The following is a 230,686-nucleotide window of genomic DNA, read 5'->3' as shown; positions in this document are numbered from 1 at the left end:
CGCTGCCCAAGGGCTTCAAGGACTTCAAGAAGCAGCCCACCGACACGGGCAACTACCGCGACAACGCCTACCGCACGGACAAGCGCCTGTCGTTCAAGCTGGGCCTCACTCCAAATGCCACGGACGAATACGCGCTGGGCTATGTGCGCCAGGAGGGCGAGAAAGGCAACCCCGTGTATACGGGCAGCGCCACGGGCAAGAACGTCACCCGCTACTGGCGCTGGCCCTACTGGGACAAGGACAGCGTGTACTTCCTGAGCACCACGCGCATCAATGCCGACAACCTGCTCAAGACCCGCATCTACCACGACACCTACAAGAACGGCCTGGACATGTACACGGACGCGAGCTACACGCGCCATGACCCCACCAGCAGCTACAAGGACGTGAGCCAGGGCGCCAGCATCGAGTGGGCCAACTACAGCTTCAAGGGCCATGCGCTGCGCCTGGGCGCGCACTACAAGATCGACGAGCACACCGATGCCGCCTCGGCCAAGGACCCCAGCAAGCACTACCGCGACGTGACGCGCTCCCTGGTGATCGAGGACACGATGGCCCTGGCCGAACGCTGGAGCCTGAACCTGGCGCTCAGCCACGACCAGCGCGATGCGCGCGAGGTCTACCAGTGGCCCACGGGCTCCGCCAGCGCCACCAATGGCGTGGCCAAGCTCGGCTATGCGCTGGGCGGTGGCGGCGAGGCCTATTTCATCGCCTCGCACAAGACGCGCTTTCCCACCATCAAGGACCGCTACTCGGCACGCATGGGCACGGCCCTGGCCAACCCCGACCTGCAGCCCGAGACCGCCAACCACCTGGAACTGGGCGTCAGCGGCTCGCCCTGGCAGGGCGGCCAGGGCCAGGCCGCGCTGTTCTACAGCCGCGTGCGCAACCAGATCCAGACCGTGGTCGTGGCCTCGGCCGAATGCGGCGGCACCACCTGCAACCAGGCGCAGAACGTGGGGCGCACGCGCAACATCGGCATGGAGCTGTCGCTGGCCCAACAGCTGTCGGCACAATGGAGCGTGAACGCCGGCTACACCTACCTGAACCGCCGCAACACCAGCGACTCCAGCATCACGCTGACCAACACGCCGCGCCACCGCCTGCTGGCCGGCATCCAGTGGCGTCCGCTGGCGCAGTGGGAATTCAATGCCGAGGTCGAGACCGAGAAGGGCCGCTACGTGCCGCTGTCGGGCAGCGGCCAGCTGCAGACGCTCAAGCTGTCGGGCTACGGCATTGCCAACCTGCGCGCGCGCTACAAGCCGCGCAGCGACATCACCGTGGACTTCGGCGTGGCCAATATCGGCGACAAGTGGTACCAGTTCGATGACGGCCTGCCCATGCCTGGCCGCAGCTGGTATGTCAACCTGGGCTATCGCTTCTGAAGCACGGACTGGCTCTGAATCCATGGAACCGCTCTGCCCCGATCGCCGCCGCCTGCTGGGCGCCCTGCCCGCGCTGGCAGCCCTGAGCGGCTGCGCCGCCCAGCCGGCCGAACCTGCCAGCGTGAACGTGGCCGTGGTCGGTGGCCTGTCGCTGTGCGGTGTCTGGCCGCACCTGGCCGACGCGGCGGGTCGCAGCCTGGGCCTGTCCGTGCGCACCGCCGTTGCCGCGCCCAAGGAGGGCGTGATACCCGCCATGGCCCAGGGCCGCGCCCAGCTGCTGCTCATCCACGCCAGCGACGAAGCCATGTCGCTGGAGGCTGCCGGCCTGGCATCGGCTGCGCGCGTGTGGGGCTGGAACGAGCATGTGTTCGCCGGCCCAGCGCATGATCCGGCCGGGGTGCGCAGTGCGGCCGATGGGGTGCAGGCCATGCGCCGCATCGTGGCCAGCGGCTCGCCCTTCATCGCGCTGCGCGACCCCGGCAGCTATACCGTGGTCCAGCGGCTGTGGCGCCGCGCCGGCATACGGCCCGACGCCCGCTGGCTGCGCGCCGACACCGGGCCGCGCCCCCAGGCGGTGCTGCAGCTGGCGGCCGAGCTGCAGGCCTATGCCGTGGTCGGCCATATCCCGCTGCATTTCGGCAAGATGGGCGCGCCCGGCATCGAGCTGCTGCTGCACGGAGACCCGCTGATGCGCCGGCCCTATGTGCTGCTCACGCCCGGCCCGCGCCATCCGGCCGACGCCCGCCAGCGCCGCGACGCGCAACGGCTGGCCGAGCATCTGCTGTCCGCACCGGGCCAGCAGGAACTGGCACTGGCCAATGTGGCAGCCGGAGGTCCCTGGATCTTCGGGCGTGACAGCATGCCCCTGGTCAACGACACCGGCGGCGGCCAGGAGTAAAAACCTGACTGGATCCCACAAGCACTGCATGCCATGAACTCACCTGCCGCCCTGCCCCTGGCCGCCCTGGTCCATCCCGACGACGAGCATGCAATGGAGCTGCTGCTCGAACGCGTGGCACGCCGCCTGCAAGGCGCGGGCTGGCGCGTAGGCGGCCTGGTGCATCGCCAGGACCGCTATGCCAACGGCAACAAGCGCATGCAGCTGTTCGACCTGCGCAGTGACCGCCAATTCGAGCTGTCCCAGGACCTGGGCTGCGCCTCGCGCGCCTGCAGCCTCAATCCCCAGGCCCTGGCCCAGGCCAGCGCCGTGCTGCGCCAGGCGCTGGTCGATGGCGTGGATCTGGTGGTGATCAACCGCTTCGGCATCGTCGAGGCCTCGGGCCAGGGCTTTGCCGCCGAATTCGCGGCCTTTGTCGAGGCCGGCACGCCTGTGCTCACGGCCGTCGCGGCCCGCCATCTTGAAGACTGGCGCAGGTACACCGGCAGCCTGCATGCCGAGCTGGCAGCCGATGAGGTGCAGATCGAGCAATGGTGCCGGGCACAGCTTGAGCGCCGTGGCTGCGCCAGCCCCATCCCCTGGCTTTCATGACCGATCTTCTGTTCACCCGCCGCCGCTGGCTGGGCCAGGCCATGGCGGCGCTGGCCTCATCGGCTCTTGTCCCCGGCCATGCCCAGACCACGACCATTGCCGCGCGCATAGGCCAGATACCGGACGCGACCAAACTGCGCCGGGTGTTTGCTGCCGGCCCCCCCGCAGGCGTGCTGGTGGCCACGCTGGCACCGCACAAGCTGCTGGGCTGGCCCCAGCAGCTGGACGATGTCTCGCGCTCCTACCTGGGCCCCACGCTGCAGGCCCTGCCTCACCTGGGCCGCCTGTCCGGGCGCGGCAGCACCATGCCGCTGGAGTCGCTACTGAAGCTGCAGCCCGACCTGGTGCTGGACGCCGGCACGGCCGATGCCACCTATATCTCGGCCACCGAGCGGCTGGCGCGCCAGACCGGCCTGCCCTGCGTGCTGATCCAGGGTTCGCTGGCCGACCACGCAGGCCAGTTGCGCGAGGTCGGCGTCCTGCTGGGCGAGGCCGCGCGTGGCGAAACCCTGGCCCGCCATGCCGATGCCGTGGCGGCGCTGGCGCAGCGTGCCACCAAGGGTCTGGCACCGGCCGAGCGCCCGCGCGTGTACTTCGCGCGCAGCGCCAACGGCCTGGAAACGGGGCTGGCGGGCTCCATCAATGTGGAAGCCGTCGAGTACGCGGGCGGGCGCAATGTGGCGGCCGATGCAGGGCGTGGCGGGCTCACGCGCGTGTCCATGGAGCAGATCCTGGCCTGGGACCCGCAGGTCATCGTCACGCAGGAACCCGGCCTTGCCGAGCGCATGCGCCAGGACCCGCTGTGGCGCGGCGTGGCCGCCGTTCGCTCGGGCCGCGTGCACTGCGCGCCGGTCTGGCCCTTCGGCTGGCTGGACGGGCCGCCCGGCGTCAACCGGCTCATCGGCGTGCGCTGGCTGCTGGAAAAACTCCACCCGCAGGCGCAGGCCCTGCAGGGACTGCCGCCGCTGGAACGCGAGGTGCGCGACTTCTACCGCCTGTTCTACGGCGCCGACCTGTCGCCCGCAGCGCTGGGCAGGCTGATGGAGACTGCGCGTTGATGCCTGCCACAGGCCGCCGCCTGGGGTGGGTGCTCGCACTGGCCTTGCTGGCCGCCGTGCTGCTGTGGGCGCTGGCGGCGGGTCAGTTCTCCATCGCGCCGCAGCAGCTGTGGCAGTCGCTGCTGGCGCGCGCCACGGGCACGGCGTCCCCCTTGTCCGCCAGCGCCGAGACCGTGCTCTGGAACATCCGCCTGCCGCGCATCGCCGCAGGCCTGGCCGTGGGCGCCACGCTGGCGGCGGCGGGCGCGGCCTACCAGGGCATGTTCCGCAACCCGCTGGTCTCGCCCGACATCCTGGGCGTCTCGGCCGGTGCCGGCCTGGGCGCGGTGCTGGGCATCTTCCTGGGCTGGTCCATGGCGGCCGTGCAGGCCCTGGCCTTTGGCGGCGGGCTGGCCGCCGTGGCCGTGGTGGTGGCCATCAGCGCCAGCGTGCGCCGCCATGACCCGGTGCTGGTTCTGGTGCTGGCCGGCATTGCGCTGGGCGCGCTGTTGGGTGCGGGCATCGCCCTGGTCAAGACGCTGGCCGACCCCAATACGCAGCTGCCATCCATCACCTTCTGGCTCATGGGCGGCCTGAGCGCCGTCACCCTGCCCGAGCTGGGTGCCACAGCGCCCGTGATGCTGTGCGCCCTGCTGCCCCTGCTGCTGCTGCGCTGGCGCATCAACCTGCTGGGTCTGCCCGACGAAGAGGCGCTGGCCCTGGGCGTGCCCGTGGCACGCCTGCGCCTGCTGCTGGTGGCCTGTGCCACGCTGGGCACGGCGGCCGCCGTGTCGCTGGCCGGCATCGTCGGCTGGGTGGGGCTGGTGGTGCCGCATGTGGCGCGCCTGCTGGTCGGCCCCAATTTCGTGCGCCTGCTGCCGGCCTCGGCGCTGCTGGGCGCGGGCTTCGTGGTTGCGGCCGACACCCTGGCGCGCAGCGCGGCGCGCATCGAGCTGCCGCTGGGCATTCTCACGGCCCTGGTCGGCGCGCCCTTCTTTCTCTACCTGCTGTCGCGCACGGGGCGCAATGACTGAGGTGCAGGCCCCACCCGTGCTGCAGACGCTGGCCCTGGCCACGGGCCATGGACGGCGGCGCGTCAGCCAGGGGCTGGACCTGGCCATTGCCGCAGGCGAGGTACTGTGCCTGCTGGGCCCCAACGGCTGCGGCAAGACCACGCTGTTCCGCACCGTGCTGGGCCTGCTGGCGCCGCTGGCCGGAGAGGTGCGCGTGCAGGGCCAGCCCGTGCACAGCTGGCCGCGTGCCGAGTTTGCGCGGCGCGTGGGCTATGTGCCCCAGGCGCAGGCCGGCGTCTTCGGCTTCGAGGCGCTGGACATGGTGCTCATGGGCCGTGCCGCACGCCTGCCTGCGCTGGCCCGGCCCTCGGAAGCAGACCGGGCCATGGCGCTGGGCTGCATGGAGCAACTGGGCATAGGCCACCTGGCTCCGCGCCCCTATACCGAGCTGAGCGGCGGCGAGCGCCAGCTGGTGCTGATCGCACGCGCCCTGGCCCAGGAGCCCGCGCTGCTGGTCATGGACGAGCCCACGGCCAGCCTGGACTTCGGCAACCAGATCCGCGTGCTGGACCAGATTGCCGCGCTGCGTGCACGCGGCATGGCCGTGCTGCTGTCCACCCACCAGCCCGAGCATGCGCTGCAGGTGGCCGACCGCATCGCCCTGCTGGGCCGCGGCGGCCTCCAGGCCTGCGGTGCGGCGGCGCAGGTGGCCACGCCTGCCGCGCTGGCAGTGCTCTATGGTGTGAGCGAGGCGGCGGTGGCGACGCGGCTGCCGGCAATCCCTAAGGTCTGGGCGGGCGCCACTTCCAGCACGGCGGCGGCGTCAAGGGCCGGCCTGCATCCTTGAGCAAGCGCTCCAGCAATTGCTGCTCGCTGTGGATGGACGGATCGGCCAGCAGCCGGGCAAACCGGGTTCCTCCGTCCTGCATGCCGAGCGGGGCGGACGCTTGCATCAGCCACTCCAACTGGCGGCGCCGGGCCTGGGCCGCGGCGTGCTCGGCCGGGGTTTTGGCCAGCCGGCGTTGAATCGCCAGCCCAAAGCCCTCATCCAGCACGGTCGATGAGCGCTGCGTCAGCAGGCGGGCCACATGCAGGCAGTCGGCCTCGCGTGCCGTGGTCTTGCCCATCGCTTCGGGCTTGCAGGCATCCAGCAGCGTCTTGTAGCCCGTCAAGGGGAAGGCTGTCCAGATCCCTATTGCAGTGATCACCGCGCCTTCCTCGAGCCGGTAGTTCGGACTGCCTCCCAGCGCCTGCAGCTCCTGTGCCGTGGGCGGATGGCGCAGCAAAGCGGACTGCATCCAGCGCACGCCGTCATACATGTGCATGTCCGCATAGCGGCTTTCGCGCGCTGCAACCAGCAGTTCCTGCGGTCCCAGCGCCTGCAGCATCAGCGCAGAGAAATTGCTGGGCTCCAGCGCCAGCCAGCGGCGCGCAGCCTCGGCGCGCACTTCGCCTTCGTCCTCAGGGGCCTTGGAGGCCAGCAGTTGATAGGCCAGCGCGTCCTGCCCCGCCCGCTCCAGCGCGTCCTGGCGCCAGCCCTCGGCCTGGCTGACAGCGCTTTTGTCGCGGGGCGACAGATTGATCAGGATGGCCGCAAAGGCCAGATCGCGCCCGCTGCCGGAACGGGCCAACTGCGCCGCCACGCGATGCAGATACGCATCCCAGGCTGATTCCTGTGCGGATTTGTCGGGTTCAGTCGTCTCGGCGGTGTGAGTTGCGGACAACGGGGACGGCGGCTGGGCCGGGCTCCGGACCTGCGCCTGGACAGCAGCGGTCAACGCCAGGGCCAGCCCGATGGCGGCACAACGGTTTCGCATTTTGAAATCCTCCCTCTGTCGGGCAGAGCATATCGGGCCGTCATGCGTCGGCCGGGTCAGCCTCACAAAGCCTGCTGCCTTTGACTTATATCCATATCCACATACTTGCAGGACAAAACAATCGTTTGCTTCTATAAGGCCATTGCTTACATTCCCGTCCATGCAGGGTTCTGCGCGCGTTTCCCGCAAGTGCCTCGGTGCCACGCAATGACCCCCTGCACCGCCGCCACCGGCGGCAGTCGAAGACCCCACATCCGAAGCGCCATGTACCAATACACCGAATTCGACAAACAGTTCATCCGCCTGCGCGCCGAGCAGTTCCGTGACCAGCTCGAACGCTGGCAGGCCGGCAAGCTCTCGGAGGATGAGTTCAAGCCCCTGCGCCTGCAAAACGGCTGGTATGTGCAACGCTACGCGCCCATGCTGCGCGTGGCCGTGCCCTACGGCGAACTGTCCAGCGCCCAGTTGCGCGTGCTGGCCCGCGTGGCCCGCGAGTACGACCAACCCGACGCCGCCCTGCTGGCCGAGGCCCGCGCCACCCAGGACCGGCTGGGCGACATCCCGCTGCACGACGGCCGCCGCATCGGCTCCGACCTGAAGTTCGGCTACGGCCACTTCACCACGCGCACCAACGTCCAGTACAACTGGATTCCGCTGTCAAAGGCCGCCGACGTGATGGACCTGCTGGCCAGCGTCAGCCTGCACGGCATCCAGACCAGCGGCAACTGCATCCGCAACATCAACAGCGACGCGCTGGCGGGCATCGCCATCGACGAGATCGCCGACCCCCGCCCCTTCACAGAAATCCTGCGCCAGTGGAGCACGCTGCACCCCGAGTTCAGCTTCCTGCCGCGCAAGTTCAAGGTCTCCATCAGCGGTGCCGAGGAAGACCGCGCCGCGCTGGGCTGGTACGACGTGGGCCTGCAGTTGCTCAAGAACGAGGCCGGCGAGCTGGGCTTCAAGGTGCGCGTGGGCGGCGGCATGGGCCGCACGCCCACCATCAGCCCGGTGCTGCGCGAGTTCCTGCCCTGGAACCAGCTGATGAACTACCTGGAAGCCGTGATCCGCGTCTACAACCGCTACGGCCGCCGCGACAACGCCTGGAAGGCGCGCATCAAGATCCTCGTGAAGTCCGAGGGCCAGAACTTCATCGACCAGGTCGATGAGGAATTCCGCCAGATCGTCGAGGTCGAGGGTGGTCCCCACACCATCACGCAAGCCGAGTACGACCGCGTGGCCGCCAATTTCCGCGAGCCCGAGCTGGACCTGTCGCCCGCCAATGCCGAGGCCGAGACCCTGGCCCTGCTGCGCACGGCCGCCGAGGAAGACAAGGACTTCGGCCGCTGGCTGATCAGCAACGTGCGCCCGCACCGCCACCCGCAGTTGCGCGCCGTGCTGCTGTCGTTCAAGCGCCTGGGCTACGCGCCCGGCGACGCCACGGCCGACCAGATGGATGCCGCCGCCGAGCTGGCCGACCAGTTCTCGGCCGGCGAGATGCGCGTCACCCACGAGCAGAACCTGCTGCTGCCCTGGGTGCGCCGCGACCAGTTGCCCCAGCTGTACAAGGCGGCCAAGGCCCTGGGCCTGGCCAAGCCCAACATCGGCCTGCTGACCGACATGATCGCCTGCCCGGGCGGCGACTTCTGCTCGCTGGCCAATGCACGCTCCCTGCCCATTGCCGAGGCCATCACCGAGCGCTACCAGGACCTGGACGAGCTGTGGGACCTGGGCGAGATCGACCTGCACATCAGCGGCTGCATCAACAGCTGCGGCCACCACCACAGCGGCCACATCGGCATCCTGGGCGTGGACAAGGACGGCAAGGAGTGGTACCAGATCACGCTGGGCGGCGCCGACGGCTCCCACCTGTCCGGCCCGGCCACGCCCGGCAAGATCATCGGCCCCTCCTTCAGCGCCGCCGAAGTGCCCGGCGTGATCGAGGCCCTGCTGGCCACCTACCGCGAGCAGCGCCAAAGCGAAGGCGGCCGTTTCGAGACCTTCATCGCCACCGTGCGCCGCGTGGGCATCGACCCGTTCAAGGCCGCCGGCAATGCCGCCCGCCACCCCGCCAAGCACACCGAGGAAGCGGCCGCCTGACCCCAGGTGAGAGCCGCAGGAGATCCCCATGAAAATCATCGCCGCACACGAGCACCAAAGCCCGGCCGAAGGCCAGCAGACCATCATTGCCCCGGCCAATGACGCCGATCCCTTCACGCTGGATCTGACCGGCGTGCAGCGCATCGACCTGCACTTTCCCAAGTTCACCGATGGCCGCGCCTTCAGCCAGGCGCGCCTGCTGCGCAAGCGCCTGGGCTTTGTGGGCGAGATCCGCGCCACCGGCGACGTGCTGATCGACCAGCTGGTGCAGATGCAGCGCTGCGGCTTCGACGTGGCCGTGCTGCGCGAAGGCGTGGACATCGCCGATGCCCAGCGCCAACTGGACCGCTTCCACGGCTTCTACCAGGGTGATGCCGTGCATCCCGAGCCCCACTTCGTCAAGGCGGCCTGACATGGGTGCGCAAAGCTTTCTGTCGCGACAGGCATCGGCCAAGGCCACCGAGGTCAACGGCCGTGCCAGCAGCGGCTTTGCCGACAAGCTGGCCGCCACCGAGGCCCTGCTGCGCGAGGCCGCGGCGCTGGGTGCCGAGGCCGTGACCCAGGCCTCCAGCCTGGGCGCCGAGGATGTGGTGATCACCGACATCATCCACCGCCTGGGCCTGGACATCCCCGTCTTCGTGCTGGACACCGGCGCGCTGCACACCGAGACCCTGGCCCTGCTGGAGCGCACCCAGTCGCTGCCCGGCCTGAGCGTCAAGGTCTACCGGCCGCAGCTCGAATCGGTGATCCACTTCATCCGCGACAACGGCCAGGACGCCATGTACCGCAGCATCGAGCTGCGCAAGGCCTGCTGCGGCGTGCGCAAGATGGAGCCGCTGGCGCGCGCGCTGGCCGGCAAGAGCGCCTGGATCACGGGCCTGCGCCGCGAGCAGTCCAACGCCCGCGCCGACGTGCCCGCCGTGGACCGCAGCGAGGTCGAGTCCAAGGGCCTGACCAAGTTCAACCCGCTGACAGACTGGACCCAGGGCGATGTCTGGCACTACATCGCCAGCCACGGCGTGGACTACAACCCGCTGCACGACCAGTTCTATCCCAGCATCGGCTGCGCACCCTGCACGCGCGCCGTCAGCCTTGGCGAGGACTTCCGCGCCGGCCGCTGGTGGTGGGAGGACGAAGCGGCCAAGGAATGCGGCCTGCACGCCAAGAAGTGAAGCCTGCAGGGTTTGACACCGATTTGATTGGAAACCAAGAAATGAACGCCCGTGTGGACACCTCCGTGCTGAGCCATCTCAGCAACCGCCACCTCGACGCCCTCGAAGAGGAAACCATCTTCGTGCTGCGCGAAGTGGCCGCCGCCTTCGAGCGCCCCACCCTGCTGTTTTCGGGCGGCAAGGACTCGCTGGTCATGCTGCGCTGCGCCGAAAAGGCCTTCGGCAAGGGCCGCATCCCCTATCCGCTGCTGATGATCGACACCGGCCACAACTTCCCGGAAGTGACCGATTTCCGCGACCTGCGTGCCAAGGAGCTCGGCGCCGAACTCATCGTGCGCAGCGTCGAGGACTCCATGGCACGCGGCACCGTGCGCCTGGCCCATCCGGGCGAAAGCCGCAACGTCCACCAGTCGGTAACGCTGCTGGAGGCCATCGATGAATTCCGCTTCGACGCCCTGATCGGCGGCGCGCGCCGCGACGAGGAAAAGGCCCGCGCCAAGGAACGCATCTTCAGCCACCGCGACAGCTTCGGCCAATGGCAGCCCAAGGCCCAGCGCCCCGAGCTGTGGACGCTGTTCAACACGCGTCTGGCCCCCGGCGAGCACTTCCGCGTGTTCCCCATCAGCAACTGGACCGAACTCGACGTCTGGCAATACATCGAGCGCGAGCAGATCGCCCTGCCCAGCATCTACTACACGCACAAGCGCGAAGTGGTGGAGCGCCGCGGCCTGCTGGTGCCCGTGACCGAACTCACGCCCCCGCGCGACGGCGAGGAAGTCGTGGTGCGCGATGTGCGCTTTCGCACCGTGGGCGACATCACCTGCACCTGCCCCGTGGAAAGCGAAGCCGCCACGGCAGCCGACATCGTGCTCGAAACCCTGGCCGCCGAAGTCAGCGAACGCGGCGCCACGCGCATGGACGACAAGACCAGCGACGCCTCCATGGAAAAGCGCAAGAAGGACGGATATTTCTGATGACCACCGCAAGCATTGCCGCCGACGCAGCCGTCGCGGATTCCACGGCCACCCAGGCCAGCCAGGCCACACAGCAGACCGCCGCCAACGCCTCGGCCTTGCGCTTCATCACCTGCGGCTCCGTCGATGACGGCAAGAGCACGCTGATCGGCCGCCTTCTGGTGGACACGCGCGCCGTGCTGCAGGACCAGCTGGCCGGTGTCACCAAGAGCGGCGAGACCGACCTGGCGCTGCTGACCGACGGCCTGTCGGCCGAGCGCGAGCAGGGCATCACCATCGACGTGGCCTACCGCTACTTCGCCACCGAAAGCCGCAAGTTCATCATCGGCGACGCGCCGGGCCATGAGCAGTACACGCGCAACATGGTCACCGCCGCCAGCAGCGCCGACGCCGCCGTGGTGCTGGTCGATGCCACCAAGCTCGACTGGAAGAACCCGCAGCTCACCCTGCTGCCGCAGACGCGCCGCCACAGCCTGCTGGCCCACCTGCTGCGCGTGCATTCGCTGGTGTTTGCCGTCAACAAGCTCGACGCCGTCGAAGACCCGCAACAGGCCTTCGTCCACATCCGCGGCGCGCTGGAGCGCTTCACGGCCGAGGCCGGCATTGCCTCGGCCGCCACCGTGCCCGTCTCGGCCCTCAAGGGCTTCAATGTGGTCAACGCCGAGCCCGGCTGGGCCGGCTACGACGGCCCCAGCCTGCTGCAACTGCTGGAGCAGTTGCCCAACACGCCTACCGACACCGGCCTGGCGCTGGCCTTCCCCGTGCAGTGGGTGGAGAAATTCTCGTCCTCGGCCGATACCAGCCAGGGCCGACGCGTATTCTGGGGCCGCGTGGCAGCAGGCCGCGCACGCGTGGGCGACGCCGTGCAGATCCTGCCCAGCGGCCAGCAGGCCGTGATTGCCCAGGTGCTCGACCATGCCCGCGTTCCCGGCCCCATCGATGCAGGCCTGTCGGCCGGCATCACGCTGGACCGAGAGGTCGATGTCTCGCGCGGCGACTGGCTCGTCGCAGCCCCAACAGCTGCAGCGGCCGCGGCCGATGACGACTTCGACGCCCCGCAAGCGCAGCCCGCATGGCCCAGCAAGCGCGAGTTGACCGCCACCGTGGCCTGGATGGACGAGCAGCCGCTGGTCCCCGGCCGCACCTACCTGGCGCTGCATGGCCACCGCTGGATCAAGGCCAAGGCCCGCCGCGTGGTGCACCGCCTGAACATCCACACGCTGGCCCAGGAAGAGGCCACGCAACTGGAGCCCAACGCCATCGGCCGCGTGGAGCTGCTGCTGCAGGAAAGCATTCCCGCAGCGCCCTTCGCCCAGGCCCGCCAGTTGGGTGCGCTGATCCTTGTGGACACGGCCAGCCACGCCACCGCAGGCGCTGCACTGCTGGATTGAGCAACTGGGCAGTCCCGCTTCGCGAGCCGGCACATGCCGGCTCGTGGGCTTTCGGAAAACCGCAGCAGTCCGCGCCAGAATCCTTGCCATGTGCGGGACTGGCTCCTGAAAAATTTTAGAATCCCGGGTTGATACCGACATTCACACTGCCATAAAAGACTCCCATGACTCACGTCGTCACCGAAAACTGCATCAAGTGCAAATACACAGATTGTGTGGATGTCTGCCCCGTGGACTGCTTCCGCGAAGGCCCCAACTTCCTCGTGATCGACCCTGACGAGTGCATCGATTGCGCCGTGTGCATTCCCGAATGCCCGGCCAATGCCATCTTTGCCGAGGAAGACGTCCCCGCCGACCAACTGGCCTTCATCAAGCTCAATGCCGAGCTGTCGCTGGAAAAGGGCTGGAAGAGCATCACCAAGCGCAAGGCCTCGCTGCCCGACGCCGACGACTGGAACGGCAAGCCCGGCAAGATCGATCAACTCGAGCGCTGAAGCCGCGCAGCCCATGCAAGACACCTCCGGCACGCAACCGATCCAGACCGATGCCCTCGTCATAGGCGCAGGCCCGGCGGGCCTGTTCCAGGTGTTCCAGCTGGGCCTGCAAGGCATCCGCTGCCATGTCGTCGATGCCCTGCCCCATGTGGGCGGGCAGTGCGCGCAGCTGTACGGCGACAAGCCCATCTACGACATTCCCGGCATTCCGGTATGCACGGGCCATGAACTGGTCCAGCTGCTGCAGCGGCAGATCGCGCCCATGGACGTGCAACTGCACCTTTCCCAGCAGGTCGCCCGGCTGCAGCGCATGGACGATGGCCGCTGGCTGGCGCAGACCTCGCAAGGCCTTGAACTGCACGCGCGCAGCGTCTTCATTGCTGCAGGCGTGGGCGCCTTTGTGCCCAAGGCCTTGAAGGTGCCCGGCGTGGAGCAGCTGGCTGCAGGCCAGCTCCACTACCATCCTGCCAATCTGGACATGGTGCGCGGCCGGACCGTCGTCGTCCACGGCGGCGATGAAGAGGCCGTGGCGGCAGCCATCGCCGCCGCCGACAAGGCACAGACCACCTGCCTGCTCTATCGCCGCGACGCCTTCCAGGCCTCGGCCGCCCAGCTGGAACGCCTGCAGGAGCTGCGCGACAGCGGCGCCATCCGCGTGGTGATCGGCCAGATCACGCAACTGCATGCCGATGCAGGCCAACTGCGCGCCGTTCAATGGATGGATGGCGAAGGCCAGGAGCACGAACTGGCGGCGCAGCAATTGGTCGTCTGCCTGGGCATCTCCCCCCGCCTGGGCCCGGTCGCCGAATGGGGCCTGGCCATGGAACGCAAGCAGCTGCTGGTGAACCCTGCAACCCAGGCCACCGATGCGCCCGGCATCTATGCGATTGGCGACATCGTCAGCTACCCGGGCAAGCACAAGCTGATCCTGTGCGGCTTCCATGAAGCCACCATGGCGGCCTTTGCCGCCGCCGAGTATCTGCAGGGCGAAAAACCGCTGCTGCAGTACACGACGACCAGCGCACGGCTGCACGCCATCCTTGGCGTTTCCCACCCGGAGGCATGATTCCTCTTGGCCGCACCCCGGCGGCCCTACAGTTTGGCGCGGCAGTGTCGATAGAGTTGGCAGCGTCCACTCATGCACATCAAGCCTATGGTTGCCACACTAGAAGCCCCTCCCAACACCGCCATCGCGCCACCGGCCGATCCGCGCAGCTTCACCTTCCAGATGCCGCTGTTTCGCCCCGGCACGAATGTCACGCAAAACGGCAAGGCCGAGAAGGTCAGCCACGTGATACTGCGTCGCCGCGAACTGATGGTCTACCTGGTCGGCCATGAGGACCCGGTCAGGCCTGAACGGCTGAGCATCACGCCCTCGATGTTCACCACACAGCGGCGCCCTGAAGCCCTGAGCTGGATTCTGTGACAGAAACCGGGCCTGGGCCCGGTTTCATCGACCATCCACCCAGGCTCAGGCCTCGTTGCGCCCGGCCATCTTCTGGCCCAGGCGCACGGGCGCGGCATGCGTCCACTGCCCGTTGAAGCGAAGCCCTGCCGATGCAGGGAACAGCATGACCACAGTGGAACCCAGCTGGAAGCGCCCCATTTCCTCGCCCTGGCCCAGGACGATGGACTGGTCGTCATAGCGCCAGTCCTGGATGCGTCCGGGACGGGGAGGATTGACGATGCCGTGCCACACCGTGCCCATGCTGCCCACGATGGTGGCGCCAACCAGCACCAGCACCATGGGACCATGGTCGGTATCGAAAACGCAGACCACGCGCTCGTTGCGCGCAAACAGGCCCGGCACGCCGCGCGCCGTGACCGGGTTGACCGAGAACAGTTCACCCGGCACATAAATCATGCGCCGCAGCCGGCCCACACAGGGCATGTGAATGCGGTGGTAGTCGCGCGGGCTCAGGTAAATGGTGGCGAAATGCCCGTTGTCGAACTGGCGCGCCAACTGCGCATCGCCGCCGACCAGTGCCGTGGCGCTGTAGCTGTGCCCCTTGGCCTGGAAGATCTGCTCGCCCTCGATGGCACCGATCTGGCTGATGGCGCCATCCACCGGACAGACCCAGTCGGCCGAAGCCAGCGGCCGCACACCGGGCTTGAGCGCCCGCGTGAAGAACTCGTTGAAGCTGGCGTAGGCCGCAGGATCGGAATCGGCCGCCTCCGACATGTCCACGCCATAGCGGGCAATGAAGCGCCGGATGACTGCCGTGGTCAGGTCGCCAGCACGCGCCTGGGCCAGGCGCCCCATGACGGCAGTCAGCGCCTGCTTGGGCAAAAGATACTGGGAGAGAACGGCAAGTCGATCAGACATCGAGGTTTTGCTATAAAAGTAATAGAAGTTGTGGGCGGATTCTAGCCAACCCGCACCCCTCGCCCTCAACTCCTGCCGCTGCTTTCAGCACTTGCCAGGCCTGCCTCGAAGCCGAGCGCGCGATTTCCGGAGGCCACGGATGAAAAGCAGGTGACAAAGGCCGCACCCTCGCGGCAAAAATCCAACCTGTGTTTTGCGTGCGACGGCCGCATTGGGCTGCGCACGCGCGGGAATGCAACGCTGTAGAATTGGGAGGTTTGGCTGTTGCCGGGCTTTGCCTTTGCGACACCATTGTGACCTGGCCTTCCGTTCGGTCTGCGCCTCTTGCGCAGAACATCCACTGCTTTTTCAGCCTCGGCCCACGTACCCCATGTTCTGTGGGCCAGGCAAGGCCTTCGTGGTTCCGACAAGTGAGTGCCGCAACCGACCCAGACCTGAGAGATTGAACACATGGCCAAAGAAGAACTGATTGAAATGCAGGGTTCCGTCACGGAAGTCCTGCCTGACTCTCGCTTTCGTGTGACGCTGGAAAACGGACACCAGCTGATCGCCTACACCGGCGGCAAGATGCGCAAGCACCACATCCGCATCCTGGCTGGCGACAAGGTATCGCTGGAGATGTCGCCCTACGACCTGACCAAGGGCCGCATCACCTTCCGCCACCTGGCCAACCGCGGCCCTGGACCTGGCTCGCGTTGAGCAAAAAATTCGCCCATTGCGAAAATACCCATTTTTTTGACGCTACAATAGCGTTTTAGTCGGAGCGTAGCGCAGCCTGGTAGCGCATCTGCTTTGGGAGCAGAGGGTCGCGAGTTCGAATCCCGCCGCTCCGACCAAATGATTCAAGCCCCTGGTTCGAAAGAACCAGGGGCTTTTGTCTGCCCAATTCGCACGTTTTCAACGGAGCGTCGCCAGCGCAGCATCCCCAGCATGGCCACAAACCTTTCACACCCTTGCATCCAAGACTGGCACCCAGCCAGCAAATCGGCCCATGCGACTTTGGGAAATGGCAGCAGCTTGCGTTGAGCCTGCTCCTACAGCCTCGCAAGCCGCGCCAGGCCAGACTAGGGCTCCCAAATCAAGAAGGAGCTCCAATGAATTCCAACAGCCTTCAGCGCCGCACAGCCCTGGCCCTCGTGATGTCCGCAGCACTGCTGGGTGCATGCGCCCAGACCCAGCCAGCGCCCAATGCGCCTGTCACTGCGGTCATGGGAACGGTTGACCTGAGGGAGCCCGCTCCGCTTGCGCCCGATGCCGTGCTGGTCGTCGAACTGCAGGACACCTCGCGCGCCGATGCTCCCGCCCCGGTGATATCCCAGCAGTCCATGAGGCTCGAAGGCCTCAAGCCGCCCTACAGCTTCAAGCTGCCCGTCGAGCCCAGCCGCCTGAATCCTGCCACGCAATACACGGTCACCTCACGCATTACCCAGGGCAACCAACTCATCTTCATCAATGACACCGTCCACCCGGTCCTGACCCAGGGTGCAGGCTCGAAGGCCGACATGATGCTGGTGCGCGTTGCCCCCTGACTGCCCCTCTGGCGCCGCCCTCAACAATCAAAGCCTGCGGGGAACATGGGGGGGGCTTTGTCACGCAGGGCGCCAGACGGCCATCAAGGCATGCCGTTGGCGCCATGCAGGCGAAAGCCCGGCCGCTCGCAAAGCCGTTCGTAGTAGGCGCGGACTGCAGGCAATTCAGGGCGCTCCATGGGCGCCGACATCCAGCGGTGCGTGGACAGACCCAGCACGATATCGGCCAGGCTCAATTGCGCGCCAGCAGCAAAGGCGCCGGTGCGCGACAACTGGTCTTCCAGAATGCGCATGTGGCGATGCCAGGTCGCGATGCTGCCAGCCAGTTGCACGGGGTCCTGGTGCTCGGGGCTGCGCCTCACCAATCCCATGAAGGCATAGCGCCAGGCATTGTTCAGCTCCGTTGCCTGCCAATCCATCCACTGCTCGACAAGCGCGCGCTCGGCAGGTGCGGCCGGCAACAGGTCCTGCCGGTCATGGCGGGCCGCCAGGTAGCGGCAGATGGTATTGGACTCCCACAGCACCAGTGGTCCATCAAGCAGCACGGGAACCATCGCATTCGGGTTGAGCCCCAGAAATCCCGGCTCCTGCGTCGATCGATGGCCTGAGCCCCATTCCTCCTGATCGAAAGAAATTCCCAACTCCACGCAAAGCCACAGCACCTTGCGCACATTGATGGACGATGACTTGCCCAGAATACTAATCATTCGCGGCCTTCCTCCATTTCGGTGTTTTGCAGGCCTGCATTGTCCCGCGCCATCCGACAAGAAATGCGACCGAACCCCCACCGCTGCCGCATGATGCAGGCATGCCTCTGGAAATGCCCTCATCACGCCCAAGCGCCTGCGGCCCAGCGCCCTCAGATGCCGACCTCTGGACTGCCTACATTGATGCAAGCGCCGTACCCAACCCCGGACGCATGGCCATGGGCGCCGTCATCATCGCACCCGACGGACGCCGCCACCTGCTGTGTGAGCCCTGTGCCGAGCGAGGCTGCAACAATGAAGCCGAACTGCGCGCCCTGATGGCCGCGCTGCAGGCCCTGCAAGTCCTGCAGGCGCGCCGCCTGACCATCTTCACGGACAGCAGCATCCTGGTGGAGCAGTTGACTCCATCCCCACGCTCCATCAAGCCCATCGCACGCCTGGCAGACCTCTTTGATGAGGCCCGCACCATGTTGGCCAGGTTCGAGCATGTGCAACTGCGCTGGATACCCCGCCACCGCAACACCGAGGCCGACGCACTGGCCAGGGAAGCTCTTTTGCAGGCGTGAATCCCGCACCGCACCCGCACCCACACCCACACCCACACCCACACCCTTTCGCAAAGTCTCGGTTCATGCCGCCTGCTGTCTGTCCAGGCGCTTGAGGAACACGGCAATCTCCTTCACGACCTGGGCATCCCCCTTCTCCTGCGCGCAGGCCAATCCCGTATTCCACGCCCGCCGCGCTCCAGCAGCGTCGCCCAGCGCCAGCAATGCCCGGCCCAGCAGCTTCCACGCCACCGAATAGCCGGGATCGAGTTCAGTGGCCCGCTCCAGGTGTGAATGAGCCACCCCAGGCGCCTCGTTTTCAAGATAGGTCTTGCCCAAGGTACAGCGCAGCAGTGCCGAGTCCTTGCCGGATGCGAGCAGGCCCTCAAGCCTTTGCGTCATTTCATTCATCTTCAAACCCCTTCTGCGGCAACACAGGCCCATGGCTCCAGCGGCAAATTCTGCCTCTGCTATAATCCCGTGGTTGTCTGCGCAGGCAATGCTGTATCTCACGCCGGCGCGTCGTGCACTACGACGAAAAAAACAACGGTGACAGCCGCAGAGACGTTCTGCCGTAAAACGATGGTCGCGTAAGAGCCATCGTCCACATTCCCAGAAAAAAAGCCCGCTCCACAGCGGGCTTTTTGCATTGCACGACGCATTTGGCTTGAGGCGGTCGCATCGGAGTACAAAAAAAAACAGCTTTACGACTCAGATGCATGCAACTTCCGCTGCTTTGACCCCATCAAGCACCTTGTTTCAATTTACACTTGACAACCAGGAAGGACCGGAGACGCAGACGCAGGCGCTCTCATTCAAAACCCCTAGCATGTGTCCTTCCTGGATTGATCGCATGGAACGCTCCATTCAGCGCCCCGGCCGCCTCCGCAGCCGGGGCGTTTTTCTTGAGCAACAGCAGGTCAGGCACCGGTCCGGCAGGCGAAAACCGCAAAACACAAGCTTTTTTCTAATTCCAGAGAAAGTTATGGGTTTATTTGAGAATGATTCTTGTTTGCGTATATCATTCAACCCATGCTGCAGCATTCATGGTGTTGCAGCAGTTCAGTTTCATCGTGGGGCGACTCGTCAGGCCAGTTCAGCCTGCAGTCGTTTTTGCCAGCCAGCGGTATGCCGGTTAGCCAGGCTCTTTTTCAAGCACGATCGTTTCTGGATATCTCGCGCACCCCCTTCGAGACGGCGCCCGCAGCAGCAGACGCGCCACTTTTGCCCCCAACCCGGCCATCATCGAGCATCGGCCTGCGGTTGCGCACCAAGATCCTCCCCCTCCTATCCCTCTTGCACTCAGTCAGGCAAATACCTGTCCGCAGCTTCCCCTGCCCCAATGCAGAAAGCCCGGTCTGCACATGGTGCAGACCGGGCCTTTTCACGGAAGCATCAAGGGTTGCGGCGGCGCAGACGGATGGCCAGTCCACCCATCATCAGGCTCAGCAGCGCGACCGCCCACTCGCTCAGTGACGGAATCGCCGCCGGCGTACCGCCACCGACCGCGGCAGGCAGCACCAGGGCCGAAGGGTCTTCCACACGGCCATTGGCCAGCAGATCGTCATCGCCCAGGCCGCCATCGCGCAGCACGAAGGAGACGACGCGCCCCTGCAGCGTTGCAGGTATGCGGTACCAGTGCTGCGCGGTGTTATCAGCCGTGCGACCCCACTTCCAGTATTCAGCACCACTGGGCAGATCGTTCGGATAGGTCAGCCTGACCGTCACGAGCGCACCCGCATCACAGCCATCGGTATTGAGCTTCAACAGCCCATGTGGCACCACCGCCCCAGGACGTGGAGCACCCGGTGCCGCCATGACCTGCGGCGGCTCGGCCAGGCGGCAGCTGGCGCCACCGCCCACGACCTCGCCCGCAACTGCAATCTGGCTTGCTCCGGTGATATTGAATCGATTGGCAGGGTCCACCGCGCCCGCTGCGGTCGCCAGCAGCGGATAGCTGGCAGTCACAGCCGCATGGACACCATCGCTCACGCTCAGTTGCAAACTGGCTGGGCCGGTCACCGAAGCCATGTACATGGCGGCGCTCAATTGCCGCGACACCTGTTCGGGGCTGCCGCGCAGCTGTATGCCGGGCTGTGCGGCATCGGCATCCTCCAGGCCCAGCACCTGTCCGCCGCTGGCGACGATGGACAGTGTGACGACGGGGCTGTCGGCATCGGCCACCACCACATCCGCCAGATCGGCCGCCTGGCCCACCACCACGGCCTGTGCATTGGCAGGCACGCCGCTGAACGATGGCGCCTGGCCACCGAAATTCAGGCCCAGGAGGATGGGGTTGTGGTCACTGGAACGATAGGCAGTGGGCGCATAGAAGCTGGCCTGCTGATCCAGCGACTTGAACTCGACGTTGTAGTCGAGCACCTCGGGCTCCTCCGCATTGATGGCCCACTTGACTGCACGCCCCACGCTGGGCTGCAGGCTGGTGCTCACCAGCACATGGTCCAGCGAACCCCACATTCCGTCGAATGCGTAGGACAGCCCCTGGGAGACCTTGACATAGCCGCCGGTCTCCAGCGTGGTGATGGGATCTTCCTTCGCATAGGCGTTGAAGTCGCCCACCAGCACCACGTGGGGGCTGGTCGCGCCTGTGGGCCGGGTTGCCAGCCAGTTGCTCAATTGCCGGGCCGTCTTCACGCGTGCCGCGTTGTTGGCGCCCTGGCCGTCTAGCACGTCCGCATTGCCCGCGCCGCCGAGCACGCTGCCCTTGGATTTGAAATGGTTCACCACCAGGGTGAACTGCTCCGTGCTGCCGCCCACGGCAAAGGTCTGCGCAATCGGCACGCGGGCTCCGCCGATGCTTCCGTTGAAGGCATCGTAGGTGGAGACATTGGGTGCCGCTGCGCTGCCCACCGGCGTGACGCGGTCGCTGCGATAGAGGATGGCCACGGTAATGGCATCCGTGCCCGCGCCTGGCACCGTGCCTGCAGCCTCACTGAAGGGTGCCTTGACCACCGCATACACGGCGCCGGCAGGCTTGTCCGCACTCGCATTCAAGGCGTCGGCCAGATCCTGGATGGCGCTGCCCGGGCCAAAGCCATTGTTCTGCACCTCCATCAGGCCGTACACATCGGCGCCCAGCCCCAGCAGATTGGCCACGATCTTGGCGCGCTGCCTGTTCAGCTCGGCAACGCTGTTGGCGCCGCGAATGCCCTGCTGGTTGCCCAGCGGCGTGTTGAACATCACCTGGGAAGAGCCGCTTGTGGCACCGGTCAGGTTGAAGAAATTGAGAACGTTGGCAGACGCGATCCTGAGCGTGGCCGCTCCCACGGCCTGCTGCAATTCAACAGCAGAAGGTCGCGCGGCTCCCGTGAACTGCGGAGTCTGCGTGGGCTGCACGCGGTAGCTGGTCAGATAGGGCTGGCTGGCGGCAGCATCAAAGAACTGGTCGAGCACGCCGATGACGCGGTCCACGCCATCGCCAGCGCGCAGCGTGTTGGACGCCGACAGCGGCAAGCCGCCACGACCCGGCACGAACTCGGGATTCTGGGCCCCAGAGCGATCATCGAGAATGATCTGGCTGCGCTGCAGCGTCTGCACGTAGGCTGCATAGCCCGCCACGCTGGGGGCGTTGACTTCGGTGTACTGCGCCAACGGCGTATCGGCAGACAGCGTGACATTGCCGTAGCGGCCCAGCGTACGGTTGTCGCTCACCACCAGCTTGCCACCTGCGGTGGCGGATGCCACCTCCACACGCATACCTTCCAGGCGCTCCCATTGCCCCATGTCGCTGACAGGCAGTGCGATACGCACCGGCTCCGGCAAGGCCGCCGCGCCGCGCACAACGAAGTCCGTGATGGCGCTGAGCTGGGTCTGATTGCGGAACTCGCTCACCGAGGCGGAAATCTGCACCAGCTTGCCCACCATGCTCTCATCCACGCCAGGATTGGCGTTGCCGTAGTAGACAAAGATGCCCTCCGAGGTAGCAGCGTCGCCATCGGAGTCTGCCGCCTCTTCCTGCACGAAGAAGCCGCTCAGTCCAGGCATATAGGCCGTCACCACGGCACTCACCGTCACCTTCTGCCCCACCAGAGGAGACTGATCGCCAGAGCCCTGGACCGCAGAAATCCTGGTGACCGGCGGCTCGTCTCCTGTCGTGAAGCCCAGCGTCGTGCCGGTCCACACATTGCCCGAGGTATCCAGCACCGGCTCGCCCACGGAAACCAGGGTATAGGGAGTATTGACCGCCAGCCGCACACCCGCGTTGAGCGTGATGGTCGAGCCACTGAATTTGACCTGTGCCGCATCGCCAGCCTGCAGCGTTGCCACCACCGTGCCGCCCTGGCGCAGTTCGAAACTGCCGCTACCGGGTTTCACCGCCTCATCGAAACTCAGCTTGATTTCGGGATTCAGCGCCACCCCGGTTGCCGCCATCGCGGGAATGCTTGCCTGCAACATGGGTGCCGTGGTGTCGGGCAGCGCCAGGGTGATGGAGACATCATCAATGGCCAGGCCGTGGTCGTTGCCCACATCATTGAGCTCAATCCAACGCAGCCACAGCGTGGCACCTGGCGCCCAGCCCAGGCCGCGCAGATCCCCGCCCACATTGCTCACCCGCCCGGCCACGTTGCCGTCCACGGCGGCAGCATTGCCGGTGGCAACCGGCGATTGCCAGTTGAAGTTCGCGCCGGCAGGCAGCCATTCGGGCACGTCGGCAAAGGTGGCCCCCATGCCGTACTCCAGCACCATGGGCTGCGGTTCCGTATTGCCACCGTTGCGCCATTGCTCGCCGTTGAATCGCAAGGTGATGCCGTCGACCGAGCCACCCGTGTCATTTCGCACCGCCAGCGCAATCCAGCCCGCTACAGCACCCTGGGCCGGGCTGCCAAAGTAGGCCCCGCCTGATGCCACGCCCCCCAAGGCACGGTCCGCGCCCAGCCCCAGGCTGTAGAAGCTGCCGGTGTTGGAGGCACCATTGCCAGCCACATAAGAGGTGATGGATGCCAGGTTCTTGTTGAAGAGAAACCATCCCGGCAAGGTGCTGTTATTGGCCCACGCCAGCCCCACCCCGGAATCTGCCAGGGTGTCGAAATTCTGCGTGTAGGTGCCGTTGAAGGGAACCTGCGCCCATACCCCGGCAGATGCCGAAAGAAGCAGCCCCGCGCCATACAGACGCCAACGATGGCGCTGCAATGGCGCACTCACCGGATTGGCCGGGTTGAAAACAAATGGAATCAGCGTGGCAGCAATAGACATGGATGCGCAATAAAAAAGCAATGCGCTCCCCCCCATGGTTGCGCAACTCCCGGTTTATCGCGCATGGAGATGACCAGCCTGTGACTCGGCAGATGCTCCTCCGTCCTACGTGCAGACTCGCCTCCCACCCATCGGCGGACCTGCGCACGCCAGGCATCATCGCCTTCAGTTTCTGCACCGTTTCATTGCCGGGTCTGGGGCATTTCCTCCTCCCTCCCTCTCATTCCCCCAGGAAGCTTTCAAAAAGCACCGGCTCTTTCTTCCCAGGCCAGCGCAAGCCGCTGGCCTTTTTCTTGAGCGCATCTCGTCGCCCCAACCATCCCCATCGACTGTCTTGAAGGTGCTACGTCGCTGGTGACTTTTCCTGCATTCGCACACTCTTTTTCTTACTCATAACTTACAAAATATTCATGGCCGTGATATACAAGCGCATCTCCCACTGCAAATCATCATCGCCATGACATCCGACTACAAGGCCCTGTTGCAACAAAAAGCCGAGCTTGAGAAAAAAATCGACGCACTCATCAAGCATGCGAAGACCGATGCGATCACTGAGGCGAAGGCGATGGTGCAGCAATATGGCCTGACGAAAGAAGACGTCTTCCCCTCCGCCAAGAGCAAACCCAACAAGGCCGGCAAGCGCAGCGTGGGAGAGCCCAAATTCCGCAACCCAGAAACCGGCGCCACCTGGACAGGCCGCGGAAAGCCGCCCAAGTGGATAGAAGGCAAGGACCGCGCAAGCCTCGCCATCTGAGGATCGACACCGGGCGCCGGCCATGGCTCCAGTCGGCACCCCCTATTCCGCCGCGATGCCATACCATGCGATTTCCACCACAAGGAGGAAACGCACATGAGCAAACAGAGCACAGACACCCTGTTGGCAGCAGAACTGGCTGATCACTTCATCGAAGTCATCCTGTCCACCAAACCAGAGCTGCTGGTCTCGGGCATCGGGGGGGGTGGCAGACCTGCACCACATACAGCAAGGGGCCAAGGCCCTGGCGCATTTCCGCCTCACGCTGATCCAGGAACTGTCGCAACAGCCCATGCCCGGCATGGGCGCCAACTGAATCAATCCTGGACCCACCTCCTTGCCGGGCCTGCTCCCGCAGCCCCTGCGAAATCCGTGCGATTCTGACGACACCGCAGGACACTTCAAGGCAAGAAAAAACCGCCACACACTGAGGTCTTCAGTGTGTGGCGGTGTCTTGGATGGTGGAGCTGGCGGGAGCGAAGTCCCGAGTGTTCCCTTGCCTAAAAAACCAGTGTTTTCAACAACTTAGAGCTGAGCTACAAAACTCCACTACGTTTGGCACGTCGAGGGCGTTGAAAAGTGTGCCCCCGAAGTGTATCCCACGGTGTGCCCCCGGTGCAGGGCACAAAGCGCAGGATTCGCGGATGGGGGTTCAAGGCCGGAACCACACGGAGCCGTAAAATGGGGTAAAGGTCGCCACAGTGACCAAAGGCGAGCTCTCGCGCACGGCCCCCCGGGCATGCGAGCAGCCGACTGCGCCTGCGCAGACATAATCCATAACCCTTTTAGGGTTGACGAATCACCCTAAAAGGGTTAAATTATGGCAAATCCGACGTATCTGCTGGTTGATGTTCAGACTCAAATTAGGGCGCTCGGCCGCAAGGCGTTCACTTCGACTGCCATTGCGACCGCTCAGGATGAGCTGGGCATGACGGTGGAGGAAATGGTCGGTTTCATCTGCTCTCGAACCGATACGACATGTTTCAAAACCATGGAGTCGGGCAAGATTCCAGGAGTGTGGATGGATGTTTACAACTGGCTGTGTCCGAACAAAACGCAGATGGCCTATGTGAAGGTTTCACTCGACCCTCGAAGCAAAGTAGTGATTTCGTTTAAGGAGTTGTAAGATGGAAGTCAAGATCACCAAACCCTGCCAAGCGTGCGAGGCGGGCAAGCTGCACTACGATATCCGCGATATCAAAATATCCCGCCGTGGATTGAATTCCGTTGTTCCGCGCATCGCTGGCTGGTTTTGTGATTGCTGTGAAGAAATCGATTTTGACGAGAGCACCGATTCGGGTGACCGCTTTGCCGCCGCAGGCGACCAGTTGGTGCTGGACGACCGCAAAAGAATTGCTGAATCGCTTAAGGCAGCAAGGACTGCGCTCAACATGACCCAAGCGGACGCCGCGCTCATTGCTGGCGGTGGGCACAACGCATTTTCCAGATACGAAACGGGCACCGCCCAGCCAGTCGCGGGCGTGGTCCATCTCTTTGAGCTGTTGGTGCGCCATCCTGACCTCCTCCCGGAAGTGAAAAAAATGGCCGAGCCGAGGTTTTCCAAGGCCGTTCGAGTCAACGCGTGAGGCGACTGGCTTCGTTTGCCTTGACCAGCGGGCTTACCGAATAAATTGCTCTTTGAAAGCCACCTCTCGGGGTGGCTTTTTTATTGGTCAAAACCCGCTGGCCCTGGGGCAGGGCCAGGATTGCGGACCCCGGTTCAATTCCGCATTTCTTTCGAACGCGAACAAGTCTCAGGAGGAAGGGAGCGTTCTGGCTAAGACAGTGCTGGCATTGTTGAGTGCAAGCCGAGCTTCTTCAAGATGCATTGCCTCTTGTCTTGTCCCCGACTCATACTGCCGCGCCTTGGTCAGTTCTCGTTGCGCTGCTTCGATGTAGGCATCGACACGGTCGAGGAAGAGAGATGTTTCTTTGTTCATCCCTTCAACTTGCCTGACGCGCTCAGCATTTGCAAGGGACGTGGCGAACCACAGCGCAAAAGCACCAACCAAGCACAGCTTGCGCAGGCTTCCAGGAACTCGGTGCCCTCACTTGGCTAAGCGTCACACCCGCATGATGCCCCGAATCAATGACGGAGACATACCGCCCGTAGCTGCGTGAACCGCGTGGCTTAAATGAGCACCGTGGCTGTAACCAGCGCTAAGAGCTATGTCATTGAAATTTCTGTTGCTCCACAAGATTTCATGGGTAGCGCGCGCGAGCATACAAGCTCGCTTTATTTTTACAGCGCTAAGTCCAAATTCAAGCAAGCGCCTCTCCAAAAATCTAGGATGAATTGAAAGCCGCTGACAAGCGTCGCTTACCTTAGCCTTTGGGTACTCCTCAAAATACTCGCTTAGCTCCGAGCATCGGGTTTGCGTTTGTATGTGAGCGGATGGACCTGCTGGCGTACGCCCACATCGCCGAAGACAAGCCGCTGGCGGACTGGCTGATCAAGCAGGGGATGAATCCCCGGCAGGAGTATCCGTGCGACTACATCGACAAGCCAATGACAAGCCAGAACTTGCAGGCGATGCTTGCTTCCTGATTCGGCTAAGGCTTGGTGGAAACCAGTGATTGCGGCCCCGCAAGCTGGTCGAAATAGTCGTCCGGCCAATCCCAGAAGGATGGGGGGGCACTGTTCGGCTTGCGCCGTTCACGCGCCCTCGCCTCCCTGCATAGTGCCTCCACCATCTGCAGCACCTTCGTGCAGTCGGCGTCTCGCGCTGCGCGCAGAATCATTGCCAAACCTGGGCGCGGGGAGTCGGCCCGCGTCGCGGTAAGGTGGTCGCGCATCGGATACGTAATGCGCACCGGTTCGGGCGCGTCAGGGGAGAGGCTTTCCCTCTCCGCCTGCCGCTCCTCATCCTCCCAAGCCGTGCAGGTGGGGATACCCAGCTTCTTGGCAATGTCGCCAGCGTGGAAACGGCTACGGCCTTGCAGTGCTTCGATGGCGCGCAGCCATTCGGCCGATGCCTTGGCATCTCCACGGGCCGCGCGGTCAAGCAATTGGCCCAGCAACAGCCCTTTTCTGCGCGCCTTCTTGGTGTCGTGGTTCGACATTTCGTGCGCGAGCTCCTGTTTGGCAAGGTAGTCCGCCATGGCGTTCAGTTTCAGGTCAAAGCCGTGCTCGTTGCACTTGCCGCCCACCTGGGCTACCGCTTTTTCCCACTCGGCGCGTGCAAGCGCTTCGAAAGCGGTCAAATCTGCCCCTAGGAGGTAGGTTAGAAGGACGTGAAAGTGCCCATGAATGCCATGAGCGCCCACTGGCGCTTCGAAGCTTTTCAGCTTGCCCAGGCAGCCGATTGCCTTATAGCGTCGGGACATGTTCTTATCGAAGAGCTTAAATGCGGCGTGCAGGAGGTCGATGGAGTCTTTCCAGTTGCCGTCGTAGCTGTGGGCCATGGTGAAAGTCATCATCGCTGCCCCCAAGCCATGGACCTCCAATGCCGGAATTAAGGCAGCACGAATCCACGAACGGGCCTGCGAGACTCTGGCGCGGCCGCATTGGTCGCAGGTCCAGACGTTCCCACATTTGAAATGGCCGTGTAGCTTCGCGCCGTCAGGGCCAACCTCAATTTCCGCGTTTGTGGCGTCGAATCCAAAGGCGCGCCATCGTCCGCAGCCAACGACCGATGAACCCCTGAGATTTTCCCCGTTGCGGTGGTAGTAGCCTGCCATCAGCCGCGAAGCGGTTGAAACACGGATATACGACCTATTTGGGCTCGATTTTGATGGTGTTTTTTGGTCAAGCGACATTGTCGGCTTTCGCGCCGACTTGTTTACTTGACAATGAACGATGAATTAGTATCATGGACTTGTTCCCTGTACTGCATTTCCCGGCTAAAAGAAGGTGCAGTAAAAAAGGCCCGCCCCGTGCGGGCCTTTTTCTTTGTCCAATCAACTTATCAATCGTGGGGGTGCGGGGTCAAGTGATGACGGAGAGAATCGCACTCCTGATATCAGTTTTAAGCACTGTGTCGGAGTATGCCTATTCTTCCCAAGGTCGGCAACCTGATATCAATTTTGCTTTATGGCCCTCATCCATTTTTATCCATAAAAATAGATGAGGTCGCCCCCGCGAGGCGAAGGCGATAAATAAAGAATGATATCAATCACCACTCCCACGGTTCGGGAATCTTTGGCGTTTGGTGCGGCGTCAAAGTGAAAGGGCCATTCCAAGAGCTGGACGGGGTTGCGCTGTGATCTTCCGGTCCGGGCACCGGCTTGGGACGGGGAGCATCGGGCAATGTCGCCTCGTGCGCCTTGACCCGCTCGCGGTGCTCGGGCCATTGCTTCCACTCCTCATATTTGCGCCTGCGCTCTGGGTCCTCGATGTACGCAGTCAAGACCGCGTCGTTCTTCCTGCATTGCTCAATGGTCGCTCGGGCTTTGGCTACCTTCTCTTCGTAAATCGCCAGGGTGTCCCGGACGCCCAAGGCACGAGCCAACTTGGACATGATGGAGACCAGGGGACCGGGCGGGTCGGCTTCCAGCGCTCGGAGATGCTCCTTCCATTTCTTCGCCACTTCGCGCCCCTCTTTTCGCTTAGCGTGGGTCCGATTTACCTCACGGAAGGCCTGACGAAGGCCAAGGGAATTCGTGAGCTGCAATTTCCGCTGTTGGGCGTCCTCGCCCAATGGGCTAGCGCTGGGAACAGATGGCAGACGTGAATGACGCTCTTGGGGCACTTCCGCTTTGACAATCTGGTGCTCTTGGGTTGCCGCGCTTGCGGCGACCTGCAACGCTGCCTCCATTTGCGCGGCCGTTTTTTTCGACTCTTCCATGATGCGTTTGAGCAGGGGGCGCGCCTCCACAATCGCCAGGTTTTCCGCTTCCATAGCCTCGCGCAGTTCGCGGGGGGCGTTGACCGGAATATGAGCCGTGGGAATGTGTCCTTCGACTACCTCTGCAAACTTTCCTGCGTACACGTACCAGTCGGCACCGTTGGCCTTGGCGTGCTCGTTCATGATGCGGCAAACCTCCTCCCGCATGTTCTTCACTTCACCGGTCTTCATGTCGTCCAGGATGCGGGTCTTCTTGCCGAAGGTCATTTGCGAATCCACCTCTCTGGTGGTGAACAAAATATGGACATGGTCGTTCTGTCCATTGGCTGGGCGATGGATGGAAGCCATGACGGCAACCCCGTAACGGGAGACCAGCATTTCTGCCAATCCACGGACGCAAAGAAGGCGCTGCTCGTCTGTCCATTCATGCGGGAGAGGCACCATCAACTCGCGGGCAACAGCGGAGTTCTTCCGAGTCTCTGCCCGTTCGGCTTTGTTCCACAAGGTGCCGATATCGTCCATACCCATGTCAAGACCGGCAACACCGAACAGCTCGGTGCAGACGTGACCAGTCTTAGGGCGGTAGTCGTATTCCTCGCCTAGCTGCTCCTCGCTCAGCCGAGTGCAAGAGCGGTACGCAGCCGCTTCGACGGCGTTACGGCCCTTGGAGCGCTGAAAGACTTGCAGCGAAGGGGTAAACCAAGTGGCGAGGCTAGGCATAGCGCCCCCGGGGGCGTTTGCGAAGCAACGGGGTCCAGGGGCGCAGCCCATGGCGAACGCAAACTCGCAGAGTTTGCATAAGTGAGCCCTTGCAGGGGGCTGCTTGGGGGCTGGAACTGATTAACGCGCTAGGGATATTCACCCTATATAAATTAGCACAATCAAAAAGAAAGTGGTAATTTGATAGGAGAAAAAGGAGATTTATACCATGATGAATATAACAGCAATGAAAAAGCGATTGAGCCAACTCGATGCGCAAAAGGCTGCCCTTCTTGCGCAGGTATCCAGTACAGCAAGGAAAAATTCCGACGCTCGAAAATACGCAATCGGGGGAGCGCTTCTTAAATTAGCAACAACCGATGCAAGAGCAAATGAGGTCTTGCGAAAGGTTTGGGCCTTGAGCCAAAAAGACAAACCAAGGGCGTTTGAAGACGCTTCCATCCCCACGATTGAACATGCCAGCCTGACGACAAAATCCGTGGAGGCAAAATGAGTTCGTCTATCACATTTGATGTCATCTACGACCCCACGAAAGAGTTCCCCGTAAGCGGATATCACACTATCACGATTATCAGTGATAAAAAGTTCTATCTAATAAAGGTGCCAAGTGATTTAGCCGACGTTCTGCCGCCTTGGTCGGTGCTGAGGCTTAAACCGAACTCGGATTCAAGCCTGAGTCCGCATCCGGGTCAAGGTCAAACGTCTGAGGGTCAATCGAACGCATAGCAGTTCTATCGGAAACATTTTTGTAGCCGGGAGGCAAAATTTCGCCTGCTGCCTCCAACGATTTGAGATACAAAGCAAATTGACGATAGTCGGTAAAGCTCTCCCATTCACCATTACCGACTCTAACCAAATAAATTGGTCGGCCCTGCTCGTCGTGCTCATAACTTACTTCCACGGTAGCGTTCATAGAGCCCACTCAGGAAAACAAAAAATCCAAAGTTACTGGTCCGCTCGAATCTTCGGCGGCGCGACGCATTCTTTTTTTGCCAACAAGACCGGAAGCGTTATAGGCGAAAAAATTCACCCCCGGATAGTCCAGACGGTCTATCACCCGCTTCATGCTCCTAACAGAAAAAGCGCCGGTGTAGGTATCTGTGTGAACGTCGAACTGCCCACGGCCCGCCGTCATAGCATGGGCTACGGAGTGGCCAGCAAGGCGACGAAGAATCAGGGCCTCTGGGATGCGCTCCTTTATGGCCGTTTCTTCCGATACGCCCGAGGCATCCAAGATGGCTTGGGCCAGCGAACTGATGAACCGATGGCGGAACGAGTGAAACACCACATTCGGGTCTTCAATTTTCAAATAGTCCCGCAGGTATTTCGTGTTGAACCACTGGCTCGCAGCCTTCCCGTAACCGTCAGCCTTGGCTCGGTTTAGGTCGAACAGGTTGACCGCTCCGTCCTTGGCTGCCGCCTTCTTGCTTTGGCAATAGCCGATGAACCCCAAGTCGATGAGTTTTTGGTGCACCGGAATGATGCGGCGGCTTTCTTCGTTCTTGACGCTTTGGCCGTCGTCTTCCGCTGCCGTGATGTTCAGGAACCATAGACCTTCATCGTCCTGCCGAACATCGTCGGTGGTCAGTTGCGAAAGCTCATTGACGCGCGCTCCGGTGAACGCTGCCAAGTGGATGACCCAGTACTGATAGGAGCGGTTGTAAGCCCCATCCCGGTAGTAGTCTGACCCAAAGATTTGCTGCAATTCCTTCTGGGTGAAGGCGCGTCTGGATGCACCCTTGCGGGCCTGGGTTGTCTTCACCTTGAATCCCTCCAACAAGGTTGGGTTGACAGCGTACTGCCGTTTGCAAAACTCCAGAAAGTTGGCCGCAACGGTTAGGTAGCCATCCAAGGTGTTCTGCGTGATGGTCTGGGCTTGCTGACCATTCGCCCGGAAAAGCGATTTGGAGCGCACCCTCTGAATGAGCGTATCGAAGGGGAGTCCTCCAGCCCCTGGCAGCTTGTCGATGTTCTTGGGGAAGAACGCTAAGTCTTTGCGGTACTGCTCCAAGTCCAAAGGCGTGAGGGTGCCCACATGGCGAGCGCTGAATCGGTCGATGAAGGGTTTCAGGCGGGTGCGGATTTGGGGCACCTTCTTGACGCCGATTTCCTTTTCGGTAGCCCGGTCCTGCTCGTACTTCAAATACTCTTTGACCAACCGGCCCACGGTCTTTGCTGCCACAGGCGATAGGCGCCCTGGCTCGTTGATGGCTGGGGCATGGTCTGGCGTGGTCGGCTGATCGGAGGGCCTGTCCCATACCGCAATGTTCGAAGGTGCAATCCTTGCGGCGCCCCGGGTCACGTTCTCGATGAGCTGGTCCATGTTGCCCACATCCTGGGGGCCAAGGTCCGTCAGCTCAATGTCGAATCCCTGCCCCTTTATCTTCACCCCAAAGGGCATGGGCGGTACAGTTGGTTTTTTCATGCGCGCTTGAAGGAATGCAACCGCGCTGGCGCGCGAGACAGTTGCATTCTCCATCAAGAAGGCGTCAAAAAAAACCCGCAAATAGCGTGCTATCGCCTTAGCATGGCGCGGGTCCTTGGTGCCAGTAGAAAGTTTGAAGTCCCTGCAGTCGGCAAGAACTCTTTGTCGCGCAGGAACAACAAACCGCGCGTAGTAAACGCCGTTGCGAGATTTTTGAAGGTATGCCGAGGAAAGCATGCATGGGCTCCAAGTGTGCCCCTTCGTGTCTCCTCGCAGTGGTTGTGTAACAGCACCCTAAAAAATCCTTTAAAAACAACGAGTTATAAAAGTGGTGGAGCTGGCGGGAATTGAACCCGCGTCCGCAAGCCTTCGCCGGGCAGATCTACATGTTTAGCGTTCTGTTTTGAGTCTCGCCTCCCAAGTCGCGCAGGCGCACGCTACCTGGGATGCCAGCTTCCTTGGATCTTGCCACGTACTAAGAAGCCCAGCACGCAGCCAGCTGATGTGAATTCCCTTGCAGCCGGGAGGTATTGCTACCCCCTTGCCCAGCCCATCAGCGTGCTGTTGCAAGGCTCACCGGATTTAAGCGGCGAGTGCGAAACGTTCGTCGTTTGCAGTTAGTTTTTTTGAATGGAGATTTACGAGCGTCACTCAAGCTCGACATGCACCACACCGGTCCCGAACCCACGTCGAAACCAGGACAGCCCCAAGGCTCCTATCTTAGCCTCTTTCCAGCAGTTTCAAGAGCTCCAGCGGAGAATTGATTTGCGCATCCGCCTGCCAGTGCAAGGTGTCGCTGGCCGCACCAAGGTAGCCATAGCATGCAGCCACGGTCTTCATGCCCGCAGCCTTGCCTGCAACGATGTCGCGCTCATCATCACCCACATAGACAAAACACCGGGGAGGCAGGCCGATACGCGCGGCAGCTTCCAGCAACGGTGCTGGATGGGGCTTTGCGTGAGGCGTGGTGTCACCGCTGACGATAGCCCCCGCACTCGCGAAAAGCGGCATCTGCTGCGTCAGCGGGTCGGTGAAACGCATGGATTTGTTGGTGACCACACCCCAGGGCATGGATGCCGCCCGGAGCTGTGCGATCAGTTCCGGGACACCATCGAACGCATAGGTGCGTTCGGTCATGCACTGCTCGTAGTTGCGGAAGAACTCCTCGCGCATCTCCGGAAACTCCGGCGAGTCGGGCGTGAGCCCGAAGCCCACTCCCAGCATCCCCCGCGCCCCGGCGCCCGCCATGGGCCGATACCGCTCATAAGGAAGCGACTGCAGGCCACGGTCAATGCGCATCCTGTCTGCGGCCGCACCCAGGTCGGGCGCACTGTCGATCAAGGTGCCGTCCAGGTCGAACAGAACAGCTCGGACTTCTTGCCACATGCGGCCTACCCTTCTGCCCGGCGCGTTGCCAGCATGTAGTTCACCGACGTGTCCGCGCTGAGCCAGTAGCGCCCGGTGATGGGGTTGTGCTGCAGGCCCTTGCTGGCCTGCAGGTCAAGGCCGGCCTGACGGGCAAACATGGCGAGTTCGCTGGGCTGGATCAGCTTGGCGTACTCATGCGTCCCCTTGGGAATCATCTTGAGCAGGTACTCAGCCGCCACAATGGCCAGGCCAAAGGCCTTGGCGCTGCGGTTGATCGTGGAGAAGAACACCCAGCCTCCGGGCTTGACCAGCTCGGCGCAGGCCGCGACCACGGAAGCGGGATCGGGCACATGCTCCAGCATCTCCATGCAGGTCACCACGTCAAAGGAGCCCGGCTGTTCCTGGGCCAGACGCTCCACGCTGACTTCGTGGTAGTGGATGTTCGGCGTACCCGTTTCCAGAGCATGCAACTGGGCCACACGCAATGCCTTGGTGGCCAGGTCGATGCCCACCACCTCTCTCGCCCCCTTGCGGGCCATGGAATCGGCGAGGATGCCGCCGCCGCAGCCGACATCAAGCACCCTGAGGCCCTTCAAGGGAGCTTGCGCATCAATCCAGTCCAGGCGCAGCGGATTGATCTGATGCAGGGGTTTGAACTCACTTTCCGGGTCCCACCAGCGATGGGCCAGGCTGGAGAATTTCTCCAGCTCCGCCGGGTCGGCATTGACGTTGATTGCGTTGCTCATGGCTCGATTGTCGGTGATTGCGACGACCGTTCGGCCATAAAAAAAGCCCCGTTGCCGGGGCTTTTGCGGGAAGCAATCGAAAGATTACTGAGCGGCGCGGGTGCCGACCACTTCGATTTCCACGCGACGGTTCTTTGCGCGGCCTTCCTTGGTCTTGTTGTCGGCGATGGGCTGCTTTTCGCCCTTGCCTTCAGTGTAGACGCGGTTCTTTTCGATGCCCTTGGACACCAGGTAAGCCTTCACAGCTTCAGCGCGGCGAACCGACAGCTTCTGGTTGTAGGCGTCAGAGCCAACGGAGTCGGTGTGACCGACGGCGATGACCACTTCCAGGTTGATGCCCTTGACCTTGGAGGCCAGGTCATCCAGCTTGGCCTTGCCTTCGGGCTTCAGAACCGACTTGTCGAAGTCGAAGAAAGCGTCAGCAGAGAAGGTCACCTTGGAAGCCACGGCCGGAGCGGGAGCCGGTGCCGGAGCGGGAGCTGCCGGAGCGGGCGTCACAGCGGGAGCCACAGCGGCTGCCACAGGCTTCAGAGCACCGTCGCAGTCAGCTGCGGCAGTGGCGGGCGTCCAGTTGGCATCGCGCCAGCACAGTTCGTTCGTGCCGTTCTTCCACACCAGTTCGCTGGTGCCGTTTTGCCAGTTGTCGATGGTCTTGCCACCGTCAGCAGCCTTCACTTGTGCGCCAGCGGCCGTTGCGAGGGCGGCAGAGGCAAACAACATCGCCACTTTGTTCAGTTTCTTCATGGTTCTCCTCTTGGGGAAAAAGCCGCAGCAGGGCTGCGAATCTGTGGACGTCATCAGTGACCATCACCAAAAACGTTGAATTGATTGTGCCATACGTCACAAGCAGACGGACCGCCAAGCGGGCGCCAACAAGTAGGACAGCGGCGGAATTCCAGGGTTATGTTGCTCGGCTGCTACACGTCATTCGACCTAAAATGGGCCTTTTCCCGCCGTCAGAGTATCGCCACACATGACCCAGTTTGCTAAAGAAACCCTGCCCATCAGCCTCGAAGAGGAGATGCGTCGCAGCTATCTCGATTACGCAATGAGCGTGATCGTGGGCCGGGCGCTGCCCGATGCGCGAGATGGCCTCAAGCCTGTGCATCGGCGCGTGCTGTTCGCCATGCACGAGCTCAACAACGACTGGAACCGGCCGTACAAGAAGTCGGCGCGTATCGTCGGCGACGTGATCGGCAAGTACCACCCGCACGGCGACATCGCGGTGTACGACACCATCGTGCGCATGGCACAGGATTTTTCGCTGCGCCACATGCTGGTCGACGGGCAGGGCAACTTCGGTTCGGTGGACGGGGACAGCGCGGCGGCGATGCGTTACACCGAAATCCGCCTGTCCAAGATCTCCCACGAGATGCTGGGCGACATCGACAAGGAGACGGTGGACTACGGCCCGAACTACGACGGCAGCGAGCGCGAGCCGCTGGTGCTGCCTGCGCGGCTGCCCAACCTGCTGGTCAATGGTTCCTCGGGCATTGCCGTGGGCATGGCCACGAATATTCCTCCGCACAACCTCAACGAGGTGGTGGATGCCTGCCTGCACCTGCTGCAGACGCCTCAGGCCACCATCGACGAGCTGATGGAGATCATTCCCGCGCCTGACTTCCCCACGGCCGGCATCATCTATGGCATCAACGGTGTCAAGGAAGGCTACCGCACGGGTCGCGGACGCGTGGTGATGCGCGCCAAGTGCCACTTCGAGGACATCGATCGCGGCCAGCGCCAGGCCATCATCGTTGACGAGCTGCCCTACCAGGTCAACAAGAAGACGCTGCAGGAGCGCATGGCCGAGCTGGTGCACGAGAAGAAGATCGAAGGCATCAGCCACATCCAGGACGAGTCCGACAAGTCGGGCATGCGCCTGGTGATCGAGCTCAAGCGCGGCGAAGTGCCCGAGGTCGTGCTCAACAACCTGTACAAGCTGACCCAGTTGCAAGACACCTTCGGCATGAACATGGTGGCGCTGGTCGATGGCCAGCCCAAGCTGTGCAACCTGAAGGACTTGGTCGAGGTCTTCCTGCAGCACCGACGCGAAGTGGTCACGCGCCGCACGGTGTATGAGCTGCGCAAGGCGCGCGAGCGCGGCCATGTGCTGGAAGGCCTGGCGGTCGCGCTGGCCAATATCGACGACTTCATCGCCATCATCCGCAACGCGCCGACTCCGCCCGTGGCCAAGGCCGAGCTGATGACGCGCAACTGGGACAGCAAGCTGGTGCGCGAGATGCTCACGCGCACCCGCACCGATGGCGGCGTGGTCAACGCCGACGACTACCGCCCCGACGGCCTGGAGCGCGAATTCGGCATGCAGGCCGATGGCCTGTACCGCCTGTCCGAAACCCAGGCCCAGGAAATCCTGCAGATGCGCCTGCAGCGCCTGACCGGCCTGGAGCAGGACAAGATCGTCGCCGAGTACAAGGACGTGATGTCCGTCATCGAGGACCTGCTGGACATCCTGTCCAAGCCCGAGCGCGTGTCGGCCATCATTGGCGACGAGCTCAAGCAGATCAAGGCCGAGTTCGGCCAGAGCAAGGTCGGCGCCCGTCGCAGCACGGTGGAGTACAGCGCGCAGGACCTGTCCACCGAGGACCTGATCACGCCCACCGACATGGTGGTCACGCTCAGCCACACGGGCTACATCAAGAGCCAGCCGCTGTCCGAGTACCGCTCGCAAAAGCGCGGCGGACGCGGCAAGCAGGCCACGGCCACCAAGGAAGACGACTGGATCGACCAGCTGTTCATCGCCAACACGCACGACTACCTGCTGTGCTTCTCCAACCGCGGCCGCCTGTACTGGCTCAAGGTCTGGGAAGTGCCCGCAGGTTCGCGCGGCTCGCGCGGACGCCCCATCGTCAACATGTTCCCGCTGCAGGATGGCGAGAAGATCAACGTGGTGCTGCCGCTGACTGGCGAGTACCGCAGCTTCCCGGCCGACCACTATGTGTTCATGTCCACCAGCATGGGCACCGTGAAGAAGACGGCGCTGGACGAGTTCTCCAACCCGCGCAAGGCCGGCATCATCGCCGTGGGCCTGGACGAGGGCGACTTCCTGATCGGCGCAGCGCTGACCGACGGCAAGCATGACGTGATGCTGTTCAGCGACGGCGGCAAGGCCGTGCGCTTCGACGAAAACGACGTGCGCCCCATGGGCCGCAACGCGCGTGGCGTCAAGGGCATGAACCTGGAGGAAGGCCAGAGCGTGATCGCCATGCTGGTGGCCGAGGACGAGTCGCAAAGCGTGCTCACGGCCACCGAGAACGGCTACGGCAAGCGCACCTCCATCGTCGAGTACACGCGCCACGGCCGCGGCACCAAGGGCATGATTGCCATCCAGCAGTCCGAGCGCAACGGCAAGGTCGTCGCCGCGACCCTGGTGCATGCCGATGACGAAATCATGCTGATCACCGACACTGGCGTGCTGGTGCGCACCCGGGTCTCGGAAATCCGCGAACTGGGCCGCGCCACCCAGGGCGTGACGCTGATCTCCCTGGACGAAGGCGCCAAGCTCGGCGGCCTGCAGCGCATCGTTGAAAACGATGCCAACGAAGTCGAGGACGAGGCCACGGGCGAGGAGGCCGCAGGCGGCGACGAAGCCGCTGCCGAAGGCACGGGCGAGCCCGCCTGATGACCCAGCCGCCGCTGGGGCTGCCTCCCGCACCGGGAGCGCAGCCCCAGCGGCGGCCCAGATTTTTGACAGTTGCAGGCACCGCCCGAACTGGCGCCTGCGCGTGACTTGACAGTGAACTCCATGAACCGCCCTTACAACTTCTCCGCCGGCCCCGCCGCCATTCCCGCCGAAGTGCTGCAGCAGGCAGCCGCCGAAATGCTCGACTGGCACGGGTCCGGCATGAGCGTGATGGAGATGAGCCACCGCGGCAAGGAGTTCATCTCCATCTATGAACAGGCCGAGGCCGACCTGCGCGAGCTGCTGGCCGTGCCGCCCGAGTTCAAGATCCTGTTCATGCAAGGTGGCGGCCTGGCCGAGAACGCCATCGTTCCCCTGAACCTGTCGCGCGCAGGCACGGTGGACTTCGTGCTCAGCGGCAGCTGGAGCCAGAAGTCGGCCAAGGAAGCACGCAAGTACGTGGCCGACGCGCACATCGCTGCCAGCGGCGAGGACGGCAAGTTCACCGCCCTGCCCGCCCCCGAGAGCTGGCAACTGAGCCGCGGCGCCAGCTACGTGCACATCTGCAGCAACGAAACCATCCATGGCGTGGAGTTCCAGGAGCTGCCCGACCTGAAGGCGCTGGGCTGCGATGCTCCGCTGGTGGTGGATTTTTCCTCGCACGTGGCCTCGCGCCCCGTCGATTGGAGCCGCGTGGGCCTGGCGTTCGGCGGCGCGCAGAAGAACCTGGGCCCGGCCGGCCTGACCCTGGTCATCGTGCGCGAGGATCTGCTGGGCCACGCCCTGCCGGCCTGCCCTTCGGCCTTCGACTACAAGACCGTGGCCGACAACCAGTCGATGTACAACACGCCTCCGACCTGGGGCATCTACATCGCAGGCCTCACATTCCAATGGATCAAGCGCCAGACCGAAGGCGGCCTGACCGGCGTGGCCGCCCTGGAGGCGCGCAACATCGCCAAGGCCGACCTGTTCTACCAGTACGTGGACCAGTCCTCGTTCTACGTGAACAAGGTCGCTGCCAATTGCCGCTCGCGCATGAACATCCCCTTCTTCCTGCGCGACGAATCGCGCAATGACGCCTTCCTGGCCGGAGCCCGGGAACGCGGCCTGCTGCAGCTCAAGGGCCACAAGTCCGTCGGCGGCATGCGTGCCAGCATCTACAACGCCATGCCCATCGCTGGCGTGCAGGCGCTGGTGGAGTACATGCGCGAATTCGAACAGCGCAACGCCTGACCGACCCACACTCCCGTCCATGAGCACCACACCCCAAGCCTCTCCCGATCTGGCGCATCTGCGCGTGCAGATCGACGATATCGACCAGCAACTGCTGGATCTGCTGAACCGACGTGCCCGCGTGGCAGAGCAGGTCGGCGAGGTCAAGAAGCGTGAAGGCACGCCCTTCTTCCGCCCGGACCGCGTGGCCCAGGTCATCCAGAAGATCGAGTCCGCCAACCCCGGCCCGCTCAAGAACGGCCATGTCTCGGCCATCTGGCGCGAGATCATGTCGGCCTGCCTGGCGCTGGAGTCGCCCCAGCGCGTGGCCGTGCTGGGCCCGGCGGGCACGTTCTGCGAGGAAGCCGCCATCCAGTACTTCGGCGGCGCGGCCGATCTGATGTACTGCAACAGCTTCGACGAGGTGTTCCACGCCACGGCAGCAGGCAGCGCGCAGTACGGCGTGGTGGGCGTGGAGAACTCCAACGAAGGCGTGGTCACGCGCTCGCTGGACATGTTCCTGCACACGCCCTGCCACGTGGTGGGCGAGGTCAGCCTGCTGGTGCGCCACAACCTGCTTCGCAGCAGCAACACGACCGAGGGCATCGAGGTCGTGGCGGCTCACCCCCAGGCCCTGGCACAGTGCCAGGGCTGGCTGGCCAAGCACCTGCCGCATGCCGAGCGCCGCCCGGTGTCCAGCAATGCCGAAGGCGCCCGCCTGGCGGCGCTGCACCCCAACATCGCCGGCCTGGCCAGCGAACGCGCGGCCCAGCAATTCGGCCTGCACGTGGTGGCGCATGCCATCCAGGACGATGCCTACAACCGCACGCGCTTCGCCGTCATCTGCCTGCCGCACACGCTGGCCACGCCCTCGCCCAGCGGCCAGGATTGCACCAGCATCATCATCTCCGTGCCCAACCGCCCAGGCGCCGTGCATGACCTGCTGGTGCCGCTGAAGAGGCACGGCGTGTCGATGACGCGCTTCGAGTCGCGCCCCGCGCGCACCGGCCAGTGGGAGTACTACTTCTACATCGACCTCGAAGGCCACCCGGCCCAGCCCAACGTGGCCAGCGCGCTGGAAGAGCTGCGCGGCCTGTGCGCCTTCTACAAGGTGCTGGGCACCTACCCGGTATCCAAGTGATGCAGCCCTTTGAACAACTGGGGCTGATCGGCTGCGGCCTCATGGGCGGCTCGTTCGCCCTGGCGCTCAAGCAGGCAGGGCTGGTCAAGCGCGTCGTGGGCTACAGCAAGTCGCCTTCGACGACCGAACGCGCTCGCCAGATGGGCGTCATCGATGTGGAGGCCCCCTCTGCCCTGCTGGCCGCTGCCGGTGCGGACCTGGTGCTGCTGGCCGTGCCCGTGGCAGCTACCGAGGCCACGCTCAAGTCCATCAAGCACCTGGTCACGCCCGAGATGATGATCATGGACGTGGGCTCCACCAAGGTCGATGTGGTGCATGCCGCCCGCTCGGCCCTGCGCGACCAGCTCGGCTCCTTCGTGCCGGCCCACCCCATTGCAGGCAAGGAAGTCTCGGGCGTCGAGCACTCCGACCCCCAGCTGTACAAGGGCGCACAGGTCATCCTGACGCCCACCGAACGCACGCTGACCGACCACCTGCAAAAGGCCCGCTCCCTGTGGGAGCTGCTGGGCTGCCGCGTGCGCGCCATGTCGCCCGAAGCCCACGACAGCGCCTTTGCCACGGTCAGCCACCTGCCGCATCTGCTGGCCTTCGCCATGATGCAAAGTGTGATCACCCAGCCCGACTCCGATGACGTGCTGTCCCTGGCCGGCCCCGGCTTCCGCGACTTCACGCGCATTGCCGCAGGCGATCCCAAGATGTGGCGTGATGTGCTGCTGGCCAACAGCGAGCAGGTTCTGGCACAGTCGCGCCAGTTCCAGCAGGCGCTGCAGCAACTCGAATCCCTGATCCAGGCCAGTGACGGACAAGGTCTTGAAGACCGCCTGACCCTGGCCAGCGCCGCGCGCGCCCACTGGCGCCTGGGCGCCCCGCGCCGCTGACGCGCAATGCAGGGCAAGCGCCAGACGCAAGCCCGGCGCACCCAAAGCGCTCCTGTGCATTGCGGCCGGCGCGGCCGCAATGCCTCCCGACAGCCTGTTTGCCTCCGAATTGCCATGTTCAGTACCGCCTTCCTCGATCTCCCTCCCCTCTCCCGCGCGCAGGGCACGGTGAGCCTGCCGGGCTCCAAGAGCATCTCGAACCGCGTGCTGCTGCTCGCGGCGCTGAGCCAGGGCACGACCGTGGTCCACGACCTGCTCGACTCGGACGACACGCGCGTCATGCTCCGGGCCCTGCAGCAGCTGGGCTGCACGGTGGAGCCCGCGACCATCACCCTCGGCCAGCCCGTGCGCATCACCGGCCTGGGCGGCATCCTGCCCCCTGGCACCAGCGCCGAACTGTTCATGGGCAACGCCGGCACGGCCATGCGGCCGCTGACTGCAGCCCTGTCCGTGCTGGGCGGCGACTTCAAGCTCAGCGGCGTGCCGCGCATGCATGAGCGCCCCATCGGCGATCTGGTCGATGCGCTGCGCCAGCTCGGCTGCCGTATCGACTACCTGGGCAACGAGGGCTTTCCCCCGCTGCACATCCGCCAGCCCGATTTCTCGCAGCTGCCGCACAGCCCCATCCAGGTGCGTGGCGATGTCTCCAGCCAGTTCCTGACCTCGCTGCTGATGGCGCTGCCGCTGCTGGCCAGCACGCGCGACATCACCATCGAAGTCGTGGGCGAGCTGATCTCCAAGCCCTACATCCACATCACGCTGGAATTGCTGGCCCGTTTCGGCATTGCCGTGCACAACGAGAGCTGGCAGCGCTTCACCATCCCGGCCGGCAGCCGCTACCGCTCGCCGGGCGAGATCCATGTCGAGGCAGACGCCTCGTCGGCCAGCTACTTCATCGCACTGGGCGCCATCGCCTCGGACAGCGCCGAAGGCATCCGCATCCTCGGCGTAGGGCTGGACTCCATCCAGGGCGATATCCGCTTTGTCGAGGCCGCGCGCGCCATGGGCGCCGAGGTGGAAGGCGGCCCCAACTGGCTGCGCATCCGCCGTGGCGCATGGCCGCTCAAGGCCATCGACCTGGACTGCAACCACATCCCCGATGCCGCCATGACGCTGGCCGTCATGGCCCTGTATGCCGATGGCACGACCACGCTGCGCAACATCGCAAGCTGGCGTGTCAAGGAAACCGACCGCATCGCGGCCATGACCAAGGAGCTGCGCAAGCTGGGCGCCGACGTCGAGGAAGGCGCGGACTACATCCGCATCACGCCGCCCGCGTCCACCGCCGCATGGCGTGCGGCCAGCATCCACACCTACGACGACCACCGCGTGGCCATGTGCTTCTCGCTGGCGGCCTTCAATCCGGCCGCCCTGCCCGTGCGCATCGAAGACCCCAAGTGCGTCGCCAAGACCTTCCCCGACTACTTCGAGGCCCTGTTCTCGGTCTGCGAGACGGCCCGCGCGCGCATTCCCGTGATCTGCATCGATGGCCCCACGGCCTCGGGCAAGGGCACGATTGCCGCCGAGGTCGCCCAGGCCCTGGGCTACCACCTGCTGGACTCGGGCGCGCTGTACCGGCTCACGGGGCTGGCCGCATCGCGCGCCGGCCTGGTGCTTGACGAACCGCATGCCCAGCAGATCGCCGTGCTGGCGCGCGAGCTGCCCGTGCGCTTTGACGCAGAGCAGCGCATCTGGCTGGGCGACGAGGATGTCACCCTCATCCTGCGCAGCGAGGAGTCGGGCATGAACGCCTCGCGCGTCTCGGCCCTGCCTGCCGTGCGCGACGCACTGGTGGACCTGCAGCTGTCCTTCCAGCAGCTTCCGGGGCTGGTTGCCGACGGCCGCGACATGGGCACGGTGATCTTTCCCCATGCTCCCCTCAAGGTCTATTTGTCGGCCTCCGCCGCCTGTCGCGCCGAGCGCCGGCATAAGCAGTTGATTTCCAAAGGAATTGCCGCTAACATAAGCGCCCTTCGGGCTGACCTTGAAGCACGCGATGCGCGGGACATGAACCGCAGCGTTGCACCGCTCAAGCCCGCCCAGGATTCCATGCTGCTTGACAGCTCCGAGCTCTCCATCGAAGAGGTGGCAGAGCAGGTGCTTTCGTGGTGGCAGGAACGCCAGCCGTTCGGCCGCGACTGATTGCCAGTTGCGCCGCACGGCCGGCAACCCGCCCTCCGGGCCCAGACATGGCGGCACCGCCCCGTGTACGGCCCGAGGTTCATAGACTCCAACACCGTGGTTGAACCCACAACACCTCCGCAAGCAGTCCTAGAAACGCCTGGCAATAGTGCCGGCGGAAACCTGTTTGCGGGCAAGGAAATACATGTCTGAATCTTTTGCCTCCCTGTTTGAAGAATCGCTGCAACGCACGGAAATGCGTCCTGGCGAGGTCATCACCGCTGAAGTCGTGCGCGTCGAGCACAACTTCGTCGTCGTGAACGCTGGCCTGAAGTCGGAAGCCTACGTGCCAATCGACGAATTCAAGAACGACCAGGGAGAAATCGAAGTCCAGGTGGGCGACTTTGTGTCGGTCGCCATCGGCTCGATCGAAAACGGCTACGGCGACACCATCCTGTCGCGCGACACCGCCAAGCGCCTGGCCTCGTGGCTGGCTCTGGAAAAGGCCCTGGAATCGGGCGAATTCGTGACCGGCACGACCTCCGGCAAGGTCAAGGGCGGCCTGACGGTGCTGGTCAACGGCATCCGTGCCTTCCTGCCCGGCTCGCTGATCGACACCCGTCCGATCAAGGACCTGACTCCGTACGAAAACAAGACGATGGAGTTCAAGGTCATCAAGCTGGACCGCAAGCGCAACAACGTGGTGCTGAGCCGCCGCGCCGTGGTCGAAGCCTCGATGGGCGAAGAGCGCGCCAAGCTGATGGAGACGCTGAAGGAAGGCGCCATCGTTCAAGGCGTGGTCAAGAACATCACCGAATACGGTGCGTTCGTGGACCTGGGCGGCATCGACGGCCTGCTGCACATCACCGACATGGCATGGCGCCGCGTGCGTCATCCCTCGGAAGTCGTGCAGGCTGGCCAGGAAATCACCGCCAAGATCCTCAAGTTCGACACCGAGAAGAACCGTGTCTCGCTGGGTCTGAAGCAAATGGGCGACGACCCGTGGATGGGCGTTTCGCGCCGCTACCCCTCGAGCACCCGCCTGTTCGGCAAGGTCACGAACATTGCCGACTACGGCGCGTTCGTCGAGCTGGAACCCGGCATCGAAGGCCTGGTGCACGTCTCCGAAATGGACTGGACCAACAAGAACATTGCTCCGACCAAGCTCGTGACCCTGGGTGACGAAGTCGAAGTCATGGTGCTGGAGATCGACGAAGACAAGCGTCGCATCTCGCTGGGCATGAAGCAGTGCAAGGCCAACCCCTGGCAAGAGTTCGCGCAAAACACCAAGCGCGGCGACCGCGTCAAGGGCCCGATCAAGTCGATCACCGACTTCGGCGTGTTCGTGGGCCTGGCTGCCGGTATCGACGGCCTGGTGCACCTGTCCGACCTGTCCTGGAACGAGCCCGGCGAAGCCGCCGTGCGCAACTACAAGAAGGGCCAGGAAGTCGAAGCCATCGTGCTGGCCGTGGACGTCGAGCGCGAGCGCATCTCCCTGGGCATCAAGCAGCTGGACAGCGACCCCTTCACAACGTTCGTGACCGTGAACGACAAGGGCCAGATCGTGTCGGGCAAGGTCAAGACGGTGGACGCACGTGGTGCTGAAATCGACCTGGGCGAAGACATCATCGGTTACCTGCGTGCTTCGGAAATCGCCGTGGACCGCGTGGAAGATGCCCGCTCGGTGCTGAAGGAAGGCGACGAGATCACCGCCGTGGTGGTCAATGTGGATCGCAAGACCCGCAACATCCAGCTGTCGATCAAGGCCAAGGACCAGGTTGACCAGCAAGAAGCCATGGCTTCCCTGTCCGCCCAGTCGGCCAAGGAAAACGCCGGCACGACCAGCCTGGGCGCCCTGCTGCGCGCCAAGCTGGACAACTCCGACAAGTAATCAGCAGCCAGCCTGCTGACCGCTGAAGGTCGGATGCGACGGGTGCCTCCGGGCGCCCGTCGCCATTTCAACCCCTGATTCCTATCCTTGATGACCCGATCCGATCTCGTCGAAGAACTCGCAGCCCGCTTTGGCCAACTGAGCCAGCGCGATGCCGAGCAGGCCGTCAAGACGATTCTTGACGCCGTCAGCGATGCCCTGGTGCGCGGCCATCGCATCGAAATCCGCGGCTTTGGCAGTTTCTCGGTCAACCATCGCCCGCCCCGCATGGGCCGCAATCCCCGCAGTGGCGAGGCCGTCCACATTCCGTCCAAGCGCGTGCCGCACTTCAAGCCCGGCAAGGCCCTGCGCGAAGCCGTGGACCTGCGCCCCGGCGCAGTCATCGATACAGACAACACAGGCTCCGGCACAGGCACCGGCCCTGCCGCCTGAAAGTCGGCTGACCGGCTGCGCGCGCCGCAGCCGCCCTCTCCGCCAGGCTCTAGAATCGTTCCCGTCACACAAGGGAACACATGAAGTACTTCCTGTGGCTGCTCAAGGCGGCCATTTTTTTTACGCTGTTCGCTTTCGCGCTGAACAACCAGCAGGACGCGACGGTGCACTTCTTCTTCGGCACCTCCTGGACTGCGCCACTGGTACTGGTGGTGCTGGCCGCCTTCGCGCTGGGCCTGATCGTGGGCGTTCTGGGCATGGTGCCGCGCTGGCTCAAGCACCGCAACGCCGCACGCTCGACCCAGGCTGCGGTGCCTGCCACGGCCGAGGCACCGGCAGCGGCCACGGCGCCCAAGACCGCCCCATCCCCCATCCTGCCGGGCGACGTGCATGGAATTTGATCTGAGCTGGATATTGCTGGGCCTGCCCGTGGCCTTCGTGCTGGGCTGGCTGGCCTCGCGCTGGGACCTGCGGCAGATTCGCGCCGAAAACCGCCAGGCACCCAAGGCCTATTTCAAGGGCCTGAACTTCCTGCTCAACGAGCAGCAGGACAAGGCCATCGACGCCTTCATCGAAGCAGTGCAGAACGACCCCGACACCTCGGAACTGCATTTCGCCCTGGGCAACCTCTTCCGCCGCCGTGGCGAATACAACCGCGCCGTGCGCGTGCACGAGCACCTGCTGTCGCGCGGCGACCTCAGCCGCGTGGACCGCGACCGTGCCCAGCATGCGCTGGCCCAGGACTTTCTGAAGGCAGGGCTGCTCGATCGTGCCGAGGACGCGCTGCGCCGCCTGGAAGGTACGGCCTTCGAGGCCGAGGCCCGCCTGGCACTGCTGGCCATCTACGAACGCTCGCGCGACTGGACACAGGCCGCCGCCATTGCTCGCCGCATGCAGGATGCCAGCCAGGGGGACTTCAGTGGCCGGCTGGCCCACTACCTGTGCGAAGACGCCCAGTCCTTGCTGGCCCAGGGCCAGCAGTCCGAGGCGCTGCAGCGGCTGCAGCAAGCCATCGCCACCGCACCCCAGGCCGCACGCCCGCGCCTGGAGCATGCCCAGTTGCTGCACCGCATGGGGCAATCGGCCCAGGCCTTGCATACGCTGGAGAGCCTGGCCGAGCAATCCCCCGCCGCGCTGCCGCTGGCAGCCCAGCTGCTGGTGGACATTGCAGCCGCCACGGGCCAGCGCCAGCACATCCATCAACTGCTCAGCCAGCAGTACGAGCAGGCACCCTCGCTGGATCTGCTGCAGGCGCTGGTCGCGCTGGACGCTCAAATTGAAGCACACGGCAACGATCGTGAAACCAGGGCACCCGGACGCGCACGCCTGGTCCAGCATCTGGACAGGGAGCCCTCCCTGGTGGCCGCCGCGCAGTGGCTGGCCGGCGAGAAGCTGGCCGAGGAGCAATACCACCCGGCCGTGCAACGCGCGCTGGACCACGCAGCCAAGCCACTGACCCGCTACCGCTGCGCGGCCTGCGGCTTCGAGGCGCGCCAGCATTTCTGGCATTGCCCCGGCTGCCAGAGCTGGGACAGCTATCCGGCCCGGCGCGTCGAGGAACTGTGATCCGGGGCAGCGGCGGAAAGCAGCCGCATCCCCTGCATCGCGTCACCCCCATTGGCAAACACGGCACGGACGGTGTATTTTCAGAGTATTCCTAGAAACCGCCTTGGCAGGCGCATGGCCATTGGCTTTGGACACTTTCGGCCCTGCCTGCTCGGGCCTGCCGGCCTCCTTCACCGCCTAGCCGCACGCCAAGGCCCTGCATAAGATGCCTCTGGGTCGCAATGTTGCGGCCCTCAACATTTTGGGATCAGGAGGTTTGTATGTTCAGAAAACTGATGACTGGCTTCATTGCACTGCTGTGGTCCGTGATGGCCTTGGCTGCGGTGGAAGTCAACAAGGCGAATGAAGCCGAACTGACGTCCATCAAGGGCATTGGCCCGGCCATGTCGGCACGCATTCTCGAAGAGCGCAAATCCTCCGCCTTCAAGGACTGGCCCGATTTCATTGCCCGGGTCAAAGGCGTGGGCGAACCGACCGCCGCAAAGCTCTCGGGTGACGGCCTGACGGTCAACGGCAGCAGCTACAAGGGCAAGGGCGCCAAGCCCGATGCCAAGGACACGACAGCCAAGGGCGCCAAGCCGACCAAGGACCAGGCCACCAAACCGGCCACGCCAGCCAAGGCCGGCGCGGCCTCCTGAGTACGCCAACTGTCTCTATCCAACCCGCTTCGGCGGGTTTTTCATGCGTACTACCCTCGGGGTATGCGCGGCCATAGCCTGAAACATGCTCAGGTTTTCATAGCGAAGCAAAAAACCTTGCCCGTAAAATGAACCGCCCATGCCCCTGATCACCCTCATCCTCCTACCCTTTATCGGCAGCCTGATTGCCGCAATGCTGCCCGCCAATGCGCGCAATACGGAGTCAACGCTGGCCGGCGTCATCGCCCTCGGCTGCGCCATCCAGACTGCATTGCTGTTCCCCCAGATCGCCGATGGAGAGGTGTTGCGCCAGGAGGTCGAGTGGCTGCCGGCCCTGGGGCTGAACCTGGTGATCCGCATGGACGGCTTCGCCTGGATGTTCTGCATGCTGGTGCTGGGCATCGGTTCGCTGGTGGTACTTTATGCGCGCTACTACATGTCGCCGGCCGATCCCGTGCCGCGCTTTTTCTCGTTCTTTCTGGCCTTCATGGGCGCAATGGCTGGCGTGGTGCTGTCGGGCAACATCATCCAGATTGCCTTCTTCTGGGAGCTGACCAGCCTTTTCTCCTTTCTTCTGATCGGCTACTGGCACCATCGCAAGGATGCGCGCCGGGGCGCGCGCATGGCGCTGACGGTGACGGGAACGGGCGGCCTGGCCATGCTGGCGGGCATGCTGGTGCTGGGCCACATCGTGGGCAGCTATGACCTGGACAACGTGCTCGTGGCCGGCCAGCAGGTACGTGACCACCAGCTGTACCTGGTCGCCCTGGTGCTGATCCTGTTGGGCGCACTGACCAAGAGCGCGCAATTCCCCTTCCACTTCTGGCTGCCGCACGCCATGGCCGCACCCACGCCGGTGTCGGCATATCTGCACTCCGCCACCATGGTCAAGGCCGGCGTCTTCCTGCTGGCGCGCATGTGGCCCGTGCTGGGCGATACCGATGCCTGGTTCTGGCTGGTGGGCGGAGCCGGCGCGGCAACGCTGCTCATCGGCGGCTATCTGGCCATGTTCCAGCACGATCTCAAGGGATTGCTGGCCTATTCGACGATTTCCCACCTGGGCCTGATCACGCTGCTGCTGGGCCTCAACAGCAAGCTGGCCGCCGTGGCTGCGGTGTTCCACATCATGAACCATGCGACCTTCAAGGCCTCGCTGTTCATGGCCGCAGGCATCGTCGACCATGAAAGCGGCACGCGCGACATCCGCCGGCTCTCGGGCCTGCGGCACATGATGCCCATCACGGCCACGCTGGCCTGCGTGGCCAGCGCGGCCATGGCGGGCGTGCCGCTGCTCAACGGTTTCCTGTCCAAGGAGATGTTCTTCGCCGAGACCGTCTACCTGGACGCCGCCCCCTGGGTGCGCACTGCCCTGCCGGTGGCCGCCACGGTGGCGGGCATGTTCAGCGTGGCCTATTCGCTGCGCTTCACCATCGACGTCTTCTTCGGCCCCAAGGCAACCGACCTGCCGCACGAACCGCACGAGCCGCCGCACTGGATGCGCGTGCCCGTCGAGCTGCTGGTGCTGGCCTGCCTGGTCGTCGGCATGCTGCCGGCGTGGGCCGTGGGCAGCTTCCTCGCAGCAGCCGCCACGCCCGTGGTAGGCGGCGATCTGCCCGAGTACAGCCTGGCCATCTGGCACGGCTGGAACATGCCCTTGATCATGAGCCTTGTGGCGCTGATCGGCGGCATCCTGCTGTACATGCTGCTGCGCTGGCAGCGCCAGGCCGGCCATATGGATACCGCGCCGCTGGTGGGCACGATCAGCGGACAGCGTGTTTTCGAGAACCTGCTGGCCCGCCTGTCGCTGCTGGGCCGCTGGTCGCGCCGGCGCCTGTCCACCATGCGTCTGCAGTGGCAGATGCTGTGGCTGGTCTGCACCGCCGTGCTGGCCGGCGCTCTGCCGCTGTGGCTGCAAGGCATCAAGCTGGGCGACCGGGGCATGCTGCCGCTGTCGCCCGCCTTCGTGATGCTGTGGGCCGTGGGCATTCTCTGCGCCCTGGGCACGGCATGGAAGGCCAAGTACCACCGGCTGACGGCGCTGATCATGCTGGGCGGCGCGGGCCTGTGCACCTGCCTGACCTTCCTGTGGTTCTCGGCACCCGATCTGGCGCTGACCCAACTGGTCGTCGAGGTCGCCACCACGGTGCTGATGCTGCTGGGCCTGCGCTGGATGCCCAAGCGGGACAAGAGCCTTCACATTCCCGTGCTGTCCGCCGAGCTGCGCGCCCGCTCGCGCCGCATGCGCGACCTGCTGCTGTCGCTGGTGGCCGGGGGCGGCATGGCCTGGCTGGCCTTCGCCATGATGAGCCGCCCCTTCTATGACGGCGCCTCCACCTTCTTCCTGGAACATGCGCTCAGCGATGGCGGCGGCACCAATGTGGTCAACGTGATGCTGGTGGATTTCCGGGGTTTCGACACCTTCGGCGAAATCGTGGTTCTGGGCATCGTGGCCCTGGTCGTCTATGCGCTGCTGCGGCGCTTTCGCCCGGCGCGCGAGACGCTGGACCTGCCCGAGCAGCAACGCTACATGCCTGGTGACCTGCAGACCGATCTGTTCAATCCGCGCAATGCCGGCGATACGGCCGTGGGCTACCTGATGGTGCCCGCCGTGCTGGTGCGCCTGCTGCTGCCTTTTGCGGCCCTGGTCTCGGTCTACATCTTCATGCGCGGCCACAACGAACCCGGCGGCGGCTTCGTGGCCGGCCTGGTGTTCTCCGTCGCCTTGCTGATGCAATACATCATCTCCGGCACGCAGTGGGTCGAGGCCCACCTGCCGATCTTCCCGCGCCGATGGATCGGTGTCGGCCTGCTGTTCGCACTGGGTACCGGCATGGGCTCCATCGTGGCCGGCTATCCCTTCCTCACCAGCCACACCTTCCATATGACCCTGCCAGTCGTCGGCGACGTGCATCTCGCCAGCGCCCTGTTCTTCGACATCGGCGTGTTCTCGCTGGTGGTAGGCGCGACCATGCTCATTCTGACGGCCATCGCCCACCAATCTGTGCGCAGCCACCGCTACCACGCCCGCCTGCTGGAGGAGCAGCAACAACAGGCCGAAGAGGCCGAAGCCGCCGTGCAGCAGGCCACCGCTGCAGCGCTTGCACGAGGAGGTTTCTGATGGAAGTCGTGCTTGCCATTGCCATCGGCGTACTGACCGGCTCGGGCGTGTGGCTGCTGCTGCGCCCACGGACCTACCAGGTCATCATGGGCCTGGCCCTGCTGTCGTATGCAGTCAACCTTTTCATCTTCAGCATGGGCCGCCAGGGCCTGGCCATAGACAAGGAGCCCGTGCTGCGCGCCGGCGTGCCGCAGGATCTTGCGCACTATGCCGACCCCATGCCCCAGGCGCTGGTGCTCACGGCCATCGTGATCGGCTTTGCCATGACGGCGCTGTTCCTGGTGGTGCTGCTGGCCTCGCGCGGCACCACGGCCACCGACCATGTGGACGGAGCCCATTCCCGCACCGAGCAGGAGATGCCATGAACGAGCTGACCGCCCGTCTCATGCCGCACCTGATGCTGGCGCCCATCGTGCTGCCCATGCTCTCGGCAGCGCTGATGCTGCTGCTGCGCGAAGAGCGCCAGCGCCTCAAATTCGCTCTTGGACTGGTCTCCACCCTGCTGGGCCTGGGCGTGGCCGTGATGCTGATGCTGTGGACCGACCAGGCCGGCGCACCCGTCAACCTGGGCGTCTACATGCCGGGCAACTGGCCCATGCCCTTCGGTATTTCGCTGGCGCTGGACCGCCTGACCGGCATGATGCTGGTGCTGACCTACACGGTGGCCCTGGCCTCGCTGGTCTTCTCCAGCGCCCGCTGGCACCGCGCGGGGATGCACTTTCACTCGCTGTTCCAGTTCCAGCTGATGGGCCTGAGCGGTGCCTTCCTCACGGCGGACCTGTTCAACCTGTTCGTGTTCTTCGAGATCATGCTCGCGGCCTCCTACGGACTGGTGCTGCATGGTTCCGGCCGGGCGCGCATCCAGGCGGGCCTGCACTACATCGCCATCAATCTTGCGGCCTCGTCGCTGTTTCTCATCGGCGTGTCCATGCTCTACGGCCTGACCGGCACGCTGAACATGGCCGACCTGGCACGTGCCATCCCCCAGGTCAGCAGCGCCGACCGCGGGCTGCTGCATTCGGCCGCTGCCATCCTGGGCATTGCCTTCCTGACCAAGGCGGCCATGTGGCCGCTGAACTTCTGGCTGGTGCCGGCCTACAGCGCAGCCACCGCTCCCGTGGGCGCAGTGTTCGCCCTCATGACCAAGGTGGGCGTCTACGTGGTGCTGCGGCTGTGGACGTTGCTGTTCAGCTCCGAGGCCGGCGCCTCCGCCCTGTTCGGCAGCACCTGGCTGATCGTCGGCGGCATGCTGACCATGGCCTTCGGGGGCCTGGGCATGCTGGGCTCGCAGCGGCTGACGCATATCGCGGGTTTTGCGGCCATCCTCTCGTCGGGCACCCTGTTGGCCGCTTCGGGCTTTGGCCAGAACGCGCTGACGGCGGGGCTGCTGTACTACCTGCCCAGCTCCACCCTGGCCGTGAGCGCGCTCTTCCTGATTGCCGACGTGGTGGACCGCTGGCGCGTGGACGACGACGCGGGCGAGCCCTATGAGGACGATGAGGCGCCCTTCCTCAATGCCGAGCTGCTTCCCACCGAGGGGTTCAACCTCGACGAATCCGAAGAGGTGCTGATCGGCCGCGCCATTCCCGCCGCGGCCGCCTTCATCGGCCTGAGCTTCATGCTGGCCACGCTGGTGGTCACCGGCCTGCCCCCGCTGTCGGGCTTCGTGGGCAAGTTCGCCATGCTGTCTGCCCTGCTCAACCCGCTGGGCCTGGGCAACTCCAGCGGCTTCCAGGCCGGCTGGGCCGGTTGGTTGCTGGTGGCGCTGATGATCATCACCGGGCTGCTGGCCCTGCTGTCGCTGGTGCGCGCCGGCATACGCCACTTCTGGGCGAGCGAGGAGCAGAACTCGCCCTCGTTGCGCGTGACCGAAGGCCTGCCCATCGCCGTGCTGCTGGCCTGCTGCGTGGCACTCACCGTGCGCGGTGGCGAGCTGATGGGCTACACGCAGCGTGCGGCCGATGCGCTGCTGGCGCCCGATGTCTATGTGCGCTCCGTCATGGGCACGCAGCCGGAGCCCAGCCCGGCAGAAAAGAAGGCCCGGCTGCAAGCCGGCCCCGAAGGCGCAGCGCGCGCAGCAGCCCAGGCCAGCGGCGCGCCCATACCCGCTGGCATAGGCGATGCAGGAGCAACCGCCGGCAAGGAGGAGTCCCGATGATGAAAACCCTGCTGCCCGCGCCGCTGCTGTCGGTGGCGCTGTTCCTGCTGTGGCTTCTGCTCAACCGCTCGTTCAGCAGCGGCCAGATCCTGCTGGGCGCCTTGCTGGGCCTGTTGCTGCCGCTGCTGCTGCGCGGCCTGCGTCCCTTGCCCGTGCGCGTGCGCCATCCGCTGACCATCGTGCGCCTGGGGCTGCGCGTGGTCTGGGACACCTCCGTGTCCAACTTCAATGTCGTGCGGTTCATGCTGTTTCCGGGCATGCGCAAGCACCCGGCCAACTTCGTGCGCATCCCTCTGGAACTGCGCGATCCCAACGGCCTGGCCGTGCTCGCCATGATCGTGTGCATCACGCCCGGCACGGCCTGGGCCGAGATCTCGCGCGACCGCTCCCAGCTCATGCTGCATGTGCTGGAGGTCGATGATCCCGAAGAGATCGTCCAGCACGTCAAGCGCTCCTACGAGCGCCCCCTGATGGAGATTTTCGAATGATGCCCTGGTTCCACTGGACTTTGATGTTCGCGCTGGGCCTGCTGGTCGCCGCCATGGGCTGCGCCGTGCTGCGCCTGCTCAAGGGTCCGCACGCCCAGGACCGCGTGCTGGCGCTGGACTGCATGTACCTGAACGGCATGCTGGCCATGCTGCTGATGGGCATCATCTACGACAGCACCAGCTATTTCGAGGCGGCCTTGCTGGTCGCGCTGTTCGGCTGCGTGGGCTCCACGGCCATGGCCAAGTTCCTGCTGCGCGGCGAGGTGATCGAATGATGCCGGAAACCACCACGCTGCCGCTGTGGTGCCAGATCCTGGTGGCCGCGCTGGCGCTGGGCGGCGCCATCATCGCCTTCCTCGGCTCCATGGGACTGTGGCGTCTGGGCAGCTATTTCGAGCGCGTGCATGCGCCTTCCATCATCGCTACCATGGGCTGCTGGCTGATCATGCATGCCACCTGGATCTACTTTTCCGTCAGCGGCCAGAGCCTGGCCGTGCATGCGCTGCTGATTGCGGTCTTCATTTCGGTGACCGTGCCCATCACCACCATCTTCCTGATGCGTGCAGCCCTGTTCCGGGCACGCCGCGCAGGCCAGGACGTGCCGCCGCCGCTGAGCAGCGTCGTGCGCAACGAGCCGGTCGAACACCCGGACGTCTGAAGCGCAACCGGGCCTGAAATCCCCGCCGATGCGGGCGGGCGGGCAAAAGCCCTGTCCTCAACCGCTGAGCATACGAATGCATCCATGGCCGCGTCAATGCGCAAAGCACCGGATATGCGGGCCCTGCGGCTATGAGTTTGTGAGCGTATAGTGCAGTCATCATCTGCGCTGGCAACGTATTTGATGGAACGGCCACAGGCGTGGCCGCCCTGGGTTTTTCTGTGTACGAGGGTTCATGCAAATCTCTTCCCCCCTGACCGATACCGATCTGGCCAACGGCTGGTCGGCCCTTCACAACCAGGCGCACAACGGCATGGCATTGCAGCAGAACTCCAATCGCCTCGCCTTCGCGGACCCGGAATTCATGTTCCGCCGCGAAACCCGCGGCATCCGCATGCAGCTGGAACTGCTCAAGCCCGACCTGGCGCAGATCGAACGCGGCATAGAAAACACCGTCGTGGTCTATGGCAGCGCACGCTTCGTGGACCTGGAGCAGGCCGAGCAGCAACTGGCCGACGCACAGGCCAGCGACGATCCCCAGCGCATTGCCGTGGCCGAGCGCGCCGTGCGCAATGCCCACCGCTATGAACAGGCCCGCGCCTTCACGCGCATCGTGGCCGCCGACAGCCTGAACCAGCCGCCCGAGGAGCGCCTCTATATCTGCACGGGAGGCGGCCCCGGCATCATGGAAGCGGCCAACCGGGGCGCCCATGACGTGGGGGCACCCAGCATCGGACTGAACATCGAGCTGCCGCACGAGCAAAACGGCAACCGCTTCATCTCGCCGGACCTGAGCTTCAAGTTCCACTACTTCGCCTTGCGCAAGATGCATTTCATGATGCGCGCCAAGGCCCTGGTGGCCTTCCCCGGCGGCTTCGGAACGCTGGATGAGCTGTTCGAGGTGCTGACCCTGATGCAGACCGGCAAGACGCATTCCGTGCCCGTGATCCTGTTCGGCACCGAGTTCTGGAAGCGGCTGCTCAACATCGACCTGATGATCGAGGAAGGCACGATCTCGCCCAAGGACCTGCAGCTGTTCCGCTACACCGATGATCCGGTGGAGGCCTGGGCGCTGATCAAGCAGTTCCACGCTGGCGGCTGGTAAGCCGCAGCGGCCGGCAGGCCGCCACCGCATCGCAAGGCGATCTGCGCACCAAGGCGCAGGTCGCTTTTTTTCATTCCGGCTTGCGCGGCGACAGCCCCATGAACCAGGCCGTGCGGATGCCCGAGGCCACGGCCGCGCCCACCACCCAGAACAGCGCAGACACGCCGATCAACGCCCCCGCCGAGCCGAACAGCACGGGCATGGCCACGCTGGAGGCATTGATGGCCATGAGCCGCAGGCCCAGCGCCTCGCCATGGCGGTGCTCGGGCGTGATCTGGTGCAGCATGCTCATGACCATGGGCTGCACCGAGCCCAGCGAAAAGCCCAGCAGCACCGAGCACACGCCCATGGTCAGTGCCGAGTCCATGAAGGGGTACAGCGCAAAGACGAAGGCGGTGATGGCCATGGCGCCGGAGATCACGGCGCCTTCGCGCAGGCGCTCGGCCACCAGCGGCATGGCCAGGCGGATGGCGGCGGCCGCCACGGCAAAAATGCCCAGCAGCGTGCCGATGACCGAGGCGCTCAACCCCTTCTCATGGCCCAGCAGCGGAAGCACGAAGGTGTGCACGTCCCAGCACGCCGACTGCAGCCAATTGACCAGCAGCAGGTTGCGGAAGTTGCGGTCGCGCAGCAGGTCCCAGGCATGCTGCTTGGGGCCTCCTATGGGCGCACGCACGGGCGGCAGCTCCTGCGTGTGGCGCACCCAGCTCCAGGCCAGCACGGGCACCAGGGCCAGCAGGCCGAAGGCGACGCGGTAGCCCATGGTGCTGCCCTCGCCGCCAAAATTCGCGTGATCGATCAGCAGCCCCGTGCTGAAGGGCCCGATGAAGTTGGAGATGGCCGGCCCTATGGCCAGCCAGCTGAACACCTTCTTGAGCGCCAACGCATCGTGGGTGACCCGCCCCGCATGGCGCTGCACGGCAATCACAACCGCGCCGCTGGCACCGCCCGTCAGCAGCGCCACCAGGCACAGCACGGGATAGACCGGAAACGCCAGCGCCAGCGCGCAGCCGCCACTGGCCGCCAGCATGGATAGGAAAAATGGCTTGCGAAAGCCGTGCTTGTCCGCGAAGCGCCCGGCCGGCAGCGCCAGGAACACCTGGGTCAGCGCAAACAGCGCCAGCAAAATGCCCACGGCCGCCGCGCTATAGCCCTGCTGCAGCGCCAGCAAGGGCGCTGCCAGCCGCATGCCTGCCATGGTGGCATGCACGCTGACCTGGGCCATGATGACTTTGAACAGCGCCAGATTCATCTCAATCCTGCCCCGATCCCGGCTCCATGCCCGCCGCCGTGCCTTTGTCGTCCGGCAGACCGGGCAGCGCTGCGCCGGAGGCCGGCGCGGGCAGCTCCTGCACATCGCGCAGCTGGCGCTGGATGGCGCGCGTGCGCACGCCCACCTGCTCGAAGCGCTTGGCGGCGGCATCAATGGATTTGCGCGTGGCATCCACCACTTCGCCGAACTTGGCGAACTCGGTCTTGACCTGGCCCAGCACGGCCCAGACCTCGGAGGAGCGCTTTTCGATGGCCAGCGTCTTGAAGCCCATCTGCAGGCTGCTGAGCATGGCGGCCAGATTGGCCGGGCCGGTGACCATCACGCGGCAGCCGTTCTGCACGGCCTCGACCAGGCCGGGGCGGCGCATGACCTCGGCAAACAGGCCTTCCGTGGGCAGGTAGAGCACGGCAAAGTCCGTGGTGTGGGGCGGGCTCACATACTTGCCATGGATCTTGCGGGCCTCGAACTTGATCGATGCCTCGAAGGCATTGCCGGCCGAGACAATGGCGGCCTTGTCCGCCGCATCCTGGGCGTCGAGCAGGCGCTGGTATTGCTCCACCGGGTATTTGGCATCGATGGGCAGCCAGACCGGCGTCTCGTCGCTGCGCCCGGGCAGGCGGATGGCGAACTCCACCATGTCGTCGCTGCCGGGCACGGTCTTGACGTTGCGCGCGTATTGCTCGGGCGTGAGCACGTTCTCGATGATGGCGCCCAACTGCAGCTCGCCCCAGGTGCCGCGCGTCTTCACATTGGTCATCACGCGCTTGAGATCGCCCACGCTGCCGGCCAGCGTCTGCATCTCTCCCAGGCCCTTGTGCACCTGCTCCAGCCGGTCGCTGACCAGCTTGAACGATTCGCCCAGGCGCTGCTCCAGCGTGGCATGCAGCTTCTCGTCCACCGTGCGCCGCATCTCCTCCAGGCGCGCCGCATTGTCCGACTGGATGGTGGCCAGGCGCTCGTTGAGCGTGCCGCGCAGCTGTTCGGCATGGACCTGGCTGGATTGCGCCAGCCCGCCCAGCTGCTGCTGGATGTCGTTCTTGAGCGAGTCCAGCGTGCTGCGCGTGGTCTGCGCCAGCGCTTCGAAGCGCTCCTGCACATGGGCGTTGAAGCGCTGCGTGCTCTCGCCCTGGGCCTCGCGGGCCTGGGCGCTGTCGGCGGCCAGACGCACCGTGAGCCGGCCCAGCTCCATGCGAAAGGCCGCCAGTGCCTCGCCCTGCTCGCGCCGCGCGGCCTGGGCATCGAGCTGGGCCTGGGCCAGATGGGCCTGCAGCTGCTGCGACACGCGGTCCAGCCCGCCGTCACTCTTGGCCACGGCCATCTGCGTGGCCTGGGCGCCGCGCTCGAGCTGCTGCAGCCGCACGTCCAGCATCTGCAACGCCTGCAGCAACTGCTGCGGCGCCACCCCGTCATCGCGCTGCGCCGAGCGCCTGCACAACAGCCAGATCACGGCCGCCTGCCCCAACAGCAGCACGGCCCATGCCGCCCACCATACTCCGGATATCTGGGTCAAGATCTTGCTTCAGCTCCATGCAGCGGGAAGCGGCCATGGCCTGCCTCCCCGCGATTGTCGGAATACGGCACTCAGGCCTTGGCGCGCGCGCCGGCGGCCGCCGCTTCGGGCTGGTTCACGGGCGTGCGCGGGCCCTTGCCGCTCAGAAAGTCGATCAGGTTGTCGGCTGCCAGCTCGGCCATGGCGCTGCGCGTGCCCATGGTGGCGCTGGCGATGTGCGGGGTCAGCACGACATTGGGCACAGTCAGCAGGTCGGGATGGACCGAGGGCTCGCCCTCGAACACGTCCAGGCCGGCGGCGGCAATGGTCCTGTCGCGCAGCGCCCTGGCCAGCGCCGCGTCATCGACGATGCCGCCGCGCGCGATGTTGATCAGCGTGGCCGTGGGCTTCATCCTGGCGATCTCGGCCGCGCCTATGGTGTGGTGGTTTTCCTTGGTGTAGGGCAGCACCAGTACCACATGGTCGGCCATGGCCAGCAGTTCATCCTTGCCCACGTAGCCGGCCTTGCATTCGGCTTCCAGTTCGGGCGACAGCCGCGAGCGGTTGTGATAGACCACCTTCATGCCGAAGCCATGCGCCCCGCGTTTGGCAATGCCCTGGCCGATGCGGCCCATGCCGATGATGCCCAGCGTGCTGCCGTGCACTTCCGAGCCGGCGAACAGGTCGTAGCGCCAGGAGTTCCACTTTCCGGCGCGCAGATAGTGCTCGCTTTCGGTCACGCGGCGGGCCGTGGCCATGAGCAGGGCGAAGCCGAAGTCCGCCGTGGTCTCGGTCAGCACGTCGGGCGCGTTCGTGCCCTGCACGCCCGCTGCCGTCATCGCGGGCACGTCGAAGTTGTTGTAGCCCACGGCCATGTTGGCCACGACCTTCAGGCGCGGGCAGGCCGCCAGCAGCGCCGCATCGATGGTCTGCGAGCCCGTGGTCAGGACACCATCCTTGTCCTGCAGATGCACGGCCAGCTCCTGCGGACTCCAGACCACGTCGTCCTGGTTGGACTCGACCTCGAAGTGCTGCTCCAGCTTGCGCACCACCTCGGGCGGGATGGCGCGGGCGATCAGGATGCGGGGTTTGCTTGCCATGTCTGTCTCTTTCCTTGTCTTGGCGGGAGGCGGTTCTTCAGCGGAACCAGATGAAGCTCATCAATACGAACAGCGGCACCAGAATGCCCAGCGACCAGGCCATGTAGCCGAAGAAGCTGGGCATCTTCACGCCGCGCTCCTCGGCAATGGCCTTGACCATCAGGTTGGGCGCGTTGCCGATATAGGTGTTGGCACCCATGAATACCGCGCCCGCGGAGATGGCCGCCAGCGTGGAGGCCATCGTGGTCATCAGCTGCGCGGCGTCGCCCCCTGCGGTGTTGAAGAACACCAGGTAGGTCGGCGCGTTGTCGAGGAAGGAGGACAGCAGGCCCGTGGCCCAGAAGTACATCAGCGGATCGGGCGTGCCGTCGGCGCGCGTGACGGCCCCCACGATGGCACCGAACGGCCCGCCCGTGCCCGCCTTGAGCATGGCGATCACGGGGATGATGGTCAGGAAGATGCCCGCGAACAGCTTGGCCACCTCCTGCATCGGCCCCCAGCCGAATTCGTTGGCCTGGTGCACGCTGCGCGGCGTGAGCCGCAGCGACAGCAGCGCCACCACGATCAGGCCCGCATCGCGCACCAGCCCCGGCAGGCCCACATGCGTGCCGGCCAGCACCAGCCCTGCATCGGTGCGCCACAGACCGCTCATCAGCACCAGGGCCACCACGGCCAGCAGCAGCGCGAAGTTCACGCTGCCATCGAAGCCCAGGCGGCTGGCACGGCCCGAGGCGTCGATGCTGGGCGTGGGATCGGGCAGGTCCGCCTCGCCGGACTTGCGCAGCAGCCAGGTATCGATCGCGTAGAACAGCGCCAGCAGCACGCCGACCAGGAACAAGGTCTCGGTGAAGATGTGGCGCACCGTCCAGAAAAAGTCCACGCCCTTGAGAAAACCCAGGAACAGTGGCGGGTCGCCCAGCGGCGTCAGCGAGCCCCCTGCATTGGAGACGATGAAGATGAAGAACACCACCACATGCACCTGGTGCCTGCGGTTGTCGTTGGCACGCAGCAGCGGCCGGATCAGCAGCATCGATGCGCCCGTGGTCCCCATGAAGCTGGCCAGCACGGCGCCGATGGCCAGGATGGCCGTGTTCAGCCCCGGCGATCCCTTGAGATTGCCGCGCACATAGATACCGCCCGACACCGTGTACAGCGCCGTCAGCAGGATCACGAAGGGCAGGTACTCGGCCAGCAGCGCATGCACCAGGTTGGCCAGGGCCGCGCCCGCGCCGAACACCGCAGCAAAGGGCAGCAGGAAGGCCAGCGCCCAGGCCGCCGTCAACTTGCCGAAATGCCGGTGCCAGAAATGGGGCGCCGCCAGCGGCACCAGGGCAATCGACAGCAGCATGCCCGCAAAGGGCACGCCCCAGAGCACCGACAGCTGGCCGCCATCGATTTCGGCCGCCAGGGCCCAGGAGGGCACGCAGGCGACAAGAAGCACCACCAATCCACGCAAGGCCTTCATGTTCCCGTCTCCTCTTTGTTCTGTATTCACTGTCCCCTCCTGGCAGCGGGCCGTGCAGTGATCAAGTCTGTGCCGCAGGCGCCGCGATCTCGAACACCTGGCGCAGATAGGCCAGGTACTTTTCGTCATCGCACATGCTCTTGCCCGGCGTGTCCGAGAGCTTGGCCACGGGCTGGCCGTTGCAGCGCGTCATCTTGATGACGATCTGCAGCGGCACATGGTCGGGCGCGTCGCCCAGGTCATTGGTCAGGTTGGTGCCGATGCCAAAGGCCAGCTGGCAGCGCCCGTGGAAGCGCTGGAACAGCTCGATGGTGCGCGGCACCGTCAGGCCGTCGCTGAAGATCAGCGTCTTGGTCAGCGGGTCGATGCGGTTGGCGCGGTAGTGGGCCAGCAGCCGCTCACCCCACTCGAACGGATCGCCGCTGTCATGGCGCGCGCCATCGAAGAGCTTGCAGAAGTACAGGTCGAAATCGCGCAGGAACGCCGACATGCCGTAGACATCCGACAGCGCAATGCCCAGGTCGCCGCGGTACTCGCGCGCCCAGGACTCGAAGCCGAAGATCTGGCTGTCGCGCAGGCGCGGGCCCAGCGACTGGCAGGCCTGCAGGTATTCATGGGCCAGCGTGCCCAGGGGCCGCACGCCCAGCTTCATGGCATACAGCACGTTGCTGGTGCCCGCGAACTGTCCCTCGGACTCCGCGGATGCGCCGGGCCGGCCCAGGCGTGCGCACAGCACGCGCAGCACCTCTTCATGCCAGGCCCGCGAAAAACGGCGGCGCGTGCCGTAGTCGGCAATCTTGAGCTGCTCCAGGCCCGGCTGCTGCAGCAGCGCGATCTTGGCATCCAGCCGGCGCCGGCCCTCGGGAAAATCGGGCACCGGCTGGGTGTTGCGGAAGTACACCTCGTTGACGATGGCCAGCACGGGAATCTCGAACAAGATGGTGTGCAGCCAGGGCCCGCGGATGGTGATGTCGATCTCGCCGCTGGGCAGCGCCTGCACCGTGACGCACTTCTCGTTGAGGTGGAACAGGCTCAGGAAATCGACGAAATCGCTCTTGATGAAGCGCAGCGAGCTCAGGTAGGCCAGCTCTGCATCCTGGAACCGCAGGCTGCACAGCGAGCGGATCTCGGCCCGAATCTCGTTCACATAGGGCGCAAGCTGCACGCCGGGATTGCGGCACTTGAAACGGTACTCGACCTGTGCCCCGGGAAACTGGTGCAGCACCACCTGCATCATCGTGAATTTGTACAGGTCGGTATCGAGCAGGCTGGTGATGATCATGGACAGAGCCGGGCGGTAAGCGCCCAAGCGGTCAGATGGCAGACAGCTTTCGAGTGTAGGCCATCCACACGCCGCCGCGATGCGAGCGGGCGCCTTGCATGCGCCCCGCACGCCATCAACCGCGCAGCAGCGGCTCCAGCACCCGGCGCAGCGCCTGCGGAATCTGGGCAGGCCGGCGCGTCTGCCGGTCCACATAGACATGCACGAAATGCCCGGCTGCGGCCGACAGCGGCTCGCCCTGCGCAAACAGCCCCACCTCGTAGCGCACGCTGGAGCCGCCGATGCGGGCCACGCGGATGCCGGCCTCCACCTCCTGCGGAAAGGCCAGCGGGGCGAAGTAATTGCATTGGGTCTCTATGACCAGTCCTATCGTCTCGCCCGCATGAATGTCCAGCGCGCCCTGCTCTATCAGATGGGCATTCACCGCCGTATCGAACCAGCTGTAGTAGACGACGTTGTTGACGTGCCCGTAGACATCGTTGTCCGACCAGCGCGTGCTGATGCGTCGGAATGCCGCATAGGCCGAACGGGGCTGCGGCGCGGGGCGGCTCGGGGGCGATTCATTCATGGCGGCCATTGTGCCGCCGGCCGAATGCGCCCTGTCCCCGGCCACTGTCGCCATCACGACGCGCACTGCTGCCAATCACTCGCCAAGCGAGTAAGCATGCCAACTGAAAAATGTCGTCAAACCGACATAAAACCAATTCAAAATCAAAGACTTACAAAAAACCCACAGCTTTCCGAATTTTTTTGCTGCACCGCAGCATCAGGTACTTGATTCCTTTTTTGCAATCCCTACAATAAGACCCATGCTGCACTGCAACATGACACTTCGGTCAAGTCAGCGCAGGCGATTCCCCGTAACCCGAGACCCTGTGGTCCGTTTTTCTGGAGACTGACATGAGCTTGACCCCTGACCAAATCCTGAGCGCACAAAAAGCCAACCTGGAAACCCTGTTCGGCCTGACGAGCAAGGCCTTCGAAGGCGTTGAAAAGCTGGTGGAACTGAATGTGACCGCCTCGCGCGCCGCACTGACCGAAGCCGCCCAGCACACCCAGGCTGTCCTGAGCGTCAAGGACGCACAGGAACTGCTGTCGCTGCAGGCCAACCTGTTCCAGCCCCTGGCCGAGAAGACCGCTGCCTACAGCCGTCACCTGTACGACATCGCCAGCGGCACCGGCGCCGAGCTGGCCAAGACCTTCGAAAGCCAGGCTTCCGACCTGCAAAAGAACTTCAGCGCCCTGGTGGATACCACCGCCAAGAACGCACCCGCCGGCTCCGAAACCGCCGTGGCCGTGATGAAGAGCGCCGTGTCGGCTGCCAACAATGCCTTCGAGTCGGTGCAAAAGGCCGTCAAGCAGGCTTCGGACCTGGCGGAAGCCAACTTCACGGCCGTGACCAACACCGCCAACGAAGCCGTCCAGTCGGCCCAGACCCGCAAGCGTTGATCACGCCGTCTTACAACAGGGCTGCGTGCAAGAATCAGTGATTACCCGCATAATTGCACGCATCCCGGGTCGAAAGACCTGACCAGTTGTCTCCTTGGATCCTCTTGAAACCCCCGTTTCTGGATCCTTTCAAACCCAGTCTTTGGACTGGGTTTTTTTTCGTGCGCTTTTTCGCGCGCCTTGGCTCGCGGCCCACCAGGGAGCGCCTCATACAAGCCCTTAGACAGGCCCCACCCTTTATTAAGAACAATTCGCGTTTGACCTATCATCGCGCTTTGCCAACAAAGAGAGGCCTGTCTTCATGTCGAAATCCCTGAAAGCCCTGTTTGCCGCTTGCGCCCTGGTGGCTGCCGGCACAGCCATTGCCGACTCCCAGGTCGTCAACCTCTACTCCGCGCGCCACTACTCCACGGACGAGGAGCTGTACAACGGCTTCACCAAGGCCACCGGCATCAAGATCAACCGCGTGGACGGCGATGACGCCGGCATCATTGCGCGCCTGAAGGCCGAGGGCCAGGCCTCGCCGGCCGACGTGATCCTGCTGGTCGATGCCGCGCGCCTGTACCGCGGCGAGGTCGATGGCCTGTTCCAGCCCATCCACTCCAAGCTGCTGGAAGACGCCATCCCCTCCAACCTGCGCGCCCAGCCCACGGCGGACGGCATCAGCTGGTTCGGCCTGTCCACGCGTGCCCGCGTCATCGTCTACAACAAGGCCAAGGTCCAGCCTGCCGACGTGCAGAACTACGAATCGCTGGCCGACCCCAAGTTCAAGGGCCAGCTGTGCATCCGCTCTGGCTCTCACCCCTACAACCTGAGCCTGTTCGGCACCGTGGTCGAGCACATGGGCGACCAGAAGGCCGAAGGCTGGATCCAGGGCATGAAGGCCAACCTGGCCCGCCCGCCCAAGGGTGGCGACACCGACCAGATCAAGGCCGTGGCTTCGGGCGAATGCACCATCGGCGTGACCAACAGCTACTACCTGGCGCGCATGATGCGCTCGGGCAAGCCTGAGGACCAGGCCGTGGTCGGCAAGATCGGCGTGGTCTTTCCCAACCAGTCCAGCTGGGGCACGCACCTGAACATCGCGGGCGGTGCCGTGGCTCGCCACGCCAAGAACAAGGACAACGCCGTCAAGTTCCTGGAGTACCTGGCCAGCCCCGCCGCCCAGAACTACTTTGCCAACGGCAACAACGAGTGGCCCGCAGCCAAGGGCGTGGAACTGGACAACCCCGCACTCAAGGAAATGACCGGCGGCAAGCCCTTCAAGAGCGAGACCATCCCGATCACGGCTGTCGGCAAGAACATGACCAAGGTCCAGCAAATGCTGGACCGTGCCGGGTTCCAGTAATCCCCATCGCGCCCATCACCAGCCCGGCACTGCCGGGCTTTTTCTTGGGCGCGACATGGCTGCGGCCGGGGCTGCATGCATAATTTGAGAGTTACGTTTACGTCAACGTCAGATAACCAAGGAGACATTCCATGCAGATCAAGGACCGGGTATTCATCGTCACGGGCGGCGCCTCCGGGCTGGGCGAAGGCACGGCGCGCATGCTGGCGGCCGAGGGCGGCAAGGTGGTGATTGCCGACATGCAGGCGGACAAGGGCGAGGCCGTGGCGCGCGAGATCGGTGGCGTCTTCGTGAAATGCGACGTGAGCCAGGAAGCCGATGGCCAGGCCGTGGTGGACAAGGCCGTGAGCCTGGGCAAGCTGGCGGGCCTGGTCAACTGCGCAGGCATTGCGCCGGCCGAGAAGACCGTGGGCAAGAACGGCGCGCACAACCTGGCGCTGTTCTCCAAGACCATCACGGTCAACCTGATCGGCAGCTTCAACATGATCCGCCTGGCCGCCACCGCCATGTCGGCCAACGAGCCCGAGAGCACGGGCGAGCGCGGCGTGCTGATCTCCACGGCCAGCGTGGCGGCCTACGACGGCCAGATCGGCCAGGCGGCCTATGCGGCGTCCAAGGGCGGCGTGGTCGGCATGACGCTGCCCATTGCGCGCGACCTGGCGCGCAACGGCATCCGCAACATGACGATTGCTCCCGGCATCTTCGGCACGCCCATGCTGTTCGGCATGCCGCAGGAAGTGCAGGACGCGCTGGCCGCAGGCGTGCCCTTCCCCAGCCGCCTGGGCACGCCCCAGGACTATGCCAAGCTGGTGCGCCACATCCTGGACAACGACATGCTCAATGGCGAGGTGATCCGGCTCGATGGGGCGATCCGCCTGGCACCGAGGTGAAGCACCCCCTGAGCAGCTGCGCCGCTTCCCCCTCTCTACTCGCTTCGCGAGGGAGGGGGACGACACCCTCGCGGCGGGGCGGGGCGGGGCGGGGCGGCGCGGCCGGCATAGGCCCTTGCTCGGTGTCCCTCGCTTCGGGCCGTGCCGGTTTTTGAGATACGAGCGTTGTCACACCGTGGTGTCTGCAGGCGTGTCTGCAGGCGCTCTGGCCATCATCTCCAGCCCCTTGCGCAATGCAGGGAACAGGCTGTGCTGGAAGTTGTTCCAGCGCAGTTCGAGGATGGTGTCAGCGGGGTCGATGTCGGTGCCCAGCACGTCGGCGATGACTTCGCCGGAGTCTATGCCGTTGTCCACGTAGTGAAAGGATGCGCCGGTCTTGAACAGGGGCTGGACCGGGCGCTGTTCCATGGTGTTCCAGTCCACGATCCTGCGGCCCTGTGCGCCATGCAGCGCATCCAGCGTGGCGCAGGCGCCCCGGCGTTCGTACGGTGACTCCAGCCGCGTGATGCCGGGATGGATGTTGGCGATCCTGCGATGAAACAGGGCGCCGGGCCGCACCAGCCGGTCCAGGATGACGAGCAGGCCGTCCAGCACCACCCGCTCGGCACCCAGTTGCACCAGCCTGTCCTGCAGCTGCGCCTCGAACATCTGTTTGCCCACGGCGCGCTGCGGATCGTTCAGCGGCAGGCGCCGGTAGGAGGACGGCACGGCCATGAGCAGGTCATTGACCCTGCGCCCCTGGATGCGCAGGTCCGGCGGATAGAACCAGCGCCCGCCCGGCTGGTAGCTGAAGCCGTAGTCGCCGATCTTCTCCCGGTCGCGCGATGAGGCCTCGTCATCGTCGTGGATCACGGCTTCCAGGCTGTAGATATCGCCCAGCGGGCTGCTGTCCAGCAACTCGCCCAGGTATTCCAGTGGCGACTTCATGTAGCGCGTTGCGCCCTTGTAGGCTATGTGCTGGCCGGCCCGGTCGGCGGCCGCATTTCTCAAGGACCAGATGTAGACGAGTTTTGTCTTTGCCATGTTCGTGAGTTCAGCGTGAATCAGGTGGCGGCCAGCGCGCCGTCGCGGGTTGGGCGGGCCGCCGTGGGCTCTTTGTGTTCCTGGCGGTCTTGATCTTCCTGGCCCTCGTGCGGCGGCACGATGCGGCCGGCCTCCATGCGCACGATGCGGTCCGCCAGGTGGAAGTAACGGTCGTCGTGGGAGATCACCACCAGCAGATGGCCCTTGGCGCGCAGCTCGGGCAGCAGCTCCGTGTAGAACAGGTGGCGGAAGCTCGGGTCCTGGTCGGCCGCCCATTCGTCGAACACCAGCACGGGCCGGCCCTCCAGATAGGCATGGACCAGGGCCAGCCGCTTGCGCTGGCCGGTGGACAGGTCGATGGTGCTGAAGCTGCCGTTGCGCACGCTGACCTTGTGGGCGATCTCCAGCCGCTGCAGGTAGGGCAGCGCGGCCTCGGGCAGCGCGGCGGCCTGGCCCTCTTCGCCGCCGGCCACCAGGTCCTCGAACAGGTAGAAGTCCGAGAACACCGTGGTGAACAGCTGGCGGTAGTCGTCGCGCGTCTGCGCCGTGACGGGCTGGCCGTCGTGCAGGATCTCGCCCTGCTGCGGCGCGTACAGGCCCAGCAGCAGCTTGATCAGCGTGGTCTTGCCCGAGCCGTTGTCGCCCACCACAAAGACCAGCTCCCCCTTGTCCAGCTTCAGGTCGATGGGGCCGATCTCGAAGGCCTTGCCGCCTTCGGGCGCATCGAAGGCATAGCGCACGCCGCGCAGCTCCAGGCAGCTGTCCAGATGGACCTCGCCGGGCGGGGTGTCCAGGTGCAGATGCGGCTCGGGGCTGGCAAAGCGCGCCGACAGGTCGGCTATGCGCTGCAGCGCCACTTTGGCACGGCCCACGTTCGGCAAGGCACCCGCGATCTGGTCCATGGGCCCCTTGAGGAACAGCAGCACCAGCACGAAGCCGCTGAGCACCACGGGCTCCATCGTGCGGATGGAGGCCCAACCCAGGATCAATGCAATCAACAGAAAGAACAGCGCCGAGCCGAAAGCAGTCGCCATGACATAGGTATTGATGGCGCGGTGGTTCACACTCTGGATCACATTCACCGTACGCTCGATCTGCTCGCGAAAAATCCGGCTGCGGCGGGAGCGGTGCATGCGCAGTTCCTTGGCACCTTCGCTGATGCTGCGATAGGCCTTGTGCAGCGTCTCCTCCTGGTCACGGGCCTTCCAGAAACCCGCTACGCCGCGCGATTGGGCCGCCACCTGGATGGTGACTCCGATCGACAGGGCTACCACCAGCATGCCGAACAGCAGCGGCGACAAAAGAGCCAGATAGGCCAGGCAGCCCAGCGCAATGGCGACGGCGATCAGGGCTGAGGCCAGCACGAAGGCCACGTCACTGATCATGTCCACATCCTGCGTGAGCACGGGCATGAGGCGATGCGTGCGGTAGCGCTCCAGGGCGTCGATGGGCGCAGCCAGAATCTTCTCGGCCAGGCTCTTGCGCACCTGGGCGACCAGACGCTGCCCCACCAGGTTGGTGGAGACATCTGAGATTGCACGGCCCACCAGCGCGGTCACGCAAAGGCCCACAAAGATCAGCAACAGGCCACCCGCCAGTCCGCCCGGTCGATTGAGTACCTGGTTGATGGTGGCCAGCAGCGCCACCGTGGCACCGCCGGCGCAGATGCCCGCCATCACGGACAGGGCGATCCATGGCAGGAACGGTTGGAGCAGGCGCAATACCTCGGAAGGCGGTTGGCTGGCTTTTTGCATAACGGGATTCCTCTTGCGCACCTTGGAGCGCGTGAACTCTTGATGCCGGCCTGCCCCGGCGTGCGTGGAGGCGCTGCATTGCGCACCGCATCTCCTTCCTGCAAGACGTACGGGCGCCGGAAATGTTCACCCCCCGGCCATGAACAAATCCGCGCGCCACGCGTCATCTCGATGAAAGGCTGATGCATGGCGTCATGCCTGCGCCTTTTGCCCGCCGGTCTTTTCCGTGCCGCACTTCTGCCCATTGCCTTTCAAGGACGCCATGGCTCTCCACCCCGATCTGCAAGACTTTCTCGAACTCGCCAACGCCCAGGCGTCCCGGCGGCCGCGCATGAGCCAGATGACGGCCGTGCAGGCGCGCACCGCCTACGAACACGCCACGCTGGCGCTGGACCTGCCGGGCGATGACCTGCCCATGGAAGACCTGGATCTGCCCACGCGCGACGGCGCACGCATCCGCGCCCGGCTCTACCGGGGCGGGCCGCCGGGCACACCCGCGCCCTGCCTGCTGTTCTTTCACGGCGGCGGCTATGTGCTGGGCGGGCTCGACTCGCATGACAGCCTGTGCCGCAGCCTGGCGCTGGGCACGCCCTGCAGCGTGCTGGCCATCGACTACCGGCTGGCGCCAGAGCACCGCTTTCCCACAGCCTTCCTCGACGCAGAGGACGCCCTGGCATGGCTGCTGGAGCACGGCCGCCGCCATGGCCTGGACGCGCAGCGGCTGGCCATTGGCGGCGATAGCGTCGGGGGCACGCTGGCCACGGCCCTGTGCATCGCCGCGCGCGACGCGGGCATGCCCCAGCCCTTGCTGCAGTTGCTGCTCTACCCCTGCACGGCAGCACGGCAGGACAGCGACTCGCATGCGCGCCTGGCCACCGGCCATCTGCTGGAAGGTGACACCCTGGCCTGGATGTTCGGCCAATACCTGCGCAGCGATGCGGACCGGCAGGACTGGCGCTTTGCCCCCCTGCAGGCATCCGACCTGGGCCGGCTGGCCCCCACGCTGATGGTGCTGGCCGAGTACGACCCGCTGATCGACGAAGGCAGGCGCTATGCCGAACGGCTGCAGGCCGCCGGCGTCGAGATGGACCTGCAGGTCTACGCCGGCATGGTCCATGACTTTGCGCGGCTGGGCGCCATCACCGAAGAGGCCGAGGTGCTGCGCGGCCGGCTCTGCAAGGCGCTGGCCCGTCCCTTCCAGGCCACCCGCAGCCCGGCCCTGGCGTGAACATTTGCCGCGTCTGCGCGTCATCCCGGTCATGAGGCCGCTTTGTCTCCCTCTTTGTGTCCTTGTTCGAGTCCGTGCCCTTCCCCATGCGCCGCGTGCGGGGCGCCCCATCTGAAAGAGTCCACGTGCGTCCAGCCGAAGCCACCGCTCCATCGCCACCAGACGCCTGCGGCGCCAGCTACCTCGCCCATGCGGGCGCCGAGACGATCACCGTCTTCAGCGAAGGACAACGGCTGCGCCTGGAACGTTCGCAGGCCGTGGATGCCGGCAGGCCCGGCAGGCCCAGTCTCTGGAACCTGTCGCCCACGGCCGCGCCAGGCCTGATGCAGCTGCAATGGCTGGGCCCCTGCTCGGGCATGCCCGAAGCGGATGAACTGCTCGCCGCGCTGCAGGCCGGCTTTGGCCTGCATCCCGATGCGCAAGCCATCGAGCTGTCCCTGCCCCGGCTGCCGCCCGGCCTGCGCGACAGCCTTGTCAGCCTGCAGCCGGGCCAGGCCCCGCGCGTGGCAAGAAGCGTGCTGTGGCAGCAGCCCCTGTGGCTGCCCCGCCCGCGCCCACCCTATGCGCTGCACTACACGATCAGCGAAGGTCGCCGCCACCCCGTGCGCCTGCACAAGCCGCGCGGCGAGGTCTACCGCCGCTTCATCCCCTGGCTGGGCCGCACGCTGAGCTTTCGCACCGTGGAGCCCGAGGCCGACCTGCCCCTCATCCACCGCTGGATGAACGACCCGGTCGTCGCGCATTTCTGGGAGGAAAGCGGCGACCTCGCCCACCACCGCGCCTACCTGCAGCGCATGGCCGGCGACCCGCATGCGCTGGGCCTCATCGGCTGCTTCGACGGCCAGCCCTTCGGCTACTTCGAGGCCTACTGGGCCAAGGAAGACCGCATCGCCCCCTTCTATGACGCTGGCGACCACGACCGGGGCTGGCACGCGCTGGTGGGCGAGGCGCCCTATCGCGGCCGGCCCTACCTGACGGCCTGGCTGCCCTCGCTGTCGCACTACCTCTTTCTGGACGACTGCCGCACCCAGCGCATCGTCGTGGAGCCGCGCGCCGACAACCGCAAGATGCGCAACAGCCTGCCGCGCTGCGGCTATGCGCTGGTCAAGGAATTCGACTTCCCGCACAAGCGCGCCGTGCTGGGAGTCCTGCTCAGGGAACGCTTTTTCGCAGACGCCTTGTGGATACCGCAGACCGACGCAGTCGCGCCGGACGCACTGGACGCATCGACCCAATGAAAGGACCTTCCATGCAAACCCACCCGCTGATCGGCATCGGCTTCGGCCCCTCCAACATTGCCCTGGCCATCGCCCTCAAGGAGCGCGAAACCACCGCGCGGGCCATGCACCCCGTCTTCATCGAAAAGCAGCCGCGCTTCGCCTGGCACCGGGACATGCTGCTGGAGCAGGCCCACATGCAGGTGTCCTTCCTCAAGGACCTGGCCACGCTGCGCAATCCCACCAGCCGCTTCACCTTCATCAACTACCTGCACGAGAAGGGCCGGCTGCAGGACTTCATCAACCTCAAGACCTTCTTCCCCAGCCGCCACGAGTTCAACGACTACCTGGCCTGGGCCGCCGCCAAGTTCGAGGACCGCTGCGTCTACGGCCAGGAAGTCATCGAGGTGCTGCCCGAAAAACGCGATGGCAAGGTCGAGCTGCTGCGCGTGCGCTCGCGCGATGCGGCCGGCAACATGCATGAGCGCCTGGGCCAGAGCCTGGTCATGAGCATTGGCGGCACGCCCAGCATTCCCGAGCAGTTCAAGCCCCTGCGCGGCGATGCGCGCGTCTTCCACTCCAGCGCCTATCTGCGCAGCATTGCCGAGCATGCCAGGCCGCTGCGCATCGCCGTGGTCGGTGCGGGCCAAAGCGCAGCGGAAATCTTCATGGACCTGCACGGCCGCTACGCCACGGCCGAGATCGACCTGGTCATGCGCGCCCGCTCCATCCGCCCGTCCGATGACAGCCCCTTCGTCAACGAAATCTTCAACGCCGACTTCGTGGACCATGTCTACAGCCGCCCGCACGACGAGCGCGGCGCCCTGCTGCGCGAGTTCTGGCACACCAACTACGCCTGCCCCGACCTGGAGCTGATCGAGAGCATCTTCAAGGTGTTCTACGAGCAGAAAGTCGTCGGCGACACGCGCCACCGCTTCCTGCGCCGCCATGAAGTGCACGACGTGCGGGCGGCCGGCGACGGCATCCACCTGGGGCTGCGCGACCTCAACAGCGGCATCGACCATGCATCGCGCTACGACGTGGTGGTGCTGGCCACCGGCTATGCGCGCGAGCACCACAAGACCCTGCTGGAGCCGCTGGCTCCGTACCTGGGAGACTTTTCCGTGAGCCGCGACTACCAGGTGCACACCACGCCGGACTTTCGCCCTGCCATCTTCCTGCAGGGCGCCTGTGAGGACTCGCACGGCCTCAGCGACACCCTGCTGTCCGTCACTTCGGTGCGCACCGGCGAAATCGGTGAAGCCCTGCTGGCAGCGCAAGCCCAAAGACCCGATGTTGCGCGCACAGAACAGCTGGCGCTGCAGGATTGAAAGATCGCAGGGCGGCATGATGGCGCAGGGATCTCCCATGCCATAATTTGAATGCAAACCATTTGCATTTGAATTCGAATCGCCTGCGCCGCTGAATCCCATGCCCGCTGCTGCACCGCCCCGGCCCTGGCCGGGGTTGCAGCATCCGGCAGGCCCTTCTCTGTACGGACCCAGGGGTTCCAACCCATCGCCCTTGCGGAAAGGCAGGTATCCGGATGCGTGACCTGATCCAGGAACTCGTGGCTCACTATGGCGATCTGCGCCGCCAGCTCACGCGCGATCTCAGGGATCCGCACTATGCAGCCGACATCGCGCAATCGAGCTTCGAGCGGGTCTATGTGCACGCCCTGGGCCTGCGCAGCGGCAAGAAGGCCGAGGTGCTGCCCGACGCCGGCATCGAATCCCCGCGCGCCCTGCTGTTTCGCGTGGCACGCAATCTGTGCATAGACGATGCGCGCAAGCGCAAGACCGCCCAGGACTGGACGCGCCAGCAAATGGCGGTGCAGCACAGCGTACCCTCCAGCGAAACCCTGGCTGCCCAGCGCCAGATCCTGAAGCGCGTCGTCGAGGCTCTGGAGGGACTACCCCCGCGCCGGCGCGAAGTCTTCATCCTCTTTCGTGCCCACGGCTACACGCGTGCAGAAATTTCCGAGCAGCTCAACATCACCGAGATGGCCGTGGCCAAGCACATGGTGCGCGCCACGCTGGACTGCTCGCGCGTGCTGGCCCAGCTGCGCTCCGAACTGATCGAGGACCATGCGCTGGGCAGCGCCATGGATTTCGACCACAGTACACTGACCGACGACGCTTCCTGACCCCTCCCCTTTCCATGGCAAGTGCACCTAGCGAGCGCATGGTCGAGCATGCGCTGACGCTGATCGTTCAAAGCGAAATCGCTCCCGACCCGGTGGCCGACCAGGCCCGCCTGACCCTGGGCGAATGGCGCGGGAAATCAGCCCGGCACGATGCCGCCGCGCGCGAGGCCCACCTGCGCTGGAACCTGCTGGGCGGCATGTCCGGCGGCCTGCGCGAGCAGTTCCAGGAAACCGCCCTGCTGGCCGACACCGCCTCGCGCTCCACCAAGACCGTGCAGCGCCGCAAGCTGCTGCTGTCCTTTGCCGGGCTGCTGGGCACGGGCGCGCTGGCGGGCCGGGGTGCCTACTGGTACTGGCAGCAGCCCATCCACACGTCGGCCTATGCCACGCGCAACGCGCAGATGCTCAAGGTCACGCTGGCCGACGGCAAGCCCCCGCTGCAGGCCAGCCGCGTCGAGCTGGCGCCCCGGAGCGCCATTGCCGTGACGCTCTACCGCCAGCGCCGCAGCGTGTCCATGTCGCAAGGGGAAGTACGGTTCGAGGTGGCCTCGGACCCCCACCGCCCGTTCGAGGTCATCACGCGCGAGGCCCGCATCGAGGTCGTGGGCACGGTCTTCACCGTGCGCGACCGCGGCGGCCCCGTCACCGTGGGCGTGGAACACGGCCATGTCAGGGTCCGCGTTCTGGGCCGCAATGCGCAGGATCCGGCGGCCGAATCGGCAGCTGTGCTGGACCTGCTGCCCGGCCAGATCCTGGACATCCGCAACGGCCAGCCCGAGGCCGTGCGCCAGGCCGATGCCTCGGCCCTGTCAGCCTGGCGCGAGGGCTGGCTGGTCTTCGAGAACACCCCGCTGGCCGAGGCCCTGGCCACGGTCAACGCCTACCGCACCCAGCCCATCGAAGCTGCCGATGCGCGTGTGGCCGCGCTGCGCCTGACCGGGCGCTTTCGCGCCAATGACTCGGCCGGCCTGCTGGCCGTGCTGCCGTCCATCCTGCCGATCAAGGTGCTGCCGCAGGCCGGTGGCGGCGTGCTGCTGCAGATGCTCTGAGCCCCCTGCGGGCAGAGGCAAGCGCAGCGGCTTCCGGTGGGCCCGAATTTTCTTCATTCTTGCAACAGACTGTCTCCATTTTCGTGGCCCATACGTCTTGGCAGTGCGGCGTGTGGTGACCGGGACAGAACGGGAGTCCGCGCCTCGTCAGGAATAGCTCTCATTCAATGCACCCGGAACCTCCCAATCATGCGTTCTCTGCCTCGTCACCATCTGCTCAGTACCGCCCTTGCCACGGCCTTCGGCTCCACCCTGATGCTTCACAGTCCCCTCGCCAGCGCCCAGCCACAGGCACAAGCGACAGCCCAGGTCTTTGACATCGACGTGCCGGCCCAGCCGCTGGCAGGTGCACTCAACGAGCTTTCACGCCAGACAGGCTTGCCCGTCTTTGCCTCCGGCGAACTGTTGAGCGGCCTGCAATCACGTGCCGTGACAGCGAGGCTGACGCCGGAGCAGGCCCTGCACCAGATGCTGTCGGACACCTCCCTGGAAGCGGTGCGCACGGCCAGCGGCGGATTCTCCATACGCCGCAGCCCGTCCCCCTCCGCCCAGGGCGCGACACTTCCCACCGTGCTGGTACGGGAAGACGCCTTGCGCGAATCCGCCACCGGCCCCATACAGGGCTATGTCGCCAGCCGCAGCGCGACGGGCACCAAGACTGATACGCCTCTCATCGAAACGCCCCAGTCCATCTCCGTTGTGGGTGCCGAAGAGATCGACACGATGAAGTCGCAGAGCATCCAGGATGCGCTTGGCTATGTGGCTGGCGTCAGCCGCTTCGAAGGCCTGTCGCGGGTGCAGGACACCATCTACATACGCGGCTTTCAGGCGCAGGCCGCCACGGGCAGCGTCTATCGCGACGGAACGAAGTACACGGTCAACGCCTTCAACGGAAAGCAGGAAATCTACGGCCTGGAACGCATCGAGGTGCTCAAGGGCGCGGCTTCGGTGCTGTACGGCTCTGCCGGCCCGGGCGGCATCATCAACATGGTCAGCAAGCGGCCCACGTCAACCCCTCTACACGAACTCAACCTCGAGCTGGGCAGCTTCGGCCGAAAGCAGATCTCCGGGGACTTCGGCGGGCCACTGGACAAGGATGGCGACTGGTCCTACCGGATGACCTTCCTGCAACGCGACAGCAACACCTTCGTCGACCATGTGCGCGATGACCGTAGCTTCATTGCCCCGGCACTGAAGTGGCAGCCCAACGCATCGACATCGTTGACGCTGCTGGCCGACTACCAGAAGGACAAGACCAACTACGTTTACTGGCTGCCTGCGCAGGGCACCATTTTCCCCACCATCTACGGAAAGATCCCGCGCAATCGCTTCACCGGCGAGCCCGGCTACAGCAAATTTGATGTGGAGCGCTATTCGATCGGCTACCTGTTCGAGCATGCGTTCAACGACAAGCTCAAGTTGCGCAACAGCCTGCGCTACTTCCATGCCAACAGCGACTTCCCACAGGTCTGGGTCTCCGGACTCGCCGCGGACCAGCGCACGTCCGCCTTTCGCGGCGGCACGCTGCGCTGGGAGCGATCCTCCTCGCTGGTCGCCGATACCTCGCTGCAATACCAGGCCAAGCACGGCAACATCGAGCACACGGTGCTGGTTGGGTTCGACTACACCCGGCCCAAGAACCAGTCCGAGCGCTACGACAGGACGGCCGGCAACATCGACTACTACAACCCGATCTATGGGGGCGCCCTGGGCGAGCCGACGCGTGACAACTGGTGGTCCTACAACGCCGACACGCGACAGGTGGGCCTGTATGTCCAGGATCAGATGAAGATCGCCGACAAGTGGGTGGCCCTGGTCGGTGGCCGCTACGACTACGCGCGGGACAACCAGAGCAACCTGTTCACAGGCGAAAAATCCATAGACAACGAGAAGAACAAGGCGTTCACGGGCCGCGCAGGCTTGGTGTACTTGGCGGACAACGGCCTGGCCCCCTTCCTGAGTTTCAGTCAGTCCTTCGAGCCCACGTCGGGTCGGGACCGCCTGGGATCGCGATTCGACCCCTCGACGGGCACGCAGTACGAAATCGGCACCCGCTACCAGCCTCCGGGTTCGAGCACGCTGATTTCCGCATCGCTGTACCAGCTGACCCGGCAGAACGTTTCGGTGACCGATCCCGTTGATCCCACCTATTCGGCCCAGATCGGCGAAGTGCGCTCCAGAGGCTTCGAGCTGGAGGCCCGTACCAGCGTGGGCCGCAACGCAAACCTGATCGCGGCCTATGCCTATACCGATGCACGCACGACGCAGGCCAGCCCTCTGCAGCCGTCCCAGGTCGGCATGCGGTCACCCGGCATTCCCTACCACCAGTTCTCCATTTGGGGTGACTACAACTTTGGCCGTTTCGGAATGCCCAACCTCAAGGTGGGCGCCGGCATGCGCTACCAGGGCGAGACCAAGCCCAATGCGGGCAATTTCGATGTACCGTCCTTCACGCTGTTCGACGCCATGGTCAGCTACACCACGGGCCCCTGGCGCCTGGCACTGAACGTCACGAATCTCTTTGACAAGACCTATGTCGGCAGCTGCACTACGGGCTGCTTCTATGGCGAACCACGCAAGGCCATTGCCACGGCCACCTACCGTTGGTGAGTGGATGAGGGCGACGGGCGGCACCGGCCCTCTCCTCTCCTCCAGCAAAAAAGAGCGCCGTGGCGCTCTTTTTCATTGGAATGCGGCCTTCGCCAGTCGGTTGAGGCGGTGCAAGCCTATCCAGCACCGCTGCAGCCGTCACGCGCTGCCGGCTTCGACCACAAGGCACTCCTTCGCCTCTGTCGCGGCTTGCGACAGCAGTGCCACCAACTCCGCGTGGTAAGCGCGTACAAGCTGTTCCATGGTGCTTCTCTCGAACATGGCAGCGCTGTAGTTCCACCCCATGGACAGTCTTGAGCCATAGGTGCGACCAATGATCTCCAGCCAGTTCGCCAGCGGCGCCTCGGGATGGCGTTCGGCCCCGGGAGATTCGCTGGCGGGCACGAAACTGGCCTCGCCATCGAAGGTCTGGTCGAACTGGCCCAGGTAGTTGAAGGTGATCCGTGGCTGCACGGAGGCAAGCGCGCCGCGCACCTTTTCATCAGGGTGCAGATAGCGCAAGGCCCCAAAGCCTATGCCCTTGCCCGGTACTGCCTGCAGGCGGGCCCTGACCTGCCGCAAGGTCTGCCGCGCTGCCAGCAGCCCTCCGCTCAGGCGCACAGGATAGGCGCTTGTGAACCAGCCCACAGTACGGCTCAGGTCAATTCCCGCATCGTCGGCCTCGCGGCCATGGCCTTCAAGGGTGAGCAGCAAAGCATCCTGCCCCGTCCATTGGGCAGTGGCGCGCACCAGGGCAGCCAGCAGCAGGTCCTCTGTGGAAACGCCCAGTGCCGCAGGCGCCTCGCGCAGCAGCGCATGGGTCTGCACCTCGTCCAGCTGCAGGGATGCGACGGCCCTGTCCTTGACAACGGCCCTGGCCTGGACATTGTCACGCGGCAGGTCACGGGCACCTTCGAGCTGGTCCAGCCAGAAGGGAAGTTCGGACATGCGCTGCCGCATCGTGGCGGAATCGTGCAGGTGCTGCGTCCAGGCCTGGTAGGGCGCGGACCCAGCAACTTCCTGCAGCACCGCACCATCGCAGAGTTGCTGGTACAGACCTTGCAGGTCCTCCAGGAGCACGCGCCATGAAACGCCGTCCACGATGAGGTGGTGGACCACGATCAGCAATCTCTCGCTGCCATCGGCAATGCGCAGGTGCGCCACGCGCCACAAGGGCCCGTTCTCCAGGTCCAGGCTGCCCTGCACGGATTCGCAGGCGCGGGAGATATCGTCAACCGCCACTTTCTCCAGCGTGCGAAATGCGGCGGCGCCGTTCGCCGGCGCATAGGCTTGCGACCAGACCCCGGCCTCGTCCCGGTGGAAGCGGATACGGAAAGCCTCATGCCGGGCCTGCAGCAGGCGGACGGCTTCATCCAGGTGGCGGCCATGCAGCGGCCGTGTCGCACGCAGCAGCACCGACTGGTTGAAATGGTGGCGCGACGGGATGTCTTCACAGAAGAACCACTGCTGTATGGGCCCCAGCGGAACTGCACCCTGTGCCGCCGCCTCGACCTGCACTGGCTGCGCAGCGCCGGGTTGCTCCGCACAGGCGGTGACCAGCGCCTCGACGGTCTGGTGGCGCATCAGGTCCCGCAGGCGGAGGGTGAATCCAAGCCTGGCGTTCTTCACGCGCGAGATCACCTGCAGGCTCATGATGGAATCACCGCCCAGCTCGAAGAAGTTGTCGTGGATGCCCACCTGCTCCACGCCAAGCACCTGCTGCCAGATCCTGGCCATTTCGGCCTGTGCATGGCTGACGGGTGCCTTGAATGTGCTTTGCGCCTCTGCAACGGGAGCCGGCAGCGCGGCACGATCCAGTTTGCCGCTGATAAGCCGAGGCAAGGAAGCCAGGCCCAGGACACGCGAGGGCAGCATGTACTCCGGCAAGCGCTGTGGCAGTTGCTGCTGTATGCGAGCCACCAGGACCTCGGCGGACAGCCCTTCCCGCGGAACGGCATAGGCGATCAGTTGCATGCCCGTGGCGCCCTGGTGGGCGACCACGGCAGCGTCGGCCACCCCCTCGACTTCACGCACGCGGGCCTCGACCTCGCCCAGCTCAATACGAAATCCGCGAACCTTGACCTGGTGGTCGGCGCGCCCGATGTACTCGATATTGCCGTCCTCCATCCAGCGCACCAGGTCGCCGGTGCGATACAGGCGTCCACTGTCCATGTCAAAGGGGCTGGCAACGAAGCGTTCAGCCGTCAACGCACTGCGCCCCAGGTAACCGCGCGCCAGACCGTAGCCGCCGATATACAGTTCCCCCACCATGCCCCGTGGTACCAGCTGCAGTCCGGCATCCAGCACATAGGCGCTGCGCTCGCCCACGGGTCGGCCAATGGGTGCATAGGCGCAATCGAAGCTGCGGTCGGCCGTGGTCTTCCAGATCAGCGGCGTCACCACGGTCTCCGTAGGACCGTAGCCGTTGATGAGCAAGCGCGGCCGCAGGCTGTTCCTGACCTTTTCATAGGCCATCTTGGGCATTGCCTCGCCACCGAAGACATACAGCTCCACAGGCGGGACATCCTCGCGCTGATGCGCCCAATCGGCGATCTGTCCCAGGTAGGCCGGGGGGAAGGCGGCATTCGTCACGCCATAGCGGCGCAGGGCCTCGTAGGCCTGCTCTGCCGTCCAAAGCTCCTCTTCGCGCAAGGCCAACCCGGCTCCCACGCACAGGGGTGCAAGCCAGCGCTCATGCGCTCCATCGAACGAGAAAGACATGAAGTGCAGCTCACGTGACTGAGGTCCGATGCCATAGATTTCTGCTGTCGCAAGACAATGCATGGCCAGGGGACCATGGGCCACAGTGACGCCTTTGGGCCGCCCGGTCGATCCCGATGTGTAGATGACGTAGGCCAGATGGTCGGCCTGCAGCGCCACCTGCAGGTTGCATGCGCTCTCCTGGTCACCGGGCAGATCGATCGCCTCCAGTTCCAGCACCTCGACCCCTTCACAGTCCGGCAGCCGGGCCGCCACAGTTCGGTGGGCCAGCAGCAAGGCAATGCCGCTGTCCTCGATCATGTATTTCAGGCGCTCGGCCGGATAGCCGGAGTCGATGGGCAGATAGGCACCGCCGGCCTTGAGCACGGCCAGCAGGCTGATGATGCTGTCCAGCGAACGCTGCAGCGCCACCCCCACCAGCACGTCAGGCCCCACGCCCCGGTCGCGCAGGCAATGCGCCAGCCGGTTGGCCCTGGCATTGAGCTGGGCGTAGCTCAGTTCTTCGTCGCCCATCAGCAAGGCGATGGCATCGCCGCGCTGGGCAGCCTGCCGTTCAATGAGATGGTGTACGGCGCCATGGCCGGCGCGCGCAGGCGCGCCATTGCGCCCCAGGGCCACCAGGTCGGCACGCGCACAATCGTCGAGCCACCCCAGCTCACCCACCGCACAGCCCGCATCGCAGGCCATGCGCCGCATCACATGCTCCATCTGCGAGCGCAGCGCGGCGACCTGGTCTTCGTCGAATTCGCGACGGTCGTAGCAGTATTCGATTTCCAGGCAGTCGCCCACGACAACCTGCAGGTCCATGGCATACCCGGTCAGGCCACCGCCCTGCATGGGTCCGAACTGCAGGCCGAAGCGCTCGAGGCTGCGCAACGTCTCGTCCATGGGAAGATTCTCGAAAACGATGATGCTGTCGAACAGCGGCCGCCCGGCCGACCCGCTCCAGCGCTGGATATCGGCGAGCGCCACATGCTCGTATTCGCGCACTCGCATATTGGTCTGCTGCACCTCACGCAGATAGTCGCCCACGCTTTGCCCGCCCGGGGCAGCGACGGGAACCGGGATGGTATTGATGAACAAACCCATCATTTCCTCCACACCCGGAATCTGTGCGGGACGGCCGGCCACCGTGGAGCCGAACAGCACGCGCGCCTTGCCCGTGTGCTGCTGCAGCAGCAAAGCCCAGGCGGCCTGCACCAGGGTGTTGAGCGTGACATGCTCGCGCTGTGCGAATGCCTGGAGCAGGCCTGTCTCGTGGCGGTCCAGCTTCGTATACAGCTTGCCGAAACCCTGGCCGTGATGGCGGTTTGCCGTGGCTTGCGCCAGCAGGCAGGGGCCATCGCAGCCGGCCAGTTCGCCACGCCAGAATTGCTCGGCCTGCGGCACGTCCTGGCGTTGCAGCCAATCGATGTAGTCACCATAGGGCTCTGGCCTTGCCGGCAAGGGCTCGTCGGCATAGGCGCGCAGCCATTCGCCCATGAGGCGCGAATCGGACCATCCATCCGAAAGCACGTGGTGATGCGTCCAGATCAGACGGTGCCTGTAGCGCGGATGGTCGGCTCCAAGATCGATCACGGTGACCTGTGACAGCGGCGGCTTCAACCAGTCGATGTCTCGAACGAGCAGTTGCTGCGCCAGCAAGGACGCGCGGCGCTCGGCCTCCTCGGCCTCCACGCCGGACCAGTCAAGCAGCGACACCTGCGCCTGCACCCTGCGAAGCACGACCTGCAGCGGGCGCACCATGGCGCCATGCCAGAGGAATCCGGTACGCAGCATCTCGTGGCGCTCGACCATGATCTGCCAGGCCCGTGCCAGCCGAGCCGCATCCAGATTGCCGACCTCCAGATTCAGCTGGTTGACGTACAAGCCCGAGCCCGGAGCCTCGATGGCATGCAACAGCATGCCAGCCTGCGTGGGGGCAAGGGGATAGATGTCTTCGATGTTGTCCACGTCCAGCATCGGGAACCACGCAGGGTCTGCCTCCGGGTAGTCGCTCAGGCCCGACCGGCGTCGTGGCGCGCGGTCCTGCGATGCCCCTGCGTCGGCCTCCTCGGCCACAGCACCCAGCGCGGCAATGGTCTGGCATTCGAACATCTGCCGGGGCGTGATGTGCCAGCCGCGCTGCTGCAGCCGCGTGACTATCTGAAGGCTGAGGATGGAATCACCACCCAGCGCGAAGAAGTTGTCATGCCGGCCCAAGGACGGCACCTTCAGCACCTGCGACCAGACCGCCGCCAGCAGCGTCTCCACGCCCGGCAGCGGCGCCTCGCATGCGCTGGCGGCAGGCGCCTGCACCTCAGGCAACGCCTTTCTGTCCACCTTGCCATTGGTATTCAAAGGCAGGGAGTCCAGCACCATGACGGCACTGGGCACCATGTAGTCGGGCAGGACCCGGCCCAACTGGGTCCGCAGCACATCGGTGTCGATGGCGGCCTGCGACCCTGCCGACGCGGGCGTCACATAGGCCACCAGGCGGGTGCCCCCTGCCCCCTGCCGCGCCATGACAACGGCTTCGCGCACCTGCGGTTGCAAAAGCAATTGCGCTTCCACCTCGCCCAGTTCGATGCGCAGGCCACGGATCTTGACCTGGTGGTCGATGCGGCCCAGGTACTCCAACTGCCCGTCGGCACACCAACGCACCAGATCACCCGTGCGGTAAAGCCTGCCACCGGCATCGTCAAGCGGGTCCGCGACAAATCGGTCCGCGCTCAGCCCCGCGCGTCGCTGGTAGCCGCGGGCCAGGCCCGGCCCCCCCAGATACAGCTCGCCCGGCACGCCCGGCACCGTCAGATTCAGCCGGGCGTCCAGCACATACGTGCGCAGGCCACTGATGGGACGGCCAATCGGCACACTGGCCCGCCCATCGTCGCGGCAGGTCCAGTGCGTCACGTCGATGGCCGCCTCCGTGGGGCCATACAGGTTATGGAGCACGGCGCCCGGCAGCCGCCGGCGGACCTGGGCCTGCGCATCGGCATGCAGCGCTTCGCCGCTGCATACGATGCGCACCAGGCTGGTGCAGGCCTCGATACCCTCGTAACCGAGAAAGGCCTGGAGCATCGAAGGTACAAAGTGGAGGGTGGTGATGCCATGCTGCCGGATCAGCGATACCAGCCGGGCCGGATCGCGGTGGTCGCCGGGGCCTGCCACCACCAGCCTGGCTCCTGTCATCAGCGGCCAGAAGAACTCCCATACCGACACGTCGAAGCTGAAAGGAGTCTTCTGCAGCACCGCGTCCGTCGCCGTCAGCGCATAGGCCTGCTGCATCCAGGCCAGTCGGTTGTGCAGCGCACCGTGGCGGTTGGCGGCACCCTTGGGCCTCCCGGTCGAGCCCGAGGTGAAGATGACATAGGCCAGGTTCTCGCCATGCAGCTCGACTTCCGGGTCGTGGGCCGGTTCGCTGTCCACGTCCCGCAGATCGAGATCCACCAACGGCAGGCCCTGCAGATCAGGCAGGCCCATGCGCAGCGCGTCCTGCACCAGCACCAAGCCAAGGCCGCTGTCTTCAACCATGTGCGCCAGCCGATCCGCCGGATAGTCCGGATCCAGCGGCACATAGGCGCCACCGGCCTTGAGAATGGCCAGCAGGCCGACCACCATCTCCAGCGAGCGCTGCGCTGCAATGCCCACGCGCGTCTCGGGGCGCACGCCCAGGGCGATCAGGCGATGGGCCAGGCGGTTGGCACGGACATTGAGTTCCCCATAGCTCAGCGTCCGCTGCCCGAACGACAGGGCAGGCGCCTCGGGGTGTTCGTGTACTCGTTGCTCGAACAGGCGGTGCACGGGAACCTGCCACGGGTGGGCATGCTCATCCACGCTCCACTCCAGCAAGCGCGCACGCTCTTGCCCCTGCAGCACACCGATCTCCGACAGCCGCCCGGGCGAGGGCGCCCCCAGAGCCCGGGCCAAGCCTTCTACGGCCTCGATCACATAGCCACCGACGGTAGACGCATCAATGCCCTGCGCCACCTGGACCACCAGCGAAAAATCGCTACCCATGTCATTCACGAACAGGCCGAAGGGATAGTTGGTGCGCTCTACCCCACCCACCATTTCAACCCCCTCCCACTGCAGCGCTTCGGTTTGAACATCTTCGGACTGCCCGGCACCGTGCCTGTAGTTGAGCAGGGCCGTGAACAGCGGCACCCCCGCCTCCAGCCCGCTGCAGCGCTGGGCCAGCGACAGGCTGGCATGCTCGTGCTCCAGCAACTGCGTCAGCGCCACATGCGCCTGCCTCAAGGCCTGCACCACCCCCTGCACACCCAGCCGGATGCGGATCGGCAAGGTGTTGATGAACATCCCCAGCGCCCGGTCCGCACCCCGCTGCCCCTGCATGCGCCCGAACAGCACCGTGCCGAACACCACATCCTCCCGCCCCGTGGTCCTGCCCACCACCAGCGCCCAGGCCAGATGGAACAGCGCCGCCGCGCTCACCCCATGGCTGCGCGCCTGCTCCCGGATGCGCCACGCAAGCCCCGCATCCAGCTCCAACCGCGCCTCCTGCACTTCGGAGCCATCCCCGCGCACATCCAGCAACCCGTACGGCGCCGTCGGCTCCTGCACATCTGCCAGCATCTGCCGGAAGAACGCCTCGTGCCCGGCCCTGCTGCCTCCCAGCCGCGCCTGCGCCACAAAGCGCCTGAACGCCACCGGCTCGGGCAGCTGGGCCTGCAGGCCCTGCTGCACCAGCCCTATCTCCCTGACAGCCAGCTTCAGCGTGGTGTTGTCGTCCACCATGTGGTGGGTGTACAGGCGCAGCCGCCAGCGCTGCCCGTCGGGTGCAGCAAAGCCGTCGATCATGGGCGCCTGGCGCACATCGATGCGATGCGCCTGGGGCAGCGCATGCACGCCCTCCAGCCACCGCAGCTGCAGCACCGCTTGCCGCCATACCACCTGCACCGGCTCGCGCAACCCCTCCCACAGCACCGCCGTGCGCAGAATGTCGTGCCGCGCAATCACGGTATTGAAGCTGGCCGCAAAGTGCTCCAGCCGCTCGCGGCTGTCGAACAGCAGCTCGTGCGAGGTCACGTAGGCATCGTGCTGCGTGTCCAGCATGTGGTGGAACAGCATGCCCTCCTGCAGCGGTGCCAGCGGGTAGATGTCCTGGATGTTGGCTGCACCGCCGGGCACCCCGGCCGTGATGCGCGCAATCTCCCGGGCATCCAGCTCCACCAGGGTCAGCATCTGCGGTGTGATCTCCGCGCAGCCTTCGGGGATCAGGTTGGGCGGCACGTCGATCTCGCCATTGGTCTGGCCCTGACCCTGCTCCACCGCCTGTGCAAACTCCGCCAGCCTCGGATGCTGGAACAGCGTGCGCACCTGCACGCACAGGCCCTGGGCGCGCACGCGCTCCAGCAGGCCCAGGGCCAGCAGCGAATGCCCGCCCAGCTCGAAGAAGCCGTCCTGCCGGCCCACGCGCTCCACGCCCAGCACCTCGGCCCAGATCTTCGCCAGCGTCTCCTCCAGCTCGCCTTGCGGCGCCTCGTATTCCTGCGCACTCGCCATTTCCGGCTCGGGCAGCGCCCTGCGGTCCACCTTGCCGTTGGCCGTCAAAGGCAGGGCATCGAGCACGACGATGACCGAGGGCACCATGTAGTCGGGCAGCACCTGGCCCAGACGCTGCCTGAGCACGCTGTCTTCGACAGCGCTATGCAGCGACACATAGGCCACCAGCCTTGACCCGCCCGGACCTTGCCTGGCCAGCACTGCCGCCTCGCGCACCTCGGGCTGGGCCAGCAGCTGCGACTGCACCTCGCCCAGCTCGATGCGAAAGCCCCGGATCTTGACCTGCTGGTCCGCCCGGCCCAGGTATTCGAGTTCGCCCTGTGCGTTCCAGCGCACCAGATCGCCTGTGCGGTACAGGCGCTCGCCTGCTTCGCTGAACGGATTGGCAATGAAGCGCTCGGCACTGAGTCCTGCACGGTTGAGATAGCCACGTGCCAGCCCCTCGCCTGCCACGAACAGCTCCCCGGCCACGCCCTGCGGCAGCAGGTTCAGGCTGCCATCGAGCACGTACAGGCCCAGGTCCGGAATCGCCACGCCCACCGGGCTGCGGCCACCGTCCAAATCCGCCTTGGTGATCTGCCGGTACGTCACATGCACCGTGGTCTCGGTGATGCCGTACATGTTGATGAGCCTGGGGCCCTGGTCGCCAAAGCGGTCGAACCACGGCCTCAGGCTCTCGGGCTCCAGCGCCTCGCCGCCGAAGACCACCTGGCGCAGCGACAGGCCGGAACCACCCTCCTCGTCCTGCTCCACCGCATGCACCAGTTGCCCGAAGGCCGAAGGTGTCTGATTGAGAACCGTTACGCGCTCGGCACGCAGCAAGGCCAGGAAGTCCTGGGGCGAGCGGCTGACCCAGTACGGCACCACCACCAGCCGGCCGCCCGTGCACAGGGCGCCAAAGATCTCCCAGACCGAGAAGTCGAAGGCGTAGGAGTGGAACAGCGTCCAGGTATCGCCAGGGCCGAAGCCGAACCAGGCATCGGTGGCATCGAGCAGACGCGCCACGTTGCGGTGGCTCAGCTGCGCGCCCTTGGGGCGGCCCGTGGAGCCCGAGGTGTAGATCACATAGGCCAGGCTGTCCGGGCTCACCTCGACCTGCGGGTCGGTGCCCGGCTCGCCCGACAGGTCCAGCGTGTCGATCTCCAGCACCTGCAGCGCAGCAGCACCGGGAATGCGCTCACGCACTGCCGCCTGCGTTAGCACCAAGCCGATCCCGCTGTCAGCGACCATGTGCGCCAGGCGATCGGCAGGGTAGTCCGGGTCCAGCGGCACATAGGCGCCGCCGGCCTTGAGGATGGCCAGCAGGCCCACCACCATCTCCAGCGAACGCTGCATGGCAATGCCCACGCGCGCCTCGGGGCGCACGCCCAGGGCGATCAGGCGGTGGGCCAGGCGGTTGGCCCGGGCGTCGAGTTCGGCATAGGTCAGCGTATGCGCCCCGCAGCGCAAGGCAATGGCACCAGGATGGCTGCCGGCCTGCTGCGCCACAAGGCGATGGAGCGGCTGCGCATGCTGCCCCGCCTTGAGAAAGGTGCCCCGTTGCCGCAAGGACGCTAGCTCCCGGCCATCCAACACCGCCATGTCCACGGCGGCCATCGATGGCCTTGCGGCCAGCGCCTGGACCAGGCTTTCTAGGGTCTGCCTCACGGCATCCGCTACGCGCTGCGCTCCTACCTGCTGCGCAATATGTGCCACCAGCTCGAAGCCACCGTCCCTGTCATTCACATAGAGACCGAACGGATAGTTGGTACGCTCCCGCGTGCCCAGAATTTCCATGCCTTCCCAGGACTTGGCCGTGTCATCGGATGCAGAGGCACCATGCCTGTAGTTGAGCAGGGCCGTGAACAGCGGCACCCCCGCCTCCAGCCCGCTGCAGCGCTGGGCCAGCGACAGGCTGGCATGCTCGTGCTCCAGCAACTGCGTCAGCGCCGCATGCGCCTGCCTCAAGGCCTGCACCACCCCCTGCACACCCAGCCGGATGCGGATCGGCAAGGTGTTGATGAACATCCCCAGCGCCCGGTCCGCACCCCGCTGCCCCTGCATGCGACCGAACAGCACCGTGCCGAACACCACATCCTCCCGCCTCGTGGTCCTGCCCACCACCAGCGCCCAGGCCAGATGGAACAGCGCCGCCGCGCTCACCCCATGGCTGCGCGCCTGCTCCCGGATGCGCCGCGCAAGCCCCGCATCCAGCTCCAACCGCGCCTCCTGCACTTCGGAGCCATCCCCGCGCACATCCAGCAACCCGTACGGCGCCGTCGGCTCCTGCACATCTGCCAGCATCTGCCGGAAGAACGCCTCGTGCCCGGCCCTGCTGCCTCCCAGCCGCGCCTGCGCCACAAAGCGCCTGAACGCCACCGGCTCGGGCAGCTGGGCCTGCAGGCCCTGCTGCACCAGCCCTATCTCCCTGACAGCCAGCTTCAGCGTGGTGTTGTCGTCCACCATGTGGTGGGTGTACAGGCGCAGCCGCCAGCGCTGCCCGTCGGGTGCAGCAAAGCCGTCGATCATGGGCGCCTGGCGCACATCGATGCGATGCGCCTGGGGCAGCGCATGCACGCCCTCCAGCCACCGCAGCTGCAGCACCGCTTGCCGCCATACCACCTGCACCGGCTCGCGCAACCCCTCCCACAGCACCGCCGTGCGCAGAATGTCGTGCCGCGCAATCACGGTATTGAAGCTGGCCGCAAAGTGCTCCAGCCGCTCGCGGCTGTCGAACAGCAGCTCGTGCGAGGTCACGTAGGCATCGTGCTGCGTGTCCAGCATGTGGTGGAACAGCATGCCCTCCTGCAGCGGTGCCAGCGGGTAGATGTCCTGGATGTTGGCTGCACCGCCGGGCACCCCGGCCGTGATGCGCGCAATCTCCCGGGCATCCAGCTCCACCAGGGTCAGCATCTGCGGTGTGATCTCCGCGCAGCCTTCGGGGATCAGGTTGGGCGGCACGTCGATCTCGCCATTGGTCTGGCCCTGACCCTGCTCCACCGCCTGTGCAAACTCCGCCAGCCTCGGATGCTGGAACAGCGTGCGCACCTGCACGCACAGGCCCTGGGCGCGCACGCGCTCCAGCAGGCCCAGGGCCAGCAGCGAATGCCCGCCCAGCTCGAAGAAGCCGTCCTGCCGGCCCACGCGCTCCACGCCCAGCACCTCGGCCCAGATCTTCGCCAGCGTCTCCTCCAGCTCGCCTTGCGGCGCCTCGTATTCCTGCGCACTCGCCATCTCCGGCTCGGGCAGCGCCCTGCGGTCCACCTTGCCGTTGGCCGTCAAAGGCAGGGCATCGAGCACGACGATGGCCGAGGGCACCATGTACTCGGGCAGGGACTGGCCCAGGCGGCCTCTGAGCATCCCTTCTTCCAAGTCTTCGTTCAACGAGACGTAGGCCACCAACCGTGCACCGCCAGGCCCCTCCTTGGCCAGCACCACCGCCTCGCGCACCTCGGGCTGGGCCAGCAGCTGCGACTGCACCTCGCCCAGCTCGATGCGGAAGCCCCGGATCTTGACCTGCTGGTCCGCCCGGCCCAGGTATTCGAGTTCGCCCTGGGCGCTCCAGCGCACCAGGTCGCCTGTGCGGTACAGGCGCTCGCCTGCTTCGCTGAACGGATTGGCAATGAAGCGCTCGGCACTGAGTCCTGCACGGTTGAGATAGCCACGCGCCAGGCCCGCGCCCGCAACGAACAGCTCGCCCGCCACGCCTTGCGGCAGCAGGTTCAGGCTGCCGTCCAGCACGTACAGGCCCAGGTCCGGAATGGCAGTTCCCACGGGACTGCGGCCACCGTCCAAATCCGCCTTGGTGATCTGCCGGTACGTCACATGCACCGTGGTCTCGGTGATGCCGTACATGTTGATGAGCCTGGGGCCCTGGTCGCCAAAGCGGTCGAACCACGGCCTCAGGCTCTCGGGCTCCAGCGCCTCGCCGCCGAAGACCACCTGGCGCAGCGACAGGCCGGAACCACCCTCCTCGTCCTGCTCCACCGCATGCACCAGTTGCCCGAAGGCCGAAGGTGTCTGATTGAGAACCGTTACGCGCTCGGCACGCAGCAAGGCCAGGAAGTCCTGGGGCGAGCGGCTGACCCAGTACGGCACCACCACCAGCCGGCCGCCCGTGCACAGGGCGCCAAAGATCTCCCAGACCGAGAAGTCGAAGGCGTAGGAGTGGAACAGCGTCCAGGTATCGCCAGGGCCGAAGCCGAACCAGGCATCGGTGGCATCGAGCAGACGCGCCACGTTGCGGTGGCTCAGCTGCGCACCCTTGGGGCGGCCCGTGGAGCCCGAGGTGTAGATCACATAGGCCAGGCTGTCCGGGCTCACCTCGACCTGCGGGTCGATGCCCGGCTCGCCCGACAGGTCCAGCGTGTCGATCTCCAGCACCTGCAGCGCAGCAGCACCGGGAATGCGCTCACGCACCGACGAATGGGTGAGCACCAGAGCAATGCCGCTGTCCTGCACCATGTGCGCCAGGCGATCGGCAGGGTAGTCCGGGTCCAGCGGCACATAGGCGCCGCCGGCCTTGAGAATGGCCAGCAGGCCCACCACCATCTCCACCGAACGCTGCATGGCAATGCCCACGCGCGTCTCGGGGCGCACGCCCAGGGCGATCAGGCGGTGGGCCAGGCGGTTGGCCCGGGCGTCGAGTTCGGCATAGGTCAGGGATTGCTGCCCGAATGCCAGCGCCGGGACACCAGGGCAGCGCCGGGCCCAATGCTGCATCCGCTGGTGCAGGGGCTGAATATCCCCCTGCACATGCGTTGCTCGGGCCAGCGCATGCAACTGTGTCGTCTCCGCTGCAGGCAGCAGATCGACCGATCCCATCCAGCAGTCCGGCCGGTCTGCGAATACCGACAGCATATGAACCCAATGGTCCGCAAGCCGTGCGATGCGGGAGGGCTCGAAGCGCTCGCGCGCATAGCTGAACCTTGCATGCACGCTGCCATCGGGCCGCTCCGTGGTCTCCAGCATCCACTCGAACTGTGCCGCCTTGTCGCCGGTGTCGCAGAGTTCGGCCTTCAGGCTTGGCAGTTGCTGCAGCGCCCGGTAGTCCTCGCGCAGATGGTTGAACATCACCTGGAACAGAGGGCTGCTGCCCAGGCTGCGCTCGGGCTGCAGGGCTTCCACCAGCCGCTCGAAAGGCAGGTCCTGGTGGTCCTGGGCCTCCAGCGCCGCCTTGCGGGTCTGGTTAAGCAGTTGCCTGAATGGCATGGACCCGTGCAGTCTGGCGCGCAACACCTGGGTATTGACGAAAAAGCCGACGAGGCCTTCGGTCTCCACCCGGTGCCGGTTGGCGATGGGCACTCCCACCCGGATATCCTCGCAGCCGGTGTGGCGGTGCAGCAATGCCTGGAATCCTGCCAGCAGCACCATGAACAGGCTGGCGCCATGCCGATCAGCCAGCGCACGCAACCGCTGCACCAGGTCGACGGACAGGACCAGGCCGTGTCGCGCCGCCTGGTAGCGTCCGTCACTCCTTCGTTGCCAGTCTGCCGGCAGCTCAAGAACCGGGTGCTTGTCGCCCAGCTGCTGTTGCCAGTACAGCAGTTGCCGGTCGGCCTCGCCTGCGTCCAGCCAGCTTCTCTGCCACAGCGCATGGTCGGCATACTGCACCGCCAACGGCGCCAGGGCCACAGCCTCGCCCCGGACCAAGGCCCGATAGCGCTGGGCAAATTCGTTGACCACGATCTGCAGCGACCAGCCATCGGCAACGATATGGTGCATGACCACCACGAATAGATGCGCCTCGGGAGCAAGCCGCAACACCACGGCACGCAGCAGCGGCCCCCGGGCCAGATCGAACGGTTGGCTGCAGATGCGCTGCACTTCGGCTTGCTGTGCGTGGGCTTGGCCCGACGCGCCGAGGTCCAGGCAGCTGAAATCTATCTCGGCCTGTTCGCGGATGAGCTGTTGAAGCTGGCCCTGTTCACCCATCCTGAACACCGTGCGCAGCGACTCATGGCGCTGCACCACGCCGGACAGTGCTGCTCTTGCCGCCTCGATATCGAATTGCCCCTCCAGCCGCATCACGCCCGCCAGGTGGTAAGCCGTGCTCCGAGGATCCAGCTCCCACAGAAACCACTGCCGTGCCTGGGCTGCCGAGGCCACACATTCGCCACGCGCCTGCGAGCCACGCGGCAGGATGGGAAATTGTCCGGGAGACAGCCCTTGCGCCCTGAGCTGCTGGTAGACAAGGCGGCGCTTGTCATCGGAAAGCCCGGCGAATTTTTCCGCCACATACCGCACTTGATCGAGACCCATCAAACGTTCTCCAGACTGTCGATAAACGAGGCGATCTCGCGGAACTTCGCATCCTGATCACCAGAGGTGGCAATGCGAGCGGCCATGGCGGCCAGCTCGGGAGCTTCGAACACGTCCTTGACGGCAAGGCTGGTATGCAGGGTGCTTTGCACGCGTGCCACCATCTGCGCAGCAAGCAGGGAATGGCCGCCCAACTCGAAGAAGTTGTCCCTGCGGCCCACACGCTCCGCCGACAGCAGTTCGCACCAGATCCGCGCCAGCCCTTGCTCGGTATCTCCAGACGGTTCCTCATGGGTGGTCGACGAGACGAAAGCGGGATCGGGCAGCCTGGATCTGTCCACCTTGCCATTGGCATTCAGGGGCAGCGCCTGCAGTTCGACAAAGGCCGAAGGCAGCATGTAGTCGGCCAAGGACTGCCGCAGACCTTCACGCAGCGCAGCGGCATCCACAGCAGCCCCAGGATGGGCGACGACGTAGGCCACAAGCCGGCTTGAGTTCGCCAGCTGCTGCGCCACGACGACGACCTCGCGCACCGGCTGCAGCGCCAGCAGGGCCGCCTCCACCTCGCCGGGCTCCACGCGAAAGCCGCGGATCTTCACCTGGTGATCGACGCGCCCCAGGTATTCGAGCTGGCCTTGCTCATCCCAACGCGCCAGATCCCCCGTCCGGTACAGGCGCCCGGCATGGCCGTCCAGCGGGTCCGCCACAAAGCGCTGCGCCGTGAGCGAGGGACGCCCCACATAGCCTCTGGCGAGCGCACCACCCAGATACAGCTCGCCGACCACGCCCGGCGGCACCAGCTGCAGGCTGTCGTCCAGCACGCGCAGGATGGCCGTGGACGCGGGCGTGCCTATGGGTGGCAGCATGCGGCCGTCGCCAGCGTCCACGTCCGAGTTGCTGACCACGTGGGTTTCCGTGGGACCGTACTGGTTGAACAACCGGCATCGGGGCAGGCGCCGCAGCCAGGCCGCCAGCTCCTCGGTCAGCTTGAGCTGCTCGCCCGCCGTGATGATCTGCCGCAGCGCGGGCAGGCGCCTGTCCAGGCGCAGCGCCGCTTCGGCCAGCAGCTGGAGCACGGCATAGGGCAGGTAGACGCGCTCCACCGCCTGATCCTCCATCAAGGCCAGCAGCAACGAGAAATCCCTTCTCTGGTCAGCATCCGTCTGGACCAGGGTGGCGCCCGAGCAGAGGGCCACGGCGACCTCCTGGTAGCCCACATCGAAGCAAGGCGAGGCAAACATCAGCGTTCGTGCCGATCCCGGCATCCGGGTGATCTGCCATGCGACCAGTTGAGAGAGCACGCCGTGCCGCATGGCAATGCCCTTGGGACGCCCGGTGGAGCCTGAGGTGAACAGGATGTACAGCAGGCTGTCCGCATTCAACGCGACGGACGGGTTGCCCTGTGGCAACTGGGCCCACACCACGCGGCGCAGGTCGATGCCGGGCAGCCCTTCAAAGGTGCCCGAAAGCGCGGCGCCCATATCCGCGTTATGGATGAAGACATCGGCCCGGCTGTCTTCCAGCATGACGGCGATTCTGTCCGCAGGGTAGTCCAGGTCCAGCGGCACATAGGCGGCGCCCGACTTGAGGATGGCCAGCAAGGCCACCACTGAATCAATGCCGCGCGGCAAGGCCACGGCGACACGGCGCTCAGGCCCCATGCCCTTGCGTATCAGCAGATGGGCCAGGCGGTTGGCGCGGAGGTTCAACTCGCCGTAGCTGAGGCTTTCTCCCGCACATTCGGTGGCGATCGCATGCGGCTGCCGCTGCACCTGGCCCTCGATCATCTGCACAAGACAGCCAGGGTTGGCCCCCTGCCCGCCTGCACGGCTCCACGCATCGAGATTTCGGAGGTCGGCAGCGCCGAGGATGTCGATCTCGGACAGCCGCGCCCCGGGCCTTTCCACCAGCGTCGCCAGCAACTGGTCGAAGCTGCGCGCCAGCCGCTCGACCATGGGAGCTTCGAACAGCTCCTGTGCATAGCTGAACTGCGCGCTGAGGCGGCCATCCTCCCACTCGACCGTGTCCAGCATGAACTCGAATATGGTCGATCTCTCGATGTCCAGATAGCCCTCGAACCGCAGCCCGGGAAGCTGCTCCAGCACCTGGCGGCCCTTTCTCTGGTGGTTGAACATCACCTGGAACAGGGGACTGACGCTCAGGCTGCGCTGCGGCTGCAGCGCTTCCACCAACTGCTCGAAGGGAAGGTCCTGGTGCTCCTGGGCCTGCGCCACGGCATCCCGGGCCTGGATCAGCAACTCGGACAGCGTCATCTGGCCGTGCAACTGCCCGCGCATCACCTGGGTGTTGACGAAGAAACCCACGATGCCCTGGCTCTCTGCCCTGTGCCGGTTGGCGGTGGGCACGCCGACCCGGATGTCCTGCAGGCCGGTATAGCGATGCAGCAGCGCCTGGAACCCTGCCAGCATCACCATGAACAGGCTCATGCCCTGGGCCTGGGCCCTGCGCTGCAGGCCGTGCACCCGCTCGGCGGACAGCGCGATGGAATGCTGTGCAGCGCGGTAGCGGACACCTGCGCGGCGTGGCTGGCTCGTGGGCAATTGCATGACGGGATGCTCGCTGCCCAGCCTGCTCTTCCAGTAAGCCAGTTGTCGCTCCCCCTCGCCGCCCTGCAGCCAGCCCCGGTGCCAGGCTGCATGATCCGCGTACTGCAGGCGCAGCGGGGCAAGCTTCAGGCTTTGCCCTTGAAGACGTGCGCAGTAACGCTGAGCGAACTCGTCCACGATGATTTGCATGGACCAGCCGTCCGAGACGATGTGGTGCATGACCACGACCAGCACATGTGCCTGTGGCGTCACACGGATCAGCGCCAGCCGCAGCAGCGGTCCCCGGGACAGATCGAAGGGCGCGGCGATGATGCCCATTGCCTCTTGCCGCACGGCGGCATCGCGCCGGTTCTCGGGCAAGGTCGAGAAATCGATCAGCGGCATCGCGGAGCCGGGCAGTTCCGCTGGCGCCTGGATGTGCTGCCACACCTGGCCCTGGGCATCGGCACGGAACACCGTGCGCAGCGATTCGTGGCGCGCCACAAGCTCGTCGAAGCTCAGGCGCAGGGCTGGCAGATCCAACGCTCCCGCCAGTTTCAGCGCGCCTGCGATGTGGTAGGCACTGCTGTGCGGATCCAGCTGCCAGAGGAACCATTGGCGCAGTTGGGCATGCGATGGCAGCAGCGGCTGGCTGCGCAGCGCCGCCTCCAGCACCGCAATGGACTCTTCCTTGGCTTGATTCGCACCTGCCGCCGTGGCCTGCTGAGCAGGCGGTGAGGACTCCAGCATGGCGGCCAGCTGCTGCAGGCTGACCTGCTCGAACAATTGCCTGGGTACCAGTCTGAGCCCACGCTTGCGTGCCTTGGCCACCACCTTGAGAGCGAGGATGGAGTCTCCTCCAATCTCGAAGAAGTTGTCCCTGCGGCTGATGTGCTCGCGCCCCAGCACCTCTGCCCACACCGCAGCCAGCGCCTGCTCGGCCGCTCCCACCGGCGCCTCATGGCCAGCGCCTTCAACGGACTCCGGCGCAGGCTCCGGCAGGGCATTCCGGTCGATCTTGCCGTTCATGGTCAACGGCAGTTGGGGCAGCGGCACGATGGCTGCGGGCAGCATATAGGGCGGCAAAGCACGCGACAGGAGTTCGCGCAGCGCGGCGATATCGAGCACCTGTCCTTCTTGAGCGACGACATAGGCCAGCAGGCGCTGCTGTCCGTTTTGGGCCTCGCGCACGATGGCTTCGGCACTCGCAACGCCGGGCAGTCCCTGCAGCGCCTGGGCAACTTCCCTGAGTTCGATGCGGTAACCGTGCAGCTTGATCTGGTCGTCGTGCCGGCCCAGAAACTCGAAGCTGCCATCGACGAGCTGCCGTACGCGGTCCCCCGTGCGGTACAGGCGCTGGCCTGCGCACCAGGGATCAGCAACAAAGCGCTCGCTGGTCTGGCCACGCCTGCCCTGGTAGCCGCGCGCCAGGCCTTGGCCGCCCAGGTACAGCTCTCCGGCAAGTCCCTGGCCAACCGGGCTCAGCCATTCGTCCAGCACATGCGCGCGGCCATTGCCCAATGGCTTGCCCAGCGGGACCGTGGCGGCCTCGCGAGCGCCTGCGGCGGCCTCCTGTGTCAGTACTCCCACGGTGGTCTCCGTCGGGCCGTAGTGATTGAGCACCCTGGTACCCGGGCTGAGTGCGGCGATCTGCGCGCCCAGCGCCCAGCCCGTGGCCTCTCCCCCCAGCACCAGGCAATGGCGCGGCAGGACCTGTTCGGGCCGGGCAGCATTCAGCAGGGCCTGCAGATGGCTGGGCACGATCTTGAGCACATCGACCTGGTGCGTGTGCATGTAGTCCGCAAAGGCATCGGGATCGAAGACGCGCTCGGGGGCGATCAGGTGCAGCAGGCGCCCAGAGCACAGCGCGCCGAACAGCACCGTATGGCCCAGGTCGGCGGCCACGGTGGACACCATGGCCATGCTGGAGGCACTGGCCGGCAGGTCCAGCCGCGCCAGCACGCCCTGCACATAGTTGGCCAGCGCGCCGTGGCTGATCACCACGCCCTTGGGCTGGCCGGTGGAGCCCGAGGTGTAGATGAGGTAGGCGGCCTGATCGCGGTGGAGCGTGACGGGTTCCAGCGCGGTGCCTTCAGGCTCGGTGTCGTCGGAGAGTGCCAGCGGCCAGACGGGAATCGCCGGCTGCCACGCCGCGGGCTGCGCGGCCAGCAGCAGGCGGGCGCCGCAGTCGTCCAGCTGGCAGGCCAGGCGCTCGGCCGGCAGCTCGGGGTCCAGCGGCACATGGACGCAGCCGGCCTTGAGCACGGCCAGCATGCCCAGCACCATCTCGGGCGAACGCGGCGCCAGTACGCCGATGCGGGTTTCCGGACGCAGGCCCTGCGCGCGCAGCTGCGCGGCCAGGCGGTTGGCCGCACGGTCCAGCTGCGCGAAGGATGCGGTGCGCGATTCGGCGCGCAGCGCCATGCCCTGGCCCTGGCGCGCCACCGAGGCGCTCCACAGCGCAAGCACTGTTGCGACCTGCGACTCAGCGGGATGTGGCACGGCGTTCGGGTCAGGCGGGTCGGCCAGCGCAATGGCTGCCAGTGCTGCATCGGGAGCAGCCACCACCTGCTGCGCGCAGCGGGTCAGGCTGTCCGCGAAGACGGCGATGCGCTGCGCATCGAACAGGCCCGTGTCGTGGATGAACACGCATTCGATGCCCTCGGCCCGGTCGGTGAAGTCCAGGCTCAGGTCGAAATGCGCCTGGCCTGCCGTCAGTGTCTGCATGCGCACGCGCAGGCCGGCGGCACTGCGCTCGCGCTCCATGGCGTCCTGCTGCGTGCACTTGACCTGGAACAGCGGATGCACGCCCGGCAGGCGCTCGGGCGCCAGCGCCTCGACCAGCATGTCGAACGGCAGGTCGGCATGCTGCTGCGCATCCAGCACGGCCTGGCGCACCTGTTCCAGCAGTTCGCCAAAGCCCATCTGCGGTGCGGCATCGACCTGCAGCACCTGCAGGTTGAGCAGATAGCCGATCAGCCCATGCGTCTCGGCCTTGCCCCGGTTGGCAATGGGCGTGCCCACGCGGATGCGGCGCTGGCCGCTCAGGCGGTACAGCAACAGATCCAGCAAGGCCGTCATGGCCATGAACAGCGAGGCGCCCCGCGCCCGCGCCAGCGCGCGCACTGCGTCGGACAGCTCGACGGACCAGACAAAGCGGTGCCGGCCCTCGGCCGCGCCCGGCACGGCGCCGCGCGCATGGCTCAGGGGCAGCTCCAGCGGCGCGTGTTCCTGGCCCAGGCGATCGCGCCAGTAGCGCAATTGGCGCTCTCGCTCGCCACCGTCCAGGCGCTGGCGTTCCCAGGCTGCGTAGTCGGCGAACTGGATGGGCATGGGCGCCAGCGCGGGGGGCTGCGCGCGCAACCGGGCCTCGTAGCAGTGCAGCAGCTCGTCAATCAGGATGCGCAGCGACCAGCCGTCCGCAGCGATATGGTGCAGCGACAGCGCCAGCACGTGGCGCTGCGCCCCCAGGCGGTACAGGCAGGCGCGCAGCGGTGCCTGGCGGTCAAGGGCGAAAGGCGTCTGCGCGAAGCCGGCCAATGCGTCCTCCAGCGCGGCCTGCGCCGGCAGATCGACCACAGGCATTTGCAGTGACGTGGCCCCGTCCGGTTGCACCGGCTCCATCGGCTGCACCACTTGCTCCGCCTGGCCATCGTCGCCGGCCGTGATCCGCGTACGCAGGATGTCGTGCCGCGACACCAGGTCGCCCAGCGCGGCCGCCAGCGCCGCCACGTCCAGCGGGCCTTCCATGTCCAGGCTGCCGGCCAGGTTGTAGGCCGGGCTGTCGGGCGCCAGCTGCCAGGTCAGCCAGAGGCTGCGCTGGGCATGGGACAGCAGGGCCGGGCTGGCCGGATCGCGGCGTGGAATGTCCTGGCCAGCGCGCACGGCCGGGCTGCCGCCGCCGCGCAGGCGGGCATCGAGCTGGGCACGCTGCTCGGGGCTGAGCCGGGCGCGCAGGGACTGAATATCTTGCGGTGCTGTCATGGCGATCTTCACGAATAAAGCGGCGATGCGCTGGTCGGGGCGGGCTCGGCTTGTGCGTCCAGCGCCTGGATTTCCTCGATCAGCCGGGTTTCAACGAGTTCGGCCAGGCGTCGCACCGTGGGCGTGCGCAGCAAGGCCGCAGGATGGATTTCGACGCCATAGGCCTGGCGCACGCGCGCCAGCAGCTGTATGGCCATGAGCGAGTCGCCGCCGAGTTCGAAAAGGTTGTCCTCGGCGCCCACGGGAGCCACGCCCAGGAAGCCGCTCCAGAGCGCGGCCAGACCGGTCTCCAGGTCGCCCTCGGGCGCCGCGAAGCCAGCCATGCCACCGGGCCGCGCCTGGGTGGGCGGCGGCCCGGCCGTCGCTGCCGATGCCGCAGGCAGGGCCTGGTCCAGCAACTTGGCAAGGTCCGCGTGGCGGCGCGTCTCCAGGTCGGTGGTGGACACGCAGACATGGGACTGCACAGGGCTGGCCAGGATGTGCTCGAACAGGTGCGCGCCCTGCTCCGGTGCGATGCCCACACCTTCGGGCATGGACGTGCCTGCCGCCATGCCCACGCCGCGCCATCCGTCCCAGCCCACGGAAATCAGCGGCCAGCCGGCCGTGCGGCCATGGGCCACGGCCAGCGCATCCAGGCAGGCGTTGGCGGCCGCATAGTCGATGCGGCCCAGGCCACCCGCCACGGCGGACAGGGAGGAGCACAGCAGCATGAAGTCCAGCGGCTGCCCGTCCAGGGCTGCCAGCAAGGCCCGCGTGCCCTGGAGCTTGGGCGCGAGCACCTGCATCACCTCGTGTGCCCGCTTGTCCGCGAGCATGCCGTCTCCGGCCAGGCCGGCGGCGTGGATGACGCCATGGATGCCGCCATGAATTTCGCCGAACGCGCGCTGCGCCTGCTCCAACGCAGTGCGCAGCTGGGCTTTGCTGCCCACATCGGCCTGCACCGTGCACAGCTGGGCACCCAGCCGTTCCAGCTCCAGCAACTGCTGCAGCCGGGCACGCAGCGCAGGTTCGGTCTGCGCATCCTGCGCCAGTGCCTGCCACTGACCCCGTTCAGGCAGCGGCGAGCGGCCCAGCAGCACCAGCCGGGCCTGCCAGTGCTCGGCCAGGTGCCGGGCCAGCGCAAGCCCCATGCCGCCCAGGCCGCCCGTGATCAGATAGCAGCCGCCACGGCGCAGGCGCGGCGCGGTGGCTGGCGCAGCTGGCGTGACGGCGGGTGCCGTCGGCCCCGCAATGCGCTCGAAGCGCCGGGTCCAGCGGTGCGGGCCGCGCAGGGCCACGCAGGCCGGTGCGGGCTCGCTGAACTCGGCAAGGATGCGCCGCGCCAGCGCGGCCGCCCCATCGGGCTGCTCGCTGTGCACAAGCAGCACATCGACGATGCGGCAGGCCATGCCCGGCAGCTCCTGCGGAATCACGAGGCAGGGTCCGTGGAGCATGGCCTTGGCGGGCTGCAGGGCTTCGGTTCCTGTCACGTCCTCCAGCCCGTCCGTGACCAGCAGCATCTGCAGCCCACCGCCTGCGCGCACGGCGGGCATCGCTTCCAGCGCCTGGGCCAGGGCCAGCGGGCCGAGCAGGCAGCGCTCGGCCGCCTGTGCGTCATCCAGCGTGCCCAGGCTCGATAGATGGCAGATGCGCGCCACGGGACCGACCTCGGCGGCGATCTGTTGCAGGGCATGCGTCCAGTCGCTGCGCTCGGCGATGCGCAGCACATGGCGGGCAGGCCCCAGGCGTTCATGGCGCAGACCCGGTTCGATGCGGACCACGGGCACGGACTGGGTGGCGGACCAGGCCTGCACCAGGGATTCGGCCAGTGCCGATCCGGCCTCGGCCAGCAGCAGCATGCAGCCGCCCGCCGCGGCCGTGGCGGCGCATGCCACAGGCGCGGATCGTTGCCAGACGGGCGCATACAGCCAGTCCAGGGGATCGGTTCCGGAAAGGGCAGCAGGAGAGGCTGGAGATGCCTCAGAGGCCGGCACCGTGGCGGCAACCCAGTGCGATTCGCGCTCGAACGGATAGCCGGGCAAGGGCACGCGGCGCGCGCCCTGTGCGCTGTTCAGCAGCGGTGCCTTGGCCGCGTCAACGCCCGCCGCCCAAAGCTGGGCCAGGCAGCGCGCGGGCTGGTCGGCCTGCAACTCCTCGCGGTTGGCGGCTGCCTGCGAGGCCAGCACGGTGCCTGCGCCAGCCTTGGGATGGCGCCGGACCAGGCCGCCGAGGCCCTGGCCCGGGCCCACTTCCAGCAGGATGCGGTCGCTTTGGTCCAGCAGCGTGTCCAGGCCCTGCGCAAAGCGCACCGTGCCGCGCAGGTGCTGCAGCCAGTAGCGCGGGTCCTGGGCCTCTTCGTCGCGGATCCAGCGGCCGCTGAGGTTGGAGATGAAGGCCATGGCAGGCCGGTTGAATCGAACGCCGGCCAGCTTCTGCGCGAAGGCGTCGAGCACGGGATCGAGCAGCGCGGAATGAAAGGCGTGCGACACCTGCAGTCTGCGCAGCAGCACGCCCGTGCCGGCCAAGGCCTGCTCGGCGGCCGCAATGGCGTCGGGCCGGCCCGAGAGCACGCACAGATCGGCCGCATTGACGGCGGCCAGATCGCAGCCCCGGCCCAGCCAGTGCTGCAGCGCAGTCTCAGGCAGGCCCACCGCCAGCATGGCGCCGGGCTCGGTGGCCTGCATGATGCGACCGCGCGCGACCACCAGGTCCAGCGCATCGTCGAGCGAGAAGACTCCGGCGATGCAGGCCGCCACGTACTCGCCGATGCTGTGGCCCAGCATGGCCTCGGGCTGCAGGTCCCAGGACATCCACAGCCGCGCCATGGCGTACTCGACGATGAACAGCGCGGGCTGCGTGGCCTCGGTGCGCGCCAGCGCCTGCGCGGCCTGGGCATCGTCGGCATGCGCCAGCAGCCAAGGCAGCAGGTCCATGCCGGTCTGCGTCCTCACCCTCTCGCAGCAGCGGTCCACGATGTCGCGGAACACTGGCTCCTGCGCATGCAGGCTGCGCGCCATGCCCGCGTGCTGGGCGCCCTGGCCCGGGAACAGAAAGGCCAGGCCGGGCTGGGGCGAGAGCGCGCTGCCCGTGAAATGCACCAGGGGCGCCGGGTGGTCCAGCGCCTCGATGGCCTGCGGCACGCCATGGGCCAGCACGGCCAGCCGGTGCGCATGGCGCTTGCGGCCCACGCGCAGCGTGTGGGCCACATCGGCCAGGTCCAGGCCCGGGTGCTGAGCCAGATGGCTGGCCAGCCGGCTGGCCGAGGCCTGCAGCGCCTGCGGCGTACGCGCCGACAGCAGCAGCAATTGGGGGGTCCGCCCTGCGCTTTCCGATGGAACGGCCGGCAGCGTGGCCGGAGCTTCCTCCAGCACCACATGCGCGTTGGTGCCGCCCATGCCGAAGGAACTCACGCCGGCACGCCGGGGCAGCGGGCCGGCAGGCCAGTCCTGCGCCGTGGTCTGGACGCGGAAGGGGCTGCCAGCGAAGTCCACGCGCGGGTTGGGCGTGGAGAAGTTCAGGCTGGGCGGCAGAGTGCGGTGGCGCAGCGCCATCACGGCCTTGATCAGGCCGGTCACGCCGGCTGCGGCATCCAGATGCCCCACATTGGTCTTGACCGATCCCAGGGCGCAGTGCCCGGGCGCACGCCCCGTCAGTCCTCCCGCCGCGCCGAAGGCCTGGGTGAGCGCCGCGATCTCGATGGGATCGCCCAGCGTGGTGCCCGTGCCATGGGCCTCGACATAGCCCACGGAAGCGGGCTCGACGCCGGCCATGGCCTGGGCGGCGCGTATGGCCTCGGCCTGGCCGTCCACGCTGGGCGCGTTGTAGCCGATCTTGCGCGCGCCATCGTTGTTCACGGCACTGCCCCGGATCACGGCATGGACAGTGTCGCCGTCGCGCAGCGCCTCGTCCAGGCGCTTGAGCACGACCACGCCCGCGCCGCTGCCCAGCATGGTGCCGTCGGCGCGCGCATCGAAGGCTCGGCAATGACCGTCCGAGGACAGGATGGCGCCCGGCTGGTGCAGGTAGCCCGCGCCCTGCAGCAGGTTGAGCCAGACCCCGCCGGCCAGGGCCATGTCGCACTCCATGCCCAGCAAGGACTGGCAGGCCATGTGCACGGCCACCAGCGAGGTGGAGCAGGCCGTCTGCACGGTCACGGCCGGGCCGCGCAGGTTGAGCTTGTAGGCCACGCGCGTGCACAGGGCGTCGGCCGCGTTGCCGTTGAGCAGGGCGATCAGCTCGGCGATGCCGCCGCTCCACTGGGCACGTCCCAGGAGATGGCGCATGAGGTAGAGATTGGCGCCCGCACCCGCGAACACGCCGGCCGCCACGTCCAGCCGCTCGGCGTCATAGCCCGCATGCTCCAGCGCCTGCCAGGCGCATTCGAGGAAGACGCGCTGCTGGGGATCGATCTGGCCGGCCTCGCGCGGCGTGTAGCCGAAAAAACCGGCATCGAACCAGTCCAGGCCTTCCAGCATCACGCCGGACTTCACGCAGGCGGGATCGTCCAGCAGGGCCTGTTCCGCGCCCTGGGCGCGCAGGGCCTCGTCGCTGAAGGCGGTCACGGATTCGCGGCCTTCGCGGATGTTGCGCCACAGCGCGTCCACGTTGTCTGCGCCCGGGAAGCGTCCGCCCATGCCGATGATGGCGATCTCCACGCCGCTGTAGCCCGCATTCTGGGTACGCATCAATTCACCTCCTCGGTCAGGCCACGGCGGCCCAGCAACGCGGCGCGGCGGCGCTGGGCGCGCGCGTCGGCCTGCTGGTCCTTCAGCCCTTCCTGGGCCGCCCCCGCGCCGCGCTGCGCCTCGATGCAGCGCGCCAGCGTGGCCACGGTCGGGTGCTGGAACATGTCGATCACGGAAAGCCCGCTGCCCAGCGCATCCTCGATCCGCCGGTGCGCGCGTATCAGCAGCAGCGAATGCCCGCCCAGGTCGAAGAAGCTCTCGTTGGCGCCTATGCGTTCGAGCTGCAGCAGCTCGCGCCAGATGGCGGCAATGGTCTCGGCCACACCGCCTTCGGGTGCCTCGAACGGCTGCGCGCCGCCGCCCGATGAATACTGATGCACGGGTGCAGGCAGCGCCTTGCGGTCCACCTTGCCGTTGCTGTTGAGCGGCAGCGCGTCCAGGCGCACAAAAAGGGAGGGCACCATGTAGTCGGGCAGGCTGCGCGCCAGCTGCGCCTTGAGCGCCGCCAGGTCCTGCAGCGCGGCACCTTCACCGGCCAGGTAGGCCACCAGCCGGCTGCCGCCTTCGGCAGAGTCTGCGACCACCACCGCCTCGCGCAGGCCTGGCACGGCCAGCAGGGCGGCCTCGATCTCGCCCAGCTCCACGCGGAAGCCGCGGATCTTGACCTGGTGGTCCAGTCGGCCCAGGTATTCGATCTCACCCTGCTCGTTCCAGCGCACGAGGTCGCCCGTGCGGTAGGCGCGCTCGCCCGCCAGCGCCGAAGGGCTGGCCACAAAGCGCTCGGCCGTGAGCGCGGGCCGGCCCCAGTAGCCGCGCGCCAGCGCCAGGCCACCCAGCAGCAGCTCGCCGGCCACGCCGCGCGGCACGGGCTGCAGGCCTGCGTCGACGATATGCACCTGCACGTTGCCCAGCGGCCGCCCGATGGGCACGGCCTGCGGGCCGGGCTCGCGGCAGTCGTGGTAGGTGACTTCGATGGCGGCTTCGGTCGGCCCGTAGAGGTTGAGCAGGCGGGCTCCCGGCAGCAAGGCCAGTGCGCGGTCGCGCAACTCGGCCGGCAGGGCCTCGCCGCTGCAGACGATGTGCTTCAGGCCCGTGCAGGACGGGGCATGGCCACTGGACAGAAAGGCCTGCAGCATGGACGGCACGAAGTGGATGCAGCTGACGGCATGGCGCTCGACCAGGGCCGCGATGCGCGCAGGATCGCGATGCTCCCCGGGCCCTGCCAGCGCCAGCCGGGCGCCTGTGGACAGCGGCCAGAAGAACTCCCAGAACGAGATGTCGAAGCTGAACGGCGTCTTCTGCAGCACGGTGTCCTGCGCGGCCAGTGGCTGGTGCTGCTGACCCCAGGCCAGGCGGTTGCACAGCGCGCGGTGGCGGTTGCCCGCGCCCTTGGGCAGGCCGGTGGAGCCCGAGGTGTAGATGACGTAGACCAGGTTCTCGCCGTGCAGGGCGACAGCCGGGTCATGGGCTGGCAGGCCGGCCAGATCGATGGAGTCCACCGCCAGGCACAGCGGCTGCAGCGCGAGCGGCAGCCTTGCGACCAGGCCCGACTGGGTCAGCAGCACGCCGATGCCGCTGTCGTCGGCCATGTGGCGCAGGCGCTCGGCCGGGTGCTCGGGGTCCATGGGCACATAGGCGCCACCAGCCTTCATGATGGCCAGCAGGCCGACCACCATGTCCAGCGAACGCTCCATGGCAATGCCGACCTGCACTTCGGGCCGCACACCAAGTGCGATCAGATGGTGGGCCAGGCGGTTGGCGCGCGCATTGAGTTCGCCATAGCTCCAGGAGTCTTCTCCAAAGACCAGGGCCGTGGCCTGCGGGTTGCGGCGCGCCTGCTGCTCGAAGGCGGCATGGACCAGCTCGGGGACGGCATGGCCGCTCTGCCCGCTCTGCCCAGACTGCCAGGCCACCAGCTCGGCACGTTCTTCCTCCGACAGCAGATCCACCTCGCCCACAGTCGCCTCGGGGTGATGGGCCAGGGCCTCGAGCATGCGCAGATAGTGCTGTCCCAGGCGTTCCATGGTGGCGGGCAGGAACAGTTCGGCCGCATAGTCCATGCCCACGCGCACGGCGCCGCCTGCGCGTTCACGTACTTCCAGCGACAGTTCGAACTGCGCCGTGCCTCCGGGCACGGCAGCCGCTTCGGCCGTGCAGCCCGTCATGCGCTCGAAGCCGCGCAAATCCTCATGCACATGGTTGAACAGCAGCTGGAACAGCGGCGGATGCGCCAGGCTGCGCTGGGGCTGCAGGTCCTCCACCAGCTGCTCGAAAGGCAGGTCCTGGTGGGCCTGGGCCTGCAGCGTGGCGTGCCGTGCTGCGGCGAGCACCCGGGCCAGCGGGGTGCGGCCATCGACCTCGGTCTGCAGCACCAGGGTGTTGACGAAGAACCCGATCAGGCCCTGCGTGCCCGCATGCTGGCGGCCCGCCACGGGCACGCCCAGGCGCAGCACCTGCTGGCCCGTATGGCGGTGCAGCACGGCCTGCCAGCCTGCCAGCAGCACCATGAACAGGCTGGAGCCGGCTTCGGCGGCACGCGCGCGCAACGCGTCCACCAGCGGCGCAGGCAGCGCGAAGCCATGCCGGGCAGCCGAGTAGCGGGCCACGGCGGCGCGTGGCCGGTCGCTGGGCAAGGCCAGCACGGGATGCTCGCTGCCCAGTTGCCCGCGCCAGTAGGCCAGTTGCCGCTCGCGCACACCGCCGTCCAGCCAGGCTGCATGCCAGGCGGCGTAGTCGGCGTATTGCAATGCGGGGGCAGCGGGCTCGGCGGCGGCCGCCGCATCACCCAGATGGAGGTATTGCTGCGCAAGTTCGTCCATCAGGTTCTGCAGGGATACACCGTCGGACACGATGTGGTGCATGACCAGCACCAGGCGGTGGTCGCCCGGCGCCAGCCGCATCAGCAGCGCGCGCAGCAGCGGGCCCTGGCCCAGGTCGAAGGGCCTGGCGTGCAGGCGGCGTGCCTCTTCAGCGGCACGCCGCGGCTCGCAGCCCAGGTCCAGCCATTGGAACTCCAGGCCGCCGCTATCCAGCACATGCTGCCGGGCCGACCCGTCGGCGTCAGGCAGGAACACGGTGCGCAGCGCATCGTGGCGTGCCACCAGGTGCTCCAGGGCCGTGTGCAGCCGTTGCGCATCCAGCGTGCCGCCCAGCTGCAGCTCCACCGCCACGTGGTAGGCCGTGCCCGCAGGATCCAGGTGCCAGAGAAACCACTGCCGCTGCTGGGCGTGGGACAGGGGCTGGCTTGCACCAGGGCCGCGCGCCACAGGGCCAGGACGGGGCGTGCCCGTTCCCGCGCCGGCCGCCTGCAGTTCGCGCAGTGCCGCCGCGCAGGCCGAAAGCCGGGGCCGGTCAAAGACCAGGCCTGGCGCAAAGTCCACGCCCCATTGCTGCGACACGCGTGCAGCCAGTTGCACGGCCGATAGGGAGTTGCCGCCCAGCAGGAAGAAATGCGGATCGCCCGCAGGCAGCTCGGCGCGGCGCAGCACCTCGCACCAGAGAACGGCCAGCTCAGTCTCGGTGGCATCGAGCGGCGGGGGGGCGGACTGATCTGCACCGTCATTCGCTGCAGATTCCGTTGCGTCCACGAAGGCACCATGCTCCCAGACCGCATAGGCATCCAGGCTGCGCTGCGCCCAGCCCTTCTTGCAGGCCTGGCGCTGGAGCTTGCCGCTCGATGTGCGCGGCAGGGCACCAGGCTCCAGCAGGACCACGACGGCAGGCGCCTCGCCAAAGGCCGTGGCCACGGCGGCAGCCAGCGCGTCAACCAGAGCCTCTCGCGGCACCAGCTTTTGCAGGCCGCGCGAAATCTCGGCGGCCACGCCTATGCCCTCGCCCGAAGGCCCCTCCACCGCAAACGCGGCTACGCGTCCCTTGCGCACGGCTTCCACCTCAGCCTCGACCACGCGCTCGATGTCCTGCGGGTAGAGGTTGTGCCCGCGCACGATGATCAAGTCCTTGATGCGGCCCGCCACATGGACCTGGCCGCCGTGCACAAAGCCCAGGTCGCCGGTGCGCAGCCAGCGCCGGCCTGCATGCTCGACAAAGGCCTGCTGCGTTTGCTGCGGCTTGCCCCAGTAGCCCTGGCTGATGCTGGGGCCGTGCGCCCAGATCTCGCCCACGCGGCCGGACTCCAGCATCTGCAGGCTGTGCGGATCGACGATGGCCACAGCATGCCCGGGAACGGCGGGGCCGCAGCCCACAAGCGGGGTCTGCGAGGCGCCGGAGCCTGCTTCGGCCCGGCCCTGGCCCAGGGCCTCGGTATCGAAGGCCGTGACCGCAGCGCCTGCTGCGCGCGTGCCGCCGGTGATGAACAGGGTGGCTTCGGCCAGGCCGTAGCAGGCATAGGCCGCGTCGGGCCGCAGGCCGCAGGGGGCAAAGCGCTGCGCGAAGGCCGTGACGGTGTCGGCACGCACGGGCTCGGCGCCCGTGTAGGCCAGCCGCCAGCTCGACAGGTCCAGCTGCGCCAGTTGCGACGGCTTGATGCGCTCCAGGCACATGCGGTAGGCGAAGTCGGGGCCGCCGCTAATGGTGGCGCGGTGGCGCGAGATCAGCTCCAGCCAGCGCACGGGGCTTTCCAGGAAGAGGCGCGGCGAGGTCAGCACCAGCGGCAGGCCGCTGTACAGCGGCTGCAGCAGGCCGCCGATCAGGCCCATGTCGTGGTACAGCGGCGCCCAGGACATGAAGCGGTCGCCCGCGCCTATGTCCATGCGCTGCTGGATGGCAGCCTCGTTGGCGATGAGGTTGCCGTGGCTGACCATCACGCCCTTGGGTGCCGAGGTGGAGCCCGAGGTGTATTGCAGGAAGGCGATGTCGTCGGCAGCCGGCACATGGGGCCGCCAGACGCTGGCATCGGCCGGGTCCACCTGATCGGCGGCCACGGCGGCAATGCCTGCAAAGCGCGCGTCGGCACCGGGCAGGGCCTGCATCACTTCGGCCGTGCTGATCACGCAGGCCGCGTCCGCGTCGCCCACGATGCCCAGCAGCCGCTCCAGATGCTGCACGCGCAGCGACTCCAGCGGCGGCACCGGCACGGCGATCACGCCCGCGTAGAAGCAGGCCAGCATGCTGGCGGCGTAGTGCTCGTCGTTGTCCATCATCACCAGGGCGCGCGCGCCCACGGGGCACAGCTGCTGCAGCCGGCAGGCCAGCGCGCGCACGCGGCGGTCGAACTCGCCATAGCTGTGGCTGCGCTCGACCACGCGGCCGTCCTGCACGGCGGCCACGGTGAGCCAGATGTCGTCGGGCCGCTGCTGCGCCAGGCCCCTCAGGTGCTCGACCAGGCTGGCCGGCGCCTGGCCTGCGGCCGCGATTGCACTTTGTCCACTCAGCATGTCAGCTGCCTCCCGGGTTCTCAGAAACGGTCCAGATTGCTGCGCGGCTCGGCCATGGCGACGATGACCTTGCGCGGCCCCTTGAAGGGCGAGCGCGCATGGGCCACGAGCATGTTGTCCAGCATCAGCACGTCGCCCTGCTCCCAGGGGAAGCTGACGGTCTCGGCGTCCAGCGCGGCGCGCACCTCGGCGAAGATGTCGTCGCCGATGGTGGAGCCGTCGGCGAAGAAGGTGTTGCGCGGCAGGTTCTCGATGCCGTAGATCTCCTCCAGCACCTCGCGCTCCTCGGGTTCGCGCGCCGAGATGTGGAACAGATGGGCCTGGTTGAACCAGACCATCTCGCCCGTGACGGGATGGCTTTCCATGGCCTGGCACAGCTGGCGCGTGCGCAGGCCGTCGTCCTCCTTCCACTCCCAGTCCATGCGCGCATGGCGGCAGAAGGCCTCGACCTCGGCGCGGCTTTCGGTGTTGAAGACCTTCTGCCAGGGCACGTCCATCTCGCCGAAGTTGCGCACGTAGAGGATTCCGGGCTCGAACAGCTCGCGGATGCGCGCCGGAATGCGGCGGTAGACGGCGCGGCTGTCGGCAATCGGCGTCTCGCCGCCCTCGGGCGAGGCGGTGACGCAGTGGAACCAGATCTTCATGGGCCATTCGCGCGTGTAGGCCTGCTCGTTGTGCAGCGGAATGCTCTGGTGGGCCGGGTATTCGGTGGAGGTATAGACGCCGGCGCCGCTGGAGGCCTCGACCGCGCTGCGCGGCGTGGAAGCGAATTCGTACTTGAGCAGCGGATGGCCGAAGGCCGAGGCGAAGCGCTGGAAGGTCTCCACATCGGGCACGCCGAAGCCGCGCATCAGCACGCCGCCCGTGGTCAGCAGGGCCTCGTCGATGTCGCGGCGCAGCGGCGGCAGCGCGGCCAGCAGGTCCTGGCCCGGCTGGGCGGGCGTGATGAGCTGGGGAAGCAGGGATCCGGCGGGTGCCTTGCGCTCGAAGCGCTGGAGGGTTTCGTTCATGTCGATTCCTTGGTGCGCCACGCAAGAGCTGCCGCGTAGCCCGGCGGCGCTGGCAGCGCCATCGCTTGAAAACGGTTCCATTCGGGAACGGTGCAGGCAATGGCCAGCCGTCCGTCCCCTGCGGGACTGATGCCTATGGAGCGCAGGTGGTCGGTCACGCCTATGCCAATGGCCTTGAGCACGGCTTCCTTGCCGACCCAGCGCTGGTAGAAGGCTGAAAGTCGATCGGGCGCGCAGCGCACGCTGGCGCGCTCCTGGTCGGTGCAGACGGCGTCGAGCATGACCTCGGCATCGAGGTCGGGCTTGTGCTGCTCTATGTCCACGCCCAGGTGCAGCACGCCGCAGGGGTCGGCCAGCGCAATCAGCGCGTGCACGCCCGAATGCGAGACGTTGAAGACGGGCGCCCGCTGCGGGTCCTCGTCCACAAAGGGCTTGCCGTGGACGCCGACCGCCAGCGGCACGTCGGCCGGGCAGCAGCCCAGCCTGCGGCCCAGCAGGCGCCGTGCGGCAGCGCGGGTCTGCGCAAAGCGCAGGCGGTCGGCAGCGCGCACGAAGCGCGCGGCGCGGCGGCGCTCCTCGGGCGTGAGGTGGGGCAGGCTGTCGCTGAGTTCGGCCATCAGGTCCAGGTCCAGCCTGAAGACTTCGATGCCCTGGGACAGGGCCTCATGCACGGACACGAGCTGCATGCAAGTCTCCCTGGAGTGACGGTGATCCCGCCGAACATTCGGCAAGACGCCGGGCCAGCACGGCCAGCACCTCGCCCTCGTGCTGCCTGATGAAGAAATGCCCGCCCTCGAACCAGTCCAGCGCGAAGGCCCCGGCGGCCTCCTGAGACCAGGCCTGCATGCGCGCAGGCGTGATGTCGTCCTGGCGCCCGGCCAGCACATGGACCGGCAGCGGCAGGCCCGGCGCAGGGGTGTGCGCGAAGCTCTCGCAGACGCGGTAGTCGGCGCCCAGCACATCAAGGGTGATGCGCATGAGTTCAGGGCTGGCAAACACCTCCTCGGGCGTGCCGCCCTGCTTGCGCAGATCGGCAATCAGGGCGGCGTCGTCGCCCTTGTCGGCAAAGCGTTCGGGATCGCGGCAGGCTGGCGCCGGGCTGCCCGAGGCGATCAGGGCCAGCGGCAATTCGCGGCCGTCCTCGCGCAGCTGCCGCGCGATACCGAAGGCCAGCAGCGCGCCCATGCTGTGGCCCAGCAGCGCAAAGCGTCCGCGCATGGCCTGGCGCTGCTCGGCGCACAGCAGCGTGACCAACTGCCCGAAATCCTCGACCGCAGGCTCGCCCAGCCGGCTTCCCCGCCCCGGCAACTCCACCGGCGCAATGCGAATCCAGTGAGGCAGCAGCCTGCGCCAACGCAGATACATGGTGGCACTGGCGCCCGCGCAGGGCAGGCACAGCAGGGTCAGCGGCGCGTGCATGCGCGTCAGCCCGCAGCGGCTTCGGTATCGGTATCGGCCTTGTGCTGCACGGCGCCGGAGCCCGCCTGTTCCTGCTCCTGCATCCACACGCGCAGCGACTTGGGACGCATGTCGGTCCAGGTGGCGTCCACATAGTCGAGCACGGTTTTCTTGTCGCCCTTCACGCCTTCGACGGCGGTCCAGCCGCCGGGCACGGCCTTCCAGTGCGGCCAGATGGAATACTGTTCCTCGTGGTTGACCAGAACGATGAAGGTTTCGTCTTCGCGGTCGAAGCAGCTTGTAGACATGCAGGCGTCCTTAATGCGGTTGAACATCGGTGAGGCCAGTACCGGATCGCGGCGATCCGGTACTGCGCCTCTGTTGAACATGACGTTCCGAATCCGAAACTGTTCACGCCGCGTGCGCGCCGGATCCGGGTCGTGCGCCGGGCTGCATCGTTCAATGGTGGTCCAGCAGCGAGCGGTGGACATGGATGGCCTTGCAGGCATCGGCAATCCTGGCATTCACCAGGCCCAGCGCACACTCCATGTGCTCGGCGATCTGGCGCTGGGTAAGGCCCTTGATGCGGTACAGCTCGAAGGTCTCGCGGGTCTTGGGCGGCACCTCGTCCAGGGCCTGGTCGATCAGGCGTATGGCCTGGGACTCGAACAGGAGACGCTCGGGCGAGCGGCTGTCCGGTATCTCCAGCGTCTCCACATCCACGCCGTGGGTGCGGTAGCTGTTCTCGCGCTCCTGGCGGCGCAGGTAGTCCAGCGCCATGTTGCAGACGGCGCGCGTCCAGTAGGCGGCGGGCCTGGCGATCTCGGCATCGCTGCGCATCTCGGCAACGCGCAGATAGGTGTCCTGCACGGCGTCGTCGGCCAGTTCGGGATTCCTGAGAATTCTTCGCGCGACCCTCACCAACTGTCCACGCGAAGCAATGAAGACCTCTTCCAGCGAAGAATGTGTGTGATTCAAGGACACGATGCAGTTCCTCTCGCAAGCTAGGCAAGAACGTCAAGGGGAAATGTCGACCGCAGGTCGATGGACGGCCGGTGCGCCGCCCGTGCAAAAAGACGGAACGGGACTCGGCACAGGCGGAAAGCGGCGGCACGACCGCTGACCGCAGGGCATCAGTGCACGCCGATGCGCATCGGCGTGACTTTGGAGACGGGCCTTAGATCGGCCTCATACCGGCTTCATGGCGGCTTCATGGCGGCGGCCGCCCTCGCCGGGCCCATGCGTCCTGGAACAGGATCGGCAAGGGCTGTGCGGCCTTGCAGACATGCTGAAACTTGAACCGGGACCAAGGCATGCAGTGGTGCTCCTTTAACGTTTTCCAGAACATGAAATGAGAAGCATTAACAGCTCCGGCGACAAAACCGGGTCTGGATCGGCATCTCGTACCTGTCTGGAAGACGTCCCGCCAAGGCAAACGAAGACACGGCTATCGGCATTGGAAAATCGGCAGCCGATGCCTATGGATTCCCGTCCCCATGGCTTTCCCTCGCCATGGATGATGGGCCTGGATCATGACGGACTGGTGATGCCCCAAGCGCAGCGCGGGGGCACCGAAGGTGCTGGGTACGCAGCCAGGAAAAGCGAACGGAGCGCGGCCTGCTGCTGCAATCTGCAGACGAAAAAAAGCCACCTTGCGGTGGCTTCTTGTCTGTGCAGACGCTTGGTTTGCACAAGGAATCTGGCGGAGTGGACGGGACTCGAACCCGCGACCCCCGGCGTGACAGGCCGGTATTCTAACCAACTGAACTACCACTCCTGGCAGGCTGCTTTTGCGCTCTTTCGAGCCAAGTGCTGCAAACTTGGCGACCCTACGGGGATTCGAACCCCGGTACTCACCGTGAAAGGGTGATGTCCTAGGCCTCTAGACGATAGGGTCAATCCTAGAACTTGCGTAAAAACTCAAGTCTCAAATTTTGGTGGAGGTAAACGGGATCGAACCGATGACCTCTTGCATGCCATGCAAGCGCTCTCCCAGCTGAGCTATACCCCCTTGCTGCAACGTTGCACTGCTTCGTTGCTGCGATTCAAAAATTGTAGCACAGCGTTTTTGAGGCAATTCCGGAATGCATGACTTTTTTATGTCGCCCTGCATTCCGGCGCCCTGCTGAAGCCCGGGTCAGGCCAGGCTTTGCCCATCGCGTATGCGGTGGATCTCGGCGATGTCCACCACCCAGACCAGGCCGTCGCCGACCTGGCCCGAATGGCAGGCCGTGGTGATGGCCTGGCGGATGGGCTCGACCATGGAGGCCTCGGCCAGCACGCAGACCATGACCTTGTCGGAGAAGTCGGTCAACTCCTCCTTCACGCTGCGCTTGTCGATGGCGGCCGGTGCCGTGAAGCCCTCGGCACGGAACAGCGTCACGCCGGGGAAGTTGGGAATGGCGCGCAGCGCGTCGCGCAGGCGCTCCAGGCGGCTGGGGCGCACGATGGCCCGGATTTCCTTCATGGTCATTGCAGTGTCTCCTTCATCAGGCTTCCAGCGGTTTTTCGTCAAACCAGCGGTACAGGGTCGGCAGCACCACCAGCGTGAGCAGGGTGGACGAGATCAGGCCACCGATCACGACGATGGCCAGCGGGCGTTGCACCTCCGAGCCGGGGCCGGTGGCGAACAGGAAGGGCACCAGGCCCAGCAGCGCGACGGTGGCCGTCATCATCACGGGGCGGAAGCGCTGCACACAGCCTTCGCGCACGGCCTCGGCCACGTCCATTCCATCCTCTCGCAGCTTGCGGATGCAGGTGACCAGCACCACGCCGTTGAGCACCGCAATGCCCCACAGCGCGATGAAGCCCACCGATGCCGGCACGCTCACGTATTCACCCGTCACGAACAGGCCCAGCAGGCCGCCGATGGAGGCGAAGGGCAGCACCAGGATGATCAGCCCGGCCAGCTTGACCGAGTTGAACAGCAGGAACAGCAGGAAGAAGATGGCCACGATGGTCAGCGGCACGATGACCTGCAGCGTGCCCATGGCGCGCTCCATGTTCTCGAACTGGCCGCCGTACTTGAAGTAGTAGCCGTCGGGCAACTGCACTTCCCTGTCGATGCGCTGCTGCACTTCGGTCACGAAGCCGCCCAGGTCGCGCCCTTCCACGTTGGCTCCCACCACCACGCGGCGCTTGCCGCCTTCGCGGCTGATCTGCGCGGGGCCGTCCACCAGCTCGATGCGGGCCACGCTGCTCAGCGGCACCTGGGCGCCCGTGGCCGTGGTCAGCAAGGTGGCGCCGATGGCTGCGGGCGAGCCGCGGAACGGCTCGGGGAAGCGAACCACCACGTTGTAGCGGCGCTCGCCCTCGTAGACCGTGGTCACTTCCTTGCCGCCGATGGCCGACTCGATCACGCCCTGCACGTCGGTGACGTTCAGGCCGTGGCGGGCGATCGCCTTGCGGTCGATATCCACGGTCAGAGCCTGCTGGCCCGACAGGCGCTCGACACGGATGTCCGTGCTGCCCGGCACGCTCTTGAGGATGCGTGCGACCTGCTCGGACACGTCGCGCAGCTCGCCCAGCTCGTCGCCGAAGACCTTGATGGCCAGTTGCGAGCGCACGCCCGTGACCATTTCATCCACGCGCTCGGAGATCGGCTGGGACAGCACGATCTGCACGCCCGGGATCGAGGACAGGCGCTGGCGGATGTCTTCGTCGATCTCGTCCTGGGTGCGGTCGGACTCGGGGTCCAGCAGCACGATGGGGTCGGACTCGTTGGGGCCTGCAGGGTCTGCCGGCGATTCGCCGCGTCCGAGCTTGGAGACCACGCTGAGCACGCCGGGCACCTCGGCCACGGCCTTCATCGCAGCCATTTCCATGCGGATGGACTCGTCCAGCGAGATGCTGGGCACGCGGTTGATCTGCGGCGTCAGCGCCCCCTCCTTCATGGTGGGCATGAAGGACTTGCCCAGCAGCGGGAACAGTCCCAGCGAGCCCAGCAGCAGCGCCACGGCCACGGCCAGCGTGGCGCGGTTGCGCGCGGTGGCCAGGTCCAGCAGGCGCAGGTAGTGGCGCTTGAGGAAGGCGATCAGGCGCGTATCGTGGTCCGCGCCGCCCTTGAGGAAGTACGAGCACAGCACGGGCGACAGGAACAGCGACACGGCCAGCGAGACCGCCAGCGAGATCGCGATGGTCAGCGCCAGCGGGCCGAACATTTTGCCTTCGATGCCCTGCAGCGTCATCAGCGGCAGGAACACCAGGATGATGATGGCGATGCCGAAGATGGTGGGCGTGGCCACCTCGGTGGTGGCCGAGAGCACGGTGCGCACGCGTGCGCCCATGCTGTCGCCGGCCTGGCCGAGCTTGTGGAACACGTTCTCCACCACCACCACGGTGGCGTCCACCATCAGGCCGATGGCGATCGCCAGCCCTCCCAGCGACATGAGGTTGGCCGAGATGCCCCAGCGGTTCATCATGATGAAGGTGGTCAGCGGCGTGATGATCAGCGTGGCCACCACGATCAGGCTGGAGCGCACGTCACCCAGGAAGATGAAAAGCACCACGACCACGAGCAGGATGCCCTCGATCAGCACCTTGCCCACGGTCCACAGCGCCGAGTCGACCAGGTCGGTACGGTCGTAGTAGGGAACGATCTGCAGGCCGCCGGGCAGCATGCCCTTGGAGTTGATCTCCTGCACGCGCTCCTTCACGCGGGTGACGACTTCCTTGGCATTGCCGCCGCGCATCATCAGCACGATGCCGGAGACGCCTTCGGTATAGCCGCCCTTGATGATGGCGCCCTGGCGCACTTCCTGGCCCAGCTGGACCTCGGCCACATCGCGCACGAAGACCGGCACGCCGCCTTCCTGCTTGAGAACGATGTTGCCGATGTCCTCCAGCGACTGGACCAGGCCCACGGCGCGGATCAGGTACTGCTCGGTCACCTGGGGCAGGATGCCGCCGCTGGCGTTGGCGTTGTTGTCGGCGATGGCCTGGACCACATGGCGCACGGACAGGCCGTAGTGGCGCAGCCGGCCGGGGTCGACCTCCACCTGGTACTGCTTGACGTAGCCGCCCTGCGAATTGATTTCGGCCACACCGGGAATGGAGCGCAGCAGCGGGCGCGCCACCCAGTCCTGGATGGTGCGGCGCTCGGTCAGCTCCTCGGGCGTGAGGGCGCGCTTGCCATCGTCGGGATGGTCCAGCGTGTACTGGTAGACCTCGCCCAGGCCCGTGGACACCGGCCCCAGCACGGGGATGATGCCTTCGGGCATGCGCGGCGTGACCTCCATCAGCCGCTCGGTGACGAGCTGGCGCGCAAAGTACACGTCGGTGGCATCGGTGAAGACCAGGGTGATGATGGACAGGCCGCTCTTGTTGAGCGAGCGCATCTCCACCAGGCCCGGCATGCCGGTCATGGCGATTTCCAGCGGCACGGTCACGAAGCGCTCGATTTCCTCGGGCGAGCGGCCTGGCGCCTCGGTGGCCACCTGGACCTGGACGTTGGTCACATCAGGAAAGGCATCCACCGACAGATTCATGGCGGCGCGCAGGCCAAAGCCGCACAGCACCAGCGAGAGCACGATCACGATGAGTCGCTGGCTCAGTGCGGCCCGGATCATGGAAGCGATCATGGGCTTACTCCAGCTCTGCGCGCTTGCGCTCGTTGTTCAGGTGGAAGGCGCCCGTGGTGACGATGACCGTGCCATCGGCCACGCCCTTGTTCACGGGGCGCATGCCGCCGCTGGCGGTGCCCAGCTCGACGGGCGTGAGGCGGTAGTGGTTCTCGCCCTTCTTGACGAAGACATGGTCGCGGTCGTTCTCGCGCACCACGGCCTCGGCCGGCACGGCCAGCAGCTGGCGCACCTCGCCCTGGATGCGCATGGTGGCCAGCATCTGGGGCTTGAGGTCGCGCTCGGTGTTGTCCACCTGGGTACGGATGGTGACGGTGCGGGTCTCGGGCGTCACGGTGTCGCCCACATGCACGATCTGGCCGGACAGCACGCGCTCGCCCAGGGCAGGCACGGCAATCTCCACGGCCTGGCCGGCGCGCACGCCGCTGGCCATCTGTTCGGGAATCGCGCCCACCACCCAGACGCTGCTCAGGTCGGCCACGGTGAACAGCGGATCGCCGGGCTGGGTCACCTGGCCGGAGCTGAGCTTGCGCTCGATCACCACGCCGGCCCCTGTGGACAGCACGGCCGCATGCGACTGCAGCGTGCCCTTGTCGCGCAGCTGGGCGATGGCGCTGTCGGGAATGCCGATCAGGCGCAACTGGTCGCCGGCAGCGCGCTGCTCGGCCCGGGCAATCGACAGCTCGGACTCGCGACGCTGCAGCTCGGCCGAGCCGATGACGTCGGCCGCGATCAGCTGGCGCGCGCGCTCCACGCCGCGCTCGGCCAGCGTGGCCGCCGCGTGGGCACGCAGATAGGCAAGCTGGGCCGTGGTCAGCTCGGGGCTTGCCACGCGGGCCAGCACCTGGCCTGCGCGCACGCGGTCGCCCACTTCGACCAACACTTCGGTCACGCGGCCCGTGGCCGCAGCGCCGATGCGCGTCACCTGGCGCTCATTGGCCTCGATGCGGCCGGACACTTCCTGCAGCAGGGCGATCTGCGCCTGGGCGACGGGCTTGACGGCGAAATTGGGCGCCATCTCGGCGGTGACGCGGACCTCCATCGGGTCCTGCTCCTGGTCGGCAGCAGCCGCTGGCACCGCCTTGGCGGCGGCCTCTTCGTTCTTGCCGCAGGCGCTCAGCGCCAGGCTTGCGGCCAGCAGGCCGGCCAGGGCCAGCGAATTCACCAGGGTGCTGCGGCCCGAGCGGGCGGCGACGGGTTGCGAATGCATATTCAAGGACATGTTCGTTTCTGATTTCGGGGGTGAGGCAGGGACGGCGCGCTTCACAGCGCGGACGGATCGTCGTAGCGGCCCGCCAGGTATTCGAGCTGTATGCGCGCGGCCTGCAGCTGGTAGCGCGCATCGAGCAGGTCTGCACGGATGGAGCGCAGCACGCGCTGCGCGTCCAGCACATCGAGAATGCCGCGCTCGCCGAAGCGGTAGGCGGCCTCGGCCACGCGCAGGGCCGACTCGGCCTCGCGCACCGAGCCCTGGCTCAGCGCCTGGGTACGCAGGCGTGCCATCTCCAGCTCCTTCCAGGCCTGCAGCGTCTGCTGGCGCAGTTCGATCTGCCGGCCTTCCAGCTGAAGACGCGCGCGCTCCAGCTCGGAGGCGGCCTCGTCGATGGGGCCGCGGTGCTGGTCGAGCAAGGGGATCTGGATGCTCACGCCCACCGTGTTCAGGCGCACGTCGGGCTCGCGCGTCTGGCCGTAGCGCAGCTCCACGCCCGGCCAGCGCGAGGCCTTGGCCCCATCAAGGCGCGCCTGGGCACGCTCGACCTCCGCCTTGAGCTGGCGCAGCTCGGGATGCTCCATGGGATCGATCTCGCCCATGTCCTCGATGCGCAACGGGTCCTCCAGCGACACATCCAGCCCGAAGCGCAAGGGCAGCTGGCCTGCAGCCAGGCGGCCCAGCGACAGCTGCGCCTGCTCGGCGCGCAACCGCGCGGTCTGCTCCTGCTGGCGCGCCTGGATGATTTCGGCATCGGCCTTGATGATTTCGTAGCGTGCCGCCTCACCGCTGTCCACGCGGACACGGACACGTTCATGGACCTGCTCCAGAAGGCGCACCGCCTCCTTGGCGGCCTCGACCTCCGCCTCGCGCAGCACCATCTCGTAGGCACGCAGCCGCGCCTGGGCCACGAGCGCGTTGCGCGTGGTCGCCACGAAGTGCACCGAGCCCTGCTCGCCTGCCCTGGCGGCCTCCACGCGCGCACCGCGCACGGCGGGGTTCTCGATGGGCAACGCCACGGCCCAGCCCTGCACCGTGCCGGCCGCCGCGCCGGGCACGCGGGCGCTGTTGCGGCCCTGGTTCCATTCAAGCTTGGGATTGGGCAGCGCCGAGGCGCTGACCACGCCTGCGCGCGCCGTGGTCCGCGATTGCTCGACTGCACGCAGGTCGGGGTTGTGGTCCAGCACGGCGCGAACGACTTCGTTCAGGCTCAGCTGGGGCAAGCGCTGTGCGCTGGCGGAAGCCGGGGCGGCAAGCGCTGCGGCAGCCTTGGGCGCCGACCCGGCCGGCATGGCCTGGGCCGAGACACCGGCCCCCCAGCCCAGCAACAGGCTGCAGATCGCGCCTTGCAAGGCCTTGCGCGAAAAGGATGGAAAACGAGCGGGGGCCATTCCCGCCAATACCGTTGGATTCACCATGGCATGCATCTGCCGCGAAACGACAGTCGAGGGGTTGAGTAAGAGATGGGCCCTCCCCTGCGGACAACGCGGGAACGGGCATGGCCGGGCCGTGCGCAGTCAGCGCGCGGACGACGGCATGGCACGCACGCCAGCAAGGCGCGCACGGGCAGTGATCAGGCAGTGGGATGCGTCAGCCGACAAGGGGCGCAAGGGGCACAAGGGGCGCAGGGCATGCCTGCGCCGCAATATGCGGTCAGCCGAGCAGGGAAGGTCTTGGAGGGCGCAGCAGCTGGCCCGGAGCGGGCGACAGGTGCGCCTGGGAATAGGTCGAAGGCGGGGCCCACAGCGACACCACCTGCACGGCGATGGGCTCGGGCGGCCAGTACATCTCGGCGGAACGGTCCTCGCCACAGGCCAGCAGGGCCAACAGCTGGCGGGTGTTGCCGCCGTGTGCCGTCAGCTCGGCAAACTCCGTCTCGTCGTCTTCCTCGACTTCCGCGAGCTCTTCCAGGAATTCCTCATCGATGGTCACGATGGGGTGATGTGCCAGCAAGCCGTCGCTTTCCAGTCCATCGGACGATGCCGACGCCGCCACCTGTCCACAGAAGATGGACAACAGCATCAGCAAGGAAAACAGGAACGATGGCGCAAGGCGCATGGGGCAGGAAGAAGGCGGGGAGCAGTGAAAGTGAATGCCCCATGATCGGGACACCATCTATTGTTACGAATGTTGAGGCAAAGTTCCGGGTTTGCCCTTAAAAAACCTGTGGCAAAGCCCGCTTTTCACGCAGGCTTGCCCGCCACCACGCGAGGCAGCCATGCAGGCGAGCTGCGCGCGGCAGAAACGAAAAAGCCACCTTGCGGTGGCTTCTTGTCTGCGCATGCCGGGGGCTTGCACAGGTAATCTGGCGGAGTGGACGGGACTCGAACCCGCGACCCCCGGCGTGACAGGCCGGTATTCTAACCAACTGAACTACCACTCCTGGCAGGCTGCTTTTGCGCTCTTTCGAGCCAAGTGCTGCAAACTTGGCGACCCTACGGGGATTCGAACCCCGGTACTCACCGTGAAAGGGTGATGTCCTAGGCCTCTAGACGATAGGGTCAATCCTAGAACTTGCGTAAAACTCAAGTCTCAATTTTGGTGGAGGTAAACGGGATCGAACCGATGACCTCTTGCATGCCATGCAAGCGCTCTCCCAGCTGAGCTATACCCCCAAAAATCCGATACTGGCGGAGTGGACGGGACTCGAACCCGCGACCCCCGGCGTGACAGGCCGGTATTCTAACCAACTGAACTACCACTCCTGGCAGGCTGCTTTTGCGCTCTTTCGAGCCAAGTGCTGCAAACTTGGCGACCCTACGGGGATTCGAACCCCGGTACTCACCGTGAAAGGGTGATGTCCTAGGCCTCTAGACGATAGGGTCAAAGCCTGTGATACACAAACATGTGCCGATAAAAAAGCGCCTTCGTGTTTCAAAGGCGCTTACATACCAAGCGACAAATTTTGGCGGAGTGGACGGGACTCGAACCCGCGACCCCCGGCGTGACAGGCCGGTATTCTAACCAACTGAACTACCACTCCTGGCAGACAGCTTTTGCGCTCTTTCGAGCCAAGTGCTGCAAACTTGGCGACCCTACGGGGATTCGAACCCCGGTACTCACCGTGAAAGGGTGATGTCCTAGGCCTCTAGACGATAGGGTCAATCCTAGAACTTGCGTAAATACTCAAGTCTCAAATTTTGGTGGAGGTAAACGGGATCGAACCGATGACCTCTTGCATGCCATGCAAGCGCTCTCCCAGCTGAGCTATACCCCCTTCATGCTGCAATCGCTGCTTCTTGTTAGTTGCTGCATTTGCATCAGAGACTCGAATTATAGACAGGTTTTCAGCGGTTTTTCAAACGGGCCAGAATTTTTTCACGACCCAGCAGCTCCAGCACCGCGTCCACCGAAGGCGTGTGCGCCGTGCCCAGCGTCAGCACGCGCACCGGCATGGCCAGTTGCGGCATCTTCAGGCCCTGGGCCTTGAGCACTTCCTTGATCAGGGCTGCAATGGCTTCCTTGCTCCACTCCACCGAGGCGATGCCTTCGGCGAACGCATCCAGGGCGGGCGCCACGGCGTCGGTCACGTGCTTGGCCAGGTCTTCGGCGTTGCGGTCGAAGGCGTCCACATAGAACAGGCGCACCCAGCCGGCCAGATCGACCAGGGTTTCACAGCGGTCCTTGAACAGGGCGCAGATGCGCGGCAGGCGGTCGTCTGCGTCGAGCAGGGCCTGGTCCAGGCCGGTCTTGAGCACGAAGGGGCGCACCAGATCGGCCAGGGCCGCGTCGTCCAGGGCCTTCAGGTGCTGGGCGTTGACCCAGCGCAGCTTGGCCTCGTCGAATTGGCCTGCGCTGCGACCCAGGTGGTCCAGGTTGAACCACTCCAGGAACTGGGCGCGGCTGAAGATTTCGTCGTCGCCGTGGCTCCAGCCCAGGCGGGCCAGGTAGTTGACCATGGCGTCGGGCAGATAGCCTTCGTCGCGGTATTGGGTGACGGCCTTGGCGCCGTTGCGCTTGCTCATCTTCTCGCCCTGCTCGTTGAGCACGGTGGGCAGGTGGGCGAACACAGGCACGCTGGCGCCCAGCGCCTCGAAGATGTGGATCTGGCGCGGCGTGTTGTTGACGTGGTCGTCGCCACGGATGACATGGGTGATGGCCATGTCCATATCGTCCACGCAGACGCAGAAGTTGTAGGTGGGCGTGCCATCGGGGCGCGCGATCACCAGGTCATCGAGTTCGCTGTTCTGGAACTCGATGCGGCCCTTGCACTTGTCTTCCCAGGCCACGACGCCGCCCTGCGGCGTCTTGAAGCGCAGCACGGGGCGCACGCCTTCGGGCACGGGCGGCAGCACCTTGCCTTCTTCAGGGCGCCAGGTGCCGTCGTAGCGCGGCTTTTCCTTGTTGGCCATCTGGCGCTCGCGCAGGGCGTCGAGTTCTTCCACGCTCATGTAGCAGGGGTAGACATGGCCCGAAGCCTGCAGGCCGGCCAGCACCTCCTTGTAGCGGTCCATGCGCTGCATCTGATAGAACGGACCTTCGTCATGGTCCAGCTGCAGCCAGGCCATGCCTTCGATGATCACGTCCACCGAGGCCTGGGTGGAACGCTCCACGTCGGTGTCCTCGATGCGCAGGATGAAATCACCACCCGTGGCGCGCGCGAAGGCCCAGGGATACAGGGCCGAGCGGATGTTGCCCAGGTGGATGAAGCCCGTGGGAGACGGGGCAAAACGGGTTCGTACTTTTTGTGTCATTGCAGGGTATCCAGTCCGCGGGACAGATCGTTCTTGATGTCGCCCAGGTATTCCAGTCCGACGGAGATGCGCAGCAGGCCCTGGCCGATGCCGGCGACGCGGCGCTGCTCTTCGCTCAGGCGGCCATGCGAGGTGCTGGCCGGGTGGGTGATGGTGGTCTTGACGTCGCCCAGGTTGGCCGTGATCGAGCACACCAGGGTGCTGTCGGCCACATGGAAGGCGTTGGCGCGCAGCTGTTCGGCGCCCTCGCCCACCACGTCGAAGGACAGCACGCCGCCGCCCATGCCGTTTTGCTGGCGCATGGCCAGCTCGTGCTGCGGGTGGCTGGCCAGGCCCGGGTAGTAGACACGGGCGACCTTGGGATGGGCCTCCAGCCAGGTGGCCAGCTCCAGCGCGGCGGCGCTTTGCGCCTTGACGCGCAGGGACAGCGTCTCCAGGCCCTTGAGCACCACCCAGGCGTTGAACGGCGCCAGGTTCAGGCCGCCGCTGCGCAGGAAGGTGCCCATGACCTTGTCCACCAGCGCCGTCGTGCCGCAGACCGCGCCCGACATGACGCGGCCCTGGCCGTCCAGCAGCTTGGTGCCGGAGTGCACGACCAGGTCGGCACCGAACTGCGCGGGCCGCTGCAGCGCGGGCGAGGCAAAGCTGTTGTCCACCGCCAGCAGCGCGCCATGGGCGTGCGCCAGTTCGGCCAGCGCGGCGATGTCGCACAGGTCGGTCAGCGGGTTGGTCGGCGTCTCGGCGAACAGCAATCGCGTATTGGGACGGATGGCGGCCTTCCAGGCCTGCGCATCGGTCTGCGAGACAAAGCTGGTCTCGATGCCGAAGCGCGCCATCTCGCCGCCCAGCAGCTTGATGGTGGAGCCGAACATGGACTGCGAGCAGATCACATGGTCGCCCGCCTTGAGCGTGGTCAGCGCCACCAGCAAGATGGCCGACATGCCGGTGGACGTGGCCACAGCGCATTCCGTGCCCTCCATGGCGGCCAGGCGCTGCTCGAAGCTGGTCACCGTGGGGTTGGAGGTGCGGCTGTAGGTGTAGCCGGGCTCTTCGTTGGCAAAGCGGCGCGCTGCCGTTGCGCAGTCGGGCTGCACGAAGCTGCTGGTCATGTACAGGGCTTCGCTGTGCTCGCCCCACTGGCTTCGTTCCACGGCCACGCGCAGGGCCAGCGTATCGGGATGCAGGCCTTCGGGAAGTGTCTTGTTCGTCACGTTGATGGTCCTTGGGGTCGGGCGCGGCCCGCCGATGGCGGCGGTGCCCGGAAAAAAGGAGCTAGAAACACTTGTCACCTGGGGACTGCCGGGGCGTTGCAGCCTGCAGTCCTCCAGCACCAGCGCTTTTAGCTCATTTGTCAAAAAAGGGCGGGCCTCAGGCCCGCCCCCGTATTGTCACTGAAGCCCGATCGCTTGGACTCGGGCTCAGGCTTCCTGGGCGTTGGGCAGGGACAGGCGCGAGGCGTCGCTGGACTCTTCCTCGCCGCCGCGGTTGCGGCCTTCGTTGAGTGCCGTGACTTCGTCCTCGGAGATGTCGCCCGTGATGTAGACGCCATCGAAGCACGAGGCCTCGAAGCCCTGCACCTGCGGGTTGATCTTGCCCACGGTCTGCTTCATGGCGGCCACGTCCTGGTAGATCAGCGCGTCGGCACCGATGACCTGGCGGATTTCCTCGACCGTGCGGCCATGCGCCACCAGTTCGGCGCGCGTGGGCATGTCGATGCCGTAGACGTTGGGATGGCGCACCGGAGGCGCTGCCGAGGCCAGGTAGACCTTGACGGCACCGGCATCACGCGCCATCTGCACGATTTCCTTGGAGGTGGTGCCGCGCACGATGGAGTCATCCACCAGCAGCACCTTGCGGCCCTTGAACTCGCTGCCGATGGCGTTGAGCTTCTGGCGCACCGATTTCTTGCGCGAGGACTGGCCCGGCATGATGAAGGTCCGGCCCACGTAGCGGTTCTTGACGAAGCCTTCGCGGTACGGAATGCCCAGCAGCTGGGCCAGCTGCATGGCGCTGGGGCGGCTGGATTCGGGAATCGGGATGATGGCGTCGATTTCGTTGGGCGGCACGGTGGAGACCACGCGCTTGGCCAGCGTCTCGCCCATGTTCAGGCGGGCCTGGTAGACGGAGATGCCATCCAGCACGGAGTCCGGGCGGGCCAGGTACACGTACTCGAACACGCAGGGGTGCAGCTCGCTCTTTTCAGCGCACTGGCGGGTTTCGACCTGGCCGTCGCTGTGCACGAACACGGCCTCGCCCGGGGCGACATCGCGCTCGAGCTGGTGCAGCGTGCCTTCCAGGGCCACGGACTCGCTGGCCAGCATCACCGAGCCGTCGGCGCCGCGGCCCATGCACAGGGGGCGGATGCCGAACGGGTCGCGGAAGGCCAGCAGGCCGTAGCCGGCGATCAGCGCGATCACCGCATACGAACCCTTGATGCGCTTGTGCACGGCGCTGACGGCCTGGAACACGTCTTCGCTCTTGAGCGGCGCGCCACTGCTGGCGCGGGCCAGCTCGTGGGCCAGCACGTTGAGCAGGACTTCGGAGTCGCTCTCGGTGTTGGTGTGGCGGTGGTCGGTGTCCGACAGCTCCTCGCGCAGTTGCTTGGCATTGGTGAGGTTGCCGTTGTGCACCATGACGATGCCGAAGGGCGCGTTCACGTAGAAGGGCTGGGCCTCTTCCTCGCTGGTCGCGTTGCCGGCCGTCGGGTAGCGCACCTGGCCCAGGCCCACCGTGCCCGGCAGGGCACGCATGTTGCGGGTGCGGAACACGTCGCGCACCATGCCCTTGGCCTTGTGCATGAAGAACTTGCGCTCCTGCTGGGTCACGATGCCTGCGGCATCCTGGCCACGGTGCTGCAGCAGCAGCAGGGCGTCATAGATCAGTTGATTCACGGGCGCGGTGCTGACTACACCAACGATTCCACACATAGTTGCGTTCCATCCGTTTGCGAAGGTCGCCCTTCGCTGTCTGGGCCGTAGCAGCCACCCATTGGCCACGCCTGCGCCCGATTGCTCTATCCAAACTGTTTCTGCCGGCCGACTCCTGCGCTGCAGCGCCTTGTCATGCAGCCGGCAGATAGCGTCCCCATTCCTGCGGCAGCTGTGGCAAAACCACAGCCAGCGCCTGCATCAGCCATGGCGCCAGGGCTGAATCCTGCCACCACTGCCCCTGGTGCAGCGGCGTGTAGCTGATCACCATCGTTGCCACCAGGGCCAGCAGCGCCCCGCGCAGCACGCCGAACAGCGCGCCCAGCGTGCGGTCCACGGGCCTCAGGCCCACCGCCTCGATCAGCCGGCGAGACAGCCAGGACACCAGGCCCCAGCCGAACAGCGCCAGCACGAACAACAGCACAAAGCCTGCGGCGTAGCGCAGCTGCATGTCCCAGTCCTGCATGGGCAGCCACAGCGCCACGTCGGCCGCCCAGATGCGAGCCACGACAAAGGCCACCAGCCAGCCCAGCAGAGACAGCACCTCGTACACCAGCCCGCGCCAGGCGCCAAGCAGCATCGAGGCCAGCACGCAGGCCAGCAAAACCCAGTCCACCGTGGACATACGCTATTTCTGTGCGCCCGTGCCGCTTTGCAAGATGTACGTCACCGCGTCAGAGCTTGAGCACCGACGCCGGCAGGCCCTGGCCCTTGACGCGCGCCGCCGCCTTGTCGGCTTCGGCCCGGCCGTTGAACGGGCCCACACGCACCCGCGTGCGCTTGCCGTCCTTGGTGTCCACCACCTGTGTGAATGTCTTCAGGCCCGCCAGCTCCAGCTTGGCGCGGATTTCCTGGGCCTTGCCGGCGTCGGAGAAGGCACCGACCTGCACGATGAAGCGTTCGTCCGTCGCCGCGGCCGCCGTTGAAGCGGCGGGCGCGCTGCGTCCTTCCAGCAGGGCCCGGGCACGCGCGGCATCATCGCTCCTGGACGGCTCGGGCTTGGGTTCGGGCTTTGGCTTGGGATCCGGCTTCGGTTCGGGCTTGGGCTCCGGCTTGTGTTCGGGCTTCGGCTGCTCCGGCCTGGGCTTGGGTTCCGGCTTGGGCTCGGGTTTGGTCTCAGGCTTGGCGGCGGGCTTGGGCTCCGGCTTTGCCTCGGGCTTCGCTTCAGGCTTGACCGGAGCCACCTGGGAAACGGGAGGCGCCACAGGCACGGACGGCACGGACGGCGCCGAAGGCCTGCCCATGGGAACCTCTTCCTCATCGGCACCCAGCGAGGCCTGGGCCGACACGCGGCCCGTCGGCGCAGCCGCGCCATGCGAATGGGCGTCCACGGCATTGGCGCCGGGCACGACCAGGGGCGCAACCTTGTCGCGGTCAGGAATCTCGATGGGGATGTCTACGGGAATCGGACGCGGCTGGGTATCGAACAGCAGGGGGAAACCCACCACGCCCGCCAGGACCAGCACGGCAGCGCCAATGAGGCGGTGGCGCGCCCGGCGGCGCATGACATCGACGCTTTCCGCCTGTCCCAGCCGTGTGGGCCGCCTCGATGCGGACGACGAATCACCGTCGTCTTTTTTGCCGGGCCAACGAAAATTGAAAAATGCCATGGAGTGCGGACTCGTTCAGATCGGCCACCACAGCGGCCACGATGGCCGCTTGCAGTGCGGATCACTGGATTCAGGTGCCCAGATGCTTGGCGTTCAGCCGGGGCGGGCCGTCCTGCAGCACGCCGCCCACCGTGAAGAACGAGCCAAAGACCACGATTCTATCAGTGGGACCTGCTGCCAGAACCGCTGCATCCAGCGCCAGCTGCGGGTTTGCGAAGGTGGCCACCGACAGCTCGCGGGGCACGCCGGGTGCGGGCGGCAGGGCTTCGATCTTCTGACGCAGCACTTCGGCGCTTTCGGCGCGCGGCGTGGGCAGGTCGGTCAGGTACCAGCGGTCGATCAGCGGGGCGATCCTGCCCAGCATGGGCGCCAGGTCCTTGTCGTGCATGGCGCCGAACACCGCATGCGTGCAGGGAAAGTAGCCCATGGCGTCGAGGTTGGCCGTCAGCGCCGCCACCGAATGCGGGTTGTGCGCCACGTCCAGCACCAGCGTGGGCTGGCCCGGAATGATCTGGAAGCGCCCCGGCAGCTCGACCATGGCCAGCCCCGTGCGCACGGCCTGGGCCGTGACCGGAAGGCGGCTGCGAATGGCTTCGAGCGCGGCCAGCGCACCCGATGCATTGACCAGCTGGTTGGCGCCGCGCAGCGCCGGATAGGCCAGGCCCGCATAGCGCCGCCCGCGTCCGGCCCAGCCCCACTGCTGCTTGTCGCCCGAGAAGTTGAAGTCCTGGCCCAGGCGCCAGAGATCGGCGCCAATGGCCTGTGCATGGTCCAGCACGCTTTGCGGCGGCATGGGATCGCTGACCACCACCGGCCGGCCGGCGCGCATGATGCCGGCCTTCTCGCGGCCTATGCTCTCGCGGTCCGGGCCCAGGAACTCCACATGGTCGATATCGATGCTGGTGATGACGGCGCAATCGGCGTCGATCACATTGGTGGCATCCAGCCTCCCGCCCAGGCCTACCTCGAGAATCGCCACATCCAGCCTGGACTGGCTCATCAGCCGCAGGATGGCCAGCGTGGTGAATTCGAAATAGGTGAGCGCCACCTCCGTGCCCTGCACGCGCGCCTGCTCCACGGCCTCGAACTGCGGCAGCAGCTCGGCGGCCTTCACGATCTCGCCGCCCACGCGGCAGCGCTCCTCGAAATGCACCAGATGCGGCGATGTATAGACGCCGGGACGAAAGCCCGACTGCAGCGCCACGGCCTCCAGCATGGCGCAAGTCGAGCCCTTGCCATTGGTGCCCGCCACCGTGATCACGGGGCAGTCGAAACGCAGGTCCAGGCGCTGGGCGACTTCGCGCACGCGATCCAGGCCCAGCGCGATATTCTTGGGGTGCAGGCGCTCGCAATATGCGAGCCATGCATCCAATGTGGGAAATGAGGTGTGCATACTGCGCGCTATTGTTACCCAGGGACAGTGTCCTTATGGGGTCCTCGCCATCCGCGGACTGCGGCAACTGCAACCAATCATGACCACCTCAAACACTGTGACGCTCTACGGCATTCCCAACTGCGACACCGTCAAGAAGGCCCGCGCCTGGCTTGCCGACCAGGGCATCGCCTACGAATTCCACGACTTCAAGAAACAGGGCGTCCCTGCCGCGCAACTGCCTGCCTGGATGCAGGCCGTGGGCTGGGAAAAGCTGCTCAACCGCCAGGGCACGACCTGGCGCAAGCTCGACGCCGACACCCAGGCCGGCGCCCAGGATGCGGCCGGTGCCGCAGCCCTCATGCAGCAGCAGCCCAGCGTCATCAAGCGCCCGGTCGTCCAATGGCCGCAGGGACGCATCACCGTGGGTTTTGCGCCCGATACCTGGGCAGAGCTGGCCCACGAGGGCAAGCGCTGACTCTGCCGTCAGGCCTGGAACAGCTTATTACGTGGATTTACGCGGCCGCAAACTGCTTTTCGGGCCCGAGGAATACACTTGCATGGAGCCTGGCAGGAAGTACCGCCAGCGCAACAGGAGTGCAATCATGAAATCCCTGGTTCTTTTGACGCTGGCGGCCACGACCGCCACCGTAGCCCTGGCCCAGGAGCAAGGCCGGGTGCTTTCCGTGACCCCGGTGACGCAACAGGTGGCCGTGCCCCAGCAGGTCTGCCGCGATGAGAACGTCTACTCGGGCCAGCGCAGCACTTCGGGCGCGGGCGCCGTGCTGGGTGCGCTGGCGGGCGGCGTGGTGGGCAACGCCATCGGCCACGGCGGCGGACGCGCTGCGGCCACGGCAGCCGGCGTGATTGGCGGCGCCATGCTGGGCAACCAGGCTGAAGCCTCGGGACAGCAGCCCCAATACCAGACGGTGCGCAACTGCACCACCCAGACCTACTACCAGAACCGCGCCGTGGCCTACGACGTGGTCTATGAGTACGCGGGCCGCAACTACACGACGCGGACCGCCACGCCGCCTGGCGACTGGATTGCACTGAGCGTGCAGCCCGCCGCCAACAGCGGCGCCTACGGCAGCAATGGTTACTACAGCACCAACCAACCGCCCCAGGCCGCGTACTCCACCACGCCCGTGCCGCCGCCCGTGGTCTATGAAAACAATTACTACGACGGTGGTTACTACCCGGCCCAGCCGGTGCAACCGGTGTATTCGGCAGGTGACTATGTGGCGCCCGTGGTGATTGGTGCAGCCCTTGCTGCCGGCGTGTACTACGCCTCGCGCCCCAGCTATCACGGCTGGCGCGGCGGCTACCGCCATGGCTGGCGCCGCTGAGGCCGCTGAGGCCGCCATGCACTCGCCCCGCAAGCCCCGACAAGGGGCTTTTTGCATGGCGGCGGCCCGCACGTACGGGCAGCGGCCGGGTGCTGGCCTAAAATGGGCGGTTTAGTCCACCCTCTGCCCAGCTTCCATGACCACCGAAACCATCTCTGGCATCACCCTGACCACCAAGGCCAATGTCTATTTCGACGGCAAATGCATCAGCCACGGCTTCACGCTGGCCGATGGCACGAAGAAGTCTGCCGGCGTGGTGCTGCCCAGCCAGCTGACTTTCGGCACGGCCGCTGCCGAGATCATGGAATGCGTGGCCGGCTCCTGCGAGTACAAGCTCGACGGTTCGGACCAGTGGCTGACCTCCAAGGCCGGCGAGTCCTTCCAGGTGCCTGCGAACTCCAAGTTCGACATCCGCGTGACCGAGGCCTACCACTACATCTGCCACTACGCCTAAGCGCCTGAGCAGACCGACGCATTCGACCTGACGGCGCCAAGGCGCCTTCCGTGTTTTCCGGCAGCCGCGTCCCACACGCCAGCCGCCATCGTTATTGAGAGAAGCATCGTATGGAAACCATCCTGCAAAACGTTCCCGTCGGCCAGAAGGTCGGCATCGCCTTCTCGGGCGGCCTGGACACCAGCGCTGCCCTGCGCTGGATGAAGAACAAGGGCGCCCTGCCCTACGCCTACACCGCCAACCTGGGCCAGCCCGACGAGGCCGACTACGACGAAATCCCCCGCAAGGCCATGGAGTACGGCGCCGAGCAGGCCCGCCTGATCGACTGCCGCGCGCAGCTGGCCGGCGAAGGCATTGCCGCCATCCAGGCCGGCGCCTTCCACATCTCCACGGGCGGCATCACCTATTTCAACACCACGCCCCTGGGCCGTGCCGTGACCGGCACCATGCTGGTGGCCGCCATGAAGGAAGACGACGTCAACATCTGGGGTGACGGCTCGACCTTCAAGGGCAACGACATCGAGCGCTTCTACCGCTACGGCCTGCTGACCAACCCCGCGCTGAAGATCTACAAGCCCTGGCTGGACCAGACCTTCATCGACGAGCTGGGCGGTCGCGCCGAGATGTCGGCCTTCATGACCAAGGAAGGCTTCGGCTACAAGATGAGCGCCGAGAAGGCCTACTCGACCGACAGCAACATGCTGGGCGCCACGCACGAGGCCAAGGACCTGGAGTTCCTGAACAGCGGCATCCGCATCGTCAACCCCATCATGGGCGTGGCGTTCTGGAAGCCCGAAGTCGAGGTCAAGGCCGAGGAAGTGTCGGTGACCTTTGACGAAGGCCGCCCCGTGGCCATCAACGGCAAGGAAATCGCCGACCCCGTGGAGCTGTTCCTGGAAGCCAACCGCATCGGCGGCCGCCACGGCCTGGGCATGAGCGACCAGATCGAGAACCGCATCATCGAAGCCAAGAGCCGCGGCATCTACGAAGCCCCCGGCATGGCCCTGCTGCACATCGCCTACGAGCGCCTGGTGACCGGCATCCACAACGAGGACACCATCGAGCAGTACCGCATCAACGGCCTGCGCCTGGGCCGCCTGCTGTACCAGGGCCGCTGGTTCGACCCGCAGGCCATCATGCTGCGCGAAACCGCCCAGCGCTGGGTGGCCCGCGCCGTGACCGGCACCGTGACGCTGGAACTGCGCCGCGGCAACGACTACTCCATCCTGAACACCGAATCGCCCAACCTGACCTACGCTCCCGAGCGCCTGTCGATGGAAAAGGTCGAGGACGCGCCCTTCAGCCCCGCCGACCGCATCGGCCAGCTGACCATGCGCAACCTGGACCTGATGGACACGCGCGACAAGCTGGCCATCTACTCCAAGGCCGGCCTGCTGTCGCTGGGCACCAGCACCGCCCTGCCCCAATTGGGCGGCAAGGATTGAGCCACGGCCTGCGGCGCACGCCGCAAAGTCCGAAGAGCCGCCGCAAGGCGGCTTTTTTACGCCCCTACTACCAGCGCGCGCCCTCGAAGCGCTGCACGAGAAAATCCAGCAGCGCGCGCACGGCCACCGGCAGGTGGCGGCGCGAGCTGTACAGCGCATGCACGGTCAGCGGCTGCGGGCGCCAGTCCGGCAGCACCAGCTCCAGCTGGCCGGCCTTCAGCATGGGCTGGACCAGGTAGGTGGGCTGGAAGGCGATGCCCGCACCCTCGACGGCAGCGGCGGCCAGCACGGTGGCTTCGTTGGCGTTGAACCAGGTGGTGACGGCGATCTGCTGCTCATCGCTTTCGTCGTCACGCCGCGCCAATTGCCAGACATTGCGGCCCACGCGCATGTGGCCCAGGCAGCGGTGGGCCTGCAACTGGGCCGGTGTCTGCGGCCGGCCAGCCGCGTCCAGGTAGGCGGGCGAGGCCACCAGCACCGATTCGCACACGGCCAGCGGCCGGCCGATGAGTGCGGCGCCCGGGTCGGCGCTGATGCGTATGGCCAGGTCGATGCGCTGCTGCACCAGGTCCAGCGCGCCGTCGTCCACCAGCAGGTCGATCTTGAGGTGCGGGTGCAGCCGCATGAACTGCGCAATGGCCGGCGCCATCTGCGCATGGCCGAAGGACATGCTGCAGGTCACGCGCAGCAGGCCGCGCAGCTGGCTGTCGCCCGCGCGCATTTCGCTTTGCACCTCATCGGCCAGGGCCAGCATCTGCTGGCTGTAGCGCAGGCACTGCGCGCCGGCATCGGTGAGCGAGACGCGGCGCGTGGTGCGGTGCAGCAGGCGCGCACCCAGCCACTGCTCCAGCGACTCCACATGCCGCGTGGCCATGGCACGCGACAGGTCCAGCCGCTCGGCCGCCGCCGTGAAGCTGCCGCATTCGGCCACCGTGGCAAACACCTGCATCGCCAGCAATCGGTCCATGAATCTGCTCGATTTTTGCAACAAACAAGCGCATATTCTGCGGTTTATCTGCTCGATTTCAAAAACTAAAGTACGACCCATGGCAGCACGGCGCTGCCACCCGTTTTCTGTCTTGTGCTTTTTTCAAAGGAAATCGACATGCTTCGCACCACCGTGCTTTCGCTCACCCTGGCCCTGTCGGCCGGCCTGTCCCACGCCCAGGCGCCCGCCCCGCTGCAGATGAAGGTCTACCAGGCCGACGAACACAGCTTTGCCGTGACCTCCACCCTGATCACCGGCGCCAGGGAGGCCGTGGTCGTGGACAGCGGCTTCACCCGCGCCGACGGCCTGCGCATTGCCGCCAATGTGCTGGACAGCGGCAAGCAGCTGACCACCATCCTCATCAGCAATGCCGACCCCGACTACTACTTCGGCGCCGAGGTGCTGAAGAACCTGTTCCCGCAGGCCAAGGTCGTGGCCACGCCCGCCGTGCGCGAGAAGATCGAGTCCAAGCTGCAGGGCAAGCTGGCCTTCTGGGGCCCCAAGATGGGCGCCAACGCCCCCAGCCATCCCGTGCTGCCCGAGGCCCTGCAGGGCAATACGGTGACCGTGGACGGCCAGGCGCTGGAGCTGCGCGGCACCACCGGCCCGCTGGCCCACCGCCCCTATGTCTGGGTGCCTGCGCTGCAGGCCATCGTTGGCAACGTGGGCGTGTTCGGCAACCTGCATGTCTGGACGGCGGACACGCAAAAGAGCGCCGAGCGCAAGGCCTGGCTGGCGCAGCTGGACGAGATGCAGGCCCTCAAGCCCGCCGTCGTCGTGCCCGGCCACATGCAGGCCGGCACCGCCATGGACGCCAGTGCCATCGCCTATACACGCGACTATCTCCAGCGTTTCGAGGCCGCCGCCGCCAAGGCCGCAAACAGTGCCGAGCTGATCGGCGCCATGAAGCAGGCCTACCCGCAGGCCGGCATGGCGCTGTCGCTGGACATTGGCGCCAAGGTGAACAAGGGCGAGATGCCCTGGTAAGCAGGCACTTTCACAAAAATCCTCATGGAACCTGCATGCTGCGGCCTTGATCCAACGAGTTGCCGCCCTCATTCGTCGTGGCGGCAGGAGGTGCAGCCATGAAATACATGAAGCATTGGCAGGACCCGATCAATGTCCTGCTGGGAGCCTGGTTGGCGGTCTCGCCCTGGGTGCTCGGGTTCCAGGACCAGATGGCGCCCACGGCCAATGGCGTGGTCATCGGCCTGGCGCTGATTGCCGCTGCGCTGGGGGCCATCTTCATGCCCCGCGCGTGGGAGGAATGGACCGAAGGCCTGCTGGGACTGTGGATGGTGATCTCGCCCTGGGCGCTGGGCTATGCGGGCCAGATGGATGCCATGCGCAATGCCGTGGTGTCCGGCGTGGTGGTCATGGTGCTGGCGCTGTGGGTGCTGATGACCGACAAGGACTACATGAGCTGGCGCAGCAGCCACTCCGCCCACTGATGCGCTGAAGCGCCGATACAAAGCAAGCAAAGCGGCCCGCAGGCCTCCGTGGTCTGCGGGCCGCTGTTTCTTTGAGGCCGTCGATCGATCAGACCACGACGGGCTCGGGCTCCAGGCGGATGCCGAATCGCTCGTAGACGCTGGTCTGTATCGCGCCGGCCAGCGTCATGACCTCGCCGCCGGTGACGCTGCGGTCCATGCTGTGCCGGTCGCCCCGGTTGACCAGCACCAGGGCCTGCTTGTCATACACCCCGGCGCGGCCCATGGATTTGCCCTTCCAGCCACAGGCATCGATCAGCCAGCCGGCGGCCAGCTTGATGGAGCCGTCGTCCATGGGGTAGTGCACGATCTTGGGCTCGCGCGCAATGATGTCGGCGCACTGCTCGGGCGTCACCGTCGGGTTCTTGAAGAAGCTGCCGGCGTTGCCGATCTGCTCCGGGTCGGGCAGCTTGGCGCGGCGGATCTCGCAGACCCAGTCGAAGATCTGGCGGGCCGTGGGCTCGGCCACGCCGGCCTCGGCCTGGCGGCGCTGCAGGTCCAGGTAGCCCAGGCCGGGCTTCCAGTCCTTGGGCAGGGCCAGGCGCACGCGCGTGATCACGGCGCGGCCCTTGAGGCCCATGCCGCGCGGCGGCACGCCGCTCATGCGTGCCCGCGCCACGGGCGTGGGCTCGGCCGGGGCGTGCTTGAACACCGAGTCGCGGTAGCCGAAGGCGCATTGCGCGGCATCCAGAGTGAAGGACTCGCCCGTGGCCAAGTCGATGGCATCCAGCGACTCGAACCGGTCCTGCAGCTCCAGCCCGTAGGCGCCGATGTTCTGCACCGGCGATGCGCCCACGGTGCCGGGAATCAGCGCCATGTTCTCCAGGCCGCCATAGCCCTGCGACAGGGTCCAGGCCACCAGGTCGTGCCAGCGCTCGCCGGCACCGGCCTCGACGATCCAGTGGCGCTCGGTCTCGCGCAGCAGGCGCATGCCCGCTATCTCCATCTTGAGGACCACGGGATCGACATCGCCCGTGATCACCACGTTGCTGCCGCCGCCCAGCACGAACACGGGCTGGCGGCCCCACAGCGGATCGGCCAGGAAATGGCGCACATCCTCGTCGCTGCGCACACGCACCAGGGTGTGGGCACGGGCGGCGATGCCGAAGCTGTTGCAATGCTGCAGCGGAACATTTTTCTCGACTAACATCAGCCGGATTGTCGCACCGCGTCACCACGCCTTCGGCACCGTGCCCGCATCGCCCGGTCCCGCGCTGCGATACTTTTTCAGAACATTTACAGGAAATATTTGCCATGCCTTCTTTTGACACCGTGTGCGAAGCCGACTTCGTCGAAGTGAAGAACGCCGTGGAGAACACCGCCAAGGAAATCGGCACCCGCTTCGACTTCAAGGGCACCTCGGCCGCCATCGAACTCAAGGACAAGGAAATCACGCTGTTCGGCGACGCCGACTTCCAGCTGCAGCAGGTCGAGGACATCCTGCGCAACAAGCTGACCAAGCGCAGCGTGGACGTGCGCTTCCTGGACATCCAGAAGGCCCAGAAGATCGGCGGCGACAAGCTCAAGCAGACCATCAAGGTCAAGAACGGCATCGAGGCCGAGCTGGGCAAGAAGCTGCAAAAGCTGATCAAGGACAGCAAGCTCAAGGTGCAGGCCGCCATCCAGGGCGACGCCGTGCGCGTCACGGGCGCCAAGCGCGACGACCTGCAGGCGGCCATGGCCCTGATCCGCAAGGACCTGGCCGACCATCCCCTGTCCTTCAACAACTTTCGCGACTGATCACCCGGCATCCGCCCCTGCACCACAATCCCCATGCGCCACCTGCGTGCCGTACTTCTGAGCCTGGCCGGCGTGTCCGTGCTGGCTCCGCCACCGGCAACAGCGCAGTCCGTGGCGCTCAGCGGCGTGCTGGGCAGCAAGGCCCTGCTGGTCATCGACGGCGGCACGCCACGCGCTCTGGCGGCCGGCGACAGCCTGCAGGACGTGCGCGTGCTGCAGGTATCGGGCGACACGGCCGAGGTGGAAATCAAGGGCCGCCGCCAGACATTGCGCCTGGGCGAAGCGCCCATCAGCCTGGGCGGCCGGGGCGCGGCGGCGGGCGATCCCGCGCTTGGCCGGCGCGTGGTGCTCAAGGCCGACAACCGGGGCCATTTCATCGAACGCGGCCAGATCAATGGCAAGACCATGGTCTACATGGTGGACACGGGCGCCAGCTCGGTCGCCATAGGCCGGTCCGACGCCGAACGCATGGGCCTGCCCTTTCTCAAGGGCCAGCCCGTGATGATGCGCACCGCCAACGGCGATGCCCAGGGCTGGCGCCTGCGGCTGGACTCGGTGCGCGTGGGCGATGTCGAGGTCTTTGGCGTGGACGCCGTGGTCGCCCCTCTTGCCATGCCCTATGTGCTGCTGGGCAACAGCTTTCTGGCCCACGTACAGATGACCCGCCAGGGCAGCGAGATGGTGCTGGAGCGGCGCTGATGCAGCCTGCACGCGCCCCGCTGTCCGCACCCTGCCACCGATGAGCCGACGCCCCGACGATTCCTACGAAGACCTGCTGGGCCTGTGGTCCGACCTGGAGGCCGCGCTGTCCGTGCTGCTGTCCGCGCCGCTGCAGGTGCAGGGCTTCCTGGTCAAGCTGCAGCAGATCGACCTGTGGCTGCAGGAGTTGATCGCCCACGACAGCGATGCCGCGCTGTACCTGATGTTCCAGCGCGCCTGCTCCTCCACCGTGGGCTACAGCGCCTCCCATGCCCTGGTCTGCGCCTGCCTGTGCCATGTGCTGGCGCGCGAGCTGCGCCTGGACGAGGTCGAGCACCGCACCCTGGTGCGCGGCGCGCTGACCATGAACATGGGCATGAACGCGCTGCAGGACGAACTGGCGCTGCAGCGCGAGCCGCTGACCCCCGCCCAGCAGCAGGCCGTGCAGCGCCATCCGCTGCAAAGCCAGGCCCTGCTGGCGCGCCTGTTCGTGAACGACGCGCTGTGGCTGGAGCTGGTGGCCCGCCACCATGAAGCCGTACCCCAGCAGCCCTTGGCCACATTGCCCACGGTGCAGCGCCTGGTGCGCATCCTGGGCACGGTGGACCGCTACGCGGCCCTGATCAGCCCGCGCAAGTCACGCGAAGGCCGCAGCGCCGCCGAATCGCTGCGCGCACTCACCCAGCAGCAGCGCTACTCCGACGAGGTGGGCTTTGCGCTGGTACGCGCCGTGGGCCTGTGCCCACCGGGCACCTACGTGCGGCTGGACAACGGCGACATCGCCGTGGTGCTGCGCCGTGGCGAGCCGCCGCAGCCGCCGCTGGTGGCCAGCGTGATCGGCGCCGATGGTGCCAGCCTCTACCCGCCCGTCATCCATGAAGGCGAGGACGGCCCCCGCATCCGCTCGGCACTGGCGCGCGCCGCCATCACGCTGGAGCTGGACCCGCGCACGCTGGCGCAGCTGGGCGTGCTGGCCGCACGCGGCAGCCAGTCGCTGTACCGCATGGTGCAGGTGCCCGGGCCTGTCTGAACAATGTGACGCCCGAAGCGCGCGACGCCGGCGCGCTGACCCGTTTCAGGTCCGCATGCCGGCCCACAGGCCCGCATGGTGGCCGCGCGTGAAGGCCTCTTCCAGCACCGAGTAGCCGGCCCAGTCGGAATGCGCGAACCACAGGCGGCGCGTGCCCGGCGTGGGCAGCAGGGCCACGCGCTCGCCGGCGCACAGCGCGCTGCGGCCCCGGTGGTGCGACTGCAGCGCCACCTGGCTGAGCACTTGCTGGTCGCCAGGCCGGGGAATGGCCATGGCGTGGCCGTAGCGCGTGATCTCCATGCGCGTGGCCTTGTACGGCAGATCGGGGTGTGGCCCGAGCAGGCTGCGCACGATGCGCTCCCGCCAGAAGCTGAAAGGCTGGCCCAGCAGTTGCGCGCGCCCGTCAGGCCAGTCGCCCAGCGCCTGGTAGTAGCTGAGCACCGTGGGCCGGGGCGTGAGCCGATCCAGGCGCTGGTGGCCGGCATCGACATAGCCCAGACCGCCCGCATTCGGATCGGCAAAGAGCACGTTGTCCCAGGCAGGATCGGCGCCGGGCCGGTCGGCCAGCGGCTGCTGCAGATGGATGTTGGCCACCAGCCAGGGCGCCCAGTCCAGCCGGCCCGCCACCGCGCGCAGGAAATCCGGCGCATCGCGCACCACGCGTGCCGCGATGAAGCTGGGCAGGGCCACGACGCAGCGCGCGGCCAGCCAGCGCTCGTGCTGCTGGCGGCCATGGTGGTAGACGTCGATTTCCACACCGTCGGCACCTTCGGCGATGGATAGCACGCTGCAATCCGTCTGCAGGTCGGTGGAGCCCAGCCCGGCCACCAGTTGCTGCGACAGCCAGCCATTGCCCTGGGGCCAGGTCAGCACGGCATCACCCGCTTCTTCGGCCGTGCGCTCGTCCTGGCGGCGCGGGGCCGAAAAGCCATGGCGGCTAGCGAAATAGTGAATGCCGGCCCAGGCCGACACCCGCGCCAGGCCCGCGCCAAAGTCGTCGCGGCAGCAGTACTCCAGATACCAGATCAGCTGCGCATCATCGATGCCCTGGCTGATCAGCCAGGCCTGCATGGTCTGGCCGTCCAGCGCGGCATGCGCGGCGGGCAGCCGGCCCTCGCGCTGCCAGACACGGATGGACGGCATGGCAAAGACCGCCCTCTCCATCTCCTGGGCCACGCTGCGCGCAAAGAGTTCGTACTGCTCCAGCGTGCGCGGCGCCACGCCATCGACGGGCAGCAGGCCCTCATGCCAGGCGCCCTGCCAGAACAGGCGCTCCTGCGGGCTGTGGCACAGATGGCGCTCGTCGTACTGCCAGCGGCCCGCGCGGCGCTGGCGCAGGCCCAGGGCCTCCAGCCAGTCCTGCACCTCGGCCGCATCGTCGCCGGGCAGGGGCAGATAGTGGGCACCCAGCGGACAGGGCAGGCCCGCAATGCTGCCGCCCTGGCTGTTGCCGCCCATGGCCTGCTGCGTGTCCAGCAGGGCCACGCCCTGCACACCCGCCAGCTCCAGTGCGCGCGCGGCGGCCAGGCCTGCCATGCCGCCGCCGGCAATCACCACCTTGGCATGGTGCACCATGGCCGGCGGCGGCAGCGCCAGGCCCTGGGCCAGGCGCTGCCAGAACGCGCGCAAGGCATGGCCGCGCTCCAGCGCCACGCCGCTGAATCCGCCGGGCAGGTCCTCAAGCCGCGGTGGCGTTGGCGTGCAGCCGGGCAGGCCCAGGCCCAGGGCCGCGCCGCCGGCCATGCCCTGCAGCCATTGGCGCCGGCTCCACAGGGGCGAGAGGCCGGTGCTCAACGCTCCACCCTGCCCCATTCGCGCTCGTAGGTATTGACCAGCACCTGGTTGGACAGGCGGTTGACCTCGGCCGGCACACGCGCCATGTCCAGCGGGAAGTCGAACATCAGCGCCATGGTCTGCGCGCTCAGAAAGCGCAGGCCCGCAGGCAGGGCATCGGGCTCGCGCCAAGGCCGGTGGCTGGCGATGACGAAGCCCCATTCGCCAAAGCTGGGCACATGGGCGTGGTAGGGCGTGGCCTGCAGGCCGATGGATTCGATGGTCTGCACCACGGTCCAGTAGCTCCTGCGTGCGATCAGGGGCGAGGTGGTCTGCACCACGGCGTAGCCGCTGGCCGCCAGGCGCTTGTCCAGCAAGGCATAGAAGCTGTTGGTGAACAGCTTGCCGATGGCGAAATTGGTCGGGTCGGGGAAATCGACGATGACCACGTCGAAGGTCTCCCCGCCCTGCTGCAGCCAGTGGAAGGCATCGGTATTGAGGATGTGCACGCGCGCATCGCTGAGCGCTTCGCCATTGAGCCGGCGCAGCATGGCGTTGTCCTTGAACAGGTCGGTCATGGCCGGGTCCAGCTCCACCAGGGTGACCGACTCCACCGAGGGGTACTTGAGCACCTCGCGCACGGCCATGCCGTCGCCGCCGCCCAGCACGGCCACGCGCTTGGGCGCGCCATGCGCGGCCATCACGGGGTGGACCAGGGCCTCGTGGTAGCGGTACTCGTCGCTTTGGGCGAACTGCAGGTTGCCGTTGAGGTACAGCCGCGCGCCCTGGCGCCCCTGCGTCACCACGATGCGCTGGTAGGGCGAGCTGCTGGAGAGCACGATGCGGTCCTGGTAGAAATGGTCGTCGGCCAGGCGCGTCAGATGGTCGGCGCCCCAGATGCCCGTGCCCAGCAGGGCCAGCACGGCCGCGCAGGCCAGGGCATGGGCGCGCGGGCGCCGCAGCTCATGCCGAAACAGCAGCAGTGCCCAGACCGCCACCGCCGCATTCATGAAGCCGAACAGCAGCCCCGTGCGCACCAGGCCCAGCTTGGGCACCAGCAGCAGCGGAAATGCCAGCGACACGGCCAGCGCGCCCAGGTAGTCGAAGGTCAGCACCTGGGACACCAGGTCCTTGAGCGTCACATTGCGCTTGAGGATGCGCATCACCAGCGGAATCTCCAGCCCCACCAGGGTGCCCACCACCAGCACCATGCCGTACAGCAGGAACCGGAACGCGCCGGGCGCGTAGGCATTGGCAATGAACAGCGTGGCCGGCAACGCGCCGCCCACCAGGGCCACCATCAGCTCGATGCGCAGAAAGTGCGCGGGCAGATGGTCCTCGAAATAGCGCGAAAGCCATGAGCCTATGCCCATGGCGAACAGGTAGCTGCCGATGATGGTGGAGAACTGCAGGACCGAATCGCCCAGCAGATAGGAAGCCAGCGCACCCGCAGCCAGTTCGTAAAGCAGGCCGCAGGCCGCGATCACGAAGACGCTGACCAGCAGGGCGATGTCGATGGGACGCGCCGGCTGCGCGCCGGCAAGAGGGGCTGAGGTTTGCACGGCCGGTATTGTGCGCGATGCGCCCCTTCCCGCGTGCAACGGACACCGTGCAAAGCGGGAAGGAGCGCAGCGCCTCGGGCGCCGCCGTCAGAACTGGTAGTTGGCGCTGACCAGAACGCTGCGCGGTGCGCCTGGCATGGAGCTGGAGCGCCAGTACTGCTTGTCGAACAGGTTGGACAGCGCCACGGTCACCGTCCAGGCGTCCTGGCGCCAGCCCACCAGCGCATCCCAGCGCGTGTAGCCGGGCAGGAGGGCCGTGTTGGCGGCGTTGGTGAAGCGGCTGCCCGTGTAGGTCACGCCGACTTCGCCATACCAGGGGCCCTTGGGCGCATAGCGCAGGAACAGATTGCCGTTGCGCTTGGCCGTGTCACGCAGGTACAGGCCCACGTTGGCGGGGTTTTGCGCGTCTTCAGCCACCTTGGCCTGCATGAAGGCCACGCCGCCGCGCACATACCAGGAACTGGCCACGCGGCCAGCCGCGCTGAACTCGATGCCGCGCGAACGGTCCTTGCCCCGGATGGCCCAGGTGTAGGGATCGTTCTCGGGATCGGGGCGGTAGCGGATGTTGTACTTCTCCAGCTGGTAGACGGAGACCTGGGTGGACAGCGCACCGCCGAGCCAGTCGCTCTTGACGCCGACCTCGGACTGGCGCGAGTACTGGGGCTCGTCGTCCAGCACCGCGCCCACGGCGGTATCCACGGTCAGGATGCCGCGACCGCCATAGGGCGAGTAGCTCTTGTTCCAGGACGCATAGAAGCTGTGCTCACGCACCGGCTGCCACACCACGCCCACGCGCGGGCTGAAGCCGTTGCCGTCGGTCTTGCGCGTGAGATTGGCGATCCTGTTGGTGCTCTGGAAGTCGTAGCTGTCGTAGCGCAGGCCCAGCAGCAGCTTCCACTGCTCGGTCAGGCTGACCAGGTCCTGCATGTACAGCGCCTGGCCCTTGCCCTTGTGATAGTTGTCCTGGGTCGGATTGCCCTGCACCGGACGGCTGGGCCAGACTATGGGCTGCAACGGATCGTAGGAGAACGTGCTGCCGGGCTGGCCGATGCGCGGCGCGCGCTCTTCCTCGCTGGCCTCCAGGCCCACCAGCAGGTCGTGCTTGATGCTGCCCGTGCTGAACTTGCCCGTCAGGTCCAGCGTGTTGGACAGCGTGGTGTTGCGGGTCTGCTGCCAAGCGTAGTTGGGCGTGATCTTGCCGGTCGCGGCGCGGTAGGTACCAGCGAAGTAGTGGTCGAAGTCCTGGCTGGCCTCGCGCTTGCTGGCCACCCAGCGCAGGTTCCATCGGTTGTTGAAGTCGTAGGACAGGTCGGAGCGCAGCACGCGCAGGCGATCTTCCACGTAGTCGCCCGGTGCCGCGAAGCCCTTGCGGATGGAAACGCCGGCTGGCAACTGGTCATAGACCGGGCCGCGATCGGGCACGCGCCAGACGTTGTCATAGGTGTACTGGCCGGTCCAGCGCCACCCCGTGCGGGTGTCCACCAGGATGCTGGGCGAGACCATCTCGTTGCGGTTGCGTATGCCTTCGCGGAAGCTGTGGGCCTGCTCGCGGTCGGCCGTCAGGCGCACGGCCACGTTCTCGTTGAGCACGCGGTTGATGTCGATGGTGCCGCCCACGTTGTCCCAGGAGCCGCCGCGCAGCGTGATGCTGCTCTTGGCGTCGAAGCGCGCCTGCTTGCTCACCATGTTGACCACGCCGCCGCCCGCGCTGCGGCCGTAAAGCACCGAGGCCGGTCCCTTGAGGATCTCGATGCGCTCCACATTGGCCGTGCTGCGGCGCACCTGGCCGCTTTCGCGCACGCCGTCGCGGTAGATGTCGCTCTCGTCGGCCTTGAAGCCGCGGATGTACACGCCCTCGCCACGCATGTCGTAGCTGGTGTTCACGCCCGGCACGCCGTCCAGCATGGTGGCCAGGTCGTTGATGCCGTAGCTCTTGTATTTGTTGACCTCCAGCGTATCGATGGTCTGCGGGATGTCCTTGGGCGCCAGATAGGTCTTGGTCGCCGTGGTCACGCCTTCGGGGCGCACGTCGTCAGGGTCGTACTGGGAGGCGTTGACCTGCAGCGTGGGCAAGGTGTGTGCCTGTTGTGCCTGTTGCGCCTGTTGCGCCGCAGCTGGATCGGCCTCCTGGGCGTGCACTGCGCCGGCCAGCGCAGTGGTGATGATGCCAGCGGTCACACCCGCTGAAAGCCTTGGCCTGCGGGCAGCTTGATGGTCGGTCATGGAACCCCCTCTCTTCGAATGAAGGGGCAATTTTATTGATAATGCAAACGCATATCATTTGCAAGCTCATTATCAACAATGAATTTGTTGCAGCACAGCAACGCCGCAATGCGCAGCGCAGCCGCACCTGGCCAGGCGGGCTGCGTGGCAGCAGGAAAGGGGATATGCGGGGCCGGACGGCCTCGCTCAGTGGATGGCGGCAGCGACGATGATGCTGATGCCCAGGCACATGGCGGCCACCACCATGGCCAGCGCCTTGTTGTGCTTCTCCACGATCTCGGCCCACATGTCCACGGGCGTGATCTTGTCGATGATGATGAAGCACAGCCAGAACACCACCACGCCCACCAGCGCATAGAGGATCGAGCCGAAGAAGGCGGCGGGGTTGAACCAGTCGAAGTTCATGATCAGTTTCTCCGTTGTTTACTTGTGGCTGCCGCCCGAGGTGTAGCCACCCCAGGAGCCGCCGCTGCTGCGGGTGTAGCTGTTGCAGTTGGGATCGGTGTTCGGGTCGCAGTTCGGGCGCGACATGCAGCCGCGCAGCATGACGAACACCAGCCACAGGATGACCACGCCGATGACGATGGTCCACAGGCCGAAGCGGCTGCCCGACATCACGCCGACCTGCGAGCGGTCCCGCAGCTGCTTGAGGCCGAAGGCCGTGGCCAGCGTGGTGGCCGAGACGGCGCTGCCATGCGACCAGGTGGTCTCGCCGTTCTCGGTCTCGCTGGCCAGAAAGGCCTTGTTCTGCGCGCCTGCGCTCACATAGTCCACATTGCGCGTGGTCTGGCCGCGCTGCACGGGCCAGTAGAACTCGCCCAGCGCATAGGTGGTCTCGGCGGTGTAGCGCGATTCAAGCTGGTACTGCCGGCCCATGTACTTGGCCGTGCTGCGGTTCTTGGAGAGCTTGGGCACGCCCGTGGTCACGCGGGCCATGCTCCAGCCATCGGAGGAATCGACCAGGAAGGCGAAGCCGGCCTTCTGGCTGAACAGCAGGTATTCCTCCCAGCCAAAGCTCTCATCGTCGCCAGGCTCCTGGCCCATGCGGTGCTGAAAGCCCACCACCTGCCACTGCAGGCCTTCCAATGCGCCCTTGCTGCCCAGCGGGATGGCGGGGCGCACGGGCTCGTTCTGTTCCGCATAGGACAGCTCCTTGCCAATGCCCTGGCTCAGGTCCACCAGCGATCCGCAACTGGGGCAGCTCAGGCTCTTGGTGGTGGAAAAGCGCACAGGCACCACGGCGCCGCACTTGGGGCAGTTGAAGTGCCGGCCCTGTTCGCCCTTGAGCGAGGCGCCGTCGCGCAGGCCCTGCAGCCTGAGGTCGTCCAGCACCACGCGTTCGCCCAGGCTCAACGCAGGCGGCTGGGCCGAGAAGTCCACGGACAGGACCTGGCCCTGCTCGCTGCGCAGCTCCACCAGCCGGTACGGCGTGCCGGGCTCGGGCAGCTGCGCCAGCTCGCCCTGGGCCGATACCAGCCGCGCGTTCTGCACGCTGCTGACCGTGAAGCTCTTGCCGCCCAGCACGTGCTGCGAGCCCAGCAGCCAGTCGGAGGCCTTGAACGGCCCGTTGCGCAGGACCTCGGCCTGCCAGGGCCAGGACCAGACGAACTGGCCGTTGTCCTCGCTCAGAAAGCCCAGCGCACCATCGCTGAACGCGGCCACCCATTCGCTCCAGGCGCCCGCCTCGCTCTTGAGTTGCAGCCGCCCGACCAGGGTGAAGTGCTCGGGCTTGCCGTTGCGCAGCATCTGGCCCGTGGCGCCGATGCGCAGGGGGCTGTAGTCCTCGAAGACCTCGGCCATGGAGCCGCGGCGCTGCAGCACATCGCCCTGGCGCACCACGGTGCTGCGGCAGAACTCGCAGACGGCGTAGCTGGCCTGGGCGCTGGAAAATTCAACGGGCGCGCCGCAGCCGGGGCAAGGTGCGCGGTAGACGCGCTGCGATGGACTCGATGCCATGTGGGAAGGTCGTCAGTGGTGAGAGGGCCTGGAGCGCGGCTGGCCGGCCACGCCATTCACGCAAGCTGCGCCCGTGGAGCGCAGCGCGGTGGCGGCGGTCAATGCGGCTTGCCTTTGGCCGTGCCGGGCTTGGCAGCGGCGGCTGCCGGGTCGGCCTTCTTGCTGCCCAGCCTGGATTCCTTGCCAGCCATCAGGCGCTGGATGTTCTCGCGGTGGCGCCAGATCAGCAGGGCCGCCATGGCGACGATGGCGGCGGCAATCGGCGTCTCGGCATACCAGACCACGCCACTGCACAGGAGGTAGTAGACGGGGGCGAACACCGAGGCCACCAGGGCCGCCAGCGAGGAATAGCGGAAGAACACGGCAATGATCAGCCAGGTCAGCGCCACCGCCAGGCCCAGCCAGACGCTGATGCCCAGCAGCACGCCCAGGGCCGTGGCCACGCCCTTGCCGCCCTTGAAGCGGAAGAACACCGGGTACAGGTGGCCCAGGAAGGCGGCCAGCGCCACCATGCCCACCGTGCCGTCGCCCAGGCCGAAGCGGCTGCCGAACCACTGCACCAGGGCCACGGGCAGCCAGCCCTTGGCGGCGTCCAGCAGCAGGGTCACGGCTGCGGCCGCCTTGCTGCCGGAACGCAGCACATTGGTGGCACCGGGGTTGCCGCTGCCATAGGTACGCGGATCATTCAGGCCCATGGCCCGGCTGACGATGACGGCGAACGACAGCGAGCCGATCAGGTAGGCCGCCACGGTGGCGAGAAGGGGGTAGAGCGCGTTCAATTGAAGTCCTTGGCCGGTCTGTGGAGCGCCGGCGCGCGATCCGGCCGGCCGCAATGGCCCGCCCTCCCTGATCGCCGACACATGTTTTTCATCAGGACCTGCGCGAACCCGTGGGGGGCGGTGGCCGCCTTCCCGTGTGCGCAAGTCCTGTTCATTTCTTCAGGGCATCTATTCTGCCAGCGCGCAGTGCACGGGCCGTGCATCCAGCAGCTGCACGCAGACCTGCGGGTCCAGCTGCACCAGAAAGCCCCGGCGCCCGCCGTTGATGGCGATGCGCGGCAGCGCCAGGATGCTCTCTTCGATATAGACCGGCATGTCGCGGCGCGTGCCGAAGGGCGAGGTGCCGCCGACCAGGTAGCCGCTGTGGCGGTTGGCGACTTCGGGCTTGCAGGGCTCCACGCTCTTGGCGCCGATCTGCCGCGCCAGGTTCTTGGTGGAGACCTTGCAGTCGCCGTGCATGAGCACGATCAGCGGCCTGGCGTCCTGGTCCTGCATCACCAGGGTCTTGACCACCATGTGCTCGTCCAGGCCCAGGCTGGCCGCGCTGTGCTCGGTGCCGCCGTGTTCCAGGTACTCATAGGGGTGCTCGGTGAACTCCACCTTGTGGGCGCGCAGCAGCTGCGTGGCCGGTGTCTCGCTGACATGAGAGTTTTTCTTGGACATGAATTTTTTATCGTTTTACAATAATTTTTTATCGATTCATCAATACAAGGCTGTGCCATGAACTATACGCCCCACGCCGCGGGCAACGCCCTGAGGCGCCACTCCCAGGCGGCGCGCATCCTGATTGCGCTCGGTGCCGTCGCGCTGCTGGCCCTGCCGGCAGCCGCCCTGCTGTCGCCGCAAGATCTTTCGGGCCAGGCGGAAGGCCTGCTGGGCATGCCGCCCGGCCAGCCGCTGGACATGGCTGCGCGCTGGCGCACCGCACTGGTCAGCCTGCTGCCCGTGGGCTGCGGCCTGTATGCGCTGCGCCAGTTGTGGACACTGTTCGGCGAGTATCTGCAGGGCCGTGTCTTCGGCCAGCAGGCGCAGCACGCCCTGATGCGCTTTGCCTGGACGGTGCTGGCGGGCGCGCTGGCCCTGCCCTTCACGCGCGCGCTGATGTCGGTGGCGGCCAGCATGGGCAATCCGCCAGGGCAGCGCTTCGTCACGCTGGGCCTGTACTGGCACGATGGCCTGCTGGTCCTGCTCGGCGTGGTGCTGGTCTCCATCGCCCATGTGATGCTGCAGGCGCGGCGCATCGCCGACGAGAACGCGGGATTCGTCTGAGCATGCCCATCATCGTCCACCTCGATGTGATGCTGGCGCGCCGCAAGATGCGCTCGCGCGAACTGGCCGAGATGGTCGGCATCACCGAACAGAATATTTCCCTGCTCAAGAGCGGCAAGGTGCGCGGCGTGCGCTTCGACACGCTGGAGCGCATCTGCGAGGCGCTCCAGTGCCAGCCCGGCGACCTGCTGGAATGGGTGGCAGGGCCCGAGGCTTGAGCAGCGGACGCCTGCGGCTGATCGCGGGCCTGCTGCTGTCGCTGCTGCTGCATGGGGTGCTGCTGTGGCAGGGTCTGGCCCCGGACATTGCGCGGCCCGGCACCGGGCAGGCCGAGGCGCACCGCCTTCAGGTCGTCTGGGTCGAGACGCCGACTTCGACGCCGACGCCGGCCCCCTCTCCTGCTCCAGCGGCTGCCCGGCCCGCACCGGCGCCCGCGCCCGCGCCCGCGCCCGCGTCCGTGCCCAAGCCTGCGCGGCGGCCGGACACCGCCGCCGTCGCACCGCCTTCAAGGCAAGGCGCAGGGGCTGCAAAGGCCACGGAGCAGGCCGCGACAACCGCCGCGCCGCAAGCGCCTGTGCCCGCCGACACCGAAGCCGCCCCGGACACGGCGCGCAGCGCCAGGGCCATGGGCCGCCTGCTGGACTCGGCCGCAGGCCGCGAGGCCGTGCAGTCGGCGGCCCGGCAAGGCCTGGTCAGGCCCCAGATCCATGCGCAGCGCGAGGACCCGCTGGCCAGCGGCATGCGCGAGGCCGCGCAGGGCGACTGCATGAAGGGCGAGTTCAAGGGCGGCGGCATGGGCCTGCTGAGCCTGCCCATGCTGGCGGCCGCTGCGCTCAAGGGCGAGTGCAGCCGCTGAAGGCGCAGGGCCTAGGCCTATTGCGCAGGGTCGCGCACTTCCCAGCGGATGGCGTCGATGGCCGACAGCAGTTCGGGCGACAGTTGCGTGCCCCAGGCGTTCAGGTCCTCATCGAGCTGGGCCACCGAGGTCACGCCGATGATGGTGCTGGCCACCTGCCACTTGGTGTAGCAAAACGCCAGCGCCAGCTGCGTGGGCGTCATGCCGTGCTCGCGCGCCAGCGCGTTGTAGCGGCGCGCGGCGGCCAGGGCTTCGGGCCGGCCCCAGCGCTGCTTGCGCACCGATTCGTAGCGCGCAATGCGTGCAGCCTGCGGCGCAGCGGGATCGGTGGGCGCATGCACGTCGAACTTGCCCGTGAGCAGGCCGAAGGCCAGCGGCGAATAGGCCAGCAGCGAGACACCCAGGCGGTGGCAGCTTTCGTCCATGCCGTTTTCCCAGCTGCGGTTGAGCAGGCAGTAGGCGTTCTGCACCGAGGCCACGCGCGGCAGGCCGTGCTGCTCGGCCAGGCGCACGAATTCGTGCACGCCCCAGGGCGTTTCGTTGGACAGGCCGATGTGGCGCACCTTGCCTTCCCGGACCAGGCGGCCCAGCGCCTCGAGCTGCTCGTGGATGCCGGTCTGCGAGCTTTCCCTGGACGGGTCGTAGTACAGCTGGCCGAAGGCCGGCACGTTGCGCTCGGGCCAGTGGATCTGGTAGAGGTCGATCACGTCCGTGCCCAGGCGGCGCAGGCTGCCTTCGCAGGAGGCGGCGATGTCGGCCGCCGTCATGCCCTTGCCCTCGCGCACCCAGGGCATGCCCCGCGAAGGACCGGCCACCTTGGTGGCCAGCACCACCTTGGCACGCGCGCCGGGGCGCTGGGCGAACCAGCGGCCGATGATGGTCTCGGTGGCGCCGCAGGTTTCGGCGCGTGCGGGCACGGCATACATCTCGGCCGTGTCGAAGAAGTCCACGCCGCGCTCCAGCGCGCGGTCCATGATGGCAAAGGCCTCGGCCTCGCCGACCTGCTCGCCGAACGTCATGGTGCCCAGGCAGATGGGGCTGACTTGCAATGCGCTTTTACCGAGCGCCACCGGTTGCATCGAGGGGGAATTCATGGGCACCGAGTGTAGGGCCGCCCGTGTTTACCCTGACGACAGCGCGCCCACCCGGCCAGGGCCGGGCGGGCGCGCTGCGTCCGTCGGGATCAGGCGCCCTGCGGTGCCTCGGTCTGCAGCACGCCGCGGTTGATCTGGTCGCGCTCCATGGACTCGAACAGCGCCTTGAAGTTGCCTTCGCCAAAGCCCTCGCGGTAGTTGCCCTTGCGCTCGATGAACTCGAAGAACACGGGGCCCAGCATGGGCTGGGAGAAGATCTGCAGCAGCAGGCGCGGCTGGCCGCCCTCGGTCGTGCCGTCCAGCAGGATGCCGCGTGCCTGCAGCTCGCCCACGGGCTGGCCGTGGCCGGGCAGGCGGCCTTCCAGGTTCTGGTAGTAGATGTCGTTGGGTGCGGTCAGCAGCGGAATGCCGGCCATCTGCAGCTGGTCGATGGAGTCCAGCAGGTTGTCCGTCAGCAGCGCGATGTGCTGGATGCCCTCGCCGTTGAACTGCATGAGGAACTCCTCGATCTGGCCGCCGCCCTGGCGCGATTCCTCGTTCAGCGGAATGCGGATCAGGCCGTCGGGCGCCGTCATGGCCTTGGAGGCCAGGCCCGTGTACTCGCCCGAGATGTCGAAGTAGCGGATCTCGCGGAAATTGAACAGCTTGCTGTAGAAGTCCGCCCAGTAGGTCATGCGGCCGCGGTAGACGTTGTGCGTCAGATGGTCCACCACATGGAAGCCGTGACCCTTGGGGTTGCGGTCCACGCCGGGCAGGAACTCGAAGTCGATGTCGTAGATGGACTTGCCTTCGTCGAAGCGGTCGATCAGGTACAGCGGCGCGCCGCCGATGCCCTTGATGGCCGGCAGGCGCAATTCCATGGGACCCGTGGGGATCTCCACCGGCTGCGCGCCCAGTTCCAGCGCGCGCTTGTAGGCCTGGTGCGCGTCCTTGACGCGGAAGGCCAGGCCGCAGGCCGAGGCGCCATGCTCGGCCGCGAAATAGGCGGCCTGCCCCGGCTCATTGTTGATGATGAAGTTGATGCCTCCCTGGCGGTACAGCAGCACGTTCTTGGAACGGTGCTTGGCCACCAGGGTGAAGCCCAGCTTCTCGAACAGCGGCTCCAGCACGCCGGGCGCGGGCGACGCGAATTCCACGAATTCGAAGCCCATCAGGCCCATCGGGTTGTCGAACAGGTCTGCCATGGTTGGTTCTCCTTGAAGGTTTCAACGGGGGATGTGCGCGGGTTCCAGTACGGATTCCAGCACAGGCGTGGGACGTTGGCGGAACACGAGGCGATAGGCCCCGTAGACCACCAGGACCCAGATCGGAATGGCCAGCGCGGAGGACCGCACCGACGGTGTCAGCAGCATCACGCCCACCACCAGGGCCATGGAGGCCAGGCAGATGGCGTTGGTCAGCGGCGCGGCCGGTGCAGGAAAGCCCAGCACGGTCTTGCGCGCCACATGCGCCCGGCGAAAGCGCCAGTGCGCCACGATGATGATGGTCCAGGTGATCACCAGGGCCGCCACGATCAGCGACATCAGCAACTCCAGCACACCGGCTGGCGCCACATAGTTCAGCACGATGGCCAGCGCCGTGAAGATGGCCGGATAGACGATGGCTCGCACCGGCACGCCGCGGCGGTTGACCTGCATCAGCGAGCGCGGCGCATTGCCTTCGCTGGCCATGCCGTACAGCAGGCGGCTGTTGCTGTAGACCATGCTGTTGTAGACCGACAGCGTGGCCGTGAGGATCACGAAGTTCAACAGGTGGGCGGCAGTGTTCTCGCCCAGGCCCGAGAACACCAGCACGAAGGGGCTGCTGCTGTAGGTGTCGCCGCCGGCCTTGAGCTGGCCCAGCAGATCGGTCCAGGGCATCAGCGACATCAGCACGGCCATGGAGCCGATGTAGAACACCAGCACGCGGTAGATCAGCTGGTTCACGGCCTTGGGGATGACGGTGCGCGGCTGGTCGGTCTCGGCCGCCGCGAAGCCCAGCATCTCCACGCCGCCGAAGGCGAACATGATGAAGGCGAAGGCCATGACCAGGCCGGACAGGCCGTTGGGAAAGAAGCCTCCGTGCGTCCACAGGTTGCGCACGGTCTGCTCGGGCCGGTCGGCGTTGGCCAGCAGGTACACGCCCGCAGCGATCATGGCCAGCACGGCCGCGATCTTGATCAGCGCGAACCAGAACTCGAACTCGCCATAGGCCTTGACGTTGATGAAGTTCACGCCGTTGATCAGCACGAAGAACACCGCCGCCGTCACCCAGGTGGGTATGCCGGGCCACCAGAACTGGATGAACTTGCCTGCGGCCGTCAGCTCCAGCATGCCCACGAGCACATACAGCGCCACACAGTTCCAGCCCGCCAGAAAGCCCGCGAAGCGGCCCAGGTAGCGGTTGGCGAAATAGCTGAACGAGCCTGCGTTGGGCTCCTCGACCAGCATCTCGCCCAGGAAACGCATGATGAAAAAGATGATCAGCCCGCCAATGGCGTAGCCGAGCAGCACGGACGGCCCGGCCAGCTCGATGATGCCGGCCGAGCCCAGGAACAGGCCCGTGCCGATGGTGCCGCCCAGCGCGATGAGCTGGATATGGCGGTTCTTGAGCCTGCGCTCCAGATGGCCCTGCGAAGAAGAACTGTGCATCAAGGGGGTGCTCCGGCTCTCAGCAAGGCGCGCGGCGGCGCAGGGGTTGGAACACTTCGGTGGTCTTCACGGCAATGTCTCCTCGTGGGATGCCTGTTGGAATGCGGGGCCTTGTGCGCCCCTTGTTGATGGGTATCAACTATAAAAAACAATAAATTATTATTTCTTGTAATTTATCCCTATGGACAAGCCCAAGAAGAAGGAGTAGCGAAGGCGATCGACGCATTGCCTCCCGCCATGCCGCACTCCGGCAACGGTTGAACGCCCGCAACAAACAAAAACAATCTACTATTATTTTTTTGCCCTCTGGAGCCCAGAACATGACGACGTCCGCCACGCAGCGGCGCGCACGCACGCCGCAGACCGAGCGTGTGGAGACAACGCAACGCAAGATCATCGACTCCGCCCTGGCGCTGCTGCGCGAGGGCGGCTTCAAGAGCGCCACGCTGCAGGCCATCGCGCGCGGCGCCGATGTGTCGCTGGGCGCGCTGCAGCACCACTTCGAGAGCCGCGATGCGCTGATGGAGCGGCTGGTCATCGAGGTCATGGAGCCGCTGAGCGACCAGGGCACGGTCTGGCCCGACAAGGCCCTGCCCCTGCGCGAACGCGCCGAGGCCTTCGTCACCCTGGCCTGGGACAACATCTTCGGCGCGGCCAACTACCAGGCGGCCTGGAGCATGTTCTTCGGCTGCAAGGCCTCCCCCTCGCTGTTCGACCGCGTGGACGCGCGCCGGGTACATGTGGACAGCGTGTTCTACGCCCGCTTCCTGGACGTCTTCCCCGAGATCGCGGCCCACCATCCCCGCCCCCAGGGCTTTGCGGCCATGGCCTTCGCCATCCTGCGCGGCACCGGCGTGCTGGAGCTGTTCGAGGTGGGCGAGCAGGAACGCCAGGGCAGCCTCGATGCGCTGGTCGAGGCCATCGTCCAGGCAGGCACCCCTCAGGCCGGCGGCGGCCCCGCCGTCTGAACCTCGGTCAGCCCCCAGACCCTGCGCAGCTGCGACAGCGTGGCCACCAGGGCCGGGTCGTGCTCGGTCTCGCGCGGGTGGATGAAGCCCAGCTGCGCCGATACGCGCGCATGCGGCCAGATGGCCACGCAGCCATGCTCGGCCGCGGCCAGGGCGCGGTCCTCGCGCAGCAGCGCCAGGCCCAGGCCGGCGCGCACCAGGCTCTCGGGCGCGGCGGCGGCATCGCTTTCCACGATCTGATTGGGGCTCAGACCCTGGCGGGCGAACAGCGCCAGCAGCAGGGCCTGCTCATGGTGCTGCGCGGGCGCGCCGATCCAGGGCAGTTGCGCCAGGTCCTTCCAGCCCGATTGCAGGACGCGCTCGCGCAGCGCGGGCGGCGCCGCCACGCGGTAGTGCAGCGTTTGCAGCACCAGCGCGCCCAGGTCGCGCGGCATGTGGGCGCCGATGTAGAACGCGCCCTGCAGGCCGCCGGCCGCGACCTGCGCGCGCAGCTCCTCGGCCCAGCCCTGGCGTGTCTTGATGTCCAGCAGTGGCAGCGCCTCCACCAGGCCATGCAGCAGCGAGCCCAGGCGCAGCGCCTCGGGGTCGGCCACCGTGCCCAGCAGCAGCTGGCCGGTGATCTCGCCCTGCAGCTCGCGGGCCTGGCCCTGCAGCCGACCCGCCGCATCCAGCACCTGCCGGGCGGGCTCCATCAGGGCCTCGCCGGCCCGCGTGAGGCTGATGCGGCCCGGGCGCCGGTCGAACAGCGCCACGCCCAGCTCTTCCTCCAGCGCCTTGATCTGGGCCGTGATGGCGGGCTGCGTCAGGTGCAGCGCCTCGGCCGTGCGCGTGACGCTGCCCAGCGTGGCCGCCGTGACGTAGGCGCGCAGCTGATACATCTCCATGGGCGGCCAGCCTAGCGCAGGCGCCAGGGCCTGCAGCCCGGGCAGGCCCGGGTTTCAGGGAACATCCCTAGCCGTCTCATCATTCACTCGTCGAGGTAGCGCAGCTGCGTGGGCTCGATGCCCAGGCGCACCGGCATGCCCATGGGGAACATGGCAATGCCCGCGTAGTGCGCCTGGTCGGCGACCACAGCCACCTCGCCCACGCGCACGCGGTAGCGCGAGAACTCGCCCAGGAACTCGGCGCTTTCGATCTGCCCTTCCACCCACACGCGCGAGGCATCGCCCGCATCGTCGCGCACCGCGATCTGCACCTGGTGCGGACGGAAGGCCAGCGCCGCACGCCCCGGCGCGGGCGGCTGGGCCGGGCGCGGCAGGGTCAGCGTGCCCAGGCCCGGCACCTTGAAGGCCAGCGACTCGCCTGCCGTCGGCAGCACCTCGCCCTCCAGCACATTGGCCGTGCCGACAAAGCCCGCCACGAAGCGGTTGGCCGGATAGTCGTACAGCCCCGCCGCCGAGCCCACCTGCTGCAACACGCCCTTGTCCAGCACGGCCATGCGGTCGGCCGTGGTCATGGCCTCTTCCTGGTCGTGGGTGACGAAGATGGTGGTCAGGCCCAGCTTGCGCTGCAGGCTGCGCAGTTCCTCGCGCATCTGCACGCGCAGCTGCTTGTCGAGGTTGGACAGCGGCTCGTCCAGCAGCAGCAGCTTGGGCGCGATCACCACGGTGCGCGCCAGCGCCACGCGCTGCTGCTGCCCGCCCGACAGCTGGCCAGGCCGGCGCTGCGCGTACTGCGACAGGCCCACCAGCTCCAGCACCTCGCCCACCTTGCGGCGGATGGTGTCGCGGCTTTCCCGGCGCTCGACCAGGCCGAAGGCCACGTTGTCGTACACCGTCATGTGCGGCCACAGCGCGTAGTTCTGGAACACCATGCCGATGTTGCGCGCATGCGGCGGCACGCCCGTGATGTCCTGCCCGCCCACCAGCAGCTCGCCGCGCTGGTGCCGGTTGAAGCCCGCGATCAGCCGCAGCAGCGTGGACTTGCCCGAGCCCGAAGGCCCCAGCAGCGCGAAGAACTCGCCGGGCTCGATCTTGAGGTTGACGTCGCGCAGCACTTCGTTGCTGCCGTAGCTCAGGCTGATGTGCCTGCATTCGAGGGAGACAGGGTCCAGGTGCATGGCGTTTCACTCCGAAGTCGATTGCACGGTGGCGCGCGAACGCTCCACGAAGCGGTGCGAGAAATACGTGCCCAGGCCGACCACGACCACGGCCAGCACGCCCAATGCCGCACCGGGCCCGCGCCCCGAGATGCTTTGCATGTACAGGTAGATGCCGTAGCTCATGGGCGCCTGGCTCTGGGCCGAGGCCAGCATGATGGTGGCCGACAGCTCCACGGCCGCCGTGATGAAGCTGGTGACGAAGCCGGCCAGGATGCCGCCGGCCATCAGCGGCACCATCACGCGCCGTATCACGCTGGTGCGGCCCGCGCCCAGGCTTTGCGCGGCCTCCTCCAGCGAGATGTGCACCTGCTGCAGCGCCGCCATGCACGAGCGCAGCGCATACGGCAGCCGCCGCACCGCATAGGCCAGCATGATCAGCACCCAGGTCGTGACGATGGGCGTATCGGTGAAGGGCAGGTTCACGCCCTTGAACAGGCGCAGGTAGCCGATGGCCAGCACCAGCCCCGGAATCGCCAGCGCCACCGAGGCCAGGTAGTCCAGCCACTGCCGGGCAGGCAACCGGGTGCGTAGGATCAGGTAGGCGATGGCGGTGCCGATCACCACGTCGATGCCCGCCGCCATCAGGCAGTACAGCAGCGTATTGCCGATCATGTAGCCCGAGTCGGTGAACACCGTGGCGTAGTGCTCCAGCGTGTAGCTGTCGGGCAGCACCGAGAAGCTCCAGACCTTGGAGAACGACATCAGCAAGATGCCGATGTGCGGCGCCAGCACCACCAGCAGCACCAGGGCGATCCAGCCATAGGCCAGCAGCGCCTCCCAGGCCGACAGCCGGCGCTTTTGCAGCGCGCTGCCGCCCTTTTGCAGCGTGGCGTAGTCCTTGCCCTTCATCACCCGCGCGGCCAGCCACAGGGCGACGATGGAGAACGCGATCATGATCACGCTGATCACATAGCCCAGCGGATCATCGAGCCCCACCGAGGTGATGCGCAGATAGGCCTGGGGCGCCAGCATATTGGTCACGCCCATCACCAGCGGCGTACCCAGGTCGTCGAACACCTTGACGAACACCAGGGCCGCGCCCGCCAGGTAGCCGGGCATGGCCAGCGGAAAGATCACGCGCCGAAACAGCCGGAAACCGCGCGAGCCCAGGTTCAGCGCCGACTCCTCCATGGCCCCGTCGATGTTGCGCATGGCCGCCACGAGATTGAGCAAGATGAACGGGAAGTAGTGGATGCTCTCCACGAAGATCACGCCCGTCAGCCCCTCCATGATGGGCACGGTGAAGCCGAACCAGTCGTCCAGCAGCAGGTTGACCGAGCCGCTGCGCCCGAAGATCAGCTGCAGCGCCACCGCCCCCACGAAGGGCGGCATGATCAGCGGCAGCACGCCCAGCGTCTGTATCAGCAGCGCGCCCCGGAACTCGAAGCGCACCGTCAGGTAGGCCAGTGGCACGGCGATCAGGCTGGCGAAGAACACGCTGGCCAGGGACACGCCCAGGCTGTTGAAGAACGACTCGCGGAAGACGGTCTGGCCGAAGAAATTGCCGAAGTGCCCCAGCGTGAGCCCGCCGCCTTCATTGATGAAGGCGGTGTAGACCACCATGCCCACGGGCACGATGAGAAAGGCCAGCAAAAAGGCCAGGATCAGCGCGAAGGCCAGCCACGGACCCCAGCCCGACGGAATGCGCCGCGCGCGCGCAGCAAGGGGGGCGGCGCCGGGCGCCGCCATGGAATCGATGCTCATGCGAATGCTCCGCAGCGAAAGAGGCTGCCAGGGGGAGTGCATGCAGGCGCCCGGTGCCGGGCGCCCGCGCCGCTTACCGCGCTTACCGGGCCAGGCCGCGCGCCTCGGCCGCCAGCTTGGCCGCGCGCTCGTAGTTGGCACGCGCCTTGTCGGCCCACATCTGCTCCAGGCCCGTCAGCTCCTTGGACACGGCCACATCGCGCCGGCTCTTGCGGAACAGCTCCAGGAACTGCTCGTCCTTCACATTGGCTTCGCCCACCAGCGGCGAGTAGGCGATGTCGCGCGCCTGCGCGAGCAGCTCCTGCCCCTTGGCATTGGGCTTGGCCTGCAGGGCCTTGTGCGCCTCCTGGATGGCGCGCGTGGCCGCCTGCAGTTCCTTGAGCCGGAAGGTCACCATCTGGTCGAACAGGCTGATCACCACGGCATAGCGCGACTCGGACAGGTTGGCGTCGAACTGCACCTTGGCGCGCTGCGCCACCTCCTGCGGCACGGGGTAGCCGGCCGGCGCCTTGAGCTGGCTGTAGGGCAGGATGGGCAGGCGGCTGATCTTGGGGTCGAACAGCAGCTGCTGGCCCGGCACCGACATGGTGAAGGCCATGAACTTGCGTGCCTCATCGGCATTCTTGGCGCCCGCGATCAGCGCGATGTTGGCAGGCACCACGGCCGTCATCGCCGGGTAGGCGAAGTCCACCGGAAAGCCCGAATACTTGCCCGCCAGCCCGAAGAAATCGATCACGATGCCTATGCCGTACTGGCCGTTGTTCACGCCATCGGGCACGGCAAAGCTGCGGTCGGTCACGGCGGCGGCATTGCCCATCATGGACAGCAGCTGGCGCCAGCCCTTGTCCCAGCCCTCGCCCTGCAGGATGGTCTCCACCGTCAACTGCGTGGTGCCCGAGCGCGAGGGCGAGGAGATGGCGATGTGGCCGAAGTATTCGGGCCGCGTCAGATCGCTCCACTCCTTGGGCGCCGCCAGCTTGTGCGCCTTCAGGTAGCGCGTGTTCCACATGATTCCGTAGCCGGCCAGCGCCTGGCCGTAGTACAGGCCCTGCGGGTCGTTGAGCGGGTAGTTGCCGATCTTGGCGGGCGCGGCCGGATTGCGCGTCTCGGGCGCGGCGGTCAGCAGCTTGTTGCGCGCCAGCACCTCGAAGGCATCAGGGGCGCTGGCCCACATGATGTCGGGCCGCTGGCCCTCGGGCAGCTCGCGCACATAGGCCACGGCGGCCGTGGTGTTCTTGTTCAGGATCTCAATCCTGATCCCCGGATTGGCCGCCTCGAAGGCCTTCTGGTAGGCCGTGGTCAGCTCCTTGGGAAACGAGGTCAGCACCGTCACCGTGCCGGCCTGGGCCGCCATGGCGGCGCCCCACAATCCTGCGGCCATGGCGGCCGTCAGCCATCTGCGTTGCTGCATCGCTGTCTCCTTCGGGTTGTTGTGCGGTCAATCTGCAACCCACTGTAGGCAGCGCCGGCCCGGCCGGCCAATCATTGTTTCTGATGCCGTGCATCAGCGGCGGCGCGGGCCGGGTTAACCCGCCGCATGACTCCCGGCGCAGGATGTCCTTGCTCTGCCTGCGGGATATTGACGGAAAGCGATTAATAATTACTATCATTTTCATTTGTCGCGTCAAAGAAATTCATGACCATGCACGCGCCCCCTGACAACCGCCACCAGAAGGAGCCTTACGCCATGGCCATCGCATCCCGACGCCGCCGCGTCTTCGCCTACTCCCCCATCGTGCTGGCCATGCTCTCGGCCCAAGCCAGCCTGGCCCAGACGAAGACCCAGGCTCCGAGCCCCGCGCCCACCCTGCCCGAAGTGCAGGTGACCGGCCCCGCCGAAAGCCCTTATCGGCAGGGCGCCAGTTCCTCCCTCAAGGCCACGTCCTCGCTGCTGGACACGGCACAGACCGTGCAAGTCATTCCCCGGGAGCTGCTCGCCGAGCAAGGTGCACGCAACCTCACGGAAGCGTTGAGCAACACCCCCGGCATCACCTTCAACGCGGGCGAGAACGGCTTTTCCACCAGCACCAACAGCTTCAGCCTGCGCGGCTTCGACACCAGCGGCAATATCTTCGTCGATGGCTTTCGCGACTCGGGCACCTACGCTCGCGACACCTTCAACCTGGAGCGCGTGGAAGTCATCAAGGGCCCCTCGGCGGACAACGGCCGCGGCGGGGCCGGCGGCTACGTGAACCTGCAGTCCAAGTCGCCCGCGCTGGACAACTTCGTGGGCGGCACCCTCGGCTACGGCTTCGACAACGACGACTCCGGTGACCGCCGCCGGGCCACGGCCGACATCAACCGCCGGATCGGCGAGCGCAATGCCGCATGGCGCCTGAACCTGCTGGCCGAAGACAGCGGCATCGCGGGGCGGCAATACGCCAACGTCAGGAATTTCGGCTTTGCGCCATCGGTCGCCTTCGGGCTGGGAGAGCCCACCACCGTCACCCTGTCCTACCAGCACCTGCGCCAGGACAGCCGGCCCGACTGGGGCGTGCCGGCCGCCATGGTCAAGGGCATGATGCGCTACGACCCCGTCTCGGCCACGGCCGGCCGCTCCAACTTCTACGGCCTGCTGTCCGACTATGACGACAGCACCTCGAATGCCCTGCTGGCGCGCGTGGAGCACCGCATCTCGCCCACGCTGCGCATCAGCAACCACACGCGCTGGGCGCGCACCGAGCGCGAGGCACTGTTCACCGTGCCCACGGCCTATGCGGCCGCTACGGCCACCGTGACCACGCAGCGCCAGGCCTACCAGCGCGAGAACACATCGGTGGGCAACCTGACCAACCTGAGCGCCGACTTCACGGCCGCAGGCCTGCAGCACCGCGCGGCGGCGGGGCTGGAGCTGACCCGCGAGACCTCCTCGGCCAACCGCTATCCCACCAATGGCGTGCTGGGCAATGCGGGCACCACCGACCTGTTCAACCCCGATCCGCGGCGGCCGCTGGCCGGCTTCGTGGGGCCCGTGGCCTCGCAGATCGCCGATGTCACCATCCAGACCGTGGCGCTGTATGCCTACGACACCGTGGAGTTTTCGCCGCAGTGGCAGATGACCGGCGGTGTGCGCCTGGAGCGCTACCGGACCCGGCTGGACAGCCGCACGGCCGCCGGCGCGCCGCAGGGCCCCGATGGCTATGAGCGCAGCGAAACCACCTTCGGCGGCAAGCTCGGCGTCATCTACAAGCCCGTGGCCCAGGCCAGCATCTATGCCTCCTATGGCCAGTCGGCCCTGCCCCCCGGCTCCTTCCTGTCGGGCTCGGACATCTCGCGCGAGGGCGACAACGCCTTCCCCGGGTGGACAGGGCAGAACCACCGCAACTCCAAGGCCCAGCGCTCCACCCACTACGAGGTCGGCGCCAAATGGGACCTGCGCGACCATCGCCTGTCCACGGGGGCGGCCCTGTTCCGCACCGAGCGCAGCCGCATCGCCATGGGCCCGGCCGCCGCAGAGCCCGTGGGCTACGGCCGGCAGATCGTGCAGGGTCTGGAATTGAGCATTGCCGGCGCCGTGACCTCGGCCTGGTCGGTGTTCGGCGGGCTGACCTTCCTGGACAGCGAAAGGCGGCACAACGCCGCCATCGACGCCGCACTGAAGGGCGACTACGCCAATGGCGTGAGCAGCACCAACGGCGACGAACTGGCCTTCACCCCCAAAGTGGCCGCCAGCCTGTGGTCCACCTACAAGCTGCCCATGGGCCTGACCCTGGGCGCGGGCTTGCGGCACACGGGCAAGTCCTGGGTCGGCCGCCCCGACACGGCCGACCGCGTGATTCCCAATGGCCAGGCCGGACGCCTGCCCGGCTACACCGTGGTCAACCTGATGGCGGCCTATCCCGTATCGCCCCAGCTGACGCTGCGCCTGAACATCGACAACGTGGGCGACAAGCTCTACGCCAACTCCGCCAACTGGGCCGGCTCCCGGGTCACCCTGGGCGCGCCGCGCACCTTCCTGGTCAGTGCGGACATGCGGTTCTGAGCACGGCCATGCCCCCGAGGACAGCCCGGCTGCGGCTGCTCCCCTGGGGCGTCAAATGATGCCGATGCGCAACCTCCAGTACCACGTACGCGAATGGGGTCCGCATCTCGGTACGCATGGTTCATGCGGCTTCATGACCTTGGCGTGCACGCCGAAGGCCTGCCGTCCCGCCAACGCGCGGCAGCCCCGCAAGGGCACGGCTGGCCAGCATCCGGCTGCGCCAGGCGCTCAACAGGCCTGCGCCTTCCTCAGCAACGGGCTCATCCCGATGAGCCCGAGCACCGGACCCGGCAGCAAAAGCCAGGACACGCGCAGATCCAGGGCATCGGCCAGCGATGTCGCTGCGGCGATGGCGACCACGGTAACGGCGAATCCCGCCGAGTTCAGCAGGGCCAGCGCGGACCCCACGGCCTGGGGCGGGCAGCTGGCGGAGGCCATGGCGGAAAACTGGGGCGAATCGGCCACCACGGTGGCGCCCCACAGCAGCATGAACGCGAGCAGCGGTGCCTGGCCCGCGGACCGGGCAATCCAGGGAAAGCACAGACAGCACAGGCCGGACACCGCCAGGGCGACCGCCGCAGTGGCGGGGCTACCCCACCTGCGGCTGAGGACCCCGCCCGCCAGGCAACCCACGGTGCCTGCGGCGACGATGAAAAAGGACATGCCGGCCACCGGCAAAGGACCACCCGACGCCAGGCCCGTGCGCAAGACCAGCAGCGGCACCAGGGTCCAGAACGCGTACAGCTCCCACATGTGCCCCAGATAGCCCAGCGACGCGGACCGGAAGTCCGCCGACCGCAGCGCCGCCAGCGCGTTCGCCATCCTGAACGCGGGCTTGGAACGACCCGCAGCAAGGTGCGGCCCGTCCCCCAGAAGAAAGACCATTGCGGCAGCCACCAGGGACAGCAGCGAGGAAGTGCCCACCACGTACTGCCAGGGCCAGCCGACGCCCAGGGCGCGCAGCGCATGCGGCAGTGCCGTCCCCAGCGTGAGCATGCCGACCAGCAAGGCCAGCGAAGCCCCGGCCCGCTGCGGATTCCAGGACACGATGAGCTTCATGCCCAACGGATAGATCCCCGCCAGCGATATACCGACGAGACAGCGCAAGGCGGCGCCACTGGTCACATCCCGTGCCAGCCAGGCAAAGGCGCCGTTGAGCAAGGCTCCCGCCACCGCACAAGCGGCGAAGATCCTGCTGGCGGCAAAACGGTCGGCCAGGCCGCTGAGCGACAGGAACAGCGTCCCCAGGATGAAGCCCAGCTGTACCGCCCCCGTCAGCCAGCCGATGTCGGTCGACGTCGCATGCCAGGAGCGCGCCAGGTCGTCAGCGGCGCCGTTGGCGCTGAACCACAGGGAGGTGCCCAGCAGTTGCGCCAGGGCGACCACGCCGACGGGGCCGCGAGCCGCCGTTGCAGGCCCGCCGTTTCGTTCAGCCACATATGTCATGAGCCTTCCTGGTTCAAGGCTGCATCCAGGCCTTCCCGGTATGTCTCGCGTGCACACAGCGTAGCGACGACACTGATCGCACCCAGGCCCAGCAGGTATAGGGCGATACCCCAGGTCTTGCCGCCCTGGGCGGCCAGCAGCGCCGTGGCGATCATGGGCGCCAGGCCACCCGACAGGACGGCACCGATGGCATAGCCGATGTTGGCGCCGCTCAGGCGGACCTGGGTTCCGAAAAGCTCGGAGAAATAGACCGCCTGCGGGCCATACATGGCATCGTGCAGCACGTTCAGGCCGACGACCATGCCCACGGTGATCAGCAGCACGCTGCCGGTCTCGGCCAGAGCGAAGAACGGCAGCACGAAGGCCATGGAGGCGATGTTGCCGAACAGATAGACCTTCTTGCGGCCGATCAGATCCGACAGCCAGGACCACAGGGGGATCGTGGCCAGGCCGATCACCGAGGAGATGAGCACGGCGTTCAGGCCCACCGAGCGCGGCATGTGCAACACACCCACGATGTAGCTCAGCATGAAGACGCTGTAGATGTAGAAGACGGCGTTCTGCAGCATCTTCATGCCGATGGTGACGAGCAGCACGCGCCGGTGGCGCCTGAGCAGGTCTGCGGCCGGACTTTGGGCCTGCTGCCCGGTCTGCTTCAACTTCTCGAAGACGGGTGACTCCTGCACGCCCAGACGAATGAACATGCCGATGCCGATCATGACGATGCTCGCCAGAAACGGAATGCGCCAGCCCCATGCAAGAAGGTCCGCCTCGGAAAGGCTGGCCGAGGTGATGGCAAAGACCCCCGTGGACAGCAGCAGCCCCAGCGGCACGCCCATCTGGGGAAAGCTGCCATACAGGCCCCGGCGGTTTGCGGGTGCATGCTCGACCGCCATCACCACGGCGGAGCCCCACTCGCCGCCCACGGCAAAACCCTGCACCAGGCGCAGCACGCACAGCAGCACGGCCGCCCAGATCCCGGCCGTGCCGTAGGTGGGCAGCAGCCCGATGAGCACCGTGCTGCCGCCCATCATCAGCAGGGATATCACCAGCATGGCCTTGCGGCCGACCCGGTCCCCGTAGTGGCCGAACACGGCCGCGCCCACCGGCCGGGCCGCAAAGCCCACGGCATAGGTGGCAAAGGCCGCAATCGTTCCTGCCAGGGGGTCCATGCCCGGAAAGAAGAGCTTCGGGAACAGCAGGGCCGCGTAGGTCCCGTAGATGAAATAGTCGTACCACTCCACCGCGGTGCCGATGAGGCTTGCCGCGGCGACCTTGCGATGCTGGCCGTGTTGCGAGGTGGCGCTTGCCTGGACGCCGCGAACCGCACCGGCGCTGGTTGCCTGTGTCATGGATCTCACTCCCGTTGCTTGTCAGGATCGTTGGGGCAAAGCCATCCCCTGGCAGGCCGCCGGCCCGCCCTGGATGCGCTTGCGAAATGGAGAAGTGGCCGCCTTGACGGCCTTCGCGCGGACCTCTACGTGCCGCCCTTGAGCGCGACGGTGAAGGTGGTCGCCGTGCCGCTCAGGCAGACCTCGCCTTTGTGGTTGCTGACCGATACCTCGACCTTGCAGATCGGCTTGTCTTCGCGCACGCTTTTGATCTCCAGCCGCGCAGTGACCGTATCGCCGACATACACCGCCTTGGAGAAGCTCAGCTCCATGCCGAGGAACACGGAGCCGGGGCCCGGAAGATCCTGCGCGACCAGGGCATTGAGCAGGCCCGAAGTGACGCCGCCCTGCACGATGAGGCCGCCGAACGGGGATGCGCGGGCCAATGCTTCGTCGAAGTGCAACGGATTGCGGTCTCCGCTGATCTCGGTGAACAACTCGATGTCACGCCGGCTCATCGTCTTGTCACGGGTGGCGGCATCGCCCACCCTGGGCATGCCATTGAGGGTGTTCGTCCAGGCTGTTTGCGCATTCGGCATGGCGGATCCTTTCCAGGGGGTGGAGTCTGCGGACGGCAAGGCAGTGGCCTTCACGACCGCCGTTGACGGGCGGGTTCGAACATGGGCAGGGTGAACTGTCCGATCCGGACAAAGCGCACCTGAACAGGCGTGCCGATATCCGGCACCTCATGCGCCGGGCACACCAGGGTGCTCAGCATCGAAGGGCCTTCCTCCAGCCGGACGATGGCCAGGACATAGGGGGCCGCGGCCTTCCAGGCGTCATGCCCAGGCCGGTGCACGATGCAAAAGCTCTCCAGCCTCGCGTTGCCGCGCGCATCGGACCAGGCCAGCCGTGCGCCCCAGCAATGGGGGCAATGCCCCCGGGGATAGAAGACCCAGGCACCGCAGTCCCCGCACTTTTGCATTACCAGGCGCCCGGCTGCATTGCCTTCCCAGAACGGCCGCGAGATCTGCGTGGGAATGGGGGCGGGAGCGTTGAGACGCTCGAACTGCTCGATGGGGTTCATGCGTCGGCTCCCAGTACCAGCGCCACGGCTTCGCTGACGGTGGCGCCATTGCCCGTGACCAAGGCCAGTTCGGCGTTGCGGATCTGGCGCCTGCCTGCCGTATGGCGCAGCTGGCGCACGGCTTCCACCACATGCGTCATTCCGCCCGCCAGGTCGGGCTGGCCGAATCCCAGCTGGCCGCCATGGGTGTTCAGCGGCTTGTCGCCGTCAAAGCCCAGGCGGTGGTCGGCCAGCCAGTACCCGAAGTGCCCCGGGGCGCACAGCCCGGCATCCTCGATCGTCAGAGCGACCATGATGGTGTAGCAGTCGTACAGGGACAGCAGGCTCATCTGCTCCACGCCCACGCCCGCCTGTGCCAGCGCCTGGGCCATGGCGGGCTTGAGCGGTCCACTGGTCAGGCTGGGCGCCTGGCTGATGGCCCGGTGCGTGAGTTTTTCGCCGGCGCCCAGCAGATGCACGGGCCGGTGGCCCAGCGCACGTGCGCGTTCGGGGCTGACGACGACGACGGCCTCGCCACCGGCCACGGGCATGACGATTTCGTACAGGTGCAGCGGTGCGGCAATGAGGGGCGACGCCAGCACGTCCTGCACGCTGGCCGGCTGGCCGTGGAAGATCGCGTCCTCGTTGAACTGCGCGTTGTGCCGCGCCCACGCGGCAATCGCGGCAAACTGCTCGGGCGTGCTGCCGTACTGGGACATATGCCTTTGCATGGGCAGCGCATACGAGATGTTGGCGCCCGATGCGCCGAAGGGCACATCGAACTCGCGGATCGGGTTGCGGTTCGGGGAGCGGGGAACATCCGCTTCGCGCGTATTGGCCAGGACGCAAAGGACCGCTTCGCACATGCCCGTGGCAATGGCCGCCGCCGCACGCCACACCATGCCAGGCCCCGAGGCCCCTCCCAGGTCCACCACATTGGCCATCTTCGGTTGAAGGCCCAGGTACTCCGCCACCGTGGCCGGAACATGCTGGGGCGTCTCACCCACCTGGGGGCCGACCAGCAGCCCGTCAATGGCCTCCTTGTCCAGCCCGGCGTCCGCCACGGCCAGCCGCGCCACCTGAGCGATCAGGTCCAGGGTCGTCGCGCCCTGGGTCCTTCGGACCGGCCTGAGTTCGCCGATGCCGGCGATGGCTCCCCATGAGCGCCTGTTCATACGGCCTCCCGCTGCATCAGCTCGGCGTACTGCGCCAGAGACTCGGGATTGATCAGCGAGCCCTGGTTCCTGACGGGCTGTCCAGACACCATCGCCCTGGCCGCGCCTTCGACACGCTTTCCGTTGAGCGTGTACGGAATCGCCGTCACCTGGAAGATCCGGCGTGGCACATGGCGGGGAGATGCCTGCAAGCGAATGTCCGAAAGAATGCGCCTTTGCAGGGCATCATCGAGCGCGATGCCCGCCTTCATCACGACGCACAGGATGATCTCCTCATCGCCATCGACAGGGCGGCCGAAGACCAGCGCGTCCTCGATCTCGGGCCGCGCCTCGACCACTCGGTAGATCTCGGCCGTACCGATGCGCACGCCGCCGGGCTTGAGCGTGGTGTCGGTACGCCCGTAGATGACCAGGGAGCCGCGCACGGTCTGCTCCGCCAGGTCGCCATGGGTCCAGATGTCCGGCCGCTCCTTGAAATAGGCGGCGTAGTACCGGGCATCACCATCGTCTCCCCAGAAGGTCAGGGGGGCGCTGGGAAACGGCTGCGTGCACACCAGGTCGCCTTTGCGCCCCACGACGCTGGCGCCACGGCCATCGACCACATCGACCGCATGGCCCAGCGCCTTGCAGGTGATTTCGCCCCGCCGGACAGGATGCAGGGGCGAGCCCAGCACCAGACAACCCATGATTTCCGTGCCGCCCGAGATGGAGGCGAAGAGCATGTCCTTCTTGACTGCGCGGTACAGCCAGTCGAACTGCTCAGGCTGCACGGGAGCGCCTGCGGACAGCACACTGCGCAGCGCGCCCAGGTCATGCCGATGACCCGGCTCGTAGTCGGCCGCCGCAAGCGCGGCGAGATAGCGCGGACTGGTCCCGAAATGCGTGATGCCGGCCTGCTGCGCCATGCGCCAGAGGTTGCCCGGATCATCGCCCTGCGGCCTTTTGACGATGGCAGCGCCCTCATAAAGCACCACGGCAGCCTGGCTGGCCAGTCCCGAGATGAGCCAGTGATACATCATCCAGGCCGTGTTGGTGTACCAGCTCATCACATCGCCAGGCTGCACATCGCAGTGCAGCAGGTGCTCCTTGCGATGCTGCAGCAGGGTACCGCCAGCCGAATGCACGATGGCCTTGGGCAGCCCGGTGGTGCCTGAAGTGAACATCACATACAAGGGATGGGCGAAGGGCAGCTTCTCAAAGTCGACCTTTCCGGACTGCGCCAGGTTGACGTCCCGCCATGACCAGACCTTCACCCCCTGGCTGCACGGAATCCGCCCCGGGTCACCCAGCACCACCAGGTGCTCCAGGCCATGCAATCCCTGGAGCACCTGCCCCAGCCTGTCGGCCATCTCGAAACGCTGGCCGTTGTAGACGTAGCTGTCCGCCGCGAACAGCACCTTGGGATGCACCTGCCCGATGCGGTCCACGATGCCCGGTGCGCCGAAGTCCGGGGAGCACGACACCCATACGGCCCCCAGGGAAGCCGCCGCGAGCAGGGCGACCAGGGCCTCCAGGTGGTTGGGAAGAATGCCGCCGACCACGTCGCCAGGACCGACCCCCAGCGCGCGCAGGCCCTGCTGCAGCATCGAGACATGCGCGCGCAGCTGCCCCATGGTCAGCTCGCGCTGCAGGCCCGACTCATCGAACTCGATCACGGCCAGACGCCCATCGTCGCCGCACAGCAGGTTCTCCGCGAAATTGAGCCGTGCCTGCGGATACCAGCGGGCCCCGAACATCTCTCCATCGCCACGCCGCACCAGTGCGGTGTCACCCCGTTCGCCCACCACGGAGCCGAACTCCCAGACGGCGTTCCAGAACCCGTCCAGGTCGCTGATGGACCAGCGGTGCAGTTCGTCATACCTTGAGGGATCGAATCCATATCGCCGGGCGAACCGGGCCAGATGGCATGTCTCCAGGGACTCCTCGCCAGGACTCCACAACAAGTTGTCTTCGCAGGACTGCATGGCTTGACCCTCTTCTTCAAAGTATCGACCGATCGGTACAATATCAAGACACAAAAGGACTTCTTCCCAAACCTCCAGAAGCTCTCCGGAACCTCCATCAACCATTGACAACAATCTAGTCCGGCTGGGCATATCCCTGTCAGGACAGATTTTTCAATGGGTCTGCCTCCGCTCACAAAAGAGCATTTGGCTTGTACCGATTGGTCGGTACTAACTCCAATGTGCCGAAGAATGAAGGTCCGCGCGCCGGGACAAACCCTCAGAACGGATGTGCCGGATGGGGAGCCATGGCCAGCATCCTGCGGGCCAGGCCATTGAGCCGGTCCGCGATGATCTCGGGCCCCAGGGCGCCATCGGGCTTCATCCACAGATAGCTGTAAAAGTACATGCCCAGGACGGCCTTGAGCACGACGGGGTCGTAGGGGCAGAAACTGCCGGCCTCGGCGCCGTCCACCATGGTGTCGCGCCAGACGCGCTCGTACTGGGCGTGCCAGCCCATGACCTCCGCATGCCGTTCGGCGGTGAGCGAGGACACCTCCCTGAAGCAGACCGTCAGCTCTGCCTGATGGGAGGCGATCTTTCGCACGAGATAGGTACCCAGACGCTGAAGGCGCTGCACGGGGTCGTCCACCTCTGCCTGTATCTGCCGGGCCGATTGGGCCAGCTCACGGATGTACTCGCGGGAGATGTCGTACAGCAGGTCTTCCTTGCTGCGGATGTGGTGGTACAACGCGCCGCGGCCCAGCTTCACCGCCTGCTGCAACTCGCTCATCCCGACGGCGTTGTAGCCCAGCCTGGCGAACAACTGCGCCGCGATCTTGAGGATGCGCTCGCGCTGAGGCAAGTCGGGATAGTCGATGATTTCCACGGTCGCTCTTTCAGGATGGGTTTGCTGCATGATATTTCAATGTACCGACCGGTCAAGCCATTCCACGCAAGCCCTCCATGCCATCCCGGCCCGGCTCCGGCCCAGGGGAAATCCCCCACCTCCCCTGTCCCGCCCCTGACTGCTGCACAGCAGCAAAACGGAATAATCGACGGCATGCTGCAAGCCCCCTCTTCCACCACATCTCCCACCACCTCTTGTGCCGCAGCCGCCGATGAAGCGCCGATCTATGTTCCCATCCGCCCCTGGCGTTCACGCATGGTGCCCGTGCGGACCCTGGAGTACCACGTGCGCGAATGGGGGGCTGTCGATGGCGACCCGGCGCTGGCGCCGCTGGTGCTGGCCCATGGCTGGATGGATGTCGCGGCCTCCTATCAGTTCGTGGTCGATGCCTTTGGCGACGCCTTCATGGCGGGCCGGCGCATCATCGCGGCCGACTGGCGCGGCTTCGGGCTGAGCCGTCCTGCCGGGCCCTGCGACCGCCACGACTTCGCCGACTACCTGGGCGACCTGGACCATCTGCTGGACACCCTGGTCGGCGACACGCCCGTGGACCTGGTGGGCCACAGCATGGGCGGCAATGTGGCCATGATGTATGCGGGCGCGCGGCCGCAACGCATACGCCGCCTGGTCAACCTCGAAGGCTTCGGCATGCCTGCCACCCGGCCGGCGCAGGCGCCCAGGCGCTATGCACAGTGGATGGACGAGCTGCGCCAGCTGCGCAGCGGCGAGCTCGCACTCAAGAGCTATGCCGGCGTGCAGGAAGTGGCCCAGCGGCTCATGAAGACCAATCGGCGCCTGCCGCAGGACAAGGCCCTGTGGCTGGCCCACCACTGGGCGGCGCCCAACGCCGAAGGCCGCTGGGAGATCCTGGGCGACACGGCGCACAAGCTGGTCAGCGCCCAGCTGTTCCGCGTGGACGAGATGCTGGCCCTGTACGCCGCCATCACCGCCCCCGTGTTGGCCGTGGAGGCCAGCGACGATAGCCTGGGCATGTGGTGGAAGGAGCGCTATACGCTGGCCGAATACCATGAACGCATCCGCCAGATCCCCGACTGCCGCACCGCCGTGGTCCAGGATGCGGGCCACATGCTGCACCACGATCAGCCGGCCGCCGTGGCAGGGCTGATCGAAGGTTTTCTCACGGTCTGACCGGTATCGACATGCCGCCTGGCGCCGCCGGCGCGGGCCGTCACTGGGGCCTCAGCATCATCGAATGGCGCCAGCGCGCGGGCGCCATCTGCAGCGGCCGGTAGCGGCCATCGGCCCATTCGGCAGACATGTCCGCATAGCGGCTGGACAGGGCCACGCCGCTTTGTCCGGTCTGGTAGATGAACAGCGAGCGCTCGGGCTCGGCCAGGTCGTAGATGGCGCGCAGCGATGCCGCATGGCGGTTGGCGAACGGCGCCCTGGCATCGCCGGGCAGGTACTGGCCCACGTTGACGGTGTAGCTGTCGCCGCCCGAAGGCACGCTGACATTGAAGATGCCCGCCAGCAGCCCCACGCTGCCCAGCGGCCTGTGGCTGCTGAGCGCCGCATGCGCCGTACCCCAGCGCCAGCGGCCCAGGTCGCTGCCCTGCATGGACTGCAGACGCGCCAGCGCCCGGTCCAGCGCCTGGCTGACCTGGGCGCTGCAGCCCGCCGCAGCGCACCACCAGCCATCGCGGCGCTCCAGCATGCCTTCGATGCCCGCGCGGTAGTCGCGCTTGCCATAGGTGGCCGCAAAGGTCTGGACGCCAAGGCGCGGTATCACCAGGCCGCGCGTGAGTTCGTCCACCCAGGCGGCAAAGATCAGGGGAGCGGCCTGCGCGGCATCCATGCGGCCGTCGAACTGCGCCATCACCCGGCGCGCCTGTGGGGCCAGCGGATGCGTGGCCGGCGCTTCATCCAGGGCCTTGAGCAGTTGCGGCAGCAGGGCACGGGCGGCCAGCGAGGTCTGGTCGTTCTGGATGGAGGCCATGCTGACCAGGTCGTGCCTGTCCTTCGCCTCGATGAGCTCGGAGATGCGGCGGTGCCGGTACGGCAGGCTCCAGTCCTGGGTGAGGAAGTGGGCATAGCCCTCGCGCGTGATGCGCTGGTTGGCGGTGGCCAGATAGCCCAGCGCCGTGCCATCGTCCTGTGGAGCCTGGTCATAGGGCAGCCAGCCCTGCCAGTCGTAGCGTGCCTCCCAGCCCGGCGCGGGCGCCACGCCGCGCAGGTCGTGGTCGGCCGCACGCAGCGGCACCCGGCCTGCGGCCTTGAAGCCGATGGCGCCATGCACGTCGGCCGCGACGATGCTCTGCATGGGCGAGTGGTAGTCGGCAAAGGCCTCGAACAGCTGTGCCACGCTGCGCGCCTCGTTGGCCCGCAGGCCCGCCTGCACGGTGAGGTTGTCGGCGTCGAGCGCCGCCCAGCGCAGGGCCACGGCGTAGCGGCGCTTGTCGAGCACGGCCTCGTACTGGGGCTGCACATCGCTGATCACGGGACCGTGGCGCGTGCTGCGCAGCGTGAGCTGCACATCGGCCCGGCCCTTGACCCTGATGCGCTCGCTGCGCTCGGTAAAGGGCGCCCAGCCGTCGGGCGTGCGGTAGCGGCCCGGGTTGCCCGGATCGATCTGCTCCAGGTACAGGTCCTGCACATCGGGATTGGTGTTGGTGAAGCCCCAGGCCACCTCGCGCGTGCGCCCCAGCACCACGAAGGGCAGGCCCGGCAGGGTGGCCCCCACCACGTCGATGGGCGACAGCGGCGTGCCGTCCTGCGCCTGGCCGGCAGGCGACTGCAGGCGTGCGTAGTACCAGATGGCGGGCGCGCTCAAGCCCAGATGCGGGTCGTTGGCCAGCAGCGGCTTGCCGCTGGCCGTGCGGCTGCCCGACAGCACCCAGTTGTTGCTGCCCTTGCCGTCGTTGGTGCCCGCATCGCGCACCATGTCGCGGGACCAGCGGGCCCAGGCATCGTTCACGTCGCCGGCATCGCCCGCCGCCGCCACGGTCTGCGCGGCCTTGCCGGATGCGCCAGATACACCGGATGCTGACTGCGCCTCCTTGCGGTATACGCCCAGCCCCCGGTAAAGCGCGGCCAGGTCGGTGGCGGTGGCCGGCGCCTCGCCGGGATAAGGCGGCATCAGCTGCCACAGCTGCTGCGTGTCCAGTTGCGAGAGCGCGGCCAGCCGCGCGAATTCGTTGCCCCAGTTGCCGCCCAGGTCCAGCGCCATCATCAGCGCCCAGCCCACGCTGTCCTCGGGCGCCCAGGCCGAGTTGTCGCCGCCGCCCGGCGACGTGTCCAGCAGCATGAACTCGGGCACCTGCGGGTGCTGGCGCATGGGCAGCGCCGCGTAGAAGGCCGCAATGCCTTCGCTGTAGGCCTGCAGCGCCTCGCGCGCGTTGGCGGGCAGCGATGCGTACTGGCGCCGCGCCGCTCCGTGTATGTCCAGCGCGCGCATGAGCTTGTCGGTGTCCAGCGTGGCCGGCCCGAGGATCTCGGACAGCGTGCCATGCATCAGGCGGCGGTTGAACTCCAGCTGCCAGCCGCGTTCCTGCGCGTGCACATGGCCCAGCGCGCGCCACAGGTCCTGCGGCGAGAAGGCGCTGATATGGGTGATGTCGGCATCATCGCGCCGCACGCGCACGGGCTGCTCCAGCCCGGCCAGCGTGAGCTGTCCGTCAAGCACCGGCTGCACGCGCACGGCATAGATGGCCAGCGCGCTGCCGGCGAGCAGGGCCGAGCCGACCACCGCCACGGCGCCCACACCCCACCACCGCGAGTTCAGGATTCGCATGATTCCCATTCTTTTCCCCACCCTCTGCTTTTTTCGTATCGTAGTGTTGCAGTTTGTAGCATATGCGCGCGCGACATGCTCACATTGCTCACGACAGAAAGCCGCGCCTGCGGGGCACAGTCTTCAGGCGACAATCACTGCCGGGCCTGCGCACATGGATGCAGGGCATCCGCCAGAAACAGGAAGTACGTGGAATGTGGCCTTTCAGCCTCTTGAAAAAGCTCAGCCAGGACCCGCCCGTGGGCCAGCACCGTGGTGACTACATCGGCTGCTATCTGCTGGGCACCGAGGCGCCGGGCCAGGCCGGCGTCAGCTATGTCTCGCTGGCCACCACGCGCGAACAGCTGCAGGCCGATGCCCGCGCCTATCTCGAAGGCTTTGTGCGCGACCACCCCGAGGCCGCCGACACCGACCTGACCGCCATCCGCTCCCTGCTGGAGCACCTGCCGCAGCGCCTGGACGCCCACCTGTCCGGCGACACGCGCGCGCCGCTGGCCGAGCAAGGCGGCACCGTGCTCTTCCTGCGCACCGGCATGCGCGCCCGCCGCAAGGAAAACGGCCGCTACCTCGAATAGCAGTCAGCCCCCACCGCCACCGTACAGAGCCTCAAAAACTGGCGCGGCCAAGAACAAGGGACAGCGAGCAAGGGCCTACGCCGGCCGCGCCGCCCCGCAGCGAGGCTGTAGTCCCCCGCGAAGCGAGAGGGGAAGGCGCGCAGCGCCTCAGGGGGAGTTCTGCTTGTGCACGTCTTGCCAGCGCAGCATGTCGGTCACGCGCCCGGCCTTGTCGTCATCGAAGCCCAGGCGCTCCACCCGCTCGGCCGGATTGGCCCAGGTGCCGAACAGCAGGTCCCAGACAGGCAGGCCGTAGTTCTGCGCATGGTGGCCGTACTGGTGGTGCACGGTGTGCATCTCGGGCCGCTGCACGATGTATCCCAGCCAGCGCGGCGTGCGAATGTCGGCATGCAGGAATAGATCGAACGCCCCCGTGAGGCTGATGGCGAAGGCCGCCGCCAGCGGGCTGGCCCCCAGCACCCAGTAGCTGGACAGCGCGCTCAGCAGCACGGCCGCCGCCGTGTCCATGGGGTGGGCGAAGAAAGCCGTGAGCGCCTCCACGCGCGGCGCGCTGTGGTGCAACTGGTGGAACATGCGCCACAGCGTGTCCGACCGGTGCGTGGCGCGGTGCCACCAGTAGAAGACGAAGCTGGTCAGCAAGAAGCTCAGCCCGCCCACGGCCAAGGCGGGCCAGCGCCCGCCCACGTCGAACAGGGCATGGCGGCGTATGGTGCCGGAAAACAGGTGGCCCACCACCAAGGTGGTGGCCAGCGTGCCCAGGCCCAGCAGCGTGGACAGGATCAGCCAGCGCCGGTCGCAGTGGTTGCGCGAGGCCGGCGCGATCACCTCGCGCGTGAAGATGCCCACGAACATCAGCGCCAGCAACGGATAGGCCGCGAACTCCCACATGTCCTGCGTGTCCCCGGCCTCAGTGCACGTGGCCCCAGTAGATCAGCGCATCGCGCCCTTCGACCGACAGCGACACGGGCGCGCCCACGGGCAGCATCACCTTGGTCGGCACATGGCCGTAGGGCAGGCCCTGCAGCACGGGGCACTTGACCTGGCTGCGCAGCCAGTCGATCACGGTCTGCAGCTTGAAGCCCTTGTCATGCGAGCTGAGCTTGAACTCGCTGAACTGGCCGAACACGATGGCCTTTTGCCGGGCCAGCACGCCAGCATGCAGCAGCTGGGTCAGCATGCGTTCCACGCGGTAGGGATGTTCGCCCACGTCTTCCAGGAACAGGATGCCGCCCTGGATCTGCGGGAAGTAAGGCGTGCCCAGCAGGGAGACCAGCACGGCCAGGTTGCCGCCCCACAGCGTGGCGCCGCCGCTGATGTAGAAGTCCTTGACGGCAGGCTTGCCGTCTTCGCGCAGGCCTATCTTCGGCATCTGCCAGCCCGCGCCCTCGCCCTGGCCGCTCAGCAGGTCGTTGAAGCAGTCCAGCATGATGTCGTCCACGCCGCCCTCGTCGTCGGGGCGGCCGAAGTCGTGCACCAGCAGCGGGCCGGCCCAGGTGGTGGCGCCGGTCCTGGCCAGCAGGGCCAGCGACAGCGCCGTGAAGTCGCTCAGGCCCACGAAGCGCGTGCCGCCTGCGATGGCCTTGGCCACGGCCTTGTACTTGATGCCCGGCAGGATGCGCGTAAGGCCGTAGCCGCCGCGCGTGGGCAGCGCCAGGTCGGCACCGCTGGCCGCTGCGCGCTCGATGGCCGCCAGGCGCGTGGCGTCGTCGCCTGCAAAGCGCTGGTGGCTGCTCAACGCGTCGGCATCGATCTCCACCTGGTGGCCCATGGCCTCCAGGCGGCGCACGCCGCGCTTGAAGCCGGCCTTGTCGCGCACGGCGCCGGCAGGCGAGTAGATATAGATGTGGCGCGGACCCTGGTCATGCGCATGGCCGCAGCAGCTGCCATCGGCGGCATGAACGTGGCCGTGCTCGTGGTCGTGGCTGTGGGCAGCGCCATGGCCATGTGCCGCAGCATGCGAAGGCTCCTGCGCATGGTCATGTCCATGTGGATGTTCGTGCCCGTGGGCACAGCAGGTGCCGTCGGCGGAATGCACATGTTCGTGCGCGTGATCAACGGGTGCAGGTGCGGCAGCGGCGGCCTTTTTGCGGGGCGTGCCGGACGTGCCGGAAGAGCGGGAACTGCGCGAAGTGGCCAAGTGGGTTCCATGCCGGCCCTGGCCGGCATGCTCCATATTGCAAGGGGAGTGAAGACGGGGCACTGCCGCTGCGCAGCCCCGGCAAGGGGCCGGCGGCGCAGGCCTACGGGCGGAAGTATTCCACAGCGTCGGCCACCATGCCGGCAGCGCACAGGGGAACCCAATGGCCGCACGGGGATAGGCGCAGTTGCGCTGGCGGCAGCTGTGGCAGCGCCTGCAGCCAGGCCTGGCGCCATGCGGGCGCTGGCATCAGCGCATCGTGCTCGCCGCCCTGCACCCACAGGCGCTGCTGGCGGCTCCACTGCGCCAGCAGCGCCACCGGCAGCGGCGGCATTTCGGCCTGCACGCGGGGCCAGGCCTGCAGCGCGGCGCGGTGGCCGGGTTGGGAAAACGGCAGGTTCCAGGCCTGCGGCTGTGCGCCGCCCTCCCCGCCCACCTCGCCGATACCGCCCACCTCGTGCATGGCGCGGCCCACGGGCCATGACGGCTTGCGCGCCGCCTGCGCAAACCATTGCACGCAGGCATCGGGCGCCGGGCCTGCGGGCCAGGCATTCATGAGCCAGGCGCCGCAAAAACGGGCGGGCTCGGCCTGCGCCACGGCCAGGCCCAGGCGCGCGCCATCGTCATGGCCGACCAGCACGATGCTCCGCAGGTCCAGCGCCAGCACCAGCTCGCGCAGCACTTGCACATGCCAGGCCGCGCTGTGCGCCTTCTCCTTCTTGGGCTGGTCGCTGCGGCCAAAGCCCGGCAGGTCGGGAACCACCACGCGATGGCCGGCCTGGAGCCAGCCGGGCAGCATGGGCTGGAACAGCTGGCCCCATGAGGGGCTGCCGTGCAGGCACAGCCAGGTCAGCGGTGCATCGTGCGGTCCTTCATCGACCACGGCCAGGCGCAGGCCTGCCAGCGCCGGCAGGTCGCTGCGCCACTGCGGCTGGGCAAAGCCGCCGAAGGTGGAATCCGCATGGCGCAGCGCCGTGTCCTTGAGCGGATGGGGCTGGGCCGCGCGCTGCTCGGCGCGGCGCGTGCGAAAGAAGTCCGACATCACGGCCGCGCATTCCCCGGCCAGCACGCCGCGCGTCACCTGCGTGTGGTGGTTGATCTGCGGCAGCGCAAACACGTCCAGCACCGATCCGGCCGCGCCCGTGCGCGGCTCGGCCGCGCCATAGACCACGCGGCCCAGGCGCGCATGCAGCATGGCGCCGCTGCACATGGTGCAGGGCTCCAGGGTCACGTAGAGCGTGCAGTCGTCCAGCCGGTAATTGCCCAGGCGCGCGGCCGCGTCGCGCAGCGCCAGCACCTCGGCATGGGCCGTGGGGTCGCCCTGGGCCACGGGCGTGTTGCGGCCCTGGCCGACGATGGCGCCGTCCTTGACGATGAGGGCGCCCACGGGCACCTCGCCCGCCTGGGCAGCGGCGCGCGCCAGCTCCAGGGCGATGCGCATCCAGGCCTCGTCTTCGGCCTGCGGCAGTGGACGGTGCTCGGCAGTCAAGGTGTCAGAGTGTCAGGGCGCCAGGGGGTCAGGGCAGCGGCTTGCGCACGCCCTGCGCATAGTGGTAGAGCGTGACGACCGGCGCCTGCAGCTCGCCCTGGGGCGTGAAGGAAATCGGTGCCGTCACGCCGTCATGCCGGGTCTGGCGCAGGTAGGGGATGTAGGCATCGGGCCGGATGGAGTCGGCCCGCACCATTGCCTGGGCCAGCACCATGGTGGCGTCGTAGGCGTAGGGGCTGAAGACCTGGTACTGGTCGGGAAAGCGCTGGTCGTAGCGCTGCTTCCAGGCTGCGCCGCCGGGCATGCGCTCCAGCGGGCTGCCGCCCACGGCGCAGGTCACGTTGCGCAGCGGCGCCGTGTTGCCGGCCAGCTCGGGCAGGCGCAGCGTGCACTGGCCGTCGCCGCCCAGCAGGCGCACCTTGTCCATGGCCAACTGGGCCATCTGCCGGAGCATGGGGCCGGCCTGGGCGTCCAGGCCGCCGAAGAAGATGGCATCGGGCTTCTTGCCCTTGATGGCCGTGAGGATGGGCACGAAGTCGGTGGCCTTGTCGCCGGTGAACTGCTTGTCCACGATCTCGATGCCCTGCTCGCGCGCCTGGGCCTCGAACAGCGCAACGATGCCCTGGCCGTAGGCCGAGCGGTCATCGATGATGGCCACGCGCTTGACGCCCAGCTTGCCCACGGCGTGCGCGACCAGCGCATCGACCATGGCGCGGTCGTCGGCGATCACGCGGTAGGTGGTGTCGTAGCCCGCCTGGGTGATGGCCGGGTTGCTGGCCGCCGGCGTGACCATGACGATGCCGCAGTCGTGGTAGATGGATGTGGCCGGCAGCGTGGTGCCCGACTGCAGGTGGCCGACCACGGCCGCCACCTTCTTGTCGCACAGGCGCCGGGCCAGGGCCACGGCCTGGCCGGGGTCGCCGCCATCGTCGCCGGCCTCCAGCTTCCAGCGCAGCTTGCGCCCGCCGATCTCCAGCCCCTTGGCATTGAGATCGTCCAGGGCCATGCGCACGCCGTTTTCCTCATCCTTGCCCAGACTGGCGATGGGGCCGGACACCGGCCCCGCATGGGCAATGCGCACCACCAGGGGCGCATCGGCTGAACTGGGTGCAGCGGGTGCAGCCGCCGCAGCGGAAGCCCCTGCCGACTGCCCGTTGGCCGGGCCGCTTCCCGGCTGTGCCCAGGCCAGGCCGCCGCTGCCCAGCAGGGCGCACAGCAGGGCCGGGCCGGCCCACGGGAAATGGCGAATCAAGGCGTGCATGGCAACTCCTGGAAAAAACGGTCAATCTGTGAAACAGGCGCCCTGGCAAGCGAAATCCGCTGCGGCGTGGCCCACTCGGGCGCTGCCTGGCCGGGAAAGGCCTGGCGCAGAAAACGCGCATCAGGCCCGGGGCGGGGCAGGCACGGGCCGGGGTATCCGGCATGGCGGCCCGGCCCGTGCAGTGCGCATCCTAAAGGATAGGCAAAAACCGGCGCCGCTCGCCAGGGCATCGGGCACATATCCCCTGGCGCGCGTTTTTTCGGTGCTGCGGCGATAATGCTGCGCCTTACCGCAAGCGGGCTGCGAGGTTTTCGTCGCCGGACCACCCCAAGAGTGGGGGCCTTTTTTTGTCGCCGGGCCGCCCCAAGACAAAAAGCGGCCCCCTTGGGGGGCAGCGGACCTTGCGCAGCAAGGGTAGCGTGGGGGCCAGTTTCCCCCGCATTGCGCCCTACGCCCGGCCCCCACGCCGGTGCGGGTACGAATACAGAACACCACGAAGCCCCATGTCCCTCCTGCCCCACCAGCTCGAACTCCTGTCACCCGCGCGCGATGCCGACATCGGCATCGAGGCCGTGAACCACGGCGCCGACGCCGTCTACATCGGCGGCCCCGCCTTCGGCGCCCGCGCCACGGCAGGCAACGACATCCGCGACCTGCAGCGGCTGATCAACCACGCGCACCGCTTCGGCAGCCGCATCTTCATCACGCTCAACACCATCCTGCGCGACGATGAACTCGAGGCCGCCCGCAAGATGGCCTGGCAGATCTACGAGGCCGGAGCCGACGCGCTGATCATCCAGGACATGGGCCTGCTGGAGCTGGACCTGCCGCCCATCCAGCTGCACGCCAGCACCCAGACCGACATCCGCACCCCCGAGAAGGCGCGCTTCCTGCAGGACGCCGGACTGTCGCAGATCGTCGTTGCGCGCGAGCTGGACCTGCAGCAGATCGCCGCCGTGCGCGCGGCCACCGACCCGGCGCGCACCACCATCGAATTCTTCGTGCACGGCGCGCTGTGCGTGGCCTACTCGGGCCAGTGCTACATCACCCACGCCCACACGGGTCGCAGCGCCAACCGCGGCGACTGCAACCAGGCCTGCCGCCTGCCCTACGAGGTGCTGGACGCCAGCGGCCGCATCATCGCCCACGAAAAGCACGTGCTGTCCATGAAGGACAACAACCAGAGCGACAACCTGCGCGCCCTGATCGACGCCGGCGTGCGCAGCTTCAAGATCGAGGGCCGCTACAAGGACATGGGCTATGTGAAGAACATCACGGCCCACTACCGCAAGCTGCTGGACGAAATCATCGAAGAGCGCGAATTCTCCGACACGCCCCTGGCGCGCTCATCCTCGGGCAGCACCACGTTCAGCTTCACACCCGACCCCGACCAGAATTTCAACCGCGAGTTCACCGACTACTTCGTCAACGGCCGCAAGGACGACATCGGCGCCTTCGACACGCCCAAGACACCGGGCCGCGCCATCGGCTGGGTCACCAAGGTGGGCGAGAACTTCGTGGAGATCGAGACCTCGAGCCGCGACACCGAACTGCACAACGGCGACGGCCTGTGCTACTACGACCTGCAAAAGGAACTGGTGGGCCTGCAGATCAACCGCGCCGAGTCGGTGGATGCGAAAAAGTCGCTGTGGCGCCTGTTCCCCAAGGACCCCATCGCCGGCTTCAAGGACCTGCGCAAGGGCCTGGAGGTCAACCGCAATCGCGACATGGCCTGGGTGCGCACGCTGGACAAGAAGTCCAGCGACCGCCGCATCGGCCTGTGGGCCGAACTCAAGGAAACGCCCGACGGCTTTGCGCTCACGCTGACCGACGAGGACGGCTTCACCGCCACCGCCGCCATCGCGCAGGAACACCAGGCCGCCACCGACGCAGCCCGTGCCGAGGCCACGCTGCGCGAGCAGCTGGGCCGCTTCGGAGCCACCATCTTCTCCGTGCATGACATCGGCCTGCAGCTGAGCCAGGCCTGGTTCGTGCCGGCCTCGGCCCTGAACCAGCTGCGCCGCGACGCCGTCGCCGCGCTGGAGGCCGCGCGCCAGGCCGGCTTCGTGCGCCTGCCGCGCGCCCTGCCCGTGGAGCCGCCCGTGCCCTTCCCCGAGGACACGCTGACCTATCTGGCCAACGTCTACAACCAGAAGGCACACGACTTCTACGTCAAGCACGGCGTCAAGGTCATGGACGCGGCCTACGAGAGCAAGGAAGAGGAAGGCGAAGTCAGCCTGATGATCACCAAGCATTGCGTACGCTTTTCCATGAGCCTGTGCCCCAAGCAGGCCAAGGGCGTCATCGGCGTCAAGGGCACCATCAAGGCCGAGCCGCTGCAGCTGATCAACGGCAAGGAAAAACTCACGCTGCGCTTCGACTGCAAGCCCTGCGAGATGCACGTGGTCGGCAAGATGAAACGCGCGGTGATCAACCAGCACGCCAAGGAAATGCAGGAATTTCCGATGCAGTTCTACCGCACGCGGCCCGTGCCCTCGGCCAGCGCCTGACGGTCCTGCACCTCCGCCAGCAAACGTCCGCTCTCCGTCAGGGCCGCCACCCAGCGCCCATCTTCCTGCACAAGCCTCACCCAGCCCGGCCCCGGCGTGCCGGCAATGGGCGCATCGCCCATCAGCGCCAGGCAGCGCATGAGCACGCTGGCGCCCTGCCCCAGTCGCTTGCCCAGCCTGGGCAGGGACATGGGTGCGGGCTCGGTGGCCAATTCGCGCAGGATGGCGGCGGCCAGCTCTTCCATGCCTTGCACTTCAGGCCGCCATTTCTTCCAGCGCGGGGGATGGCACGGCAGGCAGCCTGTGCGCCACCAGCTGCACGGGAATGGACTTGGAGCTGGGCGTGCCCGCCACGATGGCCGTGGCCGACAGCGGCACCAGCGGATTGGTCTCCGGATAGTAGGCAGCGATGCAGCCACGCGGAATGTCGTAGGCCACGAGCCTGAAGCGCTCGGCGCTGCGCTGCCGGCCGTCATCCCACACCGTCTGCAGGTCCACCCAGTCGCCATCCTTCATGCCCAGGGCGCGGATGTCCTCGGCGTGGATGAAGACCACGCGGCGCTGGCCGAAGACGCCGCGGTAGCGGTCGTCCATGCCGTAGATGGTGGTGTTGTACTGGTCGTGCGAGCGCGTGGTGAACAGCGTGAACACCGGCGATGCGCCGGGGCTGCGCGCGGCGCGTGCGCGGTGCACGGGCGTGTCGCGCGGCACGGCGTGCACGAAGAAGCCGGCCTTGCCCCGGGGCGTCTCCCAGATGCGTTCGCTCGCCGCATTGCGCAGCTTGAAGCCGCCCGGCACGGCCACGCGCGCGTTGAAGTCGTGGAAGTCGTCGAAGACCTGCTCGATCAGCTCGCGTATGCGCGCATAGTCGCCGGCCAGCTCCAGCCAGGGCACGGGCCGCTGCGCCCCCAGCGTGGCGGCGGCCAGGCGCGCGACGATGGCGATCTCGCTGAGCAGGTGCCCGGACGCAGGCGGGTTGATGCCGCTGGAGATATGGACCATGCCCATGGAGTCCTCCACCGTCACGCCCTGCGGGCCGGTGGCCTGCATGTCGATCTCGGTGCGGCCCAGGCAGGGCAGGATCAGCGCCTCGCGGCCGTGCACCAGGTGGCTGCGGTTGAGCTTGGTGGTCACATGCACGGTCAGGTCGCAGCGGCGCAGCGCCTGCCAGGTGGCATGCGTGTCGGGCGTGGCCGCCGCGAAGTTGCCGCCCAGCGCGAAGAAGACCTTGCCCCGGCCCTCGAGCATGAGGCGGATGGACTCGACCACGTCCACGCCGTGGGCGCGCGGGGGCTCGAAGCCGAAGACCTGCTGCAGCCGGTCCAGCAGCGCGGCCGGCGGCTTCTCCCAGATGCCCATGCTGCGGTCGCCCTGCACATTGCTGTGGCCGCGCACCGGGCAGGCACCTGCGCCGGGGCGGCCGATGTTGCCGCGCAGCAGCAGCAGGTTGACCAGCATCTGCACGGCGGCCACCGAATGCATGTGCTGCGTGATGCCCATGCCCCAGCAGACGATGGTGCTGCGGGCGGCGATGTAGACCTCGGCCGCCGTCTGCATCTGCGCGCGGCTCAGGCCGGACTCGGCCTCGAGCAGGCCCCAGTCCTCGGCACGCAGGTCCTCGGCCAGGGCCTCGAAGCCGGTCGTGTGCTCGGCGATGAAGGCGTGGTCCAGCACGCCGCCGCACCCGTGCCCCAGTGCATCGTCCTGCGCGATCACATGCTTCATGATGCCCTTGACGGCCGCGATGTCGCCGCCCACGCGCAGCTGGAAGTAGTGCGTGCTGATGGGCGTGGCGCCCAGGGTGGCCATCTCCAGCTTGCTTTGCGGGTCCTGGAAGCGCTCCAGACCGCGCTCGCGCAGCGGGTTGAAGCTCAGGATGCGCGCGCCGCGCTTGTGGGCTGCGCGCAACTCGCCCAGCATGCGCGGGTGGTTGGTGCCGGGGTTCTGGCCGAAGATGAAGATGGCATCGGCCTGCTCGAAATCAGCCAGCTGCACCGTGCCCTTGCCCACGCCTATCTGCGGCTTCATGCCGCTGCCGCTGGACTCGTGGCACATGTTGGAGCAGTCGGGGAAATTGTTGGTGCCGTAGGCGCGCACGAACAGCTGGTACAGAAAGGCCGCCTCGTTGCTGGCACGGCCCGAGGTGTAGAAGATGGCCTGGTTCGGGTCGGGCAGCGCGTTCAGGTGGCGGGCGATCAGCGCAAAGGCGTCGTCCCAGGCGATGAGCCGGTAGCGGTCGCTGGCCGCGTCGTACACCATGGGCTCGGTGAGCCGGCCCTGGTCCTCCAGCCAGAAATCGCTTTGCGCCATGAGCTCGGCCACCGTGTGCCGGGCAAAGAATTCGGGCGTCACGCGCCGCGCCGTGGCCTCGGCCGCCACGGCCTTGGCGCCGTTCTCGCAGAACTCGAAGGTGGAATGGTGGTTGCGGTCGGGCCAGGCGCAGCCCGGGCAGTCGAAGCCGTCGGGCTGGTTGGCCGACAGCAGCGTCTTGGCGCCCTTGACGGCGATATCCTGGCGCATCAGGGCCTGGCTCACGCTGCGCAGTGCGCCCCAGCCGCCAGCGGCCCCCTTGTAGAACTCGATCTTTTGTTCGGACATGGGCCGGGAGTGTTCCGCCTGTCCATGATCCAGGTCAAATCACATCTCCAAATGGAGAGATTCAGCAAAGATATGAGCACGGCATCCTTGCCCTGCGCCATGCTGGCAACCTCAGCCCCGGACCACCGATGAACTCCACAGCCATACACACCGCCATCCCCGAAGACGCCGCGCTGATCGCGCCGCTGTTCGACGCCTACCGCCAGTTCTACGAGCAACCTGCGGATGCCGACGCGGCGCTGGCCTTCATCACGGCGCGGCTGGAGCGCGGCGAATCCGTGATCCTGCTGGCCCGCCGACCGGACGGCAGCGCCCTGGGCTTTTGCCAGCTCTATCCCTCGTTCTGCTCGGTGCTGGCCGCGCCCATCTACGTGCTCTACGACCTCTTCGTGGTGCCCGATGCGCGCCGCCTGGGCGTGGGCCGCGCCCTGCTGCTGGCGGCCGAAGCCCATGCCCGCGCCACGGGCCATGCACGCATGGACCTGACCACGGCCCGCAACAACCTGCGCGCCCAGGCGCTGTACGAGTCGCTGGGCTGGGTGCGTGACGAAGTGTTCCTGACCTATGCGCGCCATCTGCAGGCTTGAGCCGCCAGCGGCCTAGCGCAAAACCCGCAGCTCCCGCGCCAGCGCCACGGCCTGGGTGCGGCTGCGCGCGCCCAGCTTGAGGTTGATGCTGCGCAGGTGGGTGCGCACCGTGCTGTCGGAGACGAAGAGCTTTTCGGCCATGGCCGCATTGGAGTAGCCCGAGGCCAGCAGTTCCAGCACGCGCAGCTCCTTGCGGGTCAGGGGCTCGGCAAGCACCGTGGGCCCCGCCGGGCCTTCGCGCGCATCCGCTGCCGGCCCCTCGGGGGGATCGGCGGGCTCGGCAGGCTCGCCCAAGGCAGACAGCAGCCGCTGCGCATGGGCGGCCGCCTCCGGCTCCGCCGCTTCCGTGCGGCGCGACAGTGAAAGCGTCAGTGAAGGCGACAGTGAGGGCGACAGCACGCGCTGCAGCACGGGCGCGAGCAGCGGCCCCTCATCGAGCATCAGGCGCACAAAGCCTTCGCTGGCACCGTGGCGCAGCGGCTGGGCCAGCATGGCGGCTGCGGCGTCCATGTCGCCGCTGCCCGCCTCGGCCAGCGCGCACAGCACCTGCAGCTTGAGGCTGCGGTGGCGGCGCCCGCGCAGTTGCGCATCGGCCAGCAAGGGGGCGATGGCATCGCGCACGGCACGGCAGTCGCCAAAGTGCAGCCCCCAGCGCAGCCGGGCGATGGCGATGTCCTCCACCTCGTGCGGGGGCAGGCGCAGGCGCTCCACGCGCGGCCATACGCCGGGATCGTCGGCACGCTCCAGCGCCTCGGACGCGGCGGCCCGGTTGCCCTGCAGCACGAAGATGCGCGCATGCTCCAGCCGGGCGCTGGCCGTCACGCGGGGGAGCTGGCGTTCATGCCCCAGGTACTCCAGTTCGGTCAGCAGGCCGAAGGCAGCATCCACATCGCCGCGCACGAAGGCAATGCGCGCACGCATGCGGTAGCTGGAGATCACATGGTCGGGCAGGCCCACGTCGCGGGCCAGCGGCAGGTAGACGTTGAGCAGGTGGTCGGCGCCGTCGAGGTCGTTGGTCTCGTAGAGCACGCCGGCATGCAGCACGCCGGCCCATGCATTGCCGTTGGTGGGGTTGTAGGAGGCGCTGCGCGGCGTGGCGGCCAGCGCCACGCGAAAGCGCGACGCCGCCTGCCGCAGCCGCCCGCCCGACAGGTCCAGCACGCCCTCCATGGCCTCGGTGTACATGCGGCTGAACAGGCTGCCGGCCTGGGTGCTGCGCGCCGCGTCCAGCAGGCGGTGGGCCTCCTCGGCATCGCCCAGCACCGACACCACGTAGGCCATGGCATTGGTCAGCGAGCTGTCCGCGAACGGCCGGCAGCTGGGCAGGCAGGCCAGCGCCTGGCGGCCCAGGGGCGCCGCCTCTTCCACGCGGTCCATCATGGCCAGCAGCAGCGGCTGCAGGGCCATGACCAGCGCCTGCGCGGCGGGGTCCGCGGCCATGCGGGGCCGCAAGGCGTCCAGCCGCTGCTGCGCCTGCCAGGGGCCGCGCGTGAAGCAGTCGGCATAGGCGGCCACGGCCTGCAGCAGCGGCTCGCGCGCCATCAGCGGCGCCGGCATGGCCGAGAACCAGCGCGACAGCAGGCGCATGCGGCCCTGCTCCATCAGCGCCTCGGCGTGGCGCGCCAGCAGGGACAGGGCATGCGGCAGGTCGCCGCCTTCCAGCGCATGCTCGATGGCGGGCACGGGCCGGCCGCAGGATTCGTACCAGCCGCTGGCCGCCAGGTGAAGGCGCGTCAATTCACCGGGCTGCTCGCGCAGCAGCTGTGCGCGCAGGAAGTCGGCAAACATGCTGTGGTAGCGCCAGCTGTGCCCGCCCTGGCCACCCTGCGCCTCGTCGGCCAGCGGCACCAGGAACAGGTGGGACTGCTCCAGCGCCTGCAGCATGGCGGCGCCGTCGGCACGCGGCACCAGGGCCTGGCAGACCTGGGCATCCAGCGTGCGCAGGATGCTGGTGCGCAGCAAGAAGTCGCGCACGGAGGCGGGCTGCTGGGCCAGCACATCCTCGGCCAGGTAGTCGGCCACGGCGCGCTCCGAGCCCGAGAAGCGCTCGATGAAATCGCTGTGCGGGCCATGGCGCTCCAGCGCCAGCGAGGCCAGCCACAGCGCGCCTATCCAGCCTTCGGTCTTGTCCAGCAGCCGCGCCAGGGCCTCGCGCGGCAGCGGGCAGCCGCGCAGGCGAAAGAACTCCTCGGCCTCGCCCACGGAAAAGCGCAGCAGCGCCGCATCGATCTCCAGCAACTGGCCGCTGGTGCGCAGCCGCCCCAGTCCCAGGGCCGGCAGCGCGCGCGAGCCTATGACCAGGCGCCCGCGCTCGGGCAGCTGCTCCATGAGCTGGCGCACCAGGCCGAGCACGGCATCGTTGTGCAGCACCTCGAAATCATCGATGAACAGCGCAAAGGAGCGGCCCTCGCCAGCCAGCGCATGCAGGGCCTGGGACAACTCGCCGGCGCCTTGCGACGGCCCCACCCCCAGGGTGCGCACGGCCGCGCCCAGGCACTGCAGAAAGCGCGAGACATCGTTGTCGGCGGCATCCAGCGTCAGCCAGGCCGTGGCCTGCCCTTCGGCCTGCAGGCGCTCGCGCATCTGGCGCATGGCCGTGGTCTTGCCGAAGCCGGCCGGCGCACGCACCAGCACCACGCGGGCGCGCAAGGCCTCGGGCCAGCGCGCGGCAACGGCCAGCCGGGCCACCTGGGCGGCAGCGGCGCGCGGCGGGCTCAGCTTGGCCTGCGGCACGTAGCCGGAACCCGGACCGGGGCCGGAGGAAGGGGTGGGCGCTGGGGGCTGCATGCAGGCAGGGGGCACTGTGAAGGGGTGAGGCACCGGGCACTTTCGTCGGTTTCGACGATGGCGGCAAGACGGGGCGATTCCTAGACTTGAAGGCAGATCATAGGTGGCGGCCTGCCGCCTGTCCCGATCCAAGGCGACAGGCAACGGCGCGCCGCCAACGCACCAACCAAGGAGACCTTCACATGCAGCTTGACGCAAGCATCAGCGCCGTCGTCACGGGCGGGGCATCGGGCCTGGGCGCGGCCACCGCGCGCCGCCTGGCCGCCAGGGGCGTGCGCGTCGCCCTGTTCGACCTCAACGAGACGGCCGGGCAGGCGCTGGCGCGCGAGACAGGCGGCCTGTTCTGCCGCGTGGACGTGACCGACGAGGCCAGCGTGGACGCGGGCTTTGCCCAGGCCCGCGCGGCCCATGGGCAGGAGCGCATCCTGGTCAACTGCGCGGGCACGGGCAATGCCGTCAAGACGGCCAGCCGCGACAAGGCCACGGGCGAGATCCGGCACCTGCCCGTGGCCAATTTCGACCGCATCATCCAGATCAACCTGGTGGGCACCTTCCGCTGCATCGCCAAGTCGGCGGCGGGCATGCTCACGCTGGAGCCGCTGGCCGACGGCGAGCGCGGCGCCATCGTCAACACGGCCTCGGTGGCGGCGCAGGACGGGCAGATGGGCCAGGCCAGCTACTCGGCCAGCAAGGCCGGCATCACGGGCATGACCCTGCCCATCGCGCGCGACCTCATGGGCGAGGGCATCCGCGTGAACACCATCCTGCCCGGCATCTTCGACACGCCGCTGCTGCAGGGCGCGCCCGACAACGTGAAGGCGGCGCTGGCCGCCTCCGTGCCCTTTCCCAAGCGGCTGGGCCAGCCCGACGAATACGCCCACCTGGCCGAAACCATGATCACCAACGGCTACTTCAACGGCGAGTGCGTGCGCCTGGACGGCGCCATCCGCATGGCACCGCGCTAGGCGTACCGCCCAGTCACCACGGCAGGCACCGTCCCCGCGTTTTCCCTGGCCGGAATCGTCGCTTGCGACGATGCCCGGCCCGCGCCGGCCGGGCCACCATCCCCCCAGGAATACAGGAACAGGAGACATATCCATGGCACAGGCATACATCGTTGCCGCCACGCGCACGGCGGGCGGCAAGCGCGGCGGAAAGCTCTCGGGCTGGCATCCGGCCGATCTCGCGGCCCAGGTGCTGGACGAGCTGGTGCGCCGCAGCCAGGCCGACCCGGCCCAGGTCGAGGACGTGATCATGGGCTGCGTCAGCCAGGTCGGCCAGCAGGCGACGAACGTGGCGCGCAACGCGGTGCTGGCCTCGTCCCTGCCCGAGTCCGTGCCGGGCACCACGGTGGACCGGCAGTGCGGCTCCTCCCAGCAGGCCCTGCATTTCGCGGCCCAGGCCGTGATGTCGGGCAGCATGGACATGGTGATCGCCGCTGGCGTGGAGAGCATGTCGCGCGTGCCCATGGGCACGCCCAATGCCCTGCCCGCCAAGGCCGGCCTGGGCATGTACATGAGCCCGGCCATGCAGCAGCGCTACCCGGGCGTGGAGTTCAGCCAGTTCATGGGCGCCGAGATGATGGCCGGCAAGTACGGCCTGGCCAAGGACCAGCTGGACGCCTATGCGCTGCAAAGCCATGAGCGCGCCGTGCAGGCCGCGCGCGAGGGCCGCTTCGACCGCGAGATCCTGGCCGTGCAGGCGCGCAGCGCCGAAGGTGGTGCCGAGGGCGAAGGCCAGCCGCACACGGTGGATGAAGGCATACGCTTCAATGCCACGCTGCAAGGCATTGCCGGCGTCAAGACCATCCGCGAGGGCGGCTGCGTGACCGCCGCCACGGCCAGCCAGATCTGCGATGGCGCCAGCGGCGTCATGGTGGTCAGCGAGCGCGGCCTCAAGGCCCTGGGCGTGCAGCCGCTGGCGCGCATCCACCACATGAGCCTGCTGGGGCATGACCCGGTGATCATGCTGGAGGCCCCCATCCCCGCCACCCAGGCCGCGCTGAAGAAGGCCGGCATGCGCATCTCCGACATCGACCTGTACGAAGTCAACGAGGCCTTTGCCCCCGTGCCGCTGGCCTGGCTGCAGGCCACGGGCGCCGATCCGGCGCGGCTCAACGTCAACGGCGGCGCCATTGCGCTGGGCCATCCGCTGGGCGCCTCGGGCACCAAGCTCATGGCCACGCTGATCCACGCCCTGCACGCACGCGGCGGGCGCTACGGCCTGCAGACCATGTGCGAGGGCGGCGGCATGGCCAACGTCACCATCATCGAGCGGCTCTAAGCCCGCGACACCCCACCCTTCTGTCTGGAGCCGCGCATGCAGGACACGCAGAACACGCAAGACACGCCCGTCGTCCGCCTGGAACGCCACGGGGACATTGCCCTCATCGTCCACCACGACAGCGAGCGCATGAATCCGCTGGGCCAGCCCTTCCAGCACCAGCTGCGCGCCCTGCTGGCACAGGTGCGGGCGGACGCGGGCATACGCGCCCTGGTGCTCACGGCCGAGGGGCGGGGATTTTGCGTGGGCGCCGACCTGTCGGCCTTGGGCGGTGCCGCGCCGGCCGACGGCCGCACGCTGGGCGAGCACACGGCAGAACGCATGGAGCAGTTGTCCAACCGGCTGATCCTGGATCTGCAGGATCTGCCCGTGCCCGTGGTCTGTGCCGTCAACGGCGCGGCAGCCGGGGCAGGCGTGGGCCTGGCCCTGGCGGCCGACCTAACGCTGGCCGCACGCTCGGCCTACTTCTACCTGCCTTTCCTGCCGCGCCTGGGCATCGTGCCGGACCTGGGCACGACCTGGTTCCTGGAGCGCCGCCTGGGCCGCGCGCGCGCCTTGGGCCTGGCCCTGATGGGCGAGAAGCTGGGCGCCCAGCAGGCTGCGGACTGGGGCCTGGTCTGGGCCTGCGTGGACGATGCGGTGCTGCGCGATGAAGCAGTGGCCGCCGCCAGGCGCCTGGCCCGGCTGCCGGCCGGTGTGGCGCTGGAGGCACGCCGGGCGCTGGATGCTGCAGCAGCAGGCACTCTGGCGCAACAGTTGAGCTACGAGGCTGGCCGGCAGCGCGAGCTGGTGGGCGGGCCGGCTTTCATGGAAGGCGTGCAGGCCTTCCTGCAAAAGCGCGAGCCTGTTTTCCCACCGCGCCAGCCCAGCTGACACCCGTCTTCCCGCACCCAAAAACGACAGGAGACACCCCCATGCCCGCCTTGCAAGGACTGATGCAGGACCGCCCGCTCATGATCTCGTCGCTGATCGAGCATGCGGCGCGCTTTCACCCGCACACCGAGATCGTCTCGCGCCTGCCGGAAACTCGGGACGGTGGCCTGCACCGCACCGACTGGGCCGGCATGCGCCGCGCCTCCTGCCAGGTGGCCAACGCCCTGCAGTCGCTGGGCGTGCAGCCTGGCGAGCGCGTGGGCACGCTGGCCTGGAACAGCTGGCGCCACCTGGCGCTGTACTTCGGCGTCTCGGGCAGCGGCGCGGTGCTGCACACCATCAACCCGCGCCTGTTTCCCGAGCAGATCGAATACATCGCCAACCATGCCGAGGACCGGGTGCTGTTCTTCGACGTGACCTTCGCGCCGCTGGTGGAAAAGCTCGCACCGCATCTGAAGACCGTGACCACCTATGTCTGCATGAGCGCGCGCGAGCACATGCCCGCGCTGGACCTGCCCGACCTGCACTGCTGGGACGAGCTGGTGGGCAACCAGAGCGAGGACTTCGACTGGCCCGAGTTCGACGAGCGCACGGCCTCCTCGCTGTGCTACACCTCGGGCACCACGGGCAACCCCAAGGGCGTGCTGTACTCGCACCGCTCCACCGTGCTGCACACGCTGATGGAGCTGGCGCCCGACACCTTCGGCCTGAACGCGAGCGAGACCGTGATGCTCATCGTGCCCATGTTCCATGCCAACGCCTGGGGCACGCCCTATGCGGCGGCCATGGCCGGCGCACGGCTGGTGCTGCCCGGCCCCCACCTGGACGGCCAGAGCGTCTACGAGCTCATGCGCGGCGAGAAGGTCACCTTCTCGCAGGGCGTGCCCACCGTGTGGCTGATGCTGTTCCAGTACCTGGATGCGCATCCCGACATCGACCCGCGCGCGCTGGGCGTCAAGAGCATAGGCATCGGCGGCGCGGCCGTGCCGCGCGCCATGCTGGAGCGCTTCGAGAACCAGTTCGGCGCCCAGGTCGTGCAGGGCTGGGGCATGACCGAGACCAGCCCCATCGGCGTGGTCAGCAAGCTGCTGCCCCGGCACGACGCGCTGTCGGGCGAGGAACTGGTCAAGGTCAAGCTCAAGCAGGGGCGCGGCGTCTGGGGCGTGGACCTCAAGATCGTGGACGACGACGGCCGGCCCCAGCCCTGGGACGGCCAGGCCCGGGGGCACCTGCGCGTGCGCGGCCCCTGGATCGCCAGCGGATACTTCAAGGGCGAAGGCGGCTCGCCCGTCGATGAGGAAGGCTTCTTCACCACGGGCGACGTGGCCACCATCGATGCCGACGGCTTCCTGCAGCTGGTGGACCGCGCCAAGGACGTGATCAAGTCGGGCGGCGAGTGGATTTCCTCCATCGACGTGGAGAACGCCGCCATGGGCCATCCCGGCGTGGCCGAGGCCGCCATCATCGGCGTGGCCCATCCCAAGTGGCAGGAGCGGCCGCTGCTGCTGGTGGTGCCGCGCGCAGGCCACAGCGTCAGCCGCGAGTCCATGCTCGATTTCCTGTCCACGCGCATCGCCAAATGGTGGCTGCCCGACGATGTGCTGCAGGTGGCCGAGCTGCCGCACACGGCCACGGGAAAACTGCTAAAGACCAAGCTGCGCGAGCAGTACAAGAACCATCCACTGCCCACGGCCTGAAAGGAGACCTCCATGCCAGGACCGCTTGAAGGCGTGCGCGTGGTCGAGTTCGCGGGCCTGGGCCCGGGGCCGTTCTGCGCCATGCTGCTGGCCGACATGGGTGCCGAGGTGCTGCGCATCGCGCGGCCCGGCACGCCGGTCGATGCACAGGACATCACCACGCGCAGCCGCAGCCAGGTCGAGATCGACCTGCGCGGCGAGGAAGGCCAGGCCTCGGCCCTGGCGCTGATCGCACGCGCCGACCTGCTGATCGAGGGCTTTCGGCCCGGCGTGATGGAGCGCCTGGGCCTGGGGCCCGAGCCCTGCCTGGCGCGCAACCCGCGCCTGGTCTACGGCCGCATGACGGGCTGGGGCCAGCACGGGCCGCTGGCGCATGCGGCGGGGCATGACATCAACTACATCGCCATCTCCGGCGCGCTGCACGCCATCGGCCGCGCGGGCGAGGCGCCCGTGCCGCCGCTCAACTACGTGGGCGACTTCGGCGGCGGCGCCATGCTGCTGGCCGTGGGCCTGCTGGCCGCCCTGCACGAGGCCGGGCGCAGCGGCCGGGGCCAGGTCATCGACGCGGCCATGACCGATGGCACGGCCCTGCTGTCGGCCTTCATGTACGGCTTCAAGGCCAAGGGCCAGTGGAGCAACCAGCGCGGAGAGAACCTGCTGGACGGCGGCGCGCACTTCTATGACACCTATGCCTGCGCCGACGGCAAATACATCGCCATAGGCGCCATCGAGCCGCAGTTCTACGCCGAGCTGCGCCAGCGCTGCGGCATACAGGACCCGCTGTTCGACGCGCAGCTGGACGCCGCACGCTGGCCCCTGCTCAAGCTGCGCCTGGCCGACGTGTTCCGCACGCGCACGCGCCAGCAATGGTGCGAGCTGCTGGAAGGCAGCGATGCCTGCTTCGCGCCCGTGCTCGACTGGGACGAGGCGCCCCAGCATGCCCACAACCGCGCGCGCGCCACGTTCACCGAGGCCGGTGGCGTGCTCCAGCCTGCGCCGGCGCCGCGCTTTTCGCGCAGCGTGCCCGAGCAGCCCCGCCCCCCGCGCGCCGCCAGCCTGCAAGACACGCTGGCGGCCTGGATTGCCCGCTCCTGAGGAAACGCCCATGCCCATGTATCTCACCCAGGCCATCCACAAGGGCCGCCGAGAAAAAGCCGATGCCACCGCCGCCATCTGCGGCAGCGAACAGGCCAGCTGGTCGCAACTGGCGCAGCGCGTGGAACGCTTCGCGGGCCTGCTGCGCGGGCAGGGCGTGGCGCCCGGCGACCGCGTGGGCATGCTGGGCCTGAACTCCATCCGCTACCTCGAGTACTTCTACGGCTGCTGGTGGGCGGGCGCCGTGGTCAATCCCGTCAACATCCGCTGGAGTGCGCACGAGGTGGCCTACTCGCTGGACGACTGCGACACGCGCGTGCTCTTCGTGGACGATGCCTTCGCGCCCCTGGTGCCCCGGCTGCGCGAGCTGTCCTCCAGCCTGCGCACCGTGGTGTTCTGCGGCACGGGCGCCGCGCCCGAAGGCGCGCTGCACTACGAGCAATTGCTGGCCGCCGCCACGCCCTGCGCCGACGCGCTGCGCAGCGGCAACGACCTGGCTGCCGTCATGTACACAGGCGGCACCACGGGCCGGCCCAAGGGGGTGATGCTCAGCCACGACAACCTGTTCATCAACGCCCTGTCCAATGCCAGCAACGTGCCGCGCCAGCATGTGAAGGTGGGCATGGTGGTCACGCCCATGTTCCATGTGGCCGGCTGCGGCCTGGCACTGCTCATGGGACAGCGCCTGGTGCCCCAGGTCATCGTGCCGGCCTTCGACGAGCTGGCCATCCTGGACGGCATCCAGCAGCACGGCGTGAACGAGCTGTTCCTGGTGCCCACCATGATCCGCCGGCTGATCGAGCATCCGCGCCTGGCCGAATTCGACCTGTCCAGCCTGCGCCTCATGCTCTATGGCGCGGCACCCATCGATGCCACCTTGCTGGAGCGCGCCATGCAGTTGCTGCCCGGCGCCGACTTCGCCCAGGCCTACGGCATGACCGAGCTGTCGCCCACCATCGTGTCCATGGGCCCGGCCGAGCACCGTCCCGGCCCGCAGCGCGAACGCCTGCTGCGCGCGGCCGGCCGGCCCGTGACCATTGCCGAGGTGCGCATCGTCGATGGCGAGGGCCGCGAGCTGCCGCCCGGCGAGGTGGGCGAGATCACGGCGCGCGGCCCCATGGTCATGCAGGGCTACTGGAACAGGCCCGCCGAGACGGCCGCCGCGCTCAAGGACGGCTGGATGCACACGGGCGACATGGGCCGGCTGGATGCCGACGGCTACCTCTTCGTCGTGGACCGGCTCAAGGACATGATCGTCAGCGGCGGCGAGAACGTGTACTCGGCCGAGGTCGAGAACGCCATCGCCCAGCTGTCCCAGGTCGCCATGTGCGCCGTCATCGGCGTGCCTGACGAACGCTGGGGCGAGCGCGTGCACGCCGTGATCGTCGCGCGCGAGGGCCAGCCGCTGACCGAGGCCGAGGTCATCGCCCACTGCCGCGAACGCATCGCGGGCTACAAGTGCCCGCGCTCGGTGGAGTTCCGCGCCGAACTGCCGCTGTCGGCCGCCGGCAAGCTGCAGAAATTCCAGCTGCGCGAACCCTATTGGCAGGGCCGCGAGCGCCGCATCAACTGACCCCCACGAACCACCAGGCCACGCCATGCCACTGCAACTGACACGCTCCTGGAGCACCCCCGAGCTGGAAAGCCTGCGCGCCACCGCCGTGCGCTTTCTGGAAACCGAAATGCAGCCGCAGGACGAGGCCGCACGCCAGCGCGGCAACGTGGGCCATGCGATATGGCGCCGCGCCGGCGAGCTGGGCCTGCTGTGCACCGACATCCCCGAGGACTACGGCGGCGGCGGCGGCGACTTCCGCCACGAGGCCGTGATCCATGAGGAAATGGCGCGCCGCGCCCTCACGGGCATGAGCAACTCCGTGCACTCCATCGTGGCCCATTACCTGCTCAACCACGGCACCGAGGCGCAAAAGCGCAAGTACCTGCCGGCCATGGCACGCGGCGAGCTGGTGGGTGCCATCGCCATGACCGAGCCCGGCGCGGGCTCGGACCTGCAGGGCGTGCGCACGCGCGCAGAACTCAGGGACGGCCGCTACCGCATCAACGGCAGCAAGACCTTCATCACCAACGGCCTGCTGGCCGGCCTGATCCTCGTGGTCTGCAAGACCGACCCGGCCCAGGGCGCGCGCGGCACCTCCATCCTCATCGTGGAGACCCGGGACTGCGCGGGCTTTCGCGTGGGCCGCGTGCTCGACAAGATGGGCATGAAGGCCCAGGACACCTCGGAGCTGTTCTTCGACGACGTGGCCGTGCCGCAGGACGCGCTGCTGGGCGGGCGCGAAGGCCAGGGCTTCTACCAGCTCATGGGCGACCTGCCCTACGAGCGGCTGATCATCGGCCTGGCCGCCCTGGCCTGCATGGAAGGCGCCTACGAGGCCACGCTGGCCTATGCGCGCGAGCGCCGCGCCTTCGGCCAGGCCATTGCCGACATGCAGAACACCCGGTTCAAGCTCGCCGAGGTGGCAACCACCCTCACCGTGGGCCGCGCCTTCATCGACCGCTGCGTGGAGCAACTGGTGGCCGGCACGCTGGACACGGCCACGGCCTCCATGGCCAAGCTCTGGGGCTCGGAAGCGCAGGGCCGCGTGCTCGACGAACTCGTGCAACTGCATGGCGGCTATGGCTACATGAACGAATACATGGTCACCCGCATGTACGCCGATGCGCGCGTGCAGCGCATCTACGGCGGCACCAGCGAAATCATGAAGGAAGTGATCTCGCGCGCGCTCTGATGCCCTGGCGGCGCCCTGGCGTGCCCTTGACGCCCTTGACGCCCTCCAAACCCTCTCCCTCACCGATCCACTTTCACCGGCAGCACAGGAGACAGCAGCCATGACCCTCGACGACCTCATCTACAAGCCCGGCCTGCTCAAGGGCGAACGCATACTCGTCACTGGCGGCGGCACCGGCCTGGGCCGCGTCATGGCCGAGGCCTTTCTCATGATGGGCGCCGACATCTACCTGTGCGGCCGGCGCGGCGCCGTGGTCGAGCAGACCGCCCAGGAGCTGGTGCAGCAGCACGGCGGCCGGGCCGTGGGCCATGCCTGCGACGTGCGCCAGCCCGAGGCCGTGGAGCAGATGATCGAGGCCATCTGGGCCGATGGCGGCGCGCTCACGGGCCTGGTCAACAACGCGGCCGGCAACTTCGTGAGCCGCACCGAGGACCTGTCCATGCGCGCCTTCGACGCCGTGGCCAACATCGTCATGCGCGGCAGCTTCAACCTCACGCTGGAGTGCGGCCGCCGCTGGCTGGCCGAGGGCCGCAAGGCCAGCGTGCTGTCCATCCTCACCACCTGGGTCTGGAACGGCTCGGCCTTCACCGTGCCCTCGGCCATGGCCAAGTCGGGCGTGCATGCCATGACGCAGTCGCTGGCCGTGGAATGGGGCAACCGGGGCATACGCTTCAACGCCATTGCGCCGGGCCTGTTCCCCACCGAAGGCATGAGCGCGCGCCTGAACCCGCAGGGCGGCGAGCATGTGCGCGCCGACAACCCCATGGGACGCAACGGCCGCATGCCCGAACTGGCCAACCTGGCCGTCTTTCTCATGAGCCGCCATGCCGAGTACCTGACGGGACAGACCATCGCCATAGACGGCGGACAATACCAGGCGACGGGCGGCAACTTCGCCGGGCTGGCCAGCTGGAGCGACCAGGACTGGGCGAATGCGCGCAGCGCCATCGAATCGCGCAACGCGGCCGACCGCCAGCAAAGAACCGCATAGACACAAGGAGACAAGCCATGAACCAAGAACGCGTGCGCATATCGGTGGACCACGGCGTGGCCGAGGTGACCCTGGCCCGGCCCGACAAGATGAATGCGCTGGACCCCGCCATGTTCGACGCACTGATCGACGCATTGGCGCGGCTGCGGGACACGCCCGGGTTGCGCGCCGTGGTGCTGCATGGCGACGGGCGCGCCTTCTGCGCGGGCCTGGACATGGGCAGCATGGCCGGCATTGCCGACGGCCAGCAGACCGCCGACATGGCCGATCTGTCGCGGCGCACGCATGGCATGGCCAACCGCTTCCAGCAGATCTGCTGGGGCTGGCGCCAGTTGCCCGTGCCCGTGATCGCCGCCGTGCACGGCGTGGCCTACGGCGGCGGCCTGCAGCTGGCGCTGGGTGCGGACATCCGCCTGGTGGCCGAGGATGCGCGGCTGTCCATCATGGAAATCAAATGGGGACTGGTGCCCGACATGGCCGGCTGCGCGCTGGCCGCGCCGCTGGTGCGCGGCGATGTGCTGCGCGAGCTGGTCTACACCGGCCGCATCGTGCCCGGCCCCGAGGCCGTGGCCCTGGGCCTGGCCACGCGCGTGAGCCACGCTCCGCTGGAGGAAGCGCGCCACCTGGCTCGCCAGATCGCGGCCAGTAGCCCGCACGCCATGCGCGCGGCCAAGCGGCTGATGCAGCTCAGCGAAACGGCGTCGCCCCAGGACATCCTGCTGGCCGAGGCGCAGGAGCAGCAGGCCCTGCTGGGCAGCCCCAACCAGGCCGAAGCCGTGCGCGCAGGCCTGGAAAAGCGGGTGCCGGTATTCAGCGATCAAGGCCTTTAGACACCATTTGAAACAGCCGTCGGACCCTGCATCGGGGTCCGGCGCAGCCATCCGCAAATACCCTTATTCGACGCCCTTTCGCCACTGCGCTGATTTTTTAGGCATTCCGTGGAAAGCCTTGCAGGGCGCGGATTCGGCAAGTTACACCCGGAGTTTTCCACAACTCCGTCCACACGCACCGGGGATAAAAACCCGGTGCCCGAGGGGCATGCAAGTGCAGGCATACTTGACGGCTCGCCTCGGCTTTCCCTCTCTTTTCCCATGCCCCGCCTGCACGCTCCCAGCAAGGATGACAGCCGCCTGCTGCCGCCTTTTGCAGCCCTGCCCGAGCGCTGCATCCACGTGCCCGCCACCGACGCCGAATTCGCGGCCGCACGCGCGGCGCTGATGGCAGCGCCCGTGCTCGGCTTCGATACCGAGAGCAAGCCGCTGTTCCACGCCCGCCAGACCGACACCGGCCCCCATGTGGTGCAGCTGTCCACCTGCGACCAGGCCTGGCTGCTGCAGCTGCAGCATGCACAGGCACGCCAGCTGGCGGCCGACGTGCTGGCCAGCGAAGCCATCTGCAAGGCCGGTTTCGGGCTGGACCATGACCGCAGCGCGCTGCCCGCGCGCCTGGGTGTTGCACTGCACAACGTGATCGACCTGGACCGCGTGTTCAAGCGCCACGGCTATGCCAGCTCGGTAGGCGTGCGCGCGGCCGTGGCCCTGGTGCTGGGGCAGAACTTCCACAAGTCCAAGAAGATCTCCACCTCCAACTGGGCTGCACCGCAGCTGAGCCTGGCCCAGCGCCACTACGCGGCCAACGACGCCCACGGCGCCGCCATGGTGCATGCCGCCCTGCCCGCCTGGGAACAGCGCCAGCCGGCCGTGGCCGAACGCCCGGCCAGGCCCGCCAGGCCTGCGCCCGAACCCCGCGGCCCCGGCAGCTCCAGCGGCCCGCGGGGACCACGCAGGCCCCACGCGCCACGCGAGCAGGACGCACCGCATATGTCGCACGAGCCGCACGAGCCGCACGAGCCACATGCACCGCGCGAGTCCAGCGCCCCACGCCCATCGCCACGCCCGTCCCGCACCCCACGCCTGCTGCAGGCGCCGGTCACACCGGGAAAGCCAAGCCCTGGCTAAGCCCCTTCCTCCTGCGACACCAGCCGCACCCGGTCGCGGCCTGCACGCTTGGCCTCGTAGAGCATGGCGTCGGCACGCGCCAGCGCCTGCTCCAGCGTCTGGCCCTGCGCCATCCAGGCCACGCCAAAGCTGGCCGTGATGCGCATGTCGTCGGGCAGCGCGCTGAAGCCCATCAGGCGCAGCTGGGTCTGTATGCGCCGTGTGATCAATTGCGCGGCCAGCGGATCGGCGTGCGGCAGCAGGGCCACGAACTCCTCCCCGCCAAAGCGTGCAACCAGGTCCTGCTGGCGCGTGCTGCGAAGCAGCAGGCGCGCAAAACGCTGCAGCACCTCGTCGCCCGCCGCATGGCCCCAGCCATCGTTGACGCGCTTGAAATGGTCCAGGTCGCAGACCAGTACGGCGGCCGACAGCTGGGGCTGCTCGGCCCGCCGGTGCTGCACGGCCTCCTTGAAGGCGCGCCGGTTCAGCAGCCCGGTCAGCGGATCGCGGTCGCGCTCCTTGTGCAGCTCCTGCACGGTGTCGCGCACCGCCACTGCCAGAAACAGCATGGCAAACAGAAGGCCGAACACCAGCAGGCTCAGCTGCATCGCCATCCACGAGGAAGAAATGCCCAGCCATTCGCCGGCCACGCTGGCCGTGACCGGATTTGCGCGCGGCACCGCCCACAGCGCACGCACGAAAAAACTCAGGGCAAAGGCCACGAACACCCACAGCAGCAGCCGGTCCCAGCCTGTGCAGGGCTGCCGGGGCGGCAGCCGCCACAACGGCAGGGCCAGTTGCAGCCCCAGGCCGAAATTGAGCACATGCTGGCGCGCCTGCGCATCGGGCACGGCCCAGGCGTAGTAGCCCAGCACCAGCAGCACCGCGCCGCCGAAGCCGGCCGCCAGCGGTGCATCCGGGCGCACGCCCTGGCGTATGGCCATGGCCTCGGTGACGAACCAGGCCGCGCATAGTTGCAGCGCGGCCGTCGTCAACACATTGACGGGAACGGCCGCGGGCCGCTCAAGGATCTGCAGCAGCAGCGCCAGGCTGAAGCCGGTGAAGGCGAACGACATGCTACGCAACTCGCGCCGGGCACGCAGATGCCGCCAGCAGACATAGAAACAGCCGGCCAGCAGCAAGGTGCACAGGGGCACCGCCAGCGCCAGAAGATGTCTTGCTGTCAACGTCACCATCAACTCCCTGATGGAGTCTAGCGATCCGGTCACGTTGTCGCACACCGTTAACAAAATTACACAATCACTCACAGCCCGGATGCCGTGAGGGCAGGCAGATCCGGTCGCGGCCGGACAGCCCTGCATACTGGCATGTGCGCGCCGCATATGTTCGTAACCAACGCATCGTTGGACGCGTCAGGCAGGCACGCCACAATGCCAACCGTCCTCCGCTTGCAACAACCTCAGGACTTGCGCAAACAGGATGCGAGAACGCGCCGCGCCCCATGGCACATCGCACGCCTCTGCCCTTGTTGCGTAAGCCGTCACCAGAAAGGCAACTCTCCATGCGCATTGAAACCCTGGCCGTCCACGCCGGCTACTCGCCCGACCCCACCACCAAGTCGGCCGCCGTGCCCATCTACCAGACCGTGGCCTACGCCTTCGACAGCGCCCAGCATGGCGCCGACCTGTTCGACCTCAAGGTGGCCGGCAACATCTACACGCGCATCATGAATCCGACCACCGACGTGCTGGAAAAGCGCGTCGCGGCGCTGGAAGGCGGCATTGCCGCCGTGGCCGTGGCCTCGGGCATGGCCGCCATCACCTATGCCATCCAGGCGATTGCCGAGGCCGGCGACAACATCGTCTCGGCCAGCACGCTGTACGGCGGCACCTACAACCTGTTCGCCCACACCTTCCCGCAGCAGGGCATCACCGTGCGCTTTGCCGATCCGCGCGACCCGGCCAGCTTCGCCCAGCACATCGATGAAAAGACCAAGGCCATCTTCATCGAGTCCATCGGCAACCCGCTGGGCAATGTCACCGACATCCGCGCCCTGGCCGACGTGGCCCACGCCCATGGCGTGCCGCTGATCGTGGACAACACCGTGCCCAGCCCCTATCTGCTGCGCCCCATCGAGCACGGCGCCGACATCGTCGTGCACTCGCTGACCAAGTACCTGGGCGGCCACGGCAACAGCGTGGGCGGCGCCGTCGTGGACAGCGGCAAGTTCCCCTGGGCCGAGCACAAGACACGCTTCAAGCGCCTGAACGAGCCCGATGTCAGCTACCACGGCGTGGTCTACACCGAGGCTCTGGGCGAGGCCGCCTACATCGGCCGCGTGCGCGTGGTGCCGCTGCGCAATACCGGTGCCGCACTGTCGCCGCACAACGCCTTCCTGATCCTGCAGGGCATAGAGACGCTGGCCCTGCGCATGGACCGCATCTGCGAGAACACCCAGAAGATCGCAGAGACGCTGCAAAAGCATCCCAAGATCGAATGGGTGCGCTACGCCGGCCTGCAGGACCACCCCGACCACGCACTGGTGAAGAAGCAACTGGGCGGCCGCGCCTCGGGCATCCTCTCGTTCAGCCTCAAGAACGGCAGCGGCGACAGCGACACGCGCGCCGCCGGTGCGCGCTTCCTGGACGCGCTGCAGCTGTTCACGCGCCTGGTCAACATCGGCGATGCCAAGTCCCTGGCCACGCACCCGGCATCGACCACGCACCGCCAGCTTGATGCCGAGGAGCTTGCCAAGGCCGGCGTGACCGAAGGCATGGTGCGCCTGTCCGTGGGCATCGAGCACATCAGCGACCTGCTGGCCGACCTGGAGCAGGCGCTGGACAAGGTCTGAGACGCCGTCAGGGCCTGCGCGAGCGCTCGCGCAGTTCCTGCGAGGAGTAGAAGATCAGCGGATCCGGCGTGCGCTGCGGATTGGCGCAGGGCTCGATGGCATGGCCGCGCGGCGGGGCGCAGCGTGCCAGGTCACGCAACTGGGCCTGGGTGCGTTCGGCGTGGCGTGCGGCGGTCTCGCCTTCGGAGGGGCGGCTGCCGGGCACGATCAGGCGCAGTTCCATCTTGCGGATGGCCGGCTCCACGGCGTACGTGCCCTGGAATTGCAGCACCACGCGGCGCCCGGGCAGGTCCACCGTGGCCAGCACGGCACGCATGGGCACGGGAATCATCGCTCCCGACTGGTAGCGCACCAGCACAAAGGGCGCAAAGGGCTCGGGCAGCTTCAATGCCAGTGTCTGGCCCTTGCCGTTGCCGTTACGCCCATCGGCTCGCACGCGCAGTTGCCCGCCATCGGGCAGATAGCGGTCCAGCCGCCAACCCGTGGCCACGCGCTGCGCGCCCACACAGGGCGCGTAGTAATACTCGGTGGCGTCGGCATCCTTGCCTGTGTAGAGCATCTGGGCGCCCTCGTGCTCGGTCAGCGCCTTGGTGCCCACATCCGCGCCGTCCGCCTGGGCGCCGACCAGCGTGCCGCCGCGTACGAACACACCCGTGTACGGGAACCAGGTAGTGCGCTGGTTGGCCACGGCGCCATAGGGCTTGCATTCGGTGGACATGCTCTGGTCCTGCATGTCGGCATGGGGGGCCACGGGCTCGCCGCCTTGCCCGCCGCCCTGGTCGGCCAGGCTCAGGCGGCCATCGGCCTCGATGGTGAAGGTGGCCTTGGCCACCATGGAGTAGTAGCGGCCGGCTGCGTCTTCGCCGATCAGCAGCAGGCTGGGCAGGGGCGTGAGGTTGGCGACCTCGGGCTCGGCGCGTGGCGTGTCGGCCGGGGCCTGGGCAGGCACCTGGGGCCGGGGCTGGTCCTGTGGCTGGCTGGGCGCCGGTGCCTGGGGCGGCGCAGTGGCGCAGCCGGCAAGGACCAGGGACAGCGGCATGGCAAGAACAAGCGAACGCAACAACATGGAACTCCCTCGGATCATTGAGGCCGACGATGCTACTGCATGCGCCGGTGCGCGATGCAATGCCATGGAACGCGGCACGGGCAGGCTCAGGCCAGATCCCTTGCCAGCCGCAGGCCGGTCATCTGCCAGCGCGCCTGGGTGGGGAAGAAATTGCGGTAGCTGGCGCGCGCATGGCCGGGCGGCGTGAGGCAGGAGCCGCCACGCAGCACGTACTGGTTGACCATGAACTTGCCGTTGTACTCACCCACCGCGCCCTCGGCCACCACAAAGCCCGGGTAGGCGGTGTAGGCCGACTGGGTCCACTCCCAGACCTCGCCCAGCGCATGGCTGCCGGGCTGCATGGTGCGCGGGTGCACGGGGCCCGGTGGCTCGCCGTGCTGCGGGCGCTGCGCCATCTGCGCGGCAAGGGCCGCCTCCCATTCCGCCTCGGTGGGCAGGCGCGCGCCAGCCCAGCGCGCATAGGCATCGGCCTCGAAGTAAGAGAGGTGGCAGACGGGCCTGCGCCCGTCCAGCGCCAGCGCGCCATGCAGGCTGAATTCCTGCCATATGCCGTCCAGCACGCCACCGGCCTGGCGCCGCCAGTACCACGGATGCTCCAGTTGCTGCGCGCAGCGCCAGTCCCAGCCTTCGGCCAGCCACCACTGCGGCTGGGCATAGCCGCCATCCTTGACGAAGCGCAGGAACTCGGCATTGCTCACGGGCCGCTGCGCCATCTCGCAGCCCTGCAGGAACACCTCGTGGCGCGGGCGCTCGTTGTCGAAGGCAAAGCCCTCGCCCGCATGGCCCACGGCGTGCATGCCGCGCGGCACGGTCAGCCATTGCAGCGGCGGGGGCAATCCATCGGGCTCTTGCGGCGCAGGCACGCCCTCCTCCTGCGCCCGGTAGGCAGGCCACAGCGGGTGGCAGGACAGCAGGTGCTTGATGTCGGTCAGCAGCAGTTCCTGGTGTTGCTGCTCATGCTGCAGGCCCAGCTCCAGCAGCGCGGCCAGCCGTGCAGGCGGCTGCATGCCCCAGTCCTCGAACATCTGCAGCATGCGCTGGTCCACGGCCTCGCGATAGGCCAGCACCCGCGCCAGCGAAGGGCGCGTCAGCAGCCCGCGCTGGGCACGCGGATGCCGCTCGCCCACCTGCTGGTAGTAGGAGTTGAACAGCACGCGAAAGTCGGCATCGAAGGGCGGCACGCCGGGCGCATGCTCGGCCAGCACAAAGGTCTCGAAGAACCAGGTGGTATGCGCCAGATGCCATTTGGCCGGGCTGGCATCTGGCATGGACTGCACGCAGGCATCCTCGGCCGACAGGGGCGCGGCCAGCAGCACGGTGCTCTGGCGCACGGCCTCGTAGCGCTGCACCCAGCGGAAGACGGCGGGCATTTCACGCATGGGCATGGATGACGGCAAACCACTGGCGCTCATCCGTCCAGACATGGCAGGGCCCGAAGCCCGCGCAGGCCAGCATGCCGAGGAATTCGGGCAGCGGGTACTTGTAGCTGTTTTCGGTGTGGATGGTCTCGCCGGCCGAGAAATGCCGCAGCCCCTGCGGCCAGCCCACGATCAGCGGCCGGCGCGCGCGCAGGTGCATCTCGATGCGCGAATGCTCGGCGTTGAAGAAGGCCACATGCTCCCAGTCGTCCGGGTTGAAGTCGCTGCCCAGCAGGCTGTTGACGTGGCTGAGCAGGTTCAGGTTGAAGCGCGCCGTCACGCCCTGGGCATCGTCATAGGCGGGCTCCAGCCATTGCGTGGACTTGGGCAGGTCTATGCCGATCAGCAGGCCGCCGTCGTCGTTGACCATGGCACGCATCTGGCCCAGCATGCGCCGGGCCTGTACCGGGTCGAAATTGCCGATGGAAGAGCCCGGATAGAACAGCAGCCGCCCGGCCTGCGGGATATGGGGCGGCAGGGTCAGCGGCTCGGTGATGTCGGCCGTGACGGCATGGGCCTGCAGTTGCGGAAATTCCTCGGCCAGCCGCCGCACGGACTGGCGCAGGAAAGCGCCCGCAATGTCCACGCCCACGAAATGCCGTGGCCGCAGGCTGCGGCACAGGCCGCGGACCTTCTCGCAATTGCCGGCGCCCAGCTCGATCAGCACCTCGCTGCCGCGCAGGGCCTCGGCCATGGCGGCGCCCGAGTCGGCCAGGATGGCGGCCTCGGTGCGCGTGGGGTAGTACTCGGGCAGCCGTGTGATCTGCTCGAACAGGTCGCAGCCGCGCGCGTCGTAGAGGTATTTGGGGGAAACCTGGGCCTGGGGCTGCATCAGCCCGTGCTGCAGCTCGGCGCGGGTCGCGCGCAGTGCGTGGTCCGCCCATTCCGGGGCCGCCTCGCGCCTGCTGCCCTGGGCGGGCGCACGGGGCGCCGAAGGCAAAGGCAGCGGCACGCGCTGGGCGCGCGATGCCAGGGCAGAGGAAGACACGGTAGGTTCGTGGGCAGACAGCATGGTGGGGGCCTCGCGTTGTGCGCCGCCCGCCGCAGCATGGTGAATGCCGCATCCCGGCTTGCAGCAGGGCGCGGTCGCCAAGGGGCGGACAGCCAATGGTGACTGACGCCTGCCAACGGCAAGCGAGCCTCGCAAGACTCGCACCGGCAGGCCGAGGCACCAGCCTAGGCGCCTGCCCCGGGCATGCGGGTAGGACAGTTTCCCCCGCGCGTGATTTTTTCGTGACCTGTCCGGTGGTGCGCCGCAGCATGCCCGAAGCAGGCCAGGGCGCCGGTCGGGACGAAAAAAATCCGGTATGCCGCGAACGGCATACCGGACCAAGTACCCATCCTTGCCTCACTACGCGCTGCCGGATGAAGCAGCGCGTGCCTCGCTCATGATCCGGAGATCAGAAGCGATAGCCCAGTCCCACACCGACCAGCACCGGGTTCACCTTGAAGGTGCCCACCTTGGTGCCGGCGGAGCTCACGTCCGTTTCAATGAAGACTTTCTTCACGTCGAAATTCAGCGACCAGTTCTTGTCCAGCGCGTAGTCGAAACCGATCTGCAGCGCGCCGCCGAAACTGTTCTTCTTGATCGAGGGGTTCAGCGCGGCCTGCACGGCAGGGTCGAAGCTCACGCTCGAAAAGCGGGTGTAGTTCACACCGGCGCCGACGTAGGGCTTGAAAGCGCCGAAATTGGTGAAGTGGTATTGCGCCAGCAGCGTGGGCGGCAGGTGCTTGAGGCTGCCGATCTGGCCCAGGCCGTTGGCACGCAGGTCGTGCTTTTGCGGGTAGGTCAGCACCAGCTCGGCCGCGATGTTGGGCGTAAAGAAGTAGGACACGTCCAGTTCGGGCATCCACTTGTTGTTGATCGACAGGCCCAGACCCGTGCTGTCCTTGTTGGCGCTGTCCAAATTCACGGCGCGCACGCGCACCATCCAGGGGCCTTCGGCCTGCTGCGCAAACGCGGCACCCGACGACAGGGCGCAAACGGCAGCAACGGCGAGCAGAGTTCTTTTCATGATGGAGAGTCTTGGAGTAGCCCGGGGCAAATCCCGTAGCTGTATTGCATCAGGGGCGGGCAAGGCCGGTCTTGTCCTAGCTCAAATCCGAAGGTGGGCGCCGCCGCATGGCCGGATCGCGTTGGATGCATGCAACGCATCGCACTGCAGGCCAGCGGCAACCGATGCGAGGTGACTGGCTTGAGGTTGGAGCTGCGATGCCGTGGCTGCATCGCCTCCATGACTACATGCTCACTGGATGCATGCTGTTGCGCCTCGGCGATGTCCTGGACTTTGCGCCATCTGCATTGGTCAAGGAGATGGAAAAGCGCATGAAGGTGATCGGCCAGGGCGGCGATACGGCCAGCGCCTGACTGCTTTCGCCATGAGGGGAAGCCGGCCGCTGGAGCGCCGGGCCGGCATAAGCAAAGACGCAGATGCCGCTTGCACGGCCGTGCAATACGCACTAATTTGGAGGGCCGGCCCGGCCATCGGCGCCGACGGCAGACTCTGCACGTACCCATCCCTACCCGCCTCTTTCATGACCACCCTCAAGCTCTACTACGCGCCCGGCACTTGCGCCCTGGCCACCCGCATCGCCCTGATCGAAGCCAATGCGCCCCACGAAGTCATCAAGCTCGACTTCCCCAAGGGCGAGCAGCGCAGCCCCGAATACCTAGCCATCAATCCCAAGGGCCGCGTGCCCGCCCTGGTGACCGAGCGCGGCGTGCTCACCGAAACGCCGGCCCTGCTCGCCTACGTCGCGCGCCGCTTCCCCGAGGCCCGGCTCGCTCCGCTCGATGATGCCTATGCCTTCGCCCACATGCAGGAGTTCCACGGCTACCTGTCCTCCACCGTTCACGTGGCCCACGCCCACGGCCGGCGCGCGGGCCGCTGGGCCGACGACGAACCGGCCATTGCCTCCATGCAGCGCAAGGTGGCGGCCAACATGGCCGAGTGCTTTGGCGTGATCGAGCGCCATTACCTGGGCGATGCACCCTGGGTGCTGGGCTCCGACTATTCCGTGGCCGACGCCTATCTGTTCACCATTGCCGGCTGGCTGGAGGGTGACGGCGTGGACATCGCCGGCTTCCCCAAGGTGCAGGCGCACTTCAAGCGCATGGGCGAGCGTGCTGCCGTGCGCGGGGCGCTGGGGGGCTGAGAGGGGGAGGCTGCCCGCGATACCCGCAATGAAGGTGCTTGGTCAGGTATCTATTGCAGGTTTGCGGCAGATGCCGTTCACTTGCCGATTCATCGGGAAGGAACGCTGGCGCGCAATGCCTTGCCCACATCGGCAGCGCCTCGGCCAGCACCTGGCTGCGGAAGGCCTCCGGCAAGGCACTGGGCGTCAGCCCATCGACCGACACGCCCAGCAGGCGCTGCAGTTCCTCCTGGATGGCGGCCTCATCCATCAGGGTCGCACGGTGGGACTCGACCACATGGCGAATCCCGGTACGGTTCAAAGCCAGCGCTTCGGAAGGTTTCATGCATTCCTCGCCATGCATGGCCATCGCACAGCAGATGCCGCGTCGAGTGCATCCACTCCAGGTCGCCGGGTCAAAGCGCCTCGCAACCGCCTTGGCACATCCGCCAAATTCAACAGAAAACCCAGCATCTCCGAAAGCCATTCGTAAATTTACCTTCGCAGTCCACCAAGCCCCGAGCCTCTACCGCCGTCCCCAAGCCTTGCCTACAGTCGCCAGGACAGGCAGGGGCGTTGCACAAGGCGGCGCCTTTTCGCCATTCCAGAAACGACGGATTCAGACGACAGGGTGGAGCATGCAAAGACAAGCCAGGGTGATTGCCATCAACAACCAGACGGGGCTCATCGGCCTGCAGCCGGAGGGAGAGGACAGCTGCGTGCTGGCACAGCAGCTCGATACCCGCCCCGTGAATACGGGCCAGATGCTGTCAGGGGAGATGGACAGCGTGGGCATGGAGACGTTTGTGAACGCGCAGACGCAGGACCGCATCGAGGTCTTTGTCGAGGCCTACGGGTTGTCTCCAGAGGCGGTGGAACTGGCGATGCGCTGAGTTGGCTGGAGGGTGCTGGAACTGATGCTGGCGCTGGCGCCGGTGCGGCAGTCTCAGGGCCGCGCCCACTGCGCCAGCATGTGCCGCGCCAGGGCCTCGACATCCAGCGGAGACCGGGGGTCCACCGCCAGCTCTCCCAGCATCACCATGGCCTCGGGGATCTGGTTGCGCTCGCGCAGCAGCACGGCCTTGTCCAGCAGCAGAAAGCCACGGGTCTCGGCATCTGGGTCGGCCTTCAGGCCGCTGTCCAGCAGGGCGAGACGTTTTGCGGGATCGTCCTCCAGATGGGCGACGGTCTTCCAGGCGGGAGCGAAGCCGGGCGTCTCGCGGGTCATGGCCAGCGCGGCCTGGCGCGCCTTGTCGCGGTCGGTTTCCCACTCCAGGGCAAGGTAGCGCAGATAGGTGCCTTGGGGGAGCTTGCCATCGCGCTCCATGCGCAGGCTGTGCACGGCCGTCTTGGCGGTGAAGAAGCCCCTGGGCGCCAGTGCATCGACGCGCCGGTAATGCCGATAGGCCGCATCGAAGTCCTTTTGCAGCAGGTAGGTGAATGCGGCGTCGTAGACGGGATAGGGCCAGCGGGGCGCCAGCTTCGAGGCGGTCTCGAAATGTGCCAGGGCGGCGCGGTGATCGCCGCTGTGCCCGGCAGCGCGGCCCAAGGCATGGGCATCGCGCGCGGCCTGGCTGACGGGTTTGGCGGAGGGCAGCTCCCAGCTGAAGCGGCCATCGGCCTTGTCCAGGTCGCTGCGCCTGAGCACGCGACCGGCGCTGTCCTTGAACACGATGTCGTCGGCCGCCAGGGCGGATGCGGGCGCCAGCAGCTGCAATGCCAGGGCCACAGCGGCCAGCAGGGGAAACGTCATGGTGTGTCTAGCCTTGTTCGGAAGCCCCGATATTAGGGCGCCGCCGCCGTATTGATGGCGGACACCGATGCAACGACAGAGGCAGCCGCAGCAGGCCGCTCCCTGGCCTGGCTGCGCTTGCGGGCCAGGTGATTCATTTGCCATTCCAGCGACTCGGTGTCGAAGTCGAAGGCGTCGAGCAAGGCAATGGCCTTTCTGGCCTCCCTGAAGTCGATGTCCGTGATGGGCGGGCTGTGCCTCAGCGACAGGTCGTGCTTGAGCAGCCACTCCTGCAGATCGGTCAGGGCGATGATGGAGACGCCCTGGTTGATGAGCTGTGACGCGCTGACCTGCGCGAGCATGGCCGGCGTCAGTTGCCTGGACGAGCGCAGGCCCAGCACCTGCTTGAGCTTGGCCACCAGCGGCGTGCGCAGCTCGAACTGGGGCAGGCCCTCGAAGTGGACCAGGGATTCGAGGTAGAGATCTGGCTCCGCGTGTATGGCGGCCAGGTCGTTGGGCAGATGCAGCAGCTCGCAGATGCGGTTGAGCGCCGTGCGTGCACGCTCGGTGCTGAGTTTCTCGGCCCTGCCCGCCTGCGCGAGCGTGCAGCCGGCGATGACGGACCGCAGCACCCTGGCCTTGGTGAGATTGGAAATCATGGACCCCCCCGATGAACACCCAGGGACCGGTGCGGATACGAATTCAGCCGCCCGGTCCCGACAACGGCTCCGCTGCGGCGCTGGACCGCTGTCGGAGCCTCGGCGGCCGGCAGGCGCAAACACATTGCGCCGCCGCCAAGGAACAGGAGGACGCCTGGCCCTGCGGAGTTCCAGGCAAATGCATGTGCTTGCGCCCACAGTCAAATGCGATGCGCTGAAGCGCAAATTCCATGCAAGCGGGGGCCTGCCGGCCCCCGTGGCGTGCCTTGCCGACTGCAAGGCCGGCCGGCGATGTTGCCGCAACTCAGCGGCGGCGCAGGCGCTTGATGCCTTCGACAGCTGCCAGCACGATGGCGCCGGCCACGATGCCGGCCACCGCGTTGAGCACATTGACGGCCAGCACGCGCCACAGGCCGCCCAGCGCGCCCTGGGCCACGGCCTCGCCCAGGCCCTCCACGGCGTGGTGCAGCGCAGGCACGCCGTGCACGAGGATGCCGCCACCCACCAGGAACATGGCGGCCGTGCCCGCAACGGACAGCCCCTTCATCAGCCAGGGCGCGGCGGCGACGATGCCCCGGCCCAGCGCGCGGGCAGCGGCGCTGGCACGCTGGCCCAGCCACAGTCCCAGGTCATCGAGCTTGACGATGCCGGCCACCAGGCCATAGACGCCCACGGTCATGATGAGGGCAATGCCCGCCAGCACGGCCACCTGCTGCCCGAACGGCGCCGAGGCCACGGTGCCCAGTGTGATGGCGATGATCTCGGCCGAGAGGATGAAGTCCGTGCGCACGGCGCCCTTGATCTTGTCCTTTTCCATGGCGACGAGGTCCACGCCCGCATCGGCATTGGCCTGGGTCAGGCGCTCGCGCTCCACGGCATCTTCCTCGGGCGAATGCAGGAATTTGTGGGCCAGCTTCTCGCAACCCTCAAAGCACAGAAAGGCACCGCCGACCATGAGCAGCGGCGTGACAGCCCAGGGAATGAAGGCGCTGATCAGCAGCGCCGCCGGCACCAGGATGGCCTTGTTGATCAGCGAGCCCTTGGCCACGGCCCAGACCACGGGAATCTCGCGCTCGGCCCGCACGCCCGTGACCTGCTGGGCGTTGAGCGCCAGGTCATCGCCCAGCACGCCCGCCGTCTTCTGCGCGGCCACCTTGGTCATGACGGACACATCGTCGGCCATGGCCACGCTCTTGCGTGCCGCGACCTTGGTCATGAGGGCCACGTCGTCCAGGATCGCTGCAATATCGTCCAGCAGCATCAGCAAACCAGCACCAGCCATCGCATTACTCCAGTGAATTGTTCGGGGAACTTCTTTTTGCCCGGGCGCCATCATGGGGCCTGGGCATGTCCTGCCCATGTAGGAGATGCCCGGCGGCCAGCCCGGTCACGGGGCCGACCGGCCGTCCGTCACTTGCTGGTCTTGAAGCCCTGCCCTGCCGCCCAGGCCGCCACGTCGTCGCGGCGGATGGCGGCGGCCATGAGCTGCGGGAAGGCGTCCGGCGTGCACGCGAACGAGGGCACGCCCAGCGCGGCCAGCTTGGCGGCCAGTTGCGCGTCGTAGGCAGGCGCGCCTTCGTCGCTGAGTGCCAGCAGGGTGATGAACTGCACGCCCGACTCCACCAGTTCGGAGGCGCGGCGCAGCAGGCCGCTTTCCACACCACCTTCATAGAGGTCGGAGATGAGCACGACGATGGCGTTGCGCGGCTCGCTGATCAGGCCCTGGCAGTAGCCTACGGCACGGTTGATGTCGGTGCCGCCACCCAGCTGCACGCCGAACAGCACGTCCACGGGGTCGGAGAGCTTGTCGGTCAGGTCCACCACCGCCGTGTCGAAGACCACCAGCTTGGTACTGACGGCCGGCAGGCTGGCCATGACGGCACCGAAGATGCTGGAGTAGACGACGGAGTTGGCCATGGAGCCGCTCTGGTCTATGCACAGGATGACTTCGCGCTGCGGGCGGCGCGCCTTGCGGCCGTAGCCGACCAGGGTCTCGGGCACGATGGTGCGGTAGTCGGGCTGCCAGTGGCGCAGGTTGGCGCGGATGGTGCGGTTCCAGTCGATCTCGGAGTGGCGCGGACGGCGGTTGCGCTGGCTGCGGTCCAGCGCGCCCGAGACGGCGCTGCGCATGGGCTCCTCCAGGCGGCGCATGAGGTCGTCCACCACCTTGCGCACGACGATGCGCGCGGTCTCCTTGGTGTTCTGCGGGATGACGGAGCCGAGGGAGATGAGGTCGGCCACCATGTGCACGTCGGGCTGCACATGCTCCAGCATTTCGGGCTGGAGCATGAGTTCGCGCAGGTTCAGGCGCTCCATGGCGTCGCGCTGCATGACCTGCACGACCTGGCTGGGAAAGTACTTGCGGATGTCGCCCAGCCAGCGCGCCACGCTGGGCGAGGAGTTGCCCCGCCCGCCGCGGCGCGAGAGGCCGCCGTCCTTGTTGTCCTCTTCGTAGAGCGCGGCCAGGGCCTTGTCCATCTCGTCGATGGAGCTGCCCTTGGGGCCCAGCCCGCCGCAGCTGGCCTCGGACGGCTGGCCCAGCACCAGGCGCCAGCGTTGCAGGCGGGTGGTGGGCTGGGGGGCGGTCTCCTGGGGGTCGGCGCCGGCAAGGGATGCATCGTTCACGGTGGCAGCGGTGTTCATGGCTGGGCCTCCTGCGGGCTGGACAGCAGTTGCGCGGGCAGGTTCAGGCCCAGCAGTTGATCGAGTACGGGAATGGCGAGCACGGCACGCGCCTCGTTCCAGGCGCCGTCGTCCCCATCGCCTGCCGCGCCTGCGGCACCCGTGGCACCCGTGGCACCTGCGGCACCTGCGGATGCTGCCGCCACGGCCGCACTGCCCTGCCCGCGCCGGGCCTTTTCGCCCAGGCTCTGGCGGTCGTGTTTGGAGAAGGCCGAGAAGCTGCGGCGCACCAGGGGCAGGATCTGGGTGAACTGGGTCTCGCCCAGCTGCGCCAGCCAGGCATCGACGGCTCCCCAGATGGCGTCGTCGTGCAGCAGCACCAGGGCCTGGCGGTTGAGAAAGCCGTCCAGCCAGGCGGCAGCGTCCAGCGGCGGCACGCCCAGCGAGAGATTGCGGCCCAGTTGCGTGGCCACGGCCTCGCTGTCCAGGCGGTGGGCATCGAGCAGCAGGCGGCAGGCCGCGCCGCGCAGCAAGGCGGCGCCCGCGTCGCCCATGGCAATGCTGCGCAGGGCGCCGAACCAGGCTTCGCGCGGCTCCTCGGCATCGCGCAGGCGCAGGGCCTCGTGGGCCTGCAGCACCCTGGCCTGCATGTGTCTTGCAGCGTCCTCGTCCAGCGCCATGCAGGCCAGGGGCAGGCCGATGGCGGCGCGCAGCGCCATGCTGTCGATCACCGTGGCCAGGGCCTGGGTGTCGGTCTGGCGCACGCTGCCGTAGCGCAGCACATTGGCCAGCGGCGGCAGCGCCTGCATGAGCTGGGAGACGTCGCCGGTGCTGGCCGAGCGGTCGGCCAGGTCCTGCATGAGGGCATCGACCAGGTGCGGCAGATCGGCCAGCAGGGCGTCGTCGATGGTCTGGGCCAGCTCGGGCAGCGGGGTCTCGGGCGTCAGCGCCTGGCGCACCTTGGCCGCGGCGGCCTGCACCAGGGTGCCGCCGTAGCGGCTGGCCTCGATGATGCGCACGGCCAGCTCGGGCTCCCACTGCAGCTGCCAGCTTTCGCGGAAGGTGCCACGGTTGCGCTGCTGGTCGGTGGTGACGCTGCCCCACTCTATGCCCAGCAGGCGCAGGCGGTGCAGGAAGTGGCTGCGTTCGCGGTCCGTGTCCTTGCGCAGGTCCAGGGCCAGGACCTTGGCGGCCGCCTCGGGCTTGAGGCGCAGGCTTTTTTGCTGCTGCTCGATGTCGCGCTGCAGCGGCACCTGGGGCACGTCGGCGGGCACGCCGCCGATGCGGTCGCCCACGCTGAGTTCGCGCTCGATCAGGCGCAGCGGCGTGCGCTCGCCCATGCTGATGACGGTGACGATGGCCTCGTCCAGCTCGGGCAGGCCGGGGCTGGCGTGGCCGCGCAGGGCCGCCAGGCTTTCGGCCAGGCGCGTGGCTTCGATGATGTGGGCGCTGGAGCAGTCCAGGTCCTTGGAGCGCAGCAGATGGGCCACGCGCGCCAGCCAGCCGACGGTGCGCTGGGTGCTGCCGCGTGCCGGGTCGGCAGCAGGTGCGGACTGGAGCAAGGACTCGGGCACAGGCTCGGAGCAGCGCCACAGATGTTCATACCAGCCCGGCGAATCCACGCCCGCGCCATAGCCGCTGGACGAGCACAGGTTGCGGTAGGTCCAGGGCGCCCAGGTGGCCTGGACCTTGGCCTTGGGCAGGCCCTTGAGCGTGGCGGCATCGGCCTTGGCGGTGACCTGGGCCTGCAGGGCGGGCACATGCCATGCGCCGCAGACCACGGCAATGCGCTGGTGGCCGGCCTTGACGGCCTCGCGCATGCACTGGCGCATCCAGGCTTCGCGCAGCGCCTCGCGCCGGGCATGGCGTGCGCCGCGCACTTCGTTGGGCAGCTCGGCGCGCACCACGGCCATGGCTTCGGCAATGCCCTCGAACAGGGTGGCGCCGTCGCCGCGCTCCTCGACCATGCGGTTCCACCAGCTTTCGCCGTCGGGGTAGCCTGCGGCCTCGGCCAGCAGGTCCAGCGGATCGTGCCAGTCCCGCGGGGATGGTGCCGAGGGATCGACGGCAAGGTCGGCAGCCGGCACGGACTGCGTGGTGTCGTCGCGGTCCAGGGCCTCGGCGGCATTGCTCTGGAGCTGGCTGCCGTCTGCCGCAGCGGCGACGGAGTCGGAGCCCGAGTCGGCATCTGCATCTGCATCCTGGCCTCCATCGGCCGCATCCGCGCCTGCATCAGCTGCATCTGCTGCCGCCGCCTCGGCCCGGCGCCGTTCCTGCTCGGCCATGTCCAGCGCCATGCGGTGGGTCTGGGGCAGGTCGATGAAACGCGTGGCCACGCCCTGGCGCGCCGCCCATTGCAGGGCCTGCCATTCGGGCGAGAACTCGGCATAGGGATAGAAGGCGGCATGGGCCGGGCTGTCCTGCACATAGACCAGCATGGCCACGGGCGGCTGCAGGTCGGCATGCTGCAGCATGGGCAGCAGGGACTCGCCCTCGGGCGGGCCCTCCACCAGCAGGCAGTCGGGCTGCAGCTGCTCCAGGGCCTGCAGCAGGCTGCGCGCGCAGCCCGGGCCATGGTGGCGGATGCCGAAGAAATGAAGCGGATTGGCAGAGGTGGCCATACGGGAAGTGCGCAGGAGATGCGCAGAAGATGCGGTCGGTCAGCGGTGCGGGAGTGCGGGCTTCAGAGCTGCTCGCGGCAGGCGCGGTACAGGTCCTTCCAGTCGCTGCGTTCCTTGACCACGGTCTCCAGGTATTCCTTCCAGACCACGCTGTCCTGCACCGGGTCCTTGATCACGGCGCCCAGCAGGCCCGAGGCCACATCGCCCGCGCGCAGCACGCCGTCGCCGAAATGCCCGGCCAGCGCCATGCCGCTGTTGATGACCGATATGGCCTCGGCCGTGGACAGCGTGCTGCTGGGCGACTTGACTCGCACGGTCTTGCCGTCTTCGGTCTGGCCGTTGCGCAGCTCGCGGAAGATCTGCACCACGCGGCGCACTTCCTGCAGGGCCGGCGGCTCGGCGGGGAGGGCCAGGGCGCGGCCCTGCTCGGCCACGCGCTTGGTGACGATCTGCACCTCTTCGTCCTGCGAGGCCGGCACGGGCAGGATGACGGTGTTGAAGCGGCGCTTGAGCGCACTGGACAACTCGTTCACGCCCTTGTCGCGGTTGTTGGCCGTGGCGATGACCGAGAAGCCCTGCACGGCCTGCACTTCGCTGCCCAGCTCGGGCACGGGCAGGGTCTTTTCGGACAGCACGGTAATCAGCGTGTCCTGCACGTCGGCGGGGATGCGGGTCAGCTCTTCGATGCGGGCGATCTTGCCCAGCTTCATGGCGTTGACCAGGGGGCTGGGGATCAGCGCCTTCTCGGACGGGCCGTGGGCCAGCAGCTGGGCGTAGTTCCAGCCGTAGCGCAGCTGCTCCTCGCTGGTGCCGGCCGTGCCCTGCACCAGCATGGTGGAGTCGCCGCTGACGGCGGCCGACAGGTGCTCGGACACCCAGGACTTGGCCGTGCCGGGCACGCCGTACAGCAGCAGGGCGCGGTCGGTGGCCAGGGTGGAGACGGCGATTTCCATCAGGCGCGGATTGCCGATGTACTTGGCGCTGACCTCGAAGCCGTTGCCGAGCTTGCCGCCCATCAGGTACTGGAGCACGGCCCAGGGCGAGAGTTTCCAGTTGGGCGGACGCGGACGGTCGTCCACCTTGCGCAGGGCTTCGAGTTCTTCGGCGAATTGCTGTTCGGCATGCTGGCGCAGGACTTGGCTCATGGTGTGCTTCCGGGAAGGGATAAGGGTTGGATTCGGTTCGGTTCGGGGTATGCGGCAGGACGGGCGCGCCTCAGGCCTGGCCGCGCAGCGCAACAAAGGCCTGGTGCAGGCCCAGGCGCAGATCGACGATGCGCTCCAGATGGCCGCGCATGCGCTCTTCATCCCAGGGCCGCACGCGGCTGCGTTCGAGGCGCGCCTGCTGCTGGGGCGTGAGGGGAATGCTTGCCGGGGCGGCAACTGCAGCGGCGGTGGCGGTGACTGCTGCTGCCGCTGCTGCGGATGCCGATGCCCCTGCGGCATCTGCCGCAGGGTCGGGTTGCGGCTCGGGCTCAGGCTCGGGTTGCGCATCCAGCACCGAGGGCTTGCGCCACAGGTCGGCAAAGCGCTCCAGCGCGGTCACGTCCAGCATGCGTGCACAGGACAGCAGGGCCTGGTCGGCGCGGTAGCTGTGCCAGTTGCCCGTGATCTGCTTGCCGCCCACGGCCACGTGCAGTGCCTCGGTCAGCCGCGCCGACAGCGCGGGCGAGAGCAGTTCGGCACCGCCCAGCGACTGGGACATGCCCTCGATGGCGTCGATGAGCTTGTGCCTGTCGCGCTCGAACTGGGCAATCCAGCGGGACTCGCGTTCCTCGCGGGACAGCCGGGCCATGAGGGCGGGCAGGAGCGCGTCGTGGCGCATGTCGCGGCCCATGGTCTGGGCGGCATCGATCCATTCCACGTCCAGCTGGTATTGCAGGGCCCGCACCCAGCCCTGGCGCAGCGAGGATTTCCAGTCGCTGCGCCGGCTCCACTCCATCACTTCCAGAGGCGTCAGGCCCAGGGCGCGGGTCCAGAAGGACACGGGCGTGAGCTGCACCATCTGCTCCAGCAGCCAGGCCTTCTTGCCGCCACGGTGGTAGGCGTCGGGCTTGAGCGTAATGCCGTCGCGCTCCCATTCCTTGGAGCCTTCTTCGGGAGGCTCCACGATCCACTGGCCCTTGTCGTCCTGCTGCAGCATGGACTGCATCCAGCCCATGACGCGCTGGCTGTGCGCGCTGTCCGGCAGGCACGAGAGCATTTGCGCGGCGTTCTCGCGGATCTCCTTGCTGCGGTCGGACAGCAGTTTTTCGAGCAGCGGCTCATCGTCCATGCCCAGCCCCACGGCCAGGGCCTGGACCAGGGGCAGGCGCTCCTTGGCGCCCAGCTCCTTCAGGCTGCCTTCCAGCCGCGTGCGGGCCTTGGCGGCATCGGTTGCACGCTCGCTGCGCAGCAGGGCCACGCGCTGCTCCACCGAGCCTTCCTGCCAGACCAGCTCGGGGTCGGCGGTTTCCTCCACGCCGCTGGCATAGCCCCATTGCGGGTTGAGCGTGCCCAGCCAGCGCCCGCGCTCGCCCAGCACGGGGGCCAGCCACTGGCGCAGCTCCACGGACTGGCGGCCCTGCTCCAGCGCAGGCACCAGCAGATCGTGGGGCAGGCGCTGGCCGGCCTGGTCCAGGGTGCGCAGCATGGAGGCCTGCAGCTCGAACGGGCCGTCCTTGAGCACGTCGCCCATCAGGGTGTGCAGGCGCGCATCGGCAGGCGCGGTGCGCGACTCCGCAGGCGCTGCGGCGGGCACGGCCAGCGGTGCCGTCAGGCGCACCTGCGCGCCAGGCTGCCAGCCTGCCCGCTCGAACACGGCCGCCACGGCGCTGGCGCGCAGCAGTTGCTGGGCGGGCGAGTCACCGGGCAGGTCGGCGCGGGGCTGCAGCGCCGCCTGCACGGCCTGCTGCGACCCGGTTGCGGACGGGTCCACGCCCGAAGCCAGCGCAGGCGGCACGGCCAGCCGGTCCGAGCCGACCATGGCCGATTGCTGCAGCGCAGCCCAAAGTTGTGCGTTGCTCATACCGGATCACCCTGGTTCTGCCAGATACATTGCTGGGCGCCGTCGCCCTCGCGGGCCTGCCAGGCGCTCAGCAGCCGCCAGCGGCCCACGGCCGGGCCGGGTTCCCATTCGCCAAACAGCTGCATGGGCGCACCGCCGCTGAGCGCCAGCAGGTGCCAGGCCTGGGCATCGTCAATCGCCACGGGGACGGGCTGCACTGGCGCCGCCTTGCCAAGGGCGACCGGCGATGCATCCAGTGCTTCGGGCCAGGCCGCGAACCACTGGCCCTGGGCAGGCACCAGCCGCAGCCGGTCCTGGCACAGCGGCTGCGTGGCCTGCAGCGGGTTGGCGGCAATGCGCTGGCCCAGCAGTTGCAGGACGTCGCCCACGGCCGATGTGGCCAGCGGGCTGGCGCCATCGGCAGGCAGCGCAGGCCCGTTGCCATTGGCCGCAATGGCGCGCAGCGGCGCGTGGCCTGGATAGAAATTCAGCGCGCAGCCGTAGCGATGGCCAGGCACCCAGGCCGATTCAAAGCCGCGCCCGCCCTGCGCATAGTCCAGCACCAGGGCCATGCGCCCCGTGCGCTGGCCCTGCAGCCAGACGCGCCGCTCCATGAGCCGGCCTTCGCGCTCGATCATGCGCAGGCCGGCCACCAGCCATTCGTCCTCGACCGACTGGCCCCTGGCCTGCACCTCAGCCTTGTCCATGGGCCAGCCCAGCGCGGCCATCACGTCGGCCTTGACCTCGGGGCTGAGCGATTCGCGTCGGCGCACGGCGTCGATGATCAACTGCCAGTGGCCCAGCTGCACCAGCATGTCGCGCGGCCAGTCGCGGTGGCTGTCCACCAGATCCCGGCAATCCTTGATGCGCGCCGCCATGCCCGTGGCCTGCGCATCGACCATGCGCGCGGCCATGTTGTTCCAGCGCTGGCGCATCTGCGCGTCGCCGGCCTGGTTGGCCAGGCCCGCACGCACCATGTCCTGCATCCACAGCGACAGTTCCTGCAGGCCCGCCTCCACCTTGTCCCAGCGCTTGCCTTCGCGCCTGGCCTGTTGCCTGGCCGCGACTTCGGGGTCGGGCGGCGGCTCGGCCGCTGCGGCGGCAGCCTTGGCCTCTTTCTTCTCGGCCTTTTCCTGGCGGCTGTCCAGCCAGGTCTGCACCCAGGCGGGCGGATCGCCGCCTTCGGGGACTTGCCCGCCGGCACGCATCAGCATCAGCGCCAGCCCGTGCTTGCAGGGGAATTTGCGGCTGGGGCAAGAGCATTTGAAGGAAGGCCCCGACAGGTCCACCTGGGTCTGGTAGGGCTTGCTGCCGCTGCCCTGGCATTCACCCCATACCGCCACATCGTTGGCGCCCATGGCGGGCCATTTGGCGGGCGATTGCAGGCCCTTGGCGGCCTTGCTGGATGAGGCGTCCGGCGACAGCGCCAGAACTTCGCTCTCTGTTCCTAATACACGCGACACCGAAGCTCCCTCTCCAAGTGTTTGTCATCGCCGGGCGCATTGAATGAAACGGCACTGCCCGGCAAACACGAAAGCCTATCAGCAATAGTTATCGGCAACTTGAAACAAATCACAACAACACCAAGCCTCTCTCCCAGGAACGGGGAAGCCCATGGCGCACAGCAAGCGCGCTATATCGGCGCGTGCATTGATGGCACCAGGCCATGCCAGCCTTCAAGCATTGCGAAAGACGCAGGAAACACGCATTCACCATTTCCCGCGATGCACACCACCCATTCATTGAAAGCGAGCACTCATTCCGCACTGAAAGCGGTTTCATTCCATTGCACTACCAACCATTGCAATCCGCTTGCCATGGCGATAGCGCGACGGCGTGTTCAACCCGGAGCCAGGCAAGGCCTGACCAGACCCTGGCCGAGGGATGGACTCTCGGAAAACCGGGTGTGCCAGGTGAATTTACTGTATATTCATACAGTCATGGAGCTGCAACGCAAACTTTTCATCCTCGCCGACGCCGCCAAGTACGACGCCAGTTGCGCCTCCAGCGGCTCGCAGGGGCGCGACTCGCTGGACGGCAAGGGCATGGGCTCGGTCACCGGCATGGGCATCTGCCACAGCTATGCGCCCGACGGGCGCTGCATCTCGCTGCTCAAGATCCTGCTGACCAATGTCTGCATCTTCGACTGCCGCTACTGCATCAACCGCAAGAGCTCCAACGTGCAGCGCGCCCGCTTCACGGTGGCCGAGGTGGTGCAGCTGACGCTGGACTTCTACCGGCGCAACTGCATCGAGGGGCTGTTCCTGTCCAGCGGCATCATCCGTTCCAGCGACTACACCATGGAGCAACTGGTGGAGGTGGCGCGCCGGCTGCGCGAGGAGCATGACTTTCGCGGCTACATCCATCTGAAGACCATCCCGGATGCCGCCCCCGAATTGCTGGCCCGGGCAGGCCGCCATGCCGACCGCCTGAGCATCAATGTGGAGTTGCCCACGGCCAGCGGCCTGGCGCAGTTCGCGCCTGAAAAGGATGGACAGCGCATACGCCAGGCCATGCAGGGCGTGGACCGGCAGGTGCAGGCCTGGCGCGCGGCCACGCGCGAGCAGCGCCAGGCGCAGTCCCTGCCCGGCGCGCCTGCGCAGCGCGCCGCCGTGCCGCGCTTCGCGCCGGGCGGGCAGAGCACGCAGATGATCGTGGGCGCCGACCGCGCAACCGATGCCGACATCCTCGAATCCAGCCACACGCTGTATGCGGGCTACGGCCTGCGCCGCGTGTACTACTCGGCCTTCAGCCCCATTCCCGATGCCTCGCGCGATCTGCCGCCGCAGGCGCCGCCCCTCATGCGCGAGCACCGGCTCTACCAGGCCGACTGGCTGATGCGCTTTTACGGCTACGGGGCGGGCGAGATCGCGGCGGCCAGCCGCCACGGCATGCTGGACCTGGAGATCGACCCCAAGCTGGCCTGGGCACTGGCCAACCGACAGCAGTTCCCCGTGGACCTCAACCGTGCGCCGCGCAGCCTGCTGCTGCGCGTGCCGGGCCTGGGCACGCAGACGGTGGACCGCCTGCTGGCGGCGCGCCGCGTGCGCAGGCTGCGGCTGGAGGATCTGCTGCGGCTGCGCGCGCCCGTGCAAAAGGCCCTGCCCTTCGTGCTGATCGACGGCCACCGGCCCCTGCTGGGCGAGACCGACTCGGCCGCGCTGCGCACCCGGCTGATCGCGCAGTCGCAGGCCAGCCTGTTCTAGAACCTGGAGCACGCCATGCAAGCACAGGCTCTCACCATCGAACTCGACAGCCCCGACGACTGGCCCGGCTTTCGCGCAGCCTGCAGGGCGCTGCTGGCCCATGGCGCCGACCCCGCTGTGGTGCGCTGGCGGTGGCCCGACACGCGGGGGGCGCAGCAACTCGGCGCGGGCGTGGACCTGTTTTCCAGCACGCCGCAGCAGGCCATGCCCGCCTCGGCACTGGCCGGGCTGGCCGGCCCCGGCGAGGCCGGGCTGTCCCTGTCCGAAACCCAGATGTCCGCGCTGCGCCATGCCTGCCTGCACCGCGCGGCGGGCCGCTTCGAGCTATGCCACCGTTGGCTGGCGCGCATGCAGGCCCGGCCCGAACTGCGGCTGGATGCGCTGGATGCGGACTGGCGCGCCATCGAGGCCCTGGCCCGCCCCGTCTCGCGCGAGATCCACAAGATGCACGCCTTTGTGCGCTTTCGGACGACGCAGCGGCAGAACCAGCCCGAGCTGCACATTGCCTGGTTCGAGCCCGAGCACCACATCGTGCGCGCGGCGGCGCCCTTCTTCTGCAAGCGCTTTGCCAACATGCACTGGGCCATCCTCACGCCGCAATGCAGCGCGCACTGGGACGGCCATGCGCTGCGCCTGGCGCCCGGCGCGCGCCGCAGCGATGCCCCGCCAGCCGACGCGGGCGAGGCCCTGTGGCTGACCTACTACGCCAGCACCTTCAATCCGGCGCGCCTGAAGGAGCAGGCCATGCTGCGCGAGATGCCGCGCCGCTACTGGCACAACCTGCCCGAGACGGTGCTGATCTCCACCCTGGTCCAGCAGGCCCGCGCGCGCACAGGACAGATGCTGGAGCAGTAAGGGCAGGCGCCAAAAAACAAAGGCCCCGAAGGGCCTTTGTCTGCTTTGCAGCGTCGCTCAGTGCATCAACCCAGCCACTTGCGGGCGTTGCGCCACACACGCATCCAGGGGCTGAATTCCGACTTGTCGCCGTTGGTCCAGCTCATCTGCACGTTGCGGAACACGCGCTCGGGGTGGGGCATCATGGCCGTGAAGCGGCCATCGGCCGTGGTCACTGCCGTCAGGCCGCCGGCCGATCCGTTGGGGTTGAACGGGTACTGCTCGGTGGCCTTGCCGTGGTTGTCCACATAGCGCATGGAGGCGATGGCCTGGTCCGCATTGCCGCGGAAGCGGAAGTTGGCAAAGCCTTCGCCGTGGGCCACGGCGATGGGCAGGCGGCTGCCGGCCATGCCCTGCAGGAACAGGCTGGGGGACTCCAGCACTTCCACCATGGACAGGCGCGCCTCGAAGCGGTTGCTCTGGTTCTGCGTGAAGCGCGGCCAGTCCTGGGCACCGGGAATGATGTCGGCCAGCTCGGCAAACATCTGGCAGCCGTTGCACACGCCCAGGCCGAAGGTGTCGCTGCGGCCGAAGAACTGCTGGAACTGCGCGGACAGGCTGTCGTTGAAGGTGATGGAGCGCGCCCAGCCGATGCCGGCGCCCAGCGTATCGCCGTAGCTGAAGCCGCCGCAGGCCACCACGCCGGCGAAGTCCTGCAGTTGCGCGCGGCCGCTTTGCAGGTCGGTCATGTGCACGTCCACCGCGTCGAAGCCGGCCTCGGTGAAGGCGTAGGCCATTTCCACATGGGAGTTCACGCCCTGCTCGCGCAGCACGGCCACGCGGGGGCGCGCGCCCAGGTTCAGGAAGGGTGCGGCGGGGTTCTCGGCCGGGTCGAACGTCAGATGCAGGTGCATGCCGGGGTCGGCAGGCTCGCCGGCTGCGGCGTGCTCGCTGTCGGCGCAGGCCGGGTTGTCGCGCTGCTGGGCAATCTTCCAGCTGACGGCATCCCAGACCTGGTGCAGGTCGCTGAGCGAGGCGCCGAAGACGGACTTGGCATCGCGCCAGACCTGCAGCTCGCCCTTGCCCGCATCGACCTTGGACGAGACGGGGCGCGTCTTGCCGATGATGTGGCTGCAGGTGGACAGGCCATGCTCGCGCAGGGTCTGCAGCACGGCGGCGCGGTCGGCCGTGCGGATCTGCAGCACGGCGCCCAGCTCTTCGTTGAACAGTGCGCGCAGCGTCATGTCGTCGCGGCGGCCGCTGATCTGGGAGGCCCAGTTCTTGCCTTCGCCCGAGTCCATGCGGCTGTCGCTGATGCCGTCGCCTTCGGTGACCAGCATGTCCACGTTGATGGCCACGCCCACATGGCCGGCGAAGGCCATCTCGGCCACGGTGGCCAGCAGGCCGCCGTCGCCCTTGTCGTGGTAGGCCAGGATCTGGCCCTTGGCGCGCAGGTCGTTGACGGCATCGACCAGGGCGATCAGGTCCTTGGCGTCATCGAGGTCGGGCGTTTCATTGCCGGACTGGCCCAGCACCTGGCCCAGGATGGAGCCGCCCATGCGCATCTTGCCGCGGCCCAGGTCCACCAGGACCAGGGTGCTGTCGTCTTCCGAGGCGTCCAGCTGGGGCGTGAGCGTGCCGCGCACATCGTCGATGGAGGCGAAGCCCGTGATGATCAGGCTGACGGGCGAGGTCACCTTCTTGACCTGGCCGCCCTCGTTCCACTGGGTGCGCATGGACAGGCTGTCCTTGCCCACGGGGATCGAGATGTCCAGCTGCGGGCACAGCTCCATGCCCACGGCCTTGACGGTGGCGTAGAGCGCCGCGTCTTCGCCGGGCTCGCCGCAGGCCGCCATCCAGTTGGCCGACATCTTGACCTTGGACAGCTCGATGGGCGCGGCCAGCATGTTGGTGATGGCCTCGGCCACGGCCATGCGTCCCGACGCCGGGGCGTTGATGGAGGCCAGCGGCGTGCGCTCGCCCATGGCCATGGCCTCGCCCTTGAAGCCACGGTAGTCGGCCAGGGTCACGGCCACGTCGGCCACGGGCACCTGCCAGGGGCCGACCATCTGGTCGCGGTGCGTGAGACCGCCCACGGCGCGGTCGCCAATGGTGATCAGGAAGCGCTTGGAGGCCACGGTGGGGTGGGCCAGCACGTCGATCACGGCGTTTTCCAGCGGCACGCCGGTCAGGTCCATGGGCGGCAGCTCGCGCTGCACGGTGGCCACGTCGCGGTGCATCTTGGGCGGCTTGCCCAGCAGCACGTTCATGGGCATGTCCACGGGGAACTTCTGGTCGCCCGAGGCCACCGCCGTGTCCTCCAGCACCAGCTGGCGTTCTTCCGTGGCCGTGCCGATCACGGCAAACGGGCAGCGCTCGCGCTCGCAGAAGGCCGTGAACTCGGCCAGCGATTCGGGAGCGATGGCCATCACATAGCGTTCCTGGCTTTCGTTGGACCAGATTTCCTTGGGCGCCAGGCCGGATTCCTCCAGGTTGACGGCGCGCAGGTCAAAGCGCGCGCCACGGCCCGCATCGTTGGTCAGCTCGGGGAAGGCATTGGACAGGCCGCCGGCACCCACGTCGTGGATGGCCAGGATGGGGTTCTTGTCGTCCTGGGCCCAGCAGTGGTTGATGACTTCCTGGGCGCGGCGCTCGATCTCGGGATTGCCGCGCTGCACGGAGTCGAAGTCCAGTTCGGCCGCGTTCGTGCCGCTGGCCATGGAGCTGGCAGCGCCGCCGCCCATGCCGATGCGCATGCCGGGGCCGCCCAGCTGGATCAGCAGGGTGCCGGCGGGGAACTCGATCTTCTGAGTCAGCTCGGAGTCGATCACGCCCAGGCCGCCCGCGATCATGATGGGCTTGTGGTAGCCGCGCATCACGGCATCGGCACCCACGCCGACCTGCTGCTCGTACTCGCGGAAATAACCGGTCAGGTTGGGACGGCCGAATTCGTTGTTGAAGGCCGCGCCACCGAGCGGGCCCTCGATCATGATCTGCAGCGGGCTGGCGATGTGCTCGGGCTTGCCCACTTCGCTGCCCCACAGCTTGGAGACCGTGAAGCCCGACAGGCCGGCCTTGGGCTTGGAGCCGCGGCCCGTGGCACCCTCGTCGCGGATCTCGCCGCCCGCGCCGGTCGATGCGCCGGGGAAGGGGGAGATGGCCGTGGGGTGGTTGTGCGTCTCCACCTTCATCAGCACGTGGTTGACGGCCTGCTTCTTCTGGTAGCTGGGCGCCTTGATCTTGTCCAGGGCCGCCTCGAAGGTGGCGACGAAGCGCTCGACCTCATGGCCTTCCATGATGGAGGCGTTGTCCGAGTAGGCCACCACCGTGTGCTGGGGCGAGACCTGGTGCGTGTTGCGGATCATGCCGAACAGGCTCTTGTCCTGGGCCACGCCGTCGATGGTGAACTGGGCGTTGAAGATCTTGTGGCGGCAGTGCTCGCTGTTGGCCTGCGCGAACATCATCAGCTCCACGTCCGTGGGATTGCGCTTGAGGCCCTTGAAGGCATCGACCAGGTAGTCGATCTCGTCGTCGGCCAGGGCCAGGCCCCATTGGCGGTTGGCGGTCTCCAGCGCGGCGCGGCCGCCACCCAGCACATCGACGAACTCCATGGGAGCGGCGTCCAGGGCGGAGAACAGTTGCTCGGCCTCGGCGCGCGTGGCGAAGACCGATTCGGTCATGCGGTCGTGCAGCAAGGCGGCGATCCGTGCAGTCTGCTCGGCCGAAAGTTCAGGCGCGCTGCCCAGCACATTGCTCAGCAGGCCGGTCTTGAAGGCGATGCGGTATTCGGTGATGCGCTCCACGCGGAACACGCCCAGGCCGCAGTTGCGGGCAATGTCCGTGGCCTTGGAGGCCCAGGGCGAGATCGTTCCCAGGCGCGGCGTGACCACCAGGGCGGCACCGTCGGCCGGGCCTTCGTAGGGGTCTCCATAGGTCAAGAGCGCCTGGAGGCGCTCTTGCAATGCGGGCGTGGGTGCGGCGTCCGTGGCCACCAGGTGCACGAAGCGCGCGGCAATGCCGGTGATTTTGGGATGGATGGAGACCAGTTCGGTCAGGAGCTGCTGGGCGCGGAACGAGCTGAGAGCGTTTCCACCCTCCAACTGTGTCAGATGCAAGGTCACGTGGCGGCCTGTTGGGTGAGGAGGCTTGTGAAAAGCGCCCTGCGGCCCCGCCCTCCGGGGGCTGGCCGCAAGGCGCTGAATCGGTGAGGCCGCTATTTTACCGGGCTGCGCCGTCCCGATGGCGACAGCCGCCCCTTACCCCTGCACGCCCGAAGGCGCAATGGGATAATTGCGGGCATGAGCATCACCATCAAGAGCGCTGAAGACATCGCAGCCATGCGCGTGGCCTGCCGCCTGGCTTCGGAAGTGCTGGACTACATCACCCCCCACATCAAGCCCGGCATCACCACGGCCGAGATCGACCGCCTGGGCGCCGAATGCATGGCGCAGCAGGGCACGGTCTCCGCCACCATCGGCTACCAGCCGCCCGGCTACCCTCCCTACCCCGGACACCTGTGCACCTCGGTCAACCATGTGGTCTGCCACGGCATTCCCAATGACAAGCCGCTCAAGAAGGGCGACATCGTCAATGTGGACGTCACGGTCATCACCAAGGACGGCTGGTACGGCGACAACAGCCGCATGTTCATGATCGGAGAGTGCTCCATCGCGGCCAAGCGCCTGTCGGCACTGACCTTCGACGCCATGTGGCTGGGCATCCAGCAGGTCAGGCCCGGCGCCACGCTGGGCGACATCGGCAACGCCATCCAGACCTTTGCCGAAGGCCACGGCCTGTCGGTGGTGCGCGAGTTCTGCGGCCACGGCATCGGCCAGAAGTTCCACGAAGAGCCCCAGATCCTGCACTACGGCCGCCCCGGAACGGGCACCGTGCTGGAGGAAGGCATGGTCTTCACCGTCGAGCCCATGCTCAACCTGGGCAAGCGCGAGATCAAGGAACTGGGCAAGGACGGCTGGACCATCGTGACCAAGGACCACAGCCTCTCGGCCCAGTGGGAACACACCCTGGTGGTGACCCGGACCGGCTACGAAGTCATGACCCTGTCGGCCGGCTCGCCCGCGCTGCCCCCCTTCGTTACCACCACGAGCTGCTGAGGCTCGGCATGTTTCTTGCGTGATGCGCAGGCAAAATGGCATGGCGTCCGGGGCACCCGCTCCCGGCGCCTTCCCTGCCCTCGCCGCGCATGAAACAGACCACTGACCACACTCCTTCCCACGCTGCGCCCTCTGCCCCGGACTCGCTGGAGCAGTTGCGCGCGCAGTACGCCCGGGATCGCGGGCGCTGGATAGGCTCGCTGCTGGCGCCCACCATGGGCCGGCGCGGCGTGCGCCTGGTGCTTCAGCACCTGAGCGATCTGGCCGACACGCTGCTGCGCGCGCTGTGGCATCGCGCCGGCATGCCGCCCGAGGCCTGCCTGGCCGCCGTGGGCGGCTTCGGGCGCGCCCAGCTGTTTCCCTATTCCGACATCGACGTGCTGGTGCTGCTGCCAGCCGCCGGCACGGCAGATGCCGAACTGGCCTCGCGCATCGAGAAATTCATCGGCAGTTGCTGGGACGCGGGCCTGGAGATCGGCTCCAGCGTGCGCACGCTGGCCGAATGCCTGGAAGAATCCGAGCGCGACCTGACGGTGCAGACCGCCCTGCTGGAATCACGCCGCATCTGCGGCAGCGAGCCGCTGTTCGCCGAGTTCCAGACGCGCTACCAGGCCCAGATGAACGCGCGCGCCTTTCTGTCCGGCAAGCTGCTGGAAATGCGCCAGCGCCACAACAAGTACGAGAGCACGCCCTACTCGCTGGAGCCCAACTGCAAGGAATCGCCCGGCGGGCTGCGCGATCTGCACACCATGATCTGGCTGGCCCGTGCCGCAGGCCTGGGCAGCAGCTGGCAGGCCCTGGCCGGCAAGGGGCTGATCACCGATTTCGAGCGCCGGCAGCTCGAGGACAACGAAGCCCTGCTGAGCCTGATACGTGCGCGCCTGCACGCGGTGGCGGGCCGGCATGAGGACCGCCTGGTCTTCGACCAGCAGACTGCCGTGGCCGAGGCCTTCGGCTACCGCTCCACCTCGGCCGAGGGGCGCAAGCTGGCCATGCGCGCCAGCGAGACGCTGATGCGCCACTACTACTGGGCGGCCAAGGCCGTGACCCAGCTGTGCCAGATCCTGCGGCTGAACATCGAGGAGCGGCTGAACCCGCGCCCCACGCCGCGCATCCGGCTGAACTCGCGCTTCTACGAGAAGGCCGGCACCATCGAGGTGGCCAGCGACGATCTCTACGAGCGCGAGCCGCACGCCATCCTCGAAACCTTTCTGATGTACGAGACCCATGTGGGCCTCACCGACCTGTCGGCACGCACGCTGCGCGCGCTGTACGGCGCGCGTGACCTGATGGACGCGGCCTTCCGGCGCGACCCGGTCAACCGCGCCACCTTCATGAAGATCCTGCAGCAGCCCAGCGGCATCACGCACGCCATGCGGCTGATGAACCAGACCTCGGTGCTGGGGCGCTACCTGTGGCCGTTCCGGCGCATCGTGGGCCAGATGCAGCATGACCTGTTCCACGTCTACACGGTGGACCAGCACATCCTCATGGTGCTGCGCAATGTGCGGCGCTTTTTCATGGCCGAGCATGCGCATGAGTACCCGTTCTGCTCGCAGCTGGCCAGCGGCTGGGACAAGCCCTGGCTGCTGTACGTGGCCGCGCTGTTCCACGACATCGGCAAGGGCCGCGGCGGCGACCACTCCATCATCGGCGCCGTGGAGGCCAAGCGCTTTTGCCGCGCCCACGGCATTGCGCGCGCCGACGCCGAGCTGATCGAATTCCTCGTGCGCGAGCACCTGACCATGAGCCAGGTCGCGCAAAAGCAGGATCTGTCGGACCCCGAGGTGATCCAGGCCTTTGCCGAGCGCGTGGGCAACGAGCGCAATCTCACGGCCCTGTACCTGCTGACCGTGGCCGACATCCGCGGCACCAGCCCCAAGGTCTGGAGCGCCTGGAAGGGCAAGCTGCTGGAGGACACCTATCGCCTGACCTTGCGCGTCATGGGCGGGCGCGCGCCCGATGCAGCCGCCGAAATCGAGGCCCGCCGCCGCGAGGCCCTGGTGCAGCTGGCACTGACAGCCCAGCCCTTCGAATCGCACAAGAAGCTCTGGGACACGCTGGGCGTGGACTATTTCATGCGCCACGAGGCAGCCGACATCGCCTGGCACACGCGCCACCTGTCGCGCCACGTGGGCACCACCCGCCCCGTGGTGCGCGCGCGCCGCTCCCTGGCCGGCGAGGGGCTGCAGGTGCTGGTCTACGCGCCTGACCAGCCCGATCTGTTCGCACGCATCTGCGGCTACTTCGACCGGGCGGCCTTCTCCATTCTGGATGCGCGCGTGCACACGGCCCACAACAGCTATGCGCTGGACACCTTCCAGGTGGTCGCGCCCGCCATGCAGGAGCAGTACCGCGAGCTGATGCACATGGTCGAGAACGACCTGGTCGCCGCGCTGATGCAGGGCGGGCCGCTGCGCGAGCCATCCCCCCGGCGCCTGTCGCGCCGCGTCAAAAGCTTTCCCTTTGCGCCGCGCGTCACGCTGCAGCCCGACGAGAAAGCCCAGCACTGGCTGCTGTCCATCTCGGCCACGGACCGGGCCGGCCTGCTCTACACCGTGGCGCGCATCCTGGCCCAGCACCACCTGAGCGTGCAATTGGCCAAGGTCAGCACGCTGGGCGAGCGCGTGGAAGACAGCTTTCTGATCGAGGGCGCCGAACTGCAGAACAACCAGCGCCAGCTGCTCATAGAAACCGAGCTGCTGCAGGCCTTGGCGGTCTGAGCTTGCGGCGAAAAAAAGGCCCGCCCTGTCAACCAGGGCGGGCCTTTTGCATCCAGGCGCTGGCGCGGGTGCGGCCGTCAGTGCATGGCGGCCGCAGGCGCCGACACCGTGGCCACTTGCTTGCCCTCGCGGTCATAGAGCTTGCCATCGACCACCCGGTCGCCATCGGCCAGGGCAGACAGCACGGCCTCGCTGAGCACGCGCTCCGAACCTGCGCCGAACACCGAAGGCTGCTCGGGGTTGCCCTGCTTGAAGTGGTTGAAGACCAGGTTCAGCAGCAGCACGGTCACCGCCGTGGAGCTGATGCCCGAATGGAACATGGTGGCAAACCAGTCCGGGAAGTGGTGATAGAAGTCCGGCTTGACCATGGGCAGCACGCCCATGCCGATGGACGCCGCCACGATGATCAGGTTCATGTTGTTGTGGTAGTCCACCTTGGCCAGCGTGCGGATGCCGCTGGCCGCCACCGTGCCAAAGAGCACCAGGCCCGCGCCGCCCAGCACCGAGGGCGGCACGCAGGCCACGATGCGCCCCATGATGGGCAGCAGGCCGAAGGCGATCAGGATGAGGCCGCTGAAGGCCACGACATAGCGGCTCTTGATGCCCGTGACCGCGACCAGGCCCACGTTCTGGGCAAAGGCGCTCTGCGTGAACGAGCCGAAGAACGGGGCCACCACGCTGGACAGCATGTCGGCGCGCAGGCCGTCGGCCAGACGGCGCGAATCCACGCGGGTGCCCACGATGTCGCCCACGGCCAGGATGTCGGCCGAGGTTTCCACCAAGGTCACCAGGATCACGATGGACATGGAAAGGGTCGCCGCCAGGCTGAAGGTCGGCCAGCCGAAGTGCAGCGGCATGGGCACGGCGAACCAGGCGCCGCTGCCCACCTCGGAAAAGTCGGACTTGCCGATCATGGCCGCCACCGCCGTGCCGATGACGATGGCCAGCAGGATGGACAGGCGCGAGATCATGGCGTTGCCCAGCTTGCTCAGCGCCAGCACGATGACCAGCGACAGGCCCGCCAGCCCGATGTTGCCCATGCTGCCGTAGTCGGCTGCCTGGGGATTGCCGCCCATGGCCCAGTGGGCCGCCACCGGCATCAGCGACAGGCCGATGATGGTGATCACGCAGCCATTGACCAGCGGCGGGAAAAACCGGGTGAGCTTGGAAAAAATGGGCGCAATGATCAGGCCGAACACCGAGGCAAAGAGCACGGCGCCCAGCACGCCCTGCATGCCGCCGCCCGTGTGCAGGATGCTGACCATGGTGGCCACGCCCGAGAAGGACACGCCCTGCACCAGCGGCAGGCGCGAGCCGAAGAACGGAATGCCCAGCGTCTGCAGCAGCGTGGCCAGCCCGCCCATGAAAAGGCAGGCCGTGATCAGCAGGCCCGTGTCCGAGGCCGACATGCCGGCCGCATTGGCCATGACCAGGGGCACGGCCACGATGCCTCCGTACATGGTCAGCACATGCTGCAAACCATAGAGGGTGTTGGCCGTGAGGCCGAGTTGCTCGTCCTCCGGGCGGATGTCTGCGCCCAGGGCCGGCGCATTGCCAGAACTTTTTTCCATCGCTGTCTCCTTGTCCTCTTGTTCACAGAACGCCGGACAAGTTCGCGGCAGCCGGGGGGCGTCAGGCACGCCCCCGCGCGCCCTTGGCCGCCGACCCGATAGGCCGCGCTCTCCTGCATCCTGCATCGCGAAGCCCGGTGGCTGCTTGGCAGCTCTTGGCGGGCGAACGCACACAATCCCCGCCTTGGCGGGAAGTGCCAATGTACGGCGCCAGCATGGAAAAATTGTCTACCGATTTGTATACAAAGACCTGACCGCAGATCCTTGAATACGGGCGGCGACCGCCCGCTCAGTCGTCCTCGGCCGCGCTGATGCCGGGGAACAGCACATCGGTGAAGCCGAACTGGCTGAAGTCGCGCATGCGCATGGGATAGAGCTTTCCCCAGAGGTGGTCGCACTCATGCTGGACCACGCGCGCATGAAAGCCATCCACCGTGCGGTCGATGGCATCGCCAAACACATCGAAGCCCGTGTAGCGGATATGGTTCCAGCGCGGCACCATGCCGCGCATGCCGGGCACGGACAGGCAGCCCTCCCAGTCGAGCTGTTCATCCTCGCCAATGGGCGTGATGACCGGGTTGATGAGCACGGTGCGCGGCACCACGGGCGCGTCGGGGTAGCGCGGATTGGGCAGGCCGGAGCCGAACACCACCATCTGCAGGTCCACGCCAATCTGCGGAGCGGCCAGCCCCGCGCCGTTGGCTGCATGCATGGTGTCCAGCAAATCGCTGAGCAGCAGGTGCAGTTCGTCGGTGTCGAATTCGGTCACGGGCTGGGCGACGCGCAGCAGGCGCGGATCGCCCATCCTCAAAATGGTGCGGACAGTCATGGCAGTGCAAGGCTATGCATGTAAATGTGGGTTGCCAAGCATAGCGGCCGCCCGGCTCCCGGCCGCCCCCTGGCCACCTCTTGGCTACCTCTTGGCCGCCATGGCCACAGCGCGCTGGCACAATCGCAGCATGCCCAGCACCGCCAGAGAGTCATCCACCGCGTCCCCAGAGGACCGTGAGGCAGGCGCGCAGCAAATACCCACGGCACAGGCCCTGGAGCCCGAGGCCACTGCGCAGGCAGGCACGGCGCAGGCCTTCCATGATGACGATCCCCCTCCCCTGCACCGCATGCCGGCCGCCCCGTTGCGCTGGGCGCTGCAGCTGTTTGCCTGCCTGAGCCTGGCGACTGGCATTGCCGGCATCTTCATTCCAGGATTGCCCACCACGGTGTTCGTGCTCATGGCCGGATGGGCCGCAGCGCGCAGCTCGCAGCGCATGCACACTTGGCTGTGGCGCCATCGCCTGTTCGGCCCCATGCTGCGCAACTGGGCACGGGGCGGCTGCGTGAGCCGGCGCGCCAAATGGAGCGCCAGCGCCATGATGAGCCTGTGCGCCGTGATACTGCTGTGGACACGCCCGCCCGCCTGGGTGCAGGCCGTGGCGCTGACCTCCATGGGCTGCGTGCTGGTATGGCTGTGGTTCAGGCCCGAGCCTTGATGGCGCCGGGAGCCCGAGGGGCCGCTGCTGCAGGCCCTTCCGAAAAAAATCCCCCGAGTTTTCTGCGACGTGTTTTTTACGTCATATAATCTAGGTCTTGTTCCTCAATAGCTCAGTTGGTAGAGCGCCGGACTGTTAATCCGTAGGTCCCTGGTTCGAGCCCAGGTTGAGGAGCCAAAAGAATTTCAAGATCTTGCAACCGCACAAGATCTCTGTCGATAGACGTGTATTCCTCAATAGCTCAGTTGGTAGAGCGCCGGACTGTTAATCCGTAGGTCCCTGGTTCGAG

174 protein-coding genes, 14 tRNA genes and 1 other RNA gene (2 of these 189 only partly in view) are annotated in these 230,686 nt (G+C 67.0%); 87 read left to right on the top strand and 102 right to left on the bottom strand.

The features are described from left to right. The 6 genes in view from ACFPFG_RS29385 to ACFPFG_RS29360 are tightly spaced (at most 33 nt apart) and all read left to right on the top strand, a layout consistent with a single transcriptional unit that may run on beyond the window. A protein-coding gene (locus tag ACFPFG_RS29385) for a TonB-dependent receptor plug domain-containing protein (RefSeq protein WP_380109428.1) crosses the window boundary here: on the top strand, nt 1–1,385 show its 3' portion. The gene continues 697 nt to the left of window position 1, outside the view; 1,385 of the gene's 2,082 nt are visible here — the last part of the coding sequence; its start codon lies off the left edge, out of view; the stop codon is at nt 1,383–1,385. A gap of 22 nt (nt 1,386–1,407) precedes the next feature. Further along, complete coding sequence (locus ACFPFG_RS29380) at nt 1,408–2,283, top strand: ABC transporter substrate-binding protein (protein ID WP_183019752.1); 876 nt, start codon at nt 1,408–1,410, stop codon at nt 2,281–2,283. 33 nt (nt 2,284–2,316) lie between these two features. Continuing rightward, nucleotides 2,317–2,874 (top strand): DUF2478 domain-containing protein, encoded by a 558-nt coding sequence (locus ACFPFG_RS29375; RefSeq protein ID WP_312378377.1) that lies wholly within the window; start codon nt 2,317–2,319, stop codon nt 2,872–2,874. After that, nucleotides 2,871–3,932, top strand: coding sequence for an iron ABC transporter substrate-binding protein (locus ACFPFG_RS29370; RefSeq protein WP_380109425.1), 1,062 nt, complete (start codon nt 2,871–2,873; stop codon nt 3,930–3,932). Before ACFPFG_RS29375 ends, ACFPFG_RS29370 begins: the two co-directional genes overlap by 4 nt. Further along, nucleotides 3,932–4,945 (top strand): FecCD family ABC transporter permease, encoded by a 1,014-nt coding sequence (locus ACFPFG_RS29365; protein WP_047218075.1) that lies wholly within the window; start codon nt 3,932–3,934, stop codon nt 4,943–4,945. Before ACFPFG_RS29370 ends, ACFPFG_RS29365 begins: the two co-directional genes overlap by 1 nt. Beyond that, nucleotides 4,938–5,771: an ABC transporter ATP-binding protein gene (locus ACFPFG_RS29360; protein ID WP_183019749.1), complete on the top strand. Its 834-nt coding sequence runs from the start codon at nt 4,938–4,940 to the stop codon at nt 5,769–5,771. Before ACFPFG_RS29365 ends, ACFPFG_RS29360 begins: the two co-directional genes overlap by 8 nt. Here the strand turns inward: ACFPFG_RS29360 and ACFPFG_RS29355 are convergent. Then, nucleotides 5,707–6,741, bottom strand: coding sequence for a hypothetical protein (locus tag ACFPFG_RS29355; RefSeq protein ID WP_380109423.1), 1,035 nt, complete (start codon nt 6,739–6,741; stop codon nt 5,707–5,709). The genes ACFPFG_RS29360 and ACFPFG_RS29355 overlap by 65 nt on opposite strands. Nucleotides 6,742–7,005: 264 nt before the next feature. Between ACFPFG_RS29355 and ACFPFG_RS29350 the strand changes: the two genes are divergently transcribed. The 8 genes from ACFPFG_RS29350 (at nt 7,006) to ACFPFG_RS29315 (ending at nt 14,295) form a co-directional block, all read left to right on the top strand. Continuing rightward, a complete protein-coding gene (locus tag ACFPFG_RS29350) occupies nt 7,006–8,838 on the top strand; it encodes a nitrite/sulfite reductase (RefSeq protein WP_183019747.1) in 1,833 nt (610 codons plus the stop codon). Nucleotides 8,839–8,866: 28 nt separating this feature from the next. After that, on the top strand, nt 8,867–9,250 hold the full coding sequence (locus ACFPFG_RS29345; protein WP_183019746.1) for a DUF934 domain-containing protein: 384 nt from the start codon (nt 8,867–8,869) through the stop codon (nt 9,248–9,250). 1 nt (nt 9,251) lies between these two features. After that, nucleotides 9,252–10,010: a phosphoadenylyl-sulfate reductase gene (locus tag ACFPFG_RS29340; RefSeq protein WP_183019745.1), complete on the top strand. Its 759-nt coding sequence runs from the start codon at nt 9,252–9,254 to the stop codon at nt 10,008–10,010. A gap of 41 nt (nt 10,011–10,051) precedes the next feature. Beyond that, on the top strand, nt 10,052–10,984 hold the full coding sequence (cysD, locus tag ACFPFG_RS29335; protein ID WP_013801646.1) for a sulfate adenylyltransferase subunit CysD: 933 nt from the start codon (nt 10,052–10,054) through the stop codon (nt 10,982–10,984). After that, a complete protein-coding gene (locus ACFPFG_RS29330; protein ID WP_380109420.1) occupies nt 10,984–12,375 on the top strand; it encodes a sulfate adenylyltransferase subunit 1 in 1,392 nt (463 codons plus the stop codon). Before cysD ends, ACFPFG_RS29330 begins: the two co-directional genes overlap by 1 nt. Nucleotides 12,376–12,539: 164 nt before the next feature. After that, on the top strand, nt 12,540–12,869 hold the full coding sequence (gene fdxA, locus ACFPFG_RS29325) for a ferredoxin FdxA (RefSeq protein ID WP_013801644.1): 330 nt from the start codon (nt 12,540–12,542) through the stop codon (nt 12,867–12,869). A gap of 13 nt (nt 12,870–12,882) precedes the next feature. Further along, nucleotides 12,883–13,935 carry an NAD(P)/FAD-dependent oxidoreductase gene (locus tag ACFPFG_RS29320; RefSeq protein WP_374617444.1) on the top strand — a complete coding sequence of 351 codons (1,053 nt, stop codon included), beginning with the start codon at nt 12,883–12,885 and terminating at the stop codon, nt 13,933–13,935. Nucleotides 13,936–14,022: 87 nt separating this feature from the next. Beyond that, complete coding sequence (locus tag ACFPFG_RS29315) at nt 14,023–14,295, top strand: hypothetical protein (protein ID WP_232245749.1); 273 nt, start codon at nt 14,023–14,025, stop codon at nt 14,293–14,295. 45 nt (nt 14,296–14,340) lie between these two features. On the opposite strand, the gene asd is transcribed toward ACFPFG_RS29315, so the two are convergent. After that, on the bottom strand, nt 14,341–15,195 hold the full coding sequence (asd, locus tag ACFPFG_RS29310) for an archaetidylserine decarboxylase (protein ID WP_380109416.1): 855 nt from the start codon (nt 15,193–15,195) through the stop codon (nt 14,341–14,343). A 450-nt stretch (nt 15,196–15,645) separates the two neighbouring features. Here asd and infA point away from each other — a divergent pair, with 450 nt between their 5' ends. The 3 genes from infA (at nt 15,646) to ACFPFG_RS29295 (ending at nt 16,724) form a co-directional block, all read left to right on the top strand. Further along, nucleotides 15,646–15,894, top strand: coding sequence for a translation initiation factor IF-1 (infA, locus tag ACFPFG_RS29305; RefSeq protein ID WP_012206460.1), 249 nt, complete (start codon nt 15,646–15,648; stop codon nt 15,892–15,894). Nucleotides 15,895–15,954: 60 nt separating this feature from the next. Next, nucleotides 15,955–16,031 (top strand) — tRNA-Pro (locus ACFPFG_RS29300). A gap of 258 nt (nt 16,032–16,289) precedes the next feature. Beyond that, entirely contained in the window at nt 16,290–16,724 is a 435-nt protein-coding gene (locus ACFPFG_RS29295) for a YbaY family lipoprotein (RefSeq protein ID WP_380109413.1), read from the top strand. Between the two features lie 83 nt (nt 16,725–16,807). Here ACFPFG_RS29295 and ACFPFG_RS29290 read toward each other — a convergent pair whose 3' ends face one another. Further along, nucleotides 16,808–17,431: a glutathione S-transferase family protein gene (locus ACFPFG_RS29290; RefSeq protein ID WP_380109411.1), complete on the bottom strand. Its 624-nt coding sequence runs from the start codon at nt 17,429–17,431 to the stop codon at nt 16,808–16,810. A 101-nt stretch (nt 17,432–17,532) separates the two neighbouring features. Between ACFPFG_RS29290 and ACFPFG_RS29285 the strand changes: the two genes are divergently transcribed. Further along, complete coding sequence (locus ACFPFG_RS29285; protein ID WP_374617404.1) at nt 17,533–17,997, top strand: ribonuclease HI family protein; 465 nt, start codon at nt 17,533–17,535, stop codon at nt 17,995–17,997. A 63-nt stretch (nt 17,998–18,060) separates the two neighbouring features. On the opposite strand, the gene ACFPFG_RS29280 is transcribed toward ACFPFG_RS29285, so the two are convergent. Both ACFPFG_RS29280 and ACFPFG_RS29275 read right to left on the bottom strand, forming a co-directional pair. Next, nucleotides 18,061–18,387, bottom strand: coding sequence for a tetratricopeptide repeat protein (locus tag ACFPFG_RS29280; RefSeq protein ID WP_380109408.1), 327 nt, complete (start codon nt 18,385–18,387; stop codon nt 18,061–18,063). Nucleotides 18,388–19,371: 984 nt separating this feature from the next. After that, a complete protein-coding gene (locus ACFPFG_RS29275) occupies nt 19,372–23,190 on the bottom strand; it encodes an ExeM/NucH family extracellular endonuclease (protein WP_380109406.1) in 3,819 nt (1,272 codons plus the stop codon). Between the two features lie 457 nt (nt 23,191–23,647). Between ACFPFG_RS29275 and ACFPFG_RS29270 the strand changes: the two genes are divergently transcribed. The 3 genes from ACFPFG_RS29270 to ACFPFG_RS29260 all read left to right on the top strand — a co-directional run bounded on the left by ACFPFG_RS29270 (nt 23,648) and on the right by ACFPFG_RS29260 (nt 25,530). Continuing rightward, the gene (locus ACFPFG_RS29270) at nt 23,648–23,944 is read left to right on the top strand and encodes an H-NS histone family protein (protein WP_183019736.1); all 297 of its coding nucleotides are present in this window, start codon (nt 23,648–23,650) and stop codon (nt 23,942–23,944) included. Nucleotides 23,945–24,764: 820 nt separating this feature from the next. Further along, nucleotides 24,765–25,070, top strand: a complete 306-nt coding sequence (locus ACFPFG_RS29265; protein WP_380109404.1) for a type II toxin-antitoxin system MqsR family toxin — start codon at nt 24,765–24,767, stop codon at nt 25,068–25,070. A gap of 1 nt (nt 25,071) precedes the next feature. Beyond that, nucleotides 25,072–25,530: a type II TA system antitoxin MqsA family protein gene (locus ACFPFG_RS29260; RefSeq protein WP_380109402.1), complete on the top strand. Its 459-nt coding sequence runs from the start codon at nt 25,072–25,074 to the stop codon at nt 25,528–25,530. A gap of 168 nt (nt 25,531–25,698) precedes the next feature. Here ACFPFG_RS29260 and ACFPFG_RS29255 read toward each other — a convergent pair whose 3' ends face one another. Both ACFPFG_RS29255 and ACFPFG_RS29250 read right to left on the bottom strand, forming a co-directional pair. Further along, the gene (locus tag ACFPFG_RS29255) at nt 25,699–25,884 is read right to left on the bottom strand and encodes a hypothetical protein (RefSeq protein WP_380109400.1); all 186 of its coding nucleotides are present in this window, start codon (nt 25,882–25,884) and stop codon (nt 25,699–25,701) included. Between the two features lie 123 nt (nt 25,885–26,007). After that, a complete protein-coding gene (locus ACFPFG_RS29250) occupies nt 26,008–26,331 on the bottom strand; it encodes a helix-turn-helix domain-containing protein (RefSeq protein ID WP_380110355.1) in 324 nt (107 codons plus the stop codon). An 8-nt stretch (nt 26,332–26,339) separates the two neighbouring features. Between ACFPFG_RS29250 and ACFPFG_RS29245 the strand changes: the two genes are divergently transcribed. After that, the gene (locus ACFPFG_RS29245) at nt 26,340–26,492 is read left to right on the top strand and encodes a hypothetical protein (protein ID WP_380109399.1); all 153 of its coding nucleotides are present in this window, start codon (nt 26,340–26,342) and stop codon (nt 26,490–26,492) included. A 5-nt stretch (nt 26,493–26,497) separates the two neighbouring features. Here the strand turns inward: ACFPFG_RS29245 and ACFPFG_RS29240 are convergent, their stop codons facing one another. Together ACFPFG_RS29240 and ACFPFG_RS29235 are read right to left on the bottom strand one after the other, a co-directional pair. Continuing rightward, nucleotides 26,498–27,703 (bottom strand): hypothetical protein, encoded by a 1,206-nt coding sequence (locus tag ACFPFG_RS29240; RefSeq protein ID WP_380109397.1) that lies wholly within the window; start codon nt 27,701–27,703, stop codon nt 26,498–26,500. Nucleotides 27,704–28,059: 356 nt separating this feature from the next. Further along, complete coding sequence (locus ACFPFG_RS29235; protein ID WP_380109395.1) at nt 28,060–29,451, bottom strand: MobA/MobL family protein; 1,392 nt, start codon at nt 29,449–29,451, stop codon at nt 28,060–28,062. A gap of 208 nt (nt 29,452–29,659) precedes the next feature. Here ACFPFG_RS29235 and ACFPFG_RS29230 point away from each other — a divergent pair, with 208 nt between their 5' ends. Continuing rightward, a complete protein-coding gene (locus ACFPFG_RS29230) occupies nt 29,660–29,944 on the top strand; it encodes a hypothetical protein (RefSeq protein ID WP_310636249.1) in 285 nt (94 codons plus the stop codon). A gap of 156 nt (nt 29,945–30,100) precedes the next feature. Here the strand turns inward: ACFPFG_RS29230 and ACFPFG_RS29225 are convergent, their stop codons facing one another. The 6 genes from ACFPFG_RS29225 to ompA form a co-directional block, all read right to left on the bottom strand. Next, nucleotides 30,101–30,364 (bottom strand): hypothetical protein, encoded by a 264-nt coding sequence (locus ACFPFG_RS29225; RefSeq protein ID WP_310636248.1) that lies wholly within the window; start codon nt 30,362–30,364, stop codon nt 30,101–30,103. A gap of 9 nt (nt 30,365–30,373) precedes the next feature. Beyond that, nucleotides 30,374–32,113 (bottom strand): DUF6538 domain-containing protein, encoded by a 1,740-nt coding sequence (locus ACFPFG_RS29220; RefSeq protein ID WP_380109393.1) that lies wholly within the window; start codon nt 32,111–32,113, stop codon nt 30,374–30,376. Nucleotides 32,114–32,205: 92 nt separating this feature from the next. Beyond that, nucleotides 32,206–32,584, bottom strand: a transfer-messenger RNA (tmRNA) gene (gene ssrA, locus ACFPFG_RS29215). Between the two features lie 12 nt (nt 32,585–32,596). Then, nucleotides 32,597–33,262, bottom strand: a complete 666-nt coding sequence (locus tag ACFPFG_RS29210) for an HAD family hydrolase (RefSeq protein WP_183019734.1) — start codon at nt 33,260–33,262, stop codon at nt 32,597–32,599. A 5-nt stretch (nt 33,263–33,267) separates the two neighbouring features. After that, nucleotides 33,268–33,990 carry a bifunctional 2-polyprenyl-6-hydroxyphenol methylase/3-demethylubiquinol 3-O-methyltransferase UbiG gene (ubiG, locus tag ACFPFG_RS29205; RefSeq protein ID WP_183019733.1) on the bottom strand — a complete coding sequence of 241 codons (723 nt, stop codon included), beginning with the start codon at nt 33,988–33,990 and terminating at the stop codon, nt 33,268–33,270. 84 nt (nt 33,991–34,074) lie between these two features. Continuing rightward, nucleotides 34,075–34,734, bottom strand: coding sequence for an outer membrane protein OmpA (ompA, locus tag ACFPFG_RS29200; protein ID WP_183019732.1), 660 nt, complete (start codon nt 34,732–34,734; stop codon nt 34,075–34,077). 229 nt (nt 34,735–34,963) lie between these two features. On the opposite strand from ompA, the gene gyrA reads away from it, so the two are divergent. The 17 genes from gyrA to ACFPFG_RS29115 all read left to right on the top strand — a co-directional run bounded on the left by gyrA (nt 34,964) and on the right by ACFPFG_RS29115 (nt 55,036). Next, nucleotides 34,964–37,630: a DNA gyrase subunit A gene (gene gyrA, locus ACFPFG_RS29195; protein WP_380109390.1), complete on the top strand. Its 2,667-nt coding sequence runs from the start codon at nt 34,964–34,966 to the stop codon at nt 37,628–37,630. A gap of 123 nt (nt 37,631–37,753) precedes the next feature. Continuing rightward, the gene (gene serC, locus ACFPFG_RS29190; protein WP_012206519.1) at nt 37,754–38,863 is read left to right on the top strand and encodes a 3-phosphoserine/phosphohydroxythreonine transaminase; all 1,110 of its coding nucleotides are present in this window, start codon (nt 37,754–37,756) and stop codon (nt 38,861–38,863) included. A 19-nt stretch (nt 38,864–38,882) separates the two neighbouring features. After that, nucleotides 38,883–39,983: a prephenate dehydratase gene (gene pheA, locus ACFPFG_RS29185; RefSeq protein WP_013801628.1), complete on the top strand. Its 1,101-nt coding sequence runs from the start codon at nt 38,883–38,885 to the stop codon at nt 39,981–39,983. Then, a complete protein-coding gene (locus tag ACFPFG_RS29180; protein ID WP_380109387.1) occupies nt 39,983–40,861 on the top strand; it encodes a prephenate dehydrogenase in 879 nt (292 codons plus the stop codon). The genes pheA and ACFPFG_RS29180 overlap by 1 nt, the downstream gene beginning before the upstream one ends. A 114-nt stretch (nt 40,862–40,975) precedes the next feature. Beyond that, nucleotides 40,976–43,003, top strand: coding sequence for a bifunctional 3-phosphoshikimate 1-carboxyvinyltransferase/cytidylate kinase (locus ACFPFG_RS29175; RefSeq protein ID WP_380109386.1), 2,028 nt, complete (start codon nt 40,976–40,978; stop codon nt 43,001–43,003). A gap of 166 nt (nt 43,004–43,169) precedes the next feature. Then, complete coding sequence (rpsA, locus tag ACFPFG_RS29170) at nt 43,170–44,873, top strand: 30S ribosomal protein S1 (protein WP_288124655.1); 1,704 nt, start codon at nt 43,170–43,172, stop codon at nt 44,871–44,873. A 90-nt stretch (nt 44,874–44,963) separates the two neighbouring features. Further along, the gene (locus ACFPFG_RS29165; protein WP_063325833.1) at nt 44,964–45,305 is read left to right on the top strand and encodes an integration host factor subunit beta; all 342 of its coding nucleotides are present in this window, start codon (nt 44,964–44,966) and stop codon (nt 45,303–45,305) included. A gap of 80 nt (nt 45,306–45,385) precedes the next feature. Continuing rightward, the gene (locus ACFPFG_RS29160; protein WP_312378448.1) at nt 45,386–45,706 is read left to right on the top strand and encodes a LapA family protein; all 321 of its coding nucleotides are present in this window, start codon (nt 45,386–45,388) and stop codon (nt 45,704–45,706) included. Next, a complete protein-coding gene (lapB, locus tag ACFPFG_RS29155; RefSeq protein WP_312378450.1) occupies nt 45,696–46,871 on the top strand; it encodes a lipopolysaccharide assembly protein LapB in 1,176 nt (391 codons plus the stop codon). Before ACFPFG_RS29160 ends, lapB begins: the two co-directional genes overlap by 11 nt. A gap of 260 nt (nt 46,872–47,131) precedes the next feature. Further along, a complete protein-coding gene (locus tag ACFPFG_RS29150) occupies nt 47,132–47,509 on the top strand; it encodes a ComEA family DNA-binding protein (RefSeq protein WP_197955810.1) in 378 nt (125 codons plus the stop codon). Between the two features lie 139 nt (nt 47,510–47,648). Beyond that, complete coding sequence (locus ACFPFG_RS29145) at nt 47,649–50,627, top strand: monovalent cation/H+ antiporter subunit A (protein WP_374617389.1); 2,979 nt, start codon at nt 47,649–47,651, stop codon at nt 50,625–50,627. Then, nucleotides 50,627–50,992, top strand: a complete 366-nt coding sequence (locus ACFPFG_RS29140; RefSeq protein ID WP_012206529.1) for a Na+/H+ antiporter subunit C — start codon at nt 50,627–50,629, stop codon at nt 50,990–50,992. Before ACFPFG_RS29145 ends, ACFPFG_RS29140 begins: the two co-directional genes overlap by 1 nt. Next, entirely contained in the window at nt 50,989–52,785 is a 1,797-nt protein-coding gene (locus tag ACFPFG_RS29135) for a monovalent cation/H+ antiporter subunit D (RefSeq protein WP_183019725.1), read from the top strand. The genes ACFPFG_RS29140 and ACFPFG_RS29135 overlap by 4 nt, the downstream gene beginning before the upstream one ends. Next, nucleotides 52,782–53,273, top strand: a complete 492-nt coding sequence (locus ACFPFG_RS29130) for a Na+/H+ antiporter subunit E (RefSeq protein ID WP_016450497.1) — start codon at nt 52,782–52,784, stop codon at nt 53,271–53,273. Before ACFPFG_RS29135 ends, ACFPFG_RS29130 begins: the two co-directional genes overlap by 4 nt. Then, on the top strand, nt 53,270–53,548 hold the full coding sequence (locus ACFPFG_RS29125) for a K+/H+ antiporter subunit F (RefSeq protein WP_012206532.1): 279 nt from the start codon (nt 53,270–53,272) through the stop codon (nt 53,546–53,548). Before ACFPFG_RS29130 ends, ACFPFG_RS29125 begins: the two co-directional genes overlap by 4 nt. Then, nucleotides 53,545–53,931: a monovalent cation/H(+) antiporter subunit G gene (locus ACFPFG_RS29120; protein ID WP_183019724.1), complete on the top strand. Its 387-nt coding sequence runs from the start codon at nt 53,545–53,547 to the stop codon at nt 53,929–53,931. Before ACFPFG_RS29125 ends, ACFPFG_RS29120 begins: the two co-directional genes overlap by 4 nt. Before the next feature lie 235 nt (nt 53,932–54,166). After that, nucleotides 54,167–55,036 carry an LOG family protein gene (locus tag ACFPFG_RS29115; protein WP_183019723.1) on the top strand — a complete coding sequence of 290 codons (870 nt, stop codon included), beginning with the start codon at nt 54,167–54,169 and terminating at the stop codon, nt 55,034–55,036. A gap of 70 nt (nt 55,037–55,106) precedes the next feature. Here ACFPFG_RS29115 and ACFPFG_RS29110 read toward each other — a convergent pair whose 3' ends face one another. From ACFPFG_RS29110 to ACFPFG_RS29085, 6 genes are all read right to left on the bottom strand, one after another. Continuing rightward, nucleotides 55,107–56,288 carry an MFS transporter gene (locus ACFPFG_RS29110; protein WP_197955809.1) on the bottom strand — a complete coding sequence of 394 codons (1,182 nt, stop codon included), beginning with the start codon at nt 56,286–56,288 and terminating at the stop codon, nt 55,107–55,109. A gap of 1 nt (nt 56,289) precedes the next feature. Beyond that, nucleotides 56,290–57,780, bottom strand: coding sequence for a DNA recombination protein RmuC (locus ACFPFG_RS29105; protein ID WP_380110352.1), 1,491 nt, complete (start codon nt 57,778–57,780; stop codon nt 56,290–56,292). A 110-nt stretch (nt 57,781–57,890) separates the two neighbouring features. Next, nucleotides 57,891–58,898 (bottom strand): 2-hydroxyacid dehydrogenase, encoded by a 1,008-nt coding sequence (locus ACFPFG_RS29100; RefSeq protein ID WP_374617388.1) that lies wholly within the window; start codon nt 58,896–58,898, stop codon nt 57,891–57,893. A 37-nt stretch (nt 58,899–58,935) separates the two neighbouring features. After that, on the bottom strand, nt 58,936–60,363 hold the full coding sequence (locus ACFPFG_RS29095) for a sodium:proton antiporter (RefSeq protein WP_312378459.1): 1,428 nt from the start codon (nt 60,361–60,363) through the stop codon (nt 58,936–58,938). 61 nt (nt 60,364–60,424) lie between these two features. Next, on the bottom strand, nt 60,425–61,645 hold the full coding sequence (gene pncB, locus ACFPFG_RS29090; protein WP_013801614.1) for a nicotinate phosphoribosyltransferase: 1,221 nt from the start codon (nt 61,643–61,645) through the stop codon (nt 60,425–60,427). A gap of 115 nt (nt 61,646–61,760) precedes the next feature. Beyond that, nucleotides 61,761–62,222 (bottom strand): acyl-CoA thioesterase, encoded by a 462-nt coding sequence (locus ACFPFG_RS29085; RefSeq protein ID WP_034394994.1) that lies wholly within the window; start codon nt 62,220–62,222, stop codon nt 61,761–61,763. 323 nt (nt 62,223–62,545) lie between these two features. Here ACFPFG_RS29085 and ACFPFG_RS29080 point away from each other — a divergent pair, with 323 nt between their 5' ends. The 3 genes from ACFPFG_RS29080 (at nt 62,546) to ACFPFG_RS29070 (ending at nt 65,332) form a co-directional block, all read left to right on the top strand. Beyond that, a complete protein-coding gene (locus ACFPFG_RS29080) occupies nt 62,546–63,094 on the top strand; it encodes a phasin family protein (RefSeq protein ID WP_013801612.1) in 549 nt (182 codons plus the stop codon). 301 nt (nt 63,095–63,395) lie between these two features. After that, on the top strand, nt 63,396–64,442 hold the full coding sequence (locus ACFPFG_RS29075) for a Fe(3+) ABC transporter substrate-binding protein (protein WP_012206542.1): 1,047 nt from the start codon (nt 63,396–63,398) through the stop codon (nt 64,440–64,442). Nucleotides 64,443–64,573: 131 nt separating this feature from the next. Then, entirely contained in the window at nt 64,574–65,332 is a 759-nt protein-coding gene (locus ACFPFG_RS29070; protein ID WP_034394989.1) for a 3-hydroxyacyl-CoA dehydrogenase, read from the top strand. 168 nt (nt 65,333–65,500) lie between these two features. Here ACFPFG_RS29070 and ACFPFG_RS29065 read toward each other — a convergent pair whose 3' ends face one another. Both ACFPFG_RS29065 and ACFPFG_RS29060 read right to left on the bottom strand, forming a co-directional pair. Further along, complete coding sequence (locus ACFPFG_RS29065; RefSeq protein WP_380109382.1) at nt 65,501–66,355, bottom strand: formyl transferase; 855 nt, start codon at nt 66,353–66,355, stop codon at nt 65,501–65,503. A gap of 20 nt (nt 66,356–66,375) precedes the next feature. Beyond that, complete coding sequence (locus ACFPFG_RS29060) at nt 66,376–68,109, bottom strand: cyclic peptide export ABC transporter (protein ID WP_380109381.1); 1,734 nt, start codon at nt 68,107–68,109, stop codon at nt 66,376–66,378. Nucleotides 68,110–68,371: 262 nt separating this feature from the next. Here ACFPFG_RS29060 and ACFPFG_RS29055 point away from each other — a divergent pair, with 262 nt between their 5' ends. The 6 genes from ACFPFG_RS29055 to ACFPFG_RS29030 all read left to right on the top strand — a co-directional run bounded on the left by ACFPFG_RS29055 (nt 68,372) and on the right by ACFPFG_RS29030 (nt 76,359). Then, nucleotides 68,372–69,337, top strand: a complete 966-nt coding sequence (locus ACFPFG_RS29055) for an alpha/beta hydrolase (RefSeq protein WP_380109379.1) — start codon at nt 68,372–68,374, stop codon at nt 69,335–69,337. Nucleotides 69,338–69,462: 125 nt separating this feature from the next. Further along, nucleotides 69,463–70,575, top strand: coding sequence for a GNAT family N-acetyltransferase (locus tag ACFPFG_RS29050; RefSeq protein ID WP_380109377.1), 1,113 nt, complete (start codon nt 69,463–69,465; stop codon nt 70,573–70,575). A gap of 11 nt (nt 70,576–70,586) precedes the next feature. Then, complete coding sequence (locus tag ACFPFG_RS29045) at nt 70,587–71,885, top strand: lysine N(6)-hydroxylase/L-ornithine N(5)-oxygenase family protein (RefSeq protein WP_380109375.1); 1,299 nt, start codon at nt 70,587–70,589, stop codon at nt 71,883–71,885. Between the two features lie 215 nt (nt 71,886–72,100). Further along, nucleotides 72,101–72,700, top strand: coding sequence for an RNA polymerase sigma factor (locus ACFPFG_RS29040; RefSeq protein WP_380109373.1), 600 nt, complete (start codon nt 72,101–72,103; stop codon nt 72,698–72,700). A gap of 14 nt (nt 72,701–72,714) precedes the next feature. After that, nucleotides 72,715–73,749: a FecR family protein gene (locus ACFPFG_RS29035; RefSeq protein ID WP_380109371.1), complete on the top strand. Its 1,035-nt coding sequence runs from the start codon at nt 72,715–72,717 to the stop codon at nt 73,747–73,749. A 189-nt stretch (nt 73,750–73,938) separates the two neighbouring features. Beyond that, entirely contained in the window at nt 73,939–76,359 is a 2,421-nt protein-coding gene (locus tag ACFPFG_RS29030) for a TonB-dependent siderophore receptor (RefSeq protein WP_312378480.1), read from the top strand. 138 nt (nt 76,360–76,497) lie between these two features. Here the strand turns inward: ACFPFG_RS29030 and ACFPFG_RS29025 are convergent, their stop codons facing one another. The 31 genes from ACFPFG_RS29025 to folC all read right to left on the bottom strand — a co-directional run bounded on the left by ACFPFG_RS29025 (nt 76,498) and on the right by folC (nt 127,152). Further along, complete coding sequence (locus tag ACFPFG_RS29025) at nt 76,498–90,804, bottom strand: amino acid adenylation domain-containing protein (RefSeq protein ID WP_380109369.1); 14,307 nt, start codon at nt 90,802–90,804, stop codon at nt 76,498–76,500. Next, entirely contained in the window at nt 90,804–97,334 is a 6,531-nt protein-coding gene (locus ACFPFG_RS29020; protein WP_380109367.1) for an amino acid adenylation domain-containing protein, read from the bottom strand. The genes ACFPFG_RS29025 and ACFPFG_RS29020 overlap by 1 nt, the downstream gene beginning before the upstream one ends. An 8-nt stretch (nt 97,335–97,342) precedes the next feature. Then, a complete protein-coding gene (locus ACFPFG_RS29015; protein WP_380109364.1) occupies nt 97,343–101,998 on the bottom strand; it encodes a type I polyketide synthase in 4,656 nt (1,551 codons plus the stop codon). Next, nucleotides 101,998–107,331 carry an amino acid adenylation domain-containing protein gene (locus tag ACFPFG_RS29010; protein ID WP_380109362.1) on the bottom strand — a complete coding sequence of 1,778 codons (5,334 nt, stop codon included), beginning with the start codon at nt 107,329–107,331 and terminating at the stop codon, nt 101,998–102,000. Before ACFPFG_RS29010 ends, ACFPFG_RS29015 begins: the two co-directional genes overlap by 1 nt. A 20-nt stretch (nt 107,332–107,351) precedes the next feature. After that, nucleotides 107,352–108,341, bottom strand: coding sequence for a TauD/TfdA family dioxygenase (locus ACFPFG_RS29005; protein WP_197955796.1), 990 nt, complete (start codon nt 108,339–108,341; stop codon nt 107,352–107,354). Then, on the bottom strand, nt 108,338–109,027 hold the full coding sequence (locus ACFPFG_RS29000; RefSeq protein WP_183021645.1) for a 4'-phosphopantetheinyl transferase family protein: 690 nt from the start codon (nt 109,025–109,027) through the stop codon (nt 108,338–108,340). The genes ACFPFG_RS29005 and ACFPFG_RS29000 overlap by 4 nt, the downstream gene beginning before the upstream one ends. Continuing rightward, entirely contained in the window at nt 109,005–109,760 is a 756-nt protein-coding gene (locus ACFPFG_RS28995) for a thioesterase II family protein (RefSeq protein ID WP_183021646.1), read from the bottom strand. The genes ACFPFG_RS29000 and ACFPFG_RS28995 overlap by 23 nt, the downstream gene beginning before the upstream one ends. Nucleotides 109,761–109,765: 5 nt before the next feature. Next, the gene (locus tag ACFPFG_RS28990; protein ID WP_197955795.1) at nt 109,766–110,047 is read right to left on the bottom strand and encodes an MbtH family protein; all 282 of its coding nucleotides are present in this window, start codon (nt 110,045–110,047) and stop codon (nt 109,766–109,768) included. Between the two features lie 151 nt (nt 110,048–110,198). Further along, nucleotides 110,199–110,723, bottom strand: a complete 525-nt coding sequence (locus ACFPFG_RS28985) for a sigma-70 family RNA polymerase sigma factor (RefSeq protein WP_088164188.1) — start codon at nt 110,721–110,723, stop codon at nt 110,199–110,201. 716 nt (nt 110,724–111,439) lie between these two features. Next, nucleotides 111,440–111,516, bottom strand: a tRNA-Asp gene (locus ACFPFG_RS28980). Between the two features lie 44 nt (nt 111,517–111,560). Continuing rightward, nucleotides 111,561–111,636: transfer RNA gene (locus tag ACFPFG_RS28975), tRNA-Glu, on the bottom strand. 38 nt (nt 111,637–111,674) lie between these two features. After that, nucleotides 111,675–111,750 (bottom strand) — tRNA-Ala (locus tag ACFPFG_RS28970). Between the two features lie 126 nt (nt 111,751–111,876). Then, on the bottom strand, nt 111,877–112,212 hold the full coding sequence (locus tag ACFPFG_RS28965) for a P-II family nitrogen regulator (protein ID WP_183021648.1): 336 nt from the start codon (nt 112,210–112,212) through the stop codon (nt 111,877–111,879). A 16-nt stretch (nt 112,213–112,228) separates the two neighbouring features. Next, entirely contained in the window at nt 112,229–115,318 is a 3,090-nt protein-coding gene (locus tag ACFPFG_RS28960) for an efflux RND transporter permease subunit (RefSeq protein WP_183021649.1), read from the bottom strand. Between the two features lie 4 nt (nt 115,319–115,322). Continuing rightward, complete coding sequence (locus ACFPFG_RS28955; protein ID WP_183021650.1) at nt 115,323–116,540, bottom strand: efflux RND transporter periplasmic adaptor subunit; 1,218 nt, start codon at nt 116,538–116,540, stop codon at nt 115,323–115,325. 41 nt (nt 116,541–116,581) lie between these two features. Then, the gene (locus ACFPFG_RS28950) at nt 116,582–117,946 is read right to left on the bottom strand and encodes a TolC family protein (RefSeq protein WP_183021651.1); all 1,365 of its coding nucleotides are present in this window, start codon (nt 117,944–117,946) and stop codon (nt 116,582–116,584) included. A 235-nt stretch (nt 117,947–118,181) separates the two neighbouring features. After that, nucleotides 118,182–118,550: a hypothetical protein gene (locus ACFPFG_RS28945; protein WP_224986538.1), complete on the bottom strand. Its 369-nt coding sequence runs from the start codon at nt 118,548–118,550 to the stop codon at nt 118,182–118,184. 284 nt (nt 118,551–118,834) lie between these two features. Further along, nucleotides 118,835–118,911, bottom strand: a tRNA-Asp gene (locus ACFPFG_RS28940). A 44-nt stretch (nt 118,912–118,955) separates the two neighbouring features. Continuing rightward, a tRNA-Glu gene (locus ACFPFG_RS28935) sits at nt 118,956–119,031 on the bottom strand. A gap of 36 nt (nt 119,032–119,067) precedes the next feature. Next, nucleotides 119,068–119,143, bottom strand: a tRNA-Ala gene (locus ACFPFG_RS28930). Between the two features lie 13 nt (nt 119,144–119,156). Continuing rightward, nucleotides 119,157–119,233: transfer RNA gene (locus tag ACFPFG_RS28925), tRNA-Asp, on the bottom strand. A 44-nt stretch (nt 119,234–119,277) separates the two neighbouring features. Then, nucleotides 119,278–119,353, bottom strand: a tRNA-Glu gene (locus tag ACFPFG_RS28920). Between the two features lie 81 nt (nt 119,354–119,434). After that, a tRNA-Asp gene (locus tag ACFPFG_RS28915) sits at nt 119,435–119,511 on the bottom strand. Nucleotides 119,512–119,555: 44 nt separating this feature from the next. After that, a tRNA-Glu gene (locus ACFPFG_RS28910) sits at nt 119,556–119,631 on the bottom strand. A gap of 38 nt (nt 119,632–119,669) precedes the next feature. Then, a tRNA-Ala gene (locus ACFPFG_RS28905) sits at nt 119,670–119,745 on the bottom strand. Between the two features lie 70 nt (nt 119,746–119,815). Beyond that, complete coding sequence (gltX, locus tag ACFPFG_RS28900) at nt 119,816–121,222, bottom strand: glutamate--tRNA ligase (RefSeq protein WP_197955792.1); 1,407 nt, start codon at nt 121,220–121,222, stop codon at nt 119,816–119,818. Further along, entirely contained in the window at nt 121,219–122,433 is a 1,215-nt protein-coding gene (locus tag ACFPFG_RS28895) for an O-succinylhomoserine sulfhydrylase (protein WP_183021653.1), read from the bottom strand. The genes gltX and ACFPFG_RS28895 overlap by 4 nt, the downstream gene beginning before the upstream one ends. 207 nt (nt 122,434–122,640) lie before the next feature. Continuing rightward, nucleotides 122,641–124,149 carry an amidophosphoribosyltransferase gene (gene purF, locus ACFPFG_RS28890; RefSeq protein WP_034395856.1) on the bottom strand — a complete coding sequence of 503 codons (1,509 nt, stop codon included), beginning with the start codon at nt 124,147–124,149 and terminating at the stop codon, nt 122,641–122,643. Nucleotides 124,150–124,282: 133 nt separating this feature from the next. Next, nucleotides 124,283–124,774: a CvpA family protein gene (locus tag ACFPFG_RS28885; protein WP_012206569.1), complete on the bottom strand. Its 492-nt coding sequence runs from the start codon at nt 124,772–124,774 to the stop codon at nt 124,283–124,285. A 49-nt stretch (nt 124,775–124,823) separates the two neighbouring features. Continuing rightward, a complete protein-coding gene (locus tag ACFPFG_RS28880; RefSeq protein WP_183021654.1) occupies nt 124,824–125,759 on the bottom strand; it encodes an SPOR domain-containing protein in 936 nt (311 codons plus the stop codon). Nucleotides 125,760–125,829: 70 nt separating this feature from the next. Next, nucleotides 125,830–127,152 carry a bifunctional tetrahydrofolate synthase/dihydrofolate synthase gene (folC, locus tag ACFPFG_RS28875; protein WP_013801586.1) on the bottom strand — a complete coding sequence of 441 codons (1,323 nt, stop codon included), beginning with the start codon at nt 127,150–127,152 and terminating at the stop codon, nt 125,830–125,832. Between the two features lie 79 nt (nt 127,153–127,231). Here folC and ACFPFG_RS28870 point away from each other — a divergent pair, with 79 nt between their 5' ends. The 4 genes from ACFPFG_RS28870 (at nt 127,232) to argG (ending at nt 130,379) form a co-directional block, all read left to right on the top strand. Further along, complete coding sequence (locus ACFPFG_RS28870; protein WP_063325854.1) at nt 127,232–127,609, top strand: ArsC family reductase; 378 nt, start codon at nt 127,232–127,234, stop codon at nt 127,607–127,609. Between the two features lie 127 nt (nt 127,610–127,736). Then, entirely contained in the window at nt 127,737–128,480 is a 744-nt protein-coding gene (locus ACFPFG_RS28865; protein WP_013801584.1) for a glycine zipper 2TM domain-containing protein, read from the top strand. 136 nt (nt 128,481–128,616) lie between these two features. Further along, entirely contained in the window at nt 128,617–128,934 is a 318-nt protein-coding gene (gene ppnP / locus ACFPFG_RS28860; RefSeq protein ID WP_012206574.1) for a pyrimidine/purine nucleoside phosphorylase, read from the top strand. Between the two features lie 110 nt (nt 128,935–129,044). Next, entirely contained in the window at nt 129,045–130,379 is a 1,335-nt protein-coding gene (argG, locus tag ACFPFG_RS28855; protein WP_183021655.1) for an argininosuccinate synthase, read from the top strand. Nucleotides 130,380–130,446: 67 nt separating this feature from the next. On the opposite strand, the gene ACFPFG_RS28850 is transcribed toward argG, so the two are convergent. Then, complete coding sequence (locus ACFPFG_RS28850) at nt 130,447–131,346, bottom strand: LysR family transcriptional regulator (protein ID WP_183021656.1); 900 nt, start codon at nt 131,344–131,346, stop codon at nt 130,447–130,449. A gap of 138 nt (nt 131,347–131,484) precedes the next feature. Here ACFPFG_RS28850 and ACFPFG_RS28845 point away from each other — a divergent pair, with 138 nt between their 5' ends. Continuing rightward, entirely contained in the window at nt 131,485–132,354 is an 870-nt protein-coding gene (locus tag ACFPFG_RS28845; protein WP_380109354.1) for an MBL fold metallo-hydrolase, read from the top strand. A 98-nt stretch (nt 132,355–132,452) separates the two neighbouring features. Beyond that, nucleotides 132,453–132,818, top strand: coding sequence for an SPW repeat protein (locus ACFPFG_RS28840; RefSeq protein ID WP_197955786.1), 366 nt, complete (start codon nt 132,453–132,455; stop codon nt 132,816–132,818). 88 nt (nt 132,819–132,906) lie between these two features. Here the strand turns inward: ACFPFG_RS28840 and murB are convergent, their stop codons facing one another. Further along, a complete protein-coding gene (gene murB, locus ACFPFG_RS28835) occupies nt 132,907–134,007 on the bottom strand; it encodes a UDP-N-acetylmuramate dehydrogenase (RefSeq protein WP_183021659.1) in 1,101 nt (366 codons plus the stop codon). 104 nt (nt 134,008–134,111) lie between these two features. Between murB and ACFPFG_RS28830 the strand changes: the two genes are divergently transcribed. Genes ACFPFG_RS28830 through ACFPFG_RS28820 form a run of 3 tightly spaced genes read left to right on the top strand, consistent with a single transcriptional unit; the run spans nt 134,112 to nt 136,326 of the window. After that, nucleotides 134,112–134,597 (top strand): YajQ family cyclic di-GMP-binding protein, encoded by a 486-nt coding sequence (locus ACFPFG_RS28830; RefSeq protein WP_012206580.1) that lies wholly within the window; start codon nt 134,112–134,114, stop codon nt 134,595–134,597. Nucleotides 134,598–134,630: 33 nt separating this feature from the next. Next, nucleotides 134,631–135,296, top strand: a complete 666-nt coding sequence (locus ACFPFG_RS28825; RefSeq protein WP_183021660.1) for a retropepsin-like aspartic protease family protein — start codon at nt 134,631–134,633, stop codon at nt 135,294–135,296. A gap of 40 nt (nt 135,297–135,336) precedes the next feature. Then, entirely contained in the window at nt 135,337–136,326 is a 990-nt protein-coding gene (locus tag ACFPFG_RS28820) for an HD-GYP domain-containing protein (protein ID WP_380109351.1), read from the top strand. A gap of 45 nt (nt 136,327–136,371) precedes the next feature. On the opposite strand, the gene ACFPFG_RS28815 is transcribed toward ACFPFG_RS28820, so the two are convergent. The 7 genes from ACFPFG_RS28815 to ybaK form a co-directional block, all read right to left on the bottom strand. Beyond that, the gene (locus ACFPFG_RS28815; protein WP_380109349.1) at nt 136,372–138,138 is read right to left on the bottom strand and encodes an FAD-dependent oxidoreductase; all 1,767 of its coding nucleotides are present in this window, start codon (nt 138,136–138,138) and stop codon (nt 136,372–136,374) included. Further along, the gene (locus ACFPFG_RS28810) at nt 138,117–139,661 is read right to left on the bottom strand and encodes a polyamine aminopropyltransferase (protein ID WP_197955782.1); all 1,545 of its coding nucleotides are present in this window, start codon (nt 139,659–139,661) and stop codon (nt 138,117–138,119) included. Before ACFPFG_RS28810 ends, ACFPFG_RS28815 begins: the two co-directional genes overlap by 22 nt. A gap of 87 nt (nt 139,662–139,748) precedes the next feature. Continuing rightward, nucleotides 139,749–141,884 carry a TonB-dependent receptor gene (locus ACFPFG_RS28805; RefSeq protein WP_197955781.1) on the bottom strand — a complete coding sequence of 712 codons (2,136 nt, stop codon included), beginning with the start codon at nt 141,882–141,884 and terminating at the stop codon, nt 139,749–139,751. Nucleotides 141,885–142,070: 186 nt separating this feature from the next. Further along, nucleotides 142,071–142,289 carry a DUF350 domain-containing protein gene (locus tag ACFPFG_RS28800; protein WP_013801574.1) on the bottom strand — a complete coding sequence of 73 codons (219 nt, stop codon included), beginning with the start codon at nt 142,287–142,289 and terminating at the stop codon, nt 142,071–142,073. A gap of 18 nt (nt 142,290–142,307) precedes the next feature. Next, entirely contained in the window at nt 142,308–143,840 is a 1,533-nt protein-coding gene (locus tag ACFPFG_RS28795; protein WP_380109346.1) for a DUF4178 domain-containing protein, read from the bottom strand. Between the two features lie 98 nt (nt 143,841–143,938). Continuing rightward, a complete protein-coding gene (plsY, locus tag ACFPFG_RS28790; protein ID WP_380109344.1) occupies nt 143,939–144,619 on the bottom strand; it encodes a glycerol-3-phosphate 1-O-acyltransferase PlsY in 681 nt (226 codons plus the stop codon). Nucleotides 144,620–144,787: 168 nt separating this feature from the next. Then, nucleotides 144,788–145,282, bottom strand: coding sequence for a Cys-tRNA(Pro) deacylase (ybaK, locus tag ACFPFG_RS28785; RefSeq protein WP_012206589.1), 495 nt, complete (start codon nt 145,280–145,282; stop codon nt 144,788–144,790). Between the two features lie 57 nt (nt 145,283–145,339). On the opposite strand from ybaK, the gene ACFPFG_RS28780 reads away from it, so the two are divergent. From ACFPFG_RS28780 to ACFPFG_RS28770, 3 genes are read left to right on the top strand one after another with little or no spacing between them, the layout of a single operon-like run. Continuing rightward, nucleotides 145,340–145,888 (top strand): DUF2975 domain-containing protein, encoded by a 549-nt coding sequence (locus ACFPFG_RS28780; protein WP_013801571.1) that lies wholly within the window; start codon nt 145,340–145,342, stop codon nt 145,886–145,888. A gap of 2 nt (nt 145,889–145,890) precedes the next feature. After that, entirely contained in the window at nt 145,891–146,106 is a 216-nt protein-coding gene (locus ACFPFG_RS28775) for a helix-turn-helix domain-containing protein (protein ID WP_013801570.1), read from the top strand. Continuing rightward, nucleotides 146,103–146,744, top strand: coding sequence for a hypothetical protein (locus ACFPFG_RS28770; protein ID WP_380109341.1), 642 nt, complete (start codon nt 146,103–146,105; stop codon nt 146,742–146,744). The genes ACFPFG_RS28775 and ACFPFG_RS28770 overlap by 4 nt, the downstream gene beginning before the upstream one ends. Nucleotides 146,745–146,761: 17 nt before the next feature. Here ACFPFG_RS28770 and ACFPFG_RS28765 read toward each other — a convergent pair whose 3' ends face one another. The 3 genes from ACFPFG_RS28765 to ACFPFG_RS28755 all read right to left on the bottom strand — a co-directional run bounded on the left by ACFPFG_RS28765 (nt 146,762) and on the right by ACFPFG_RS28755 (nt 150,468). Then, nucleotides 146,762–147,823 (bottom strand): aldo/keto reductase, encoded by a 1,062-nt coding sequence (locus tag ACFPFG_RS28765; protein WP_380110350.1) that lies wholly within the window; start codon nt 147,821–147,823, stop codon nt 146,762–146,764. 104 nt (nt 147,824–147,927) lie between these two features. Continuing rightward, entirely contained in the window at nt 147,928–149,022 is a 1,095-nt protein-coding gene (gene hppD / locus ACFPFG_RS28760; RefSeq protein ID WP_013801567.1) for a 4-hydroxyphenylpyruvate dioxygenase, read from the bottom strand. Nucleotides 149,023–149,043: 21 nt separating this feature from the next. After that, on the bottom strand, nt 149,044–150,468 hold the full coding sequence (locus ACFPFG_RS28755) for an amino acid permease (RefSeq protein ID WP_380109339.1): 1,425 nt from the start codon (nt 150,466–150,468) through the stop codon (nt 149,044–149,046). Between the two features lie 320 nt (nt 150,469–150,788). Here ACFPFG_RS28755 and ACFPFG_RS28750 point away from each other — a divergent pair, with 320 nt between their 5' ends. Beyond that, nucleotides 150,789–151,436 carry a TetR/AcrR family transcriptional regulator gene (locus ACFPFG_RS28750; RefSeq protein ID WP_380109337.1) on the top strand — a complete coding sequence of 216 codons (648 nt, stop codon included), beginning with the start codon at nt 150,789–150,791 and terminating at the stop codon, nt 151,434–151,436. On the opposite strand, the gene ACFPFG_RS28745 is transcribed toward ACFPFG_RS28750, so the two are convergent. The 4 genes from ACFPFG_RS28745 to ACFPFG_RS28730 all read right to left on the bottom strand — a co-directional run bounded on the left by ACFPFG_RS28745 (nt 151,409) and on the right by ACFPFG_RS28730 (nt 156,652). Further along, nucleotides 151,409–152,320 carry a LysR family transcriptional regulator gene (locus tag ACFPFG_RS28745; protein ID WP_380109334.1) on the bottom strand — a complete coding sequence of 304 codons (912 nt, stop codon included), beginning with the start codon at nt 152,318–152,320 and terminating at the stop codon, nt 151,409–151,411. The two genes, ACFPFG_RS28750 and ACFPFG_RS28745, sit on opposite strands and share 28 nt — an antisense overlap. A gap of 83 nt (nt 152,321–152,403) precedes the next feature. Then, nucleotides 152,404–153,495: an ABC transporter ATP-binding protein gene (locus ACFPFG_RS28740; protein WP_380109332.1), complete on the bottom strand. Its 1,092-nt coding sequence runs from the start codon at nt 153,493–153,495 to the stop codon at nt 152,404–152,406. A gap of 6 nt (nt 153,496–153,501) precedes the next feature. Continuing rightward, the gene (locus ACFPFG_RS28735; RefSeq protein WP_016451410.1) at nt 153,502–155,241 is read right to left on the bottom strand and encodes an ABC transporter permease; all 1,740 of its coding nucleotides are present in this window, start codon (nt 155,239–155,241) and stop codon (nt 153,502–153,504) included. A gap of 82 nt (nt 155,242–155,323) precedes the next feature. Next, nucleotides 155,324–156,652 (bottom strand): ABC transporter substrate-binding protein, encoded by a 1,329-nt coding sequence (locus ACFPFG_RS28730; RefSeq protein WP_380109330.1) that lies wholly within the window; start codon nt 156,650–156,652, stop codon nt 155,324–155,326. Between the two features lie 231 nt (nt 156,653–156,883). Between ACFPFG_RS28730 and ACFPFG_RS28725 the strand changes: the two genes are divergently transcribed. Then, a complete protein-coding gene (locus ACFPFG_RS28725) occupies nt 156,884–159,223 on the top strand; it encodes a TonB-dependent receptor (protein WP_197955775.1) in 2,340 nt (779 codons plus the stop codon). Nucleotides 159,224–159,451: 228 nt separating this feature from the next. Here ACFPFG_RS28725 and ACFPFG_RS28720 read toward each other — a convergent pair whose 3' ends face one another. The 7 genes from ACFPFG_RS28720 to ACFPFG_RS28690 form a co-directional block, all read right to left on the bottom strand. After that, nucleotides 159,452–160,669: an MFS transporter gene (locus tag ACFPFG_RS28720; RefSeq protein ID WP_183021672.1), complete on the bottom strand. Its 1,218-nt coding sequence runs from the start codon at nt 160,667–160,669 to the stop codon at nt 159,452–159,454. Continuing rightward, nucleotides 160,666–162,021: an MFS transporter gene (locus ACFPFG_RS28715; RefSeq protein ID WP_183021673.1), complete on the bottom strand. Its 1,356-nt coding sequence runs from the start codon at nt 162,019–162,021 to the stop codon at nt 160,666–160,668. The genes ACFPFG_RS28720 and ACFPFG_RS28715 overlap by 4 nt, the downstream gene beginning before the upstream one ends. 125 nt (nt 162,022–162,146) lie before the next feature. Continuing rightward, entirely contained in the window at nt 162,147–162,599 is a 453-nt protein-coding gene (locus ACFPFG_RS28710) for a MaoC family dehydratase (protein WP_183021674.1), read from the bottom strand. Nucleotides 162,600–162,649: 50 nt separating this feature from the next. Further along, nucleotides 162,650–163,087 carry a Zn-ribbon domain-containing OB-fold protein gene (locus ACFPFG_RS28705; RefSeq protein ID WP_183021675.1) on the bottom strand — a complete coding sequence of 146 codons (438 nt, stop codon included), beginning with the start codon at nt 163,085–163,087 and terminating at the stop codon, nt 162,650–162,652. Next, complete coding sequence (locus tag ACFPFG_RS28700) at nt 163,084–164,241, bottom strand: thiolase family protein (protein WP_183021676.1); 1,158 nt, start codon at nt 164,239–164,241, stop codon at nt 163,084–163,086. Before ACFPFG_RS28700 ends, ACFPFG_RS28705 begins: the two co-directional genes overlap by 4 nt. Beyond that, entirely contained in the window at nt 164,238–166,205 is a 1,968-nt protein-coding gene (locus ACFPFG_RS28695; protein WP_374622695.1) for an acetoacetate--CoA ligase, read from the bottom strand. The genes ACFPFG_RS28700 and ACFPFG_RS28695 overlap by 4 nt, the downstream gene beginning before the upstream one ends. Nucleotides 166,206–166,464: 259 nt before the next feature. Beyond that, nucleotides 166,465–167,103, bottom strand: a complete 639-nt coding sequence (locus ACFPFG_RS28690; protein ID WP_183021678.1) for a TetR/AcrR family transcriptional regulator — start codon at nt 167,101–167,103, stop codon at nt 166,465–166,467. A gap of 144 nt (nt 167,104–167,247) precedes the next feature. Between ACFPFG_RS28690 and ACFPFG_RS28685 the strand changes: the two genes are divergently transcribed. Further along, nucleotides 167,248–168,243, top strand: coding sequence for an alpha/beta fold hydrolase (locus tag ACFPFG_RS28685; protein ID WP_183021679.1), 996 nt, complete (start codon nt 167,248–167,250; stop codon nt 168,241–168,243). 40 nt (nt 168,244–168,283) lie between these two features. Here ACFPFG_RS28685 and ACFPFG_RS28680 read toward each other — a convergent pair whose 3' ends face one another. Next, nucleotides 168,284–170,854 (bottom strand): penicillin acylase family protein, encoded by a 2,571-nt coding sequence (locus ACFPFG_RS28680; RefSeq protein ID WP_380109323.1) that lies wholly within the window; start codon nt 170,852–170,854, stop codon nt 168,284–168,286. A gap of 185 nt (nt 170,855–171,039) precedes the next feature. Here ACFPFG_RS28680 and ACFPFG_RS28675 point away from each other — a divergent pair, with 185 nt between their 5' ends. Next, nucleotides 171,040–171,420, top strand: coding sequence for a hypothetical protein (locus ACFPFG_RS28675; RefSeq protein ID WP_183021681.1), 381 nt, complete (start codon nt 171,040–171,042; stop codon nt 171,418–171,420). A gap of 147 nt (nt 171,421–171,567) precedes the next feature. Here the strand turns inward: ACFPFG_RS28675 and ACFPFG_RS28670 are convergent, their stop codons facing one another. The 4 genes from ACFPFG_RS28670 to ACFPFG_RS28655 form a co-directional block, all read right to left on the bottom strand. After that, entirely contained in the window at nt 171,568–172,308 is a 741-nt protein-coding gene (locus tag ACFPFG_RS28670; RefSeq protein WP_380109320.1) for a sterol desaturase family protein, read from the bottom strand. A gap of 19 nt (nt 172,309–172,327) precedes the next feature. After that, entirely contained in the window at nt 172,328–173,455 is a 1,128-nt protein-coding gene (locus ACFPFG_RS28665; protein ID WP_232245748.1) for an LD-carboxypeptidase, read from the bottom strand. 205 nt (nt 173,456–173,660) lie between these two features. Further along, nucleotides 173,661–175,046 carry a tRNA adenosine(34) deaminase TadA gene (gene tadA / locus ACFPFG_RS28660; protein WP_380109318.1) on the bottom strand — a complete coding sequence of 462 codons (1,386 nt, stop codon included), beginning with the start codon at nt 175,044–175,046 and terminating at the stop codon, nt 173,661–173,663. Between the two features lie 28 nt (nt 175,047–175,074). Beyond that, nucleotides 175,075–176,307, bottom strand: a complete 1,233-nt coding sequence (locus tag ACFPFG_RS28655; RefSeq protein ID WP_380109316.1) for a branched-chain amino acid ABC transporter substrate-binding protein — start codon at nt 176,305–176,307, stop codon at nt 175,075–175,077. 503 nt (nt 176,308–176,810) lie between these two features. Here ACFPFG_RS28655 and ACFPFG_RS28650 point away from each other — a divergent pair. Further along, nucleotides 176,811–178,817, top strand: coding sequence for a peptidase U32 family protein (locus ACFPFG_RS28650; protein ID WP_183021685.1), 2,007 nt, complete (start codon nt 176,811–176,813; stop codon nt 178,815–178,817). Here ACFPFG_RS28650 and ACFPFG_RS28645 read toward each other — a convergent pair. Together ACFPFG_RS28645 and ACFPFG_RS28640 are read right to left on the bottom strand one after the other, a co-directional pair. After that, complete coding sequence (locus ACFPFG_RS28645) at nt 178,781–179,062, bottom strand: hypothetical protein (protein WP_183021686.1); 282 nt, start codon at nt 179,060–179,062, stop codon at nt 178,781–178,783. The genes ACFPFG_RS28650 and ACFPFG_RS28645 overlap by 37 nt on opposite strands. A gap of 10 nt (nt 179,063–179,072) precedes the next feature. Then, nucleotides 179,073–181,415, bottom strand: a complete 2,343-nt coding sequence (locus ACFPFG_RS28640; protein WP_380109313.1) for an FdhF/YdeP family oxidoreductase — start codon at nt 181,413–181,415, stop codon at nt 179,073–179,075. Between the two features lie 128 nt (nt 181,416–181,543). On the opposite strand from ACFPFG_RS28640, the gene ACFPFG_RS28635 reads away from it, so the two are divergent. After that, nucleotides 181,544–182,002, top strand: a complete 459-nt coding sequence (locus tag ACFPFG_RS28635; protein ID WP_013801551.1) for a GNAT family N-acetyltransferase — start codon at nt 181,544–181,546, stop codon at nt 182,000–182,002. A gap of 12 nt (nt 182,003–182,014) precedes the next feature. Here the strand turns inward: ACFPFG_RS28635 and ACFPFG_RS28630 are convergent, their stop codons facing one another. Next, a complete protein-coding gene (locus ACFPFG_RS28630; protein WP_380109311.1) occupies nt 182,015–184,789 on the bottom strand; it encodes a winged helix-turn-helix domain-containing protein in 2,775 nt (924 codons plus the stop codon). 182 nt (nt 184,790–184,971) lie between these two features. Between ACFPFG_RS28630 and ACFPFG_RS28625 the strand changes: the two genes are divergently transcribed. The 10 genes from ACFPFG_RS28625 to ACFPFG_RS28580 all read left to right on the top strand — a co-directional run bounded on the left by ACFPFG_RS28625 (nt 184,972) and on the right by ACFPFG_RS28580 (nt 196,433). Continuing rightward, nucleotides 184,972–185,754, top strand: coding sequence for an SDR family NAD(P)-dependent oxidoreductase (locus ACFPFG_RS28625; protein ID WP_013801549.1), 783 nt, complete (start codon nt 184,972–184,974; stop codon nt 185,752–185,754). 133 nt (nt 185,755–185,887) lie between these two features. Then, on the top strand, nt 185,888–187,072 hold the full coding sequence (locus ACFPFG_RS28620) for an acetyl-CoA C-acetyltransferase (protein WP_197955749.1): 1,185 nt from the start codon (nt 185,888–185,890) through the stop codon (nt 187,070–187,072). Between the two features lie 36 nt (nt 187,073–187,108). After that, nucleotides 187,109–187,945 carry an enoyl-CoA hydratase-related protein gene (locus tag ACFPFG_RS28615; protein WP_197955747.1) on the top strand — a complete coding sequence of 279 codons (837 nt, stop codon included), beginning with the start codon at nt 187,109–187,111 and terminating at the stop codon, nt 187,943–187,945. Nucleotides 187,946–187,986: 41 nt separating this feature from the next. Then, nucleotides 187,987–189,642 carry a long-chain-fatty-acid--CoA ligase gene (locus ACFPFG_RS28610; RefSeq protein ID WP_380109307.1) on the top strand — a complete coding sequence of 552 codons (1,656 nt, stop codon included), beginning with the start codon at nt 187,987–187,989 and terminating at the stop codon, nt 189,640–189,642. A gap of 12 nt (nt 189,643–189,654) precedes the next feature. Next, entirely contained in the window at nt 189,655–190,737 is a 1,083-nt protein-coding gene (locus tag ACFPFG_RS28605) for a CaiB/BaiF CoA transferase family protein (protein ID WP_312375937.1), read from the top strand. 10 nt (nt 190,738–190,747) lie between these two features. After that, on the top strand, nt 190,748–192,310 hold the full coding sequence (locus ACFPFG_RS28600; RefSeq protein ID WP_312375940.1) for a long-chain-fatty-acid--CoA ligase: 1,563 nt from the start codon (nt 190,748–190,750) through the stop codon (nt 192,308–192,310). Between the two features lie 25 nt (nt 192,311–192,335). Continuing rightward, the gene (locus ACFPFG_RS28595) at nt 192,336–193,484 is read left to right on the top strand and encodes an acyl-CoA dehydrogenase family protein (RefSeq protein ID WP_380109303.1); all 1,149 of its coding nucleotides are present in this window, start codon (nt 192,336–192,338) and stop codon (nt 193,482–193,484) included. 100 nt (nt 193,485–193,584) lie between these two features. Then, nucleotides 193,585–194,475, top strand: a complete 891-nt coding sequence (locus ACFPFG_RS28590; protein WP_183021696.1) for an SDR family oxidoreductase — start codon at nt 193,585–193,587, stop codon at nt 194,473–194,475. 17 nt (nt 194,476–194,492) lie between these two features. After that, a complete protein-coding gene (locus ACFPFG_RS28585; RefSeq protein ID WP_183021697.1) occupies nt 194,493–195,305 on the top strand; it encodes a crotonase/enoyl-CoA hydratase family protein in 813 nt (270 codons plus the stop codon). Nucleotides 195,306–195,566: 261 nt separating this feature from the next. Then, complete coding sequence (locus ACFPFG_RS28580) at nt 195,567–196,433, top strand: 3'-5' exonuclease (RefSeq protein ID WP_380109301.1); 867 nt, start codon at nt 195,567–195,569, stop codon at nt 196,431–196,433. Here ACFPFG_RS28580 and ACFPFG_RS28575 read toward each other — a convergent pair. Then, on the bottom strand, nt 196,430–197,608 hold the full coding sequence (locus tag ACFPFG_RS28575; protein ID WP_380109298.1) for a GGDEF domain-containing protein: 1,179 nt from the start codon (nt 197,606–197,608) through the stop codon (nt 196,430–196,432). The genes ACFPFG_RS28580 and ACFPFG_RS28575 overlap by 4 nt on opposite strands. Nucleotides 197,609–197,934: 326 nt before the next feature. On the opposite strand from ACFPFG_RS28575, the gene ACFPFG_RS28570 reads away from it, so the two are divergent. After that, a complete protein-coding gene (locus ACFPFG_RS28570; RefSeq protein ID WP_197955731.1) occupies nt 197,935–199,224 on the top strand; it encodes an O-acetylhomoserine aminocarboxypropyltransferase/cysteine synthase family protein in 1,290 nt (429 codons plus the stop codon). A 7-nt stretch (nt 199,225–199,231) separates the two neighbouring features. On the opposite strand, the gene ACFPFG_RS28565 is transcribed toward ACFPFG_RS28570, so the two are convergent. The 4 genes from ACFPFG_RS28565 to ACFPFG_RS28550 all read right to left on the bottom strand — a co-directional run bounded on the left by ACFPFG_RS28565 (nt 199,232) and on the right by ACFPFG_RS28550 (nt 203,723). Beyond that, the gene (locus tag ACFPFG_RS28565; RefSeq protein ID WP_183021701.1) at nt 199,232–200,290 is read right to left on the bottom strand and encodes a hypothetical protein; all 1,059 of its coding nucleotides are present in this window, start codon (nt 200,288–200,290) and stop codon (nt 199,232–199,234) included. Nucleotides 200,291–200,376: 86 nt separating this feature from the next. Next, nucleotides 200,377–201,675 (bottom strand): ergothioneine biosynthesis protein EgtB, encoded by a 1,299-nt coding sequence (gene egtB / locus ACFPFG_RS28560; RefSeq protein ID WP_380109295.1) that lies wholly within the window; start codon nt 201,673–201,675, stop codon nt 200,377–200,379. Then, nucleotides 201,662–202,720, bottom strand: coding sequence for an L-histidine N(alpha)-methyltransferase (gene egtD, locus ACFPFG_RS28555; RefSeq protein WP_380109292.1), 1,059 nt, complete (start codon nt 202,718–202,720; stop codon nt 201,662–201,664). Before egtD ends, egtB begins: the two co-directional genes overlap by 14 nt. A 388-nt stretch (nt 202,721–203,108) precedes the next feature. Then, nucleotides 203,109–203,723, bottom strand: a complete 615-nt coding sequence (locus ACFPFG_RS28550; protein ID WP_012206635.1) for an OmpW/AlkL family protein — start codon at nt 203,721–203,723, stop codon at nt 203,109–203,111. Nucleotides 203,724–204,243: 520 nt separating this feature from the next. Between ACFPFG_RS28550 and ACFPFG_RS28545 the strand changes: the two genes are divergently transcribed. After that, nucleotides 204,244–204,864, top strand: a complete 621-nt coding sequence (locus tag ACFPFG_RS28545) for a glutathione S-transferase family protein (RefSeq protein ID WP_197955722.1) — start codon at nt 204,244–204,246, stop codon at nt 204,862–204,864. On the opposite strand, the gene ACFPFG_RS28540 is transcribed toward ACFPFG_RS28545, so the two are convergent. Next, complete coding sequence (locus tag ACFPFG_RS28540; RefSeq protein ID WP_374622630.1) at nt 204,815–205,189, bottom strand: hypothetical protein; 375 nt, start codon at nt 205,187–205,189, stop codon at nt 204,815–204,817. The genes ACFPFG_RS28545 and ACFPFG_RS28540 overlap by 50 nt on opposite strands. 292 nt (nt 205,190–205,481) lie before the next feature. Between ACFPFG_RS28540 and ACFPFG_RS28535 the strand changes: the two genes are divergently transcribed. Next, nucleotides 205,482–205,736 carry a hypothetical protein gene (locus ACFPFG_RS28535; RefSeq protein WP_183021706.1) on the top strand — a complete coding sequence of 85 codons (255 nt, stop codon included), beginning with the start codon at nt 205,482–205,484 and terminating at the stop codon, nt 205,734–205,736. A 53-nt stretch (nt 205,737–205,789) separates the two neighbouring features. Here ACFPFG_RS28535 and ACFPFG_RS28530 read toward each other — a convergent pair whose 3' ends face one another. The 8 genes from ACFPFG_RS28530 to ACFPFG_RS28495 form a co-directional block, all read right to left on the bottom strand. Beyond that, nucleotides 205,790–206,596: a tetratricopeptide repeat protein gene (locus ACFPFG_RS28530; protein ID WP_183021707.1), complete on the bottom strand. Its 807-nt coding sequence runs from the start codon at nt 206,594–206,596 to the stop codon at nt 205,790–205,792. 32 nt (nt 206,597–206,628) lie between these two features. Beyond that, nucleotides 206,629–207,234 carry a hypothetical protein gene (locus tag ACFPFG_RS28525; protein WP_183021708.1) on the bottom strand — a complete coding sequence of 202 codons (606 nt, stop codon included), beginning with the start codon at nt 207,232–207,234 and terminating at the stop codon, nt 206,629–206,631. A 304-nt stretch (nt 207,235–207,538) separates the two neighbouring features. Next, entirely contained in the window at nt 207,539–208,516 is a 978-nt protein-coding gene (locus ACFPFG_RS28520; RefSeq protein WP_012206642.1) for a DUF808 domain-containing protein, read from the bottom strand. A 128-nt stretch (nt 208,517–208,644) separates the two neighbouring features. Further along, nucleotides 208,645–209,877, bottom strand: a complete 1,233-nt coding sequence (locus tag ACFPFG_RS28515) for a VWA domain-containing protein (protein WP_183021710.1) — start codon at nt 209,875–209,877, stop codon at nt 208,645–208,647. Then, the gene (locus ACFPFG_RS28510; protein WP_380109287.1) at nt 209,874–212,477 is read right to left on the bottom strand and encodes a DUF5682 family protein; all 2,604 of its coding nucleotides are present in this window, start codon (nt 212,475–212,477) and stop codon (nt 209,874–209,876) included. Before ACFPFG_RS28510 ends, ACFPFG_RS28515 begins: the two co-directional genes overlap by 4 nt. A gap of 62 nt (nt 212,478–212,539) precedes the next feature. Then, nucleotides 212,540–213,622, bottom strand: coding sequence for an AAA family ATPase (locus tag ACFPFG_RS28505; RefSeq protein WP_183021712.1), 1,083 nt, complete (start codon nt 213,620–213,622; stop codon nt 212,540–212,542). 70 nt (nt 213,623–213,692) lie between these two features. After that, on the bottom strand, nt 213,693–215,483 hold the full coding sequence (locus ACFPFG_RS28500; RefSeq protein WP_380109285.1) for a DUF5691 domain-containing protein: 1,791 nt from the start codon (nt 215,481–215,483) through the stop codon (nt 213,693–213,695). Next, nucleotides 215,480–216,925, bottom strand: coding sequence for an SWIM zinc finger family protein (locus ACFPFG_RS28495; RefSeq protein WP_380109283.1), 1,446 nt, complete (start codon nt 216,923–216,925; stop codon nt 215,480–215,482). Before ACFPFG_RS28495 ends, ACFPFG_RS28500 begins: the two co-directional genes overlap by 4 nt. A 477-nt stretch (nt 216,926–217,402) precedes the next feature. Between ACFPFG_RS28495 and ACFPFG_RS28490 the strand changes: the two genes are divergently transcribed. After that, nucleotides 217,403–218,668 (top strand): putative DNA modification/repair radical SAM protein, encoded by a 1,266-nt coding sequence (locus ACFPFG_RS28490; protein WP_380109281.1) that lies wholly within the window; start codon nt 217,403–217,405, stop codon nt 218,666–218,668. Nucleotides 218,669–218,683: 15 nt separating this feature from the next. Next, complete coding sequence (locus tag ACFPFG_RS28485) at nt 218,684–219,523, top strand: TIGR03915 family putative DNA repair protein (RefSeq protein ID WP_380109279.1); 840 nt, start codon at nt 218,684–218,686, stop codon at nt 219,521–219,523. A 65-nt stretch (nt 219,524–219,588) separates the two neighbouring features. On the opposite strand, the gene purL is transcribed toward ACFPFG_RS28485, so the two are convergent. Beyond that, complete coding sequence (purL, locus tag ACFPFG_RS28480) at nt 219,589–223,623, bottom strand: phosphoribosylformylglycinamidine synthase (protein ID WP_380109277.1); 4,035 nt, start codon at nt 223,621–223,623, stop codon at nt 219,589–219,591. Nucleotides 223,624–223,800: 177 nt separating this feature from the next. On the opposite strand from purL, the gene map reads away from it, so the two are divergent. Continuing rightward, on the top strand, nt 223,801–224,616 hold the full coding sequence (gene map / locus ACFPFG_RS28475) for a type I methionyl aminopeptidase (RefSeq protein ID WP_012206651.1): 816 nt from the start codon (nt 223,801–223,803) through the stop codon (nt 224,614–224,616). 89 nt (nt 224,617–224,705) lie between these two features. Next, complete coding sequence (locus tag ACFPFG_RS28470; protein ID WP_183021718.1) at nt 224,706–227,339, top strand: [protein-PII] uridylyltransferase; 2,634 nt, start codon at nt 224,706–224,708, stop codon at nt 227,337–227,339. 77 nt (nt 227,340–227,416) lie between these two features. Here ACFPFG_RS28470 and ACFPFG_RS28465 read toward each other — a convergent pair whose 3' ends face one another. Continuing rightward, nucleotides 227,417–228,910 (bottom strand): nucleobase:cation symporter-2 family protein, encoded by a 1,494-nt coding sequence (locus ACFPFG_RS28465; protein ID WP_183021719.1) that lies wholly within the window; start codon nt 228,908–228,910, stop codon nt 227,417–227,419. A gap of 289 nt (nt 228,911–229,199) precedes the next feature. Beyond that, entirely contained in the window at nt 229,200–229,739 is a 540-nt protein-coding gene (gene def, locus ACFPFG_RS28460) for a peptide deformylase (RefSeq protein ID WP_183021720.1), read from the bottom strand. A 289-nt stretch (nt 229,740–230,028) separates the two neighbouring features. Between def and ACFPFG_RS28455 the strand changes: the two genes are divergently transcribed. The 3 genes from ACFPFG_RS28455 to ACFPFG_RS28445 form a co-directional block, all read left to right on the top strand. Next, nucleotides 230,029–230,397, top strand: a complete 369-nt coding sequence (locus tag ACFPFG_RS28455; protein WP_049801494.1) for a YbaN family protein — start codon at nt 230,029–230,031, stop codon at nt 230,395–230,397. Nucleotides 230,398–230,498: 101 nt separating this feature from the next. Further along, nucleotides 230,499–230,574: transfer RNA gene (locus ACFPFG_RS28450), tRNA-Asn, on the top strand. A gap of 53 nt (nt 230,575–230,627) precedes the next feature. Further along, nucleotides 230,628–230,686: transfer RNA gene (locus ACFPFG_RS28445), tRNA-Asn, on the top strand (it continues 17 nt past the right edge of the window).

This window comes from Delftia deserti (assembly GCF_042653485.1).
Classification (GTDB): Bacteria; Pseudomonadota; Gammaproteobacteria; order Burkholderiales; family Burkholderiaceae_C; genus Comamonas; species Comamonas acidovorans.
The sequence above is the reverse complement of the archived record's forward strand: the minus strand, read 5'-3'. Positions and strand labels throughout refer to the sequence as shown.

Excerpts from the sequence above, each read along its gene's own strand:
- ACFPFG_RS29380 (WP_183019752.1), top strand. The coding sequence starts at position 1,408 with ATGGAACCGCTCTGCCCCGATCGCCGCCGCCTGCTGGGCGCCCTGCCC.
- ACFPFG_RS29375 (WP_312378377.1), top strand. The coding sequence starts at position 2,317 with ATGAACTCACCTGCCGCCCTGCCCCTGGCCGCCCTGGTCCATCCCGAC.
- ACFPFG_RS29370 (WP_380109425.1), top strand. The coding sequence starts at position 2,871 with ATGACCGATCTTCTGTTCACCCGCCGCCGCTGGCTGGGCCAGGCCATG.
- ACFPFG_RS29365 (WP_047218075.1), top strand. The coding sequence starts at position 3,932 with ATGCCTGCCACAGGCCGCCGCCTGGGGTGGGTGCTCGCACTGGCCTTG.
- ACFPFG_RS29360 (WP_183019749.1), top strand. The coding sequence starts at position 4,938 with ATGACTGAGGTGCAGGCCCCACCCGTGCTGCAGACGCTGGCCCTGGCC.
- ACFPFG_RS29355 (WP_380109423.1), bottom strand. The coding sequence starts at position 6,741 with ATGCGAAACCGTTGTGCCGCCATCGGGCTGGCCCTGGCGTTGACCGCT.
- ACFPFG_RS29350 (WP_183019747.1), top strand. The coding sequence starts at position 7,006 with ATGTACCAATACACCGAATTCGACAAACAGTTCATCCGCCTGCGCGCC.
- ACFPFG_RS29345 (WP_183019746.1), top strand. The coding sequence starts at position 8,867 with ATGAAAATCATCGCCGCACACGAGCACCAAAGCCCGGCCGAAGGCCAG.
- ACFPFG_RS29340 (WP_183019745.1), top strand. The coding sequence starts at position 9,252 with ATGGGTGCGCAAAGCTTTCTGTCGCGACAGGCATCGGCCAAGGCCACC.
- cysD (WP_013801646.1), top strand. The coding sequence starts at position 10,052 with ATGAACGCCCGTGTGGACACCTCCGTGCTGAGCCATCTCAGCAACCGC.
- ACFPFG_RS29330 (WP_380109420.1), top strand. The coding sequence starts at position 10,984 with ATGACCACCGCAAGCATTGCCGCCGACGCAGCCGTCGCGGATTCCACG.
- fdxA (WP_013801644.1), top strand. The coding sequence starts at position 12,540 with ATGACTCACGTCGTCACCGAAAACTGCATCAAGTGCAAATACACAGAT.
- ACFPFG_RS29320 (WP_374617444.1), top strand. The coding sequence starts at position 12,883 with ATGCAAGACACCTCCGGCACGCAACCGATCCAGACCGATGCCCTCGTC.
- ACFPFG_RS29315 (WP_232245749.1), top strand. The coding sequence starts at position 14,023 with ATGGTTGCCACACTAGAAGCCCCTCCCAACACCGCCATCGCGCCACCG.
- asd (WP_380109416.1), bottom strand. The coding sequence starts at position 15,195 with ATGTCTGATCGACTTGCCGTTCTCTCCCAGTATCTTTTGCCCAAGCAG.
- infA (WP_012206460.1), top strand. The coding sequence starts at position 15,646 with ATGGCCAAAGAAGAACTGATTGAAATGCAGGGTTCCGTCACGGAAGTC.
- ACFPFG_RS29295 (WP_380109413.1), top strand. The coding sequence starts at position 16,290 with ATGAATTCCAACAGCCTTCAGCGCCGCACAGCCCTGGCCCTCGTGATG.
- ACFPFG_RS29290 (WP_380109411.1), bottom strand. The coding sequence starts at position 17,431 with ATGATTAGTATTCTGGGCAAGTCATCGTCCATCAATGTGCGCAAGGTG.
- ACFPFG_RS29285 (WP_374617404.1), top strand. The coding sequence starts at position 17,533 with ATGCCTCTGGAAATGCCCTCATCACGCCCAAGCGCCTGCGGCCCAGCG.
- ACFPFG_RS29280 (WP_380109408.1), bottom strand. The coding sequence starts at position 18,387 with ATGAATGAAATGACGCAAAGGCTTGAGGGCCTGCTCGCATCCGGCAAG.
- ACFPFG_RS29275 (WP_380109406.1), bottom strand. The coding sequence starts at position 23,190 with ATGTCTATTGCTGCCACGCTGATTCCATTTGTTTTCAACCCGGCCAAT.
- ACFPFG_RS29270 (WP_183019736.1), top strand. The coding sequence starts at position 23,648 with ATGACATCCGACTACAAGGCCCTGTTGCAACAAAAAGCCGAGCTTGAG.
- ACFPFG_RS29265 (WP_380109404.1), top strand. The coding sequence starts at position 24,765 with ATGGCAAATCCGACGTATCTGCTGGTTGATGTTCAGACTCAAATTAGG.
- ACFPFG_RS29260 (WP_380109402.1), top strand. The coding sequence starts at position 25,072 with ATGGAAGTCAAGATCACCAAACCCTGCCAAGCGTGCGAGGCGGGCAAG.
- ACFPFG_RS29255 (WP_380109400.1), bottom strand. The coding sequence starts at position 25,884 with ATGAACAAAGAAACATCTCTCTTCCTCGACCGTGTCGATGCCTACATC.
- ACFPFG_RS29245 (WP_380109399.1), top strand. The coding sequence starts at position 26,340 with ATGGACCTGCTGGCGTACGCCCACATCGCCGAAGACAAGCCGCTGGCG.
- ACFPFG_RS29240 (WP_380109397.1), bottom strand. The coding sequence starts at position 27,703 with ATGTCGCTTGACCAAAAAACACCATCAAAATCGAGCCCAAATAGGTCG.
- ACFPFG_RS29235 (WP_380109395.1), bottom strand. The coding sequence starts at position 29,451 with ATGCCTAGCCTCGCCACTTGGTTTACCCCTTCGCTGCAAGTCTTTCAG.
- ACFPFG_RS29230 (WP_310636249.1), top strand. The coding sequence starts at position 29,660 with ATGATGAATATAACAGCAATGAAAAAGCGATTGAGCCAACTCGATGCG.
- ACFPFG_RS29225 (WP_310636248.1), bottom strand. The coding sequence starts at position 30,364 with ATGAACGCTACCGTGGAAGTAAGTTATGAGCACGACGAGCAGGGCCGA.
- ACFPFG_RS29220 (WP_380109393.1), bottom strand. The coding sequence starts at position 32,113 with ATGCTTTCCTCGGCATACCTTCAAAAATCTCGCAACGGCGTTTACTAC.
- ACFPFG_RS29210 (WP_183019734.1), bottom strand. The coding sequence starts at position 33,262 with ATGTGGCAAGAAGTCCGAGCTGTTCTGTTCGACCTGGACGGCACCTTG.
- ubiG (WP_183019733.1), bottom strand. The coding sequence starts at position 33,990 with ATGAGCAACGCAATCAACGTCAATGCCGACCCGGCGGAGCTGGAGAAA.
- ompA (WP_183019732.1), bottom strand. The coding sequence starts at position 34,734 with ATGAAGAAACTGAACAAAGTGGCGATGTTGTTTGCCTCTGCCGCCCTC.
- gyrA (WP_380109390.1), top strand. The coding sequence starts at position 34,964 with ATGACCCAGTTTGCTAAAGAAACCCTGCCCATCAGCCTCGAAGAGGAG.
- serC (WP_012206519.1), top strand. The coding sequence starts at position 37,754 with ATGAACCGCCCTTACAACTTCTCCGCCGGCCCCGCCGCCATTCCCGCC.
- pheA (WP_013801628.1), top strand. The coding sequence starts at position 38,883 with ATGAGCACCACACCCCAAGCCTCTCCCGATCTGGCGCATCTGCGCGTG.
- ACFPFG_RS29180 (WP_380109387.1), top strand. The coding sequence starts at position 39,983 with ATGCAGCCCTTTGAACAACTGGGGCTGATCGGCTGCGGCCTCATGGGC.
- ACFPFG_RS29175 (WP_380109386.1), top strand. The coding sequence starts at position 40,976 with ATGTTCAGTACCGCCTTCCTCGATCTCCCTCCCCTCTCCCGCGCGCAG.
- ACFPFG_RS29165 (WP_063325833.1), top strand. The coding sequence starts at position 44,964 with ATGACCCGATCCGATCTCGTCGAAGAACTCGCAGCCCGCTTTGGCCAA.
- ACFPFG_RS29160 (WP_312378448.1), top strand. The coding sequence starts at position 45,386 with ATGAAGTACTTCCTGTGGCTGCTCAAGGCGGCCATTTTTTTTACGCTG.
- lapB (WP_312378450.1), top strand. The coding sequence starts at position 45,696 with ATGGAATTTGATCTGAGCTGGATATTGCTGGGCCTGCCCGTGGCCTTC.
- ACFPFG_RS29150 (WP_197955810.1), top strand. The coding sequence starts at position 47,132 with ATGTTCAGAAAACTGATGACTGGCTTCATTGCACTGCTGTGGTCCGTG.
- ACFPFG_RS29145 (WP_374617389.1), top strand. The coding sequence starts at position 47,649 with ATGCCCCTGATCACCCTCATCCTCCTACCCTTTATCGGCAGCCTGATT.
- ACFPFG_RS29140 (WP_012206529.1), top strand. The coding sequence starts at position 50,627 with ATGGAAGTCGTGCTTGCCATTGCCATCGGCGTACTGACCGGCTCGGGC.
- ACFPFG_RS29135 (WP_183019725.1), top strand. The coding sequence starts at position 50,989 with ATGAACGAGCTGACCGCCCGTCTCATGCCGCACCTGATGCTGGCGCCC.
- ACFPFG_RS29130 (WP_016450497.1), top strand. The coding sequence starts at position 52,782 with ATGATGAAAACCCTGCTGCCCGCGCCGCTGCTGTCGGTGGCGCTGTTC.
- ACFPFG_RS29125 (WP_012206532.1), top strand. The coding sequence starts at position 53,270 with ATGATGCCCTGGTTCCACTGGACTTTGATGTTCGCGCTGGGCCTGCTG.
- ACFPFG_RS29120 (WP_183019724.1), top strand. The coding sequence starts at position 53,545 with ATGATGCCGGAAACCACCACGCTGCCGCTGTGGTGCCAGATCCTGGTG.
- ACFPFG_RS29115 (WP_183019723.1), top strand. The coding sequence starts at position 54,167 with ATGCAAATCTCTTCCCCCCTGACCGATACCGATCTGGCCAACGGCTGG.
- ACFPFG_RS29110 (WP_197955809.1), bottom strand. The coding sequence starts at position 56,288 with ATGAATCTGGCGCTGTTCAAAGTCATCATGGCCCAGGTCAGCGTGCAT.
- ACFPFG_RS29100 (WP_374617388.1), bottom strand. The coding sequence starts at position 58,898 with ATGGCAAGCAAACCCCGCATCCTGATCGCCCGCGCCATCCCGCCCGAG.
- ACFPFG_RS29095 (WP_312378459.1), bottom strand. The coding sequence starts at position 60,363 with ATGAAGGCCTTGCGTGGATTGGTGGTGCTTCTTGTCGCCTGCGTGCCC.
- pncB (WP_013801614.1), bottom strand. The coding sequence starts at position 61,645 with ATGATCATCACCAGCCTGCTCGATACCGACCTGTACAAATTCACGATG.
- ACFPFG_RS29085 (WP_034394994.1), bottom strand. The coding sequence starts at position 62,222 with ATGGCCGCCATGAATGAATCGCCCCCGAGCCGCCCCGCGCCGCAGCCC.
- ACFPFG_RS29080 (WP_013801612.1), top strand. The coding sequence starts at position 62,546 with ATGAGCTTGACCCCTGACCAAATCCTGAGCGCACAAAAAGCCAACCTG.
- ACFPFG_RS29075 (WP_012206542.1), top strand. The coding sequence starts at position 63,396 with ATGTCGAAATCCCTGAAAGCCCTGTTTGCCGCTTGCGCCCTGGTGGCT.
- ACFPFG_RS29070 (WP_034394989.1), top strand. The coding sequence starts at position 64,574 with ATGCAGATCAAGGACCGGGTATTCATCGTCACGGGCGGCGCCTCCGGG.
- ACFPFG_RS29065 (WP_380109382.1), bottom strand. The coding sequence starts at position 66,355 with ATGGCAAAGACAAAACTCGTCTACATCTGGTCCTTGAGAAATGCGGCC.
- ACFPFG_RS29060 (WP_380109381.1), bottom strand. The coding sequence starts at position 68,109 with ATGCAAAAAGCCAGCCAACCGCCTTCCGAGGTATTGCGCCTGCTCCAA.
- ACFPFG_RS29055 (WP_380109379.1), top strand. The coding sequence starts at position 68,372 with ATGGCTCTCCACCCCGATCTGCAAGACTTTCTCGAACTCGCCAACGCC.
- ACFPFG_RS29045 (WP_380109375.1), top strand. The coding sequence starts at position 70,587 with ATGCAAACCCACCCGCTGATCGGCATCGGCTTCGGCCCCTCCAACATT.
- ACFPFG_RS29040 (WP_380109373.1), top strand. The coding sequence starts at position 72,101 with ATGCGTGACCTGATCCAGGAACTCGTGGCTCACTATGGCGATCTGCGC.
- ACFPFG_RS29035 (WP_380109371.1), top strand. The coding sequence starts at position 72,715 with ATGGCAAGTGCACCTAGCGAGCGCATGGTCGAGCATGCGCTGACGCTG.
- ACFPFG_RS29030 (WP_312378480.1), top strand. The coding sequence starts at position 73,939 with ATGCGTTCTCTGCCTCGTCACCATCTGCTCAGTACCGCCCTTGCCACG.
- ACFPFG_RS29025 (WP_380109369.1), bottom strand. The coding sequence starts at position 90,804 with ATGGGTCTCGATCAAGTGCGGTATGTGGCGGAAAAATTCGCCGGGCTT.
- ACFPFG_RS29020 (WP_380109367.1), bottom strand. The coding sequence starts at position 97,334 with ATGACAGCACCGCAAGATATTCAGTCCCTGCGCGCCCGGCTCAGCCCC.
- ACFPFG_RS29015 (WP_380109364.1), bottom strand. The coding sequence starts at position 101,998 with ATGCGTACCCAGAATGCGGGCTACAGCGGCGTGGAGATCGCCATCATC.
- ACFPFG_RS29010 (WP_380109362.1), bottom strand. The coding sequence starts at position 107,331 with ATGCTGAGTGGACAAAGTGCAATCGCGGCCGCAGGCCAGGCGCCGGCC.
- ACFPFG_RS29005 (WP_197955796.1), bottom strand. The coding sequence starts at position 108,341 with ATGAACGAAACCCTCCAGCGCTTCGAGCGCAAGGCACCCGCCGGATCC.
- ACFPFG_RS29000 (WP_183021645.1), bottom strand. The coding sequence starts at position 109,027 with ATGCAGCTCGTGTCCGTGCATGAGGCCCTGTCCCAGGGCATCGAAGTC.
- ACFPFG_RS28995 (WP_183021646.1), bottom strand. The coding sequence starts at position 109,760 with ATGCACGCGCCGCTGACCCTGCTGTGCCTGCCCTGCGCGGGCGCCAGT.
- ACFPFG_RS28990 (WP_197955795.1), bottom strand. The coding sequence starts at position 110,047 with ATGTCTACAAGCTGCTTCGACCGCGAAGACGAAACCTTCATCGTTCTG.
- ACFPFG_RS28965 (WP_183021648.1), bottom strand. The coding sequence starts at position 112,212 with ATGACCATGAAGGAAATCCGGGCCATCGTGCGCCCCAGCCGCCTGGAG.
- ACFPFG_RS28960 (WP_183021649.1), bottom strand. The coding sequence starts at position 115,318 with ATGATCGCTTCCATGATCCGGGCCGCACTGAGCCAGCGACTCATCGTG.
- ACFPFG_RS28955 (WP_183021650.1), bottom strand. The coding sequence starts at position 116,540 with ATGTCCTTGAATATGCATTCGCAACCCGTCGCCGCCCGCTCGGGCCGC.
- ACFPFG_RS28950 (WP_183021651.1), bottom strand. The coding sequence starts at position 117,946 with ATGGTGAATCCAACGGTATTGGCGGGAATGGCCCCCGCTCGTTTTCCA.
- ACFPFG_RS28945 (WP_224986538.1), bottom strand. The coding sequence starts at position 118,550 with ATGCTGTTGTCCATCTTCTGTGGACAGGTGGCGGCGTCGGCATCGTCC.
- gltX (WP_197955792.1), bottom strand. The coding sequence starts at position 121,222 with ATGACACAAAAAGTACGAACCCGTTTTGCCCCGTCTCCCACGGGCTTC.
- purF (WP_034395856.1), bottom strand. The coding sequence starts at position 124,149 with ATGTGTGGAATCGTTGGTGTAGTCAGCACCGCGCCCGTGAATCAACTG.
- ACFPFG_RS28885 (WP_012206569.1), bottom strand. The coding sequence starts at position 124,774 with ATGTCCACGGTGGACTGGGTTTTGCTGGCCTGCGTGCTGGCCTCGATG.
- ACFPFG_RS28880 (WP_183021654.1), bottom strand. The coding sequence starts at position 125,759 with ATGGCATTTTTCAATTTTCGTTGGCCCGGCAAAAAAGACGACGGTGAT.
- folC (WP_013801586.1), bottom strand. The coding sequence starts at position 127,152 with ATGCACACCTCATTTCCCACATTGGATGCATGGCTCGCATATTGCGAG.
- ACFPFG_RS28870 (WP_063325854.1), top strand. The coding sequence starts at position 127,232 with ATGACCACCTCAAACACTGTGACGCTCTACGGCATTCCCAACTGCGAC.
- ACFPFG_RS28865 (WP_013801584.1), top strand. The coding sequence starts at position 127,737 with ATGAAATCCCTGGTTCTTTTGACGCTGGCGGCCACGACCGCCACCGTA.
- ppnP (WP_012206574.1), top strand. The coding sequence starts at position 128,617 with ATGACCACCGAAACCATCTCTGGCATCACCCTGACCACCAAGGCCAAT.
- argG (WP_183021655.1), top strand. The coding sequence starts at position 129,045 with ATGGAAACCATCCTGCAAAACGTTCCCGTCGGCCAGAAGGTCGGCATC.
- ACFPFG_RS28850 (WP_183021656.1), bottom strand. The coding sequence starts at position 131,346 with ATGGACCGATTGCTGGCGATGCAGGTGTTTGCCACGGTGGCCGAATGC.
- ACFPFG_RS28845 (WP_380109354.1), top strand. The coding sequence starts at position 131,485 with ATGCTTCGCACCACCGTGCTTTCGCTCACCCTGGCCCTGTCGGCCGGC.
- ACFPFG_RS28840 (WP_197955786.1), top strand. The coding sequence starts at position 132,453 with ATGAAATACATGAAGCATTGGCAGGACCCGATCAATGTCCTGCTGGGA.
- murB (WP_183021659.1), bottom strand. The coding sequence starts at position 134,007 with ATGTTAGTCGAGAAAAATGTTCCGCTGCAGCATTGCAACAGCTTCGGC.
- ACFPFG_RS28830 (WP_012206580.1), top strand. The coding sequence starts at position 134,112 with ATGCCTTCTTTTGACACCGTGTGCGAAGCCGACTTCGTCGAAGTGAAG.
- ACFPFG_RS28825 (WP_183021660.1), top strand. The coding sequence starts at position 134,631 with ATGCGCCACCTGCGTGCCGTACTTCTGAGCCTGGCCGGCGTGTCCGTG.
- ACFPFG_RS28820 (WP_380109351.1), top strand. The coding sequence starts at position 135,337 with ATGAGCCGACGCCCCGACGATTCCTACGAAGACCTGCTGGGCCTGTGG.
- ACFPFG_RS28815 (WP_380109349.1), bottom strand. The coding sequence starts at position 138,138 with ATGGGGCAGGGTGGAGCGTTGAGCACCGGCCTCTCGCCCCTGTGGAGC.
- ACFPFG_RS28805 (WP_197955781.1), bottom strand. The coding sequence starts at position 141,884 with ATGACCGACCATCAAGCTGCCCGCAGGCCAAGGCTTTCAGCGGGTGTG.
- ACFPFG_RS28800 (WP_013801574.1), bottom strand. The coding sequence starts at position 142,289 with ATGAACTTCGACTGGTTCAACCCCGCCGCCTTCTTCGGCTCGATCCTC.
- ACFPFG_RS28795 (WP_380109346.1), bottom strand. The coding sequence starts at position 143,840 with ATGGCATCGAGTCCATCGCAGCGCGTCTACCGCGCACCTTGCCCCGGC.
- ybaK (WP_012206589.1), bottom strand. The coding sequence starts at position 145,282 with ATGTCCAAGAAAAACTCTCATGTCAGCGAGACACCGGCCACGCAGCTG.
- ACFPFG_RS28780 (WP_013801571.1), top strand. The coding sequence starts at position 145,340 with ATGAACTATACGCCCCACGCCGCGGGCAACGCCCTGAGGCGCCACTCC.
- ACFPFG_RS28775 (WP_013801570.1), top strand. The coding sequence starts at position 145,891 with ATGCCCATCATCGTCCACCTCGATGTGATGCTGGCGCGCCGCAAGATG.
- ACFPFG_RS28765 (WP_380110350.1), bottom strand. The coding sequence starts at position 147,823 with ATGCAACCGGTGGCGCTCGGTAAAAGCGCATTGCAAGTCAGCCCCATC.
- hppD (WP_013801567.1), bottom strand. The coding sequence starts at position 149,022 with ATGGCAGACCTGTTCGACAACCCGATGGGCCTGATGGGCTTCGAATTC.
- ACFPFG_RS28755 (WP_380109339.1), bottom strand. The coding sequence starts at position 150,468 with ATGCACAGTTCTTCTTCGCAGGGCCATCTGGAGCGCAGGCTCAAGAAC.
- ACFPFG_RS28750 (WP_380109337.1), top strand. The coding sequence starts at position 150,789 with ATGACGACGTCCGCCACGCAGCGGCGCGCACGCACGCCGCAGACCGAG.
- ACFPFG_RS28745 (WP_380109334.1), bottom strand. The coding sequence starts at position 152,320 with ATGGAGATGTATCAGCTGCGCGCCTACGTCACGGCGGCCACGCTGGGC.
- ACFPFG_RS28740 (WP_380109332.1), bottom strand. The coding sequence starts at position 153,495 with ATGCACCTGGACCCTGTCTCCCTCGAATGCAGGCACATCAGCCTGAGC.
- ACFPFG_RS28735 (WP_016451410.1), bottom strand. The coding sequence starts at position 155,241 with ATGAGCATCGATTCCATGGCGGCGCCCGGCGCCGCCCCCCTTGCTGCG.
- ACFPFG_RS28730 (WP_380109330.1), bottom strand. The coding sequence starts at position 156,652 with ATGCAGCAACGCAGATGGCTGACGGCCGCCATGGCCGCAGGATTGTGG.
- ACFPFG_RS28725 (WP_197955775.1), top strand. The coding sequence starts at position 156,884 with ATGCACGCGCCCCCTGACAACCGCCACCAGAAGGAGCCTTACGCCATG.
- ACFPFG_RS28720 (WP_183021672.1), bottom strand. The coding sequence starts at position 160,669 with ATGACATATGTGGCTGAACGAAACGGCGGGCCTGCAACGGCGGCTCGC.
- ACFPFG_RS28715 (WP_183021673.1), bottom strand. The coding sequence starts at position 162,021 with ATGACACAGGCAACCAGCGCCGGTGCGGTTCGCGGCGTCCAGGCAAGC.
- ACFPFG_RS28710 (WP_183021674.1), bottom strand. The coding sequence starts at position 162,599 with ATGCCGAATGCGCAAACAGCCTGGACGAACACCCTCAATGGCATGCCC.
- ACFPFG_RS28705 (WP_183021675.1), bottom strand. The coding sequence starts at position 163,087 with ATGAACCCCATCGAGCAGTTCGAGCGTCTCAACGCTCCCGCCCCCATT.
- ACFPFG_RS28700 (WP_183021676.1), bottom strand. The coding sequence starts at position 164,241 with ATGAACAGGCGCTCATGGGGAGCCATCGCCGGCATCGGCGAACTCAGG.
- ACFPFG_RS28695 (WP_374622695.1), bottom strand. The coding sequence starts at position 166,205 with ATGCAGTCCTGCGAAGACAACTTGTTGTGGAGTCCTGGCGAGGAGTCC.
- ACFPFG_RS28690 (WP_183021678.1), bottom strand. The coding sequence starts at position 167,103 with ATGCAGCAAACCCATCCTGAAAGAGCGACCGTGGAAATCATCGACTAT.
- ACFPFG_RS28685 (WP_183021679.1), top strand. The coding sequence starts at position 167,248 with ATGCTGCAAGCCCCCTCTTCCACCACATCTCCCACCACCTCTTGTGCC.
- ACFPFG_RS28680 (WP_380109323.1), bottom strand. The coding sequence starts at position 170,854 with ATGGGAATCATGCGAATCCTGAACTCGCGGTGGTGGGGTGTGGGCGCC.
- ACFPFG_RS28675 (WP_183021681.1), top strand. The coding sequence starts at position 171,040 with ATGTGGCCTTTCAGCCTCTTGAAAAAGCTCAGCCAGGACCCGCCCGTG.
- ACFPFG_RS28670 (WP_380109320.1), bottom strand. The coding sequence starts at position 172,308 with ATGTGGGAGTTCGCGGCCTATCCGTTGCTGGCGCTGATGTTCGTGGGC.
- ACFPFG_RS28655 (WP_380109316.1), bottom strand. The coding sequence starts at position 176,307 with ATGCACGCCTTGATTCGCCATTTCCCGTGGGCCGGCCCGGCCCTGCTG.
- ACFPFG_RS28650 (WP_183021685.1), top strand. The coding sequence starts at position 176,811 with ATGTCCCTCCTGCCCCACCAGCTCGAACTCCTGTCACCCGCGCGCGAT.
- ACFPFG_RS28645 (WP_183021686.1), bottom strand. The coding sequence starts at position 179,062 with ATGGAAGAGCTGGCCGCCGCCATCCTGCGCGAATTGGCCACCGAGCCC.
- ACFPFG_RS28640 (WP_380109313.1), bottom strand. The coding sequence starts at position 181,415 with ATGTCCGAACAAAAGATCGAGTTCTACAAGGGGGCCGCTGGCGGCTGG.
- ACFPFG_RS28635 (WP_013801551.1), top strand. The coding sequence starts at position 181,544 with ATGAACTCCACAGCCATACACACCGCCATCCCCGAAGACGCCGCGCTG.
- ACFPFG_RS28630 (WP_380109311.1), bottom strand. The coding sequence starts at position 184,789 with ATGCAGCCCCCAGCGCCCACCCCTTCCTCCGGCCCCGGTCCGGGTTCC.
- ACFPFG_RS28625 (WP_013801549.1), top strand. The coding sequence starts at position 184,972 with ATGCAGCTTGACGCAAGCATCAGCGCCGTCGTCACGGGCGGGGCATCG.
- ACFPFG_RS28620 (WP_197955749.1), top strand. The coding sequence starts at position 185,888 with ATGGCACAGGCATACATCGTTGCCGCCACGCGCACGGCGGGCGGCAAG.
- ACFPFG_RS28615 (WP_197955747.1), top strand. The coding sequence starts at position 187,109 with ATGCAGGACACGCAGAACACGCAAGACACGCCCGTCGTCCGCCTGGAA.
- ACFPFG_RS28610 (WP_380109307.1), top strand. The coding sequence starts at position 187,987 with ATGCCCGCCTTGCAAGGACTGATGCAGGACCGCCCGCTCATGATCTCG.
- ACFPFG_RS28605 (WP_312375937.1), top strand. The coding sequence starts at position 189,655 with ATGCCAGGACCGCTTGAAGGCGTGCGCGTGGTCGAGTTCGCGGGCCTG.
- ACFPFG_RS28600 (WP_312375940.1), top strand. The coding sequence starts at position 190,748 with ATGCCCATGTATCTCACCCAGGCCATCCACAAGGGCCGCCGAGAAAAA.
- ACFPFG_RS28595 (WP_380109303.1), top strand. The coding sequence starts at position 192,336 with ATGCCACTGCAACTGACACGCTCCTGGAGCACCCCCGAGCTGGAAAGC.
- ACFPFG_RS28590 (WP_183021696.1), top strand. The coding sequence starts at position 193,585 with ATGACCCTCGACGACCTCATCTACAAGCCCGGCCTGCTCAAGGGCGAA.
- ACFPFG_RS28585 (WP_183021697.1), top strand. The coding sequence starts at position 194,493 with ATGAACCAAGAACGCGTGCGCATATCGGTGGACCACGGCGTGGCCGAG.
- ACFPFG_RS28580 (WP_380109301.1), top strand. The coding sequence starts at position 195,567 with ATGCCCCGCCTGCACGCTCCCAGCAAGGATGACAGCCGCCTGCTGCCG.
- ACFPFG_RS28575 (WP_380109298.1), bottom strand. The coding sequence starts at position 197,608 with ATGGTGACGTTGACAGCAAGACATCTTCTGGCGCTGGCGGTGCCCCTG.
- ACFPFG_RS28570 (WP_197955731.1), top strand. The coding sequence starts at position 197,935 with ATGCGCATTGAAACCCTGGCCGTCCACGCCGGCTACTCGCCCGACCCC.
- ACFPFG_RS28565 (WP_183021701.1), bottom strand. The coding sequence starts at position 200,290 with ATGTTGTTGCGTTCGCTTGTTCTTGCCATGCCGCTGTCCCTGGTCCTT.
- egtB (WP_380109295.1), bottom strand. The coding sequence starts at position 201,675 with ATGCCCATGCGTGAAATGCCCGCCGTCTTCCGCTGGGTGCAGCGCTAC.
- egtD (WP_380109292.1), bottom strand. The coding sequence starts at position 202,720 with ATGCTGTCTGCCCACGAACCTACCGTGTCTTCCTCTGCCCTGGCATCG.
- ACFPFG_RS28550 (WP_012206635.1), bottom strand. The coding sequence starts at position 203,723 with ATGAAAAGAACTCTGCTCGCCGTTGCTGCCGTTTGCGCCCTGTCGTCG.
- ACFPFG_RS28545 (WP_197955722.1), top strand. The coding sequence starts at position 204,244 with ATGACCACCCTCAAGCTCTACTACGCGCCCGGCACTTGCGCCCTGGCC.
- ACFPFG_RS28540 (WP_374622630.1), bottom strand. The coding sequence starts at position 205,189 with ATGAAACCTTCCGAAGCGCTGGCTTTGAACCGTACCGGGATTCGCCAT.
- ACFPFG_RS28535 (WP_183021706.1), top strand. The coding sequence starts at position 205,482 with ATGCAAAGACAAGCCAGGGTGATTGCCATCAACAACCAGACGGGGCTC.
- ACFPFG_RS28530 (WP_183021707.1), bottom strand. The coding sequence starts at position 206,596 with ATGACGTTTCCCCTGCTGGCCGCTGTGGCCCTGGCATTGCAGCTGCTG.
- ACFPFG_RS28525 (WP_183021708.1), bottom strand. The coding sequence starts at position 207,234 with ATGATTTCCAATCTCACCAAGGCCAGGGTGCTGCGGTCCGTCATCGCC.
- ACFPFG_RS28520 (WP_012206642.1), bottom strand. The coding sequence starts at position 208,516 with ATGGCTGGTGCTGGTTTGCTGATGCTGCTGGACGATATTGCAGCGATC.
- ACFPFG_RS28515 (WP_183021710.1), bottom strand. The coding sequence starts at position 209,877 with ATGAACACCGCTGCCACCGTGAACGATGCATCCCTTGCCGGCGCCGAC.
- ACFPFG_RS28510 (WP_380109287.1), bottom strand. The coding sequence starts at position 212,477 with ATGGCCACCTCTGCCAATCCGCTTCATTTCTTCGGCATCCGCCACCAT.
- ACFPFG_RS28505 (WP_183021712.1), bottom strand. The coding sequence starts at position 213,622 with ATGAGCCAAGTCCTGCGCCAGCATGCCGAACAGCAATTCGCCGAAGAA.
- ACFPFG_RS28500 (WP_380109285.1), bottom strand. The coding sequence starts at position 215,483 with ATGAGCAACGCACAACTTTGGGCTGCGCTGCAGCAATCGGCCATGGTC.
- ACFPFG_RS28490 (WP_380109281.1), top strand. The coding sequence starts at position 217,403 with ATGGAGCTGCAACGCAAACTTTTCATCCTCGCCGACGCCGCCAAGTAC.
- ACFPFG_RS28485 (WP_380109279.1), top strand. The coding sequence starts at position 218,684 with ATGCAAGCACAGGCTCTCACCATCGAACTCGACAGCCCCGACGACTGG.
- map (WP_012206651.1), top strand. The coding sequence starts at position 223,801 with ATGAGCATCACCATCAAGAGCGCTGAAGACATCGCAGCCATGCGCGTG.
- ACFPFG_RS28470 (WP_183021718.1), top strand. The coding sequence starts at position 224,706 with ATGAAACAGACCACTGACCACACTCCTTCCCACGCTGCGCCCTCTGCC.
- ACFPFG_RS28465 (WP_183021719.1), bottom strand. The coding sequence starts at position 228,910 with ATGGAAAAAAGTTCTGGCAATGCGCCGGCCCTGGGCGCAGACATCCGC.
- def (WP_183021720.1), bottom strand. The coding sequence starts at position 229,739 with ATGACTGTCCGCACCATTTTGAGGATGGGCGATCCGCGCCTGCTGCGC.
- ACFPFG_RS28455 (WP_049801494.1), top strand. The coding sequence starts at position 230,029 with ATGCCGGCCGCCCCGTTGCGCTGGGCGCTGCAGCTGTTTGCCTGCCTG.